General features: G+C 66.1%; 227 protein-coding genes and 5 tRNA genes (1 of these 232 running past the window's edge). 108 read left to right on the forward strand and 124 right to left on the reverse strand.

The genetic code is table 11. The features are described from left to right. Positions 1-71: 71 nt before the first annotated feature. The 4 genes from PGN27_RS10330 to PGN27_RS10345 all read right to left on the reverse strand — a co-directional run bounded on the left by PGN27_RS10330 (position 72) and on the right by PGN27_RS10345 (position 5734). On the reverse strand, positions 72-2219 hold the full coding sequence (locus tag PGN27_RS10330; RefSeq protein ID WP_335326040.1) for a 3-hydroxyacyl-CoA dehydrogenase NAD-binding domain-containing protein: 2148 nt from the start codon (positions 2217-2219) through the stop codon (positions 72-74). Between the two features lie 11 nt (positions 2220-2230). Next, a complete protein-coding gene (locus PGN27_RS10335; protein ID WP_030133225.1) occupies positions 2231-3442 on the reverse strand; it encodes an acetyl-CoA C-acetyltransferase in 1212 nt (403 codons plus the stop codon). Positions 3443-3604: 162 nt separating this feature from the next. Further along, positions 3605-4717: an alkene reductase gene (locus PGN27_RS10340; RefSeq protein ID WP_335326041.1), complete on the reverse strand. Its 1113-nt coding sequence runs from the start codon at positions 4715-4717 to the stop codon at positions 3605-3607. 6 nt (positions 4718-4723) lie between these two features. Then, positions 4724-5734, reverse strand: a complete 1011-nt coding sequence (locus PGN27_RS10345; protein ID WP_335326042.1) for a helix-turn-helix transcriptional regulator — start codon at positions 5732-5734, stop codon at positions 4724-4726. Positions 5735-5914: 180 nt separating this feature from the next. Between PGN27_RS10345 and urtA the strand changes: the two genes are divergently transcribed. Genes urtA through PGN27_RS10380 form a run of 7 tightly spaced genes read left to right on the forward strand, consistent with a single transcriptional unit; the run spans position 5915 to position 12159 of the window. Continuing rightward, positions 5915-7153 carry an urea ABC transporter substrate-binding protein gene (gene urtA, locus PGN27_RS10350; protein ID WP_335326043.1) on the forward strand — a complete coding sequence of 413 codons (1239 nt, stop codon included), beginning with the start codon at positions 5915-5917 and terminating at the stop codon, positions 7151-7153. Positions 7154-7156: 3 nt separating this feature from the next. Continuing rightward, positions 7157-7858: an urease subunit beta gene (locus tag PGN27_RS10355; protein WP_335326044.1), complete on the forward strand. Its 702-nt coding sequence runs from the start codon at positions 7157-7159 to the stop codon at positions 7856-7858. Position 7859: 1 nt separating this feature from the next. Further along, a complete protein-coding gene (gene ureC / locus PGN27_RS10360; RefSeq protein WP_335326045.1) occupies positions 7860-9575 on the forward strand; it encodes an urease subunit alpha in 1716 nt (571 codons plus the stop codon). 11 nt (positions 9576-9586) lie between these two features. Further along, positions 9587-10204, forward strand: a complete 618-nt coding sequence (ureG, locus tag PGN27_RS10365; protein WP_335326046.1) for an urease accessory protein UreG — start codon at positions 9587-9589, stop codon at positions 10202-10204. After that, entirely contained in the window at positions 10201-11007 is an 807-nt protein-coding gene (locus PGN27_RS10370) for an urease accessory protein UreD (protein ID WP_335326047.1), read from the forward strand. The genes ureG and PGN27_RS10370 overlap by 4 nt, the downstream gene beginning before the upstream one ends. Next, positions 11004-11483: an urease accessory protein UreE gene (locus PGN27_RS10375; protein ID WP_335326048.1), complete on the forward strand. Its 480-nt coding sequence runs from the start codon at positions 11004-11006 to the stop codon at positions 11481-11483. The genes PGN27_RS10370 and PGN27_RS10375 overlap by 4 nt, the downstream gene beginning before the upstream one ends. Continuing rightward, on the forward strand, positions 11464-12159 hold the full coding sequence (locus PGN27_RS10380) for an urease accessory protein UreF (RefSeq protein WP_335328701.1): 696 nt from the start codon (positions 11464-11466) through the stop codon (positions 12157-12159). Before PGN27_RS10375 ends, PGN27_RS10380 begins: the two co-directional genes overlap by 20 nt. A 55-nt stretch (positions 12160-12214) precedes the next feature. Here the strand turns inward: PGN27_RS10380 and PGN27_RS10385 are convergent, their stop codons facing one another. Continuing rightward, positions 12215-13669: a PucR family transcriptional regulator gene (locus PGN27_RS10385; RefSeq protein ID WP_335326049.1), complete on the reverse strand. Its 1455-nt coding sequence runs from the start codon at positions 13667-13669 to the stop codon at positions 12215-12217. Between the two features lie 114 nt (positions 13670-13783). Here PGN27_RS10385 and PGN27_RS10390 point away from each other — a divergent pair, with 114 nt between their 5' ends. Genes PGN27_RS10390 through PGN27_RS10405 form a run of 4 tightly spaced genes read left to right on the forward strand, consistent with a single transcriptional unit; the run spans position 13784 to position 18423 of the window. Beyond that, entirely contained in the window at positions 13784-14881 is a 1098-nt protein-coding gene (locus PGN27_RS10390) for an alcohol dehydrogenase catalytic domain-containing protein (RefSeq protein ID WP_335326050.1), read from the forward strand. A 41-nt stretch (positions 14882-14922) separates the two neighbouring features. Next, a complete protein-coding gene (locus tag PGN27_RS10395; RefSeq protein ID WP_335326051.1) occupies positions 14923-16344 on the forward strand; it encodes an APC family permease in 1422 nt (473 codons plus the stop codon). Positions 16345-16360: 16 nt separating this feature from the next. Beyond that, a complete protein-coding gene (locus PGN27_RS10400) occupies positions 16361-17212 on the forward strand; it encodes an NmrA/HSCARG family protein (protein ID WP_335326052.1) in 852 nt (283 codons plus the stop codon). 38 nt (positions 17213-17250) lie between these two features. After that, entirely contained in the window at positions 17251-18423 is a 1173-nt protein-coding gene (locus PGN27_RS10405; protein ID WP_335326053.1) for a pyridoxal phosphate-dependent aminotransferase, read from the forward strand. Positions 18424-18519: 96 nt separating this feature from the next. Here PGN27_RS10405 and PGN27_RS10410 read toward each other — a convergent pair whose 3' ends face one another. The 14 genes from PGN27_RS10410 to PGN27_RS10475 all read right to left on the reverse strand — a co-directional run bounded on the left by PGN27_RS10410 (position 18520) and on the right by PGN27_RS10475 (position 33098). Next, complete coding sequence (locus PGN27_RS10410; protein WP_335326054.1) at positions 18520-20067, reverse strand: NCS1 family nucleobase:cation symporter-1; 1548 nt, start codon at positions 20065-20067, stop codon at positions 18520-18522. 79 nt (positions 20068-20146) lie between these two features. Further along, positions 20147-20845, reverse strand: coding sequence for a GntR family transcriptional regulator (locus tag PGN27_RS10415; RefSeq protein ID WP_418888651.1), 699 nt, complete (start codon positions 20843-20845; stop codon positions 20147-20149). Positions 20846-20897: 52 nt separating this feature from the next. Further along, positions 20898-21812, reverse strand: a complete 915-nt coding sequence (locus tag PGN27_RS10420; RefSeq protein ID WP_335326056.1) for an LLM class F420-dependent oxidoreductase — start codon at positions 21810-21812, stop codon at positions 20898-20900. A 72-nt stretch (positions 21813-21884) separates the two neighbouring features. Further along, entirely contained in the window at positions 21885-22322 is a 438-nt protein-coding gene (locus tag PGN27_RS10425; RefSeq protein WP_030133210.1) for an SRPBCC family protein, read from the reverse strand. Positions 22323-22411: 89 nt separating this feature from the next. Next, complete coding sequence (locus PGN27_RS10430) at positions 22412-23491, reverse strand: CaiB/BaiF CoA transferase family protein (RefSeq protein WP_335326057.1); 1080 nt, start codon at positions 23489-23491, stop codon at positions 22412-22414. Beyond that, positions 23488-23928: an SRPBCC family protein gene (locus PGN27_RS10435; protein ID WP_335326058.1), complete on the reverse strand. Its 441-nt coding sequence runs from the start codon at positions 23926-23928 to the stop codon at positions 23488-23490. The genes PGN27_RS10430 and PGN27_RS10435 overlap by 4 nt, the downstream gene beginning before the upstream one ends. A 38-nt stretch (positions 23929-23966) precedes the next feature. Beyond that, positions 23967-25448 carry an MCE family protein gene (locus PGN27_RS10440; protein ID WP_335326059.1) on the reverse strand — a complete coding sequence of 494 codons (1482 nt, stop codon included), beginning with the start codon at positions 25446-25448 and terminating at the stop codon, positions 23967-23969. Between the two features lies 1 nt (position 25449). Beyond that, positions 25450-26571 (reverse strand): virulence factor Mce family protein, encoded by a 1122-nt coding sequence (locus PGN27_RS10445; RefSeq protein ID WP_335326060.1) that lies wholly within the window; start codon positions 26569-26571, stop codon positions 25450-25452. After that, the gene (locus PGN27_RS10450) at positions 26568-27851 is read right to left on the reverse strand and encodes an MCE family protein (protein ID WP_335326061.1); all 1284 of its coding nucleotides are present in this window, start codon (positions 27849-27851) and stop codon (positions 26568-26570) included. Before PGN27_RS10450 ends, PGN27_RS10445 begins: the two co-directional genes overlap by 4 nt. Beyond that, the gene (locus PGN27_RS10455) at positions 27848-29140 is read right to left on the reverse strand and encodes an MCE family protein (protein WP_335328702.1); all 1293 of its coding nucleotides are present in this window, start codon (positions 29138-29140) and stop codon (positions 27848-27850) included. Before PGN27_RS10455 ends, PGN27_RS10450 begins: the two co-directional genes overlap by 4 nt. Next, positions 29137-30171, reverse strand: coding sequence for an MCE family protein (locus PGN27_RS10460; protein WP_335326062.1), 1035 nt, complete (start codon positions 30169-30171; stop codon positions 29137-29139). The genes PGN27_RS10455 and PGN27_RS10460 overlap by 4 nt, the downstream gene beginning before the upstream one ends. Before the next feature lie 12 nt (positions 30172-30183). Then, on the reverse strand, positions 30184-31509 hold the full coding sequence (locus PGN27_RS10465; RefSeq protein ID WP_335326063.1) for an MCE family protein: 1326 nt from the start codon (positions 31507-31509) through the stop codon (positions 30184-30186). Between the two features lie 3 nt (positions 31510-31512). Further along, complete coding sequence (locus PGN27_RS10470; RefSeq protein WP_030133201.1) at positions 31513-32331, reverse strand: ABC transporter permease; 819 nt, start codon at positions 32329-32331, stop codon at positions 31513-31515. Then, positions 32331-33098: an MlaE family ABC transporter permease gene (locus tag PGN27_RS10475; protein WP_335326064.1), complete on the reverse strand. Its 768-nt coding sequence runs from the start codon at positions 33096-33098 to the stop codon at positions 32331-32333. Before PGN27_RS10475 ends, PGN27_RS10470 begins: the two co-directional genes overlap by 1 nt. Before the next feature lie 163 nt (positions 33099-33261). Here PGN27_RS10475 and PGN27_RS10480 point away from each other — a divergent pair, with 163 nt between their 5' ends. Continuing rightward, positions 33262-33609 (forward strand): UBP-type zinc finger domain-containing protein, encoded by a 348-nt coding sequence (locus tag PGN27_RS10480; protein WP_335326065.1) that lies wholly within the window; start codon positions 33262-33264, stop codon positions 33607-33609. 35 nt (positions 33610-33644) lie between these two features. Further along, entirely contained in the window at positions 33645-33791 is a 147-nt protein-coding gene (locus PGN27_RS10485; protein WP_019511135.1) for a hypothetical protein, read from the forward strand. On the opposite strand, the gene PGN27_RS10490 is transcribed toward PGN27_RS10485, so the two are convergent. Together PGN27_RS10490 and PGN27_RS10495 are read right to left on the reverse strand one after the other, a co-directional pair. Then, positions 33788-35356, reverse strand: coding sequence for a phytoene desaturase family protein (locus PGN27_RS10490; protein ID WP_335326066.1), 1569 nt, complete (start codon positions 35354-35356; stop codon positions 33788-33790). The genes PGN27_RS10485 and PGN27_RS10490 overlap by 4 nt on opposite strands. Before the next feature lie 50 nt (positions 35357-35406). Beyond that, a complete protein-coding gene (locus PGN27_RS10495; protein WP_335326067.1) occupies positions 35407-36012 on the reverse strand; it encodes a TetR/AcrR family transcriptional regulator in 606 nt (201 codons plus the stop codon). Positions 36013-36105: 93 nt separating this feature from the next. Here PGN27_RS10495 and PGN27_RS10500 point away from each other — a divergent pair, with 93 nt between their 5' ends. Next, positions 36106-36876, forward strand: a complete 771-nt coding sequence (locus tag PGN27_RS10500; protein WP_335326068.1) for an MBL fold metallo-hydrolase — start codon at positions 36106-36108, stop codon at positions 36874-36876. Here PGN27_RS10500 and PGN27_RS10505 read toward each other — a convergent pair. The 6 genes from PGN27_RS10505 to PGN27_RS10530 form a co-directional block, all read right to left on the reverse strand. Further along, positions 36873-37457, reverse strand: coding sequence for a TetR/AcrR family transcriptional regulator (locus PGN27_RS10505; protein WP_335326069.1), 585 nt, complete (start codon positions 37455-37457; stop codon positions 36873-36875). The two genes, PGN27_RS10500 and PGN27_RS10505, sit on opposite strands and share 4 nt — an antisense overlap. Positions 37458-37461: 4 nt before the next feature. Further along, entirely contained in the window at positions 37462-37815 is a 354-nt protein-coding gene (locus PGN27_RS10510) for a Fe-S protein (protein ID WP_335326070.1), read from the reverse strand. An 18-nt stretch (positions 37816-37833) separates the two neighbouring features. Next, positions 37834-38430 (reverse strand): YdcF family protein, encoded by a 597-nt coding sequence (locus tag PGN27_RS10515; RefSeq protein ID WP_418888583.1) that lies wholly within the window; start codon positions 38428-38430, stop codon positions 37834-37836. 58 nt (positions 38431-38488) lie between these two features. Continuing rightward, a tRNA-Phe gene (locus PGN27_RS10520) sits at positions 38489-38562 on the reverse strand. 39 nt (positions 38563-38601) lie between these two features. Further along, a tRNA-Asp gene (locus PGN27_RS10525) sits at positions 38602-38678 on the reverse strand. Between the two features lie 45 nt (positions 38679-38723). Beyond that, positions 38724-38796: transfer RNA gene (locus PGN27_RS10530), tRNA-Glu, on the reverse strand. A gap of 138 nt (positions 38797-38934) precedes the next feature. Here PGN27_RS10530 and PGN27_RS10535 point away from each other — a divergent pair. Further along, positions 38935-39007 (forward strand) — tRNA-Lys (locus PGN27_RS10535). A 244-nt stretch (positions 39008-39251) separates the two neighbouring features. Here the strand turns inward: PGN27_RS10535 and PGN27_RS10540 are convergent. Both PGN27_RS10540 and PGN27_RS10545 read right to left on the reverse strand, forming a co-directional pair. Continuing rightward, complete coding sequence (locus PGN27_RS10540) at positions 39252-40346, reverse strand: serine/threonine-protein kinase (RefSeq protein ID WP_335326071.1); 1095 nt, start codon at positions 40344-40346, stop codon at positions 39252-39254. 26 nt (positions 40347-40372) lie between these two features. Beyond that, positions 40373-41368 carry an oxygenase MpaB family protein gene (locus tag PGN27_RS10545; RefSeq protein WP_335326072.1) on the reverse strand — a complete coding sequence of 332 codons (996 nt, stop codon included), beginning with the start codon at positions 41366-41368 and terminating at the stop codon, positions 40373-40375. 72 nt (positions 41369-41440) lie between these two features. On the opposite strand from PGN27_RS10545, the gene PGN27_RS10550 reads away from it, so the two are divergent. The 5 genes from PGN27_RS10550 (at position 41441) to phoU (ending at position 47361) form a co-directional block, all read left to right on the forward strand. Continuing rightward, positions 41441-42028, forward strand: coding sequence for a TetR/AcrR family transcriptional regulator (locus PGN27_RS10550; protein ID WP_335326073.1), 588 nt, complete (start codon positions 41441-41443; stop codon positions 42026-42028). Positions 42029-42149: 121 nt separating this feature from the next. Continuing rightward, positions 42150-43160 (forward strand): acyl-ACP desaturase, encoded by a 1011-nt coding sequence (locus PGN27_RS10555; protein ID WP_036460285.1) that lies wholly within the window; start codon positions 42150-42152, stop codon positions 43158-43160. Further along, a complete protein-coding gene (gene dusB / locus PGN27_RS10560) occupies positions 43157-44329 on the forward strand; it encodes a tRNA dihydrouridine synthase DusB (protein ID WP_335326074.1) in 1173 nt (390 codons plus the stop codon). The genes PGN27_RS10555 and dusB overlap by 4 nt, the downstream gene beginning before the upstream one ends. Positions 44330-44550: 221 nt before the next feature. Continuing rightward, on the forward strand, positions 44551-46599 hold the full coding sequence (locus PGN27_RS10565) for an LCP family protein (RefSeq protein ID WP_335326075.1): 2049 nt from the start codon (positions 44551-44553) through the stop codon (positions 46597-46599). Positions 46600-46695: 96 nt separating this feature from the next. Next, entirely contained in the window at positions 46696-47361 is a 666-nt protein-coding gene (phoU, locus tag PGN27_RS10570) for a phosphate signaling complex protein PhoU (RefSeq protein ID WP_030133187.1), read from the forward strand. 9 nt (positions 47362-47370) lie between these two features. Here phoU and PGN27_RS10575 read toward each other — a convergent pair whose 3' ends face one another. Then, positions 47371-47883 (reverse strand): MarR family winged helix-turn-helix transcriptional regulator, encoded by a 513-nt coding sequence (locus PGN27_RS10575; protein ID WP_335326076.1) that lies wholly within the window; start codon positions 47881-47883, stop codon positions 47371-47373. A gap of 80 nt (positions 47884-47963) precedes the next feature. Here PGN27_RS10575 and PGN27_RS10580 point away from each other — a divergent pair, with 80 nt between their 5' ends. Beyond that, positions 47964-48935: a quinone oxidoreductase family protein gene (locus PGN27_RS10580; RefSeq protein ID WP_335326077.1), complete on the forward strand. Its 972-nt coding sequence runs from the start codon at positions 47964-47966 to the stop codon at positions 48933-48935. Positions 48936-48944: 9 nt separating this feature from the next. Here the strand turns inward: PGN27_RS10580 and pstB are convergent, their stop codons facing one another. From pstB to PGN27_RS10610, 6 genes are all read right to left on the reverse strand, one after another. Then, the gene (pstB, locus tag PGN27_RS10585; RefSeq protein WP_019511119.1) at positions 48945-49721 is read right to left on the reverse strand and encodes a phosphate ABC transporter ATP-binding protein PstB; all 777 of its coding nucleotides are present in this window, start codon (positions 49719-49721) and stop codon (positions 48945-48947) included. Between the two features lie 11 nt (positions 49722-49732). Beyond that, positions 49733-50647, reverse strand: a complete 915-nt coding sequence (gene pstA / locus PGN27_RS10590) for a phosphate ABC transporter permease PstA (protein ID WP_335326078.1) — start codon at positions 50645-50647, stop codon at positions 49733-49735. Next, positions 50644-51717 carry a phosphate ABC transporter permease subunit PstC gene (gene pstC, locus PGN27_RS10595; RefSeq protein ID WP_335326079.1) on the reverse strand — a complete coding sequence of 358 codons (1074 nt, stop codon included), beginning with the start codon at positions 51715-51717 and terminating at the stop codon, positions 50644-50646. The genes pstA and pstC overlap by 4 nt, the downstream gene beginning before the upstream one ends. Before the next feature lie 50 nt (positions 51718-51767). Next, on the reverse strand, positions 51768-52868 hold the full coding sequence (gene pstS, locus PGN27_RS10600; protein ID WP_090558835.1) for a phosphate ABC transporter substrate-binding protein PstS: 1101 nt from the start codon (positions 52866-52868) through the stop codon (positions 51768-51770). Positions 52869-52990: 122 nt separating this feature from the next. Next, positions 52991-53848 carry a mycothiol synthase gene (gene mshD, locus PGN27_RS10605; RefSeq protein WP_335326080.1) on the reverse strand — a complete coding sequence of 286 codons (858 nt, stop codon included), beginning with the start codon at positions 53846-53848 and terminating at the stop codon, positions 52991-52993. Continuing rightward, positions 53845-54642: a winged helix-turn-helix transcriptional regulator gene (locus PGN27_RS10610; RefSeq protein ID WP_335326081.1), complete on the reverse strand. Its 798-nt coding sequence runs from the start codon at positions 54640-54642 to the stop codon at positions 53845-53847. Before PGN27_RS10610 ends, mshD begins: the two co-directional genes overlap by 4 nt. 179 nt (positions 54643-54821) lie before the next feature. On the opposite strand from PGN27_RS10610, the gene lmeA reads away from it, so the two are divergent. From lmeA to PGN27_RS10640, 7 genes are all read left to right on the forward strand, one after another. Beyond that, complete coding sequence (lmeA, locus tag PGN27_RS10615) at positions 54822-55631, forward strand: mannan chain length control protein LmeA (RefSeq protein ID WP_335326082.1); 810 nt, start codon at positions 54822-54824, stop codon at positions 55629-55631. After that, complete coding sequence (locus PGN27_RS10620) at positions 55628-56062, forward strand: thioredoxin family protein (protein ID WP_335326083.1); 435 nt, start codon at positions 55628-55630, stop codon at positions 56060-56062. Before lmeA ends, PGN27_RS10620 begins: the two co-directional genes overlap by 4 nt. Positions 56063-56082: 20 nt before the next feature. Then, positions 56083-56184, forward strand: a complete 102-nt coding sequence (locus tag PGN27_RS25725) for an Ms5788A family Cys-rich leader peptide (protein WP_418888584.1) — start codon at positions 56083-56085, stop codon at positions 56182-56184. Positions 56185-56276: 92 nt separating this feature from the next. Beyond that, positions 56277-56735 carry a DUF4395 domain-containing protein gene (locus PGN27_RS10625; protein ID WP_335326084.1) on the forward strand — a complete coding sequence of 153 codons (459 nt, stop codon included), beginning with the start codon at positions 56277-56279 and terminating at the stop codon, positions 56733-56735. Positions 56736-56776: 41 nt separating this feature from the next. Continuing rightward, complete coding sequence (locus PGN27_RS10630) at positions 56777-57610, forward strand: sulfurtransferase (RefSeq protein ID WP_335326085.1); 834 nt, start codon at positions 56777-56779, stop codon at positions 57608-57610. Position 57611: 1 nt separating this feature from the next. Next, entirely contained in the window at positions 57612-57914 is a 303-nt protein-coding gene (locus PGN27_RS10635; protein WP_023986283.1) for a DUF1416 domain-containing protein, read from the forward strand. A 180-nt stretch (positions 57915-58094) separates the two neighbouring features. Further along, positions 58095-58763: a heme-binding beta-barrel domain-containing protein gene (locus PGN27_RS10640; RefSeq protein WP_335326086.1), complete on the forward strand. Its 669-nt coding sequence runs from the start codon at positions 58095-58097 to the stop codon at positions 58761-58763. Between the two features lie 286 nt (positions 58764-59049). On the opposite strand, the gene PGN27_RS10645 is transcribed toward PGN27_RS10640, so the two are convergent. Then, positions 59050-59844 carry an aminodeoxychorismate lyase gene (locus PGN27_RS10645; RefSeq protein ID WP_335326087.1) on the reverse strand — a complete coding sequence of 265 codons (795 nt, stop codon included), beginning with the start codon at positions 59842-59844 and terminating at the stop codon, positions 59050-59052. A gap of 31 nt (positions 59845-59875) precedes the next feature. Between PGN27_RS10645 and ygfZ the strand changes: the two genes are divergently transcribed. Further along, entirely contained in the window at positions 59876-60946 is a 1071-nt protein-coding gene (ygfZ, locus tag PGN27_RS10650; RefSeq protein WP_335326088.1) for a CAF17-like 4Fe-4S cluster assembly/insertion protein YgfZ, read from the forward strand. Between the two features lie 131 nt (positions 60947-61077). Continuing rightward, positions 61078-61284, forward strand: coding sequence for a DUF3073 domain-containing protein (locus PGN27_RS10655; protein WP_030133172.1), 207 nt, complete (start codon positions 61078-61080; stop codon positions 61282-61284). Between the two features lie 42 nt (positions 61285-61326). Here PGN27_RS10655 and purM read toward each other — a convergent pair whose 3' ends face one another. Then, positions 61327-62403, reverse strand: a complete 1077-nt coding sequence (gene purM / locus PGN27_RS10660) for a phosphoribosylformylglycinamidine cyclo-ligase (protein ID WP_019511103.1) — start codon at positions 62401-62403, stop codon at positions 61327-61329. Between the two features lie 119 nt (positions 62404-62522). Here purM and PGN27_RS10665 point away from each other — a divergent pair, with 119 nt between their 5' ends. After that, positions 62523-62945 carry a cupin domain-containing protein gene (locus tag PGN27_RS10665; protein ID WP_335326089.1) on the forward strand — a complete coding sequence of 141 codons (423 nt, stop codon included), beginning with the start codon at positions 62523-62525 and terminating at the stop codon, positions 62943-62945. 18 nt (positions 62946-62963) lie between these two features. Here PGN27_RS10665 and purF read toward each other — a convergent pair whose 3' ends face one another. Then, positions 62964-64514, reverse strand: coding sequence for an amidophosphoribosyltransferase (gene purF, locus PGN27_RS10670; protein WP_030133170.1), 1551 nt, complete (start codon positions 64512-64514; stop codon positions 62964-62966). Between the two features lie 201 nt (positions 64515-64715). On the opposite strand from purF, the gene PGN27_RS10675 reads away from it, so the two are divergent. Then, positions 64716-65978 carry a DoxX family protein gene (locus PGN27_RS10675; RefSeq protein ID WP_335328703.1) on the forward strand — a complete coding sequence of 421 codons (1263 nt, stop codon included), beginning with the start codon at positions 64716-64718 and terminating at the stop codon, positions 65976-65978. Here the strand turns inward: PGN27_RS10675 and PGN27_RS10680 are convergent. Continuing rightward, positions 65975-66355, reverse strand: coding sequence for a sterol carrier family protein (locus PGN27_RS10680; protein WP_335326090.1), 381 nt, complete (start codon positions 66353-66355; stop codon positions 65975-65977). The two genes, PGN27_RS10675 and PGN27_RS10680, sit on opposite strands and share 4 nt — an antisense overlap. 17 nt (positions 66356-66372) lie before the next feature. Here PGN27_RS10680 and PGN27_RS10685 point away from each other — a divergent pair, with 17 nt between their 5' ends. Further along, positions 66373-67581: an MCE family protein gene (locus PGN27_RS10685; protein WP_335326091.1), complete on the forward strand. Its 1209-nt coding sequence runs from the start codon at positions 66373-66375 to the stop codon at positions 67579-67581. Here PGN27_RS10685 and PGN27_RS10690 read toward each other — a convergent pair. The 3 genes from PGN27_RS10690 to PGN27_RS10700 all read right to left on the reverse strand — a co-directional run bounded on the left by PGN27_RS10690 (position 67571) and on the right by PGN27_RS10700 (position 72018). Then, positions 67571-69304, reverse strand: a complete 1734-nt coding sequence (locus PGN27_RS10690; protein WP_335326092.1) for an alpha/beta hydrolase — start codon at positions 69302-69304, stop codon at positions 67571-67573. The two genes, PGN27_RS10685 and PGN27_RS10690, sit on opposite strands and share 11 nt — an antisense overlap. Continuing rightward, complete coding sequence (gene purL / locus PGN27_RS10695; protein WP_335326093.1) at positions 69301-71598, reverse strand: phosphoribosylformylglycinamidine synthase subunit PurL; 2298 nt, start codon at positions 71596-71598, stop codon at positions 69301-69303. Before purL ends, PGN27_RS10690 begins: the two co-directional genes overlap by 4 nt. A 69-nt stretch (positions 71599-71667) precedes the next feature. After that, the gene (locus PGN27_RS10700; RefSeq protein ID WP_335326094.1) at positions 71668-72018 is read right to left on the reverse strand and encodes a VOC family protein; all 351 of its coding nucleotides are present in this window, start codon (positions 72016-72018) and stop codon (positions 71668-71670) included. Between the two features lie 86 nt (positions 72019-72104). Between PGN27_RS10700 and PGN27_RS10705 the strand changes: the two genes are divergently transcribed. Next, positions 72105-72707, forward strand: a complete 603-nt coding sequence (locus PGN27_RS10705) for a hypothetical protein (RefSeq protein WP_335326095.1) — start codon at positions 72105-72107, stop codon at positions 72705-72707. Between the two features lie 24 nt (positions 72708-72731). Here the strand turns inward: PGN27_RS10705 and PGN27_RS10710 are convergent, their stop codons facing one another. Then, positions 72732-73985 carry a M18 family aminopeptidase gene (locus tag PGN27_RS10710; RefSeq protein WP_335326096.1) on the reverse strand — a complete coding sequence of 418 codons (1254 nt, stop codon included), beginning with the start codon at positions 73983-73985 and terminating at the stop codon, positions 72732-72734. A gap of 108 nt (positions 73986-74093) precedes the next feature. Here PGN27_RS10710 and PGN27_RS10715 point away from each other — a divergent pair, with 108 nt between their 5' ends. Continuing rightward, positions 74094-75062, forward strand: coding sequence for a Dyp-type peroxidase (locus PGN27_RS10715; protein ID WP_418888652.1), 969 nt, complete (start codon positions 74094-74096; stop codon positions 75060-75062). Then, positions 75059-75856 (forward strand): family 1 encapsulin nanocompartment shell protein, encoded by a 798-nt coding sequence (locus PGN27_RS10720; protein WP_335326098.1) that lies wholly within the window; start codon positions 75059-75061, stop codon positions 75854-75856. Before PGN27_RS10715 ends, PGN27_RS10720 begins: the two co-directional genes overlap by 4 nt. 24 nt (positions 75857-75880) lie before the next feature. Here the strand turns inward: PGN27_RS10720 and PGN27_RS10725 are convergent, their stop codons facing one another. From PGN27_RS10725 to purS, 3 genes are read right to left on the reverse strand one after another with little or no spacing between them, the layout of a single operon-like run. Further along, entirely contained in the window at positions 75881-76729 is an 849-nt protein-coding gene (locus PGN27_RS10725) for a DUF4436 domain-containing protein (protein WP_335326099.1), read from the reverse strand. Between the two features lie 25 nt (positions 76730-76754). After that, a complete protein-coding gene (gene purQ, locus PGN27_RS10730) occupies positions 76755-77441 on the reverse strand; it encodes a phosphoribosylformylglycinamidine synthase subunit PurQ (protein ID WP_335326100.1) in 687 nt (228 codons plus the stop codon). Continuing rightward, complete coding sequence (purS, locus tag PGN27_RS10735; RefSeq protein ID WP_335326101.1) at positions 77438-77677, reverse strand: phosphoribosylformylglycinamidine synthase subunit PurS; 240 nt, start codon at positions 77675-77677, stop codon at positions 77438-77440. Before purS ends, purQ begins: the two co-directional genes overlap by 4 nt. A 78-nt stretch (positions 77678-77755) precedes the next feature. On the opposite strand from purS, the gene PGN27_RS10740 reads away from it, so the two are divergent. Beyond that, positions 77756-78409: an MBL fold metallo-hydrolase gene (locus PGN27_RS10740; protein WP_335326102.1), complete on the forward strand. Its 654-nt coding sequence runs from the start codon at positions 77756-77758 to the stop codon at positions 78407-78409. Positions 78410-78456: 47 nt separating this feature from the next. Beyond that, positions 78457-79038: a phosphatase PAP2 family protein gene (locus PGN27_RS10745; protein ID WP_335326103.1), complete on the forward strand. Its 582-nt coding sequence runs from the start codon at positions 78457-78459 to the stop codon at positions 79036-79038. Here the strand turns inward: PGN27_RS10745 and PGN27_RS10750 are convergent. Genes PGN27_RS10750 through PGN27_RS10770 form a run of 5 tightly spaced genes read right to left on the reverse strand, consistent with a single transcriptional unit; the run spans position 78951 to position 84946 of the window. Beyond that, a complete protein-coding gene (locus PGN27_RS10750; protein ID WP_335326104.1) occupies positions 78951-80594 on the reverse strand; it encodes an FAD-binding dehydrogenase in 1644 nt (547 codons plus the stop codon). The genes PGN27_RS10745 and PGN27_RS10750 overlap by 88 nt on opposite strands. A 16-nt stretch (positions 80595-80610) precedes the next feature. Beyond that, positions 80611-81315, reverse strand: a complete 705-nt coding sequence (locus PGN27_RS10755) for a DUF2334 domain-containing protein (protein ID WP_335326105.1) — start codon at positions 81313-81315, stop codon at positions 80611-80613. A gap of 59 nt (positions 81316-81374) precedes the next feature. Next, positions 81375-81863: a glutathione peroxidase gene (locus tag PGN27_RS10760; RefSeq protein ID WP_335326106.1), complete on the reverse strand. Its 489-nt coding sequence runs from the start codon at positions 81861-81863 to the stop codon at positions 81375-81377. Positions 81864-81896: 33 nt separating this feature from the next. Beyond that, positions 81897-84050, reverse strand: coding sequence for a S9 family peptidase (locus PGN27_RS10765; protein WP_335326107.1), 2154 nt, complete (start codon positions 84048-84050; stop codon positions 81897-81899). Beyond that, complete coding sequence (locus PGN27_RS10770; RefSeq protein ID WP_335326108.1) at positions 84047-84946, reverse strand: phosphoribosylaminoimidazolesuccinocarboxamide synthase; 900 nt, start codon at positions 84944-84946, stop codon at positions 84047-84049. Before PGN27_RS10770 ends, PGN27_RS10765 begins: the two co-directional genes overlap by 4 nt. A 30-nt stretch (positions 84947-84976) precedes the next feature. Here PGN27_RS10770 and PGN27_RS10775 point away from each other — a divergent pair, with 30 nt between their 5' ends. From PGN27_RS10775 to PGN27_RS10790, 4 genes are read left to right on the forward strand one after another with little or no spacing between them, the layout of a single operon-like run. Next, positions 84977-85588, forward strand: coding sequence for a hypothetical protein (locus PGN27_RS10775; RefSeq protein WP_335326109.1), 612 nt, complete (start codon positions 84977-84979; stop codon positions 85586-85588). A 46-nt stretch (positions 85589-85634) separates the two neighbouring features. Continuing rightward, positions 85635-86654, forward strand: coding sequence for an iron chelate uptake ABC transporter family permease subunit (locus PGN27_RS10780; RefSeq protein ID WP_335326110.1), 1020 nt, complete (start codon positions 85635-85637; stop codon positions 86652-86654). Next, positions 86651-87694 (forward strand): FecCD family ABC transporter permease, encoded by a 1044-nt coding sequence (locus PGN27_RS10785; RefSeq protein WP_335326111.1) that lies wholly within the window; start codon positions 86651-86653, stop codon positions 87692-87694. The genes PGN27_RS10780 and PGN27_RS10785 overlap by 4 nt, the downstream gene beginning before the upstream one ends. A 7-nt stretch (positions 87695-87701) precedes the next feature. After that, on the forward strand, positions 87702-88505 hold the full coding sequence (locus PGN27_RS10790; protein ID WP_335326112.1) for an ABC transporter ATP-binding protein: 804 nt from the start codon (positions 87702-87704) through the stop codon (positions 88503-88505). On the opposite strand, the gene PGN27_RS10795 is transcribed toward PGN27_RS10790, so the two are convergent. The 6 genes from PGN27_RS10795 to PGN27_RS10820 all read right to left on the reverse strand — a co-directional run bounded on the left by PGN27_RS10795 (position 88502) and on the right by PGN27_RS10820 (position 94810). Continuing rightward, positions 88502-89467 (reverse strand): ABC transporter substrate-binding protein, encoded by a 966-nt coding sequence (locus PGN27_RS10795; RefSeq protein ID WP_335326113.1) that lies wholly within the window; start codon positions 89465-89467, stop codon positions 88502-88504. The two genes, PGN27_RS10790 and PGN27_RS10795, sit on opposite strands and share 4 nt — an antisense overlap. Before the next feature lie 14 nt (positions 89468-89481). Then, on the reverse strand, positions 89482-90081 hold the full coding sequence (locus tag PGN27_RS10800) for a DUF1707 SHOCT-like domain-containing protein (protein ID WP_335326114.1): 600 nt from the start codon (positions 90079-90081) through the stop codon (positions 89482-89484). Positions 90082-90098: 17 nt separating this feature from the next. Continuing rightward, positions 90099-91316 (reverse strand): cytochrome P450, encoded by a 1218-nt coding sequence (locus tag PGN27_RS10805; protein WP_335326115.1) that lies wholly within the window; start codon positions 91314-91316, stop codon positions 90099-90101. Further along, positions 91313-92731, reverse strand: a complete 1419-nt coding sequence (gene purB / locus PGN27_RS10810; RefSeq protein WP_335326116.1) for an adenylosuccinate lyase — start codon at positions 92729-92731, stop codon at positions 91313-91315. Before purB ends, PGN27_RS10805 begins: the two co-directional genes overlap by 4 nt. Positions 92732-92742: 11 nt before the next feature. After that, positions 92743-94116: an APC family permease gene (locus PGN27_RS10815; protein WP_277624702.1), complete on the reverse strand. Its 1374-nt coding sequence runs from the start codon at positions 94114-94116 to the stop codon at positions 92743-92745. A 64-nt stretch (positions 94117-94180) separates the two neighbouring features. After that, positions 94181-94810, reverse strand: coding sequence for a TetR/AcrR family transcriptional regulator (locus PGN27_RS10820; RefSeq protein ID WP_335326118.1), 630 nt, complete (start codon positions 94808-94810; stop codon positions 94181-94183). A 97-nt stretch (positions 94811-94907) separates the two neighbouring features. On the opposite strand from PGN27_RS10820, the gene PGN27_RS10825 reads away from it, so the two are divergent. Beyond that, positions 94908-95732 (forward strand): alpha/beta hydrolase, encoded by an 825-nt coding sequence (locus PGN27_RS10825; RefSeq protein ID WP_335326119.1) that lies wholly within the window; start codon positions 94908-94910, stop codon positions 95730-95732. Here the strand turns inward: PGN27_RS10825 and purD are convergent. Continuing rightward, entirely contained in the window at positions 95722-96990 is a 1269-nt protein-coding gene (gene purD, locus PGN27_RS10830; protein ID WP_335326120.1) for a phosphoribosylamine--glycine ligase, read from the reverse strand. The genes PGN27_RS10825 and purD overlap by 11 nt on opposite strands. Before the next feature lie 119 nt (positions 96991-97109). On the opposite strand from purD, the gene PGN27_RS10835 reads away from it, so the two are divergent. Together PGN27_RS10835 and PGN27_RS10840 are read left to right on the forward strand one after the other, a co-directional pair. Then, positions 97110-98345 (forward strand): cytochrome P450, encoded by a 1236-nt coding sequence (locus tag PGN27_RS10835; protein ID WP_335326121.1) that lies wholly within the window; start codon positions 97110-97112, stop codon positions 98343-98345. A 17-nt stretch (positions 98346-98362) separates the two neighbouring features. Further along, positions 98363-98956 carry a TetR/AcrR family transcriptional regulator gene (locus tag PGN27_RS10840; RefSeq protein ID WP_335326122.1) on the forward strand — a complete coding sequence of 198 codons (594 nt, stop codon included), beginning with the start codon at positions 98363-98365 and terminating at the stop codon, positions 98954-98956. A 61-nt stretch (positions 98957-99017) separates the two neighbouring features. Here PGN27_RS10840 and PGN27_RS10845 read toward each other — a convergent pair whose 3' ends face one another. From PGN27_RS10845 to PGN27_RS10865, 5 genes are all read right to left on the reverse strand, one after another. Further along, the gene (locus PGN27_RS10845; protein ID WP_335326123.1) at positions 99018-100244 is read right to left on the reverse strand and encodes a hypothetical protein; all 1227 of its coding nucleotides are present in this window, start codon (positions 100242-100244) and stop codon (positions 99018-99020) included. Further along, the gene (locus PGN27_RS10850; RefSeq protein ID WP_335326124.1) at positions 100234-100677 is read right to left on the reverse strand and encodes a carboxymuconolactone decarboxylase family protein; all 444 of its coding nucleotides are present in this window, start codon (positions 100675-100677) and stop codon (positions 100234-100236) included. Before PGN27_RS10850 ends, PGN27_RS10845 begins: the two co-directional genes overlap by 11 nt. Before the next feature lie 2 nt (positions 100678-100679). After that, positions 100680-101522 (reverse strand): NAD(P)-dependent oxidoreductase, encoded by an 843-nt coding sequence (locus PGN27_RS10855; protein WP_335326125.1) that lies wholly within the window; start codon positions 101520-101522, stop codon positions 100680-100682. Then, a complete protein-coding gene (locus tag PGN27_RS10860; protein WP_335326126.1) occupies positions 101519-102274 on the reverse strand; it encodes an SDR family oxidoreductase in 756 nt (251 codons plus the stop codon). Before PGN27_RS10860 ends, PGN27_RS10855 begins: the two co-directional genes overlap by 4 nt. A gap of 74 nt (positions 102275-102348) precedes the next feature. Then, positions 102349-103818, reverse strand: coding sequence for an aldehyde dehydrogenase (locus tag PGN27_RS10865; RefSeq protein WP_335326127.1), 1470 nt, complete (start codon positions 103816-103818; stop codon positions 102349-102351). A gap of 184 nt (positions 103819-104002) precedes the next feature. On the opposite strand from PGN27_RS10865, the gene PGN27_RS10870 reads away from it, so the two are divergent. The 9 genes from PGN27_RS10870 to PGN27_RS10910 all read left to right on the forward strand — a co-directional run bounded on the left by PGN27_RS10870 (position 104003) and on the right by PGN27_RS10910 (position 111349). Beyond that, positions 104003-104614 (forward strand): TetR family transcriptional regulator, encoded by a 612-nt coding sequence (locus PGN27_RS10870; RefSeq protein ID WP_335326128.1) that lies wholly within the window; start codon positions 104003-104005, stop codon positions 104612-104614. Positions 104615-104636: 22 nt separating this feature from the next. Further along, positions 104637-105839 carry a cytochrome P450 gene (locus tag PGN27_RS10875; protein WP_213448885.1) on the forward strand — a complete coding sequence of 401 codons (1203 nt, stop codon included), beginning with the start codon at positions 104637-104639 and terminating at the stop codon, positions 105837-105839. Between the two features lie 25 nt (positions 105840-105864). Then, a complete protein-coding gene (locus PGN27_RS10880; protein WP_335326129.1) occupies positions 105865-106695 on the forward strand; it encodes an SDR family oxidoreductase in 831 nt (276 codons plus the stop codon). Then, positions 106688-108046, forward strand: coding sequence for a lanosterol 14-alpha demethylase (locus tag PGN27_RS10885; protein ID WP_335326130.1), 1359 nt, complete (start codon positions 106688-106690; stop codon positions 108044-108046). Before PGN27_RS10880 ends, PGN27_RS10885 begins: the two co-directional genes overlap by 8 nt. Before the next feature lie 15 nt (positions 108047-108061). Next, positions 108062-108268 (forward strand): ferredoxin, encoded by a 207-nt coding sequence (locus PGN27_RS10890; RefSeq protein ID WP_335326131.1) that lies wholly within the window; start codon positions 108062-108064, stop codon positions 108266-108268. 12 nt (positions 108269-108280) lie between these two features. Next, positions 108281-108820 carry a nuclear transport factor 2-like protein gene (locus tag PGN27_RS10895; protein WP_335326132.1) on the forward strand — a complete coding sequence of 180 codons (540 nt, stop codon included), beginning with the start codon at positions 108281-108283 and terminating at the stop codon, positions 108818-108820. Positions 108821-108915: 95 nt separating this feature from the next. Further along, entirely contained in the window at positions 108916-110049 is a 1134-nt protein-coding gene (locus PGN27_RS10900; RefSeq protein ID WP_023986301.1) for an NDMA-dependent alcohol dehydrogenase, read from the forward strand. A 6-nt stretch (positions 110050-110055) separates the two neighbouring features. Next, complete coding sequence (locus PGN27_RS10905; RefSeq protein ID WP_335326133.1) at positions 110056-110493, forward strand: nuclear transport factor 2 family protein; 438 nt, start codon at positions 110056-110058, stop codon at positions 110491-110493. A gap of 37 nt (positions 110494-110530) precedes the next feature. Next, a complete protein-coding gene (locus tag PGN27_RS10910) occupies positions 110531-111349 on the forward strand; it encodes an SDR family NAD(P)-dependent oxidoreductase (protein WP_335326134.1) in 819 nt (272 codons plus the stop codon). On the opposite strand, the gene PGN27_RS10915 is transcribed toward PGN27_RS10910, so the two are convergent. Continuing rightward, complete coding sequence (locus tag PGN27_RS10915) at positions 111342-112985, reverse strand: long-chain-fatty-acid--CoA ligase (protein WP_335326135.1); 1644 nt, start codon at positions 112983-112985, stop codon at positions 111342-111344. The genes PGN27_RS10910 and PGN27_RS10915 overlap by 8 nt on opposite strands. Positions 112986-113046: 61 nt before the next feature. On the opposite strand from PGN27_RS10915, the gene PGN27_RS10920 reads away from it, so the two are divergent. Beyond that, on the forward strand, positions 113047-113451 hold the full coding sequence (locus tag PGN27_RS10920; RefSeq protein WP_335326136.1) for an HIT family protein: 405 nt from the start codon (positions 113047-113049) through the stop codon (positions 113449-113451). Here PGN27_RS10920 and PGN27_RS10925 read toward each other — a convergent pair. Both PGN27_RS10925 and PGN27_RS10930 read right to left on the reverse strand, forming a co-directional pair. Then, positions 113439-114869 carry a sensor histidine kinase gene (locus PGN27_RS10925; RefSeq protein WP_335326137.1) on the reverse strand — a complete coding sequence of 477 codons (1431 nt, stop codon included), beginning with the start codon at positions 114867-114869 and terminating at the stop codon, positions 113439-113441. The two genes, PGN27_RS10920 and PGN27_RS10925, sit on opposite strands and share 13 nt — an antisense overlap. A 14-nt stretch (positions 114870-114883) precedes the next feature. Further along, positions 114884-115612: a response regulator transcription factor gene (locus tag PGN27_RS10930; RefSeq protein WP_031601696.1), complete on the reverse strand. Its 729-nt coding sequence runs from the start codon at positions 115610-115612 to the stop codon at positions 114884-114886. 108 nt (positions 115613-115720) lie between these two features. On the opposite strand from PGN27_RS10930, the gene PGN27_RS10935 reads away from it, so the two are divergent. From PGN27_RS10935 to PGN27_RS10945, 3 genes are all read left to right on the forward strand, one after another. Next, positions 115721-116752: a hypothetical protein gene (locus PGN27_RS10935; RefSeq protein WP_335326138.1), complete on the forward strand. Its 1032-nt coding sequence runs from the start codon at positions 115721-115723 to the stop codon at positions 116750-116752. A gap of 19 nt (positions 116753-116771) precedes the next feature. Then, positions 116772-116843 (forward strand) — tRNA-Thr (locus PGN27_RS10940). Positions 116844-116889: 46 nt separating this feature from the next. Beyond that, positions 116890-117294 carry an HNH endonuclease signature motif containing protein gene (locus PGN27_RS10945; protein ID WP_335326139.1) on the forward strand — a complete coding sequence of 135 codons (405 nt, stop codon included), beginning with the start codon at positions 116890-116892 and terminating at the stop codon, positions 117292-117294. A gap of 11 nt (positions 117295-117305) precedes the next feature. On the opposite strand, the gene PGN27_RS10950 is transcribed toward PGN27_RS10945, so the two are convergent. Then, complete coding sequence (locus PGN27_RS10950) at positions 117306-117485, reverse strand: hypothetical protein (RefSeq protein WP_335326140.1); 180 nt, start codon at positions 117483-117485, stop codon at positions 117306-117308. Positions 117486-117582: 97 nt separating this feature from the next. Here PGN27_RS10950 and PGN27_RS10955 point away from each other — a divergent pair, with 97 nt between their 5' ends. The 5 genes from PGN27_RS10955 (at position 117583) to PGN27_RS10975 (ending at position 122365) form a co-directional block, all read left to right on the forward strand. After that, the gene (locus PGN27_RS10955) at positions 117583-117948 is read left to right on the forward strand and encodes a hypothetical protein (protein ID WP_335326141.1); all 366 of its coding nucleotides are present in this window, start codon (positions 117583-117585) and stop codon (positions 117946-117948) included. A gap of 122 nt (positions 117949-118070) precedes the next feature. Next, complete coding sequence (locus tag PGN27_RS10960) at positions 118071-120278, forward strand: DUF4185 domain-containing protein (protein ID WP_335326142.1); 2208 nt, start codon at positions 118071-118073, stop codon at positions 120276-120278. Between the two features lies 1 nt (position 120279). Continuing rightward, positions 120280-120747, forward strand: a complete 468-nt coding sequence (locus PGN27_RS10965) for a hypothetical protein (protein ID WP_335326143.1) — start codon at positions 120280-120282, stop codon at positions 120745-120747. A gap of 68 nt (positions 120748-120815) precedes the next feature. After that, positions 120816-121955: an XdhC family protein gene (locus tag PGN27_RS10970; protein WP_335326144.1), complete on the forward strand. Its 1140-nt coding sequence runs from the start codon at positions 120816-120818 to the stop codon at positions 121953-121955. An 89-nt stretch (positions 121956-122044) separates the two neighbouring features. Then, the gene (locus PGN27_RS10975; protein ID WP_335326145.1) at positions 122045-122365 is read left to right on the forward strand and encodes a DUF732 domain-containing protein; all 321 of its coding nucleotides are present in this window, start codon (positions 122045-122047) and stop codon (positions 122363-122365) included. On the opposite strand, the gene PGN27_RS10980 is transcribed toward PGN27_RS10975, so the two are convergent. Continuing rightward, the gene (locus PGN27_RS10980; RefSeq protein WP_335326146.1) at positions 122362-123195 is read right to left on the reverse strand and encodes an SDR family oxidoreductase; all 834 of its coding nucleotides are present in this window, start codon (positions 123193-123195) and stop codon (positions 122362-122364) included. The two genes, PGN27_RS10975 and PGN27_RS10980, sit on opposite strands and share 4 nt — an antisense overlap. Before the next feature lie 144 nt (positions 123196-123339). On the opposite strand from PGN27_RS10980, the gene PGN27_RS10985 reads away from it, so the two are divergent. Beyond that, positions 123340-123504, forward strand: a complete 165-nt coding sequence (locus tag PGN27_RS10985) for a hypothetical protein (RefSeq protein ID WP_335326147.1) — start codon at positions 123340-123342, stop codon at positions 123502-123504. A gap of 29 nt (positions 123505-123533) precedes the next feature. Further along, positions 123534-124964 (forward strand): alpha,alpha-trehalose-phosphate synthase (UDP-forming), encoded by a 1431-nt coding sequence (locus tag PGN27_RS10990; protein ID WP_335328704.1) that lies wholly within the window; start codon positions 123534-123536, stop codon positions 124962-124964. Here PGN27_RS10990 and PGN27_RS10995 read toward each other — a convergent pair. Next, positions 124961-125383, reverse strand: coding sequence for a limonene-1,2-epoxide hydrolase family protein (locus tag PGN27_RS10995; RefSeq protein WP_335326148.1), 423 nt, complete (start codon positions 125381-125383; stop codon positions 124961-124963). The two genes, PGN27_RS10990 and PGN27_RS10995, sit on opposite strands and share 4 nt — an antisense overlap. Next, entirely contained in the window at positions 125380-126795 is a 1416-nt protein-coding gene (locus tag PGN27_RS11000; RefSeq protein WP_335326149.1) for an FAD-dependent oxidoreductase, read from the reverse strand. Before PGN27_RS11000 ends, PGN27_RS10995 begins: the two co-directional genes overlap by 4 nt. Before the next feature lie 152 nt (positions 126796-126947). Between PGN27_RS11000 and PGN27_RS11005 the strand changes: the two genes are divergently transcribed. From PGN27_RS11005 to PGN27_RS25730, 5 genes are all read left to right on the forward strand, one after another. Further along, positions 126948-128105 carry an LLM class flavin-dependent oxidoreductase gene (locus tag PGN27_RS11005; protein ID WP_335326150.1) on the forward strand — a complete coding sequence of 386 codons (1158 nt, stop codon included), beginning with the start codon at positions 126948-126950 and terminating at the stop codon, positions 128103-128105. A gap of 439 nt (positions 128106-128544) precedes the next feature. Then, a complete protein-coding gene (locus tag PGN27_RS11010; RefSeq protein ID WP_335326151.1) occupies positions 128545-129948 on the forward strand; it encodes a cytochrome P450 in 1404 nt (467 codons plus the stop codon). A 5-nt stretch (positions 129949-129953) separates the two neighbouring features. Further along, on the forward strand, positions 129954-136121 hold the full coding sequence (locus PGN27_RS11015) for a type I polyketide synthase (RefSeq protein ID WP_335326152.1): 6168 nt from the start codon (positions 129954-129956) through the stop codon (positions 136119-136121). Positions 136122-136149: 28 nt separating this feature from the next. Further along, positions 136150-137328 (forward strand): thiolase family protein, encoded by a 1179-nt coding sequence (locus tag PGN27_RS11020; protein ID WP_335326153.1) that lies wholly within the window; start codon positions 136150-136152, stop codon positions 137326-137328. Positions 137329-137336: 8 nt separating this feature from the next. Next, positions 137337-137867: a nitroreductase/quinone reductase family protein gene (locus tag PGN27_RS25730; RefSeq protein WP_418888585.1), complete on the forward strand. Its 531-nt coding sequence runs from the start codon at positions 137337-137339 to the stop codon at positions 137865-137867. Positions 137868-137877: 10 nt separating this feature from the next. On the opposite strand, the gene PGN27_RS11025 is transcribed toward PGN27_RS25730, so the two are convergent. From PGN27_RS11025 to PGN27_RS11085, 13 genes are all read right to left on the reverse strand, one after another. Beyond that, positions 137878-138807 (reverse strand): SAM-dependent methyltransferase, encoded by a 930-nt coding sequence (locus PGN27_RS11025; protein ID WP_335326154.1) that lies wholly within the window; start codon positions 138805-138807, stop codon positions 137878-137880. Positions 138808-139047: 240 nt separating this feature from the next. Then, positions 139048-139533 (reverse strand): Rv1363c family protein, encoded by a 486-nt coding sequence (locus PGN27_RS11030; RefSeq protein WP_335326155.1) that lies wholly within the window; start codon positions 139531-139533, stop codon positions 139048-139050. Further along, positions 139533-140237: an Rv1363c family protein gene (locus PGN27_RS11035; RefSeq protein ID WP_335326156.1), complete on the reverse strand. Its 705-nt coding sequence runs from the start codon at positions 140235-140237 to the stop codon at positions 139533-139535. Before PGN27_RS11035 ends, PGN27_RS11030 begins: the two co-directional genes overlap by 1 nt. After that, positions 140238-142001 (reverse strand): MCE family protein, encoded by a 1764-nt coding sequence (locus PGN27_RS11040; RefSeq protein WP_335326157.1) that lies wholly within the window; start codon positions 141999-142001, stop codon positions 140238-140240. It lies immediately after the preceding gene. Further along, entirely contained in the window at positions 142001-143164 is a 1164-nt protein-coding gene (locus PGN27_RS11045) for an MCE family protein (protein ID WP_335326158.1), read from the reverse strand. The genes PGN27_RS11040 and PGN27_RS11045 overlap by 1 nt, the downstream gene beginning before the upstream one ends. Then, positions 143161-144546 (reverse strand): MCE family protein, encoded by a 1386-nt coding sequence (locus PGN27_RS11050; RefSeq protein WP_335326159.1) that lies wholly within the window; start codon positions 144544-144546, stop codon positions 143161-143163. Before PGN27_RS11050 ends, PGN27_RS11045 begins: the two co-directional genes overlap by 4 nt. Then, positions 144543-145601 carry an MCE family protein gene (locus tag PGN27_RS11055; RefSeq protein ID WP_335326160.1) on the reverse strand — a complete coding sequence of 353 codons (1059 nt, stop codon included), beginning with the start codon at positions 145599-145601 and terminating at the stop codon, positions 144543-144545. The genes PGN27_RS11050 and PGN27_RS11055 overlap by 4 nt, the downstream gene beginning before the upstream one ends. Continuing rightward, the gene (locus PGN27_RS11060; RefSeq protein WP_335326161.1) at positions 145594-146631 is read right to left on the reverse strand and encodes an MCE family protein; all 1038 of its coding nucleotides are present in this window, start codon (positions 146629-146631) and stop codon (positions 145594-145596) included. Before PGN27_RS11060 ends, PGN27_RS11055 begins: the two co-directional genes overlap by 8 nt. Beyond that, positions 146631-147833 (reverse strand): MCE family protein, encoded by a 1203-nt coding sequence (locus PGN27_RS11065; protein ID WP_335326162.1) that lies wholly within the window; start codon positions 147831-147833, stop codon positions 146631-146633. The genes PGN27_RS11060 and PGN27_RS11065 overlap by 1 nt, the downstream gene beginning before the upstream one ends. Positions 147834-147842: 9 nt before the next feature. Next, positions 147843-148685, reverse strand: a complete 843-nt coding sequence (locus PGN27_RS11070) for an MlaE family ABC transporter permease (RefSeq protein ID WP_030133100.1) — start codon at positions 148683-148685, stop codon at positions 147843-147845. Positions 148686-148689: 4 nt separating this feature from the next. Continuing rightward, positions 148690-149454: an MlaE family ABC transporter permease gene (locus tag PGN27_RS11075; RefSeq protein WP_335326163.1), complete on the reverse strand. Its 765-nt coding sequence runs from the start codon at positions 149452-149454 to the stop codon at positions 148690-148692. Positions 149455-149726: 272 nt separating this feature from the next. Next, complete coding sequence (locus PGN27_RS11080; protein WP_335326164.1) at positions 149727-150638, reverse strand: 3-oxoacyl-ACP reductase; 912 nt, start codon at positions 150636-150638, stop codon at positions 149727-149729. Between the two features lie 32 nt (positions 150639-150670). Then, positions 150671-150862 (reverse strand): ferredoxin, encoded by a 192-nt coding sequence (locus PGN27_RS11085; protein WP_081843291.1) that lies wholly within the window; start codon positions 150860-150862, stop codon positions 150671-150673. 157 nt (positions 150863-151019) lie between these two features. Here PGN27_RS11085 and PGN27_RS11090 point away from each other — a divergent pair, with 157 nt between their 5' ends. The 4 genes from PGN27_RS11090 (at position 151020) to lpqN (ending at position 155640) form a co-directional block, all read left to right on the forward strand. Beyond that, positions 151020-152201 (forward strand): acyl-CoA dehydrogenase family protein, encoded by a 1182-nt coding sequence (locus PGN27_RS11090; RefSeq protein WP_030133097.1) that lies wholly within the window; start codon positions 151020-151022, stop codon positions 152199-152201. 8 nt (positions 152202-152209) lie between these two features. Continuing rightward, positions 152210-153307, forward strand: coding sequence for an acyl-CoA dehydrogenase family protein (locus PGN27_RS11095; RefSeq protein ID WP_335326165.1), 1098 nt, complete (start codon positions 152210-152212; stop codon positions 153305-153307). Between the two features lie 4 nt (positions 153308-153311). Next, positions 153312-154823 carry a long-chain-fatty-acid--CoA ligase FadD17 gene (fadD17, locus tag PGN27_RS11100; RefSeq protein WP_335326166.1) on the forward strand — a complete coding sequence of 504 codons (1512 nt, stop codon included), beginning with the start codon at positions 153312-153314 and terminating at the stop codon, positions 154821-154823. A gap of 124 nt (positions 154824-154947) precedes the next feature. Further along, complete coding sequence (gene lpqN / locus PGN27_RS11105) at positions 154948-155640, forward strand: envelope biogenesis lipoprotein LpqN (RefSeq protein WP_335326167.1); 693 nt, start codon at positions 154948-154950, stop codon at positions 155638-155640. On the opposite strand, the gene PGN27_RS11110 is transcribed toward lpqN, so the two are convergent. Beyond that, complete coding sequence (locus PGN27_RS11110) at positions 155630-156811, reverse strand: NADH:flavin oxidoreductase (protein WP_335328705.1); 1182 nt, start codon at positions 156809-156811, stop codon at positions 155630-155632. The genes lpqN and PGN27_RS11110 overlap by 11 nt on opposite strands. A 27-nt stretch (positions 156812-156838) precedes the next feature. On the opposite strand from PGN27_RS11110, the gene PGN27_RS11115 reads away from it, so the two are divergent. Continuing rightward, positions 156839-157813 (forward strand): NAD-dependent epimerase/dehydratase family protein, encoded by a 975-nt coding sequence (locus PGN27_RS11115; RefSeq protein WP_335326168.1) that lies wholly within the window; start codon positions 156839-156841, stop codon positions 157811-157813. On the opposite strand, the gene PGN27_RS11120 is transcribed toward PGN27_RS11115, so the two are convergent. The 3 genes from PGN27_RS11120 to PGN27_RS11130 are packed head-to-tail and all read right to left on the reverse strand — an operon-like array spanning position 157775 to position 161159. Then, the gene (locus tag PGN27_RS11120) at positions 157775-158338 is read right to left on the reverse strand and encodes a TetR/AcrR family transcriptional regulator (protein ID WP_335326169.1); all 564 of its coding nucleotides are present in this window, start codon (positions 158336-158338) and stop codon (positions 157775-157777) included. The genes PGN27_RS11115 and PGN27_RS11120 overlap by 39 nt on opposite strands. 50 nt (positions 158339-158388) lie before the next feature. Further along, entirely contained in the window at positions 158389-159510 is a 1122-nt protein-coding gene (locus PGN27_RS11125) for an NAD(P)H-dependent flavin oxidoreductase (protein ID WP_335326170.1), read from the reverse strand. Then, complete coding sequence (locus PGN27_RS11130; RefSeq protein WP_335326171.1) at positions 159507-161159, reverse strand: medium/long-chain-fatty-acid--CoA/3-oxocholest-4-en-26-oate--CoA ligase; 1653 nt, start codon at positions 161157-161159, stop codon at positions 159507-159509. Before PGN27_RS11130 ends, PGN27_RS11125 begins: the two co-directional genes overlap by 4 nt. A 79-nt stretch (positions 161160-161238) precedes the next feature. Here PGN27_RS11130 and PGN27_RS11135 point away from each other — a divergent pair, with 79 nt between their 5' ends. Next, a complete protein-coding gene (locus PGN27_RS11135) occupies positions 161239-162039 on the forward strand; it encodes a crotonase/enoyl-CoA hydratase family protein (protein WP_019511006.1) in 801 nt (266 codons plus the stop codon). Here the strand turns inward: PGN27_RS11135 and PGN27_RS11140 are convergent. From PGN27_RS11140 to PGN27_RS11185, 10 genes are all read right to left on the reverse strand, one after another. Beyond that, positions 162002-162583 carry a hypothetical protein gene (locus PGN27_RS11140; RefSeq protein WP_335326172.1) on the reverse strand — a complete coding sequence of 194 codons (582 nt, stop codon included), beginning with the start codon at positions 162581-162583 and terminating at the stop codon, positions 162002-162004. The two genes, PGN27_RS11135 and PGN27_RS11140, sit on opposite strands and share 38 nt — an antisense overlap. Before the next feature lie 12 nt (positions 162584-162595). Then, positions 162596-162970 carry a hypothetical protein gene (locus PGN27_RS11145; RefSeq protein WP_335326173.1) on the reverse strand — a complete coding sequence of 125 codons (375 nt, stop codon included), beginning with the start codon at positions 162968-162970 and terminating at the stop codon, positions 162596-162598. 392 nt (positions 162971-163362) lie between these two features. Next, positions 163363-164313, reverse strand: a complete 951-nt coding sequence (locus tag PGN27_RS11150) for a TAXI family TRAP transporter solute-binding subunit (protein WP_335326174.1) — start codon at positions 164311-164313, stop codon at positions 163363-163365. Between the two features lie 19 nt (positions 164314-164332). Then, positions 164333-165676: an MFS transporter gene (locus PGN27_RS11155; protein WP_335326175.1), complete on the reverse strand. Its 1344-nt coding sequence runs from the start codon at positions 165674-165676 to the stop codon at positions 164333-164335. A 122-nt stretch (positions 165677-165798) separates the two neighbouring features. Further along, on the reverse strand, positions 165799-167226 hold the full coding sequence (locus PGN27_RS11160) for a sensor histidine kinase (RefSeq protein WP_335326176.1): 1428 nt from the start codon (positions 167224-167226) through the stop codon (positions 165799-165801). 1 nt (position 167227) lies between these two features. Beyond that, positions 167228-167890, reverse strand: a complete 663-nt coding sequence (locus PGN27_RS11165) for a response regulator transcription factor (RefSeq protein ID WP_335326177.1) — start codon at positions 167888-167890, stop codon at positions 167228-167230. 54 nt (positions 167891-167944) lie between these two features. Continuing rightward, a complete protein-coding gene (locus PGN27_RS11170) occupies positions 167945-168073 on the reverse strand; it encodes a hypothetical protein (protein ID WP_335328866.1) in 129 nt (42 codons plus the stop codon). A gap of 41 nt (positions 168074-168114) precedes the next feature. Continuing rightward, complete coding sequence (locus PGN27_RS11175; protein ID WP_335326178.1) at positions 168115-168489, reverse strand: hypothetical protein; 375 nt, start codon at positions 168487-168489, stop codon at positions 168115-168117. Then, the gene (locus PGN27_RS11180; RefSeq protein ID WP_335326179.1) at positions 168489-169952 is read right to left on the reverse strand and encodes an APC family permease; all 1464 of its coding nucleotides are present in this window, start codon (positions 169950-169952) and stop codon (positions 168489-168491) included. The genes PGN27_RS11175 and PGN27_RS11180 overlap by 1 nt, the downstream gene beginning before the upstream one ends. Next, positions 169949-171532: an amidohydrolase gene (locus PGN27_RS11185; protein ID WP_335326180.1), complete on the reverse strand. Its 1584-nt coding sequence runs from the start codon at positions 171530-171532 to the stop codon at positions 169949-169951. Before PGN27_RS11185 ends, PGN27_RS11180 begins: the two co-directional genes overlap by 4 nt. A 134-nt stretch (positions 171533-171666) precedes the next feature. Here PGN27_RS11185 and PGN27_RS11190 point away from each other — a divergent pair, with 134 nt between their 5' ends. Continuing rightward, positions 171667-172728, forward strand: a complete 1062-nt coding sequence (locus tag PGN27_RS11190) for a LacI family DNA-binding transcriptional regulator (protein WP_335326181.1) — start codon at positions 171667-171669, stop codon at positions 172726-172728. Here the strand turns inward: PGN27_RS11190 and PGN27_RS11195 are convergent. From PGN27_RS11195 to PGN27_RS11205, 3 genes are all read right to left on the reverse strand, one after another. Further along, entirely contained in the window at positions 172725-173948 is a 1224-nt protein-coding gene (locus tag PGN27_RS11195; protein ID WP_335326182.1) for a cytochrome P450, read from the reverse strand. The two genes, PGN27_RS11190 and PGN27_RS11195, sit on opposite strands and share 4 nt — an antisense overlap. Next, on the reverse strand, positions 173945-174625 hold the full coding sequence (locus PGN27_RS11200) for an acetoacetate decarboxylase family protein (protein WP_335328706.1): 681 nt from the start codon (positions 174623-174625) through the stop codon (positions 173945-173947). Before PGN27_RS11200 ends, PGN27_RS11195 begins: the two co-directional genes overlap by 4 nt. 211 nt (positions 174626-174836) lie before the next feature. Further along, positions 174837-175868, reverse strand: coding sequence for an LLM class F420-dependent oxidoreductase (locus PGN27_RS11205; protein ID WP_335326183.1), 1032 nt, complete (start codon positions 175866-175868; stop codon positions 174837-174839). 58 nt (positions 175869-175926) lie between these two features. On the opposite strand from PGN27_RS11205, the gene PGN27_RS11210 reads away from it, so the two are divergent. The 7 genes from PGN27_RS11210 to PGN27_RS11240 all read left to right on the forward strand — a co-directional run bounded on the left by PGN27_RS11210 (position 175927) and on the right by PGN27_RS11240 (position 182126). Further along, positions 175927-176928, forward strand: coding sequence for a Zn-ribbon domain-containing OB-fold protein (locus PGN27_RS11210; RefSeq protein WP_335326184.1), 1002 nt, complete (start codon positions 175927-175929; stop codon positions 176926-176928). Positions 176929-176942: 14 nt separating this feature from the next. Next, positions 176943-177998, forward strand: coding sequence for a thiolase family protein (locus PGN27_RS11215; RefSeq protein WP_335326185.1), 1056 nt, complete (start codon positions 176943-176945; stop codon positions 177996-177998). 2 nt (positions 177999-178000) lie between these two features. Then, positions 178001-179176: a thiolase family protein gene (locus PGN27_RS11220; RefSeq protein ID WP_335326186.1), complete on the forward strand. Its 1176-nt coding sequence runs from the start codon at positions 178001-178003 to the stop codon at positions 179174-179176. After that, positions 179173-179574 carry a nuclear transport factor 2 family protein gene (locus tag PGN27_RS11225; protein ID WP_335326187.1) on the forward strand — a complete coding sequence of 134 codons (402 nt, stop codon included), beginning with the start codon at positions 179173-179175 and terminating at the stop codon, positions 179572-179574. Before PGN27_RS11220 ends, PGN27_RS11225 begins: the two co-directional genes overlap by 4 nt. Positions 179575-179641: 67 nt before the next feature. After that, positions 179642-180253, forward strand: a complete 612-nt coding sequence (locus tag PGN27_RS11230) for a hypothetical protein (protein WP_335326188.1) — start codon at positions 179642-179644, stop codon at positions 180251-180253. 182 nt (positions 180254-180435) lie between these two features. After that, the gene (locus tag PGN27_RS11235) at positions 180436-181623 is read left to right on the forward strand and encodes a 3-ketosteroid-9-alpha-monooxygenase, oxygenase component (protein WP_036460240.1); all 1188 of its coding nucleotides are present in this window, start codon (positions 180436-180438) and stop codon (positions 181621-181623) included. Continuing rightward, entirely contained in the window at positions 181623-182126 is a 504-nt protein-coding gene (locus PGN27_RS11240) for a hypothetical protein (RefSeq protein ID WP_335326189.1), read from the forward strand. The genes PGN27_RS11235 and PGN27_RS11240 overlap by 1 nt, the downstream gene beginning before the upstream one ends. A gap of 3 nt (positions 182127-182129) precedes the next feature. On the opposite strand, the gene PGN27_RS11245 is transcribed toward PGN27_RS11240, so the two are convergent. The 3 genes from PGN27_RS11245 to PGN27_RS11255 are packed head-to-tail and all read right to left on the reverse strand — an operon-like array spanning position 182130 to position 185224. After that, positions 182130-183272 (reverse strand): sulfotransferase family protein, encoded by a 1143-nt coding sequence (locus PGN27_RS11245; protein ID WP_335326190.1) that lies wholly within the window; start codon positions 183270-183272, stop codon positions 182130-182132. A 27-nt stretch (positions 183273-183299) separates the two neighbouring features. Next, on the reverse strand, positions 183300-184094 hold the full coding sequence (locus PGN27_RS11250; RefSeq protein ID WP_335326191.1) for an SDR family oxidoreductase: 795 nt from the start codon (positions 184092-184094) through the stop codon (positions 183300-183302). A gap of 2 nt (positions 184095-184096) precedes the next feature. Next, complete coding sequence (locus tag PGN27_RS11255; protein WP_335326192.1) at positions 184097-185224, reverse strand: hypothetical protein; 1128 nt, start codon at positions 185222-185224, stop codon at positions 184097-184099. 98 nt (positions 185225-185322) lie between these two features. On the opposite strand from PGN27_RS11255, the gene PGN27_RS11260 reads away from it, so the two are divergent. Beyond that, positions 185323-186234: an IclR family transcriptional regulator gene (locus PGN27_RS11260; RefSeq protein ID WP_335326193.1), complete on the forward strand. Its 912-nt coding sequence runs from the start codon at positions 185323-185325 to the stop codon at positions 186232-186234. On the opposite strand, the gene PGN27_RS11265 is transcribed toward PGN27_RS11260, so the two are convergent. Further along, positions 186231-188309, reverse strand: coding sequence for a RecQ family ATP-dependent DNA helicase (locus tag PGN27_RS11265; RefSeq protein WP_335326194.1), 2079 nt, complete (start codon positions 188307-188309; stop codon positions 186231-186233). The two genes, PGN27_RS11260 and PGN27_RS11265, sit on opposite strands and share 4 nt — an antisense overlap. A 35-nt stretch (positions 188310-188344) precedes the next feature. Next, complete coding sequence (locus PGN27_RS11270; RefSeq protein ID WP_335326195.1) at positions 188345-189472, reverse strand: substrate-binding domain-containing protein; 1128 nt, start codon at positions 189470-189472, stop codon at positions 188345-188347. Between the two features lie 30 nt (positions 189473-189502). Here PGN27_RS11270 and PGN27_RS11275 point away from each other — a divergent pair, with 30 nt between their 5' ends. The 4 genes from PGN27_RS11275 (at position 189503) to PGN27_RS11290 (ending at position 193132) form a co-directional block, all read left to right on the forward strand. Continuing rightward, positions 189503-189868, forward strand: a complete 366-nt coding sequence (locus PGN27_RS11275) for a MarR family winged helix-turn-helix transcriptional regulator (RefSeq protein WP_141866398.1) — start codon at positions 189503-189505, stop codon at positions 189866-189868. A 515-nt stretch (positions 189869-190383) separates the two neighbouring features. After that, positions 190384-191628, forward strand: coding sequence for a formamidase (fmdA, locus tag PGN27_RS11280; RefSeq protein ID WP_335326196.1), 1245 nt, complete (start codon positions 190384-190386; stop codon positions 191626-191628). Then, complete coding sequence (locus tag PGN27_RS11285; protein WP_335326197.1) at positions 191628-192677, forward strand: alpha/beta fold hydrolase; 1050 nt, start codon at positions 191628-191630, stop codon at positions 192675-192677. The genes fmdA and PGN27_RS11285 overlap by 1 nt, the downstream gene beginning before the upstream one ends. A 20-nt stretch (positions 192678-192697) precedes the next feature. Next, the gene (locus PGN27_RS11290) at positions 192698-193132 is read left to right on the forward strand and encodes an SRPBCC family protein (RefSeq protein WP_335326198.1); all 435 of its coding nucleotides are present in this window, start codon (positions 192698-192700) and stop codon (positions 193130-193132) included. Positions 193133-193152: 20 nt separating this feature from the next. Here the strand turns inward: PGN27_RS11290 and dmpG are convergent, their stop codons facing one another. From dmpG to PGN27_RS11305, 3 genes are read right to left on the reverse strand one after another with little or no spacing between them, the layout of a single operon-like run. Further along, positions 193153-194208 carry a 4-hydroxy-2-oxovalerate aldolase gene (gene dmpG / locus PGN27_RS11295; protein ID WP_335326199.1) on the reverse strand — a complete coding sequence of 352 codons (1056 nt, stop codon included), beginning with the start codon at positions 194206-194208 and terminating at the stop codon, positions 193153-193155. Beyond that, positions 194205-195122 (reverse strand): acetaldehyde dehydrogenase (acetylating), encoded by a 918-nt coding sequence (locus tag PGN27_RS11300; RefSeq protein WP_335326200.1) that lies wholly within the window; start codon positions 195120-195122, stop codon positions 194205-194207. Before PGN27_RS11300 ends, dmpG begins: the two co-directional genes overlap by 4 nt. Before the next feature lie 9 nt (positions 195123-195131). Further along, entirely contained in the window at positions 195132-195917 is a 786-nt protein-coding gene (locus tag PGN27_RS11305) for a 2-keto-4-pentenoate hydratase (RefSeq protein ID WP_335328707.1), read from the reverse strand. A gap of 95 nt (positions 195918-196012) precedes the next feature. On the opposite strand from PGN27_RS11305, the gene kstD reads away from it, so the two are divergent. Beyond that, positions 196013-197704: a 3-oxosteroid 1-dehydrogenase gene (gene kstD / locus PGN27_RS11310; protein WP_335326201.1), complete on the forward strand. Its 1692-nt coding sequence runs from the start codon at positions 196013-196015 to the stop codon at positions 197702-197704. A gap of 1 nt (position 197705) precedes the next feature. Then, complete coding sequence (locus PGN27_RS11315) at positions 197706-198566, forward strand: enoyl-CoA hydratase ChsH3 (protein WP_335326202.1); 861 nt, start codon at positions 197706-197708, stop codon at positions 198564-198566. Here the strand turns inward: PGN27_RS11315 and PGN27_RS11320 are convergent. Genes PGN27_RS11320 through PGN27_RS11355 form a run of 8 tightly spaced genes read right to left on the reverse strand, consistent with a single transcriptional unit; the run spans position 198563 to position 206456 of the window. Next, a complete protein-coding gene (locus PGN27_RS11320; RefSeq protein ID WP_335326203.1) occupies positions 198563-199324 on the reverse strand; it encodes a hypothetical protein in 762 nt (253 codons plus the stop codon). The two genes, PGN27_RS11315 and PGN27_RS11320, sit on opposite strands and share 4 nt — an antisense overlap. Before the next feature lie 6 nt (positions 199325-199330). Continuing rightward, entirely contained in the window at positions 199331-200428 is a 1098-nt protein-coding gene (locus tag PGN27_RS11325) for a hypothetical protein (RefSeq protein WP_335326204.1), read from the reverse strand. Between the two features lie 45 nt (positions 200429-200473). Further along, positions 200474-201646, reverse strand: coding sequence for a 17-hydroxy-3-oxo-4-pregnene-20-carboxyl-CoA lyase (locus tag PGN27_RS11330; RefSeq protein WP_335328708.1), 1173 nt, complete (start codon positions 201644-201646; stop codon positions 200474-200476). A gap of 2 nt (positions 201647-201648) precedes the next feature. Continuing rightward, positions 201649-202056: a MaoC family dehydratase gene (locus PGN27_RS11335; protein ID WP_335326205.1), complete on the reverse strand. Its 408-nt coding sequence runs from the start codon at positions 202054-202056 to the stop codon at positions 201649-201651. Beyond that, complete coding sequence (locus PGN27_RS11340) at positions 202053-203033, reverse strand: bifunctional MaoC family dehydratase N-terminal/OB-fold nucleic acid binding domain-containing protein (RefSeq protein WP_335326206.1); 981 nt, start codon at positions 203031-203033, stop codon at positions 202053-202055. Before PGN27_RS11340 ends, PGN27_RS11335 begins: the two co-directional genes overlap by 4 nt. Beyond that, complete coding sequence (gene fadE29 / locus PGN27_RS11345; RefSeq protein ID WP_335326207.1) at positions 203030-204193, reverse strand: acyl-CoA dehydrogenase FadE29; 1164 nt, start codon at positions 204191-204193, stop codon at positions 203030-203032. Before fadE29 ends, PGN27_RS11340 begins: the two co-directional genes overlap by 4 nt. Before the next feature lie 6 nt (positions 204194-204199). After that, positions 204200-205198: an acyl-CoA dehydrogenase family protein gene (locus PGN27_RS11350; protein ID WP_335326208.1), complete on the reverse strand. Its 999-nt coding sequence runs from the start codon at positions 205196-205198 to the stop codon at positions 204200-204202. A 10-nt stretch (positions 205199-205208) separates the two neighbouring features. Then, entirely contained in the window at positions 205209-206456 is a 1248-nt protein-coding gene (locus PGN27_RS11355; protein ID WP_335326209.1) for a cytochrome P450, read from the reverse strand. Between the two features lie 169 nt (positions 206457-206625). Between PGN27_RS11355 and PGN27_RS11360 the strand changes: the two genes are divergently transcribed. From PGN27_RS11360 to PGN27_RS11380, 5 genes are read left to right on the forward strand one after another with little or no spacing between them, the layout of a single operon-like run. After that, complete coding sequence (locus PGN27_RS11360; RefSeq protein WP_335326210.1) at positions 206626-207789, forward strand: steroid 3-ketoacyl-CoA thiolase; 1164 nt, start codon at positions 206626-206628, stop codon at positions 207787-207789. Between the two features lies 1 nt (position 207790). After that, positions 207791-208165, forward strand: coding sequence for a DUF8021 domain-containing protein (locus tag PGN27_RS11365; protein WP_335326211.1), 375 nt, complete (start codon positions 207791-207793; stop codon positions 208163-208165). Positions 208166-208174: 9 nt separating this feature from the next. Beyond that, positions 208175-208660 carry a nitroreductase family deazaflavin-dependent oxidoreductase gene (locus PGN27_RS11370; RefSeq protein ID WP_335326212.1) on the forward strand — a complete coding sequence of 162 codons (486 nt, stop codon included), beginning with the start codon at positions 208175-208177 and terminating at the stop codon, positions 208658-208660. Further along, the gene (locus tag PGN27_RS11375) at positions 208657-208953 is read left to right on the forward strand and encodes a hypothetical protein (protein WP_335326213.1); all 297 of its coding nucleotides are present in this window, start codon (positions 208657-208659) and stop codon (positions 208951-208953) included. The genes PGN27_RS11370 and PGN27_RS11375 overlap by 4 nt, the downstream gene beginning before the upstream one ends. Before the next feature lie 40 nt (positions 208954-208993). Beyond that, positions 208994-209437 carry a nitroreductase family deazaflavin-dependent oxidoreductase gene (locus PGN27_RS11380; protein ID WP_335326214.1) on the forward strand — a complete coding sequence of 148 codons (444 nt, stop codon included), beginning with the start codon at positions 208994-208996 and terminating at the stop codon, positions 209435-209437. Between the two features lie 66 nt (positions 209438-209503). Here PGN27_RS11380 and PGN27_RS11385 read toward each other — a convergent pair whose 3' ends face one another. Further along, positions 209504-210409, reverse strand: coding sequence for an SDR family oxidoreductase (locus PGN27_RS11385; protein ID WP_335326215.1), 906 nt, complete (start codon positions 210407-210409; stop codon positions 209504-209506). A 14-nt stretch (positions 210410-210423) separates the two neighbouring features. Beyond that, positions 210424-211170, reverse strand: coding sequence for an SDR family oxidoreductase (locus PGN27_RS11390; RefSeq protein WP_335328709.1), 747 nt, complete (start codon positions 211168-211170; stop codon positions 210424-210426). An 87-nt stretch (positions 211171-211257) separates the two neighbouring features. Here PGN27_RS11390 and echA20 point away from each other — a divergent pair, with 87 nt between their 5' ends. From echA20 to hpxO, 9 genes are all read left to right on the forward strand, one after another. Next, positions 211258-212031 (forward strand): (7aS)-7a-methyl-1,5-dioxo-2,3,5,6,7,7a-hexahydro-1H-indene-carboxyl-CoA hydrolase, encoded by a 774-nt coding sequence (echA20, locus tag PGN27_RS11395; protein ID WP_335326216.1) that lies wholly within the window; start codon positions 211258-211260, stop codon positions 212029-212031. Next, positions 212028-212897 carry a cholesterol ring-cleaving hydrolase subunit IpdA gene (gene ipdA / locus PGN27_RS11400; protein WP_335326217.1) on the forward strand — a complete coding sequence of 290 codons (870 nt, stop codon included), beginning with the start codon at positions 212028-212030 and terminating at the stop codon, positions 212895-212897. Before echA20 ends, ipdA begins: the two co-directional genes overlap by 4 nt. Beyond that, on the forward strand, positions 212894-213643 hold the full coding sequence (ipdB, locus tag PGN27_RS11405) for a cholesterol ring-cleaving hydrolase subunit IpdB (RefSeq protein WP_335326218.1): 750 nt from the start codon (positions 212894-212896) through the stop codon (positions 213641-213643). The genes ipdA and ipdB overlap by 4 nt, the downstream gene beginning before the upstream one ends. 2 nt (positions 213644-213645) lie before the next feature. Continuing rightward, positions 213646-214719 carry a (3aS,4S,5R,7aS)-5-hydroxy-7a-methyl-1-oxo-octahydro-1H-indene-4-carboxyl-CoA dehydrogenase gene (ipdC, locus tag PGN27_RS11410; RefSeq protein ID WP_335326219.1) on the forward strand — a complete coding sequence of 358 codons (1074 nt, stop codon included), beginning with the start codon at positions 213646-213648 and terminating at the stop codon, positions 214717-214719. 56 nt (positions 214720-214775) lie between these two features. Beyond that, positions 214776-215888, forward strand: coding sequence for an NDMA-dependent alcohol dehydrogenase (locus PGN27_RS11415; RefSeq protein WP_019512528.1), 1113 nt, complete (start codon positions 214776-214778; stop codon positions 215886-215888). Positions 215889-215970: 82 nt separating this feature from the next. Further along, positions 215971-217872 (forward strand): PbuX/PucJ/PucK family nucleobase permease, encoded by a 1902-nt coding sequence (locus PGN27_RS11420; protein WP_335326220.1) that lies wholly within the window; start codon positions 215971-215973, stop codon positions 217870-217872. Further along, positions 217869-218366, forward strand: coding sequence for a 2-oxo-4-hydroxy-4-carboxy-5-ureidoimidazoline decarboxylase (gene uraD / locus PGN27_RS11425; RefSeq protein ID WP_335326221.1), 498 nt, complete (start codon positions 217869-217871; stop codon positions 218364-218366). The genes PGN27_RS11420 and uraD overlap by 4 nt, the downstream gene beginning before the upstream one ends. An 8-nt stretch (positions 218367-218374) precedes the next feature. Beyond that, entirely contained in the window at positions 218375-218692 is a 318-nt protein-coding gene (gene uraH / locus PGN27_RS11430) for a hydroxyisourate hydrolase (protein ID WP_335326222.1), read from the forward strand. 4 nt (positions 218693-218696) lie between these two features. Then, positions 218697-219860 carry an FAD-dependent urate hydroxylase HpxO gene (gene hpxO, locus PGN27_RS11435; RefSeq protein ID WP_335326223.1) on the forward strand — a complete coding sequence of 388 codons (1164 nt, stop codon included), beginning with the start codon at positions 218697-218699 and terminating at the stop codon, positions 219858-219860. Between the two features lie 3 nt (positions 219861-219863). On the opposite strand, the gene PGN27_RS11440 is transcribed toward hpxO, so the two are convergent. Next, entirely contained in the window at positions 219864-221210 is a 1347-nt protein-coding gene (locus PGN27_RS11440) for a guanine deaminase (protein ID WP_335326224.1), read from the reverse strand. A gap of 86 nt (positions 221211-221296) precedes the next feature. Between PGN27_RS11440 and PGN27_RS11445 the strand changes: the two genes are divergently transcribed. Both PGN27_RS11445 and PGN27_RS11450 read left to right on the forward strand, forming a co-directional pair. After that, positions 221297-222121: an FAD binding domain-containing protein gene (locus tag PGN27_RS11445; protein WP_335326225.1), complete on the forward strand. Its 825-nt coding sequence runs from the start codon at positions 221297-221299 to the stop codon at positions 222119-222121. Then, positions 222118-224832, forward strand: a complete 2715-nt coding sequence (locus PGN27_RS11450) for a molybdopterin-dependent oxidoreductase (RefSeq protein ID WP_335326226.1) — start codon at positions 222118-222120, stop codon at positions 224830-224832. The genes PGN27_RS11445 and PGN27_RS11450 overlap by 4 nt, the downstream gene beginning before the upstream one ends. Here the strand turns inward: PGN27_RS11450 and fadA6 are convergent. After that, on the reverse strand, positions 224829-226013 hold the full coding sequence (fadA6, locus tag PGN27_RS11455; protein WP_335326227.1) for a steroid 3-ketoacyl-CoA thiolase FadA6: 1185 nt from the start codon (positions 226011-226013) through the stop codon (positions 224829-224831). The genes PGN27_RS11450 and fadA6 overlap by 4 nt on opposite strands. After that, entirely contained in the window at positions 226013-226606 is a 594-nt protein-coding gene (locus PGN27_RS11460; RefSeq protein ID WP_335326228.1) for a TetR/AcrR family transcriptional regulator, read from the reverse strand. Before PGN27_RS11460 ends, fadA6 begins: the two co-directional genes overlap by 1 nt. A gap of 447 nt (positions 226607-227053) precedes the next feature. On the opposite strand from PGN27_RS11460, the gene PGN27_RS11465 reads away from it, so the two are divergent. After that, a complete protein-coding gene (locus PGN27_RS11465) occupies positions 227054-228907 on the forward strand; it encodes a hypothetical protein (protein ID WP_335326229.1) in 1854 nt (617 codons plus the stop codon). An 83-nt stretch (positions 228908-228990) separates the two neighbouring features. On the opposite strand, the gene ipdF is transcribed toward PGN27_RS11465, so the two are convergent. Together ipdF and ipdE1 are read right to left on the reverse strand one after the other, a co-directional pair. Further along, a complete protein-coding gene (ipdF, locus tag PGN27_RS11470; protein WP_335326230.1) occupies positions 228991-229779 on the reverse strand; it encodes a (5R,7aS)-5-hydroxy-7a-methyl-1-oxo-2,3,5,6,7,7a-hexahydro-1H-indene-carboxyl-CoA reductase in 789 nt (262 codons plus the stop codon). Positions 229780-229842: 63 nt separating this feature from the next. Next, a protein-coding gene (gene ipdE1, locus PGN27_RS11475) for an acyl-CoA dehydrogenase IpdE1 (protein ID WP_335326231.1) crosses the window boundary here: on the reverse strand, positions 229843-230686 show its 3' portion. Its footprint extends 320 nt past the window's final position; 844 of the gene's 1164 nt are visible here — the last part of the coding sequence; its start codon lies beyond the right edge, outside the window; it ends in the stop codon at positions 229843-229845.

A 230686-nucleotide genomic window follows, 5' to 3' on the forward strand; every position in this document is an offset into this window, starting at 1 on the left:
GGGCTCGCCGTTTCGAGGACAGCGGGCCCGGGGGCTTCTGGTCTTACCGCGCGCCGAGTGGCGCGCCGCGATCAGCCCTCCAGCGAGGCGGGCGGGTTGAAGCGATCGCCGTAGCGGGCCGCCAGCTCCTTGGCACGGGCCACGAACGCGGCCTTGCCGACACCGTGCGGGCCTTCGTAGCCGACGATGAACTGCGCCGAACCACCGGTGTACGGCGGGTAGCCGATACCCATGATCGAGCCGATGTTGGCATCGGCGGTCGAGGTCAGCACGCCCTCGTCGAGGCACTTCTGGGTCTCCAGAGCCTCGGCGAACAGCATGCGGTCGATGGCATCCTGCAGCTCGATGGTGGCGCTACCGGAGTTGAAGGTCTCCTTGAGCCCCGACCACAGTCCGACCCGCTTGCCGTCGGCGTACTCGTAGAAGCCGGCACCCTTCAGACGCGACGGGCGACCGATCTCGATCATCTTCTCAACGACCGCTTCGGCCGGGTGCGGCACGTAGGTCTCACCGTTCGCCTCGGCCGCCTTGCGGGTCTCGCCGGCGATCTTGTGCATGAGCTCCAGGTTCAACTCATCGGAGAGCTGCAGCGGTGCGGCCGGGTATCCGGCCTGGGCTCCGGCCTGCTCGATGGTGGCGGCCTCGATGCCCTCACCAAGCATCGCGAGCGCCTCGTTGACGAAGGTGCCGATGACGCGGCTGGTGAAGAAGCCACGGCTGTCGTTGACCACGATCGGGGTCTTCTTGATGGCCAGCGTGTAGTCGAACACGCGGGCCAGCGCCTCGTCGGAGGTCTTCTCGCCCTTGATGATCTCGACCAGCGGCATCTTGTCCACGGGGCTGAAGAAGTGGATCCCGATGAAATCCTCCTGGCGCTTGACACCGGTGGCCAGACCGGTGATCGGCAGGGTGGAGGTGTTCGAACCGAGCAGGGCGTTGGGCTCGACGATGTCCTCGATCTCCTGGAACACCTTGTGCTTGAGTTCCTGGTTCTCGAAAACGGCCTCGATCACGAAGTCCACACCGGCCAGATCGGCGGGGTCGGCGGTCGGGGTGATCTTCGAGAGCAATGCAGCAGATCGTTCCTCGGTGGTCTTGCCACGCTTGAGCGCCTTGGCTTCCAGACCCTCGGAGTAGGCCTTGCCCTTCTGCGCCGCCTCGATCGAGACGTCCTTGAGCACGACGTCATAACCGGCCTTGGCCGACACGTAGGCGATACCGGCGCCCATCATGCCCGCACCCAGCACACCGATCTTCTTGATCGGCACCGGCGCGATGCCCTCGGGACGCGATGCGCCACCGTTGATGGCCTGCAGGTCCAGGAAGAAGGCCTGGATCATGTTCTTGGCGACCTGACCGGTGACCAGCTGGGTGAAGTAGCGGCTCTCGATGCGAGTCGCCCCCTCGAAGTCCACCTGAGCGCCCTCGACGGCCGCGGCAAGGATGGCCCGCGGGGCCGGCATCGGCGCACCCTTGAGCTGCTTCTTGAGCAGCGCCGGGAAGGACGGCAGGATCGCGGCGAGGCCGGGGCTGCTCGGGGTACCCCCGGGCATCTTGTAGCCCTTGACATCCCACGGCTGCACGCCGCCCTCGGGGTTGTCCTTGATCCACTTCTTGGCCGCCGGGATGAGTTCATCCACGGACGGGACGAGCCGATCCACGAGTCCGATTTCGAGGGCCTTGGCCGGGTTGAACCGGGTGCCCTGGCTGAGCACCTCCATGAAGGCCTTCTGGATGCCGAACATCCGCACGGTGCGGGCCACGCCGCCACCGCCGGGCAGCAGGCCCAGGGTCACCTCGGGCAGGCCGATGACGACACCCTTGACATCGGCGGCGATGCGGTGATGGGTGGCCAGCGCGATCTCAAGACCGCCACCGAGCGCGGCGCCGTTGATCGCGGTCACGACGGGCTTGCCGAGGGTCTCCAGCTTGCGCAGATCGGCCTTGATGAACTCGACCTCCTCGAATGCCTGCTGGGCATCGTCGGGACCGATGTTGATCATGCCCTTGAGGTCACCGCCGGCGAAAAAGGTCTTCTTCGCGCTGGCGATCACCACACCGGTGATCGAATCCTTCTCGGCGACAAGGCGTTCCACCGCGTCATGCATGGACTGCTTGTAGTGCTCGTTCATCACGTTGGCCGACCCGGTCGGGTCGTCCAGCGTCAGGGTGACGATGCCGTCGGCATCCTGCTCCCACTTGATGGTGTTCTCTGCCATGGTCATATCTCCTAGACGCGCTCGATGATGGTGGCCACGCCCATACCGCCGCCGACGCACAGCGTGATCAGCGCACGCTTGGCACCGCGACGCTCGAGCTCGTCGACCATGGTTCCGGTGATCATGGCGCCGGTGGCACCCAACGGGTGACCCATCGCGATGGCGCCGCCGTTGACGTTGAGCTTCTCGTCCGGGATGTTGAGATCCTTCTGGAACTTCATCACGACCGAGGCGAACGCCTCGTTCAGCTCGAACAGGTCGATATCGTCGACGGTCAGTCCGGCGCGGTCGAGCACCTTCTTGGTCGCCGGGGTGGGTCCGGTGAGCATGATCACCGGGTCGGCGCCGCTGGTGGCGGTGGCCACCACGCGCGCCCGCGGGGTCAGCCCCTGGGCCTTGCCCGCGGCCTCGCTGCCGATCAGCACCAGTGCGGCGCCGTCGACGATGCCCGAGCTGTTACCGCCGGTGTGGACGTGGTTGATCTTCTCCACGTAGTGGTACTTCTGCAGCGCCACGTCGTCGAAGCCGCCCATCGCACCCAGATCCGCGAAGGCGGGCTTGAGCTTGCCCAGGCTCTCCACGGTGGTGCCCGGACGCATGTGCTCGTCGTGATCGAGCACGACCAGACCGTTCTGATCCTTGACGGGCACCACGGACTTGGCGAAGTAGCCGCCCGACCATGCCGCAGCGGCCCGCTCCTGCGAGCGCGCGGCGTAGGCGTCGACGTCCTCGCGGGAGAAGCCCTCGATGGTGGCGATCAGATCGGCGCCGATGCCCTGCGGGACGAATCCGACGCGGTAGTTGGTCTCGGGGTCGCCGGCCCATGCACCGCCGTCAGAACCCATCGGGACGCGGCTCATCGACTCGACGCCGCCGACGAGGACCAGGTCATCCCAGCCCGAGGACACCTTCTGGGCACCCAGGTTGACGGCCTCCAGGCCCGAGGCGCAGAACCGGTTGAGCTGGAAACCACCGGTGGTCTCGGGCAGACCCGACACCAGCACCGCGGTACGGGCGATATCGCCGCCCTGATCGCCGACCGGGGACACGACACCCAGGATGACGTCGCTGATCAGGTTCTCGTCGAGGTCGGGGTAGCGGGCCCGGATCTCGTCGATCAGGCCTACGACGAGGTTGACCGGCTTGATCTCGTTGAGGGCGCCGCCGCGCTGCTTACCGCGCGGGGTGCGGATGGCCTCATAGATGAAGGCACCTTCGGACATATGTTGTTCCCTTTCGGGTGGGTGACAGGGCACTGATCGCGCACCCTAGCAAAATCGTAAACCAACCTGTTGGTTGGTCCAATTTCCACCCATCCGCCAGTGGCCACCTATCGCACGCCATCAGGGGAATACGTGCGATAAGTGGCCACTGAAAAATCGGGATCAGGCCGACTGCGGCTCTGCCTCCGCCAGCGTCGGATAGTCCACGTACCCGGCAGGTCCGGAGGCGTAGAAGGTCGGCACGTCGGGCTCGTTCAGCTCGGCCCCGAGCAACAGCCGATCGATCAGGTCCGGGTTGGCCAGCCAGCTGCGGCCCACCGCGACGGCGCTCGCCGCACCCCAGTCGACCAGGGACTCCAGCTGGCAGAAATCGGTTCCGGTATCGCGGCCGGTGTTGAGCACCAGAGTGTCAGGCCACAGGGCCCGCAGTGCCCCGAACGTCTGCGTGCTGGGGTCGATCAGGACGTGCAGATAGGCCGGCCCCAACGGGCGGATCCGGTTCAGCAACGCCTCGTAAGCGCCGATCTGATCGTTCTCACGCATATCCCCCGCACCATTTCCCGGTGAGATCCGCAGCCCGACGCGGTCCGCACCGATCTCGTCGGCGACCGCCTCCACGACCTCCGCGGTCAGCCGGGCGCGATTCTCCGCAGACCCGCCGTAGGCGTCGGTGCGCAGGTTCACCACATCGGAGAGGAACTCGTGCAACAGGTAACCATTGGCAGAGTGGATCTCCACCCCGTCCATGCCGGCATCGACGGCACGACGGGCCGCGCCACGGAACTGGCCGATGATGGTGCCGATCTCCTCCTCGGTGAGCGCACGCGGCACCGGTAAGGGCTGTTTGCCCGACGGGGTGTGGGTGAGCATGTCCGCGGCGACCGCCGAGGGACCCACCGTCTCGAACCCGCTGATATCCGGATGCGCCATCCGCCCCACATGCCAGAGCTGCACGAACATCTTCCCGCCCCGGGCGTGCACCGCATCGGCGATATCGGCCCAGGCCTGCTGGTGCCGGTCGGTGTAGATGCCCGGGGTGTTCATGTAGGCGCCGTTGGCCTGCTCGCAGATCGCGGTGGCCTCACTGATGATCAGCCCGGCACCCGCGCGCTGGGAGTAATACAGCGCCGCGAGATCCGACGGGGTGGCATCGGATTGCGCGCGCGAGCGCGTCAGTGGTGCCATGAACACCCGGTTGGCGGTCTCGGTGGCTCCGACCTGCAACGGCGTGAGCAGGCCGGCATCGGGCGCGAGACGGAAGGTCTGGTCGGTCATTTCCCTCTAAGCGCTGTCGGCGGCCCAAACATTCCCCGCCAGCAGCCGCCCCGAGAGCAGACCCCAGGTCACCGCGTGTGACACACACGCCGCCCGGTTGCTCGCGCCCAGTTTGACCATCGCACTCTCCAGATGGTGGCCTGCGGTACGGACGCTGATGAACAGCCGGGCGGCAATCTGATTGTTCGTCAGGCCCTGTGCCGCGAGCGTCAGGGCGTCGAGCTCGCGGGCGGTGATACCGAACGGCAACGGATCCCTGGTCACCAGCAGTACACCGGAGAGGCTGTCGCGCTCGAAGCGGCGGGCGGTGTCGATGATCCTGCTGTGTAGCCAGCCGGCGCCGTCGAACCACCGAGTGGCCTCGGGTCGCAAGCCCAAACCCGTTGCCCGGGTGGCCAACACCATCTCGGCTACCAGTGCGCGGTCCAGTGGGGCCGCGAAGGTGTCGCCGTGGATCAGCAGATGCGCCTGCCCGTCACCGTCGATCGCCCACGCCTGTGCCTCGGGCGCCATGAGTTCGGCAACCATGCGCGGGCGTGAGGAGAAGTCGAGCTGTGCGGCCATCTGCGCGCGCAGCGAATTGATCTCGGCCACATCGTTATCGGTCGGATAGCGGGCGTCGTCACAGTTGACGTGGATGGTTCCGGCATAACTGCCGTCCGCGGTGACCAGCCGCGCCGACAGCCCCTCGTCGAAACCGGCCGGGGCGAAAACACCCTGAACGGAATAGGTGTCGCGGTACTCGGGAAAGTCACGCCAGCGCAGAGCGCCGAGGCCGCGCACCCGCATCGTGTCGAACAGCGGATCGTGATCGATGAACCAGGTGTTCAGATGCTCCATCACATGATCGGGGTAGCCGTGGTTGGCGACGGCTACGTGCCGGCGGCGGATCGGATCCCACAGGCTGATCGCCGATGCCGATGACGCCGCCCGCGCGCTCAGCGCCTCGAGCATCTCGTGGGCGCGCGTCTCGATACTCGCGCTGCTGCCCAGCACCTCCGCATATGCGCCTGCCATCAGATCCTTCTCATCACGTCCCCGAAAGCATGATGGGCAGCGCGTGTTTCGCGAATGTTTCACCCGCGCGGCGGACAGGCAACACCCACCGCGGAAATGGGAGATTCCTCCCATAGCCCGCTGAATCCCCTGGTTCTTACGCTGATCGCCAACGATCCACGACCAGCGAAGGCGACTCACATGAACAGAATCACCGCGGGAGTGGCACTCCTCGCGACAACGACCATGCTCGCGGCCGGTTGCGGCAGTCGGGCCGGTGACGACTCGGGCGCGACGGCACAGGGGTGCGCGGACACATCGGGCTCGGAGGTCGCGATCGGTTCGATCAACTCACTGTCCGGCGGGCTGGCCGTCAGCGAGTCGGTCATCCATGATGCGATCGCGATGGCCGTCGACGAGATCAACGCAAGCGGCGGGGTGCTTGGCAAGCAGCTCGATCTGTTGTCCGAGGACGGCGCATCGGATCCCACCGTGTTCGCCGAGAAGGCCAACAAACTGGTCAACAGCGACTGTGTCGCAGCAGTTTTCGGCGGATACACCTCGGCGAGCCGCAAGGCGATGCTGCCGGTGTTCGAGGATTCCAACGCACTGCTCTACTACGGTCAGCAGTACGAGGGCCTGGAGTCCTCGAAGAACATCTTCTACTCGGGCGCCACCACCAACCAGCAGATCATCCCGGCTCTGGACTACCTCAAGCAGCAGGGCGTCACCTCGCTCTACCTGGTGGGCAGCGATTACGTCTTCCCGCGCACCTCCAATGCCATCGTCAAGGCCTACGCCGCGGCCAACGGCATCGAGATCAAGGGCGAAGACTATGTGCCGCTGGACAGTACGAACTTTGCGACGATCGTCAACAAGATCCGCAGCGCCGATGCCGACGCCATCTTCAACGTCGTGGTGGGCGGGTCACTGACCGCCTTCTTCCGTGAATACAACAGCGCCGGGCTGACGGCCCAGACCATGCCGGTGATGTCGATGTGCGTCGGCGAGGAGGAGGTCAAGAGCATCGGCGCCGATACCCTGGTCGGGCAGCTGTCGTCGTGGAACTACTACGAGACCCTCGATACCCCGGCCAACAAGAAGTTCGTCGCCGACTTCAAGGCCAAGTACGGCCCCGGCCGGGTGACCTCGGATCCGATGGAATCGGCCTACACCGCGGTGTACCTGTGGAAGGCCACCGTCGAGAAGGCCGACTCGTTCGCGGTGGCCGACATCCAGTCCGCGGCCGACGGCGTCACCGTCGACGCCCCCGAAGGTGCCGTCACGATCGACGGTGAGAACCACCACGTCACCAAGACCGCACGGGTCGGAAAGGTGGTCCCCAGCGGTCTGATCGACCAGGTATGGCAGTCACCGGAACCCATCACCCCCGATCCGTTCCTCAAGAACTATCCGTGGGCCGAGGGAATCACGGGCTGACGCATGCATCTGACACCCAAGGACGAAGACCGGCTGTTGGTGTTCCTGGCCGCCGAACTGGCCCGCAAGCACCGCGCGGCGGGACTGGCACTGACCTATGCCGAGGCCCGGGCACTGATCGCCGACGAGGTCATCGAGGCCGCCCGATCCGGCGCCGGGGTGGCCGAGGCCGCCGCCATCGGGGCCGACCTGCTCACCGATGACGATGTCATGCCCGGCGTGCGCACCCTGTTGGGTTCGGTTCAGGTCGAGGCGTTCTTCGACGACGGGCAGAAGCTCGTCACCGTGCACGACGCGATCGGCCCCGGCACCCGGACCGCCGACGAGATCGCCTTCACACCGGGCGAGGTCCTGCCCGCCGACGGCGACCTCGAGCTCAACGCCGACCGGGCCACCGTGTCGGTGAGCGTGCAGAACACCGGTGACCGCCCGATCCAGGTCGGATCGCACTTCCACTTCTTCGAATGCAACCGGGCGCTGCGGTTCGACCGGCGATCGGCATTCGGCATGCGGTTGGACATCCCGTCGGGGCTGGCCGTGCGCTTCGAACCCGGTGAGACGCAGGAGGTATCGCTGACGCGCTACGGCGGTGACCGCGTGGTGATCGGCCAGAACGATGTCACCAACGGACCCACCGACACCGATCCCGGTGAGGAGCTGATGAGCACCATGCACACCCGCGGCTTCCTGGATTCGGGGAGCTGAGATGGCATACCGCATCAGCCGGGCCCGCTACGCCGAACTGTACGGACCGACCACCGGCGACCGGGTGCGCCTGGCCGACACCGAGCTACTGGCCCGTGTCGAACACGATGCCACCGTGTACGGCGACGAGGCCGTGTTCGGCGGCGGCAAGACCATGCGTGAGGGCATGGCCGTGCACGGTGACCTGACCAATGACGAAGGGGCACTGGACTTCGTCATCACCAATGCGCTCATTGTCGACGCCGTGTTGGGTATCCGGAAGGCCGATATCGGGATCCGCGACGGACGCATCGTCGGGATCGGCAAGGCCGGCAACCCGCGCACCATGGACGGTGTGGACCCCGATCTGATCATCGGCGCAGGTACCGATATCCGCTCCGGCGAGGGCATGATCGCCACCGCGGGCGCCATCGACGTCCACGTGCATTTCGACAGCGCCGGTCTGGTCGAGGAGGCCATCTCCAGCGGCATCACCACCATGATCGGTGGCGGCCTCGGCCCGGTGACCGTCGGCATCACCTCGTCGGGGCCGACGAACCTGGCGCGCATGCTACGGGCCGCGGAGGCCTTCCCGATGAACTTCGGATTCATCGGCAACGGCAGCGCATCGAGCACCGCACCGCTGATCGAGCAGGGACTGGCCGGCGCCATCGGATTCAAGATCCACGAGGACTGGGGCGCCACCCCGGCGGCGATCCGGGCCTCGCTGGACGCCGGCGACGAACTGGACCTGCAGGTGCAGATCCACACCGACACCCTCAACGAATCCGGCTTCTACGAGGACACCATGGCCGCGATCGGTGGCCGGGTGATCCACACCTATCACGCCGAGGGGGCCGGCGGCGGTCACGCGCCGGACATCATGCAGGTCGTCGGCGAGCCCTATTGCCTTCCGTCCTCTACCAATCCGACGAATCCCTACACACTCAACACCTTCGACGAACACCTGGACATGGTGATGGTGTGCCACCATCTGAATCCCCGCATCCCCGAGGATGTGGCGTTCGCCGAATCGCGGATCCGGCGGGAGACCATCGCTGCCGAGGACGTGTTGCACGATATGGGTGCCATCTCGGCCATGGGGTCGGACTCCCAGGGCATGGGGCGCATCGGGGAGACCATCGCCCGCACATGGCAGTTGGCCTCACATATGCGGGCCACCCGCGGCCCCCTGCCCGCCGACGAGGGCACCGGTGCCGACAATGCCCGGATCCTTCGTTATATCGCCAAGCTGACGATCAATCCGGCCCGCCTGTTCGGGATCGATCACGAGGTCGGCTCGTTGGAGCCGGGCAAGCTCGCCGATATCGTGCTGTGGGAACCGAAGTTCTTCGGAATCCGCCCCGAGGTCGTGTTCAAGGGCGGCTTCCCGGCATGGTCGGTGATGGGCGAGGCCAACGCGTCGCTGATGACATGTGAGCCGTTGAAGTACCGCCCGCAATGGGCGGCCTACGGGCAGACCCCGTCCGACGTGTCGGTGAACTTCGTGGCAGCCGCGGCGATCGACGCCGGACTGGGTGCGCGACTCGGACTGCAGACCCGGCTGGTGGCCTGTCACGGCTCGCGCGGGCTCACCAAAGCCGATCTGCTGCACAACGATTACCTGCCCGATATCCGGATCGAACCCGACACTTATCGGGTGATCGTGGACGGCCAACTGTGCCAGAGCGTGCCGATGACGACGGTGCCGCTGGGCCGTCGGTACACGTTGAAGTAGAGGAGAACGCGATGGGCGAGGTACTTCGCATCGGTATCGGCGGTCCGGTCGGGTCGGGTAAGACCCGGTTGGTGGAGCGGCTGGTGCCCGAACTGATCGGCAGGGGTCTCGGCGTTGCGGTGATCACCAACGACCTGGTGACCGACGAGGATGCCCAACGGGTGCGCCGCAGCGGGGTCATCGACCCGAACCGGGTGCTGGCCGTCGAGACCGGCGCCTGCCCGCACACCGCCATCCGCGAGGACCCGTCGGCGAATCTGGCCGCCGCCCGCCGGTTGGCGGCCGAATTCGATGACCTGGACCTGATTCTCATCGAGTCCGGTGGCGACAACCTGGCCGCCACCTTCACCTCCGACCTGGTGGACTACTGGATCTTCGTCATCGACACCGCGGGCGGGGACGATATCCCGCGCAAGAAGGGCATCGGGCTGCTGCAGGCCGATCTGCTGGTGGTCAACAAGATCGACCTCGCCGACCTGGTGGGCGCCGATCTGGACGGGATGCGCCGGGACTGCGCGGCGGCCCGCCCCACCAAGCCGACGGTGTTCACCGATCTGCGCTCCGGATCCGGCTTGGACGCCCTGACCGAGGAGTTGCTGCGCGGTGTGATGCTCACGGCGCGCGCATGATCGCCCCCGGTGTGCTGAGCCTGCACGCCCGCGCCGATGCCAGCGGCACGACGCGGATCACCGGGCTGCGGCAGCGATACCCGCAGCGGGTGACCACCGCGCTGCACTGCGATCCCGCGTACCCCCGCGCAGCCAACCTCTGTGTGCAGAGCCCCAGCGGCGGAACCTTTTCCGATGACGATCTGAGCACCACCGTACGGTGTGCGTCCGGCACACATCTGCACCTCACCTCCCAGGCCGCCACCCAGGTGTTCGCCGGCGGCGGACCCGGTGCGCGGCATCGCCTGTCGTTCGACGTGGAGTCCGGGGCGGTGCTGGAGTACCTGCCCAAAACGATCATCCCGCAAGCCGATTCGAGCTTCGCGCAACGGTTGGAGGTCGATGTCGCCACCGGCGGGGTGTACATCGGCTGGGATGCGATCGCCGCAGGGCGGATTGCACACGGCGAGCGGTTCCGGTACGCCGTCGTCGACACCGCGTTCACGGTGCGGGTACAGGGCCGTGCGGTGGCACGGGACCGCCAACTGGTCACCGCGGATGCCGTCATCGGAGCGGACTATCTGGCCACCCTGCTGATCGTCGCGCCGGGCCACTGCCTCCGTGCCGCCCTGTCAGCCGTGCGCGCGGTACTGGCCGATCACCCCGGCATTGAGGGTGGCGCCGGCGAACTTCCCTCTGATGCCGGCATTTTCGCACGGATCAGGACCGACAGCGCACCCGCACTGCTCGCCGTGCAGCAGGCACTGCACGATGCGGCCCGCATCATGTTGCCCATCCCACCGATCACCAGGAGCACCCCGTGATAGCCGATACCGTACTCGGACACGTCGATGATCCGGCCTTTGCCGGCCGCCTGCACCAGCATGTCGACATCGGCTGGGGTGATGCGGGCAAGCACCGACAGCTCGTCACGACCGACACCGGTGTCGAGGTGCGGATCATGTTGCCGCGCGGCGTTTTCCTACACCACGATGCCGTGATCGCCGATGACGGCCACGCCGTCGTGGTGGTCCGCCGTCCCGCCGAGCCCGCCATCCGGGTCCGGTTCGCCGATAACACCGCGCGCACCATGCTGATGCTGGGCCACCTGCTCGGCAACCAACACGCCCCCGTCGACGTCGACGATGACGGTGTGACCGTTCCACTGTTCACCAGCGCCGACGCCGCCAGGGACATGCTCGCCACAATGGGTGTCATCGGTGAGGTGACCGAACTGGCACTTGCCGGCCACGGCTGGGCGCGGACATCTGCCGATGACCATGCCGGCCATCACCACTGACGTCACGACCGCGCTGGCGCTGTGGCTGCAGTTGCACGACAGCGCGTTTCCCGCCGGGCGGATGGTGCACAGCCACGGTCTGGAGGAGTGGCTGCACCGTCGCCCGGACGCCGGTGCCGATGCGGTCGAATCGGTGGTGTGCGGATACCTGCGGCACGGCGTCGCGACGCTGGATGCCACCGTCACCGCGCATGCCTGGCTGGCTGATGATCCCGACACCCTCAACGAACTCGACGATCTTGCCGCGACGTACAAGCTGTTCGGCAACTCCCGCACCGCCTCGGTATCCGCGGGCGGGCAACTGGCGGCCACCGCCATCGAGATCGGGATCGGGGAACGGCATCCGTACCTGCTGTCCGTGTCGAGCGGCTCGGCACCGGGTCACGCCGCCGTGGTCGACGGAGTCGTGCAGGCACTGTTGGGCATCCCCCGGCAGGTCGCCGTCGTCGGCGTGCTGCGGTCGATGATGGCGTCATTGTTGAGCGCGGCGGTACGGCTCGGCAGATTGGGGCCGCTGCAGAGCCAGCGCATCCAGCTGCGCAACGCCGAAGCGATGGCGGTGCTGGCCCAGGCAGCCTGCGAACGGCCGCTGAGTGAGTTGAGCAGCGTGTCACCGGCGCTGGAGATCAGCGGAATGTGCCACGAGGAGCGGACATCCCGGTTGTTCGCGACCTGATCGACCGGTCATTCGATGACTGCGGTGAACTCCGCTTCGAGGAGGGCACCGCGTCTCACCCTCGGGCGGCGGTCGCCGGACTCTTGAGAGCCCGGATGGCCAGCCACGCGGCCGTCCGGTCGTCGGGGCTGGCCATCGACAGCCCGGTCAGCTCCTCGATACGGCGAATCCGCGCCGCCAGCGTCTGACGGTGCACCTGAAGCCGGCTCGCCGAGGAGCCCCAGGCACCGTGCTCGGCCAGGTAGATCTCCAGGGTGCGGGTCAGCTCGCCGTGCCTGCCACCGTCGTCGCGCAGCGGGTCCAGTATCGCGGCGACGCGCGTCATCGCGCTGTCGTCGAGGTGATCCAGCACGTACGAAACGGTGGCCAGGGAGCGGTACCAGACGACCGGACGCGAATCGACCACCGCGATCTCGAGCGCCTGTCGTGCCTCCGCGGCGGTGCGGGCGAGCAACTCCGGCGTCGCAGCCGACCCCAGCCCCATCCGCAGCGGCATACCGGCCTCGGTCAGTCGTTCTGCCATCGCGGCGAGTTCCGGGGCCCGGTCCGCACCGATGAATCCCAGCACCCGACCCCGCTCGGCGGACACCATGTGGACGGCTCCCAGCTCGTCGAGCCAGCGGATGGACTGGCGTTCCGGGTCGATCGCGCTCGATCGCGATGCCACCGCGAAGGCCGTCAGCGACTGTTCGTGAACACCCCAGCGCCGCAACAGTGTTGCGGCCTCCATACCGCCACGCAACAGTGTCGACAGCAGCACCTCACGCCCCAGCCGCTCGGTGGCCGGGTGATTGGCGGTGTGCAGTAACAGATCCAGCAGGGCGGCCACCTGGGAGGCCAGATCCCTGCTGCGGCTGGTGGATCCGCGTGCCCCGATCACCAGGTAGGCGCTGACATCGGCACCCTGGCCCACCGGATGCACCTGCAGGCCCGGATGCCGGATCCGCACCCGGCGCCCGAACGCGGCCGAACCCGCGTCACGCACGTGCAGACTGCCCGCGCCGGCAGTGGTGATCACCTCGCCATGGGCGTCGAGAAGTACTGCCCAGCCGTCGATCCGGTGTGCCAGCTCGGCCACCACCGCGACCACACCGCCGCGCCGCGCCACCTGCGTGAGCACCTTGGTCCCCGTGGTGACCCTGCGGTCCTCGGCGGCCTGGTCGGCGGCGATCAGTGCCGTCAGCCGCGCGTGCGCGACGTCGGCGGACAGCTGCGGCACGGCGACCGCGGTTCGCGCCCCACCGACGAGGGCATCGCGTAGTCCGCCCTCCAAGGATCCGCCGGCGATGATCGCCACGCATCCGGCCAGCGGCGCCTTTGCCGCATCGGAGGCCAGCGCCACCGCCCAGTCGCCGGGGGCGGCCACCACCAGCGTCGTGTACCCGGGCGAACTGGGCACCACCAGATCGGCCAGCGCCACGCTGTCCTCGACCGGCGTCGCCCCGTCGACCGCACCAACGACCAGCTCGGCGCCGAAATGCTCGGCGATCGCCCGCACGTCATAGGCCACATCGGGAGTGTACAAAATGATGGTTTGATTCCAGCCGATCACATTTATTTCGACTGTCCTCAAGCTGGTGCGCTCCCTACGATTCGGAACATTCCCGCAATCAGAGGAGCCCGAGTGAAAGCGATCGTCTTCCGTGATCCCGCCACGCCCATCGAGTACGTGGACGTCGACCTGGCCGGCCCCAAGCCCGGCGAGGTGCGGGTGAAGATCGCCGCCGCCGGGGTGTGCCATTCGGATCTGCACGTCAAACGCGGCGAGTGGGACGCGACGGCTCCGCTGGTCATGGGCCATGAGGGCTCCGGGGTGGTCACCGAACTCGGCGAGGGTGTCACCACACTGGCGGTCGGCGACCATGTGGTGCTCTCCTGGGTACCGCCGTGCGGCGAGTGCCGCTACTGCCGCTCCGGCCACGAGGCCCGCTGCCAGAAGGTCGCCACGGTCGTCGCACCCCTGGGCACGCTGTTCGACGGCACATCGCGGCTATCGCGCAACGGCGAGACGGTGCACCACTATCTCGGGGTGTCCTCGTTCGCCGAGGAGGTCATCGTCCCGGCTTCCGGTGCCGTGAAGGTGCGCGAGGATGCGCCGCTGGACGTCATCGCCGTTGTCGGCTGCGCGGTGGCGACCGGTGTCGGCGCCGTGCTCAACACCGCCGCGGTGGAGCCGGGCGCCTCCGTCGCGGTGATCGGGTGCGGCGGCGTGGGCCTCAACGTCATCCAGGGCGCGAAGTTGGCCGGCGCGAGCCGGATCATCGCCATCGACGTCCGCGACGACAAAACCAAGATGGCCGTGCAGTTCGGCGCCACCGACCGCATCAACGCATCCACCGGCGACGCCGAGGAACAGCTGCGCGAGCTGATCCCCGACGGCGTCGACTACGCCTTCGACGCGTTCGGCCATACCGGCACCACCGAGCAGGCCATCCGGATGCTGGGGCTGGGCGGCGCGGCCGTCGTGGTCGGCCTGCCGCCCACCGGCGCCAAGGCCTCCTTCGAACCGCTGGTGCTCGCCGAAGCCGACCAGCGCATCCTGGGCTCCAACTACGGGTCGGTCCGCCCCTCGATCGACATCCCCGCACTCGTGGATCGCTACATGGACGGTCAGCTCAAGCTCGACGCCCTGATCTGGGCCAGCCGGCCACTGAACGAGGCCGCGGCCGCGTTCGAGGACCTGGAATCCGGCGAAGCGCTACGCACCCTTCTCATTCCCTGACATCACTGGCGTACAACGACTTTCGATACCAAAGGAGCCGAATGGCCACCACGAACCCACCCGTCGACGCCGGTCTGCGTCACGGCGTGATGTCCGGTCCTGAGCTGGCAGCACAGGCCATCGCCAACATCGCGCCCAGCGCCGTCATCGCCTTCACCGCCGCGGCCATCTATCTGAGCGCGGGCACCGGCACCATCCTGTCGTTCGTACTCGCGACGGTGGTCATCCTTTCGGTCGGGTACTGCGTGGTGGTATTCGCCCGCCGCAATGCCTCGGCCGGCTCGCTGTACACCTATGTGTCCAAGGGTCTGGGCCCGTTCGGGGCCTACCTGGCCGGTGTCGCGCTTCTGGTCGGCTGCTGGGGCATTGCCGCTGGATCCCTGGGCGGCGCGATCTCCTACACGAGCGACTTCCTGGTCTCCCTGGGCATCCCGGCCGGCGGCACCGTCGCCACGATTGCCCTCGCGGTCGTATTGGGCGGTCTGGCAACGCTTTTCACCATACGCGGAATCCGGCTCTCGGCCCGGGTCTCGTTGACCCTGGAACTGATGTCGGTCACCATCATCATGATCCTGCTGGTACTGGCGCTGGTGTGGGCCGGACCGGCCGCCTGGGATCCGTCACAGTTCTCGTTCAGCGATGTCCCGGGGCAGGGTGTCGCCGCGGGCATGGTGCTCGGCATCCTCGGATTCGTCGGATTCTCGTCCGCCGACGCACTGGGCCGCGAGGCGCGGAACCCCTACACGGCAATACCGCGGGCCATCATGTGGAGCGCACTGGTGGTGGGTGTGCTCTATGTGTTCGCCGCTTACACCCAGATCGCGGTGCTGCAGCAGGGACTGGCCGACAGCGCGAATCCGTTGCAGGACATCGCCACTCTGATCGGCATGCCAACCTGGTTCAATCCGATCCTGCTGTTCGGGGTGGGCGCCTCGTTCTTCGCGGTCGTGGTCGCCCCGCTGAACGTCGTCGGCCGCATCGTCTACGTGATGGGCAAGGAGGGCGTGGTCGCCGACCGCTTCGGTCGCACCCATGACGGCCACCTGACGCCACACCGGGTGCTGCTGATCGCCGGGCCCGCCGCGATAATCCTCGACATCATCCTGCTGGCCGCCGGTGTGCATCCGATGGACATCGTGGTGTGGGTCGACACCTACGCCACCTACGGATACATGGTCGCGTACTCGCTGGTCGCCGCCGCCTGTGTGGTCTACACCCGGCGCACCGGGCTACCGAACCGGCTGGTCTGGATCACCGCGGTGATCGCGATCCTGGCCATGGCATACACCTTCTTCGCCAATGTCTATCCGGTGCCGACGTTCCCGCTGAACATCCTGCCGTATCTGTTCCTGGCCACGATCGCGGTCGCGCTGGGCTGGTACTACCACCTGGTGCGCAACCGGCCCGAGGTGATCGCCCGGATCGGCCAGACCGAGACGGACACGCTGGAGGGCGTCGGCTGAGCACTACCCTGTGGTGATGACCGGACATTTCGCGGTACTGGGGGCCACCGGCGCGCAGGGTGGCGCGGTGGTCAGGGCGCTAGTGGAGGCCGGGGCGACGGTGCGCGGTATCACCCGCCGCACCGATTCACGTGCGGCCCTGAGACTGGCCGAGGCCGGCGTCGAGGTGGTTGCCGCCGATCTGTCCGATGAGGCGTCCGTCGCGCAGGCCTTCTCCGGCGTGACAGGGGCGTACGCGCTGACCACCCCATTCGAGGACGGGCCCGAGGCCGAGATCAACCAGGGCCGGACCATCCTGGCGGCCGCCCTCTCGGCCGAGGTGCCGCACCTGGTGTTCTCGTCGGTGGCCGACGCCGACCAGCACACCGGCATCCCGCATTTCGACAGCAAGGCCGTCGTCGAGGCCGAGCTGGCCGGGTCCGGGCTGTCCTACACCATCGTCGGGCCGTCGTACTTCTACGACAACATGCTCGGCGGTCTCGACGACATCAAGGCCGGCGTGTTCGAACTACCGCTGCCTGCCGACGCGCCGCTGCAGCAATTGTCCCGGCGCGATCTGGGGCGGTTCGTCGCCGCGGTGCTCAGCGATCCCGATCCGGTGCGCGGCGCCCGCATCGACCTTGCCTCCGATCAGCCATCCGGCCGGCAGATGGCGGCCGCCCTTTCCGAAACCCTGGGCCGTCCAGTCGAATTGGTGACCCGCGATCCGGCGCAGATCGCCTCGGAGGACATGCGGGCCATGTTCACGTTCCTGGCTGCGGGCGGGTACACCGTGGATATTGCCGCGCTGCACGCGCAGTATCCGCAGATCAGCTGGCAGAGCTTCACCGACTGGATCGGCACCGACCTGCGGCCGCTGCTGGGCTGACGGTCACGGGGCTGCCGCCGGGGAACTAGTCTTGCGACATGACCGTCTCCCGTCTACAGCCCTACGCGGTGACGATCTTCGCGGAGATGTCGGCGTTGGCCGCCAATATCGGCGCGGTGAACCTCGGACAGGGCTTCCCGGACGAGGACGGCCCCGCAGAAATGCTGAAGGTCGCCCAGAAGGCAATCGCCAGCGGCGTCAACCAGTACCCGCCGGGGTTGGGTATTCCGGCATTGCGCAACGCGATCGCCGCACAACGTCGGCGACGGTACGGCATCGACTACGACCCCGATACCGAGGTGCTGGTGACCGTCGGAGCCACGGAGGCGATAGCGGCCGCCCTGCTGGGCCTCGTCGAACCGGGGTCCGACGTGCTGGTCATCGAGCCGTTCTATGACTCCTACTCCCCCGTCATCGCGATGGCAGGATGCCATCGCGTCACCGTCCCGTTGGTGCCGGCCGGCCGTGGTTTCGCCCTCGACATCGAGGCGCTGCGGACCGCGGTCACCCCGCGCACGCGGGCACTACTTCTCAACTCGCCGCACAATCCGACGGGCATGGTCCTCAGCGATGCCGAACTGTCGGCGGTCGCCACGCTGGCGACCGAACACGATCTGCTGGTGATCACCGACGAGGTGTACGAGACCTTGGTCTTCGGCGTTGAGCACCACCCGCTGGCCGGCTACCCGGGTATGCGGGAGCGCACGGTGACGATCTCGAGCGCGGCCAAGATGTTCAACGCCACCGGTTGGAAGATCGGATGGGCATGCGCCGCGCCCGATCTGATCGCCGGAGTGCGTGCGGCGAAGCAGTACTTGACGTATGTGGGCGGCGCCCCCTTCCAACCCGCCGTGGCATATGCACTCGATCACGAGGACGAGTGGGTGGCCGGTTTGCGCGCCGATCTGCAGGCCAAGCGCGACCGCCTCGGCGAATCGTTGGCCGAGTTGGGCTTCGAAGTCCACGACAGCGCCGGTACCTACTTCCTCTGTGCTGACCCACGGCCCCTTGGTTACACCGACAGCACGGCGTTCTGTGCCGAACTGCCCCATCGGGCCGGGGTCGCGGCCATCCCGATGTCGGCATTCACCCGCGCCGATCCGGACAACCCCGCGGATGACTGGAACCATCTGGTGCGCTTCGCCTTCTGCAAGCGAGACGACACCATGGACGAGGCGATTCGCCGGCTTCAAGTGCTGCGGGCACGCTGACGGGCTTATCCGCTCGCACCGACCACGAGTGAGACGTTGTTGCGGTGTCCGACAGGAAATTCACGCAACAACGTCACACTCAGCGATACTCGAGGTTCAGGACAGCGACGCGGCAACCAGCTTGTCGCGGGTGCCCAGCAGGTAGTACACGGCGAAGCCGACACCACAGCCGATGAACCAGCTGTACTGGGCGGCGGTGTACATGCCCGTCACGCTGCCGCCGAGCAGCACCGGGATCACCGCCAAGATCGCACCGAGCACCGTGGCGATCACCGCGATGCGGTTGTAGCCCTTGGTGTACCAGTACTTGCCGGATTCAGCCATGGTGAACAGATCGTCGACCACGACCTTCTGCTTGCGCACCAGGTAATAGTCGGCGATCAAGACACCGAACAGCGGACCGATGAACGCGCCCAACGTCTCCAGCGTGTAATGGATGACCTCCGGGTTGGCGTACAGGTTCCACGGGGTGATCAACACCGAACCGACCGCGGCGATCATGCCGCCCGCGCGCCAGCTGATGCGCTGTGGGCTCACGTTGGAGAAGTCGAAGGCCGGTGAGATGAAGTTGGCGACGATGTTGATACCGATGGTGGCAATGGTGAACGTCAACGCGCCCAACACGATGGCGAAGGTGGAGTCGATGCGGGCCACCGTCTCCACCGGATCGGTGAGCAGCTCGCCGAACACCGGCAACGTCAGTGACGCGGTGACGACCACCAGTACCGAGAACACCAGGAAGTTCACCGGCAGACCCAGGAAGTTGCCCCGCTTCACAGCCTCGAAGGACTTACCGTAACGGGAGAAATCTCCGAAGTTGAGCATCGGTCCGGAGAAGTAGGACACCACCAGGGCGATGGCGCCCAACATGACCGGCACCGCCGACCAACCGGTGTGGGTGACCGCACCGAGGTTCAGGTCGATGGCTCCCCAACCGGCCTTGTAGATCAGGTAGCCGCACAGCATGAACATCACCACATAGACCGCCGGACCGCAGAAGTCGATGAACTTGCGGATGGATTCCATGCCGCGCCAGAACACGCAGGCCTGCAGCACCCAGAGCAGCAGGAAGCTGCACCAGCCCAGCAACGAGAGCCCGGCAAAGCCATAGTCCTCGACCACCGCGTAGGGCATCAACCCGGGAAAGAGCTTGAGCAGCACGACATCCAGCGCCGCCGATGCGAGGTAGGTCTGTATGCCATACCAGGCGACCGCGATCAAGCCACGGATGATGGCCGGGATGTTGGCACCCAGCACACCGAACACGGTGCGGCAGATCACCGGATACGGCACACCGGTGGCCTGGCTGGGTTTGGCCACCAGATTGCAGAAGAAGTAGACGATGGTGATGCCGACCAGCAGCGCCACCAACACCTGCCAACTGGCCAGGCCGAGGGCGAACAGACTGCCCGCGGTGACATAACCGCCGACGCTGTGCACATCCGACATCCAGAACGCGAAGATGTTGTAAGAGGTCCAGGACTGCTTGCCCAGGGGCGCGAGGTCCTCATTGGTCAGCCGCGGGTCATAACCGGGCTTGATGACGCCGCCACCGACGGGGTGTCCGGCGGCTTCGACGATGTCACCGGCGCCGACGGCGGCTCCCGGTGGCGCGCTATTGGGTGGGACAACGGTTTCGGTCATGGTTGCCGACTATGCGACCGGTTTGTTTCCCCGCCGTTTCACCGGACTTATCTTCTCGGTTGCGGCAGAAATATATTCCTCAGGCCAACAGGCCGGTATCGCGTGGCAGTGTCGCGATGACCGCATTGAGCCGCCCGGCATGGTGTTCGGCGACCGCAAGCAGGGCGGCCACGTCGCCGGCGAGGAACGCCTCCAGCATGGCGCGATGGTCGGCGTGCAGTTCGGCCCGATGGGAAGGACTGACATGGACCATCGACTGGACCGGCTCGGTGACATTCCACGCCGCCTCCAACATGTGGAGCAGGCGATGCATGCGCGACGGAGCGGTCAGCGCGGCGTGAAACTGGCGGCTACCCCGGTGATATGCCGCGGCGTCACCATCTCTGACGGCCTGCTCGAGGCGTTGATTGGCCAGCACCGCGGTGGCTCGGTCGGCATCGGTGGCGTTGTACACCGCGGCGGTCAACGACGCCGACTCCAGAGTCTCTCGCACGATGTACATCTCGCGGAGCTCCTGAGCGGTGAGCAGGGCGATGGTGTATGCCCCGTTGCGGCGGTGCGTCACCAGCCCCTCGGCCACCAGGGTCTTGAGCGCTTCGCGGATGGGGATCGGGCTCACCCCGAACAGATCGGCCACCTCGGCCGGCGGAATGGGGGTTCCCGGTGGCACGCCACCATCGAGGATGGCGCGGCGCAATTCGACGAGGATCTCGTGCTGCGATGTCCTGGTCCGGTCGGCGACCAGGTGGTCGAGCAGCGCCGAACGCCGTACCGACATCATCGGTTCACGGTAGGCCGCGGATGTTGCCGCGATGTTGCCCAGATCGCGCCTACAGCGAAGAAGTCACTTCCCAGAGCCGTTCCAGCGACGGCAGCGAATGATCCAGGGGGCTCAGCGCCACATCGGTGGCTCCCGCGTCCACGTAACGCCGCAACTGGGCGCGCACAGTCGCGGCGTCACCGACGGCGGCAAGGTCGGCGATCGAGTCGAGCTGTTCGCGCTCGATCACCCTCTGATAGGAGGGAATGGTCGCGTAGAAGGCCAAGGTGTCGGCGGCGAGCGCGCGGCCGGCGTCGACATCATCGGTGACCAGTGCGGGCACCATCGCAATGATCTTGGGGGCAGGCCTGCCCGCGGCGGCGGCAGCCGCGGTGATCTCCGGAACGATGAACTCCCCGACCGTGCGCGGACCGGCCAGATACGGCAGCGTGCCATCGGCCAATTCACCGGTGACCCGCAAGGCCTTTGGGCCCATCGCCGCCACATAGACCGGGACCGGGGTCCCGCCGGCCACCGATACCGGCCACTCGGGGCCGGCGGTGAACTCCGCACCGTGGAAGTCGACCGCACCGTCGTCGAACACCGCGCGCAACACCTGCAGATGCTCGCGCAGCCGTGCCACCGGGTTCGGCCACGATCGACCGAAGGCATCCTGCTCGGGCTTGTGTGCGCCCAGCCCGATCCCGAGGCTGAAGTTGCCGTGGGCGGCGGCCTGCGCGGTCTGGGCCTGCGCGGCGACGATCAATGGGTGCCGTGGATTCAGCGGGACGACGGAGGTCCCGACACCAAGCCTGGGCACTGCGGCGCCGATCAGGCCGGCCAACCCGATGGCGTCGTGATCGAACTGCTGGGCCAGCCAGATCTGGCGGACCCCGGCGTCGTAGGCGCTGCGGGCCTGGGCGATGGCGTCGTCGACATGGTTGGCCGACTGTCGGTTGGGAACGAGAACTATTCCGGTGGGCATGTACCGGTCAGCGACCGGGCGGTGGTCAGAATTCCTTTTGCCGCACGCTGATTCTGATCTTCGGTGTTCCGATCAGCCGTAGAACCGGCTGACCCGCGCGCGCAGCCGGTCGACGGCCGCGTCGAGGACCAGCTTCTTCGCGCGCCGGATCAGGAACTCCGGGATGGGTGCGGCCAGATCGATGATCAGGTCGAAACGGACGCGGGTGCGATCGCCCTCGCGGATCAGCTTGTACTCACCGTGTTGACCGCGCTGCTGAAAGGTGTCCTGGGCGTCCCACACCATCCAGTCGTCACCCCAGTGATACTCCAGCATCTCCTTATCGGTGATACCCATGATCTTCACGGTGGCCTTGACGTGATGGGGTCGGCCATCGGGGTGACGATCCACCACCTCGGTAGCCCTGTGCAGGGTTGACCACGTCGGCACCTCGTCGATGTCGGCGAGCGCATCCAGGATCGCCTCCGGCGAGGCGTCGAAGAGAAGTTCCCTCGACGCTCTGACAGCCATCAGGCAAATATAAGACCGTCCTTATTTTGCCGCAAGGATTTTGTCGAACTGCTTTTAACTATTTGACGTTACGGTCGGCAGCAAATCCGTCACCACCCGAGCTCGGCCAGCTCGGTGGTGTGCTGCGGCGGCACACCGACCTGTCCGCTCGGCGTGCGGGAGAACCGCGGCGCCGGCGCGGCCTGCCGCACACCCGCTACGTCGACCAGGGTCCCGCGTGCACGCAGGTGTGCACTGTCGGCGGCCTCGGCCCAGTTCAGCACCGGCGTGACGCAGGCGTCGGTGCCCGCGAACACCGCGACCCACTCGTCGCGCGTGCGCTCGGAGAAGCGCGCCTCGAACACAGTGCGCAACTGCGGCCAGCGGTCCCGTTCGAACTGCCCGGGCACCTCGTCGGCGCGCAGGTCCAGGCCGGCGAGCAACGCGGCGAAGAACTGCGGCTCGATCGCCCCGACCGCCAGATGTCCACCGTCGGCCGTCTCATACGTCCGATAGAACGGGGCGCCGCCGTCGAGCAGGAACGACTCTCGTTGATCGGCAAGCGATCCCGTCGACCTCATGGTCCACATCATCTGGGCCAACATGCTGACCCCGTCGACCATCGCCGCATCGATCACCTGGCCCACACCGGAACTCTCACGCTCGTAGAGCGCGGCAAGGATCCCGACCAGCACCAGCATGGACCCGCCGCCGAAATCGGCGACCAGATTCAGCGGCGCGACCGGTGGGCGATCCCGATATCCGATGGCGCTCAGCACCCCGGTCTGAGACAGGTAGTTGATGTCGTGACCGGCGGTCTGCGCCAAGGGCCCGTCCTGCCCCCACCCGGTGATGCGCGCATAGATAAGCCGCGGATTCACCGCGGTGCACTCGTCGGGTCCGATGCCGAGCCGCTCGCATGTCCCGGGGCGGAAACAATCCAGCAGCACATCGGCTTTCGCGACGAGATCGAGTAACACCTGCGGTGCGCGCTTCACATCGAGGTCGACGACGCGCTTGCCGCGGTGCAGCAGGTCGACATTCTCGGCCGGCATCTGCAATGAACCGGGTCGACGGACTCGCACCACATCGGCGCCGAGATCGGACAACATCATCGCCGCGTGCGGCCCGGGCCCGATCCCGCCGAGTTCGACGATCCGGACACCGGCGAGCGGACCTGCGGGAGTCACCCCTTCTTGACCTTGAGCACCTGCTTGCGCAGCCCATCGGTGGCCACGTCGATGGCGCCGGACATGACCTTCTTGAGCAGGAATCCGGGCAACGGGATCGCCAGGTCGATCGTCATGTCGAAGCGGACGCGGGTCTTGTCCCCCTCTGGCGTCAAGGTGTAGCTGCACTCCTGGGACTTCAACTGGCTGGACTTGACCAACACCCAGCTGACCTTGTCGTCCTCCCACGTGTAATCGATCGTCAACTGATCGCTGATACCGACGGTCTTGATGGTCTGGACGACCCGGTGCGGGCGGCCCTCCGAGTCCCGGTCGACCACCTCGGCCTTCTGGTATTGGGGGGACCACGACGGGGTGGATTCGACATCGGCGACGACGGCGAGGATCTCCTCCGGGGCCGCCTCGATGACCACTTCACGGGAAACGCTGGTTGCCATGGGCTGACAGTAGCGATCCGGGGACCACCCCGGGTGCACTATGCCGACGGCGGCACCAGCATGGACTCCCAGCTGTGCTCGCCGGACTGCGCCAGGTCGCCCTGCGTGTAGCGCCTGCCGTCGGGTCCGATGTACGAACCGGTGGCCGGGTCGTACACCGCGACCGCCACATTCTGCGGGGCATCGCCCACGGGCGCCCCGCCGACCGGAGCGGCGGGCGGCGGCGGTTCGCCCGGAGCGGACACCCCGGGCGGGTACTGCGGCACACCCTGCCCACTGAGCGTCGCGTTCGGGTCGCCCTTCCAGTTGTAGCCGTCGTTGAGTGGGACGTACTCCTCATCGCTCTCGCAGATCTCCACGGTGGGCGCGCGTTTCCACGGTTTCGTCTCGCACGGGATGTTGCGCACCCCGCGGACGTTGAGATCGGAGTTCTGCGGCACCCGGCAGTACAGCTCCCCCGATGGGCGGTCCGGGGCGTCGACGTCGGTGGGGATGCGCTGCTGTCGGGCCGGTAGGAATCCGGTGTTGCATGGCGGCGGCCAGTTCAGATTCAGGTTGAAGTCCAGATAGATTCCGCGGTAGGCCTGTTTGGTGTTCGCATTGGCCGCAGTGATGGCGGACATGACGGCCGTTCCCTGCGGGTACAGCACCAGCAGTTGCTCCAGATCGGCGCGATAGGTCACCGCGATATCGCCCAGGCTGACCATGTTGGCCAGCAGGACCGGTAGCGCGGGAGCGAACCGGTCGAACAGCGCCTGGCCCTCCTGCAGGGCGGGTCCGCCCTGGTTGAGCAGATCGCCGAAAGCGGCGTCCTGGGCCGCGAACTGGCCGGTCACCGACGCCATCCGCGACGCCCACGTCTGGATCGAATCAGCGGTCCGCGCTTGGGAGTCCAGCACTGCCGGTGACTGGTCGATCAATGTGGTCAGCTGATCGGTGACAGCACCGGCATCGGTGGCGACAGCGGTCGAACCGTCGACGATCCGGGCGAGTTCACGCCCGAGACCGCCGACCGCGGTGTCGGCCTCGTCGACCAGGGTGCGCAGATTCTCCCGCGGAATGGCTTGCAGCGCAGTATTGGTCGCATCGAGCAGACCGGCGATATCGGCGGGCACCGATACCCTGTCGGCTGCGATGGCATCGCCATCGCGCAGGTTCGGGCCATCCGCCCCGTTCGGGGTCAGTTCGACGAACTGTTCACCGATGGCCGACCGGCTGTGCACCGCGGCGGAAACATCGGCGGGCACCGGGGTGTCCGATTCCAGTGTGAGGACGGCCCGAACCCCGACGTCGGTCACATCGACGGAGGTGACGCGACCGATTTCGTCACCGCGGTAGGTCACCACCGATGTCGGATAGAGCCCGCCGGAACGGGGCAGCTCAAGGGTGACCTCATAGCGCCCGACACCCAGCAGTGCCGGTGCTTGGACGAATCCGAAAAGCATGACCGCGCCGGCGATCACGGTGATCGAGCCGAGGACGGCCAGTTGGATCCAAACCTTGCGGTGCAGACGTATCACTTCAGTACGACCCCCACCGGTACGGTGCGACCAGCGGGTTGCCCGCCGTGTACGGGCTCGGCATGGTGCCGATGGTGCGGCCCCACTGCATCTCCAGTTCGGTCAGGTTGCCTTCCCACCGGGTACCGGTGAAGATGCTGCTGTCCAGCCGACTCAGGGTGAGATCGACGATGAGGCTGATATTGGCGAAGTCGCCGCGGAACCAGTTCGGGATGGTGCTCTTCACCCACGGGTAGGTGGACAGGAAGTCCAGGCCCCTGGTGAGGGCGGGTCCGGCATCGGCGAGCTCGCGGAACACCGGCGCGATCTGGCGCAGATTGTTCACCAACGATTCGCGGCTCTGCTGCACCGTCGAGTTCGCGATGGCGCTGAACTTGCCCAGCGCGTCGATGGCATCGGCCAGTTTGGTTCGCGAGTCGGCGAGAACCTTCAGCGCCTGCGGCATGGTGGTCAGCGCCCGGTCGACGACGACGTCGTTGGCGGCGACCTGTCCGGCGAGGTCGTTGAGATGTTCGGTGGCGGTGATGATGTCGTCGGTTTGCGCGTTCAACGCGCTGATGAAGGTGTCCAGTTGGGTGAGCAGACTCCGCATATCGTCTTCACGCCCGGCCAGCGCTGTCGCGAAACTCTGGTTGATCTCCTGCAACTGAGCCAGCCCGCCGCCGTTGAGCAGGACCGACACCGAGGCCAGGGTCTGCTCCGTGGTGGGGTAGGTCGCGGCCGCGGACAGCGGTATCACCGAACCGTCGGTCAACCGACCCTGCGGGACCGCGTCGGTGGGTGGGGCGAGCTCGATGTGCATGGAGCCCAGCAAGCTGGTCTGGCCGACCTTGGCCGTGGCGTTGGCGGGCAGCACGACGCCTCCGTCGATCCGCATGGTGACCAGGGCGTGCCAGTCCTGAACCTCGATCTTGGTGACGTTCCCGACGTTGACGTCGGCAACCCGGACGCGGGTGTTCTGCTGGATGACCACGACGTCGGGTAGCTGCGCCTGGATGGTGTACGACCCGTCGCCGCTGCCGGCGGTGCCGGGTAAACTCAACGAGTTCAGGCCTCGCCATTGGCATCCCGGAACCAGTACCAACACCGCGATGAGTATCCCGACCACCGCGCCGCGCCTCATGGTGTACCGCCCGGCACCATCAGACCGGGCAGCCCGGCGGCTGGGTCGGTCGGGACCGCGGGCCCCTCGGCTGCGAGCATGCCGATCGGGTCCGGCGGAGGCACAGGCGGGACGAAGTCGGGTCGGAGTCGGTTCTCGCTGTAGGTGATCTCGTTGGGGCGTGCGGTGGCCCCGACGAACGGGTTCCCGCCGATCGGCAGGAAGTTGTACTGGCGGTTCTTGACGATCGGCGCCAGATACTGCGTGCAGAGTTTGGCGGATTGTTCGCTGTTCAGTCTGGAGGCGGCCTGCACCGCGCCGCAGATGAATCCGACGGTGTTGGCGAAGTTGCCCAGTGCCATGATGCCGGTGACCGCGGCCTGCGCCGGCTGATAGATGTTCATGAAGTTCTGGAACACCGTCGGCGCGACATGCAGGATCTGCTTGACGTCGCCGCGGCGATCATTGAGCGCGGTGGTGATGGCGGTGAACCGGTCGACGGTGGTGCCCAGCGATTCCCTGTTATCGGCGATGAACCCGCGCAGGTCGGTGACGGCGGCATCGAGACCCGATGTGGCATCGGCGATCTCGTCGGGTGTGTTGGACAGCACGGTGGACACATCGGCGAGGTTCACGTTGAACCGGGCCATCAGGTCACTGCTGGCGGACAGCGCCGACACCAGCATCTGCAGGTTGCGGACGGTGCTGAAGATATCGGTGCTGTGGTCACCGAGCACCGACATCGCCTGTGAGAGCTTGCGGACGGTGTCACGGGCGGTGCCACCCTGGCCGCGCAGGTTCTCCGCCGCGCTGTTGATGAATTCGCCGACGGCGTTCGGGCCGCCGGGCGTGGTCGGCTGCAGGGATTCGGTGAGCTTCTGCAGTTGCGCGCGGAAGTCGTCCCATTCCACCGGAACGGCCGTGCGTTCCTGCGGAATTGCGGTGCCGGCGGCGAGTTTCGGTCCACCGTCATAGGCGGGCACCAGTTGGATGGCCCGGGCGCTCACCAAGGACGGGGACAACACGGCGGCCCGGACGTCGGCGGGGACCGGGTACCGGGCGTCCACCGAGAAGGTGACCTTGATGTTCTGCGGTTGCGGCTCGATCGCTTCGATAGCGCCGACGGCGACGCCGAGAATCCGGACCTCGTCACCCACATAAAGGCCATTGGTATTGGCGAAATAGCCGACGTAGGTGTTGGTGACGACCCGGTCCCACCACGAGGTGCCCACGACCGAGATGCCGGCGACCAGCAGCACCGACAGCGCGGCGGCCAGGGCGATCCGCAACTTCGCGATCATGGTGCCACCTCACCGGGTGCGGGAACGTACACAGCGGTCGGGCCGACCGGCGCAGGACCGGAGAATCCGGGCGGTGGGGTTGCAGGTGGACCCGGCGGTGGGCCACCCGGTGGCGGGCCGGGCAGCGGCGGCCGGTAGGGGTATCGAGGATCACCGGGTTGTCCGGTGATGGCATCGGGCAGTGTCAGATTCGGCTCGCCACCCTGCCCGGTGCGTGGAAACGGCACCGGTAGCGCCGGGGTGCCAGGTTGGCCCACACCGGGGTCGACGAGCTGCGAGGGCACCTGCACATTCGGGTCCAGACCCAGATCCGAGAAGGCCGCATCGACGAACGGTTGGACGAACTGCCCCGGCAGCAGGTTTACCACCGAGGCCTTGAAGAACGGGCCGGATCCGAGCACTTCACCGAAGGACATCGCGTAGCGGCGCAACAGGTACAGGGTGCGCTGTAATTCCTGTTTACGGTTGTCAAGGATCGACAGCACCCCGTTGAGCTTGTCCAGGGCGGGTGTGAGTTGTTCGCGGTTGTCGGCAACCAGTCCGGACAACTGGGCCGATGCCGCTGCCAGATTGCCCATCAACGCGTCGACCGAATCTCGCTGTGACAGCAGTTCGGCCAGTAGCGAGTTGGCGTTGACCACGAGCGCGGCGATCTGGTCGCTGCGTTTGGCCAGTACTCCGGTCACCTTGTTCGCATCAGCGAGCAGAGTGCGCAGCTGGGCGTCGCGGGTGTTGAGGGTGTCGGAGAACTGCGCGACACCTTCGAGAGCGAGCTTCAGGTCGGCCGGGGTGTTCTGGAAGGTCTCGGCCAGGGTCGACAATGCGGTGGAGAGTTGGGTGGTGTCCAGCCCACTGATCGTGGTGGTGAGATCGCCGAGGGCGGTGGGCAGATCGTAGGGCGAGGTGGTCCGCTCCAAGGGGATGGTGCCGGCGAGTTCGCCGTCGCCCTGCGGGGTGAGTTCGAGCATCTTGGTGCCCAGCACCGTCTCGGTCTTGATGGCCGCCTCGGTGCGGTCACCGAGTTCGACATCGTCGTCGACGGTGAACTCGACGAGGACTTTGGTGCCCTCCAGCGTCACGCTCGACACGCGGCCGACGCCATATCCGGAGACCCGGACATCGCTGCCCGGTTTGATACCACCGGCCTCGGCGAAATACGCGGTGTAGTCCGAGGTCCCCTTGATGAGGGGCAGTTTGTCGTAGGAGAACGCGGCGACCACGACGGCGACCAGCACGAGGGTGCCCACGGCTCCGACGGCCGCGCGGTTGCGTTCGGCGATGGGTTTCATTTCTTCGGTGTGCACCTTCCGGTGTCCTGGCCGGCCAGCTTGATGTACACGGGTTGACCGCCCTTCCCGTTTACCTTGAGCGCGGCATCGCACAGATAGAAGCCGAAGTAGTCGCCGTAGAGACCCTGCCGGGCCAGGATCTGGTAGGTATCGGGCAGGGTCCGCACCAGCTCGTCGACGTAATCGTGGTCGGCCATGATCTGTCCGGAGACCCGGTCCGTTTGTGCCACTGCCTCTTTCACCGGTTCCCGGGCCTGCACCAACAGGTCGGCCACCGTGCCGGCCGCGGCACTGATGTGTGCCACGCCGGTGGCGATATCGTCACGGCGGTCGGCGAGACCCTGTACCAGGCTCGACAGGTCACCCAGCCCCGCGGAGAACTGGTCATCGCGTGCGGCGAAGGTAGTCAGCACAGTGTTGAGGTTGGTGATCACCTGCCCGATCAGTTCGTCGCGTCCGGCCAACGTCCTGGTCAGCGCCGAGGCCTGGGCCAGTACCGAGGACACGGTGCCGCCCTGGCCCTGGAACACCGTGAGCAGTTGCCCGGACAAGGCGTTCACCTGGTCGGGATCGAGCGCTCGGAACAGCGGGCGGAAGCCACCGATCAGCGCGTCGACATCGAGGGCCGGGTGGGTGCGCTCCAGCGGGATGGTCTCGCCGGGCTGTAGCGGCCGCACCGAACCGGGGCCCTCCTCCAGCGCGAGATAGCGGTCACCGATCAGGTTCTCGTAGCGCACCGCGGCCGTGGTCCCCTCGGTGAGGGACAAATCCCGGTCGACAGCGAAATCGACGGTGACGGTGCCATCCTCGTGCAGGGTCAGGTCGGTCACCTTGCCCACCTCGACGCCGGCGATGCGGACGAAGTTGCCGCCCTTGAGACCGGATATGTTGGTGAACACGGCGCTGTAGGCGACCCGTGAGTCGAAGCGGAACTGCCCGAAGACCGTGACGAGGGCGAACAGGAACACCAGGCACATGGCGGTGAACCCCGCGACCCGCACCACGGTGCCGGTGATGCTCTTACGGCGCATGACGGGTCCTTCCTACGGGACGGGTGGGCCGGGGGGCGGGAATGTCACCGGGGCCGGCGGCAGCGGGAACGGTGGCGCAGGCGCTCCGAACGGGCCGGGCCCCGGGGCGGGGCCGCCGGGATAGCGGATGCTCGGTGGTTCGGGAACCGCGCGGGTGACCGGAAGATAGTTGGCCCAGCCGGGGAACCCGATGCCGGGGTTGGTGCGTATCTCGTTGGGCAGGGCGCCCCATCCGGTGTCGGTGACCAGCGCCTTGACCGGGAAGTTCTGGCTGACATCGGGTAGTGAACCGCAGCTCGGCTTCCCACCCGGACCCCCGGTGGCATTGGTCTTGGGCAGGTTCTGCGGGAACCGGTAGGCGTCGTCGCCGGCGAGCATCGCGGCATCCATGACCACCGATTTCCCGTTGCCGCCGAGGGCATCACGGCCACCGTGCTCCAGGAACCACACTGCGCCCTGGAACAGACAGGTGTATGTCGGTGAGTACTTCATCAGCAGGGCCGTTGTCGGGTCGAGGAGATTCATGGCACGAACCAGTGCAGGTTGGTTGCCGCCGATCACGTCGATACCCGATCGGGAGAAGCCGACCGCCGAGAGCAGCAGGTTGTCCAACGCCTGCGCGTGACTGGTGATGGTCGCCGAGGTCGTCGAGAACGAATCGAGGATCGATACAATGTCCTGGGCCGCAACCGAATACGCGGCAGTGGTCTGACCGAACAATTGCCAGTCGCGTTGCACGGTGGGCATCCGTGGATTGACCGCCGTTAGCACCTTGTTCGCTTCGGTGATCGCTATACCGATCCGGTTGCCCTTGCCGCGCAGCGATTCCGACACCGCGGCCAGCACGGCGTTGAGCTTGGCCGGGTCGACGGCCTGCACGACGGCCTGCAGGTTCTCGAAGACCGTGTTGACCTCGACGGTGACATTGCGACTGCGCAGCACCGCACCGGGTGTGAGCCGGTCCGGGCTGGGCCCGGAATCCGGCACGACGAGATCCACATATTTGGCACCGAAGGCCGTGGTGGACTTGATCTCGGCCTCGACGTTGGCGGGCAGATGCTCGAAAGGTCCGGGATACATGTTCAGATGCAGTGCGGCGATTCCCGATTCGATGCCGATCGATCCGACCTCGCCGACCTGCACACCACGCAGTTTGACCTTCGCGCCGTTCTCCATCACCAGGCCGGCGCGATCGGATATCAGCGTGACGGGCACGAACGTGCGCAGCGTCCCGGAGAACAACAGCGCGGTCATGACCGTCAGGGCGATGATGACGATCAGCAGGATGGGTGCGTACCAGATCGGGTCGATCTTGTCGCGACGCGGTGCATTGTTCACGCGCTATCCCGAGAGATGGAAGTTGCCGGACTGCCCGTACACCGACAGCGTGATGGTCAACAGGACGAATACCGTTGCGGTGACCGAGGTCCGTACGGCACGGCCGACCGCTTCCCCGACGCCGGCCGGACCGCCGGTTGCAGTGAATCCGTAGTACGTGTGCACGACCATCACCGCGGCGGCCATCGACAGCGCCGCCACAAAGGACCACAGTAGGTCCGATGGCCGAAGGAACGTCGAGAAGTAATGGTCGTAGACACCGGCGGACTGACCATAGACGAAGGTGGTGCCCAACCGCGTTGCCAGGAAGGACATCAGGACGGCGACGGTGTAGAGCGGAATCACCACCACGACGCCTGCCACGATGCGGGTGGACACCAGATAGGTGATGGCCCGGATGCCCATCACCTCGAGAGCGTCGATCTCCTCGTTGATCCGCATGGCACCCAGCTGCGCGGTGGCACCCGCACCGATGGTGGCGGCCAGGGCCACCCCGGCGGTGGCGGGTGCGATGAACCGGACGTTGAGGAAGGCCGACAGGAACCCGGTGAGCGCCTCGATGCCGACATTGGACAGCGTGTTGTACCCCTGCACAGCGATCAACGCGCCGGTGGACAGCGTGAGGAAACCGATGATGACGACGGTGCCACCGATCACGGCCAGAGCGCCGGTGCCCATGCCCATCACCGCGATCAGCCGCAGCACCTCACCCGGGTAGCGGCGGACCGCGTCACCGATATGGGCCAGGGACTGGCCGTAGAAGGCGGTCTGCTCACCCAGCAGGCGGGTCCGGTCCACCAGCCCTTGCCCGAAAGTGGTCATCAGGGAGCCACTTTCACGCCGAGTGCGGTGGCCAGGATGTTGATCAGGAACAGCGCCATGAACGCGAAGACCACGGTCTCGTTGACCGCGTTGCCCACGCCGGTCGGTCCGCCGCCCACCGACAGCCCCTTGTAGCACGCGATCAAGCCGGCGGAGAGCCCGAACAGCAGCGCCTTGATCAGTGAGACGATGACCTGCGGCAGACCCGTGAGCAGTGTCAGGCCCGCGACGAAGGCTCCCGGCGTGACGTTCTGCACGTAGACCACGAACAGGTAGCTGCCGGTCAGTCCCACCACGGCCACCACCGAGTAGAGCATCAGGGCGACGAAGGTGGCCGCGATGACGCGGGGCACCACCAGCGCCTGTACCGGGTTGACGCCGATGACCTTCATCGCGTCGATCTCTTCGCGGATGGTGCGGGCACCGAGATCGGCGCACATGGCGGTGGCGCCGGCACCGGCGACGACGATGGCCGTGACGACGGGGCCCACTTGGGTCACCGAGGCCAATGCGGCACCGGCTCCGGAAAGGTCACCGGCACCGATTTCGAGCAACACGATGTTGAGCGTGAAGACGATCAGCACCGTGTAGGGAATGGACAGCATGATGGTCGGGAAAATCGATACCCGGGCCACGAAAGCGATCTGTTCGAAGAGCTCCCGCCATGCGAAGGGCCGCCGGAACATGGCACCGAACGATTCCGCGCTGAGCACCATGAAGCCGCCCACGGCATCCATGGACTTCGTCAACTGACCGGAGGCGCTCATCGCGGCGGACGTTATGGCCGGTGGAATTTGCTGTCAAAGGCAGCTGGTCGCAATATGGCGACGTCAATATCCGATTTTGCTGGTGGCAATTGCTCGCACGATTTAGCTCAGCTTGATTCGATCACGCTGACGCATAGTGCCCGCGCTGCGTAGACTCACCCGCGTGGACGTCGATCCCTCGGTTCCCCCGTCAGGTAGCGGCTGCGTGGAGTGCGACGCCGACGGCGGGTGGTGGGTCCACCTGCGTCGCTGCACCGCGTGCGGGCATATCGGCTGCTGTGACGATTCGCTGGCGCGGCACGCCTCTCAACACTGGCGCAGCACCGGTCACCCGATCATCCGCAGTTTCGAGCCGGGCGAGGACTGGTTCTGGAACTACGACACCGGCCAGTACTACGACGGTCCGGAACTGTGTGCACCCCAGGCTCATCCCACCGATCAGTCGGTCCCCGGACCCCGCTCGCGGGTGCCCGCGGACTGGATGCAGCAGCTGCAGAACCGGGATGCCTGAGTTTTCGACCCCGGTGAAACGGGTATCGACACCGAATGAGCGCAGATCCCAAGACCACCGAGTCAGACGCAGGTAAGCCGGGTGCCGAGGACGATGTCCTGAGTGATCCGGCCAAGGGCGCCGAGGACCGTTCGGACTGGTCCGACGAGGGCGGCGCGCCGGCCGGCGAAGAACACGCCTAGCCTGCGTCGGCGAAGACCGCCTGCGCGGCGTTGTAGCCGGGTATGAAGGTGATACCGGGCCCGCCGTGGCACCCGGCGCTGCCCAGATAGAGACCGTCGATCGGGATCGGTTGGTCGACAAAGCCTTTGGGGCCCGGCCGGTTCGGACCGATCTGCTCGGGGTGGATCAGCCCGTGGCAGTAGTCGCCGCCGGGTGCGCCGAACATGGTCCCCATGTGTTTGGGCGTGAAGGTGGTGTGCCGGAGGATCCTGCGCTCAAAATCCGGTGCCAGCCGGGTGATCTTGTCGATGACCCGACGACCCATCTCGACCTTGAGATCCCCGTAGGACGCCCGCGCGTTGCCCTCGACGGGGAACCACAGCGAGAAAGCCGATACCGCATGCTTGCCGGGCGGGGCGAGGTCCGGATCCTGCACCGAGGGCATCTGCATGGCGATCGCCGGGTCGGCGGGTACGACGCCGCGTCGACTCTGCTCCCACTGTTCCTGCAGTTCCTCGGGAGTGCTGAAAAGACCTATCGCCGACTGCATCTCGGGATGGTTGAGCATCCCGTACGGGTCGGCGAAGGTGGGCAGTCCGTCGAGGGCGAAATGCATCTGAAGGTAACTGCCGCGGTGGTCGGTGCGGGCGAAGCGGTCGCGCACGTCGCCGGGCACGGCAGTGGGGTCGAGCAGCTGGGTGACGGTGACATCGGGCGCCAGCGCGGATACGACCACGGGTGCGCTCAGTTCGGTTCCGTCCTCCAGTCGCACACCGATGACCCGGCCTGCCGCGGTGCGGATCTGTTCGACCTTGGATCGCAGCCGCAACTCGCCGCCACCGTCGACGAACATGTTGCGTAGGTGGGCGGTCAGCGCGCCGATGCCGCCGCGGAGTTTCTTCATCAACACCGCGTTCTCGTCGGGCACCGCCAGCCCGAATGCCAGCGCCGCGGCGCTACCCGGCGTCGCGGGGCCGCGATAGGTGGTGTTGACCGCAAGGAACGACAGCATGCCGCGCAGTGCACCGTGTTTCTCGGCGTCGTGCAGATAGCGGTCGAGCACATCGGTGACCGAACCGAACAGCATGTCGGTGATGGCCCCGTGCTCGAACTCGTTTGTCGCACAGGCATACATCTCGTCGAGCGTCTTGGGCGGTAAGCCCGCCTCGAATCGCCCGAGCGCGCGGGTCGGGGCCTGACTCCAGGCCATCAGCCCCGCCATACCGTTGACCGCCTCGGCACCGTGCACCTCGTTGAGGTGGGTGAGCAGCTTCATCGGGTCGGTGTAGTAGACGACCGGATCGTCGCCGATACCACGCAGCGAGACCGACATGACGTCGACGTCGACGCACGGCAGCGCGTCCAGGCCGAGCTCGCGGCTCACCACCGCCGAGGTCGGGAACTGCAGCGACCCGGCGATCTCGAAGTGGTAGCCGTCGAAAAGCTCGACGGTAGAGGCCATTCCGCCGGCATAGAGCTTGGCGTCCAGGCACAGGGTTCGAAGGCCCGCCCGTTGCAAAAGGGCGGCGGCGGCCAGGCCGTTGTGACCCGCGCCGATGACGATGGCATCGAAGCTGTCCGACATCACCCGAGGCTGACATCGGGTCCCATGTTTTGCCAATATTGACAAAACATCTATCGGTGCGGGACCACGCCCGATTCCAACGAATCCAGCGCCGTGCGGCACAACCGGGCCAGCTCGGACAACGACCGGTCCTCGGCGAGCATCCACACCTCCATGGCACCGAACACCGCCGCGGCGATGCACCGCGCCGTGACGGTGATCTGCAGCCGGGTGTCGATATCGGTGGCCGGTGGCTGATCGTCGCGCAGGTGCTCCTCGACGACCTCGGCGAAGGATGCCTCGACCTGCCTGATGTGCCGCACGATGCGCCCGGGATCCAGCTCGTCGGAGCGCAGCTCGGCGATCCGCGCGACGGCGTCGACGTCATAGGGGGATTCCAGGATGGCGGCGTGCACGGCCTCGACGATGGATTCGTCGGCGGATCGGTTGGCCAGCGCGGCGCGAAACCACTCAAGGCCGGCGTCGTAATCGACGAACAACAGGTCATGCTTGGACGAAAAGTGCCGGTAGAAGGTGCGCAGCGAGACGCCGGCATCGGCGGCGATCTGTTCGGCGGACGTGTCCTCGACGCCCTGTGCCAGAAAGCGCACCATGGCGGCCTTGCGCAGCGCGTCCCGGGTGCGCTCACTGCGAGCGGTTTGCGCGGGGCGGACCATCGGCTCAACGTACCCCAGGCCGAAGAACCCCCGACGCACCCGCTCGGGCGGAGTCCATAAGCTCACAGCAAAGGTCCACAGGGGGTAAGACTTTTGCGCGTCCATCATCTCAATTGCGGCAGCATGCCCGTTCCGAGCGCACCGCTGGTGTGCCACGTCATGCTCGTCGAGTCCGACGACGGGCTCGTCCTGGTCGACAGCGGCTACGGGCTACTCGACTGCGCCGAGCCCGCGCGACGCCTGGGACCCTTCCGGTTCGCCTCCCGCCCGGTGCTCGATCCGGCCGAGACCGCGGCGCGCCAGATCGCTGCCCTGGGGTTCGCGCGCGAGGACGTCCGGCACATCGTCGTCACGCATTTCGACTTCGATCACATCGGCGGGATCGCCGACTTCCCCGCCGCGCAGGTGCACGTCACCGCCGCGGAGGCGGCCGGCGCGGTGCACGCGCCGTCATTGCGAGAACGGATGCGCTACCGCAGCATCCAGTGGTCGCACGGTCCGACGCTGGTCGAGCACGAACCGGACGGCGATTCGTGGCGCGGGTTCGGGGCCGCCAAGGAGATCCTGGACGGCATCGTGCTGATCCCACTGCCCGGCCACACCCGCGGGCATGCCTGCGTTGCCGTGGACGCCGGGCACCGCTGGGTGTTGCACACCGGTGATGCGTTCTATCACCGCGGCCGGATCGACGGCAGGCCCATACCCAAGATCTTGGGGATGGAGATGGTGCTGGCCTTCGACCGCAAGCAGGTGCGCGACAACCACGTTCGGCTCGCGGAACTGGCCGCGCGCAATGAACCCGACCTGCTGATGGTCAACGCGCATGACCCGATCCTGTTGCAGCAGGCCCGCGCGACGGCCTAACCGGCGGCGACCAGCGCGATGGTCGCCTCGACGGCTTCCTCGGTGATATCGCTCATCGTCCCGCCGTTCTCCACGGTGACCGCGGTGAGTTCGCGCAGACCACCGAGCAACATGATGATGCGCGGACGGGAGACGGGCCCGATACCGGCTTCACGGAACCGCGGGCTGTCGATCAGCGAGTTCACCATCTCGATGAACTGCTCCATGGAATCGCGGGTCAGCGCGCGTCCGGCGGCACCCAGCGACGGGCCGTCACGGATCCAGCTCAGCGTCACATCGGGGCGGGACTCACCCGAGGCGATCCACGCCTCGATGGCCTGCCGGGCCTGATCGCGCCATGGCGCGTCGGGGTCCACGGCGGCCGAAATCTGGCGTATCTGATCGGCATTCGCGTCGGCCAGCAGCGCCATGAAGCACTCCTCCTTGCTGGAGAAGTACTCGTAGAAGGTGCGCCGCGATGTCCTTGCCCGCCGGACGATATCGGCGATCGTCATCTTGGCGTAGCCGTCCTCGGCGATCGAGGCCTCACACGCGGCCAGCAACCGGGTGCGGAAGTCGGCCCCGGCGGCGTCCGTCGTCACCCGCTCACCATATGACGGCGATACCCGCCGCGGTCAGCGAGAGCGCTCCGGCGAGGTAGAACAGCGCCGGCGCGACGGGCTGACCGGTACGTCGCTGCCGGGCGCTGCCCATGCCCAGCACGCCGCCCAGGATGATCAGCAGGACCAGCTTGACCCCGATCTTGGGGTAGTTGAGCACCACGTCCGACGGCCACGGCGCGGCCAGTGCCAGTCCGGTGATCAGCGAGATCAGCAGCCCGTAGTCCATGACCCTGGTGAACCGGGGTTGCGTCGAGAGCGCCGCCGATGCCCACGCACCGAAGGTGACGGCGAAACCCACGATGTGCAGTAGCACAACTACGCTGCGTAGTAGCTCCATGGCGGGAGCGTACCGCCCTCACCGGATGGCCATCACCGGACTGAGGACATCCTTGACGAACTGGCCGATATTGGTCGCCGGGTCGCCGTCGGGGAAGCTGACGGTGGCCAGCACATTGGCCCCGGCGTCGACGAAGTTGGTGTCCGCGCGGTCCTGATGCGTCGACGAGGTCACCAGGATGATGCCCGAGGTGTCGGCCTTCTTCGCCAACGGGACCGAGAACCGCGCGTTCTGCACGGTGCTGTTGGCCTTGTCCTCCAGGATGATCCGGTTGGCCGGGAACCCGAGCATCTGCAGGAGGTTGCGCATCTCGCCCGCCTCGGTGCGGCCCTGGCGCGGATTACCGCCGGTGACGATGATCGGCGATTGCGGGAAGGCCTGCGCGACGGCCAGTCCGGTGAGCACCCGAGTGAACAGGATGGGTCGCATCCAGCCGTCGGGGGTCAGGCCGTAGCCCAGGATCACGATGGCCGGTTTGGAGAAGTCCTTGCCCGCCGGTTGGGCCTGGGCCGCCGGCGCGCCCGCGAGCGCGAACACCGCGAGCAGGGCGCCGACGAGAGCGACCGCGGCGGCGGTCAGGCGATTGCGTGTTTCATCCCCGAATGATTTCGACACGACTGTTGATCGTGATCGGTGGGGAAGATGTTACGAAGACGACAATTTAGATCTGAAGTGGCCAGGGCCGGGATCGAACCGGCGACCTTCCGCTTTTCAGGCGGACGCTCGTACCAACTGAGCTACCTGGCCGGAAGGCCCCGGCCTTTCGACCGGGATACCTCGCCGAGATGGCGACCCTGACGGGACTCGAACCCGCGACCTCCGCCGTGACAGGGCGGCGCGCTAACCAACTGCGCCACAGGGCCTTGCTCTGTACTGCTCCACTCCGGTGTGTCACCACCGTCGTGCCGTACCCCCAACGGGATTCGAACCCGTGCTACCGCCGTGAAAGGGCGGCGTCCTAGGCCGCTAAACGATGGGGGCCTATCCGGATTTCTCCGGGCCGCTCTCAACGCCGGTGACGTTGGAAGCTTCGATAGCTTAGGACACAGCTGCTCGAAATCCCAAACCGGATGCCCCCACCCGTCTGATCAGCGGGCCAAGTATCCTTTTCGAGCACACGCCCCTATAGCTCAGTCGGTAGAGCTACGGACTTTTAATCCGCAGGTCCCAGGTTCGAGCCCTGGTGGGGGCACAACGCAACTCCGGGCGTCTCCCTGCCTTCAGCCCGCCCGCCATATGCGCTTCACGACTGAAGCAAGGTAGCTCTCAGCGTCGAAACGTCTACACCAGTTCAGTCTCGACCGCCGCGCGGCTGTGGCGGCTGAAGTGGTGGACGGGTCACTGGGCCACAACGCAACTGCCGGCCCGCGAGAGTGACGCTTCTGCGCTCTCACGGCCGCTGGGACCGCAATAACGTCACTCTCGCGCACGCGGGTTCAGCGGTCCGGCTTGGGCTTGGGCCCCTTGTCACCCTTGCCGTTCCCCCCGTTGCCGCGCCCCGGACCCCCAGCCGGACCGGGCGCTGGGGCGGGCGCGGGGGCAGCCGTGGTCGAGAGGACCGACGAGGACACCGGCGCGACCGGAGACGTACTCGTCGCACTCGTCGACACGGGCGTGGGTGTCCCGCTGCGGGAGGCGGTGTCGACCAGGAACGCGGCGAGCAGCACCAGGATGGCGGCCACCCCGCCCGCCACCGCCAGCACAAGGCGCCGACGGCTGCGCGGTCGCGGCACCGCCACCATGACCGTCGCGGGATCGGGCAGCGGCTGATCGAGCACGAGGGTCCCCGGCCGCGCCGACAGGGCGGCGAGCATCTGCTCGGCGCTGGAGAAGCGCACGCGCTCGTCGGCGGCCAGTGCCCGCTGGATCACCGTCACCAACGCGGCGTCGGCGTCGGGTCGCAGCGCGGCCAGGTTCTCGTGCGGCAGCGGGATGCGACCGACGAGACCCTCGCCGGCCACCATCGCCGCGGCATAGAGGTCATCGGCGACCGTCGCGGGGTGCCCGGCCAGCCGTTGTGGGCTCAGATAGCCGAGCGTCCCGACGACCTGACCGGTCATGGTGTGCGCGGAGGTGGGACTCTTGGCGATCCCGAAATCGGCGATCTTGATACCGCCGGCGGCCGTGACCAGGATGTTGGCCGGCTTGATGTCACGGTGCAGGATCCCGGCGGCATGGGCGGCGGCCAGACCGGAGAGCAGCTCGCACAACAGCGCCCGGACCTGCTGGGCGGGCACCGGACCGGCGGCGAACACATCGGCCAGCGTGCGCCCGGGAAGCCGTTCCATCACCAGATAGGGCAGGCCGTTGTGTTCCCCGCTGTCATGCACGGCAACGATATTCGGGTGGTTCAGCATGGCGACCGCGCGCGCCTCGGACTCGAAGCGTCGCCGGTCACCGGCCGTGGGGTCCATCAGCTTGATCGCGACCGGACGACCCAGCCGGGTGTCCCAGCCGTCGTGCACGGCAGCCATCCCGCCGCGTCCGAGCAGTCCGCGCAGTTCGTAGCGACCGCCGAGTGGCTGCTGCATGCGGTCCACCGTAGACCGCGCGGCGCCTACACCTGAGGGCAGTAGAAGTTCGGGTTGCCCCGGTACTCCACGGGCGGGAGATTGCGGGCCGGGGTCTGCACCAACGGCGAATCGGCGGGCAACCGGCCGCTGGCCCGATCCATCGCCGAGCGCTTGCGCGGGTGCATCAACGAGCGCTTCGGCAGCACCTTGCCCGCGAACGTGATCACCTCGCACAGCCGGTCGTGCAGGAACTGCTGCCGCGGCGTCCAGGTGTAACCCATCAGCTCGCGCACCGGCTCGTCATAGAGCGCCACGGTCATGAACGTCAGGAAGCGCTGCATCACCTTCAGGTTCAGCTTCCACAGTGGGTCCGGAATCCATTGCAGGGAGGGATGTTTGGGCATCGTCGACAGATCCATCACGGTGACCGCGGCCCAGTTGCGCTCCAGCACCTCGGTGCACATGTGCTCCCAGTAGGCCTCGAACTCCTCCCAGGACTTCGGCACCGGCCGCATGCTCATGCCGTACATCCGATACCACTGCACATGCTCGTCGAACAGCTGACGCTTGTCGGCCAGCGAGATGCCACCGCCGAACTTCTCGGCCGCCAGCAGGGTCGACTTGAAGAAGGTCGCGTGTGCCCAATAGAAGACGTCCGGGTTCAGCGCGCTGTAACGCCGTCCCTGCTTGTCCACGCCCTTGATGCCGATGTGATAGTCGCGGACCTCGGCCCCGGTCTGCGGCGCCCGGTCACCGTCGAAGACCACGCCGCCGATCGGGTAGATCGACCGCAACAGCCGCGGGATGCGCTCGATGAAGAAGATCGAATGCTCCTCGACCGCGGCCCCGAGTTGCGGGTGCATGTTCTGCATCGAGCCCGCCCAGGTGCCCTGGAACAGCCCCGTCCACTGCCCGAAGTACTTCCAGGTGAGCGAGTCCGGACCGAGCGGGATGGCGTCGTAACCGGTACTCACGGGGCAACCGGCAGCCCCGGCGGATTCGCTGGTCACCGGGCATGTCTCGGACGTATCTTGAGTCACTGACGACCTTCCGTTCGGGTCGGGGAAGCAATTCTGACTACACCCGTTGTCACCAAGCAGCTTAGGAGCGATGTGCCGTCCGGTCAACGACGCGGTCGATGGTCCGGCGTCCCCCTGCAGGACCGCCAGGCGTTGCGCCGCAACGAGCTCGTCACCGCGGGCGTCACGCTGCTGGGCGCCGCCGACGGACCCGCGCTGACGGTCCGCGCGGTCTGCCGGAAGGCCGGGCTGACCGAGCGGTACTTCTACGAAAGCTTCACCGACCGCGACGTTTTCGTGCGCGCCGTCTACGACGAGGTGTGCAAGGCGGCGATGACGGCCCTGCTTTCGGCGCAGACACCACGCGCCGCCGTCGAACAATTCGTCGAGTTGATGGTCGACGACCCGACCCGCGGCCGGGTACTGCTGCTGGCGCCCGAACGCGAACCGGTCCTGGTCGCCTCGGGCGCGGAGTGGATGCCCGACTTCATCGCCCTGATCCAGCGCAAGCTGACCCAGATCGCCGACCAGGCGGTGCAGGAAATGGTCGCGACCGGACTGGTCGGCGCGCTGACCGCACTGTTCACCGCGTACCTGAACGGACGCCTGACGGCCGGCCGCGAGCAATTCGTCGACTACTGCAGCACGTTGCTGCTCAGTCGCGCCGCCGTTCATCGGTAACGGTACGCATGCCCAAAAGACGGGTAACCGTTACGCGACTCACTCCGACGGAACTTGAATGTCACCGCGAGACACAGATATATTGACTGCAACCAACAGGTACAGATACATCGGAGGGTCCATGACCGAGGAACTGAGCGATCTGCAGCTCCTGCACGAGCTCGAGCCCGTGGTGGAGAAGCAGATCAACCGGCACCTGAGCATGCGCAAGGACTGGAACCCCCACGACTACATCCCGTGGTCGGACGGCAAGAACTTCTACGCCCTCGGCGGCCAGGAGTGGGATCCCGAGCAGTCCAAGCTCTCCGAGGTCGCCCGCATCGCGATGATCACCAACCTGTTGACCGAGGACAACCTGCCCTCGTACCACCGCGAGATCGCGATGAACTTCAGCATGGACGGCCCGTGGGGATTCTGGGTCAACCGCTGGACCGCCGAGGAGAACCGGCACGGCATCGCCCTGCGCGACTACCTGCTGGTCACCCGCGCCATCGACCCGATCGAACTCGAAGAACTGCGCGTCGAGCAGGTCACCCGCGGCTTCTCCCCCGGCCAGAACCTGCAGGGCGGCGACGAACTGTTCGCCCAGAGCCTGTTCGACTCCGTCATCTACGTGACGTTCCAGGAGCTGGCCACCCGCGTCAGCCACCGCAACACCGGCCGCGCCTGCAATGACACCGTCGCCGACCAGTTGCTCGGCCGCATCTCCGCCGACGAGAACCTGCACATGATCTTCTACCGGGACGTCTCGGCCGCCGGTATGGAGATCGCGCCCAACCAGGCGATGAAGTCGCTGCACAAGATCCTCACCAACTTCAAGATGCCCGGCTACACCATTCCTGACTTCCGCCGCAAGGCCGTCGTGATCGCCACCGGCGGCGTCTACGACCCGCGGATCCACCTCGACGACATCGTGATGCCGGTGCTCAAGAAGTGGCGCATCTTCGAGCGCGAGGATTTCACCGGTGAGGGCGCCAAGCTGCGCGACGAGCTGGCCAAGCACGTCGAAGAACTCGAGGACACCTGCGAGAAGTTCGAGATCGCCAAGGAACGCCGCCTGGAGCGGGAGCGCAAGGTCGCCGAGAAGAAGGCGATGAAAAACCTGCTGGTGAGCTCCTCCGCAGCCGGATGACACTGCTGGACAACCCGCCGACGGCCCGATCTGCCCTGCAGATCGGGCCGATCGCATTGCGTTCGCCCGTCGTGCTGGCCCCGATGGCCGGCGTCACCAACGTCGCGTTCCGCACGCTGTGCCGCGAGCTGGAGATGGCCCGCGCCGGCACCATCAGCGGTCTGTACGTCTGCGAGATGGTGACCGCCCGTGCGCTGGTCGAACGTCATCCGGTCACCATGCACATGACCACCTTCGCCCCGGACGAGACGCCGCGCTCGCTGCAGCTCTACACCGTCGACCCGGAGACCACCTACCGCGCGGCCAAGATGATCGCCGACGAGGGCCTGGCCGATCACATCGACATGAACTTCGGCTGCCCGGTGCCCAAGGTCACCAAGCGTGGCGGCGGTGCGGCCATCCCGTTCAAGCGCCGGCTGTTCGGCCAGATCGTCGCGGCGGCGGTCCGCGGTGTCGAGGGCACCGCCATCCCCGTCACCGCGAAATTCCGGGTCGGTATCGACGATGAGCACACCACGCATCTGGATGCCGGCCGTATCGCCGAGCAGGAGGGTGCGGCCGCCGTCGCGCTGCATGCCCGCACCGCCGCCCAGCGTTATTCCGGCGCGGCCGACTGGTCGCGTATCGCCGAACTCAAACAACACGTGACCGGTATCCCGGTGCTCGGCAACGGCGACATCTTCGACGCCCGCGACGCCGTCGCCATGATGTCGCAGACCGGATGTGACGGAGTCGTCATCGGACGTGGGTGCCTGGGCCGTCCCTGGCTGTTCGCCGAACTGTCGGCAGTCTTCAACAACCGACCGATCCCGACCCCGCCCACCCTGGGCGAGGTGACCGATATCGTCCGGCGCCACGGTGAGCTGCTCGCCGAGCACTTCGGGGTGGACAAGGGCATGCGTGACATCCGCAAGCATGTCGCCTGGTACCTGCACGGTTTCCCCGTCGGCGGCGACTCCCGTCGGGCATTGGCGCTGGTCAAAACCGTCGAAGAGCTCGACGAACTGCTGGCCCAGCTCGACCAGGACGCACCGTTCCCCGAGGTGGGCGACGGCCCGCGCGGTCGACAGGGTTCACCGGGAACGGTGTCGCTGCCCGCGGGCTGGCTCGACGATCCCGACGATGACACCGTGCCCGAGGCGGCCGATGTGATGCACTCCGGCGGCTGAGCCGAGATGGTCCCGAGACCGCTCCGTCACAGCGCTGCGCTGGCCCACGCTCAGGTTGTCTCAGTACGATGAGTGGCCACGTGCCCGGACTCCGGTGGCGCGGCCGGGCATGGGCCTGCTACAAGAAGTAGTGCGCCGCGTCCGAACGCAGGATCCGGGCAACCCACACGACATCCGTGCGCAACGGCGCGCACGCCCCTCGAGTCGAAGGTCGGTAGGACATGAGTGACGGCGACAACGCCACTCCTGGCCGGCCCGACGGTGCCCGCGGTGACAACGACTGGCTTACCCGATCGGAGCGGCCGGCACCAGGCGCCGCGCCGTGGGAGCGGGCCGTTGCGCCCGACACGGCTGTACCGCAGCCGAACACTCAGGACACCGGTAACCACACCGATGGCGTCACCGTCGCCGACCTGATCGCCAAGCTGGCTGACGAGAATCCGAACAGCACCGGACGCTCGCGACGCCGTGCTACCGAGGAATCGGACGAGCCCGCCGACGTCGCACCGGAGAGCGACGCCGAGATCACCGACCCGGTGGCACCGATCGAGGCCACCATCTTCGATGCCGACCGTGCCGATGGGCTGGAACCACCCACAGAGGTGATGTACGTCCCGTCGGCGTACGCCCCGGAGATTCCCGACCTGGCCGCCGCCCGCCCGCCCGTGCACGCTGCGCGCCCCCGGCACCATGCCGGACGGACCGCGCGCAATGCCGGTCGGGTCGCCGCCGCGCTGGCCGCCATCTGCGCCCTGCTGGTGACCGGTGGTGCCTGGCAGTGGCAGTCGATGAAGAACAACAGCCTCAACCAGGTTTCCGCGCTGGATCCCAACTCCCGCGATATCCTCGACCCCAACAAGCAGTTCGGCGACGAGAATTTCCTCATCGTGGGCACCGACAGCCGGCTGGGCGCGAATGCCGAGGTCGGCGCGGGTACCACCGATGATGCCGCCGGCGCGCGGTCGGACACCATCATGCTGGTCAACATCCCCGCCGACCGTAAGCGTGTGGTCGCGGTCTCGTTCCCACGCGATCTGTCCATCACGCCGATGAAGTGCGAACCGTGGGACCCCGAGACCCGCGCCTACGGTCCGATCACCGACCCGGAATCCCCGATGTACGGGATGGACGAGGCCTACACCGAGACCAAGCTCAATTCCGCCTATGCCGTCGGCGGCCCCAGGTGCCTGGTGAAGGTGATCCAGAAGCTCTCGGGACTGTCGGTCAACCGGTTCATGGCCATCGATTTCACCGGGTTCTCGAAGATGGTCGACGCCCTCGGCGGCGTCGAGGTGTGCAGCACCACCCCGCTGGAGGACTACGAGCTGGGCACCGTGCTGGCCAACCCCGGCCGCCAGATCGTCGACGGTCACACCGCGCTGAACTATGTCCGGGCCCGCCAGGTCACCACTGAGTTCAACGGCGATTACGGCCGCATCAAGCGTCAGCAGCTTTTCCTGTCCTCGCTGCTGCGGTCGATGATCTCCAAAGAGGTGTTCTTCAGCCTGTCCAAGCTCAACAACGTGGTGAACATGTTTATCGAGGACAGCTACGTCGACAACATCAAGACCAAGGACCTGGTCGATCTCGGCCAATCGGTGCAGGGTGTCAATGCCGGGCGCATCACCTTCGTCACGGTGCCCACCACCGGTTATGCCGATGCCTACGGCAACGAGCAGCCCCGCGTCGACGATATGGCCGCGCTGTTCGCCGCAATCATCGATGATGACCCACTGCCCGAAGAGCACAACGACGACAACTCCCCGGTCCCGCCATCGCCCGAGAGCCACGGCGGCTCAACCACACCCACCACCGATGCCAACGGCGCAGAAACAGTCGACGCGGTGGCCACCGATCCCGGTGCCGTGACCGTGCGGGTGTCCAACTCGACCGGCGAGTCCGGCCTGGCCGCCAACGCCGCCTCCGTGCTGCAGCAGCACGGTTTCCAGGTCGACACCCCCGACGACTACCCCGGCCCGCTGCATTCCACGACCGTGTTCTTCTCCCCGGGCAACGAGCAGGCCGCGGCGACCGTCGCATCGTCGTTCCACAACGCGACCATCGAGCGGACCACCGGGATGGGCGATGTGGTGCGGGTGGTGCTCGGCACGGACTTCACCTCCGTCACCCCGCCGTCACCGAGCGGTTCCACCGTGCAGGTCAAGATGGTCCGCGGCACGGCGTCGGAGTCATCGTCGTCCGAGACCACCACCACCGAGCTACCGGAGGACCTCACCGTCACCAACGCGGCGGACACCACCTGCGAATAGGGTGGTGGGACCTATGCCCAGGCCATCCATGGGCATTCACCTTTCGTTCACCTGTGGCGCCGTGACCTGCAAGCTCGCTGAACGTAAGGTGTTCACATGCGTACTGCGTACCAGGAACAACTGTCGTCCTTGACCGTTCAGCTCAGCGAGATGTGCGGGCTGGCCGGTGTGGCGATGGAGCGCGCAACCCAATCCCTGCTGCAGGCCGATCTGGCACTGGCCGAGCAGGTGATCTCCGAACAGGACCGGCTCGGTGAGATCCGGGTGCGGGCCGAAGAGGCGGCGTTCATGCTGCTCGCCCTGCAGGGACCGGTCGCCGGCGATCTGCGCGCCATTGTCAGCGGCATCCAGATCATCGCCGATATCGACCGGATGGGCGCGCTGGCACTGCACGTGGCAAAGATCGCACGGCGCCGCCACCCCCAGCATGCGCTACCCGAGGAGGTCAACGGGTACTTCGCCGAAATGGGGCGCGTGGCAGTCGAATTGGCCCACAGTGCACGCGAGGTCCTCGACACCCTCGATCCGGAGAAGGCTCGCCAGATCCGCGACGAGGACGATGCGATGGACGATCTGCACCGGCACCTGTTCTCGGTACTGATGGACAAGGACTGGAAGCACGGTGTCACCGCCGCGGTCGACGTCACGCTGTTGAGCCGTTTCTACGAGCGGTTTGCCGACCACGCGGTCGAGATCTCACGCCGGGTGATCTTCACCGCGACCGGCGAGCTGCCCGAGGACAATCTGGCCGAACCGCAGTAGTCGGACGGCTCACGGGCCGTCGGCGACGATGCGCACACCGTCGCGGCCTGCCGCCATCAGATCGGCCAGCACCTTCGCCACGACCTGGAGTTCGGCACCGGTGTAGCGGTTCAGGAATTCGCGTCTGCCCTGGTCCATCTCCTCGTGCAGCCGGCGATGGGCGGCAACGACGAGCTCACCGTCATCGGTGAGCGTCAACTGGGTCTCCTTACGGTTGCCGGGGACCGGCCCGCGGTGCACCAGTCCGGCCTCGACCAGTCGCTGAACGTGCTTGCTGACGGTGCCCTTCAACTGACCGGACCGAGCTGCCAGCCCCACCAGACTCGACGGCCCATCGGCCAGCTCGGCGAGCAGGTGCACCGAGAGCTGAGGGAGCTCACGGATCACGCTCGCCAGTCGCGGCGGGCAGCGGGCCACCATGAAATCGCGCTCGGGATCGCCGTCATCGCCGGCTTCGAACTTGTCGCCCACCGCGTCGACGAGCTGGTTGATGTCCTCGATCAGCCGCGACTTGGTTTTCACGGAAACCATATTGCCATCCGTCGCCGCGTCTCGTACATTGTTTCCATAGAAACGATTTCTGAGGAAACATAGGAGACGCCGTGAAAGCCGCCGTGATCGACCAATGGGGACAGCCGCCCCGCTATTCCGACTTCCCGGAGCCGCAGCCCGGTGACGGCACGCTGACCGCCACCGTCGAGGCCAGCGCGCTGACCAACCTGACCAAGGGCATCGGCAACGGAACCCATTACGCCAGTAGGGAAATGCGGCTGCCGATGGTACCGGGCGTTGACGGCGTCGCGCGGCTCGACGACGGCAGACGCGTCTATACCGGCGCCGTGCCACCCTACGGAATGCTGGCCGAACGCACCCTGCTCAACGCCAACGACATGGTGGAGTTGCCCGATGGGATCGACGCCGTCACCGCGGCGGCCGTCCCCAATCCGGGCATATCGTCCTGGCTGGCACTCGAACACGCCGCGGCGCTGCGCCCCGGTGAACACGTGCTGGTCCTCGGGGCCACCGGTGTCACCGGCTCGCTTGCCGCGCAGCTGGCGGCATCGGTCTTCGGCGCCGCGCGGGTGGTCGTCGCGGGCCGCGACACCACCCGGTTGGACTGGCTACGGACCGTGGGGGCCGACGACGTCATCGACCTGCGCAATGACGATGTGCGCGCCAAAGTCCACGCCCTGCACACCGCGCAGCCCTTCGACGTCGTGCTGGACTACCTGTGGGGCGACCCCGCGGCGCAGGTGCTCGCCGCCCTGGCCGACGGTCCGACCGGCAGCTATCACCGCACCCGGTTCGTTCAGGTCGGCGCGATGGCCGATCCGACCATGCCGCTGCCCGCCGCGGTGCTGCGCAGCACCGGTATCCAGCTCTGCGGGGTCGGCATCGGCAGCGTCCCACCTACGGTGCTGGCCGCGGCGCGCACCGAGGCACTGCCCCGGCTGTTCGACATGGTCGGCAACGGAAGTCTCCACATTCGCACGGCCGCACGGCCACTGGCCGAAATCGCCGACGCGTGGACCACGACCGACCCGTCGGGCACCAGGGTGGTGCTCACGCCATGAGGGTGCGGGCTAGCCGAACCGACCCGAGATGTAGTCCTCGGTGGCCTTCTGGGTGGGGTTGGAGAAGATCTTCTCGGTGTCGTCGATCTCGATGAGCTGACCGGGCTTACCGGTGGCCTCGAGGTTGAAGAACGCCGTCTGATCCGAGACGCGGGCGGCCTGCTGCATGTTGTGCGTGACGATCACGATGGTGAAGTCCTGCTTGAGCTCCGAGATCAGATCCTCGATCGCCAGCGTCGAGATCGGGTCCAGCGCCGAACAGGGCTCGTCCATCAGCAGCACGTCGGGCTGCACGGCGATGGCGCGGGCGATGCAGAGCCGCTGCTGCTGGCCACCGGACAGTCCGCCACCCGGCTTGTCGAGACGGTCCTTGACCTCGTTCCACAGGTTGGCGCCCTTGAGCGAGCGCTCGGTGACCTCGTCGAGAGTCTTCTTGCTGCGCACACCCTGCAGCTTCAACCCGGCCACCACGTTGTCGCGAATCGACATGGTGGGGAACGGGTTCGGGCGCTGGAACACCATGCCGATGGTCTTACGCACACCGACCGGGTCGACGCCCGAACCGTAGATGTCGTCACCATCGAGCAGCACCGAGCCCTTGACGTAGGCACCCGGGATCACCTCGTGCATGCGGTTGAGCGTGCGCAGCACGGTCGACTTACCGCAGCCCGACGGGCCGATGAATGCGGTCACGCTGCGCGGTTCCACCGACAGCGAGACGTTCTGCACGGCGTGGAATGCGCCGTAGTAGATGTTGACGTCCTTCAGATCCAGGCGTTTGGCCATCTCGGATACTCCTAAACCTTTTTCGGGGCAAAGAATTTGGCGATGAATCGCGCACCCACGTTGAGCACCGCGATCAGGACGACGAGGGTGAGCGCGGCACCCCAGAGCCGGTCGGTGGGGACCGGGTTGGCCCCGGCACCTGCCGAGGTCTGGTCGAACATCATGCCGGGTAGCGAGCCCATGAAACCGCTGAACATGTCGAAGTTGATCGCCTGCGCGTACCCGACCAGGATCAACAGCGGTGCGGTCTCTCCCATCACCCGCGCCAGCGACAACAGCACACCGGTGACGATGCCCGACAGTGCGGTGGGCACCACGATGGCCGAGATGGTCTTCCATTTCGGCACACCCAGTGCGTAGCTGGCCTCGCGCAGGTCCATCGGCACGATGCGCAGCATCTCCTCGGTGGAGCGCACGATCACCGGGATCATCAGCAGCACCAGGGCCAGCGACACCGCGAAGCCCGAACGCTGGAAGCCCAGGGTGGCCACCCACAACGCATAGATGAACAACGCCGCCACGATCGAGGGCACCCCGGTCAGGATGTCGACCATGAAGGTGGTGACCTTGCCCAGCCGGGTGCCGCCGCCGTACTCCACCAGATAGATGGCGACGAAGATGCCGATGGGGATGGAGATGACCGCGCAGATCAACGCCTGCAGCAGCGAGCCGACGATGGCGTGATAGGCACCGCCACCCGCGGCGAAGGCCGTCATGCCGGACTGGGAGTTCAGCCACCAGGTGCTCGAGGTGACCACCCCGATGCCCTTGGACACCACCGTGTAGAGCACCCACACCAGCGGGACGATGGCCACCACGACCGAGGCGGTGACCAGGATGGTGGCCAGCTTGTCGGCCACCTTCCGGCGGCCGCTGACCCCTTGGAAGGTCGGGGCCTTGACCGGCTTCTCAAGCGCTGCGGTCATGATGCGGACCTGTCCTTTCCGGAGACTGCGGCGCGCGCCAGCGAGTTCACCACGAACGTGAGGATGAACAGCACCAAACCGGCCGCGATGTAGGCACCCGCCTTGTACTGGTCGTTGAATTCCGATGCCGCCGAGGCGATCTTGCTGGCGAAGGTGAAGCCGCCGTCGAACAGCGACCAACCGAACGCGGTCTGGGTGCCGCGCAGGATGATCAGCAGCGCGATCGTCTCACCGAGCGCGCGACCCAGCCCCAGCATCGCCCCGGAGATGTAGCCGGACATCCCGAACGGCAGCACCGTGGTGCGCACGACCTCCCAGCGGGTGGCACCGAGGGCCAGAGCGGCCTCGATCTGGCCGCGCGGGGTCTGCACGAACACCTCGCGGGTGACCGCGGTGATGATCGGCAGGATCATCACCGCGAGCACGATGCCCGCGGTGAAGATGGTGCCGCCGCCGGCCACCGAGGCATTGCCAGTGGAGAACAGGAACAGCCAGCTCAAGTTCTCGTTGAGCCACACCGCAACCGGCTTGATCGCCGGAGCCAGGACATACAGGCCCCACACGCCGTAGATGATCGAGGGCACGGCGGCCAGCAGATCCACCATGTAGGCCAGCGGGCCCTTGACCCGCTTGTGCGCGTAGTTGGTCAGATAGATCGCGATGCCCAGCGCGATCGGCATCGCCAGCACCAGCGCGAACACTGAGACGAACACCGTCACCTGGAGCAGGTCCAGGATGCCGAAGCTCATCGCCGAGGTGTCCGTGGTGACCCAGTTGCCGCCGAACAGGAAGAAGTTCTGCTGGTTGCGCTGCAGCGCCGGGATGGCGCGCCACAGCAGGAAGAAACCGATGGCGGCGATGATCGCGATGACGAGCACACCCGAACCGGTGGCAAGACCGCTGAAGATGCGGTCACCGGGCCGAACCATCGCGTTCCCCGATGGATTCGTCGAGATGGGTGTGGGCTCGGGGAACGGTGCGGCCAAGGCCTCACCCGACCCCGAGTCGGCTGGATTCGGAATAGTCACTGAGTTCCCGTCTGAACCCTTGTCGATACCTTTGTACGTCATTCGGTCCCCGCACCCATCCTCGCGTCGAATTCGCCGATGTGCCAGTGCAACTAGGAGGCGGGTCCGATGGCCTCGATGGAAGTCAGCAGACGCTCCTTGAACTTCTCCGGCAGCGGGACGTAGCCGGCGGAGGACAACCCCTGCTGGCCGTCATTGGCGGCCACCGTGAGGAAGGACTTGACGGCCGCGGCGGTCTCGGCGTCATAACCGTTGGAGCAGACGATCTCGTAGGTGGCCAGCACCAGCGGGTAGGCACCGGCTTCGGTGGTTCCGTACAGCGAGGCCAGGTCCAGGGTCAGGTCGTTGCCCTCGGCGGCGAACTTGGCGGCGTCGATGGCCTTGCCCGCGGACTCGTCGGTCAGCTCGACCGCACCGCTGCCGTTGTCGATCTTCGCGTAGGGCAGACCCGCCTGGTCGGCGAAGCCCTTCTCGACGTAGCCGATGGCACCCGGGGTGGCCTGCACGGCCTGCGCGACGCCCGCCGACTTCTGGGCGCCCTCACCGGCGCCGCCCTGGAACTCGCTGCCGTCACCCTTGGTCCAGGCACCGCCCGAGGCGGCCTCCAGATACTTCTGGAAATTGTCGGTGGTACCCGAAGAGTCGGAACGGAAGATCGGGGTGATGGCGGTGTCGGGCAGGGTCTTGCCCTCGTTCAACGCGGCGATGGCCGGGTCGTTCCACTTGGTGATCTGACCCTGGAAGATCTTGGCCAGCAGGTCGCCGTTGAGCACCAGGCCGTCGACGCCCTCGACGTTGTAGGCCATGGCGATCGGACCGAAGACCAGCGGCAGGTTCCAGGCCGGGTTGCCACCGCAGCGCTCGGCGGCCTGCTGCGCCTGCGCCTCTTTGATGGCCGAATCGGATCCGGCGAAGTCCACATTCTTGGCGACGAACTGCTCACGACCAGCACCCGAGCCGGTCGGGTTGTAGGACAGGTTCTTGCCCTGGCACTTCTGGCTCCACACCTGGTTGAACAGCGCGATGGCGTTCTGCTGGGCGGTCGAGCCCTCCGCGGTGATCGAGTTCTTGCCGCCGCAGTCCGCGGCCGAGGCGGAACCGGTCTCGGAACCGCCGGCGGAGGTGCCTGCGTTGTTGTCGCTGCCACACGCGGTGAGCGTGAGCGCGGCGATCGCGGTCGCCGACAAGGCCATGCCGATGTTGAGCTTCACGAATCCCACTTTCCTGTGTTGACGGCTTCAGACTCCGTGGCAACGTATTCGGCCGCCATGGACGGACCGGGGACGGAAAGTGAACGCGAGGTGAACAGGTACAGCTAGTTCACAGCTGGGCGGGCATAGGCGATATCGGCACTGAAAACCTCGAACCCCAGGCGGCGATAGGTTTTGACCGCCGCGGTGTTGTCGCCCTCGACATAGAGCGTGACATCCGCCTCAGCACCGAGTCGACCGGCCAGATGATGTAACCCCAGCAAAGTCAGTTCGGCTCCGAGACCGCGCCCCTGGGCCGCCGGGTCCACACCGACGACGTACACCTCCCCCAACGACGGATCGTGCACCTTCGTCCAGTGGAAGCCCAGCAACCGGGCGCCCTCGTAGGCCAGGAACAGTCCCTGCGGATCGAACCAGGATTCGGCGCGCCGTTCGGCGATATCGGCCTCGGTCCAGCCGCCCTGTTCGGGATGCCAGGAGAATGCGGCGTTGTTGACGCGCAGCAGCTCCTGATCGTCGGCCGGTCCGGCGTAGGTGCGTACGTCATGCGCGGGCGACAACGGCGGCAGATCGGCCAGCGGGCGGCGCATCTGGAGCAGTTCGCGCACGGGTTGCAGCCCCAGCGTGGCGGCGGTGGCGCGCGCGGCCGGGAGGTCGCCGTGCGCCCAGATGCGGGTGTCGGCACTCCCTGCGTCCAGACCGGTGCCGATCAGTTGTGCCCCGATACCGCGACGACGGAAGTCCGGATGCACCACCGCCTCGGCCATGCTCGCACTCAGGTTCAGGTAGCCCACCACATCGTCGCCATCGACGGCCAGCAGGTGCCGGGTCTCATCGCGGCCGAGTTCACGTAACACCTGGTCCCCCACCGGAGCCACGCCGTCACTGGCCGTGGCGGCAGCGATCAGCTCGGTGATGCGGGACCGGTCGTCGACGGACAGACCGCTGCGCCATTCGATCACTGGCCATGCAGGGGTCCGAACGACCCTGCCGCCGAACCGAATTCGGACTCACCGAGATCTGCTTCCAGTTCGCCGCCGAACTCCTCGTCCAGATCGTCCTCGGTGGCCGGCGCCGGGGCGCGGCCGCGGGCCGGCCGGACCGCCTTGTACCCGACGTTGCGCACGGTTCCGATCAGCGCCTCGTACTCGGGCCCGAGCTTGGCGCGCAGCCGCCGGACGTGGACGTCGACGGTGCGGGTGCCACCGAAGAAGTCGTACCCCCACACCTCCTGGAGCAACTGCGCACGGGTGAACACCCGACCCGCATGCTGGGCCAGATACTTCAGCAGCTCGAATTCCTTGTAGGTGAGATCCAGCGGCCGCCCCCGCAGCCGCGCCGTGTAGGTGCCCTCGTCGATGACCAACTCCCCGAGGGTGACCTTGCCCACGCTCTCCTGGTCGGCGACGCCGCCGCGGCGGCCGATCAGCAGCCGCAACCGGGCATCGATCTCGGCCGGGCCGGTACCGGGCAGCAGGATCTCATCCAGCCCCCACTCGACATTGACCGCGACCAGACCGCCCTCGTTGACCACGGCCACGACCGGGATCGAGGTGCCGGTGGTCCCGAGCAGCCGGCACAACCCACGGGCCGCCGCCAGGTCGGTGCGCGCATCGACGATCGCGATATCGGCGGTTCCGGCCTCCAGCAGCGAGGACACCTCGGTGGGGGCGGTGCGCACGTTATGGGCCAACAGCGACAGTGACGGCAACACGGTGTCGGGATGCGGATCCACGGTCAGCAGTAACAGTTCCACGGTGCCCTCCCGTCATCGCCCTGCGGTGTCGTGGACTTCCCCTGGACAACGGTGTCGGAGGTCATCTTCCAGATTCATGACTGACACGTGGCCGTTACGACCGACGATCGCCCCACAATACCGTGCCACCTGGCAGTTAGCAGACCGGAACCGGCGGGTGCCCGTCCGGACGCACGGCTGTGCGACAGAATGTGGCGGTGCGCAAGATGCTGATCGGGGCCATCTCGACCGTCGTGGCGGTGGTTGTCGGGGCTGTCGGCACCGATTTCGGAGCCGCCATCTACGCCGAGTACCGCCTCGCCCGCAGCGTGCGCATCGCCAATCATCTGGACTTCGACCCATGGGTCAGCATCCTGGGCTTCCCGTTCGCCACCCAGGCTCGCGCGCACCGCTACCAGGAGCTGGAGATCCGGGCCGCCGGCGTCGAACACCCGGTCACTGGGAAGGTGTCGCTGGAGGCCACGTTGCACGATATCGACATCACCGACACCGGATGGCTGATCGGGCCCGACGCGCGCCTGCCCGTCGGCAAGGTCGAGAGCCGGGTCATCCTGGACTCCACCCATATCGGCCGGTACATCGGCATGAAGGACCTACTGGTGGAGGCGCCCACCCGCGAGACCGAGGACGGATCCCCCGGGGTGACCGAGTCCGGCATCTCCAGCGGCCAGGATCTGGTGTTCACCGGCACGCCCGATGGTTTCGACAAACGCGTCAGCGTCGCGGTGGACCTGTCGCTGGCCGATCCCGGCGACACCACCCTGGTGATGACGCCCACCGGGGTACTGACCGGCCCCGGCACCGCCGACGAGGCGGTACCCGAGGACCAGACAGCCGATGTGCTCGACGCGTTCGCCGGCCGCATCCCCGGCCAGCGTCTACCGTTCGGTCTGCAGCCCACCACCGCGGGGGCGCGCGGCTCCGATCTGATCATCGAGGGCATCGCCGAAGGACTAACCATCGACCTGGACGGGTTCAGACAGTCATGAACACTTCGATGGCCGTCGTGATCGTGGTGGTGATCGCGGTGCTCGGGCTCGGCTACATCGTCGGCAAGCTGGTCTCGTTGCGTTCGGGGATGTTGCGCGCCGCCGACGAAGCCACCTCGATCGACACCGGCGGCCTCGGTCTGTCCACCGAGGGCCCGACCATCCTGCACTTCACCGCCACCTGGTGCGGTCCGTGTGCGGCGGTCCGGCGGGTTGTCGACCAGGTCATCGCCGAAGAGGCCGCTCAGGGAAACACGGTCGCCCATGTGGAGATCGACATGGACGAGAATCCCGAGGCGGCACGGCGGCTTTCGGTGCTGTCGTTGCCGACGACGGTCATCTTCGACACCGGTGGGCATCCGCGCTACCGCACGACCGGTGTCCCCAAGGCCGCTGACCTGCGCTCGGCCCTGCAGCCTCTATTGGCCTGACGGCGGGGCGAACGGGTACCATGTCGGTCGTGACCGCCCGTCTTGAGCTGATGCTCACGAAACGCCGCGCAGTTGATCTGTGCCGCACGGCGGGTTGTTGCTGTTGTTGTCGTAGCTGCTGAGTAGCCGCGCCCCCTTTCTTGGTGCGCATGCTCGCGGAGGCGCCCTCGTGGTCTGCCCCAGCCCAGTCCAGCCAAGCAACAGGAGCACTCACATGCCAACCGACCAGATCGATCAGGTAGACGTCCGCGGCCCCCGCTTCGTCGCCTGGGTGACCACCGCCATCCTGATCGTCACGCTGCTCGTCTCGGCGGTCAGCGTGCCGGCGGCAGCGGTCATCCTCGGCCTGCAGACCGTCGTGTTCGCCATCGGCGCCACCGCCGGACCGCGTCGCCATCCTTACGGCCGGGTCTACGCCGCGCTGATCGCGCCGCGCCGCGGACCGGTCACCGAACGCGAACCGGTCCCGCCGCTGAAATTCGCCCAGCTCGTCGGGTTCGCGTTCGGGCTGGCAGGCACGCTCGGTTTCGCCGCGGGATTCCCGACGGTCGGCCTCGTGGCCACCGCGTTCGCTCTGTTCGCCGCGTTCCTCAACGCCGCCTTCGGCATCTGCCTCGGCTGCCAGATCTACCCGCTCGTCGCGCGGTTCCGCCGCGTTCCCGCCCGCCCCTGACTCACCAACGACACGCTTCACCAACCGAAAGGAACCACTTCATGGCACGCTCCGACGTCCTGGTCTCCACCGACTGGGCCGAGAGCAATCTCGACGCACCGAACACGGTGTTCGTCGAGGTCGACGAGGACACCTCCGCCTACGAGGGCGGGCACATCGCCGGCGCCGTCCGCATCGACTGGAAGACCGAGCTGCAGGACCAGGTCAAGCGCGACTTCGTCGATCAGCAGCAGTTCTCGAAGCTGCTGTCGGACAAGGGCATCGCCAACGATGACACCGTCATCCTCTACGGCGGCAACAACAACTGGTTCGCCGCCTACGCCTACTGGTACTTCAAGCTCTATGGCCACGAGAACGTCAAGCTGCTCGACGGTGGCCGCAAGAAGTGGGAGCTCGACGGACGCCCGCTGGTCACCGACGTCCCCGACCGTCCCGCCACCTCGTACACCGCAAAGGCGCCCAACAACGACATCCGCGCCTTCCGCGACGAGGTGATCTCCGCCATCGGTGAGAAGAACCTGGTCGACGTGCGCTCCCCCGACGAGTTCTCCGGCAAGATCCTCGCCCCGGCGCACCTGCCGCAGGAGCAGAGCCAGCGCGCCGGCCACATCCCGACCGCCATCAACGTGCCGTGGAGCAAGGCGGCCAACGAGGACGGCACCTTCAAGTCGGATGAGGATCTGGCCAAGCTGTACGCCGACGCCGGCCTGGACGGCGAGAAGCTGACCATCGCCTACTGCCGCATCGGCGAGCGGTCCTCGCACACCTGGTTCGTGCTGCAGGAGCTGCTCGGCCACAAGAACGTCAAGAACTACGACGGTAGTTGGACGGAATACGGCTCCCTGGTGGGTGCCCCGATCGAGTTGGGAAGTTGATATGTGCTCTGCCCCTAAACAAGGACTGACCTTGCCCGCCGGCGTCGACCTGGAGAAGGAAACCGTCATCACCGGTCGCGTGGTCGACGGCTCCGGCCAGGCCGTGGGCGGTGCCTTCGTCCGGCTGCTCGACGGCTCCGACGAGTTCACCGCCGAGGTCGTCGCATCGGCCACCGGTGACTTCCGCTTCTTCGCGGCGCCGGGCAGCTGGACGCTGCGTGCCCTCTCGCCCGCCGGAAACGGTGATGCCAGCATCAGCCCGACCGGTGCAGGCATCCACGAGATCGACGTCAAGGTCGCTTAGTCAAGATCGCTCAGTCGATTGTGCGGTGGCACCGCGCCCGGGCCTCGGCTCGAGCGCGGTGCCCATCGGCGGTTAGGATCATCCCGTGGTTCTGTTCTTCGAATTCCTGCTCGTGGTGGCCGTCGTCGTCATCACCTGGTTCGCGCTCTACGCCGTCTACCGGCTCGTCACCGACGAGGGGTGAGCGGTCCGAGGCCTTCGGACGGCGAGTCCGTTGCCCCCGGGTCGGGTGACCGGGCGGTAGCTGCTGCGGCCGAACGGGCCAAGATCACCGCCGGCCGCAACATCCCTGCCTTCGACGACCTCCCGATTCCCGCCGATACCGCCAACCTGCGCGAGGGCGCCGATCTGCACGACGGTCTGCTGGCGCTGCTCCCCCTCGTCGGGGTGTGGCGTGGCACCGGCGAGGGTCGCGACAGCGCGGGTGACTATCACTTCGGCCAGCAGATCATCGTCTCCCACGACGGCGGGGACTATCTGAACTGGGATTCCCGCTCGTGGCGGTTGTCGGACACCGGTGAGTACGTCGGCCCCGCGTTGCGTGAGACCGGTTACTGGCGGTTCGTCAGCGACCCCGCCGACCCCGACGAAACCCAGGCGATCGAGCTGCTACTGGCCCACGCGTCGGGTTATATCGAACTCTTCTACGGCACCCCGCTGAACCAGGCTTCCTGGGAGCTGGCCACCGATGCGCTGGCCCGCAGCAAGTCCGGGCAGTTGGTCGGCGGCGCGAAGCGGCTCTACGGCATCGTCGAGGGCGGCGATCTGGCCTATGTCGAGGAACGCGTCGACGCCGACGGCGGTCTGGTGCCACACCTGTCGGCGCGGCTCACCCGCTTCATCGGCTGAGCCCTTCCACCACAGACGCGAGGCTGCCCCGGAAACGGAGCAGCCCCCGAGCCGTTTGATCTTGGTTGGACCAACCAAGGGCTCGGGGGCCGGGTGGCTACTTGGTATTCGCCAGCGCTCGCAGGGTGCGCGAAACGCGTGTGCGAAGAGCCAAGACGCTCATCACACTCCTGGTGCTGCTAGCTAGCAGCCACCTCACTTGTCCGTATGTCACTCAATTTCTCGGACCACCTCCCTTCCTGTGTACGAGCGACCGTACTCCCGAAACCGGGGTCCGACAACCGATTTAGCCGGTGATCGCGCTCTCGACCAATCGGGCCAGGTCGTCGGCACCAGGCGCGAGCGCCAGCGTCACCCCGTCCAGGGTGTGCACCCTGGCGGCCAGCGTCACCGCCGATAGCAACCAAACACCTTGCGCAGCAACAAGATCAGCCACCGTCAGGGGCCGCCAGCTACAACGCGGGGCGATATCGAACAACGCCGCCACCGTCGTGCCCGCCAGGATCGGCAGCGTGGGCGGCGGACTCAGCAGCATTTCGCCCATAGCGATCACGACCGACGACCGCGGCCCCTCCAGCACCGTGCCCGCCGCATCGACGAAGATGACATCGTCGGCACCACGGGCCTGCGCATGCCGCAATGCCGCCGAGTTCACGGCGTAGGACAGTGATTTCGCACCGGCGATCCGCCCCCGCGGCCCGGGATCGAGGGTTATCGCCGCCACCCCGTCGCGCCGTGCCCGCATGGCCCGCTCCGGCAGATCCGAGACCGTCACGAAAGAGAGCCGCGGCCCGTGCACCAGTCGCAGGACACCGTCGCCGGGACCATGCGCCAGGGCCACGTCGACGGCGGCCCGCCAGCGCTGCGGGTCAGGGACGGGAAGCCCGACCAGCTCAGCCGACGCCGCGAGCCGACTCAGGTGGGCTGCCAGCAGACAGGGGGTACCCGCGCGCAGCAGCACCGTCTCGAACACCCCGGCGCCACGGACCAGCATGGGGTCGGTGGCACCGATCAGCGGGGTGGACGGAGACCACACCACACCGTCCAGTGTCACCACCACGTCGGCGGATCGAGGGGGCATCCGGGCAGCGTAGCGGTCGTAGCATGGACGCATGTCTGCCGTTCCTGCCCCCGAAACAGGTCCCGACGCCGGCGCGGTCTGGCACTACGGCGATCCCCTCGGCGAGCAGCGGGCCGCGGCCACCGCCGCGGTCGTGGTGGACCGTTCGCACCGGGCCACGCTGCAATTGACCGGCGGTGAGCGTAAGAGCTGGTTGCATACCATCTCCAGCCAACACGTCAGCGGGCTTCCCGACGGTGCGGTGGCCGAGAACCTGAGTCTCGACGGCCAGGGACGTGTCGAAGACCACTGGCTGCAGACCCAGCTCGACGGGGTCACCGTGCTGGACACCGAACCCTGGCGCGGAGAACCGTTGCTGGACTTCCTGCGCAAGATGATCTTCTGGGCCGATGTGGTCGTCGACCCCGCCGACCTCGCGGTGCTCTCGCTCATCGGTCCCGCCGTACCGAAGGCGCTCGCCGATCTCGGCCTGGTGGTGCCGTCCGCACCGTGGACCGCGACACCGTTGCCCGACGGCGGCTTCCTGCGCGCGGTGTTCGCCGACGAGTTCGACCTGGTGGTACCGCGGGCCGACAAACAGGACTGGCTGTCCCGGCTCGACGGCGTGGGCGTCCGGCCGGCCGGGGTGTGGACCTACGAGGCACACCGGGTGAGCGCGCTGCGGCCCCGCCTCGGCGTGGACACCGACGAACGCACCATCCCCCACGAGGTGGGCTGGATCGGCGGGCCCGGCCAGGGCGCGGTGCACCTGGAGAAGGGTTGCTACCGCGGCCAGGAGACCGTTGCCCGGGTGCACAACCTCGGCAAGCCGCCGCGGATGCTGGTGCTCGTGCAACTCGACGGTTCCGTCGACCGTCCGGCCACCGGCGACCCGCTGCTGACCGGCGGCCGTGCGGTGGGTCGCCTCGGCACCGTCGTCGACCATGTCGACGACGGCCCGATCGCCTTGGCGCTGGTCAAACGCGGCATTCCGGCCGATACGGCACTCGTCACCGGGGGTGAGGTCGAGGTCGCCGCGGCGATCGAAGCCGAGTCGATGCCCGACACCGAGCATGTCGGCGCGGGCAGGTTGGCGGTCGAGAAGCTACGCGGCACCCGCTGACACCGCTGGCAGGTAGGGCCTACCAGCGGTCCGCCCCGAGGCACGGTAAGGTATCGGCAGGACAATAAACACACTCAGATCGGAGCCGCCTGCACGTTGGGCCGCTCCGTTATTGCGCGAGGGGGTCCCCTATGGGCCGCGGCCGGGCTAAGGCAAAGCAGACCAAGGTTGCTCGAGACCTGAAATACAACACGCCAGAGACTGATTTCGAGCGGCTTCAGCGCGAACTGTCCAACGGCGGTCGCAGCAGCGGCGGTGCCGACGACTTCAACGGCAGCGCCGATGATTTCGGTGGGCCCGTCGATCGCTATGCCGACGAGGACGACTGGCGTCGCTGACGCCGGCCGGCGTCCCCGCGGCCGGCGACCCTCGACGGGTCACTAAAACCGCGGGTGACGCCCCACGAGCTGAGCTCGAACCCCATCCTTTGCGCCCTTGGCCACCGTCCCCACCGGCCAGCACGCGAGGTGGCGAGCGGTGAGAATCGCCAGCGCGCGGTCGGTGTCCTCCGGCGCGACGATGGCGACCATTCCGACGCCCATGTTGAACGTCCGTTCCATTTCGGCACGCTCGATGCGCCCGCGCTGGGCGATCATGCCGAAGACGGGCGCCGGGGTCCAGGTGCCGCGATCCAGTTCGGCCACCAAGCCGGGCGGGATGATGCGCTCCAGATTGCCCGCGAACCCGCCACCGGTGATGTGGCAGAACGTGCGCACCTGCGTCTCTGCCGCCAGCGCCAGGCAGTCCTTGGCGTAGATGTAGGTGGGCTCCAGCAGCTCCTCACCGAGGGTGCGGCCGAACTCCTCCACGTGGCCCGACAGGTCCATCCGGTCGATCTCCAGGAGGACCTTGCGCGCCAGCGAGTAGCCGTTGGAGTGCAGACCGGTGGATGCCATCGCGATGATCACATCGCCGGGCTTGACCCGGTCCGGCCCGAGCACGTTATCGGCCTCCACGACGCCCACACCGGTGGCAGAGATGTCGTAGTGGTCGGGTTCCATCAGACCGGGATGCTCGGCCGTCTCTCCGCCGAGCAGGGCGCAGCCGGCCAGCACGCAGCCGTCGGCGATACCCGAGACGATCGCGGCGACGCGTTCCGGCACGGTCCGTCCCACCGCGATGTAGTCCTGCAGGAACAGCGGCTCGGCACCGCACACGACCAGATCGTCGACGACCATGGCGACCAGGTCCAGACCGACGGTGTCGTGCTTGTCCATCGCCTGCGCGATGGCCAGCTTGGTGCCCACCCCGTCGGTCGAGGACGCCAGTAACGGCTCGCGGTACCCATCCCGCAGGGCGAACAGCCCGGCGAACCCGCCGAGGCCACCGCGCACCTCCGGCCGGGTCGCCCGCTTGGCGAGCGGTTTGAACAGCTCGACGGCGCGATCGCCCGCCTCGATGTCCACGCCGGCGGTTGCATAGGAAATACCGTGTTGTTCGTCGTGTCCCTGACCCATGTCAGCGACCCGCCCGTTGAAGCTCGCTCATCGGGCCCAAGGCTACCCGGTCGGCGTCCGCCGATCGCATCCTGCAGACCCGACCCGCTCACGCCGCAGCTGTGAGACCGTGACCGGTCATGACCAGATTGTGTGGGGCACTGCTCGTCGGGATGTTGTCGTTGGGTTGGCCGGCTCCCGCGGCGGCCACCCCCGGGGAGGGTGTGCAGGGACGCGTCCTGGTGCAATCCACCGGTGACGGCCAGGACTTCGTGACCAAGGAGCTGACCATCGCTCCCGGCGGCAGCACGGGCTGGCACTGGCATCCCGGGCAGGTGTACGGCGTGATCCGGTCCGGGACGTTGACCCACTACTCGGCCGACTGTTCCGTCGACGGGACCTACCCGGCGGGCAACGCCATCACCGAGACCGTCGGGCCAGGCTATGTGCACGAGGGACGCAACCTGGGCCCCGACCCGCTGGTGATGTGGGTGGGCTACATCGTGCCCGCAGGCTCCCCACTGGCCAACTCGGTGGACAACCCGGGCTGCCCGTTCGAATGATCCGGCCCTAGAGCGCCATCACGGCCGACGCACGGCGTCCGCGTTGTCCCCGCCTGCGTTCGTCGATTCCAGCGGGAGGCCGTTGCGCGCGGCACTGGCCAGCATGTGCTCGATGACGTTCTTGCCCAGCGCGGACTCCCCGGGGAGTTCGATCGGGTAGTCGCCGTCGAAACATGCCGAGCACAGCCGCGATGCGGGCTGTTCGGTCGCGGCCACCATGCCGTGGTGGCTGATATAGCCCAGGGTGTCGGCGCCGATCGCCCGCCGGACACCTTCCAGCATCTCCGACTCGTCGGCGGAATTGCTGGCGGCGTTGGCGATCAGTTCGGCGGGGGTGGCGAAGTCGATCCCGTAGAAGCACGGCCACTTCACCGGCGGGGACGCGATCCGGACGTGGACCTCCACCGCCCCTGCCTCACGCAGCATCCTGATCAGTGCCCGCTGGGTGTTACCGCGCACGATCGAGTCGTCGACGACGATCAGCCGTTTCCCGCGGATCACCTCTTTGAGCGGGTTGAGCTTGAGCCGGATGCCCAGCTGGCGAATGGTCTGCGAGGGCTGGATGAAGGTGCGGCCCACGTAGGCGTTCTTCATCAGGCCCTGGCCGTAGGGAATGCCGGAGCCCTGGGCGTAACCGACGGCGGCCGGGATGCCCGATTCGGGGACGCCGATCACCAGGTCGGCCTCGACGGGATTCTCGGCGGCCAGCCGGCGGCCGATGTCCACGCGGGTGGCGTGGACCGAGCGGCCACCGATGACGCTGTCGGGCCGGGCCAGGTAGACGTATTCGAAGACGCAGCCCTTGGGGGTCGGGTTGGCGAACCGGGTGGACCGCACGCCGTCGGCATCGATGGCCAGGAGTTCGCCGGGCTCGATATCGCGCACGAAGGAGGCGCCGACGATGTCGAGGGCGGCGGTCTCCGAGGCCACCACCCAGCCACGGTCGAGGCGGCCCAGCGACAGCGGCCGCACACCGTGCGGGTCGCGGGCGGCGTAGAGGGTGTTCTCGTCCATGAAGGTCAGGCAGAACGCACCGCGCACGGTGGGCAGCAGCGCCAGCGCCGCCTGTTCGAGGGTGGAGTCGGCGGCACCGTGCGCCAGCAGCGCGCCGAGGATGTCGGAGTCGGTGGTGGCGGCCGGCGCGCCGCGGGTGTCGATCAGGCCGGCAGACCGGGCGCGGGTCGCCAATTCGGCGGTGTTGACCAGGTTGCCGTTGTGACCGAGGGCGACACCGGTGCCCGCGGCGGTGTTGCGGAAGACCGGCTGGGCGTTCTCCCACGTCGTCGAGCCGGTGGTCGAGTAGCGGCAGTGCCCGACGGCGACGTGCCCGTGCATGGCGGCCAGGGTCTGCTCGTCGAAGACCTGGCTGACCAGACCCAGATCCTTGAAGACGAGGACCTGGGCACCGTCGGCAACGGCGATACCGGCGGCTTCCTGGCCGCGGTGCTGCAAGGCGTAGAGCCCGTAATACGTGAGCTTGGCCACGTCTTCGCCGGGAGCCCAGACGCCGAAGACGCCGCACTCCTCTTTGGGGTCGGTCTCGTCAGGCTCTACCGGCGCGGAGGTCACGATGGCTGCTCCCTGGGGGCTGGGGGTGACGGGGCCAGTCTACGGTCATCGGTGCCGAAAAACTCAACAGCAAGATGGTTTTCGCCACATCCGGACGGGGGTTTACCCCGTTCCGCGGCCTGTATCCGGCAACTACCGTCAGCCGACGTGTGGAATTTAGTGACGAAGGTCGCATTTCGGTTCTGCGTCCTGTACTTCGGAATGTTCTGCCTGTGGTTCGCCCAGATCACCTTCGTGTTCGCCGGGGTCCTCGCGCTGTGGTTGCCGCCGAATGCGGTGAACTGGCAGATGTTGATGACCGATCCGGTCAACATCTGGGTGGGCCGCACGGTGTTCGGCGTCGACGCCGCGCTCCGCCGGGATTCCCACAGCGGCGACCAGGCCGCGATCTGGGTGTCGATCCTGTGTCTGCTGATCGTCGCCGCGTTCGGCACCGCGCTGTGGTCGGTGTTGGACCGGCGGCGGACCGATTACGCCCGGCCGGCGGTCTGGTTCACGGTCTTCCTACGGCTGTGCTTGGGCGGGCAGATGCTGTTGTACGGGTTCGCGAAGCTGATCCCCACCCAGATGCAGGCCCCGCCGCTGGCGGCCCTGGTGCAGCCCCTCGGTGAGTTCAGCCCGATGTCGATGCTGTGGCTGCAGGTCGGCACCTCCCATCCCTACGAGATGGCGCTCGGCGCGGTGGAGGTGACGGCGGGCGTGCTGCTGTTCTGGCCGCGCACCGCCGTGCTGGGCGCAGTGTTGAGCCTGCTCAGCATGGGCCAGGTGTTCCTGCTGAACATGGCCTTCGACGTCCCGGTGAAGATCCTCTCGTTGCACCTGATGCTGATCAGCATCGTGCTTCTCGCCCCGCACCTGCGGCGTCTCATCGATGTGTTCGTGCGCCACCGTGCTGTGCCGGCGGCACCGGTGCCACGACTGTTCACATCCGAGCGCGCCAACCGCATCGCCACCGCCGTACAGATCGGGCTCGGGGTCTGGATCGGCGTCGGTCAGGCCGTACTCGGCTGGCAGGCATGGCATCAATACGGTGACGGACGAGACAAACCCGAGCTCTACGGGATCTGGACGGTCACCGAGTTCCGCGTCGACCAGCGGCAGGCGCCACCGTTGACCACCGACCGATTTCGTTGGCAGCGAATGATTTTCGACACCGAAGGAGTGGTGACGATCCAGTGGATGGACGGCCGCCTGCGCGACGCACCGCTGCAGTTCGAGCCCGGGCAGCGGCATCTCACGATCATGACCCCGCTCCCGGAACCGGACGGTGTGACCGCTCCGGCGGCAGATCCTGCCGAGTTCGCCGAGTTCGATGTCACCGGGCCCGCATCGGATCGCCTGGAGCTGTCCGGCACGGTGCAGGGGCGCCCGGTCACCATGGAGCTCGAATCCGTTGACCTGGAAAGCTTTCCGCTGCGCAACCGGGGTTTCCACTGGGTGCAGGAATACCCATACATGCGCTAGTCGGGCAGGGTGACCAGCGGGAGCGCGTCGGCGATCTCGGCGGCCCGCGAGCCCGAGAGATGCAGTCGGGGATCGGTCATCGCGGTCAGACCGGTGACCAGACGCAGCCAGGTGTGCGGATCGGTCTCCACCACATTGGGCGGCGTTCCGCGGGTATGCCGGGGACCGGCGATGCACTGCACGGCGACGAACGGCGGAACCCGCACCTCGACGCTGGCACCGGGGGCGGCCGCGGCCAGGGTGCGTGCGGTCAGCCGCACGGCGGCGGCGATATCGGTCCGGGCCGGCGCGGGTTGGGTCTCGTCGCGCAACCAGTGCGCCACGGCCAATACCGCGGCGCGTGTCTCTGCCGGATCGGCAGTGCGACGGGCCACCATCGGAATAGTGTCGCAAAGTGGCTTTCGTCGACCGGTCGGCACCGCCGTACCGGGTGGCTGGTGCGGTGGCCCTGGTGCTGCTCGCCGCCGCCGGCGTGCTGCTCTACCAGCAGTTCCGCGGTGAGTTCCGCTCGCGTGTCGAGCTCACGTTGGTCGCACCGCGCGCCGGTCTCGTGGTGGATCCGGGCACCAAGGTCACGCTCAACGGGGTCGAGATCGGGCGCGTCGGCCGGATCGCGCCGACCCAGACCGGTCAGGCCCGGCTGACGCTGCTGGTCGATCCGCGGTACCTGTCATTGCTGCCCGCCAACATCGGGGCAGAAATCAAGGCCACCACCGTGTTCGGAAACAAGTACGTGGCCTTGGCCGCGCCACGGCATCCGGTCGGCCCGCGTGCCAGGGCGCACGACGAGATCACCGCCACCTGGGTCAGTACCGAATTCAACTCCCTGTTCGAAACGGTGCTCGCCATCGCCGAGCGGGTCGATCCGGTGCAGCTGAACCGGACGCTGACCGCGACCGCCCAGGCGCTGGACGGTCGCGGTGCAGGCTTCGGCGCATCGCTGTCCGATGGCAACGCCATCCTGACATCGCTCAACGAGCAGGTGCCCCAGTTCCGCCGCGACGTCCGTGCGGTGACGGCGCTGGCCGACGTGTACGCCGAGGCCGGTCCCGATCTGTTCGACGGCCTGGCGACCGCGGCCACCACGGCAAAGTCCCTCGACGTCGAACGCCACGCCCTCGATGCAGCCTTGTTTGCCGCGGTCGGCATCGGGGGCACCGGCACCGACATCCTGGAGCGCGGCGGACCGTATCTGGTGCGCGGGGTCCAGGATCTCCTTCCCACCGCGACGCTGTTCGACTATTACAGTCCGCAACTGCTGTGCACGCTGCGCAACTATCACGATGCGGCACCGCTGATGGCCCAGGTCTTCGGTGGGGACAACGGATTCTCGCTGGACTCGGCGGGCACCATCTTCGGCCTCGGCGGGGTCGGCAATCCCTATGTGTACCCGGACAACCTGCCGAGGGTGAACGCCCGCGGGGGCCCGGGTGGCCGTCCCGGCTGCTGGCAGAAGATCACCAGGGAGCTCTGGCCCGCACCATATCTGGTGATGGACACCGGGTTGTCGATCGCGCCCTACAACCACGTGGAGCTGGGATCGCCGATATTCACCGAGTATGTGTGGGGCAGGCAGGTCGGCGCACCGACGATCAATCCCTGACGCGTTCGCCGTGGCCGCGGTCCCAGCCGCGTTCCAGCCCGGCCCTGATCCGCTCGGTATCCGCGGCGGTCCATCCTGGCGGTGGTGCCACCGCGGCCCACCCGTCGAGCACGGTGTCGCCGTAGTTGTGTCCGTGCCCGTCGGGGACACCGGACGCATTCGTCATATCGGCGCTCACCTGCCAGAACGTCACGATCGGATACCAGCGCATCGACGCCGTGCGATCGGCGCCACGCGGTTCTGTCAACCAATCAGGCCGGGAGAACACGAGATTCGGTGACCACCAGACCACCGGATCGGAGGCGTGTTGCAGGAACAGCACCCTGGTGCCCTCCCACGGCGGTGCGGCGGTCCTGGCCACCTCGGCGGGATCGTAGGCCGGGGAGAAACGCACGGTTCGGCCGTTGTCATAGCGGGGCTCGACCTCGGTGCTGCCCGGGTCCCGGCGCTGCACCAGACCGCTCCACAACGAACTCTCGTGCGGCGGACCGACCCACAGCACGGCGGAGAAATCCTTCTCCGCGATATCGGGTAACCAATCGAAGGCCCCCTGCCCGCCGTAGGAGCCCAGACTCTCGCCGTACAACAGCAGTGCCGGGCGACGGTTCTCGGGCAGCGCGGCCCAGCGGTCGTGCACACCGGCGATCATGGCGCGCGCCGAGTCGACGGACTTCTCCCGGTCACCCAGGAACGAGATCCAGCTCGGCAGATACGAATACTGCATCGCGACGAGTGCGGTGTCACCGTTGTACATGGCTTCGATGGCGTCGGCGGCCGCCGGATTCACCCAGCCGGTACCGGTGGTGGGGATCAGCACCAGCACCGCGCGGTCGAAGGCATCGGTGCGCTCGAGCTCGCTGAGCAACACCGCCACCCGCTGCTCATCGGTCTCGGCGGTCTGCAGTCCCGCGTACACCCGGATCGGCTCACGCGCCGGTCGTCCGTTCAGAGCGGTCAGGTCGGCCGCGGCCGGACCGCCCGAGACGAAGCTACGGCCCTGATATCCCAGGGAATCCCAGGACGCGAACGAGGCCGGGCTGCCGGATCGCTGGCTTGCCGAGGGCTGACTGACCCCAGGGGCACTGGTCGCATTCTGCGGCTGGAACACCTGGCTGGCGCCGGCCAGGAAGCCCCGGTAGAGCACACCATTGGCCAACATGACGCACAGCACCACCACAACGGCGGTGCCGATGAAGAACGCCACCTCGCTGTGCAGATGCCAGCGCCGGATCAAAGTGCGGGCAATGAGTTTCACCAGGTCGACCAGTACCCGCCACGTCGCGATGCACGCCGCGGCGACCAGCACCGCCAGCACCAGGGTGCGCATATAGCCCGGGGTTGCGGGCCCCTCGATACCCATCAGCGCCGACACCTGGCGCTGCCAGCGGGCCGCGGGCACCAGCATGACCACCGGGGCAGTCAGCGCACCGGCGACCGTCACGACCTTCATGGCGCGCAGGACCGGCGGGCGCGGTGGCCACCAGGCACGTCCGCGAAGGACGAAGCGCCGCAGCAGCTTTGCCGCCAGCACACCGAGGCCGTAACCGATGGCGGCGTTGATCCCGCCGATCAAGCCGGCGAACAGCCAGTCCCTCGGTAGCAGTGACGGCGTCAGCGAGATACAGAAGAACAGTGCACCGACGGCAATGCCGACGAAATCGAGTCGGACCAAGCTCCAGCCCCATACCAGTACGGGGTGCCGGACCGAGGTCCGCTCGATCACCCGAACAACCCGGGCAGCACGCCCTCGGAGGTGGCTCGCAGTTCGTCGAGCGTGATGCTGAACTGGCCCTGGACTTCCAGGGAGTCGCTGCCCTCGTCCGAGACGCCCACCCGGTCCACCGGCAGCCCGCGTGCCTCGCACATGGACCGGAACCGGCTCTCCTCGGTGCGCGGCACCGCCACCAGAACCCGGCCCGCCGATTCGGAGAACAGGAAGACGAAGGGATCCACCCCCTCGGGCAGCACCACCCGAGCACCGGTCCCGCCGGCCAGGGCTGCCTCGACGATCGCCTGGATCAATCCGCCTTCGCTCAGATCATGTGCTGCCGAGACCAATCCGTCCCGCGATGCCGCGGTCAGCACCTCCGCGAGCAGCTTTTCCCGTGCCAGGTCGACCTTCGGCGGCACGCCGCCGAGGTGATCAGCGGTGACCTGCGCCCAGATCGATCCGTCGAACTCGTCGCGGGTGTCACCGAGTAACAGCAGCGTCTCACCGGGTTCGTTGCCGAGCCCGGTGGGGATGCGCCGGGCGACATCGTCGATGACCCCGAGCACACCGACCACCGGGGTCGGCAGGATCGCGGTGCTCCCGGTCTGGTTGTAGAAGCTCACGTTGCCGCCGGTGACGGGGATGCCAAGGGCCGCACAGCCGTCGGCGAGTCCACGGACGGCCTGGGAGAACTGCCACATCACACCGGGGTCCTCCGGCGAGCCGAAGTTCAGGCAGTTGGTCACCGCGACCGGGGTGGCCCCGGTGACCGCCACGTTGCGGTAGGCCTCGGCGAGTGCCAGCTGTGCGCCCGTGTACGGGTCGAGCTGGGTGTAGCGGCCCGAGGCGTCGGTCGAGATGGCGACACCGCGGCCGGTCTGCTCGTCGATACGCAGCACACCACCGTCGGCGTGCTCGGCCAGCACGGTGTTACCGCGCACATAGCGGTCGTACTGCTCGGTGATGAACGCGCGACTGCACAGGTGCGGGCTGCCCAGCAATGCCAGCAGGGTCGCCTTGAGCTCCTCACCGGTGGCCGGACGCGCCAGCTTGGCCGAGGTGTCGGCGATCAGCGCGTCCTGGGTCTCCGGGCGGGCGACAGGACGCTGGTACACCGGGCCCTCGTGGGCGACGGTGCGCGGCGGCACGTCCACGACGGTCTCGCCATGCCAGGTGATCTCGAGGCGGTCGCCATCGGTGACCTCACCGATGACGCTGGCCAGCACATCCCATTTTCGGCAGACGGCAAGGAATTTCTCGACGTTCTCCGGTGTGACGACCGCACACATCCGTTCCTGCGATTCGCTGGACAGGATCTCGGCCGGGGTCATATCGGCGGCGCGCTGCGGGACCGCATCCAGCTCCACCCGCATGCCGCCGTCGCCTGCCGAGGCCAATTCAGAAGTGGCGCAGGACAATCCGGCACCGCCGAGATCCTGGATACCGACCACCAGGTCGGCGGCGTAGAGCTCGAGGCAGCACTCGATGAGCACCTTCTCCATGAAGGGATCACCGACCTGCACGGCGGGCAGCTTCTTGCGGCCCGGGCCCGAGCCCTCGTCGCCACCGAAGGTCTCACTGGCCAGCACCGACACACCGCCGATACCGTCCAGCCCGGTGCGGGCGCCGAACAGGATGATCTTGTTCCCGGTGCCCGAGGCGAAGGCCAGGTGCAGGTCCTCCTTGCGCAGCACGCCCACACACAGCGCGTTCACCAACGGGTTGCCCGCGTACGACGGGTCGAAGACCGTCTCGCCGCCGATATTGGGCAGACCCAGGGAGTTGCCGTAACCGCCGATACCGCGCACCACGCCGTCGAGCACCCGGCGGGTGTCGGGGGCGTCGGCCGCGCCGAAGCGCAATTGATCCATCACCGCGACCGGGCGGGCGCCCATGGCCATGATGTCGCGGACGATGCCGCCGACACCGGTGGCCGCACCCTGATAGGGCTCCACATAGGACGGGTGGTTGTGCGATTCGACCTTGAAGGTGACCGCCCAGCCGTCGCCGATGTCGACCACGCCGGCGTTCTCGCCGATCCCGGCCAGCATGCCTGCGCGCATCTCGTCGGTGGTGGTCTCACCGAAATAGCGCAGATGCACCTTGGAGGACTTGTAGGAGCAGTGTTCACTCCACATCACCGAGTACATGGCCAGCTCGGCGTCGGTCGGGCGGCGGCCGAGAATCTCGCGTATCCGCTGGTACTCGTCGTCCTTGAGGCCCAGTTCCCGGAAGGGCTGGGGGTGGTCGGGCGACGCTGCGGCGCGCTCGACGGTATCGATTTCCTGCGGGTGCGCGGATGTCACCCGAACAGTTTATTCGGTCCGCGTCCCCGGTGACGCCGCGCCGCCACCGGGGACCTCACCCGGTGGGGATCAGTGCCCGCCCGAGACGCAGAACGCGTTGCCGTCCGGATCGGAAAGCACCACCCAGCGGAACGCGTCGCCGATAGCGTGCCTCCCGGTCTCGGTGGCACCGAGACCGATCAGCCGCGTCACCTCGGCCTCCAGATCGGGCGCCGAGAAATCCACATGCACCCGGTTCTTGCCTGCCGTCGGGTCCGGCACGCGCTGGAAACCGAGCCGGGGACCGCTCGGCAGCACCACCATGACGAATTCGCCGGGCATCTCGGCGTTGAGGGTGCCGTCGGTGGCCTCGGTCCACCATTGGGCGAGGCGGTCCGGGTCGGTGCAGTCGAACGTGATCATTTCTGGGCTGAGCGTCATGAGCGCACCCTAGAGCAGTGCTCTGACATCTCCGGTGGCATTTCCGCCCGCCCCGGATCACCGCGCGCAACCGGCACAATCGTCCTATGCAGCGGCTGGTCTTCAGTGGTCACATCGCGGGCTTCGGCACCGACGCCGGGGTCCGGTTCGTCGTGGGAGTCTGGCATTCCTCGCCGTTCGGCCGCTTCGCCGATGTGATGGTGCAGACCCGCGATGACACCCGCATCCTGCTGGCACCCAACGCCGAGATCGCCGAGTTCGTCTCGGCCACATACTCCTTCGACGAGATCAGGATTGCCCCGGTGACCGCCGATCTGGACGACGACCGATTGCGGGTCCACACCGACTGCCTCGACGTCATGGTGCGTCTCGGCGGTGCCGCCCGGTTCGACGGCCTGCTGCGGCTGGTGCCCGCACCGCTGGCACGGGCACCGTGGTGGCTGCGCCTGATCAATCCGATCGCCGCGGTGCTGGTGCCCGGCGTGCACACCGCCGGTAGTGCGGGCAACGGCAGACGCGAGTACTACGGGGTCCGTCGCACCCGGCAGATCGACTCGGTGTCGGGGACCTTCGACGGCGTCGCGCTCGGCGGGCCCGCCGATCTGCACCCGCCGGTGCGGTTCGGCTTCTCCTCCGCCCCGACCGACCCCCAACTGGTGACGGTCACCACCACGATCGACCTGCCCTGACGGACGTGACCGGGCTGTCGTGTCTCAGGCCGGTGCCAGGAACGCCTGCAAGGCGGCCGAATAACCGGCCACATCATGGGCGCCCATGATCTCGCGGGCCGAGTGCATGGCCAGCTGGGCGGCCCCGACGTCGACGGTGGGGATACCGGTACCCGCCGAGGTCATCGGCCCGATCGTCGACCCGCACGGCAGGTCAGCGCGGTGCTCGTAGCGCTGCAGTGGGACACCGGCTTGGGCACAGGCCAGCGCGAACGCCGCCGCCGTGCGCCCGTCGGTGGCATAACGCAGATTGGGGTGCACCTTGAGCACCGGGCCGCCGTTGACCTCGATCAGGTGACCGGGCTCGTGCCGCTCCGGATAGTTCGGGTGGGTGGCATGCGCCATATCGCCGGAGGCGACCATCGATTGCGAGAGCCGGCGCAGGAAGTCCTGCCGGTCACCACCGGAGGCCAGCGTGATGCGCTCCAACACCGTGAGCAGCAGATCGGACTGGGCGCCGTGATCGGACTGTGAGCCGACCTCCTCGTGATCGAAGAGCGCCAGCACCGGCACATGCCCGCTCGGCTGCGCGGCCAGCAGCGCGTGCACCCCGGCATGGCAGGTGACCTGATTGTCCAATCGCGGCGCGCTGACGAAATCCCCGTCCACCCCGGTCACCGCCGACGGGGTCAGATCGTGGGTCATCAGGTCGAAGCCGAGCACATCGGATTCGGGCACGCCGGCCTGCTCGGCGACATAGCCCACGAAGGATCGTCGCTCACCGGTGCCCCAGACGGCGTTGACATGCCGCTGCGGGTCGGGGCTGACGCCCTTTCGGTCCTCGGACAGGTGGATGGCCAGTTGCGGGACCCGAAGAATGGGTTCATCGACGCGGATCAGGCGGTCCGTCACGGTGTTCCCTGTACGTACCGACAGCCTGCCGCTGATGCCGAGATCGCGGTCCAGCCAGGAGTTCAGCCAGGCCCCGCCGTAGGGCTGGAGGGCGACCACCTGCCAGCCGGCCACGACCCGGTCGGGGTGCTGTTTGACCCGCAGGTTGGGGCTGTCGGTGTGCCCGCCGACGATCCGGAACGGCATATCGCCCGACGTCGAGTCCCAGGCCACCAGCGAACCGGCCCGCACCAGAAAGAACGTGCCGCCCGAGTCGGGCCAGGCATCGGATTCGGACAGTTCGGTGTACCCGGCGGCCGCCAGCAGCCGTGCGGCCGTCGCGCACACGTGGAACGGGGACGGTGAGGCGTCGATGAACTCACACAGGCTCTGGGGGGTAGCAGGCATCTTTTCATCTTGACCGGTGCGAGGCCGTCCGGCCGCGCTAGGGTCTGCGATGTGTCCGATCTTGTTCCACAGGCGGTGCTCGCGCCGCTGACCCCGGCGGCCATCTTCATGGTGGCCACCATCGACGACGGCGGCGAACAGATCGTGCACGATGCCCTCGGCGACATCTCGGGTTTGGTCCGCGCCATAGGTTTCCGCGATCCGACCAAGCATCTGTCGGTGATCACCTCTATCGGATCGCAGGCCTGGGACCGGTTGTTCAGCGGACCTCGACCGGCCGAACTGCATCCGTTCATCGCGCTGGAGGGGCCGCGGCACACCGCCCCGTCGACACCGGGTGATCTGTTGTTCCACCTCCGGGCCGAATCACTGGACGTGTGTTTCGAGTTGGCCGGCAAGATCGTCGCCGCCATGGACGGTGCCATCACCATCGTCGACGAAGTGCACGGATTCAAGTTCTTCGACAACCGCGACCTGCTCGGCTTCGTCGACGGCACGGAGAACCCGGATGGCCCGGTGGCGGTGAGCGCGAGCCAGATCGGCGATGAAGACCCCGATTTCGCCGGTGGTTGTTACGTGCATGTGCAGCGCTATCTGCATGACATTACGGCGTGGAACGCGCTGTCGGTCGAGGAACAAGAACGGGTGATCGGGCGCACCAAACTCGATGACATCGAACTCGACGATGCGGTCAAGCCGGCCAATTCCCATGTCGCGCTGAACGTCATCACCGACGAACAGGGCAACGAGTTGAAGATCCTGCGCCACAACATGCCCTTCGGCGAGATCGGCAAGGGCGAATTCGGGACCTACTACATCGGGTACTCGCGCACCGCAGCGGTGACCGAGCGGATGCTGCACAACATGTTCATCGGCGATCCGCCCGGCAACACCGACCGGATCCTTGAGTTCTCCACCGCGGTGACCGGCTGCCTGTTCTTCACCCCGACCGCCGATTTCCTCGACGACCCGCCGCCCATGCCCGGATCGCCCGAACCCGCCCCGGCAGCGGCGGCCGGCACGCCCACGTATTCCGGTTCACTGTCGATCGGCAGCCTGAAAGGACAACCCCAATGAACAACCTGTACCGCGAACTGGCACCGATCACCGACGAGGCGTGGGGTGAGATCGAGCAGGAGGCCACCCGCACCTTCAAACGGCATATCGCCGGACGCCGGGTTGTCGATTGCACCGGCCCGACCGGCGCCACCACCGCGGCCGTGTCCACCGGACATCTGCTGGACGTGACCTCCCCGGGTGACGGTGTCATCGCGCACCTGCGCGACAGCCGTCCGCTGGTTCGGCTGCGGGTGCCGTTCACCATCACCCGCGATGCCATCGACGATGTGGAGCGCGGCTCGCAGGACTCGGACTGGGATCCCGTCAAGGACGCCGCCAAGAAATTGGCGTTCGCCGAGGACCGGGCGATCTTCGAGGGTTACGCAGCGGCCAACATCCAGGGCATCCGAGCGGGCAGCTCGAACCCCGGTCTGGCGCTGCCCGAGGATCCGCGCGGCTATCCCGACGTGATCGCCCAGGCACTCTCGGAGCTGCGGCTGGCCGGTGTGGACGGTCCCTATTCGGTGCTGCTGTCGGCCGACGCGTACACCAAGGTCAGCGAGACCACCGAACACGGCTACCCGCTGCGCGAACACCTGAACCGGGTGGTCGACGGGGACATCATCTGGGCCCCGGCCATCGACGGTGCCTTCGTGTTGTCCACCCGCGGAGGAGATTTCGACCTACAGCTGGGCACCGACGTGTCGATCGGCTATCTGAGCCACGACGCCCAGACCGTGCAGCTGTACCTGCAGGAGACCTTCACCTTCCTGAACTACACCGCCGAGGCGTCGGTCGCGCTGTCCGCCTGATCCCCCGGGCCCGGCCCGGCTGTCTCAGCGCTTGTCCTCGGGCTCGGGTTTGAGGTGTCGCCACCAGCACGCGATGTAGATGCTCATGGAGGTGACCAGGGCAGCCACCACCCAGAGCACCACGGTGACGTCCACCCACGCGCCCATGGGTGGCGCGTCGGGCAGCGCATTGCGCAGCGGCACGACGGCGAACAGCATGGCCGCGAACCATGTCGTCATCGGCGGCTGGAACTTGCGTCGGTTGCGCAGGGTCTGCACTGCGACGACGACACCGAGCACGGCAATGGTCATCAGTGCGCCCACGATGATCGCCGCGAACGCGGCGGTGCTCGGCGACCGGTGCAGGTTCACGCGGTACGGCGAGGATGCGTCGGACTCACCGTGCGAGGGGATGCTGAACATCCAGCCGGGCACCCTGTCGACGAACGTTGCCCAGGTCGGCTCGGGAGTCCGGTCGTCGCCGCTGACCACCGAGACGGTGATGGGTCCGGAGTGATACCGGTCGAACGGATAGGCACCGGGGTCGCCGCCGATGGTCAGCGCCACCGGAAAGACACCGGGCACGGTACCCTCCGGCCAGCTGCGAGTGGTGGGCGTGACGGCCGAATAGATTGTGACACTGAGGTCTTCGGTCAGGCCCTCGGTGTCCGGATCGATCAGGCCCGGGCCCGGGGTGACGGTGACGTTGGCAACCATCTCGCCCTTGACCGCATGCACTTCCTCAAGGTCGAAGGTGACCGAGGTCTGGTCCGCCCGCGGCTGGTCGACCGGAATCTCCTGAGGGCCTCCGAGACCGGTGGCCGCGTACAGGACGATCGTCGTGACGTATGCCGCGAGGATCGCGAGGACCCCGAGCACGACACGAATCTTCATAGGGGCCCTTCCGGTGAATTGCGATTCAGGCCGTCAGCACCGCATCGAGTGCGGAGTAGAACAGGCCGAGACCGTCATCGGAGGGACCCGTCAACGGCTCGGTGGCGTGCTCCGGGTGGGGCATCAATCCGACGACGCGGCCGTTGGCCGAGCTGACCCCGGCGATACCGCGCATCGAGCCGTTGAGGTTCTCGCGGTACCGGAAGACCACCCGGCCCTCCCCCTCGAGCTCGTCGAGCACCTCCGTCGACGCCACATAACGGCCCTCGCCGGACTTCAACGGCACCAACAGATCGGCGTCCTGCTCGTAGCGGGTGGTCCACGCCGTCGAGTTCGACGCCACCTGCAGCCACACGTCGCGGCAGATGAAGTGCAGTCCCTCGTTACGGGTCAGTGCCCCCGGCAGCAGCCCCGATTCGCACAGCACCTGAAAACCGTTGCAGATGCCCAGCACCGGCAGTCCCTTGGCGGCCGCATCGACGACCGACCGCATCACCGGCGCGAAGCTGGCGATGGCACCGGCGCGCAGATAGTCACCGTAGGAGAAGCCGCCGGGTACCACGACCGCGTCGACGCCCTTGAGATCGGCGTCGGCATGCCACAGGCTGACCGCTTCCCCACCGGCCAGCCGGACCGCACGGGCGGCGTCGACATCATCGAGGGTGCCGGGGAAGGTGATGACGCCGATCTTGCCGGCTGCCCCGACGGTCACACGTCCTCCCGGCTCACCGAGAACTCCTCGATGACGGTGTTCGCCAGCAGCGACTCGGCGATCTCGTTGAGCGCCTCATCGGACACCGAATCGTCGACCTCGAGCTCGAATCGCTTGCCTTGGCGCACATCGGAAACGCCGGCGTGGCCGAGGCGGCCCAGCGCGCCGACGATGGCCTGTCCCTGCGGGTCGAGGATCTCGGCCTTGGGCATCACGTGCACTACGACGCGGGCCACGGGGGCTCCTTCTCGGGTTCGGTACGGGTCGTGAACGGTCATAACTGTACCGGCGCGCCGTCGGGCCACAATGGAGCCATGCAACTGACGCACTTCGGCCACTCGTGCCTGCTCGCGAGCTTCCCGGATGGCACCGGAAAACAGACGACGGTGCTGTTCGACCCGGGCACCTTCTCCCACGGTTTCGAGGGCATCACCGGACTCGACGCGATCATGATCACCCATCAGCATCCCGACCATGCCGATCCCGCCCGGCTACCGGCGCTGGTGGCGGCAAACCCGCAGGCCGCGCTCTACGCCGACCCGCAGACCGCGGCGCAGCTCGGCGGCGACTGGCGGGCCGTCCACGCCGGGGACAGCTTCACCCTGGGGCACCTTTCGGTGCGCGGGGTCGGGGGCACCCATGCGGTCATCCATCCCGAGCTGCCGGTGATCGACAACACGTCCTATCTCATCGGCGACGCCGACCACCCGGCCAGGTTGATGCATCCCGGTGATGCGTTGTTCGTGCCAGGGGAACCGGTCGACGTGCTGGCCACGCCCGCGGCCGCACCCTGGATGAAGGTGTCCGAGGCCGTGGACTACCTGCGCGCCGTCGCGCCGGCCAGGGCGGTGCCCATCCACCAGGGCATCATCGAGCCCGCCGCGCGCGGCATCTTCTACGGCAGGCTCTCGGAGATGACCGACACCGACTTCCAGGTCCTCGATCCCGAGAACGGAACGCAGTTCTGATCCCGCGCCGGATCCTGCTGTGGTGGCCGCCGATCGGTATCACGGCGATGGTGCTGCTCGGACTGGTCGTCGGCCGCGGGCCGACGGCCTTCGACGATTCGGCGCTGACGGTGCTGCAGCGCATCTTCGGTCCCGAGCCGATCTGGATGCTCTACTTCAGCTGGTCGCTGACGATGATGGTGACGCTGGCCATCGCGGTGCTGATCGCGCTGATCCGGCGGCGGTGGCGGCTGGCGGTGGTGGTGGCGCTCTGCCCGCTGGTGTCGGTGCTCATCACCCGACTGCTCAAACCGCTGTTCGGGCGCTACAAGGGTGATGCGTTGGCCTATCCGAGCGGGCACACCGCCGTCGCGATCACGGTGACGGCGATGCTGGTGGTGGCCACCGGTTATGTGCTCTGGGTGACGGTGCTGGCCGTGGTGGTCGGGGTGATCGGAGCCCTCAGCATGGCGACCACCGATCTGCACTATCTGACCGACAACATCGGTTCGGTGTTCTTCGCCACCGCGATGGTGTGCCTGGCAATCCTGGCCGCCGGGCCTCAGGCGGTGGCGTCCGCCGCGGCGCGCCCCGCCGCCCGGCCGGAGAACACGCAACCGCCGAGGAACGTTCCCTCCAAGGAGCGGTAACCGTGCACCCCGCCGCCGCCGAATCCGGCGGCCTCGCCTGCGGCGTACAGCCCGTCGAACACCGTGCCGTCCGGGCGTAGCGCCCGGGCCTGCAGGTCGGTTTCCAGACCGCCCAACGACTTCCTGGTCAGGATGTGCAATTTCACCGCGATCAGCGGCCCGGCCTTCGGGTCGGTCAGCCGGTGCGGTGCGACCACCCGCGCGATCCGGTCCGGCAGGTACTCGCGGGCGCCGCGGATCGCGGTGATCTGGCTGTCCTTGCTGAACTTGTTGACCACTTCCCGGTCGCGCGCGGTGACCTCGGCCTCGACGGTGGCGTAGTCCAGCGGTTCGACATCGGGGACCTTGTTCATCGCGACCACCAGCTCGCGCAACGTGTTCCCGGTGACGAAGTCGACACCCTTGTCGACGAAGGCTCGCACCGGCGCCGGTCCACCGTCGCGTCCGCGGGCGAGCACCGCCCGGACGCTGCGCCCGGTCAGATCGGGGTTCTGTTCCTGGCCGGACAGGCCGAACTCCTTGGCGATGATGCGGGCATTGAGCACGAACCAGGTGTAGTCCTGGCCGGTGGTGGTGATGTACTCCAGCGTGCCCAAGGTGTCGAAACCCGGGTACAGCGGGACCGGTAGGCGCTTGCCGGTGGCGTCCAGCCACAGCGACGATGGGCCGGGCAGGATTCGGATGCCGTGATCGGGCCAGATCGGGTCGTAGTTGGTGATGCCCTCGGTGTAGTGCCACATCCGGTCACTGTTGATGATGCTCGCCCCGGCCGACTCGCTGATCTGCAGCATCCGGCCGTCGACGTGCGCGGGCACCCCGGACAGCAGCTGCTTGGGCACCCGCCCCATCCTGGCCGGCCAGTTTTTGCGCACCAGATCGTGGTTGCCCCCGATACCACCGCTGGCCACGACGACGGCCTGGGCGCGAAACTCGAACTCACCGACGGTGTTGCGTGACGACGGCGCGCCGCGCGGTGCGTCGGAGGGCTCCAACACCGCGCCGCGCACCCCGACCACCGACCCGTTCTCGACGATCAGCTCATCGACACGGTGACGGTGGGCGAACCTGGCCCTCGGTTGTCGATGCAGCCGGCGCGCAAAAACGTCGACCAGCGCGGGTCCGGTTCCCCAGGTGATGTGGAACCGCGGCACCGAGTTGCCATGCCCCAGCGCACCATAACCACCGCGTTCGGCCCAGCCGACCATCGCGAAGGTCTGCAACCCGCGCTCACGCAACCAGGCGCGCTTCTCCCCGGCGGCGAAGTCCACGTAGGCGTGCGCCCACTGGCGCGGCCAGTGGTCCTCCTCACGGTCGAATCCCGCGCTGCCGAGCCAGTCCTGCAGCGCCAGTTCGTGGCTGTCACGGATGCCGAGGCGCCGCTGTTCGGGACTGTCGACCAGGAACAACCCACCGAAGGACCAGTACGCCTGCCCGCCGATATTGGCGGCATTCTCCTGGTCGACGATCAATACGCGACGTCCGCGTTCGATCAGCTCCGCAGCGGCGACCAGTCCTGCCAGTCCCGCACCCACCACGATCACGTCGGCATCAGCCATGCCGACCAACGTAGTCTCAGGCGGCGTCGGTGAGGGCGGGATCGGCCTCCCACCGGTAGGTGTCGGGGCGGCAGCCGTGCCCCACAGCCAGGTCGATGGCGTCGAAGACAGCCCGGCGCGGGCCGGTCTCGGCGAGCTGGCGGGCCGAGACCACCAGCCGCACGGTCCCGCCGCGGCGGGCAGTGCGGTCGGCGGAGAGCACCAGCGTGCGACACCACCACGGTTCGGACAGGAAGCCGGCACCGATACCGAGCACCCGGGTGCGCTCGGTGTGGCGGCGCACCAGGTCGGTGACCCCGGTGAGACCGGCCAGCAGTCGGAAGCCGTTGCGCGGCAGTGCCGCGACGGCGCCGTCGGATACCGTCCACCCGGGGGCGGCGAACAGCCGCGTGCGCAGCCCGAGGTGCTCCATCGCCCGGTCGGCTCCCATCAGCCGCAGATTCGCCTCGTGCGCGGGCAGGGTGGCGAACTCGCTGCGGCGCTTCTTGGTGGCGGCCTCGTCGAACCCGTGCAGCACAATGGCATCCCCGGCGGCGCGGCGCTCGGCCAGCCAGCCCACCGTGCGTGGATCATGTTCCAGCCGGTACCCGCCCTTCAGCCGCGGGGCCACCAGCAGCGATACCGGGATGCCGCGGTTGTCGAGGTCCTCACAGAATCCGTCGGCGGCAGCCAGGGTGCGGTCCCTGATCCCGGATATCGAGACGATCAGTTCGGCAGTCACACCCGCAGTGTGGCAACGTCAGATGTCGCGACGGTTGCGAACACCCGGACACCAGTTGGCTATCTGGGGAGCACGGCCTCGATGGCGCTGAGCACCTCAGGGGCATCGGGTTCGGTTTGCGGCCGGAACCGGTTGACCACCGTGCCGTCCGGTCCGATCAGGAATTTCTCGAAATTCCACTGGACGTCGCCCGCCGTACCCTCGGCGTCGGCAGTCTTGGTGAGCTCGGCATAGAGCGGATGCCGATTCGCACCGTTGACATCGGTCTTGGCCAGCAGCGGGAAGGTCACCCCGTAGGTCGAGGAGCAGAATGACTGGATCTCCTCGGCCGTCCCGGGCTCCTGCCCCATGAACTGGTTGCACGGAACCCCGACGACGGTCAGACCGCGTGCGGCGTAGTCGCGCGCCAGCTTCTCCAGGGCGGTGTACTGCGGGGTCAAACCACATTTGGAGGCGACGTTGACCACCAGCGTTGCGCCGTCGGACAATTCGCCCAGGGTCGCGGCACCACCGTCGAGCGTGGTCAGCGGGATGTTGTGCAAGCTCACCACCTCGACGCTAGCGGCCGATCCTGCCCGACGCTAGAGTTTGGGTCCGCCGAACAGGCTGTGCACCTGTCCCTGACCGTGATTCTCCGGGTCGGCGGTGGCCAGGATCCAGGCGTACTGGAAGGCCGCCTCCTTCCAGCGCTCATAACGCCCGCTGATCCCGCCGTGCCCTGCCACCATCTCGGTTTTCAGCAGCACCTTGGCGGTGTCGGGGGTCAGCTGCGCGTGGCGCAGTGCGGCGACCCATTTGGCGGGCTCGGTGTAGTAGACCCTGGTGTCGTTGAGCGAGGTCATCGCCAGCACGGCCGGGTAGTCCAAGGATGCGACGTTCTCGTACGGCGAGTACGACTTCATGTACTCGTAGACGTCCTTGTCCGCCAACGGGTTTCCCCATTCGTCCCATTCGGTGACGGTCAGCGGCAACGACGGATCCAGGATGGTGGTCAGCGGGTCGACGAAGGGCACCTGGGCCAGCACCCCGGCGAACAGGTGCGGGGCGATGTTGAGCACTGCGCCGACCAGCAACCCACCGGCACTGCCGCCGAGCGCCACCAGATTGGCGGGCCGGGTCAGATCGGTGGTGATCAGATGCTCGGCGACGGCCACGAAGTCGGTGAACGAGTTGGCCTTCTTGAGCAGCTTGCCGTCCTCATACCAGGGCCGCCCCAGCTCTCCGCCGCCACGGACATGCGCGACGGCGAACACCATGCCACGGTCCAGCAGCGACAACCGCGCGATGGAGAACCGCGGATCCTCACACGATTCGTAGGCGCCATACCCGTACAGCAGTGTCGGCGCCGGGAACGCCAGTCCGGCTCGGTGCACGATCGAGATCGGGATGCGCGCGCCGTCTGCGGCGACGGCCCAATCGCGGCGTTCGACGTAATCCTCGGGCCGGTAGTCGCCCAGCACGGGTTGCTCGCGCAACAGCGTCCGCTCGCCGGTGACCAGATCCAGGTCGTAGATGCGCACCGGGATCACCCAGGACACCGCGCCGACCCGCAGCTTCGGCGAGGACCAGTTCGGGTTGCCGCCCAGGCCCGCCGACATCAGCTCGGATTCGAAGGCGATCTCGGTCGGCGCACCGTAGGAGCCGTCGGATTCGATGGGCCACAGCTGGATACGGGGTAACGCCTCCCGGCGGTAGCTGACCACCAGATGTGTCGCGAAGGCGTCGACCCCGTCGAGGCGGACGTCATCGCGGTGCTCGATCAGCGTCCGAAACGCTGTCGGGTCGCTGACCGGTGCGTCGACGAGGGTGAAGTTGACCGCGCCGTCGTTGTGCAAGATCAGGAAGCGGTCCTCACCGCCGACCACCGCGTGCTCGACGGAGTATTCGATACCGTCGCGCCGCGGCAGCACCACGGTGAACGGCGCTTCCGGATCGGCGGCGTCGGCGTAGCGGATCTCGGTGGTGATCGCACTGCCCGCGGCGATGATGACGTACTTGTCGCTGCGGGTGCGCCCGACGCCGAGCCAATACCGTTCGTCTGCCTCGTGATACACCTTCTGCGCGGGCAACCCGGAGCCGAGTCGATGCCGCCACACGGTGTCCGGACGCCATGCGTCGTCGACGGTGACGTAGTACACCGACTGATTGTCCGCACCCCAGGTCACTCCGGAGCCGATGCCGACGATGGTGTCCTCGTAGAGCTGGTTGGTGCGTAAGTCCTTGAAGCGCAGGGTATACCGCTCGTCGCCCTTGACGTCGACCGAGTAGGCCAGGATGTTGCCGTCGACGCTCACGCTGACCGCGCCGAGGGAAAAGAACTCGTGCCCCTCGGCCTCGACGTTCTCGTCGAGCAGGATCTGCTCACCGGCGACTGCGGTGTTCTCGTCGAGCTCGGGTGGCGTCCAGTCGTCCGGATCGCTGATCGGGCAACGGCAGTGCACGCCGTACTGCTTGCCCTCGAAACTGCGCGCGTAGTACCACCAGTTGTCACGGCGGGTCGGGATGGAGAGATCGGTCTCCTTCGTGCGCGCCTTGATCTCGTCGAAGATCCGCTGCCGCAACGGCGCCAGCACCGCGGTGGCCGCCTCGGTGTGTGCGTTCTCGGCCTCCAGGTGCGCGATGACCTCCGGGTTGTCCTTGTCGCGCAACCATTCGTAGGGATCGATGAACACATCACCGTGGTGCTCGCGGCGGTGCTCGACCCGCTTGGCCACCGGCGGCTGCACCGTGCTCATGAACCGATCCAATCGGAGAAACTCAAACCCGAAATCCTCTCGTAGGCCTCGATATAACGGGCCCTCGTGGCCGCGGCGATCTCGGCGGGCAGCGGTGGAGGTGGCGCATCACCGTGGCGGTCCCACCCCGAGTCCGGCCCGGTCAGCCAGTTACGGACGAACTGCTTGTCATAGCTGGGCTGCACCACGCCCTCCCGGTAGGAGTCCGCGGGCCAGTACCGCGACGAGTCCGGCGTCAGCACCTCGTCGGCGAGCACCAGTTCGCCGGCGGTGTCCCCACTGGTGGAGATGCCGAACTCGAACTTCGTGTCGGCGACGATGATGCCCTTGCCCAACGCGTGCTCGGCGGCGCGTGCGTAGATGTTCAGCGTGGCCTCGCGCAACCTCGCGGCGCGCTCGGCGCCGACCAAGTCGACGACCGCGTCGAAGGAGACGTTCTCGTCGTGCGCGCCGATCTCGGCCTTGGTGGCCGGGGTGAACAGCGGCTCGGCGAACTTGCTGGCCTCGACCAGACCGGCGGGCAGCTCGATCCCGCACACCGAACCCGTGCGTTGATAGTCCAACAGTCCGGAGCCGGTCAGGTAACCGCGGGCCACACATTCCACCGGCAGCATCTCCAACGCGCGGACGACCAGGGCGCGGCCCAGCACCTCCTGCGGGATGCGCTCGTCATCCGGCGGTCCGGCCAGGTGGTTCGGCACCGCGAGGTGGTCGAAGAAGAACACGCTCATCGCGGTGAGGATCCGGCCCTTGTCCGGAATCTCGGTGTCCAGGATGTGGTCGAACGCCGAGATGCGGTCGGAGGCGACGAACAACAGATGGTCGGCATCGATGCGGTACAACTCGCGTACCTTGCCGCTGGCCAGATGCTGGTAGTCGGTCAGAGCTGGGCGCATTGGCCCACCCTATGTGCTGGGATCTTTTCCATGAGACTGCGGTACCTGCCCTACGCGACCAAACCCGGCCGGTTGCTGGCCCAGATCATCAGCGATGTCGTCGTCATCGGATGGACCGCGATCTGGGTGCTGGTGGGCAGCGCGGTGTATACCGCCGTCGCCACCATCGCCGACGTGGGCCGTCAGGTGCACGACGGCGCCGACGGCGTCTCGGGCAGCCTGGACTCAGCGGGGAACAGTGTCGACGGTGTGCCGCTGATCGGCAACGGGTTGAGCGGCCCACTGCGTGCCGCCAGCGATGCGGCCGCCGAGATCGCCGGTGCCGGTCATAATCTCGATTCCACGGCGAGTTGGCTGGCCTGGGTGCTGGCGGTCGCGGTGGCCGCGACACCGATCCTCGCGGTGGCCATGCCGTGGCTCTACCTGCGGATTCGGTTCTTCCGCCGCAAGTTGACGGTGCTCACCCTCGCCTCGACGCATGCCGGGCAGGAACTGCTGGCCATGCGGGCGCTGGCCAACCGTCCACTGGCCAAGCTGACGGCGGTGGATCCCGATCCGATCGGGGCGTGGCGTCGTGACGACCGCCCCGCCATCCGAGGTCTGGCGCTGCTGGAACTGCACGCGGCGGGCGTGCGTCTGTAGGGACGTGGGCACGCACGCCGACGGGACGGTGAGTTAGCGTGCCCTTATGTCGTCGGCCGTCGCAGTCAGCATGCGCGACCGCCGCCCCGCCGGTCTGCTCCTGGCCATCGCGACGCTGGGGCTGATGTGCGTGCTCAGCCTGGCGATCGGCACCGAGAGTGTCGCGCTCTCGACGGTATGGCAGGCGGTGACCGATTTCACCGATACCGGTGATCAGTGGATCGTCCACGATCTGCGCATCCCGCGGACGGTGCTGGGCATCGTGGTCGGCATCGCGCTCGGTTTGTCCGGGGCCTTGATCCAGGGTCTGACCCGTAACCCGCTGGCGGACAGCCAGATCCTGGGCATCGATGCCGTCGCCGGCCTGTTCGTCGTGGCCGCGATCGCCTTCCTGCATATGAGTTCGCTGCTGACCTACGTCTGGTTCGCCTTCCTCGGCGCGGCCATTGCCATGGTGTTGGTCTATCTGGTGGGCACCGCCGGTCGCGCCGTCGTGACCCCGGTGCGGATGCTGTTGGCCGGTGTCGCGGTGGGCGCGGTCGCCGACGGCGTCTCCTTCACCATCCGGCTGCAGAACCCACGTGCCTTCGACTCGATGCGATTCTGGGATGCCGGTGCGCTCGACGGCCGCGGACTGGACGCCGTGTGGGTGGTGACGCCGTTCATCGTGGTGGGCGCGGTGTTGTGCTTCTACATCAGCCGCGGGCTCAACGCGATCGCGCTCGGTGATGATCTGGCCGTCGCCATGGGCGGCAATGTCGTGCGCACGCGGGCGCTCGGGCTGATCGCGGTGACGCTGCTCGCCGGAGCAGCGACCGCTGCGGCCGGTCCGATCGGCTTCGTCGGGTTGATGGTCCCCCATGCGGTGCGGTGGTTCACCGGCCCGGACTGGCGGTGGATCTGCGCGTTCTGCGTGGTCGCCGGACCCGCGCTGCTACTGGCCGCCGATATCGTGGGGCGCGTGGTGGTGGCCCCCGGTGAACTACCCGCAGGCATCGTCACCGCGTTCCTGGGTGCCCCGGTCCTGATCTGGCTGGTGCGCCGCAGCAAGGCCAGCGCGCTGTGAGCATCGATTTCGGCCGCCCACAGCTGGTGGTCCGGCGCGGATCGCGGGTCGCCCTGCGGGCTTCCTGGCGCAGCATCGCGGTGCTGTCGGCGCTGGGCGCCGCCGCGCTGTTGTTGGCGGTGCTTGCCCTCGGGGTCGGTGAGTACCCGGTCTCCCCCGCCGAGGTCATCGCCGTGCTGACCGGTTCCGACCGCAGCTTCACCAGTGTCGTGGTGCTGCAGTGGCGGATGCCGCGCATCGTCGCGGCCCTCGTCATCGGCGCCGCACTCGGGGTGTCCGGCGCAATCTTCCAGGCCCTGACACGCAATCCGCTCGGCAGCCCGGATGTCATCGGTTTCGGGTTCGGTTCCTATACCGGCGCGCTGGTGGCGATCGCGCTCTTCGGTGGTGGCTACTACCTGACCGCCGGTGGTGCGGTGATCGGCGGTCTGCTCACCGCGGTGGCGGTCTATCTGCTGGCGTACCGCAACGGTATTGCCGGTTTCCGGCTGATCATCGTCGGCATCGCGGTCAGTGCCGTGCTCAGCTCGCTGAATCAATGGATCATCCTCAAGCTCAAGCTGCATCAGGCCGTGACGGCGGCCATCTGGCAGCAGGGCACGCTCAACGGTCTGCGGTGGGAACAAGTCGGCCCGGTGCTGGTCTGTGTCGCGATCGCGCTGCTCGGCGTGGTGGCCATCGGGCCGCAACTGCCGGTGCTGCAGATGGGTGACGATGTGGCGGGTGCGCTCGGGGTGAGCCCGGAACGCGCCAGGCTGGCCTACTTCGGGGCCGGGGTGGTGTTGATCGCGGTGGCGACGGCGGCCGCCGGGCCGATATCGTTCGTCGCGCTGGCCGCCCCGCAATTGGTGCGCCGGTTGACCGCGACGCCCGGGGTCGGGCTGGTGTCCTCGGCGGTGATGGGCGCCGTTCTGCTGCTTGCCAGCGATCTGATCGCGCTGCGTATCTTCGCTCCCGCCGAGCTTCCGGTGGGCGCGGTCACGGTGGTGGCCGGTGGGTTGTATCTGGTGTGGCTGCTGATCTTTCAGGCACGGCGATAGGGAGAACATGGCAACGTTGCGCGCGCAGGACCTGACGCTCGGCTACTCGGACACCCCGATCGTGTCCGGTTTGAACGCCGAGATCACCGAGGGTGCCATCACCGCGATCGTGGGGCCCAACGCCTGTGGAAAGTCGACGCTCCTACGGGGACTGGCTCGGTTGTTGCGTCCCGCCGGGGGACAGGTGCTCCTCGATGGCGCCGATATCAGCTCGCTGCGCACCAAGGATGTCGCCCGCAAGCTGGGCCTGCTCCCGCAGTCCTCGATCGCGCCGGAGGGCATCACCGTCGCCGATCTGGTTGCCCGGGGCCGGTTTCCGCATCAGCGGGTACTTCGCCAGTTCACCCGCGACGACGAGGTGGCGGTGGCCGAGGCGATGGAGGCCACCGGGGTGACGGCCCTGTCGGGACGGGCTGTCGACGAGCTGTCCGGCGGCCAGCGGCAACGGGTATGGGTGGCGATGGTGCTGGCCCAGCAGACCCCGCTGATCCTGCTGGACGAGCCGACCACGTTCCTCGATATCGCCCACCAGATCGAATTGCTGGACCTGTTCGCCGAACTGAACGACACCCAGGGCCGCACCATCGTCGCGGTGCTGCACGATCTGAACCATGCGTGCCGCTTCGCCGATCAGATCATCGCGATGAAGGCCGGCCGCATCGTCGCCCAGGGCGAACCGGCGCGCGTGATCACCGCGGATCTCGTCGAGGATGTCTACGGCATGAAATGCCAGATCATCGACGACCCGGAAACCGGAACACCGTTGGTGGTTCCGCGCGCCTCGCCGCGCGACCGCGCCCGCCGTCGCTAGGAGTCCGACAGGTCGGCGACCGGCCTGCCTGTCAGAGCGTTGCTCAACTGCGGAACCAGCAGGTCGATGGCGTAGAGCAGGGCATTGGGCCCGCCGTAGGCCAATGCGCCGCTCAGCGTCGACTCCGATCCGGCGTAGAGGGTGCGGTCCTCGCGCACCACGGAAAGTCGCTGGAATGCCGGTGAGGCTGCCAGCTGCTGCTTGGTGACCCCGTTGACGAACAGCACATCGCCCTCGAGCAGGCTCAGCTTCTCCTGGGAGACCTCGCCGACGGTGTCCTGCGCGCCGAACCCGAGCTCGTCGAACAGGGCACGCCGCGGGTCACCCTTGCCGATCAGGTAGGGCGCGTCGACCTCGGAGCTGAAATCGGCAACCAGGGTCTTGCCCGCGAATTCCGGATGGTCGCCGGTGGCCTGCGCGATCTTGGCTTCGACCTCGTCGACGAGTTCCTTGGCCCGCTGCTCCTTGCCCAGCGCCTTGCCTGTGGTCAGGAGCTGGACGTTCCAGGGGGTTTCCTCATCCGGGTAATCGGCGGACTGGATCACCGTCGGCGCGATCTGAGACAGCTGGTCGTAGGTCTTCTGGTCGATGGTCTCGTAGATGGCGAAGATGACATCGGGTTTGGCTGCCGCGACCGCCTCGAAGTTGATGGTGTCACCCTCGATGATCGGCACGCCCTTACCGTCGGTCTCGGCCTTGACCCAGGGGAAGTCGTTGTAGTTGTCATACCAGGCGCGGGTCCCCACCGGGACGACACCGAGCGCCAGCACAAAATCCTGGTCGTTCCAGCCCATCGTGACGATATTGCGCGGGTTGGCAGGCACCGTGGTCTCGCCGAACTTGTGCGAGATGGTGACGGCATCGCCGGCCGGCCCGGGATCGGCCGTCTCGCTACTCGCGCACCCCGCGAGGACGCCGACGGCAAGGACGAGGGTGGCCAGCATGGCCGTGACGCGCAGCATTAGGCGAGCCTAACCTAGGCGGATCCGCCTCCGCCGCCGAGTCGGCGCAGCCAACTCCCGAACGGATGCCGCACGGTCACCGAGCCCAGTCGGATCCGCCCGCGCACGATGACATGCAGCTGATCCGAGGGCGGGGTCCCCCGCACCTTGACCGTCGAGCTGCCCATCAGTGCGTCGACACCGTTGACATCCGCGGTAGCGCCCGTCGGCAGGATGAGCTCGGTGGAGCTGCAGTAGTCGTCGATGACCACCTGGACCACCGGCCCCGGTAACACCGCCGAGGTGAAGTCCAGTGTGGTGCTGCACATCCGGGTGTGCAGCACGAGCATCGGTGCGACCGTCCAGATGCCGCGGCGGTCGATCGATGTCATCCAGCCGCGGAGCTGATCGGGTGGCAGCTGCGGGCGGGCCGGCACCCCGAGCTGCTGGGCAGGCAGATCGGCGAGGACGGTACGCAGTTCTCCGCGGGTGCGGGCGGCCAGCACCGAATCCGTCCGATCGGCGAACTCGTCGAGGGTCAACATGCCCTCGGATACGGCGCGTTCGAGCAGTCCGTTCACCCGCGCCCGGTCGGCATCGGAGACGCGGAGGTGATCGTCGGGGCTCGAAACCATACCTGCGAGGGTAACGATCAGCCGAACTCGACGTACATGTGCCGCATCCCGGTGTGCCGGTTACTGCGGGTCCACTCGACCGGCGCCACCAGCCGGGCCGAGCCGAACCGGGTGAGCAGTTCCTCGAACAGCACCCGAAGTTCGAGCCTGGCCAGGTTGGCACCGAGGCAGTAGTGGACACCTTGACCGAAACCCAAGTGCGGGTTGGGTTTCCGGGTGATGTCGAACTTGTCGGGGTCGACGAACACCGCCGGGTCGCGATTGGCCGAACCTTCCCAGATCTGCACCTTCTGCCCTGGCTCGATCCGGCAGCCACCCAGTGTCACCGCGGCGGTGGCGGTGCGCCGCTTCGACGGTGACGGAGTGGTCCAGCGCACCATCTCCTCGATGGCCGATGACAACAGCGACAGGTCGCCGCGCAGCAGATCGAATTGCTCGGGATGCTCGATGAGTGCCAGCAGCCCACCCGCAACGGCATTGCGGGTGGTCTCCGCACCGGCACTGAACAGCAGACTGAAGAACAGATAAAGCTCCAGATCGGACAACGGGGTCGCGGTGTCGTCCAGCTCCGCATTGGCGACCACCGAGAGCATGTCATCGGTCGGAGTGGCCCGTTTCGCGGCGATCAGGTCCATCCCGTAGCTGTACATCCGCGAGCCGGCCTCTTCGGCGCTCAACTGCCCGACCGCAGCACTTCGCGCCTTGCCGAAGTCGAACTGCGGCTCGATCGCCTCGAACAACCAGTGCCGTTCGGAATCGGGGACTCCCAACAGGATGCAGATCATCTGCATCGGCAGTTCGGCGGCGACATCGACCAGGAAATCCAACGGTTCACCCGGTGTGACCGCCTCCAGCAGGGTGCGGGCACGGGCGCGCAGATCCTCTTCGACGCGGGTGATCATCCGCGGGGTCAATCCGGAACTGACCAACCGCCGGATCTGGGCGTGCCGCGGGTCATCCATCATGTTGAGCACCTGACCGGCAACGGCGAGGTCCTGTAGCAGCGTTCCCCCGTAGGGTCGCGCGCCGCCGGTCACCGAGGAGTAGGTCTGCGGATCACGCAGAACGGCAAGGGTTTCGGCATAGGTCGCCACCGACCAGAAGCCCTCGCCGTCGGGTGTGTGCACGGTCGGTTCGTGCCAGTGGACCGGAGCCTCACGACGATGCAGCGCGAACAATTCGTGCGGGAATCCGCGCGCGAAATTGTCCAGATCGGTGAGGTCGGCCAGGGTCACAGAATGGCGCCCGAGGTGTACTTCGCCGCGTCGGGATAACGGCCGATCAGTTCCCCGACGGCGGCGACGACGCCGTCGACCTGGTCACCGGCGGCGCCGGTGAACGCCGCCTTGTCGGCCAGCGCGTCATCGAGGGCGATCCGATCCAGCGGCAGGCGCGGATCGGCGGCCAACCGGTCCAGCAGATCGGGTTCGGCACCCTTCTCGCGCATGGCCAGCGCGACGGCCACCGCATGCTCCTTGATGACCTCGTGCGCGGTTTCGCGGCCGACGCCGGCGCGCACCGCGGCGATCAGGATCCGGGTGGTGGCCAGGAACGGCAGGTAGCGGTCCAGTTCGCGCTGGATGACGGCCGGGTAGGCGCCGAACTCGTCCAGCACGGTCAGGAATGTCTCGGTCTGTCCGTCGATGGCGAAGAAGGCGTCCGGCAGTGCCACCCGGCGCACCACTGAACAGAACACGTCACCCTCGTTCCATTGCGCACCCGCCAGTTCGGCGGCCATCGACGCGTAACCGCGAAGCACCACCTGCAACCCGTTCACCCGTTCACAGGAGCGGGTGTTCATCTTGTGCGGCATGGCCGAGGACCCGACCTGGCCCGGCGCGAAGCCCTCGGTGACCAGTTCGTGGCCCGCCATCAGGCGGATGGTGTGCGCGAACGAGGACGGACCCGCGCCCAGCTGCACGAGGGCGGACACCACATCGTGGTCCAACGATCGCGGGTACACCTGCCCAACGCTGGTGAAAACGTCGGTGAAGCCCAGGAACTCGGCAACCCGACGTTCCAACTCGGCGAGCTTGCCCGCATCGCCACCGAACAGATCGAGCATGTCCTGGGCCGTTCCCATCGGGCCCTTCACCCCGCGCAGCGGGTACCGGTCGATCAGTTCACGCAGCCGAATCAGCGCCACCAGCGTCTCCTCGGCGGCCGAGGCGAATCGCTTACCGAGGGTGGTGGCCTGGGCGGCGACGTTGTGGCTGCGACCGGCCATCACCAGATCGCGGTAGAGCACCGCCCGCTCGGCCAACCGCGCGACGACCGCGACGCCGTGGGCGAACACCAGTTCCAGCGATTGCCGGATCTGCAGCTGCTCGACGTTCTCGGTCAGGTCGCGGCTGGTCATGCCCTTATGCACGTGCTCGTGGCCGGCGAGGGCGTTGAATTCTTCGATACGGGCCTTCACATCGTGGCGGGTCACCCGTTCGCGCGCCGCGATGGAGTCGAGATCGACGGTTCCGAGCACCCGCTCGTAGTCCTCGACGACCCCGTCCGGGACCGGAATGCCGAGTTCGGACTGGGCGCGCAGGACGGCCAGCCAAAGCCGGCGCTCGGCGATGATCTTGTTCTCCGGCGACCAGATCTCGGCCATCTCGGCGCTTGCGTAGCGGTTGGCCAGAACATTCGGGATCGTCACGGACACACAGCTTAGGGGGCGTCCTCGAGATGGCTCGGATCGGTGATGCCCTCACCGCGGATCCCGAGTTGCCGATTGATCAGCGTGGTCACCCCATAGAGGACGACACCGGTGACGACCAGCAGGCCGGCCAGCAGATACTGCTGCGCCGGCCGCCCGGACAACGGGGTGACCAGATAGGCCGAGGCCAGCGCCCCGATCACAGGCAGCACCGTCGGAGTGCGGAAATGCGCGCCGTCGGCCTTCACGTCGCGGCGCAGCACCAGCACCGCGATGTTGACGATCGTGAAGACCGCCAGCAATAGCAGTGATGTCGTACCGCCCAGGATCGAGATCGCCTTGCTGCTGGCGAAGGCGGACACGTAGAAGATCAGCCCGAATGCGATCACGGTGGTGAAGGCGATGGCAACGTAGGGAGTGTGGCGGGTCCGGTGCACCTGACCGAGCACCGGCGGCAGCACGTGCTGGCGCGCCATACCGTAGATGAGCCTGCTGGCCATCAGCATGTTGATCAGCGCCGTGTTGGAGACGGCGAACATGGTGATGAACGGGAACAGCGTGTCGATGGGCAGTCCCGGCGCGGCAGCCTCGACGACGTCCACCAGCGGGGTAGAGCTCTCCTTGAGGTCGCCGATCGGCACCAGCGCGACCGCGATGATCGACACCAAGACGTATACGACACCCGCGATACCCAGACCGGTGAGCAGGACCTTGGGGAAGATGCGGACCGGGTCCTTGGTCTCCTCGGCCATGTTGACCGAGTCCTCGAAACCGACCATGGCGAAGAACGCCAGCGAGGTCGCGGCCGTCACGGCGACGAATGTGCTTCGGTCGCCTTCGCTTTCGAACACGGTCACCCGGGAGAAGTCGACGTCGCCACCCTGGGTGAAGGCCCACAGCCCGACCAGGATCACCACGCCGAGGCCGGTGATCTCGACGATCGTGAGGACCACGTTCAACTTGACGCTCTCGCTGACGCCGCGGAAGTTGATCGCCGCCAGAATCGCCATGAATGCCAAGGCGATCGCAGCGATGCCGAACTTGCCCCAGTCCAGGCCGAAGCCTTTGACGAAGTTGGAGGCGAAGGCCTGCGATGCCGTCGACGCCGAGGTGATGCCCGAGCACATCACCACGAAAGCGACCAGGAAGGTGACGAAGTGGATGCCGAAAGCCTTGTGCGCGTAGAGCGCTGCGCCGGCCGCCTGCGGATACTTGGTGACCAGTTCCAGATAGGAGAACGCGGTGACGGTCGCGATCAGGAAGGCGATGAGGAACGGCAGCCATGCCGCGCCACCGACCTCGCCCGCGACCTGACCGGTGAGCGCGTAGACGCCGGTGCCCAGGATGTCGCCGACGATGAACAACAACAGCAGACCGGGCCCCATGACCCTTCGCAGCTGCGGTTCGTCGTTGGATTTCGGCTCTGACACTGCCGCCCCCTCACTGATCTCAGACGTGCGCAACCCGGTCGTCGACCGGCGCGAGTACATCGATCACATCGATCAACGTCGCTCGTGCGGTTGCGCGGGGACCCTCCCCTTCATCCACCAATGAGGCAACCACAGCTCCGTCCACCGCGCACACCAGAGCGGTGACGAGTTCGGTGCGCACCGCACGGCCCGACCGCTCGACGACTTCGACCACCGCATCGGTGCGCTGCCGCAGGATGCGGCGTTGGATATCGCGCAGTTCGGGTTGCCGCGCACACGCGATCAGACGTTCATAGCGCGAGATCAGCTGCTCGGGCACGCACACCCCGGGGGCGTCACCGACCAGCAGATCCACCAGCAGATCCGCCGTCGACTCCGCACCGCGCCTACGCCGTGACAGGCTGGCGACCTGGGCGCGGAGCTGCTCGGCCTCGCGCATCCCCACGTGCTCGACCGCCTTGGCGATCAAATCCTCCAACGAGGAGAAGTAGTAGGTGGTCGATGCCAGCGGCAATCCGGCCCGGGCGGCGACCGCACGATGCCGTACCGCGTCGATGCCACCCTCGCAGAGCAGATCGGCGGCGGCGCTGACCAGAGCGCCCCGCCGCCGCTCTCCCTTGGGGGTCACCGCCGCCGTCACGCATTGCATCGTGCCAGCGAAATCCCAGTTGCATGGGGTTTTTCGGCAATCATTACGGCGTTACACATGTATCGCCTCGGGACCAAGATCAAACGTCGATGGCAGGATGTCGCACATGCCTGCACCGAATCGCCGCGCCCTGTTACGGATGGGTTTGGGAGCTCTCGCCGGTTACGCCGTGGGATCGGCGACCGCACCCGTCGCACGCGCCCAACCGGCTCCGACATACCAGTCGGGATCGTTTCGCTCGGCTGCCCGCGGGGGGTTACAGACGAACTGGGCGATCGCCCGGCCGCCGGGCCAGACGGCGCCGCTGCGGCCGGTGATCGCGTTGCACGGCAAGGGCAGTGATGCCGCCACGGTGATGGCCGGCGGCGTCGAGCAGGGCCTTGCCGAGGCGGTGGCCGCGGGCCTGCCGCCGTTCGCGGTGGTCGCGGTCGACGGTGGCGGCGGATATTGGCACAAGCGGGCCTCCGGCGAGGATGCCGGGTCGATGGTGCTCGATGAGTTGCTGCCGATGCTCACCGACCAGGATCTGGACACGTCGCGCGTCGGGTTCATCGGCTGGTCGATGGGCGGCTATGGAGCGCTGCTGCTCGGCGCGCGACTGGGGCCCGCCCGCACCGCGGCCATCTGTGCGGTGAGTCCCGCGCTGTGGACCTCGCCGGGGGCGGCGGCACCGGGGGCCTTCGACGATGCCGCCGACTACGAGGCCAACAGCGTGTGGGGCCTTCCCGCGCTGGGCCAGATTCCGGTGCGGATCGACTGCGGAAACAGTGACCCGTTCGCGTCGGCGACGCGGGAGTTCATCGCCGGGCTGCCCACCCCGCCTGCCGGTGGATTCTCCCCGGGCGGCCACGACGGCGCGTTCTGGAGCCAGCAGTTGCCCGCCGAGATCTCTTGGCTGGCACCGCTGTTGGTCAGAGGCTGATCCGGCCCTCGGCCGCCGCGAGCCCGATATCGGTACGAAAGTGGCTGCCGGGCAACTTGATCGAGTCGATCAGCCCATATGCCTGCGCCCGCGCGGCGTCGAGATCGTCGCCGGTACCGACGACCGACAACACCCGCCCGCCGGCAGAGACCACGGCACCGTCCGCACGCCGGGCGGTACCGGCATGCAGCACTCCCGGCGCCTCCGCCCCGATGATGACGTCCCCGGTGCGGGGGCGGCCGGGATAGTTCTCGGCGGCGATCACCACCGTGACGGCCGCGCCATCCTTCCACCGCAACTCTCCGAAGGAGGCCAGCGTTCCGGTGGCTGCCGCGTGCAGCAGTCCGCCGAGCGGGGATTCCAACAGCGCGAGCACCGCCTGGGTCTCCGGATCCCCGAAGCGGCAGTTGAACTCCACCACCGACGGTCCCGCGGACGTGATCGCCAGACCGGCATAGAGCAGTCCGGAAAACGAACTGCCGCGCGAGACCATCTCGGCGGCAACCGGTTTGACGATCTCGTCGACGATGTGGGTGACCACCTCGGCAGGCAGCCACGGTAACGGGGTGTAGGCACCCATCCCGCCGGTGTTGGGGCCGCTGTCATTGTCACCGACGCGCTTGAAGTCCTGGGCCGGTAGCAGCGGCACGACGGTCTCGCCGTCGACGACACAGAACAGCGACACCTCGGGTCCATCCAGGAAGGATTCGAGCAGTACGGGGTGACCGGAATCCAGGAGCGCGGCGGCATGCGCCCGGGCGTCGTCCCGGTCGGTCGTGACGACCACGCCCTTGCCCGCGGCCAGCCCGTCGTCCTTGACCACCCAGGCCGCCTGGCCCGCGGGCGGACCGAACCGGTCCAGGGCCGCGTCCAGCTTGGCGGGGTTGTCGACGATCTCGCTCGTCGCGGTGCGCACACCGGCGGCGCTCATGACGTCTTTGGCGAACGCCTTGGACCCTTCGATGCGGGCGGCGTCCTTGGACGGCCCGAAGCAGACGATCCCGGCGTCGCGCAGCGCATCGGCGACGCCGAGCACCAGCGGGACCTCCGGACCCACCACGACCAGATCGGCGTCGACCTTGCGAGCCAGCGCCACCACGGCGGGGCCCGAGGTGATGTCGAGTTCGTACTGGTCGGCCAGGGCCGCGGTGCCGGCGTTGCCGGGCGCCACCCCCAACCAGTCGACCTGCGGGTCGCGCCGCAGCGCCAGCAGCAGGGCGTGTTCACGGGCTCCGGATCCGATGACGAGGACGCGCACGGGCGACAAGCCTATCCGCATCGCGACGATCCGCGTGCCCGGACCACGGCCATACACTTGACAGCGACATGTATGGTCGATGCAATGAGTGCGGTAGGTCACAGAAGCGAGGGCTGTCGATGACGACGATGGATGCGTGTCCGTTCGGTGCGGGGTACGACTTCACCGATCCGGAGGTGCTGTTGCAGGGACTCCCGGTCACCGAGTTCGCCTACCTGCGCAAGACCGCGCCGATCTGGTGGAACGCCCAGGGCGAGTCGATATTCGATGACGGCGGGTACTGGGTCATCAGCCGGCACGAGGATGTCAAGACCATCTCCCGCAACAGCGGCGACAGCTGGTCCACCAACGCCAAGGGCGCGGTCATGCGGCTCCCCGACGGCATCACCGCCGACCAACTCGACCTGACCAAGGCCCTGCTGATCAACCACGACACCCCGGAGCACACCCGGTTGCGCAAGCTGGTCTCGCGCCTGTTCACCCCACGCTCGGTGGCAGCGCTGGAGGAGAAGCTGGCGGTGGCGGCGCGCGAGATCGTGGCACGAGCCGCCGAGCGTGGCTCCGGCAATTTCGTCGATGACGTGGCGATGCCACTACCGCTGCAGGCCATCGCCGATCTGATCGGAGTGCCCGAAGAGGACCGGGCAAAGATCTTCCACTGGTCGAACTGCATCATGAACACCGACGACCCGGATTTCGACAGCGACCCGACCACCGCCAACGCGGAGCTGATGGGTTACGCCTACAACATGGCCGAACAACGACGCAAGTGCCCGGCCGATGACATCGTCACCCGCCTGGTCCAGGCCGATCTTGGTGACGAAGAGGGCATCACCGAGGTGGAGTTCGCGTTCTTCGTGATCCTGCTGGCCGTGGCGGGCAACGAGACCACCCGCAATGCGATGACTCACGGGATGAACGCGTTTCTCGAAAACCCGGACCAGTGGGAGCTTTTCAAGCGCGAGCGGCCCGATACCGCGATCGAGGAGATCATCCGCTGGGCCAGCCCGGTGCACTGCTTCCAGCGCACCGCGCTCCAGGACACCGAGGTCGGCGGGGTCACCATCAAACAAGGACAGCGGGTCGGGCTGTTCTACAGCTCGGCCAACTACGACGAATCCGTGTTCACCGACCCGTTCCGGTTCGACATCCTGCGCAACCCCAACCCGCATCTGGCCTTCGGCGGAAACGGCGCTCATTTCTGCATCGGGGCCAATCTGGCCCGCATGGAGATCAAGCTGATCTTCAACGAGATCGCCAACCAGATCCCCGACATCTCCAAACTGGCTGAGCCGCAGCGCCTTCGGTCCGGTTGGATCAACGGAGTGAAGGAACTGCAGGTTTCCTACTCCTGATCGCTACAATTCTGCGCGTGCGAACCCACGGGTGGTCGGGTGCGGCGCCGGCCAGTGACGAGGAGGCCGTCGCCCGTATCCTGGCGGCCGCGGGCCGGGCCATCGACGAGCGGGGCGCCGATTTTTCCATCGCCGATGTCGCCAGAACCCTCGGAGTCACCCGCCAGACTGTTTATCGCTATTTCCCGAGCACCGATGCACTGCTGATGCAGGCCGGTGTGGTGGCCGCGACCGATTTCCTGGAGCGGCTGGCCAACCATATCCGCGGCATCACCGATCCCGCCGCCGCCGCGACCGAGGCGATTGCGACGGCGCTGGAATGGCTGCCCAAGGACAAACACATCGGACTACTGTTGGCCCCTGAACGATCGCCTTCGCTCAGCGGATCGGTAACCTCAGATATCGGCCTGCAATTCGCCCAGTCGGTCGTCCGGCGCTTCGATGTCGACTGGGCCGCAGCAGGTTTCGCCGATGACGAAATCGACGAGCTCGCCGAGCACCTGCTGCGTATCATCCAGTCCTTCGTCGTCGACCCGGGACGGCCGCCACGCACCGGTGAGCAGTTACGCGCCTACCTGCGGCGCTGGGTCGCCCCGGCCCTGCGACCCTGACGCCCTGCGATTTGCGGAGTCTGCGCCGCACTCAGCGCGGGTGCGGCTCCACAAATCGCGGTCAGACCACGGTGAGCGGCAGCGACTGACGCTCCTCGAACACCCAGGACGCGCCGTGACTGAACTCGCACACCTCGACCTCGGGCAGTTTCTTGGCCGCCGTGTCAGTTTCGATCACCCGAACGGTCCAGTCCGATTCGGTGCCGGATACCTCGGCGCGCAGATGCGGGTCGACGGCGGTGGCGATGGCCTGCAGCGGGGCGTCGGCGACCGGTGCGATCAGGGAGATCCAGGCCCCGTCCTCGTACGCCGGGGATCGGCGCACATGCACGAAGCCCGGGTCGATATCGGCCGACACATAGGCGGCAGGGTTGAGCAGCGGGTGCAATTCCAGCACCCGCAGGGCGCCTGCGGTGTTCTTCGGCAGCTTGAGCGCCTTGTGGATGCGTTCGGCCGCTACGCCGGCGATGCCGATGAGCTGTTTGGTGCGGATCGACCGGGCCAGCTCCGTGTCCCCGCCCGCCCGTTTCTCCACCGCGATCTGGAACGACTTGACCAGCAGGTGCATCTGGAGGCACACCTCGTCGGCGATTCGCACCAACGCCGAATGGGAGAAGGCGGCGAAGTCGACGTCGGCGAGCAGCTCACCGGAATAGTCGCTCGCTCCGTCGTCATCGGGGTCGATCGGGTCCAGCTCACACGCGTGCGCGTGGGTCGCGGCGACGATGTCCATCTCGGGGATGAACGGGACCTCGGGGTAGGACTCGTCGATGATGACGGTCCAGCGGCAGTGCGGGTGCTGATCGGCGGGGGTGCGCGGCGGCCGGTGGATAGGCCGGACCTGCGCCTTGCGGTTGGTGGCCAGTGCGGTGGCATCGAAGGTCGGGTCCTCGATGTCGTGGCACATCCCCTTGACGTAATCGGGGCCCATCGGCTCGACGTCCAGCAGCGCCCCACAGTGATCGAGGTAGAACTCGCCGTGCCAACGGTCGTGCACGATATAGCGGAAATCCATGAACTGCGGCGGGGCACCGATATCGAGCTGCAGGCCCTTGAACAGGGTGTAGATGTCGACGCCCTCGTAGTTGAGCGCCTTCTGCATCCGCCGGGTGTAGAGCGGACTCGATGCCGCCCACTCCTCGATGGCGATCTGCAGCATCTCTTCACGACCGAAACTGCTGATACACCAGGCCATTCCGGAGCGATCGATCAACTGCCCGATCAGCAGCAGCTCGGGTACCAGGGTGGCCAGCTCGTCGCGCGAGAGCGCGGCATACCTACTGGTCATCGAGTGATTTCCCGGAATGCATCCGCAGCGCGGCATCGACATTGGCGCGCTTGTCCTCCGCGCCCTGGGCCTTCTCGGCCTTGCGACGCTGCCGCACCACCTTGCTCACGGCGCCGTCGAGCTTGGACCCGAGCGGGAATCCCAGGTAGTGCGTGATGAACACGGCCACCTCCTTGAGTTCCTCGGCGGTGAATTCCTCGTTGTGCAGGGCCGCGTTGATCTGGATCTCGGCCAGATCGGAGTTCCCCACCGCGGTCACCGACGCCAGGGTCAACAGCCGCTTGTCCCGCATCGACAGGCCGGGCCTGGTCCAGATGTCACCGAAGAGATGCTCGACGGTCAGGTCGAAATACGGATCACCCTGGATATCGGGCATCTCCCAGCCGTAGACCTCGTTCATCTTCTGCAGGCCCTGCTGCCGACGGTCGGTCATCCTCATTGCTCCTTCGTGTGTGGCACTCCGAGGCCGTCGGCCAGGTTCTGCAACGCCACCTGCGCCAACGGAAGTTCTACTCCCACAGCCTCACCGAGACCGAGCGCCAGCGAAAGGTCCTTCTCGCCGAGACCGCGGGTGTGGGTGAACATGTCGAACAGCCAGTGATCGGGCTCCAGCGATCCGGTGTCATCGCGCAGGATGATCGCGCCGGGCCCACCGCTCTGGGCGTCGCTGTGGCGTACCACCCGGCCCAGCTTCTGCAGGTCGATGCCCGACGCCTCGGCCAAGGCCATCGCCTCGCAGGAGGCGGCGAATCCGATGAAGGTCAACATGTTGCGCGCCAGCTTCATCCGGGTGCCCGCGCCGGGCTCACCGGCGCGCACGACCAGCGAGGCCCACTTCTTGAACACGGGTTTGACCGCGGTATAGGCCTCATCGGAGGCTCCGACCATCACGGCGAGCTCACCCTTGTCCGCTGCCCCGGCTCCCCCGCTGACCGGGGCGTCGACGACGTGAACCCCCTTGGCGGCCAGCCGTTCGGCCAGCTCGGGTGCGGTACCCGGTTCGATCGTGGAGTGGATGGCGATGACGGTGCCGGGCGCAGCGTGCTCACCCAGTTCGGTGACCACGTCGCGCACCTGGGCGTCGTTGAGCACCGTCACGCTGATGACATCGGCCTTGGCCACATCGGCGACACTGTCGGCAAGTTGCGCACCGAGCTCCGCCAACGGCGTCATCGCCTCGGTGCGGACGTCGAAGACGATCAGGCCGTCCGGCCAGTCGGCGAGCTTCTTGGCCATCGGCGCACCCTGGTTGCCCAGGCCGATATACCCGAGTTTCATGACCGGATGATCTGTCCGCCGTCGACGTTGAAGATCTGCCCGGTGATCCACTTGGCCTGATCGCTGAGCAGGAAGAGGCACATGCCCACCAGGTCGTCCGGCTGGCCCATCCGGGAGAGCGGGATGGCCTTGACGATATCGGCGACCATCTCCTGCGGGGTGGTGGTGCGGTTGGCCTCGGTGTCGATCGGTCCGGGCGCGATCGCGTTGATGCGGATGTTCTGGCCGCCGAGTTCCCTGGACAACTGCTGGGTCAGGCCGTTGACGCCCACCTTGGCCAGTCCGTAGAAGTTCGCGTACAGCCATGCCGCCGTAGAGGATTGGTTGACGATTGCGCCGCCGCCGCGTTTGGCCATCTTCTTGTACACCGCACGGGTGCACCACAGCGCACCGTCGAGGTTCACGCTCATGAACTTCTTGTAGTACTCGGGGTCCACGGTCACCAGGAAGTCGAGCTTCATGCCGCCGAAGATGGCGGCATTGTTGACCAGGTAGTCGATCCCGCCGAATTCCGAGAGCGTCTGCGCCGCCATATCCCTCGCCGATTCGGGATCGGACACGTCGACCCGCACCGCCAGCGCGTTGCCGCCCTCGCCCTTGATACCGTCGGCCACCTTCTGGGCGCCCTCGAGGTTGATATCGGCGACCACCACGGCCACGCCCTCGCGGGCCAGCGCCTCGGCATAGGCCTGGCCGATACCGCCGCCGGCGCCGGTGACGATACCGACCTTGTCCTTGAATTCCGGGTACATGTTCTTCCTCTCGGCCGAGTGGCCAGTTATTGCACGGTATGACCGTTATTGCGTGTCGTAAGTGGCCAGTCGACTCAGGTGGCGAGCGTGGCGATGAGCTTGGTCTCCAGATACTCCTCGAAACCGGCCACACCCATCTCGCGGCCGATCCCGGATTGCTTGTAACCGCCGAACGGGGCGTCCGCGGAGTACCAGACACCGCCGTTGACGTTGACGGTGCCGACCCGCAGCCGGGTGGCGACCGCCTGGGCGCGGGCGTCGTCACCGGAGAAGACGGTGCCTGAAAGCCCGTAGGGCGAATCGTTGGCGATGCGCACCGCGTCATCGTCACCGTCGTGGGCGATGACTGTCAGCACCGGGCCGAAGATCTCCTCGCGGGAAACCTTGGCCGAGTTGTCCAGTCCGGCAATGACGGTCGGCTCGATGAAGAAGCCGCGATCCAGGTCAGCGGGGCGACCTCCGCCACAGGCGAATCGGCCGCCCTCGGCGATCGCCGCATCCAGGTAGCCCTGGATGCGGTCGCGCTGACGCGCCGAGATCACCGGCCCGCAGACGGTGCGCTTGCTGTTCGGGTCTCCCGGTTTGATCCCACCCAACGTCGCGGCCGCCGCCTCCACGGCCTCGTCGTACTTCGCCCGCGGCACGACGAGGCGGGTCGTGATCGCGCAACCCTGTCCGGCGTGCATGGCCACGGTGAAGGCCGCCATCGAGCACGCGCCTGCCAGATCGGCGTCGTCGAGCACCACGAAGGCCGACTTTCCGCCGAGTTCCAAGAACACCTTCTTGATGGTGACCGCGGCATCGGTCATCACGGCACGCCCGGTGTTGGTCGAACCGGTGAACGACACCATGTCGACCCTGGGATCCTGGGACAGCAACGCCCCGACCCCGTGATCGTCGGAGGTCACGATGTTGATCACGCCGGCCGGGAAATCGGTGTGCTCGGTGATGATCTCGCCGAGTACCGCGGCCGCCCACGGGGTGTCCGGTGCCGGCTTGAGGATCAGCGTGTTACCGGCCGCCAGGGCGGGCCCGATCTTGGCCAGGTTGATCTGATGCGGGAAGTTCCACGGCGTGATGGCGCCGACGACGCCGACCGCCTCGCGGGCCACCACGCGGTTGGTCGGCATGCCTTGCGGCGTGGCATGCCCCAGATCGGTGCGCCACTGATAGCTCGCCGCCGTGTCGGCCGAGAACGCCAGATCGTCGATGGGACCTTCCAGTTGGGCACCGGCGGTCAACATCCGCGGCGCGCCCACCTCGGAGATCGTCAGCTCCCGCAGGTCCTCGATATTGGCCTGCAAGGCCTCGCGGAGCTGGCGCAGGCAGCGCACCCGCAGCTCGGTGTTCGTCGACCAATCGGTCTCGTCGAATGCGGTGCGGGCCGCCCCGATGGCCGCCCCCATATCGGATTCGTCGGCATTGGCGGCGACGCCGAGCACCTCCTCGGTAGCCGGATTGACCGTCTCGAAGGTCCCGCCACTCCCTTCGACGAGCTTGCCGTCGATGAGCAATCGGCTTTCGCGATCGGCCAGAATCGACATCCCACTCCTAGCTATTTCCTGGACAACTGTCCGGCAACATTTCACCGAACCATAGCCGTCCGGTCGCGACGGTGGCAAGACCGCCCACTCAAAGCGCACCGCGCTGGCCGCCATTTACGCCGCTGAACTGCTACTTTCAGAACAGAGCTTGCTCACTTGCCATCGCGTCGGATAACTTGGACATGTGTCCAGCGATTCGGTGGTGACCGTCACAGGCAACAAGAGCGACGGTCCGGCGGAAACGACGCGCAATCGCCGCCAGGAGGAGACCTTCCGCAAGGTCATGACCGCCGGGATGGAGATGCTGCGCGAGACCTCGTATGCCGACCTGACGGTGCGCGCGGTCGCCGCGCGGGCCAAGGTCGCCCCGGCAACGGCGTACACCTACTTCTCGTCGAAGAACCATCTGATCGCCGAGGTGTACCTCGACCTCGTCAAGCAGGTGCCCTACTTCACCGATGTCAACGACGCCATGAGCACCAGGGTCGACAAGGCCGTACGAGCCCTGACCCTGGTCGTCGCCGACGAGCCGGATCTCGCCGCCGCCTGCACGACCGCCCTGCTGAGCGGCAGCAGTGATCCGGCCGTCCGCACCGTCCGCGACCGCATCGGTACCGAGATCCACAAGCGCATCCGTTCGGCGGTCGGTCCCGACGCCGATCCCCGGATCGTCTCAGCCCTGGAGATGACGTTCTTCGGCGCGCTCGTCAACGCCGGCAGCGGCGCCTTCACCTACCACCAGATCGCCGATCGACTCACCTACGTCGTCGGCCTCATCCTCGGAGAGGATCAATGACCATGAGCCTGGGCGCCGCCAGATGAGCTCTCCCACCGTCGATCTGATACTCGACCCCTACAGCTACGACTTCCACGAAGATCCGTACCCGTATTACAAGCGGCTGCGTGACGAGGCCCCGATCTACCACAACGAAGAGCTCAAGTTCTGGGCGTTGTCACGCCATCAGGATGTGGTCGCGGGGTTCCGCAACAGCGTTGCGCTGTCCAACAAGCACGGCGTCTCACTGGACCCGATCTCCCGAAACGACGAAGCCCATCGGGTCATGTCATTCCTGGCGCTCGACGACCCCGGCCATCTGCGACTGCGCACGCTGGTGTCGAAGGGGTTCACCCCGCGCCGCATCCGTGAGCTCGAGGGTCGGGTCACCGAGATCGCCCACCAGCACCTCGATACCGCGCTGCAGGCCGATCATCTCGACTTTGTCGACGATTTCGCCGGCAAGCTGCCGATGGACGTCATCTCGGAGTTGATGGGCGTTCCGGACTCCGACCGGGTCCGCATCCGAGCCCAGGCCGACGCGGTGATGCACCGCGAGGATGGGGTTGCCGACGTTCCCGATTCGGCCATCGCCGCCTCCGGCGAGCTCTTGATGTACTACGCGGACATGGTCAAGCAGCGCCGAAAGCGGCCCTCCGACGACCTGACCTCGGCCTTGGTCGAGGCGGAGATCGACGGCGACCGGCTCACCGACGACGAGATCATGGCCTTCCTGTTCCTGATGGTCGTCGCCGGCAACGAGACCACCACCAAACTGCTTGCCAATGCCGCCTATTGGGGACACAAGAATCCGGGGCAGCTTGCACCGGTCTTCGACAACCATGACCTGGTGACGCCCTGGGTCGAGGAGACGCTGCGTTATGACGCATCCAGCCAGATCCTCGCCCGTGCGGTCGTCGATGACCTCACGTTCTACGACACCACCGTCCCGGCCGGTGATGTGCTGGTATTGCTGATCGGTTCGGCCAATCGCGACGAGCGGGTCTTCGAGAATCCCGATGAGTACCGCATCGACCGCGAAATCGGTTCCAAGACAGTGAGTTTCGGAAGTGGCGCGCACTTCTGCCTCGGGGCCCACCTGGCGCGCATGGAGGCCAGGGTGGCGTTGACCGAGTTGTTCAAACGAATCCGCGGTTACGAGGTCGACGAGGACAACGCCGTCCGCGTCCACTCCAGCAGTGTGCGCGGGTTCGCCCACCTCCCGATGACCGTCACCCTCCGTTGAGTGGCTTGAAAGGTTCCTGACGTAGATGCCCAGATTCGATCCCCTGCCCGAACGTCGACCGACGCTGGTGGCCGGTGCTTCCTCCGGTATCGGTGAAGCCACTGCGATCCGGCTCGCCCGCAACGGTTTTCCCGTCGCACTCGGCGCCCGCCGGGTGGAAAAGCTGGACGAGATCGTCGGCAAGATCCGCGCCGACGGCGGCGAGGCCATCGCGGTGCACCTCGACGTGACAGATCCGGACTCGGTGAAGGCGGCCGTCGAGCAGACGACCACCGAACTCGGCGAAATCGAAGTCCTGGTCGCCGGAGCCGGTGACACCTACTTCGGCAAGCTCGAGTCGATCAGCACCGAGGAGTTCGACTCCCAGGTGCAGATCCACCTCATCGGTGCCAACCGCATCGCCTCGGCCGTCCTGCCAGGGATGATCGAACGCCGGCGAGGGGACCTGATCTTCGTCGGCTCCGACGTCTCGCTGCGGCAGCGTCCGCACATGGGTGCCTACGGCGCGGCCAAGGCCGCTCTGGTGGCGATGGTGAACAACTACCAGATGGAGCTCGAAGGCACCGGCGTGCGCGCCTCCATCGTTCACCCTGGGCCGACCAAGACATCCATGGGCTGGAGTCTGCCCGCCGAGCTGATCGGACCGGCCCTCGAGGACTGGGCCAAGTGGGGCCAGGCCAGGCATGACTACTTCCTGCGCGCGGATGACCTCGCGCGGGCCATCACGTTCGTCGCCGAGACGCCGCGCGGCGGCTTCGTCGCCAACATGGAGCTGCAGCCAGAGGCTCCGCTCGCCGATACCAAGGACCGCCAGAAGCTCGCCCTCGGCGAAGAAGGGATGCCGCAGAATGGCTGATCTGAAGGAAGTAGAACGTGTTTCAGGTGGCGAGGAAGAGCACGGCCACCTCGAGGAGTTCCGTACCGATCCGATCGGCCTGATGTGGCGCATCCGGAACGAGTGCGGGGACGCCGGGTGGTTCCAGCTCGCCGACAAGCAGGTGGTGCTGCTGTCCGGAGCCGAGGCGAACGAGTTCTTCTTCCGCTCCACCGACAGTGAGCTCAACCAGGCCGAGGCGTACCCGTTCATGACGCCGATCTTCGGTGAGGGTGTGGTGTTCGACGCGGATCCGGAACGCCGCGCCGAGATGCTGCACAACACCGCACTGCGTGGTGAGCAGATGAAGGGCCACGCGGCGACCATCGAGAACGAAGTCCGCCGGATGACGGAGAACTGGGGCGAATCCGGTGAGATCGATCTGCTGGAGTTCTTCGCCGAACTGACCATCTACACCTCGACGGCATGCCTGATCGGGCTGAAGTTCCGCAATCAGCTGGACTCCCGGTTCGCCAATTACTACCACCTACTCGAACGCGGAACCGACCCGCTGTGTTACGTCGACCCCTATCTTCCGATCGAGAGCTTCCGCATCCGTGACGAGGCCCGGGCCAGCCTCGTCGAGTTGGTGCAGGAGGTGATGGACGAGCGAATTGCCAACCCGCCCAGCGACAAGAATGATCGTGATCTGCTCGACGTGCTGGTCTCGATCAAGGATGAGGACGGTAACGCACGGTTCACCGCCAATGAGGTCACCGGCATGTTCATCTCGCTGATGTTCGCCGGACATCACACCAGCTCAGGCACCTCCTCGTGGACGCTGATCGAGCTGCTGCGCAACCCGGAGTTCTACGCCAAAGTGCAAAACGAACTCGACGAGCTGTACTCCGACGGCCAGGAGGTCAGTTTCCATGCGCTGCGCCAGATCCCGAACCTCGACAACGCCCTCAAGGAGACGTTGCGCCTGCATCCGCCGCTGATCATCCTGATGCGGGTGGCCCAGGACGAATTCGAGGTCGGCGGCCACCCGATCCACAAGGGCCAGATGGTGGCCGCCTCGCCGGCGATCTCCAACCGGATCCCCGAGGACTTCCCCGACCCGGACGCTTTCGATCCCGATCGCTACAACAAACCGCGCCAGGAAGATCTGATCAACAGGTGGACCTGGATCCCATTCGGCGCGGGCCGCCATCGCTGCGTCGGCGCGGCGTTCGCCCAGATGCAGATCAAGGCCATCTTCTCGGTATTGTTGCGCGACTACGAGTTCGAGATGGCTCAGCCGGCCGAGAGCTACCGCAATGACCACTCCAAGATGGTGGTTCAGCTGGCCCGCCCGGCAAAGGTCCGCTACCGCAGGCGCATCAAGGGCTGAGCGGAGATCCACGAGATGGGTTGCTATCGAATAGAACTCGACGAGGACCTGTGCCAGGGGCACGCCATGTGCGAACTGGAGGCACCGGATGTGTTCAAGGTGCCCAAGCGCGGAGTCGTCGAGATCATCGACCATGAACCACCCGACGAGCTCCGCGATGCCGTGGAACTCGCCGTCGACATGTGCCCCACCCGCGCTCTATCGATAATCGAAAAAAACTGAAAGGCAGAGACAATGGCGTCAAGGGAAGCTCTCGAAGACTGGGTACAGCGCTGGCTGAAGGCCAACCGCGATGCCGAGGCCGCCGGTGACTGGAAGCCGTTGGCGGACTTCTACACCGAGGACGCGACGTACGGCTGGAACATCGGTCCCAAAGAAGACGTCATGTGCCTCAACCGGGACGAGATCCGCGATGTCGCACTGGGACTGGAGATGGAGGGTCTGGAGAACTGGGCCTACGAGTACCAGAAGACCCTCATCGACGAGAAGCAGAACGAGATCGTCGGCTTCTGGAAGCAGATCGCCCATAAGAGCGACGGCACCAAGGACGAGATCTACGGTATCGGCGGCAGCTGGTTCCGGCTGAATGACGATCTGCTGATCGAGTGGCAGCGCGACTTCTTCGACTTCGGACATGTCCAGAAGGCGTTCATGAAGCTGATCTCCTCCGGTGACCTGACCCCGACCATGCAGAAGCGGATCGAGCGGTCGCTTGCCGGCGAGAAGCTTCCGGGTTATTACCCGCTCGGAGAGGCACCCGTACCCCTCTGGTGACCACCCGGCCAAGCAGTTGCTTGGGGGTGGGTGTGACGTACCTAACTACTGCCTCTAGTCTGATGGGCACCGGTTCTAGTGGAAGGCATATGCGCATGAAGACAAAAGGCGCTCTCATCTACGAGTTCAACCAGCCGTGGTCGATCGAGGAGATCGAGATCGGCGACCCCGTCAAGGACGAGGTCAAGATCCAGATGGAAGCCTCGGGCATGTGCCATTCCGATCACCACCTGGTGACCGGTGACATCCCGATGGCCGGTTTCCCGGTGCTGGGTGGGCACGAGGGTGCCGGCGTGGTGACCGAGGTGGGCCCGGGAGTCGAGCACATCGCCCCCGGTGACCACGTGGTGCTGTCGTTCATCCCGTCCTGCGGTGAATGTCCGGCATGCCAGGAGGGGCTGCGCAACCTGTGCGATCTGGGCGCCGGACTGCTCGCCGGCACGGCCGTCTCCGACGGCACCCACCGGATCCACTCCGTCAAGACGGGCGAGCCGGTCATCCCGATGACCCTGCTGGGCACCTTCAGCCCGTACATGGTGGTGCACAAGAGCTCGGTGGTGAAGATCGACCCGAGCATCCCGTTCGAGGTGGCCTGCCTGGTCGGTTGCGGTGTGACCACCGGCTACGGCTCGGCCGTCCGCAGCGGCGACGTGCGTCCCGGTGACGATGTCGTGATCGTGGGCGTCGGCGGTGTCGGGACCGGCGCCCTGCAAGGCGCACTGAATGCCGGCGCGCGCAACATCTTCGCCGTCGACCCGGTCGAGTTCAAGCGCGACAACGCGCTGAAATTCGGTGCCACCCATGCCTACCCGGACATCTTCAGCGCCATGGCCGGTGTCGCCGAGGTGACCCAGGGCCGGATGGCGCACAAGACCATCGTCACCGTCGGTGAGCTCAAGGGCGAGGACATCGACCACTACATGAACATCACCGCCAAGGGCGGCACCGTGGTGGCCACGGCGGTGGCGAACATGGCCGAGAACGACGTCAAGCTCAACCTGTCCATGCTGACCCTGTTGCAGAAGCGTCTGCAGGGCACCATCTTCGGCGGCGGCAATCCCCATCACGACATTCCGCAGCTGCTGTCGATGTACAAGGCAGGCCGGCTCAATCTCGACGACATGGTGACCCGGCAGTACCGGCTCGAGCAGATCAACGACGGCTACGCCGACATGCTGGAGGGCCGCAACATCCGCGGGGTCATCCGCTACACCGACGCCGACCGGTAGGCACGCATGACCCAGAGCTCGCAGGACACCGCGGTCTCCCCGGTTGTCGCGGCGTCACAGAACTCGTGGCGCTGCGTGCAATCGGGCGACCGGGAGGGCTGGCTGGCGCTGATGGCCGACGATATCGTCGTCGAAGATCCCATCGGCGAAGCCGTCACCAACCCCGACGGCACCGGGGTGCGTGGGAAGGCCGCACTGGCGGCGTTCTACGACACCAATATCGGCCCCAACCAGCTGCGCGTCACCTGTGAGGCGACGTTTCCGTCGAGCAGTCCCACGGAGATCGCCTACATCCTGGTGCTGGAGACGACGTTCCCGAACGGTTTCGTCGCCACGGTGCGGGGCGTGTTCACCTACCGCGTCGACGACGCGGGCCTGATCACCAACCTGCGTGGTTACTGGAACATGGACGCCATGACCTTCACCGAGGCCTCCGATCGCTAGGACTCCAGAGCGGCCGCTGGAAGACAGCTGTGCCGTCGTGGTCGGCGGCACCCGCGGTGTCGGCCTGGCGGTCGCCGAGCTGCTCGCCGCGCAGGGCGCGCACGTGGTCGTCAACGGCCGCGATCCCGACGCGGTCACCGAAACCGCCGATCGCATCTCGGGTGTCGGCGTCCCAGGGTCACCCGCCGACCCCGAGGTCGCCGACGCCCTCGTCGGGCGATGCGTCGACGAGTTCGGCCGCATCGACACCCTGATCAATTGCGCCGGCACCGCCGAACCGGCCGGATCCTCGATCCTGAACGTCACCTCGGCACAGTTCCGGGACCTGCTGGACGCGCATCTGCTGACCACCTTCGAGACCTGCCGCGCTGCCGCACCCCATATGGTGCGGCAGCGCTCGGGTGCGATCGTCAACACGAGTTCGTTCGCCTTCCTCGGCGATTACGGCGGCACCGGGTACCCGGCGGGCAAGGGCGGGGTGAACAGCCTCACCCTGGCGATCGCCGCGGAGCTCGCCGAGCATGGCGTCCGGGCCAACGTCGTGTGCCCCGGAGCCAGAACGCGCCTGTCGACGGGCACCGACTATGAGCGCCACATCGTCGAGTTGAACCGGCGCGGACTCCTCGACGATGTCAGCATGCAGGGGGCGCTCGATGCCGGACCGCCGGAGTACGTCGCACCCACCTACGCATATCTGGCCGGCAATCTGGCCGATCACATCACGGGGCAGATCTTCATCGCCGCAGGGGGTTTCGTCGGCCGATTCGATCGGCAGCAGCCGGGGTTCGTCGCCTACCGCGACCATCACGACGCGCCACCGTGGACGGTCGAGGAGATCGCCGCCGCCGTCAACTAGCGGTATCGGGCAACCGGTGCTCGCGGTACTCCTTGCGCAGTTGGATCTTGAGCAGCTTGCCGGTCGCGGTATGCGGTAGCTCCTCGACGAAGACGACATCATCGGGCAGCCACCACTTCACGACCCGCTCGGCGAGATAGTCCAGGATCGCCTCGCGCGAGGCATCGTGTCCGGGCCGCTTCACCACCAACAGCAGCGGACGCTCCTGCCATTTCGGATGCGGTACACCGATCACCGCCGCCTCGGCGATCGCCGGATGCCCTGTGGCGGCGTTCTCCAGATCGATCGAACTGATCCACTCGCCACCGGATTTGATGACGTCCTTGGCGCGGTCGACCAGGTGCAGGTAGCCATCAGGATCGATGGTGGCGACATCGCCGGTGGGGAAGAATCCCTCGGCATCGAGCTTATCGCCACCTTCGCCCTTGAAATACCCGCTGGCGATCCACGGTCCGCGGACGAACACCTCGCCGAACGCCTCGCCGTCCCAGGGCAGCCGGTTGCCCTCGTCGTCGACGATCTTGATATCGACACCCCAGATGGCATGGCCCTGCTTGAGTTTCAGTTTCATCTTGTCAGCCGCCGACAGGCCGGCGTGGCGGGGCTGCAACTTGCCGATCACGCACAGCGGGCTGGTCTCGGTCATCCCCCAGCCCTGTACCACCTCCGAGCCGAAATCCCGTTCGAACCGTTCGATCATGGACTGCGGCAGGGCCGCACCGCCGGTGCCCGCGAACTGCAGCCGCAGCTCGTGCGGGTCGATCTCGGGGTGGTCGTCGAGGTAGGAGAACAACATCATCCACACGGTGGGAACACCCTGGGTGAAGTTGACCGCTTCGTCGCGCATCAATCCGTACAGGCTCTCGCCATCGAGGTGGGGCCCCGGCAGCACGAGTTTGGCACCGACGATCGGAGCGGTGTAGGGAGTACCCCAGGCATTCGCATGGAACATCGGCACCACCACCAGGATGGTCGATCCGCTGTGCAGGTCGAAGCTGTCGCGCGGGATCGCACCCAAGGCATGTAGCACCGTCGACCGGTGGGAATACAAGACGCCCTTGGGATTACCGGTGGTTCCCGAGGTGTAGCACAGCGAGGACGCGCTGCGCTCGTCGAATTCGGGCCACCGGTAATCGGCCGACTGCGCGTACACCAATTCGTCGAAGCACAGCAACCGGCCCACGTCGATATCGGGCATATGGTCGCGATCGGTCATGGCGATGTAGGCCTGGACCGTCTGCAGCTGCGGCGCGATCTGTTCGACCAACGGCGCAAAGGTGATGTCGAAGAACAACACCCGGTCCTCGGCGTGATTGATGATGTAGACGATCTGCTCGGCGAACAGCCGCGGATTGACGGTGTGTAGGACCGCGCCGGATCCTGAAACTCCGTAGTACAGCGACAGATGCCGGTCGCTGTTCCAGGCCAACGTGCCGACCCGGTCGCCGGGCTCGATACCCAGTTCGGACAGCGTGTTGGCCACCTGCTTGGACCTATCGCGCACGGCCGACCAGGTGGTCCGCGCGATCATGCCCTCCGGCAACCTGGACACGATCTCGGTGTCGCCGTGGAATGTCGCCGCATGGTCGATCAACGACGAGATCATCAACGGCCGGTCCTGCATCAGCCCAAGCATCTGGCCAGGCTAGTGGTGCCGCCTGCGCATCGCAGGCGATCCACGGACTAGCCTCGATGCCATGGCGACCGTCTTCTCCATGATCATCAACCGCGAGATCCCCGGCCGATTCGTCTACGAGGACGACGAGATCGTGGCGTTCCTGACCATCGAACCGATGACCCAGGGGCACACGCTGGTGGTACCGCGGGCCGAGGTCGACAACTGGCAGGATCTCGACCCCGCCCTCTTCGGCCGGGTGATGGCGGTGGCACAGAAGATCGGCAAGGCCGTCTGCGCCGCCTTCGACACCGAACGGGCCGGGGTGATCATCGCGGGACTGGAGGTCCCGCACCTGCACGTGCACGTGTTCCCCGCCCGCGATCTCAGCGATTTCGGATTCGCCGGGGTGGACCGCAATCCGTCCCCGGAATCCCTCGACGAGGCGCAGGCGAAGATCACCGAGGCACTGGCTCAGCTGAGCTGAACCGCGGCCTCCACGATCCGGGGCAGGGTGACCCGGAACCGGCAGCCCTTCCCGGGGGCGGTGTCCACCGACACGCTGCCACCGTGGGCCAATACCAGCGAATCGACGATCGAGAGCCCCAGCCCCGAGCCGCCGCTGGCCCGCGTCCGCGACGAGTCCGCGCGGTAGAAACGCTCGAAGACACGTTGGGCATCTTCGGTATTCATGCCAGGTCCCGCATCACACACCTCGATCACCGCGTCGTCGCCCTCGGTGCCCACCCGCACCGTGACCGGTGCGCTCTCGGGAGTGTGCTGCAATGCATTGGCCATCAGATTGCTCAACACCTGCCGTAACCGGGCCTCGTCGCCCAGCACCTCCGGCGTGCCGGGTCCGTCGAAGACCTGCATCCCGATCGGGCGCGCCGGGGCGACGGTCTGCGCGTCGTGCACCGCATCGCTGGCGAGTGCCAACAGGTCCACGCGGCGCTGGTCCAGCGGACGCTGCTCATCCAACCTCGCCAACAGCAGCAGATCCTCGACCAGCAGGCCCATCCGGCCCGCCTCGCTCTCGATTCGCCCCATCAGCATCTCGGTATCGCGCGCCGCGCCCTGCCGGTACAGCTCGGCGTACCCCCTGATGGTCGTCAGCGGCGTGCGCAGGTCGTGGCTGGCGTCGGCGATGAACCGTCGCATCCGCTCCTCGGATTGCTGTGCCAGCTCCGCCGATTCCGCCGACGATGCCATGGCGCGCTGGATCTGTGCGAGCATGCCGTTCAATGCCAGTGACAGCCTGCCCACCTCGGTGCGCGGATCACGTTGCGGAACACGACGATCCAGTTCCCCGTCGGCGATGGCGGCAGCGGTCTGCTCGACCTCGGCCAGTGGCTTGAGGCTGCGGCGCACCACGGCATAGCCGACGACGCCGAGGACCAGCAGGACCGCCGTCCCGATCCCCAGTTGCGACCAGACCAGAGCGCGCACACTGGATTCCACATCGGTCAGATCGATGGCCACCGTGGTCAGTTCACCGTCGGGACCGCCGACGGTGACCGCGCGCCATTGCACGCCGGAGCCGTCCTTGGAGCCGACGGTGACCGGCTCGGGCCCGACGTCATTGCTCACCGGCAGCATCGGTTCTGCCGAACTGTCGTTGATGGCCAACTGGATCCGGCCCTCGTCGTCGGTGCCACGGACGTAGAAGTTCGTGGGCGGATTCGCGGGGCTGGGATCCTGCAAGGGTTCGGCGAATGCATGCGGCGCCTGCGCCCAGCCGCCCGACGCCTCCAGCAGGGTGTCGTCGACACGCTTGATCTCGGTGTGACGCATTATCGAGGTCACGGCGATGCCGGAGGCGAGCAGTCCGAGCGCCACCAACACCAGCGTGGCCGCCACCAACCCGACACGCAGCGGCACCGCCCGCCGGTATCTACCGATCATGGATGAATGATCGTCTACCGCGGCTCACGCAGCACGTACCCCACACCGCGCAGCGTGTGCAGCAGTCGCTTGTCACCGGTGTCGATCTTGCGTCGCAGATAGGACACGTACGACTCGACGACGTTGACGTCGCCGCCGAAGTCGTAACGCCACACATGGTCGAGGATCTTCGGCTTGGACAGCACCGTGCCCGCGTTGATGATGAAGTAACGCAGCAGCGTGAACTCCGTCGGCGACAGCGATACCGGCTCGCCGGCCTTCCATACCTCGTGGGTCTCCTCGTCGAGCTCGATATCGGCGAAGCTCAGCCGGGCGTTCTTGGGTTCTTCGACACCGCGGCCGACCCGGCGCAGGATGACGCGCAAACGCGCCACCACCTCCTCGAGGCTGAACGGCTTGGTCACATAGTCGTCACCGCCCAGGGTGAGTCCGGTGATCTTGTCCTGCAGGTTGTCGCGCGCGGTGAGGAAGAGCGCGGGGGCGTCGATGCCGTCGGCACGCATCCGCCGCAGCACCCCGAAGCCGTCCATACCGGGCATCATCACGTCGAGGATCACCGCATCGGGCTTGATCTCGCGGGCCTTGGCCAGCGCGTCGGGACCGCTGGCAGCGGTGTGCACCTCGAAACCCTGGAACTTCAGGCTCACCGACAGCAGCTCCACGATATTGGTCTCGTCATCGACGACGAGGATGCGCGCCTCGGGGATGCTGTCGTGAGATTCGGATATCGCTGCCATTGCCATGAAGTTCACAGTGCACTCTCTGGTTGAAGCACGCCTGGAGACTGCCTGTGAACTCGCTGAGAATGCCAACTCGGCCGGCGCCGTCGCCGGCCGCCCTAGACTGGCGGCATGAACCTCGGCAACACCATCGTGCAGGTTGCCACGGCCCCGGTCAGGGTCGGGCTGGCTGTTGCCGACATCGGACTCAACATCGCTGGTGGAACGCTGAAGGTGGTGCAGCGGTCGCTGACCGACGCCGCCCCGGTCAGCGGCACAACCGGCTTTGCCGCGATGCTGGGTATCGATGACGCGGTCGACCGCGCCAACAGGCTGGCCAGGTTGATGGACGATGATGCCCCGCTCGGACGGGCGCTAGCTCCGGAGGGGCCGCTCAATCAGCTGCTGCGACCAGGCGGGCTTGTCGATCAGTTGACGGCTCCGGGTGGTCTGCTGGATCGGTTGAACAATCAGAACGGACCGGTCGCCCGCGCGCTTGCCGAGAACGGCCTGATCGACCAGATCACTGCCGAAGGTGGACTCGCCGACCGGCTGACCGCCGAGGGTGGTGTCGTCTCCCGGGTTATCGCTCCCGGCGGGCTGGCCGACCGGCTGCTCGCCGAGGACGGCCTGGTGGAGCGGGCACTGCGCGAGGACGGGGTCGCCGAACAACTGCTCTCCGAGAATGGCCCGGTAGGCCGGGCGCTGGCCAAGGACGGCCTTGTCGATCAGATCACCGCCGAGGGTGGATTGATCGATCGGCTGACAACCGACAGCGGCGCGCTGTCGCGGCTCATCGCACCTGGCGGCCTGGCCGATCAATTGCTCGCCGACGACGGCCTGATCGAACGGATCCTGCGCGAAGACGGGGTCGCGGACACGCTGCTGGCCGATGGTGGTCTGCTGGACACGTTGACCGATCCGGACGGGCCGCTGCTCAAGCTCGCCGATGTCGCCGACACCCTCAACCGCCTGGCGCCGGGGCTGGAGGCTCTTGCACCGACCATCGACGCCCTGCACGAAGCCGTCATCACGCTGTCGCAAGTGGTGAACCCGTTGTCGAACATCGCCGGGCGCATCCCGCTGGGACGTCAGCGCAGCCGCCGCACCGCCACGATGCCGCGTGCGGTGGTCTCCGAACGCGTCATAGACGAAGAGGGCTAAGCTGTCCGGCGTAGTACACGCCTCCGTAGCTCAGTGGTAGAGCGGCGCTCTTGTAAAGCGTAGGCCGTCGGTTCAATCCCGACCGGGGGCTCCGCGCGCCGTTCGGACTTGTCGGACACCGGCGGTAACTTCCGTGCATGAGGCGCTGCCGCGGCTGCGGCACAGCACTTTCCACCCGCAGCCAGAAGATCTATTGCAGTAACTCGTGCCAGGCCGCGGTCCGTCGCCGGCAGATGGTCGCGTTGTGGCTGGAGTCAGGGCATGCCCGCATCGACGGACATCAGGGGCATTACATCCGCGAGTACCTGGCTGCGGCGCAGTCGGGACTGTGCGCAATATGCGGTTGCACCGGCCTGTGGCAGGGGCTTCCCCTGATCATGACCCTCGACCATATCGACGGCAACGCCGAGAACAACCGGCGCGAGAACCTACGCCTGGTGTGCCCGAACTGCGATTCCCAGCTGCCGACGTACAAGAGCCGCAACCGCGGCAACGGCCGGAGCATCCGGCGGCAGCGGTACGCCGACGGGAAGTCCTACTGACGTGCGCCAGGTCAGGTCTCGTCGGCGATCTGGCGGCGGCTCTGGTGCAACCCCGGCCCGTCCGGATCCTCGTGTCGGCGGTCCAGCTGGTCTTGTACCTCGCGCTGGTCGACGGTGGCCTCGGTGGCGTCCGCGGGATTGGCCGGCGGGTCGTTGCGGTGTTCGATGCCGTTTTCGATGTCCTGTTCCATGCCCGGCGGGTTCTCCCCGCCGACCGGAAACTAAACGCCGTTGCCCAAGCACACCCCCGGGCATGTGTAGCTTGTGAGGCGGAAAGGGAGGTGCGCCGTGGCCGATGCCGGATTCTGGGTTGCCTGGGGATTGCCCACCCAGGGCCGCGAGGTGTTGGCGCTGGAGACCCTGAAGTCGTCTCGGGACTTTCTGACCGAGTTGGCCGAGACCGGGCGCATCGAACGGTACGACACCGCCATCCTCAAGCCCCAGACCACCGAACTCGGTGGTTTCTTTCTCATCCAGGGCAGCCGGGCGCAGATCGATCAGCTCCGCCGAGATGCCGATTTCGAGCGCTGGGCCAACCGCGTCCAACTGGTTGCCGACCGCGTAGCGATCGTGGACGCCTGGGCGGGTAACGGAATCGACGAGGCGACCGATCTCTACACCGAGGCGCTGCGTGAGGCCGGTCTGCACGGCTGAATCCCCCGGCCGGCCGGACCGGTTGCGGCGCGTCCGTTAATTGCCTCTTCCGTTAACGGCTTTGCTGAGGTTCTATTGGGAGTACTTGTGGGCCGGGGGGCGGACAGCACGGAGGCACCATCATGGGCTCATCGACGTACTTCTGGCGAGGCGGGGGGCTGGCGGTAGGTCGCGTCGGCGGCCTGGCCGTGGCGCTGGGTGTCGGAACGGCCATCGTCAGCGGGCACGGCATCGCCGCGGCCGAAGGCAGCGATTCCGGCGGCGCCGGCAGTTCGTCCAGCGCGTCGAACAGCACCGGCGGATCCTCGACGACGACATCGTCCGGTGCGGGTAGCGCCGCTGGTTCGGACCAGAAGTCCGGCGACAAGACCGAGCAAACCCAAGGCGCCGCCGGCGTCACCACTGGAGACCGCGAGAACGATCGCGAGAACGACAAGGGCGTCACGTCCGGCGGTTCCGGTGCCGGCCAAGGCGCCGGTTCCGATGAAGAATCCGGCGATGACGTCATCGACGGCTCCAAGATCGATGACGAGCCGCCCGCCGGTTCCACCGGCGGCACCGAGAACGAGTTGCCCACCGTCGAACCCGGCTCGACGCCGACCGACGAGGACGATCCAGCAGAGCAGCCCGCGCCGAGCGCACCACGCACCACGCGCCAGTCCGACCGGCCGCACTCCATAGCCTCGACCGCCGAGCAGCGGGGTGCCGCGCTCGAACCCGGTTCGGGCACGGCCGAAGACTCCCGCACCGCCACCGAGACGGCGAGCCTGACCACGACCCGGGTCGCGGACCCGTCGGACACCCTGGCCACGGCGGGCAACGTCGCGGTGTTCGCCTCGGCGCGCACCCTGGCCACCGCGACGGTCGCCGATAATTCCGCCCGACCGGCCGCCACCGCCTCGGCCCATCCGCTCACCGGCGTGGTCAAGGTGGTCGCCAACGTCCTGGACTGGGCGGCGGGCGTGGTGCCCGGTTCCCCGAGCGCCCCCACCCTGGCATGGACCCTGCTCGCGTTCGCCAGGCGCGAGGTGGACAACCTGCTCAGCCGACTCGATCCGGCGCATGCGGCCGCCAACGCGGCGGCTGCCGATGCGGCAGCCGCCGCGACCGACACCTCGGCGCGCGCGCTGGCCGCGGCGGCCGCGCTCAACCCGCGTCCCGGCTTCCCGCCGTTGGGGTATCAGTTCAGCCCGTCGACCAGCTTCGTGGACTGGGTCACCGGCAACTTCGCCCCCAATGACACCTTCAACCGATACGGGATCTGGGGCACTGACGTCGGGACCATGTGGGACAACGGAATTCCCGACGATCCCACCACCCCGATCAACGAGAGCCAGGTGCTCATCGCCTTCGGCGACACCTTCGGTGGCCCCAACATGACCGGCACCTGGCGGCTGAACACGCTGTTCCGCAGCCCGGACCGCAACCTCGCCGACGGTCTGGCCGTCCCGGGTGGACAGTGGTTCAACGGCAACATGTTCGGCGGCTCACCGCTGTGGGAGGAGCATTACGCCAGGCAGATCATCCTGCCCGAACGGCTTCCCAAGGGACTGCCGACGGGTGTCACGTTGATCCCGACGGCCGGCATCTCGGTTCCCACCCCGGGCACCAAATACGGTGCCACGCAGTACCTCAGCTTCATGTCGGTCAAGCAGTGGGGTGCGGCGGGTCAGTGGTCGACCAACTATTCGGCCATCGCCTATTCCGAGGACAACGGCGAGAATTGGTACATCGCCCCGAGCAGTGTGCGCACCAACTTCGGCGGTAACGCGAACTTCCAGCAGGGCGCCTTCGTGCGGCCCGGCGACGGGTTCGTGTACTCCTACGGGACCCCGAACGGCAGGCAGGGCCAGGCCTTCGTCTCCCGGGTGGCCGAGAAGGACATCCTCGATGTCACCAAGTACGAGTACTACAGCCAGGGCAGCAGCGGCTGGTTGTTCGGCATCGGGGCCTACAGCGCCGGCTGGTACCGCAACGACCCGGGCAAGGCCTCGCCCATCTTCGGTCGCGAGACCGGGGCGTGCGGTATCGCCAAGGCAGGCAACCAGGTCAGCGAGATGTCGGTGCAGTACAACAAGACGCTCGGCAAATACGTTGCCCTGCACGGTGATCAGTTCAACAACATCATCCTGCGCACCTCGGATCGCCCCGAGGGCGGGTGGTCGGCGCCGACGGTGTTGATGGGACAGCAGGGTGGCGGCATCTACGCGCCCATGATGCATCCGTGGTCGCCGTCGACGTTGGGAACCGGCACCGAGCTGTACTTCAACCTCTCGGTGTGGAACGACTACAACGTGTGGCTGGTGAAGACCGACCTCGCCAAGCTCTGACATGCGCACGATCCTGGCGGCGACGCTCGCGGCACTGACGATGACGTTGACGACGGCGCCCACCCACGCCGATCCGCCATCGCCGAACACCCCGTGCACACCCGATCTGACCGGTGCCACCACCATGCAGGCCGGCCAGCTCCTACCGCTGGTGTGCACGGGCGGACGGTGGGCGGCGGTGACCGCGCCGGGGGATCCCAGCGATCGCTGGGTGAGCTTCGGCCCGGACATGGCTTTGCACGGCGAGGGGCTGCGTAACCCGAACCTGGCGTCGGGCACCTGGACCGCGGTCCCGTTGGACCCGCAAAGCTCCTGCGGGGCAACGCAACAGAGCGTTGTCAGTGCCGGTGTCGTCGGTCCACCTTCGACCATGACCGCCCCACCGGGCCAACCGCTGACCCTGGTGGTGGCGCCGCGACTGTTCGATATCGTCATGACCGGCCACTGTTTGTGGACACGCAACCGCTAGTCGGCCGCACATCGCCACGGGAGCGTCTCACAGCGCGCCGCCACCCGAAGCGCACTTAGACTTCGCTGGTGCGCGAGATCCTCGGCGAGGTGCTGGCCACCTGGCATTCCGGTGGCACAGCGGGCCTTGTCACCGTCGTGCGCACCATCCATTCGGCGCCCCGGCCGGCCGGCGCGGCGCTGATGGTGGCGCCCGACGGAAGTGTCGCCGGATCAGTATCCGGAGGTTGTGTGGAGGGCGCGGTATACGAGCTGGCCAACGAGGTCGTCGCCACCGGATCGGCGCAGTTGCAGCGCTACGGGATCAGTGATGACGACGCGTTCGCCGTCGGGCTCACCTGCGGCGGCATCATCGATGTGTTCGTCGAACCCGTCTCACGGCACACGTTTCCCCAACTGGCGGAAGTGGCCGAGGCCATCGAGCACGGCCGCCCGGTGGCGGTCGCCACCGTGATCGCCCACCCCGATGCCCGCAGGGTCGGGCGCCGCATGGTCATCGAGGCCGAACGCCGCGCCGGATCGCTGGGGTCGGCCCGCGCCGATGACGCCGTGACCGACGACGCGCGCGGTCTGCTGCTCGCAGGGCAGACCGGTGTGCTGTCCTACGGCGCCGACGGGGAACGCATCAACGAGACCGCCGACCGGGGTATGGAGGTTTTCGTCGCCAGCTACGCTCCGGCACCGCGAATGGTGATCTTCGGCGCCATCGACTTCGCCGCAGCACTGACCAGACAGGCCGCGCTGCTGGGATATCGGGTGACGGTGTGCGATGCCCGCCCGGTGTTCGCAACCGCCGCCCGCTTCCCGGCCGCCGATGAGGTGGTGGTCGACTGGCCCGACCGTTATCTGCGAGCCCAGCAGGACCTCGGTGCCATCGATGACAGAACGGCGATCTGCGTGTTGACCCACGACCCGAAATTCGACGTGCCCGCCCTCACGGTGGCGCTGCGACTCCCCCAGGTCGGGTATGTCGGGGCAATGGGCTCTCGGCGCACTCATCTGGACCGCCTGACCCGGTTGTCCGAGGCCGGACTCGGCAATGCCGAGCTGGCCCGATTGTCAAGCCCCATCGGACTGGACCTCGGCGCGCGAACCCCGGAGGAGACCGCGGTGTCGATCGTCGCCGAGATCATCGCAGGCCGCTGGGGCGGCGGCGGTCGCCCGCTGGCCGCACTCGACGGTCGCATCCACCGGGACGCACGCCCCTGAGACCGGCGTTCGGTAACGTCGGGTCCGACCTCGTCGATAGTTCTCACAGCTGCCGATACGTACCACTCGACGCTGGGACAGGAGAACAAATGACCGTCACGCGCACGCTGGCTGCCGTTGTCCTGGCCGCGGGGGCCGGCCTCGCCGCCGCAGCGCCCGCCGCTGCCGAAGAACTCACCCAGGAGCAGTTCCTCGCGGCGATCGCCCAGCAGGGCGTGCAGGTCGGCAGCGATGAGGATGCCGTCCGGATCGCCCAGCGGATGTGCGAGATCGCCGGCGATGGCAGCGGCGCGAAACTGCAGAAGGCCGTCTACTACGTCCGCGACCACACCAAGCTGAGCAAGGACGGTGTGACGACCTTCGCCGGTATCGCCGCCCGGGTCTATTGCCCCGACGTCCTGCCCAGCTAGTCCGTCACCACCCCGCGCAGACCGTCCGCGCCGAACAGCGGTTCCAGCATCCCGGAGAGATCAGGCCCGCGTCGCAGGCCGTGGCCACCGTCGACGTTGATCACCTGGCCGGTGATGAAACTCGCCGCATCGCTGAGCAGGAAGACCGCCAGATTCGCGACATCCTCGACCTCCCCGACCCGCGGCAGCGGCGTGCAGGCCGCATAGTCCGCGCTCAGTGCCGGCACGTCGAAGATCGGCGCCACCATGTCCGTGCGGGTCAATCCGGGTCGGATCCCGTTGACGCGTACCGAGGACGGACCCAGCTCGTCGGCGGCGACCATCATCAGATGATCCAGCGCGGCCTTGCTGGGCCCGTAGGCGCCGAACCAGCGGTGGGTGTTGCTCGAGGCGATCGAGGAGATTCCGACGAACGATCCGCCGCCGCCGCGGACCAGCTCGCGGGCGGAGTGCTTGAGCACGTACATGGTCCCGTTGATGTTCAGGTCCACCGTGTTGCGCCAGGCCGCGGAGTCAATCTGAGTCAGCGGGCCGATCGTTTCCGAACCGCCGGCGCTGTGCACGACGCCGTCGAGGCGGCCGTGCCAGGCGGTCGTCGCGTCGACCAGGCGGGCGGCCTCGTCCTCGTCGGTGATATCGGCGGGCTGATAGTTCACCTGACCGGTGCCCGCACCACCGATCTCCGCAGCGGCGGCCTCCAGCTTGTCGGCGTTGCGTCCGGCGAGCACGACGTTGCCGCCGGCGCCGACAATGGCGGCCGCCACGCCCTTGCCGATACCGCTTCCACCACCGGTGACCAGATACGTGCGCTCGGCAAGCGACAGCAGCATGGACATACCTCCGCAAAAAGAAGACCGTCTAACTAGAACAGGTTCCAGTTATACGGCACCACTGACCTCGGTGCGAAGGTTTCCATCGACAACGGAATCCTCCCTGGTAATCCCCGCCCGTCGCCGGTCGCCTAGCATTGAGGGATGCCTGCAAAAACAGATGCCGCCGATATCGGCGAGGTCGAGCCTGTCGCCGACGATACGGCCAGCCAGGCGCGCCGCGTCGTCGCCGCCTACGCCGCCGACGCCGAGGAGTGCCGGATGTTCCTCGCGATGCTGGGTATCGGACCCGCGAAGTCCGAGGCCTAGTGGCACCGGGAGTCGATCCCGCCGACTCCATCCCGGAATCCGGGCACGCCGACTTCGTTGTCGTCGCCAACCGGCTGCCGATCGACCAGGTTCGCCTCCCCGACGGAACGACCACCTGGAAGCGCAGCCCTGGCGGCCTGGTGACCGCGCTGGAGCCGATACTGCGCAAGCAGAGCGGTGCATGGATCGGTTGGCCGGGTGTTCCGGACGGTGACGAAGAGCCCATCGTCCAAGAGGACCTCAAGCTCTATCCCGTGCGGTTGTCCACCGAGGACGTCGCGCTGTACTATGAGGGTTTCTCCAACGCCACCCTCTGGCCGCTGTACCACGATGTCATCGTCAAACCGCAGTACCACCGACACTGGTGGGATCGCTACGTCGAGGTGAACCGGCGCTTCGCCGAAGCCACCGCGCGTGCCGCCGCGCCGGGGGCCACCGTCTGGATCCAGGACTACCAGCTGCAGCTGGTCCCCAAGATGCTGCGCATGCTGCGACCCGATCTGACCATCGGCTTCTTCCTGCACATCCCGTTCCCGCCGGTGGAACTGTTCATGCAGATGCCCTGGCGCACCGAGATCATCGAGGGACTCCTCGGCGCCGACCTGGTCGGGTTCCACCTGGCCGGCGGCGCGCAGAACTTCCTGATCCTGGCTCGTCGCCTGCTGGGCGCCAACACCTCCCGCGCCACGATCGGCGTGCGCTCCCGCTTCGGTGAGGTGCAGATCGGCTTCCGCACCGTCAAGGTGGGCGCCTTCCCCATCTCCATCGACTCGGCCGAACTCGACCGCAAGGCGCGCGCCCGCAGCATCCGTCAGCGCGCCCGCGAGATCCGCGCCGAGTTGGGCAACCCGCGCAAGCTGCTGCTCGGCGTCGACCGGCTGGACTACACCAAGGGCATCGACGTCCGGCTGAAAGCCTTCTCCGAGCTGCTGGCCGAGGATCGGGCCGACCGTTCCGATACGGTGCTGGTCCAGTTGGCCACACCGAGTCGCGAGCGGGTGGAGAGCTATATCGAGATGCGCGAGGGTATCGAGCGTCAGGTCGGCCACATCAACGGTGAGTACGGCGAGGTCGGCCACCCCGTGGTGCATTACCTGCATCGGCCGGTCCCCCGCGATGACCTGATCGCCTTCTTCGTCGCCGCCGACGTCATGTTGGTCACCCCGTTGCGCGACGGGATGAACCTGGTGGCCAAGGAGTACGTCGCCTGCCGCAGCGATCTCGGCGGCGCCCTGGTCCTCTCCGAATTCACAGGCGCCGCAGCGGAATTGCGCCAGGCCTATCTGTGCAACCCGCACCACACCGATGGTGTGCGTGATGCCATCGAACAGGCCTTGAACCAGACGCCCGAGGAGGGCAGGCGCCGGATGCGCGCTTTGCGCCGGCAGGTCCTAGCCCACGATGTCGACCGTTGGGCACGGTCGTTCCTGGATGCGCTTGCCCAGTCCAGCAACAACTAGCGCAACGACGGAATCACCAGCCCGGCGACAGCGCGCCACGTTGTCCTGAACATCGCAAAGTAGTCAAAGTACTCACGCCACAGGGCGATTCGCCCTTCTCTGACCTCAAAGATTCCCCATACCCAGAAACGTAATCGCAAGGGGCCGAGGATCATGACATCCCGCCGCAGGGTGAGAACGCACGATCCTTCCACCGCGATGTGGTCGATCACAGCCTCGAATCTGATCCATCGCATCATCTTCCGGAAGAGCCCGACGGTGCGGTCGCGACCGCGTAGTACCGGTAGCCCCACGTTATGGAAAACGACGTCGTCAGCCAACAACATATATGCAGTATCAAAGTCACCCTGCTCTAATGCGCTCAGGTACCCTTCGACGACGTCGGCAGGGTTCTTCGCCTCGCTGTCTAGGTCGCTCATCGCTTGCACCTCAGGTCACGCACGCTGTGGACTCCGACCTTCCGCACTGCGCCAATGACACTCGAGGGCCCACGCACGAGACTCCCCCAGACCATGCGGGCGATCAGTCTCGGGTCGCGCAATCTCGAAGGCGGATCGACCAAGTTGGTGACTCGGTAGAAAGCCTCGGTGAGTGCGATGTCGTTCTCCGCAGCCGATAACGCCATACTAGCCAACCAATTGGTAGCGATCGAGACCGGCGAACGTCCCGATTGCGCCAGATCGTTTGTTTCGTTCATCTCCCATATCGGACCGATATCGGCCGCCACCATTCGATAAAAATCGTTGGGTGTCGCCGTGCTGCCTGTCAACAGATATGCGCGCAACGCAAGCGCATTGAGCCCGGCCATGGTGCTGCCCTGTCCATAGATCGGATTCAGACTGCACAGCGCGTCACCAACAACTACCAATCCCAGTGGGGGGCGAACCATACTGTCGTAGCGCCGCCAGACAGCCCCGGCATAGCGGAAGGTTGAGGCTTTCCCCAACGGTGTGGCCCGCCGCAACCCCGCCAAAATCGCCGGCGGCATAAATTGCGCCACCTGAGTGATCATCGCCGCCAAATCCCTCGGAGGTGCGGGATCGTCGGCTAGCCTGCCGACTGTCAGCATCCAGGTGCCGCGTTCCTGTGCCATCAAGCCGCAACGGAGATTTCCAGGGCCCGGCTGTACGATCATCAACAGCCTCTCGGGGAAGGCGTCCGACTCCATTTGGATCAACTGGCTGGAATATGTCGCCTTCGCACTCGAGCGTTGCTCTACCGGATTCTGGTAACCAAGTGCCGCCAGTAGGGCCGGTGTTCGCGTTCCCCGACCCATGGCATCTACGACAAAGTCTGCGGTGAGGTCCGCGGTAGCCCCACTGAACCGGTCTGCGACCCGCACGCCCGACACGCTTCCCGATTGTGCCGCAATTAAACCCACAACATCGCTGTTGTCGACGAAATCTATGTTCCCCAGCGCTATGACGCGGCTGCGAACAGCGAACTCCACCAGCGGCCGACTGGCCAAGTGCAGAACTAGTGCCCGTGGATCCGCGAAACTCTGGGACCGGTTGAGCCCAGACCGTCCCACCCGTGTACACACCCGAGCCAGGTTGCCGTCGTCCAGGACGTGCCCCCCACCCGCAGTGATCTCGGCGAGAATGCCCGGAAACAACTCCTCTAGTATCTGGGAACCACGACTGAGAATGCCGTGCAAATGCCTGCCCTGCGGTATTCCCTTGCGTTGCAAAGGATGACCAGGAAGTCGGTCTCGTTCGACAACAGTCACCTGCTCGAAGAAATCCGACAGAGTGCGGGCCGCGAGCAAGCCGGCCATGCCGGCCCCCATGACGATGGCCCGCTCGCCCAGCACACTCCCTGATGCAGTCATGTACACATCGTCCCCCGGCTAGAACTGGACCCGCTGCGGCGGATCCACGGCCATCGAATGCGACTGTACAACAGCGGATAGCCGCTGCCACCGGGATCGTTGGACGTTCGAATTCCGCCAGAACAATGCCGCACAGCTCTTACACTCGATCCGTGCCGCGGATCAAAGTTGGAGTAACAGACGGAATAATCGCTGCCGAAAAAGCGGGAGGCGCGTACAGCCGGGCGCACTATCTGATCGGGGCGGCAGCGGGTGGCGCTGATTCATTCTGGGTGCCCGACCACCTCAACTCGATGTTTCCGCGCGCACTGTGGAATCCGAAATACTGTGGAGTCGCGAAGCTCTTACCTTCTGGTGATGCTTACATGGAACCGTGGACCATGCTCGGGTTCACGGCGGCTCGCAACCGAATAGGCCGGCTGCGCAACATGACATTAGGTATCGGCGTCACAGATACCGGTCGCCGTAATCCCGCGGTCACCGCTCAAGCTGCGGCAACTCTCAGCATTCTTACCAAAGGACGAACAATCCTCGGCGTCGGTCCGGGGGAACGGGAAGGAAACGAACCGTACGGGGTCGAATGGTCCAAACCGGTTTCCCGATTCGAGGAGGCTCTGGCGACGATCCGCGCACTGTGGAACTCCAAGGGCAGACTCGTCAATCGCGAATCACCGTATTTTCCGTTACGTAACGCACTTTTTGACCTTCCTCCGTATCGTGGAGAGTGGCCTCAGATCTGGATCGGCGCTCACGGACCTCGTATGCTGAGGGCCACCGGACGCTACGGAGACGGCTACTTTCCCGCGTTCCTGCACAGCACCCAGGACTACGCCCATCGCCTGGAGATCGTTCGAACGGCGGCCTCCGACGCCGGCCGTGATCCTATGTCCATCACGCCGGCAGTATTCCTGCCGGTCGTGACGGGCAGGTCTCGCAACGACGTCGACGAAGCGCTGCAATCCCATGCGATGCGGGCATGGCTGCTCACCGCTTCCGATGAATTGTTCTCGCGCTACGGCTCCCAGCACCCGCTGGGTGCAGGCTTTTCTGGTGCCCAGGATCTGGTTCCACATGACATGGATGAACCGACTGTGCTCTCACTCATCGAAGACATCCCGGCAGAGATGGTTCGCGACACCGTCCTGCATGGCACACCCGCAGATGTCGTAGACCAAGCCGCGCAATGGCGAGACTGCGGAGTACGTCATATCGTGCTCGCCCAGATGGGCTTCATGCAGCCGAGCCTAGCCAAGGGTCTGGCGTCGGTCGCGCCGTACGCGAGGATCTGCAGGCTACTCAAGAGACTCTAGGGATCACTGCGGACGATACCAGTCCCTGCCGAAAGCTCGGTTGAGATCGGACTTTCAAATGCGCGTCATCACCGCTTTCCCACAGTTCTGACCAGGTTCGCCGCGAAACCGGCGCGAATCGTAGACGTTCCGAACTAGAACGTGTTACAAATGAGCTGCGGCGCCTTTTTTGGGGGGAGGATAAAGTCGAACCGCGCGTCCATGCTGATACTTTCTGGCGTCGTCGGTATCCGTCGATGTTGACCATCACGGTTTCGATCGAGCACGCGTATGCGCTTTCAGCAATTTACCCATGTGGCTACGGCCATGTTAACTCGCCCCTTTTATCCAAGGGTGCTGACGAGAACTCACCGGGTTCACCTTCGACTAAAAAGGCCGCGTAGTAGTCGAGCCCAACCGAGTTTGGACTGCGATACGTCAATTACGGAAGTGACGGAACGTGCTTGCGAAAACCCCTGTAGCAGACGGCAATTTAATATTTGGGAGTGTGTTGCCGCTGTTCAACGGTCTACCCAGATTCCTCTGCGAACAGTATGAGAAACACGGACCGGTGTTTCGGGTACGGGCACTGAACAGGAAGTTCGTCGTGCTCGCCGGTATCGATGCTGTGACCTTCGTCGGGTCACGAGAAGGCAAGGCCAACCTGGAATCCGGACCATCGTGGATCGGGATGATCGGCGAGTACGGCAGTGACAAAGCACTGGTTGCCGCTGACGGCGACGCACACACCGCGTTCCGCGAGATGATGCAACGGGGATACTCACGTCGATCACTCGACGGTCGGTACGACCGCATCGTGCACGTCATCGATTCCTGGATCGATGCGAACCTGCAACCGGGTGCCCTGCTCGACGCGGTGCCCAGGCTTCAAGAACTCATCATCGATGAGATCAGTATCGCCATCGCCGATCAGATCCTGTTTCATGGCATCGACCACATCCGTACCCAAATACACTGGTCGACCAACGTGCATCTACTCAAACGATGGCCGGCGGCAATGCTCAAGCTGCCAAAGTACCGCCGGGCAAAGGCCTGTCTGATGGCTGACGCGGACCGGATCACCAGGCTGTTCCTCGACCGCTCTGGTCGCGCCGAGGCACAAGGCTCAGGAGCACGCCTGTTCGACGACCTCATCGCCGCACACAAACAGCGTCCCGATCTCATGACCGACTACGAGTTGCCGCTCAACCTCTACGGGCCATTTTTGGCCGGTATGGACACTGCATCGAACACTGTTGCCGCAGTGCTCTATAACGTGCTCGCCGACTCCAACACACTGGATACGGTGCGGGGTGAAGTCGACAGACTCTTCGATGCGAACGACTCCATCAACGGTGACATCGTTGCCGGGCACGCACCCTACCTCGAGGCAACGGTGAAGGAGACGATGCGGTTGTGCCCCTCTGTGCCGGCATTGATGCGCCATGCGACAAGAGATTTCACTTTCGCCGACCACCTGGTCCGCAGCGGTGAGCAGGTAATGATCGCGACGTGCGTACCGCAAATGTCTCCCGAGTACTTCGAGCATCCGTTCGAGTTCAAACCCCAGCGGTTCCTGCGCGATCAAACCCATCTGCCGTCCGGGGCATACTCGCCGTACGGCCGCGGACACCACCTTTGTATCGGTAAGCGAATCGCTGAGGTGTTGATCCCGTTAACCGTTGCACGGCTGCTGTACCGCAAGAACTTCCGCTTTGAAGATCCAGGCTTCGCGCTCAAAGGCAGATACACATACGGAGTCGATCTGGCTTTGAGTATGAACATCCGTGCTGGATCCACCCGTCATCAACGTCGGGCGACACCCGTGGTTGATGCACCTTTGCCCCGGCAGTCGGATATCTGATCAGCATGTCCTCTGATGCCAATGAACTTGGTCACGAGCCGATTGCCATCGTTGGAATGTCGTGCCGGTTTCCCGGTGGAATCGACTCCCCCGATAAACTCTGGAAGGCAGTACTGGACGGTATCGACGCGACCGGTGCGTTCCCCACAGACAGAGGATGGAATCTCACGCATCTGTGTGGCGGTGGTGGTCAATCTGATGCACCCGGCACCACCTACACGGCCGGGGGCGGCTTTCTCTATGACGCCGCGGACTTCGACGCTTCCTTCTTCAACCTCTCACCGAGAGAGGCCCGGATCACCGATCCGCAACACCGCATAATGCTCGAACTCGCATGGGAGGCCATCGAACGCGGTCATGTCGATCCCGTGTCACTACGCGACAGTGCGACCGGCGTCTACTTCGGCGAGATCTGGGACGAGTACGGAGATCGGTTCCTCGCCGATGCCACGGATTCCGACAGAGGCTTCGGCGAGTTCGAGGGTCACGTCTCGGTGGGTAACTCCCGCGGCGTGCTATCCGGACGGATCGCCTATCTGCTGGGTCTACGTGGACCAGCAATCACCCTTGATACCTCGTGTTCGTCGGCGTTGGTCGCTCTGCACCTCGCCACCCGAGCTCTGAGCGCGGGCGAATGCCGCTATGCGCTGGCCGGCGGTATCACCGTGATGTCGACGCCGGCTTTCATCATAGACTTCTCTCGGCAGCACGCATTCAGCGCGGACGGACGCAGCAAAGCGTTCTCCGACGATGCCGATGGGATGGGCGTCGGTGAGGGCGCCGGGGTGCTCTTCCTGGAACGGCTCTCCGATGCGGTGCGCGCGGGCCACCCGGTGGCCGCTGTGATCCGCGGGAGCGCGATCAATCAAGATGGCACCTCCGACGGCCAGACCGCACCGAGTCAGACCGCGCAGGAACAGCTAATTCTGAGTGCGCTGACCGATGCCAGGTTGGAACCAAAGGACATCGATGTAGTCGAGGCACACGGAACCGGAACGATTCTCGGTGACACTACGGAAGCCGGTGCCCTGCTTGCGACATACGGCCAGCACAGGCCGGACGGGAGGCCGTTGTGGATCGGATCGTTCAAGTCGAACGTCGGCCATTCTCAGGCGGCGGCTGGCGTTGGCGGCGTCATCAAGATGGCGATGGCCATGCGTTATGGCACGATGCCCAAAACCTTGCACGTCCGACGTCCGACCCCACGAGTCGAATGGAGCAGCGGGGACGTCCGCATCCTCACCGAGAAACGCGCTTGGGACGACATGAGTTCACCGCGACGGTCGGCGGTATCTTCGTTCGGTATCAGCGGAACCAACGCACATGTGGTGCTGGAACAGTACGACGCCGGAGACCGCGCGGCGAGCCGCTTGTCGACGTCGCCGAACGATGCGCCACAGAATTTGCCTGTCTTCGTATCAGCCAAATCGCAGGAATGTCTTCACAATAGGGCTGCTCAGCTGCGGGACTGGATGGCAGAACGTCCAGGAGTAGATCCCGCCGACATTGCGTGGTCCTTACTACGCACGCGGTCTGCGCACCAGCACCGGGCAGTGCTTGTCGGCAACACCGAGGAAGTGATCAAGGGTGTGTCGCGACTTGCAGACGGAAAATCGGCCCCTGGACTGATAACAGGCCGCGCTCGCGCACGGAAGGTGGCATTTGTCTTTCCCGGGCAAGGATCCCAATGGGATTCGATGGGACGAGAGCTCTACGCAGAGTCACCCGTGTTCGCCGCGCGTCTGCGCGAATGCGATGAGGCATTGGCTCCGTACCTCGACTGGTCGATCACCGAGGTGATCTGCGGACGGTCCGCCCTGTCCTACGACCGGGTGGACGTAGTCCAGCCGTGCCTGTTCTCGATAATGGTGGCCTTTGATGCCCTCTGGCGTTCCTACGGCGTGGTGCCGACCGGAGTTATCGGACACTCGCAGGGTGAGATCGCAGCGCTCTGCGTGGCTGGGGCGCTATCGTTGCACGAGGCAGCCCGTATCGTGGCACTACGCAGTCAGGCTCTCCTTGAGATCTCCGGGCGCGGCGCCATGGTCGCCGTGCACGCCCCCTTGGAGTCAGTCCAGCATCTCGCTCTCGAGCTCGCCCAATCCATCGAGATCGCGGCAGTCAACAGCGCCCGTTCCGTTATCGTCGCCGGAGACACCGCATCAATCGATGTGTTTCTGCACAGATGCGCATCCGAAGCGATAGAGGCGCACATGCTGCCCGTCACCTACGCATCGCACTCGTCCCATGTCGAACCGTTGGCCGCGACGCTGCGCACCGCATTAGGGGATAGGCCGATGGCGGCGACCACCACAGTATTCTACTCATCTGTCTCCGGCGCCCAGCTCGATCCGGCGCTGGCGAACAGCGAATACTGGTACGAAAACCTGCGAGCACCAGTCAATTTCAGATCCGCTGTATCCGCTGCTCTGGCCGACGGCTTCGACACCTTTGTTGAGATCAGTCCGCACCCCGTACTCGTGCCGGCAATCGAACAGTCCGCGCAAGATTCGGATACCGCCATCGTCGCCACCGGTACGTTGCGTCGCGACGATGGCGGTATCAAACGTTTCCTGCAATCAGCCGCGGTCCTACACTGCGCCGGCGCCGACATCGATTGGACGTCCTGCTTCGACGTTGCGAGAGCTTCCACGGTGGATCTGCCGACATACCCGTTCTCTCGGAAGAGATACTGGGCAGACCTTCCGAAACCACGGCGGTCATCCGCCGCAGACAGTGTGATCCACCCATTCCTGAATGACGTCACCCGGATCGCAGCGGGTGATCTGACCGTGTACAGCGGAGCGATATCGGCTACCAGCAATCCATGGCTGCTCGACCACGTCGTACAGGATCGCGTGATCCTGCCTGGAACTGCCTTCTTGGAACTGGCGTTAGCGGTGTGCCGCAAAGAGGGACTCGACGCGGTCCGCGAGTTGACACTCGTCGCACCATTGACAATCTCGCCCGAAAAGTCAGTGCAGATTCAGATCGCAGTCCGACGACCGCACGGGATGCACACCGAGATCTCTATGCACTCCGATGCGGGTGATCCCGCAAGACCGAACCCATGGACACTGCACGCAACCGGCTTTCTGGGTTCCCCGGATTCCGAGCCCCGCCCGGCTACTACGGCACCGGTGTGGCCGCCGCGGGGCTCAGTCCGGATCGACTTAGACAGGTTCTACCGAGACCTCGGCAAAACAGGGTATCGCTACGGGCCGGCGTTCCGCGGCCTGTCCCGTGCCTGGGTAGCCGCCGGCCGAGCGTATGCAGAGGTGACATTGCCGGCAACTGTTTCGGACGGCGCCGGATATGTGATCCACCCGGCAGCACTCGACGCGGGCCTACAGTTGTGTGCCGCTGGAGCGCTGCTCCCTGTGGACGAGGGCATGAAACTGCCATTCTGTTGGCAGTCGGTCCGCGTACCAGCAGCTCGGAGTGACCGGCTTCGAATAACGCTGGCGAACCTTGATGACCGTGCGATTACAGTGTCGGTCTGTGATTCCGACGACGTTCCACTCATGTCAGTCGCCGCACTGACCATGCGCGACTCGGCACCGCATCTCGCCGATACCGCGAGAACGCCGAGCCCAACAGCCGAGGACCTCACCGCGAAGGAACTCCGCTGGGAGCGGCTCCGGCGCGGCCAAAGTGGTGAGCAGAAACCAATTCCTGATCGCTGGTCCTTCGTCGGACCTCCACCCAGTGCCGTCGGTACAAACGGCCAGATCGATTGCCATGTAGACGTTCCCACACTCGTCACCGAGCTGCAGGGATCGGACCGCCCCCCACCGGGAATCGTGTGGGTTCTGCCCACGTCGGCGTCCGACGTCGACCCGTGCCCGACGAGGGCGGAAGCGGCCGTGGCGGAAGTTCTTATTGCAGTGCAGCATTTGCTCGCCAGCGCGACGCTGAAGAACACCTGCATGTTCGTGGTCACCGCCGGTGCCGTGGACACTGGGCGCGGGGAGCGCATCGATCCGACTGCCACAGCTGTGTGGGGTTTGGTTCGCTCGATCCAGCGAGAGGAGCCCGGCCGTATCGTGCTCGTCGACTCAGACCATACCGACTCGCTGGTTGATCAACTCGCCATGGTATTTGCTTCCGGCATCGATGAGGCAGCCCTACGACAAGGCGTTGTACTGACGCCAAAAATCCGTAGGAGAACTGAAAAGTCGATCGATGTCGACAATTTCACTCACTGGCAAATCGTCCCTAGCGCCGACGGGATGGTTGATGCCATCACGGCGCACGAGCGCCCTGTGGAAGCTCCGGATGCTCAAGAGGTGGTAGTCGCGGTCCGGGCAGCCGGCGTCGCCTTCCGTGATGTGATGATCGCTCACAACATCTATCCCGAGCCGTCGCCTCTTGGACTTGAAGTCTCTGGCATCGTGGTCGAGGTTGGTTCAGAAGTCGACGATCTGATGGTTGGCGATCGTGTCTTCGGGTACTGCAGCGGCACCTTCGCAGATTCGGTGACCGTCGATTATCGGCAGCTGGCGAAAGTGCCGAGCGAGTGGACCTTTGCCCAGGCGGCTGCCATTCCGACGGCGTATATCACCGCATACCACGCCCTCATCGAACTCGCTCAGCTCAAGCGCGGGGATTCGATCCTGATCCATTCGGCGGCGAGCGGTACCGGGATGGCTGCAGTCTTCCTCGCCCAGTGCATAGGCGCTGATGTCTATGTGACCGCAAGCCCCGCCAAACATGAATTCCTGCGTTCGCTGGGCATACCCGAGGACCACATTGCGTCATCGCGGGATGCCGGCTTCAGTGACCGGTTCCACGCTGCGACCGGCGGTGTCGGCGTCGATGTGGCCATCGATGCCTTCTCCGGTCCACTGGTCGACGCGACACTTCGTATCATGGCTCCGCAAGGGAAGTTCATCGAGATCGGGGTGCGCGATGTTCGCTCACTCTCCGAGATCGAGACCGACTATCCTGGCGTTGCCTACTACCCAGTGAACATGACGAAATTCGAACCGGGTTACTACGGTAGAACTTTCACGAAGATTGCGGATCTCATTTGTTCGGGTGGCTGGCAGGGGATGCCCATCCAGTGCTGGGACATCCGACAGCTCCGCCAAGTACTGCGCTACATGAGCACCGGACAACAGACCGGAAAGCACGTGGTGGTCCTACCGACCAAGACTACAGATTTGTCCACCGGGACACTCGTCATTTCAGGTGGCACGGGCATGGCTGGCATGCACACCGCACGGCACGCAGTTCAGTCCTGGGGATGCCGAAGTCTCATCCTGCTATCCCGGTCCGGCGGCTATCCAGATGCCGTGGCCGCACTTCGACACGAGATCGCCGAATTCGGTGCACAAATGCAGGTTGTGGTCGGTGACGTATCCAACCGTGCTGTCATGGAAGAGCTTTCGGCGGTCGCGCCACCTGGCTATCCAATTAGCGGTATCGTTCATGCGGCAGGAACGTTGGACGATGTGCTGGCCACCCAGATGCAACGATCACACCTTCATTCCGTCTTCCGTTCGAAGGCGCTTGGCGCTTACCATTTGCACGAATGGGCGAGCAATCTCGGGATTTCCATGTTTGCGATGTATTCGTCGGTCGCAGCCACCCTCGGCAGCCCAGGTCAGGCCAACTACGCTGCCGCCAACGGATATCTTGACGGATTGGCCGCGTTTCGGATGGCAAGAGGCCTTCCTGCCACTTCCGTTGTCTGGGGGCTGTGGAGTGAACCCAGTTCTCTCACTCGAACGGCGTTGGCTCGCAGCGATCAGCCCCTACGCCAACTCGGCGTTCTTAGTTTCGACCCGGCGAGCGCTTTGCAAGCTCTGGACCGTGCGTTGCACGATTCCGATTCGGTGGTGTTGTGCGCAAGCATCGAGCAGCTGGCCCCGCAGCACAATCCATCTTCCGTACCAATACCTGCATCTATGCCCGTCCGCATAAGCGGATTGGACACCGCGCTGGCAAAGGTGAATCAGGAGATTGCAAGTACTCTCGGCCTAGACGATTCCGACGAAGTCGATCCCGACAAGCCATTCCGAGAGATCGGCTTCGATTCGATGACTGCAGTCGAACTTCGGAATCGACTCAACACCGCGACCGGGCTGCGACTGGATGCCTCTGTTGTCTTCGATTGCAATACACCGCACCGCCTGGCGGAATACATCATGTCAAGCACCAACCCATGAGGCTCGAACAACAGTGAGGTAGTAGCCCGTGAAACCACCGGTGATCGTATCCACCGCACGAACTCCTTTCACCCGCGCCTTTTCCGGACAACTGGCGGGCAGTTCGGAGTTCAACCTCGCCAAGGAAGCCGTCCGAGGAGCGATCGACCGCTCCGGCGTGGACCCACGCCATATCGACAACATCATGCTGGGCGAGGTCTATCAAGGTGGCGGGTGCATAGCGCGCTACACCGCGTTGGATCTCGGACTGCCCCCGGATACCCCAGGCGTGGCGATCGGCGGGTTCTGTGCCTCCGGGATGCTGGCAATCCATCATGCAGTCGCATCGGTCCGATCCGGTATGAGCCGGTGCGTGATCGCGGGTGGAGTCTCTTCGATCTCGCAGTCGAAGTTTGTGACACCGCAATTTCTGCAAACCGGAATCCTTGAGCAGGAGTGCTCACCAAGCCATCCGGGTATGGGCGACGCGCCCGTGCTGGACCTCGTGATCACGCTCGGGGAAGGAACCGCGAAGATGTTCGGTCTGACCCGTACGGAGATCGACGAATGGGCCTGCAGGGCACATGCTTTGGCTGTTGCTGCAATTGAACTCGATCTGCTCGATACCGAGAAAGTCGCCGTGGCCACTGAGAACGGCGAGGCCTTCGCCGACGAACTGCCGCACCGTGGACTTGACTTGGATCTGCTGGCGAGCATGGACTCCTTCCTGGGGCCCGAGTTCACGGTCACGGTAGGAAATCAAACGGCCTTGACCGACGGAGCGGCATCAGCAGTCATCGTGGACGCCGACTTCGCCGCAGAACAAGGTTTGACCCCGCTGGCCGAGATAATCGGTTGGTCGGTCAAGGCAACCGAGCCGGACAAGGCAACCGCAGCGGCAGTGGCATCACTGCGAAAGGCAGTCGACGTGGCCGGCATCCGTCTCGATGACATCGACTTATACGAGATACATGATTCGTATGCTTCCATTGGTCTCGCGTTCGAAAAGGACCTGGAGATCGACCGCGACCTCATCAACGTCTATGGCGGTGGTCTAGCCCTCGGGCATCCGTACGCAGGCTCGGGTACCCGTGTCGCCGGTACCCTAATTAATGCACTGCAGCGCCGCGGCGGCGGTTTGGGAGCCGGTGCGATCGTCGGCGCTGGCGGAGTGGGTGCGAGCGTGGTACTCAACGTCCTGCCACACCCCACTGGCTCAGGTTCGTGAGTTAGGGAATGCGCAACTTGCCAGATATCGGAAGGCACCAAGATTGGCGCGAATCAGACTCGCGTACAGGGTTATTCGCCTTTTACCGCAAATTCCTCCGTGCCATCGGTCACCGACGCATTGCATTCCCGCTCAGGTGGCTGACCGTATCCTCAGATCGAGCACTGTACCGGTTGACTAAGGGACGCTGGACGAGTTCTGCCCTCGCAGGCATCCCTTCATTGACGCTGCTGATCAACCGCCCGAACGGCGTTGTCATGGTTCCCCTTCAGTATTTGACGCTCGACGGCGCCCTTTACATCGTTGGCACAAACTGGGGTCGAGAGATCCAACCACGCTGGAGCGCTTGGTTGCAGAGTGGAAGTGAATGCGCCGTGAACATTCGCGGAAAAGAACTGCCTTGCATCGCGGAACACATTGTCGGAATAGAACGACCTGGTGTCTGGCACGAAATTACGGCTCTTTCACCCTACTTGGCTCAGTGTCAAGATCGAACTCGCCGCGAGCTCCCGGTGTTCCGCCTACGTGTCGCCGGTTGAGACGTCGCGATTACTGCACAGGTTTGTCGGCAACCACGATGACGTAGTCCAACCACGGACACCACGCTCGCATGCCTAGACGTGCGTAGAAGATGCGGCCGATTGGGTTGACTTCCTTGAGCTCCCCGCGCTTGAGCCGCGCGCTACTGAAGTCTTCGAGGGGCCCGAACACGTAGTCTCGAATGGAGTACAGCTTGATATTTTCCAATCCGGCTCTTCGCAGTAAATTCCGATAATCATCGGACGTAATCCGCTTCTTGCCAGATGACATGAAGATGGACCGCACGTAGGCGCCGATGAGCGGGAACCATCGTACGGCACCCGTGACCTGTTGGGCCGGAAGCGGAATAATGTCGGCGGTAACCAACCTTCCACCCGGACTCAACACCCTGTAGGCCTCCCGAAAGAACTTTTCCCGGGACGGGAAGTGAAATGCCGACTCCACAGCAACGATCTTGCTCGCGGTGGAATCATCACGTGGGAGATCGTCAGCCGAGCCGTGTACGAATCGAACCCTTTCGCCCAAATCAAGATCGATGGCGCGCGAGTTGGCAATCTCGATCTGCTTGGCAGACACGTTTACTCCGATAATCTTCTGCGGCACAAACTCTTTCATGAACAAGAAGTCCTGATCGCCAAACCCACAGCCGACATCGATGAGTACGTCATCGGAATTCAGATCGGCTTCCTGTCCCACCAATCGGACCAACTCGGCAGATGCGTCGTCCATAGAACCTGGATTGTTCTTCCAATATCCAAAGTTCACGTACAACGAATTCTCGCCGATCAGATTAGACGTTCCGACGATGCCGTCATAGAGTTTGCCGGCACGCTCCGCGCCACTGCCGCCGCCCAGTGCAGCGACGCGGCCCATCTCCTTGAGCCACCGCAATACTCGTCGAGGCAGGGGCGTGGGCCGACGATATTCCGCGACAGTCACAGCCTCGATAGTACTCAGAATTTGCGCGTCGTATCTGAAATGGAGCGGAGCTGGAGGGACCGATTATCAAGCATGAATTACCCCGGCCCAAACAGTATCTCGTGACCGACCTTATTTCGATGTAGCCCGCACTGACAGTCCCACATACTGCATGGCGGAAGTCCACGGCCGAGTCGGCCGAAAGCTGCTCAGCAACTGGCCAACAGGTATCGCTCGATCACCTGACGGGACCGGCCCTGACTAGATCGGCGTGATGTAGCTGATCAGCCAGCGGCCGTCGACCTTCTGGTAGTCGACCTTCAGCCGGCTGCCGTCGTACACCGACTCCTTGGACTTGTCGGTGACGGTGCGGTTCATGAAGACCAGCACCGATGCCGAATCCCGTTGCGCACTCAGCATTCCGGCACCGACGGCGTGTGCCTGGCTGACCACCTGACGCTCCCGGGCCTGCGGGATGATGTCCTTGGCGGCGCGGTCCTCGAACTCGCGCCGATAATCCGGGGTCAGCAGCGTCGCCGCCTCGGACAGACTGCGCTCCACCGTCTGGAAGTCATAGCCGAAGACCCGCGGAATTTGCTGGATGGCCAGAGCGGGCAACTCGGCCTCGGCTGCCTGCGCCGCTCGCGTCTGCACCCTGTCCCAATACAGGCCGCCCGCGACGGCCGCCAGCGCGACCAAGGCGAGGGCGAACAACATCGACGCCGTCTGGATGAGTCGGGTGCGCATCAGTTGCCCCCTTCGGGGTACTTCAGGTCGTATGCGGTCATGTGGCCATTGCCGTCCTCGTGCACGATCACCCGCATCCGGTACGGCTGTGACGGGGTGTTCACGCCGTCCATATCGGTGACCGTCACCCGCACCGACACCAGAACCGATGCGTTGCCGCCGATCTCGTCGATCTTCTCCAGTGCCGCACCACTGATGACAGCCTCGGAGCTGGCATTGGTGTCACGGAAGATGGCCTTCAGGTTGTCGACGTTGTTGTCCTGGCTCATCATGTCGCGCAACGGTCCGCTGGTGCCGTCAACGAAACGGTTCACGCTCTCGTCGATGCTGTCCTGGTCGTAGCTGAACATGTTCATCACCGTCTGCGAGGCGGTGTCGACGAATCGCTGTTCGCGGGCCTGACTGTCGGCCGCCTCACGTCGCTGCACCGTGAGCACCACGACGGCGGTCACCAACAGGGCCGCGGCGACCAGGGCTGCCACCGCGGACACCAGCGATACCAGCGCCCGGTGCGGCTTGCGCGGCGGTAGCTGCATCGCGCGCACCGACGCGGGCACTGTGGCCGTCGGCGCCGGCAGAGTCGTGGCCACATCGGTGGCACCCGCGCCTGCCGGACCGGCGGCCCGGGACGCCCGCCGGCGCACTACCTTGCGGGTCTGCTCCCTAGCGGTGTCGGTGTTGTCGGTCGTTTCTCCGTCAACCATCTACAGCTGTCCTGGCGCCATCATCAGATCCACCCAATTCTCCGCGGGGGTGAACTTATCACTCCCGGATGCGAACACTCCGGTGCCGCCGTTCGTGGGATCGGCGAACACTCCCGTCTTCGGATCGTAGGTGGTCGTCAGGGACGCGCTGGCCACGGGCTGTTCGGCGGGTAGCGGACCCGGGATCGGAGGTGCAGGCGGGGGCGGCACCAGCGCCTCGGGCGGTGGCGCCAGAGCCGGGGCCTCTGAACCCGGCGGCCGGTAGATCGGCGTACCCGGCGGCAGCGGCGGAGCAGGCACCTGCCGACCGTAGGGCGGCAGCACCTGATCCGGCGGGGCATAGAACGGCCACGGGGGTGCCGGCGGATTGTTGTTCGGCGGCACCGGGTTCGGGAACGGCGCGTTGGGTGCCGGACCCGGCCCCGGTTGCACACCCGGCGGCAACTGCACGGCGGGCGCGCCAGGATCGTAATCCGCCGCCGGCGGGATGTTCGGGAACTTGTTCGGCGGCGTGATGTTGCGTGGGTCCGTGATCGGGGTGCCATAGGGCACCGGTGGCCCGCGCCATGGGTTGCTGCCGATAGGGACGTATCCGACCGGATCGCGGCACAGCTGCACAGTCGGTGCCCGCTTACCGGGGAACTCCTGGCACGGGTAGTTACGCGCACCGCGCACGACCGACGGATCGTTCTGTGCCGTCTTGCAGTACAAATCGGTCGGCAACTCACGCAACGTGGTGTCGGCCGGCGAACGGATCTCCGTCGGGGGCAGGAAGCCGACCGAACACGGCGGCGAATCGCCCAGGTTGATCTTGAAATCCAGCTTGCCGCCCTCGTCGGAGGGCAGACCGGTACCGACCGTGTACAGCGCGGCCAGCAGAGCCGGGAAGATCACCAGTGCCTGCTCGATCGACTTGTGATAGATGACGCCGATTCGACCGACGTTCGCCAGATTGGCGGCGAGCACCGGGAACGTCGGCCGGATCCCCTCGAACGTCACATTGGCCTCGGCGGCGGCACCCGGCACCGTCTGCAGCACCGAACGCAGCTGCGGATCGGCATTGGCGATCTCACCTGTCAGCCGCGCCAGGCCGTCGGCGGTGGCACGGATGTTGTCTCCGGACTCGATCTGGGCGTCCAGGAACGGGCCGGCCTCGTCGATCAGCTGTGCGGTCTGCGGATAGGCGGCATTGGCCTCGTCGACCAGATCGCGACCGGACTGGATGAGCCGGGCCAGCTCGGGACCTGACCCGTTGAAGGCCTTGAAGGTCTCCGACAACAGATCCTGGATGCGGGCATCGCCGACGCTGCTGACCAGGTCATCGGCCTGCTTGAGCAGTCCGGCGATGTCCTGGCCGATCGCGGTGCGTTCCACCCCGATGGTCGAACCGTTGCGCAGTAGCTCGGAATCGGCCTGTCCCTCCGGCGGGACCAGATCGATGTACTGCTCACCGACCGCGGACACGCTCTTCACGGTGGCGGTGACATTGGCGGGTACCTCGGTGTCGGTGTTCAACCGCATCTTGGCGGCCACACCGTCATCGGTCAGCCCGACTTCCTCGACCCGACCGATGGTGACACCGCGATAGGTGACGTTGGCGTTCTGATACAGACCGCCGCCGGCCACGAAATTGGCTGTGACGTTGTAGGTTCCGATTCCCAGCGTCGCGGGCACGTGCAGGTAGAACGCCGAGATGGCGGTGACGGTCAACACCGTCACCACTGCGAAGATGGACAGCTGCAGGCGGGTCAGACGGGTCAGCATTACGGTGCCTCTCCGTGCTGAGTCGCGGTACCCGGTGGAATCTTGAACGGGTCCGCCGCCTGGCCCGACAGATTGGCTACTGCACCGGTCAGGAAGTCCGGCGGGTTGATCACCTCGTTGAGCCGCTTCATGTTCGGGTCGAAGAAGGACGTGGGGAACAGGGTTTCGCCGAACCGGCGCACGGTCAGGTCGAAGGTCACGAACACGTTCAAGTAGTCACCCCGGACCGCACTGCGCAGGTATTTGTAGTGGAACGGGAACGTCGGCAGGAACTCCAGGTCCTTGATGAAGTCATCGGCATTGTCGTTCAGCGCCTTGATGATCGGATACAGATCCTTGAGATCGGCGGCGAAATCGTCCTTGGTCTCCGAGAGCACCCGCGAGCCCACCTCGGCGAAGCCGCGCAGTGCGGTGAACGCGTCGACGATGTTCTGCCGGTTGTTGTTCAGCACCAGCAGCGCGTTGGGCAGCGTGTCCAGCGTGCGTCCCAGGTTGTCCTTGCTGCGCGCCAAGATCGAGGCGAACCGGTTCAGCCCGTCGGCCGCGGCGATGATGTCATCGGTCTGGCGGTCCAGGGATGCCGTCAACTCGGTCAACCGGGGCAGCAGACCGGCGAAACTTCCGGATCGGCCGGCGACCGCGGCGTAGGCCTCATCGGTGATGTCCTGCAGCGCACCGAGATTGCCCTTGTTGACCACGATCCCGAGGGCGGAGAGCACCTCCTCGGTGGTGGGATAGCGCCCGATGGCACCCAGCGGGATTCTCGAACCCTGCTTGAGCTTGCCCACCGGATCGTCGACCGGTGGCGCCAACTGCACATGCTGGGACCCCAGAAGAGAGGTCTGAGCGACGGTCGCCGTCGCGTTCTCCGGCAGATCCACATCACCGTCCAGTGACAGTTGCACAGCGGCGTAGAAGGTGCCGTCGGGCCGCTGCACGGCCTCGATACCGGAGACGCTGCCGACGGTGACATCGTCGAGCATCACCGGCGAGTTCTGCGGCAGCGTCGCCACATCGGGCAGCTCGGCGGTGATGACATACGAGCCGGCACCATGACCGGCGGTCCCCGGCATGTTCAGCGAGTTGAGTCCACCGAACTGACAACCGGCCAACACCAGCGCCGACGCGCCTAGCGCGCCGCCCCGCAACAGCATCCGGGTCATCCACCCGCTCCTTCCGACGGTGCCGGACCGGGCAGCGGCCCGGTGCCCATCGGAGGCGGCGGCGGGACCGGTCCCGCCGGGGAGATCTGACCTTCCACGGCCGGCGGCGGCAGGATGAGCTGGCTGAGGTTGCCACCCGGCGGGGCGGTCGGCGGGGTCACCCCCGGCGCCGGTTGCCACTGAAGGTAGGGCACGGGCGTCCGAGACTTGGCCTCCGTCGCCGGGGTGTCGTAGATGATCTGACCCTTGTACGCGGTGATGCTGTCGATCGGGTGGAAGAGGATGGGCGGGTAGTTCATGGTGATGCGTTTGAGCACCGGGCCCATCCGCTGTCGGCAGATCTCGGCGCGCTTGTAATTGTCCGGGTTCGCGCCGGTGTCGAAGGTGCCCGCGCAGATGAACTGGACCGGGTTGGCGAAGTTGGGCAGCGACAGCAGACCGGCGACGGTGCCCTGCGCGGGGTTGTAGATGTTGTAGAAGTTGGCAAGACCGTTCGGCGTCACGTGCAGGATCTGCTCGATGTCATCGCTGTGATCGGTGAGGATCTGGGTGAACTCGGACAGACTGTTCACCGATTTGATCAGCGACGAGTTCGACTCACTCAGCAGCCCACGGACGTCACCGAGTGCGGTGTTCAGCACACCGAGGGTGTTGTCGAGATCGGCGGAACTGTCGGCGAGCACCTGCGACACCGATGCCACGTGGTTGGTGAACTGGACGATCTGTTCGTTGCTGTTGGACAGCGCGTTGACCAACACCTGGAGGTTGCGAATTGTCCCGAACAGATCGGCCCGTGAGTCGCCGAGGCGGCCGGCGGTCTGGGACAGCTCGCGCAGCGCTTGCCGGAACGAGTCGCCATTGCCGTCGAAGGTGTCGGCGGCCTGATTGACAAAGGTGGTCAGCGGCCCCTGCAGGCCACCCTCCTTCGGTCCGAGCTGGGTGCTCAACGCGGTGAGCTGTTCCTTGACCTCGTCCCACTCGACCGGCACGCCGGTGCGATCCATCCCAATCTCGGCACCGGCGGCCAGCGTGTCCCCACCGGTGTAGGCCGGGGTGAGCTGGATGAACCTGGCCGAGACCAGGTTCGGGGCGATGATGATCGCCCGCACGTCGGCGGGTACGCGGACGTCGTCCTGCACGGTCATGGTGATCTTGACGTCGTCGGCACGCGGTTGGATCGAGTCGATCCGGCCCACCGGAACGCCGACGACCCGGACATCGTCACCGGGATAGAGCCCGACCGCGGTCGGGAAGTAGGCGACGATCTTGTGTCCGCCTCGGTTCGGCAACACCAGGTAGATGCCGACCGCGAGCAGCGCGACGAGGGCCACCGCGACGGCTCCGCGCAGCCAGGTCGGTCTTTTCGATCTCGGTTGCGTCATGGCGTTTTCGGCCTAATCAGAGTCCGTTCGGAGATGTATCCGCGCAGCATGTCGGCGAGGCTGTCGGGCAGCTTGCCGGGCTGGAAGTAGGTGTCCAACAGCACCTCGGACATGGTCGCAGGCGGCAGCCCGTAGAGGTTGATGTTGAAGCCCGGGCCGTTACCGACGACCTCGGCCAACGCGGTGGCATACGGCGGCAGCCGCTTGAGGGCTTCCCCGATGTGTTCCTTGCGCTCCAGCAGGTTCGCCATGACGGCGTCCAGCCTCTGCAGCACGGGCAGGAACTCGCGCTTGTTGTCGGCGACGAACCCCGAAAGCTGTTGAGACACATCATCGATACCGGCGATCAGCGTGCTGAGCGCCTGCCTGCGCTCATCGAGGGCTGCGAAGAGCTGGTTACCATCGGTGATCAGCTGGTTCACCTGTCCGGAGCGTTCCGCCAGCGTCTGCGAGACGTTCTTGGCATGCAACAGCAGCTGTTCGAGCGCGGCGTCGCGCTTGTTGAGGCTACGGCTCAGGTCGGCGACCCCGTCCAGGGCGCCGCGCAACTGTGGGGTGGCATCGCGCAGTGTATCGGTCAGCGTCTGCAGGGCCTGCTCGAACCGCGGCTTGTCGAGTGCACTGACGTTGCCACCGAGATCCTGCAGCGCAGTGTTGAGCGTATATGGCGTGGTGGTGCGGTTCACCGGGATGACGGTGGAATCGCCACTGCCGCCGGGGGTGACCGACAACGACTTCTGGCCGAGGACGGTATCGGTCTTGATGGCCACCAGCGTCTGGTTGCCGACCTTGATCTTGCGGTCCACCGTGAATCCGACCTTGGCCTGATCACCGGCCAACGAGACCGAGTTGACCTTGCCGACGTTGATCCCCGAGATGTTCACATCGTTGCCGGGGGTGATACCGCCGGCATCGGTGAAATATGCCTCGTAGTTGCGGCCCTGCGGATACCAGGGCAGTCCGGTGTACCCGAAGGACACCAGCACCAGGCAGGACACCACGAAGATACCGAGGATGCCGGTGCGCAACGGGTTACTGCGATCGGGGCTAGCCACTTGCCGAACACCTCCCCTTCGACGGGTCCGGCGGTCCACCGAACGGGATCAGGATGTCGCTACCGGCGGGGCCGTTGATCTTCATCCGGATGGAGCAGTAGTAAATGTTGAAGAACGCACCGTAGGCACCAAGACCGTTGAGCCGCAGGTAGTTTTCGGCCAGCGGCTCGATGACCTTGTTGATATCGGCCTTGCGCTCGTCCATCCGCTGCATCAGCGGCCGGGCATTCTCGATGACACCCTGCAGCGGCCGCCGCGACGCCTGCAACATCTCGGTCAGGTCGTTCTCGGCGCTGGCCAGTGGTGCGATCGCCCCAGCGATGGGATCACGGTTCTCGGCCAGACCGGTGATCAGCTTCTGCAGCTCGTCGACGCTGGCATTGAACTGCTCACCCTTGTCGTCGATGGTGCCCAGCACGGTGTTCAGGTTCGTGATGACGTCGCCGATCAGCTGGTCGCGGGCGGCCAGGTTCTGGCTGAATGAGCTGGTGCTGGCCAACATGCTCTGGATGGCCCCGCCTTGGCCTTGCAGCAGTTCGATGACGGCATTGCTGACCTCGTTGACCTTGTTGCCGTCCAGGCCCTTGAGCACGGGTCGCAACCCACCGAGCAGCGCGTCGAGATCCAGCGCGGGCTGGGTGTTGGCCGTCGAGAGCGTCGACCCTGCCGGCAGCTTCTGCAATTCGCCTGGGCCGGAGGTGATCTCCATATAGCGGTCACCGACGAGGTTCTCGTAGCGCACCACCGCGCGGGTCGAGGTGTAGAGCTGGTAGCGCTTGTCGACATCGAAGGCGACATCGACGGTGTTGTCCGGGTTCAGGGTCACCGCACTGACCGAGCCGACGGGCACACCGGCGATCCGCACGTCCTGACCGGTCTTGAGCCGCGAGGCTTCGGTGAACGTCGCGTGGTACTGGTTGCTGGAGGCGAACCGGAACTGCCCGAACACCACGATTAACCCGGCGGCCACCAGCACCATGGCCATGGTGAAAACCGCGACATTGATGAGGGTCCTGCGCTCGCTGTTCATCAGAAATCATCCCGTTCGGCAAAGGCACCGTTGAACAGGAACTGCAGTGTGGACGGCGCATTGAACTGCAGCTCGGTGTTGGGCTGGAAAGGCACGTAGGCGTTGTCGGTCACCAGGAACGGGGTGTGGTACCAGGAGCCGCCGGCCTGCTTGCCGGGAACATCGGGCAGGCCGCGGCAATTGGGGCCGCCCGAGGCGTTCACGATCGGCAGACTCTCCGGGTACGTGTACGACGGGGCACCCGGGATGAAGCTCGACGCCACGAACAGGCCCGGCCGGATTCCGCCGATGATCGGTGCGAAGGTGTCGATGACCATCGCGGTGCCCTGCAATATGCAAGGGAATACCGGCGAATACTCACCCACCACCTTGAGCGGCGCGCGCAATCGCTGGATGGCGGCGATGTAGTCGTCGGCAGCGGGTTCCAGGGTGGCCGTGCCGTTTTGGGCCAGCCCGGTGGCGGCCAGCAGCGCGGCGTTGAGGCTGTCCTGCTCGTCGACGATGGTCTGGGCCACCCGCGGCGCGTTGTCGAAGATGCTGGCCAGATCGGGACCCGCGTCACCGTAGATCCCCGCGACGACGGCCGTCTTGCGCAGGTCGTCCTGGACCGTGGGCAGCTTCGGATTGAGCTGGGCCAGATAGCTGTTCAGGCCGGACATCGCGACGCCGAGGTCTTCACCGTGGCCCCGCAGGCCCTCACCGAGCGCGGTGACGGTGGCGTTCAGGTTCACCGGGTCGACCTTGTGCAGCACATCGGTCAGCGTCTGGAAGAGCGTGTTGACTTCGAGCTGGACAGACGATGCCTGGATATTCGTCCCGGCCTGCAGGGTGGTGCCGCGCGGTTCCGGCGGCGGCAGGAACTCCACCGATTTCGCACCGAAGACTGTGGTACCGCCTATCTTGACGACGGCATTGGACGGGATGAACCGCATCTGGCTGCGATCGATCGACAGCGTCAGCTTGGCCTGATCCCCGGCGTACTCGATATTGGCGACCTTGCCGATCTGGATCCCGCGGTACTTGACCTTGGCGTCGCGCTCCATCACCAGACCGGCCCGCTGCGAGGTGACGGTCACGGTGTCCGTGGCGGTGAATGCCGCGGTGAAGAACAGGTAGGTGAGAACCACCGCGATCACCACGACGGTGGCCAGGATCGCGGCGGCGATCCTGACATGGCTGCGTTTGGCGAATCCGTCTGACATCGTCTGGCCCTACCCGGAGAGATTGAAATTGCCGGACGCGCCGTACACGGCGAGCGAGATGAACAGGGTGATGGTGACGACCACGATCAATGAGGTCCGCACGGCCTGACCGACCGCGATACCAACGCCGACCGGACCACCGGAGGCGTTGTACCCGTAGTAGGTGTGCACCAGCATGACCGCCACCGACATGACGATCGCCTGCAGGAACGACCACAACAGGTCGCTCGGTATCAGGAACGTGTTGAAGTAGTGGTCGTACAGACCGGCGCTCTGGCCATTGATGAAGACGGTGGTGAAGCGGGCCGCGAAGAAGGCCGCCAGGACCGAGAGCGAGTACAGCGGCACGATGGCGATCAGCCCGGCGATGATCCTGGTGGACACCAGATACGAGACCGCATGCACGGCCATCGCCTCCACGGCGTCGATCTCCTCGGCCACCCGCATGGCGCCCAGTTGCGCCGTGGTGCCCGCGCCGATGGTGGCCGCCAGCGCGATCCCGGCGATCACCGGAGCGACGATGCGCACGTTCAGGAACGCCGAGAGGAAACCGGTCAGCGCTTCGATACCGATATTGCCCAGCGAGGAGTAGCCCTGCACGGCGATGACGCCACCGGAGGCCAGCGTAAGGAACGCCGCCACGCCGACCGTGCCGCCGATCATGACCAAAGCACCGGCACCCATGGTCATCTCGGCCACCAGCCGGATGGTCTCCTTGCGATAGCGGGTGATCGCGTTGGGGATATAGCGCATCGACTCGCCGTAGAACAGTGCCTGTTCGCCGATGTTGTCCACCGCGCGGGGCACGCCGCGGAAGAACCGGCGGAGTCGAAGTGTGGCGTCGTAACTCATGCGGTCAGCGCTCCAGAACTCGGACGCCGACGGCGGTCAGGATGACATTGACGACGAACAGGCAGATGAAGGCGTAGACCACGGTCTCGTTCACTGCGATGCCCACGCCCTTGGGGCCGCCTTGCACGGTCAGCCCGCGGTAGCACCCGACCAGGCCGGCGAGCAGACCGAACAGCAGCGCCTTGAACATGGCCAGCACCAGCTCACCCAGCCCGGTCAGGATGGTCAACCCGTTGATGAACGCACCCGGGTTGACACCCTGCAGGAACACCGAGAACACGTAGCCACCCGACAGACCGATCGCGCACACCAACCCGTTGAGCAGCACCGCGACGAATGTCGACGCCAGCACTCGGGGTACCACCAGGCGCTGGATCGGATCGATGCCGAGCACCCGCATCGCGTCGATCTCCTCGCGGATGGTGCGGGCACCGAGGTCGGCACAGATGGCGGTGGCGCCCGCACCTGCGACCACGAGCACCGTCACCACCGGTCCCAGCTGGGTGATGGTGCCGAACGCGGTACCGGCCCCGGAGAGGTCGGCCGCACCGATCTCGCGCAGCAGAATGTTGAGGGTGAAGGCGACCAGCACGGTGAACGGGATCGACACCAGCAGCGTGGGCACCAGCGAGACCCGCGCGATCATCCAGGTCTGGTCGAGGAACTCGCGGAACTGGAATGGCCGCTGCCACATCTTGACGAACGTGTCGATGGTCATCTCGACGAACCCACCCACGGCTCTCGCCGGAGCCGAAAGCTGTTCGATCAACCTCGACTCCATTCTCGAGTGGGGCTGCCGTCCCGTCGTGGCGAAGAACCCGACAATAGCGGGAATCTGTTCGCTCCGGCGGGCTTTCCACCCCTGATGTGCACGTCGTCCATAGTGAGCGGGCTCATAGTAACTAGAACACGTTCACAGTGTCAAAGAACCGAAAAGTTCTTGGAAAACTCCCATTTTTCCTGTTCAGAGCCAGTGTGACGGATGTCATTCTAGAACACGTTCTAGTAGGCCCGAACCGCCGAGAATGTCGTTCTCGCAGATCAAGAGCCCATGAGCTCAGTGGCAGAGAAGCCGATATTCGGATCCCTTTTAGCAAAGAAGTCACCGAGCGTGGCGCTCAACGCCGCGGGGTCCCAGGCGTCACCTACGGCATCGAACCGCTGCGCGGCCACCGGGGCCGCGACCAGCGTGACCGTCGGTCCGTACACGATGAACAGCTGCCCGTTGACATCCTCGGACGCCGGCGAGGACAGGTACGTCACGAGCGTGACGACATGTTCCGGCGAGAGGGCATCGACCTGTCCGTCGGCCAGCTCGGGTGCATCGCCGAACACGCCCGCGGTCATCGCGGTGCGGGCCCGCGGTGCGATGGCATTGGCCCGCACCCCGTACCTGCTCAACCCGCGCGCGGCCGACAGCGTCAGCGCCGTGATACCAGCCTTGGCGGCACCGTAGTTGGCCTGGCCCACCGGTCCGGCGATCCCGGCCTCCGACGAGGTGTTGACGATCCGTCCGTAGACCCGTCCGTCGGCGGACTCCTTGGCCTTCGCCTTCCAGTACGCCGCGGCATTGCGGGTCAACAAGAAGTGTCCGCGCAGATGCACGGCGATCACCGAGTCCCAGTCCTCGTCGGACATGTTGAACAACATCTTGTCCCGTGTGATGCCGGCGTTGTTCACCACGATGCCCAGTCCCCCGAGCCGGTCGGCTGTCTCGACGAGCTCGTCGGCGGTGCTACGCGCACTGATATCGCCGGCGACCGCGACGCCCTTGGACCCGGCCGCTTCGATTTCGGCCAGCACGTCGGATTTGTCCAGCGCGCCGGCCATGTCGTTGACCACGACCGTCGCGCCGGCCCGCGCCAGCCCGATCGCCTCGGCCCGGCCCAGGCCTGCGGCCGCGCCGGTGACGACGGCAACTTTTCCGGACAGGTCGATCGGGTTGTCGTTCATCGCTGCTTCAGGGGACACGGTTATGAATACCTCTAGTCTCTACGGATCAGGGCTGCCCGAGGGCATTCGGCCACGGATTGTTCGGCCAGCTCCTCCTGGCCGGCGGGTACCGGGTCGGCTTTCACCACGGCATAGTCCTCGTCATCGAGATCGAACAGGTCGGGTGCTATCCCGACACACACCGCATTACCTTCGCAGCGGTCCCTGTCGACTTCTACGTGCATGTGAACCTCCTCGCGCTCCGGGCACGGGCTGTGTGCCCCCGTGCAGGCTAACGGTACCGCCCTGGACCGCAAGACTAGAACGTGTTACAACGAGCATATCGGCGGGCGATCGGTTTCGGCCGGTCGCCCCGCAACCTCAGACAGACAGGATGCCGCCATGCGGATCGGTTACACCGCCGAGCAGGAGGAGTTGCGCCGCGAACTGCGGTCGTACTTCACCAAACTGATGACTCCCGAACGTGCCGAGGCGTTGGCGGCCAGCGATGGCGAGATGGGCCGCGGGAATGTCTACCGCGAAACTGTCGAGCAGATGGGCAAGGACGGGTGGCTGACCCTGTCCTGGCCGACCGAGTACGGCGGCCAGGCTCGCCCACCGATGGACGGGTTGATCTTCAACGACGAAGCCGCCATCGCGAATGTGCCGGTGCCCTTCCTGACCATCAACAGCGTGGCGCCGACGATCATGCATTTCGGGACCGAGGAACAGAAGAAGTTCTTCCTGCCGAAGATCGCGGCGGGCCAATTGCACTTCTCCATCGGATATTCCGAACCCGGCGCCGGCACCGACCTGGCGTCGCTGCGCACCACCGCGGTGCACGATGGCGACGATTACGTGATCAACGGCCAGAAGATGTGGACCTCGCTGATCGCCTATGCCGACTACGTCTGGCTGGCGGTGCGCACCAATCCCGAGGCCAAGAAGCACCGCGGCATCTCGATGCTGATCGTGCCGACCACCGCCGAGGGCTTCTCCTGGACGCCGGTGCACACCGTGTCCGGAGTCGATACCAGTGCGACCTATTACCAGGACGTCCGGGTTCCCAAGTCCGCCCTCGTCGGCGAGGAGAACGCCGGCTGGAAACTGGTCACCAACCAGCTCAACCACGAGCGTGTCGCGCTGGTCTCGGCGCAGCCGATCTTCGTGGCGCTCAACGGTGTCCGCGAGTGGGCGCAGAACACCAAGGATGTGCACGGCAAGCGATTGATCGACTCCGAATGGGTGCAGTTGAACCTGGCCCGTGTGCACGCCAAGGCCGAGGTCCTCAAATTGATCAACTGGGAACTGGCCTCGGCCACCGACGCAGCTCCCTCACCGGCCGACGCGTCGGCAGCCAAGGTGTACGGCACCGAACTGGCCACCGAGGCCTACCGCCTGTTGATGGAGGTGCTGGGCACCTCGGCCACGCTGCGTACCGGGTCACCGGGAGCCCTGCTGCGCGGCCGCATCGAGCGCATGCACCGCTCCTGCCTCATCCTCACGTTCGGCGGCGGCACCAACGAGATCCAGCGTGACATCATCGGCATGGTCGCGCTCGGCCTGCCCCGAGTGAACCGATAGGAACGACAATGGATTTCACCCCAAGCGAAGCATCGGTCGATCTGGGCGGGCTGGTCCGCACCATCACCGAATCGGTGGTCACCAACGATCACCAGCGCGTGCTCGACGGACTCGACGAACGATTCGACCGAGACCTGTGGGCCAAACTGATCGAAGCCGACATCCTGTCCACCGCCGCACCGGAATCACTGGGCGGCGGCGGGTTCGGCGTTCTGGAACAGTCGGCGGTGCTCACGGCACTGGGCAGGCAACTGGCCGCCGTGCCGTACCTGGAATCGGTGGTGCTGGCCGCAGGCGCACTGGCGAAGTTCGGATCCGCCGCCCTGCAAGAGCAGTGGGCCACCCCGGCGATCAACGGCACGACGATCCTCACGGTCGCACTCGACGGTGAGATGGGCCAGGGCCCGGTGCAGGCCCAGTCCACCGACGGCGGCTACCAGCTGACCGGATCGCGCACCCAGGTCGCCTATGGCCCGGTGGCCGACGCCTTCCTCGTGCCGGCCGACACCGACAACGGCTTGCAGGTCTTCCTGGTCACCGGCGCCGACCCCGGCGTCACGGTCGCCACGCTGGGCACCACCGGCCATGGCACCGTCGGCCATCTGGAACTGAGTGCCACCCCGGTCGACCCGGATCGACTGGTCGGCGGCGCAGAGGTCCTGGATTGGCTGACCGTGCACCATTCGCTGGGGCGCAGCGCCTTTCAGCTCGGCGTGCTGGAACGTGCCCTCGAACTCACCGCCACCTACGCCCGCGAACGCGAACAGTTCGACCGTCCGATCGGCAGCTTCCAGGCGGTCTCGGCCCGGCTGGCCGACGGGTACATCGACGTCAAGGCGTTGCGTTCCACGCTGACACAGGCCGCGTGGCGGCTGTCCGAGGACCTCCCGGCGGATATCGACGTCGCCAGCGCAGCGTTCTGGGCGGCCGACGCTGGGCATCGTGTGGTGCACACCGCGGTGCACGTGCACGGCGGTGTGGGCATCGATATCGATCACCCGATCCACCGGTACTTCCTGGCAGCCAAGCAGACCGAGTTCTCGGTCGGCAGCGCGACCGGACAGTTGCTCCGTATCGGCCGCGAACTGGCCGATACCCCCGTCTGAGGACGTGGACCATCCGACCGGCCCGACCGTGGGCGAGCTACTCGCGCCGTTGGTCGAGGTCACCGACCGCGGCGTGCACGACGAGACGTCGTTCACGCCGTGGCGCGATCACATCGCCGCGGGCGCCGCCTTGGCCGCCGCCCTGCGCGCTCGCCTGGATGTCGCACGACCACCGCATATCGGGGTGCTGTTGGGCAACACTCCGTTCTTCTCCTCGGTTCTGGTCGCCGCGGCGTTGTCCGGCATCGTTCCGGTCGGGCTCAACCCGACGCGACGAGGCGCGGCGCTGGCGGCCGATGCCGAACGTGCGGACTGCCAGTTCGTGCTGGCCGACTCCGGCGCGGACGTGCCCCCGGGGGTCGTCGCCATCGACGTCGAATCCGCTGAATGGGCAACCGAACTGGCCGCACACGACGGTACGCCGGTGACATTCGCGCCGCTGTCCGGTGACGATCTGTTCATGCTGATCTTCACCTCCGGCACCAGCGGTGAGCCCAAGGCGGTGCGGGTGACCAACGACAAGGTCGCCTTTCCCGGGCGGATGCTCGCCGAACGGTTCGGGCTCGGACCCACCGACACCTGTTATCTGTCCATGCCGTTGTTCCACTCCAATGCCGTGATGGCCGGGTGGGCAGTGGGAGTCGCGGCCGGCGCATCCATCGCACTGCGCCGCAGATTCTCGGCCTCGCGCTTCATCCCCGATGCCCGCCGTTTCGGTGCCACCTACGCCAACTATGTCGGCAAACCGCTGTCCTACATCCTGGCCACCCCCGAGCAGGACGATGATGCCGACAACCCATTGAAGTTCCTGTACGGCAACGAGGGTGCGCCCCGCGACCTGCCACGCTTCGCCCAGCGGTTCGGCGTACACGTGGTCGACGGGTTCGGTTCCACCGAGGGCGGGGTGGCCATCGCACGCACCCCCGATACCCCGGACGGATCGCTCGGCCCGCTCACCGACGAGGTCGCCATCGTCGATATCGAGACCGGTGCGCCCTGCCCGCCCGGTGTCGTCGGCGAGATCGTGAACCCGACCGGGTCGGGGTGGTTCCGTGGCTACTACAACTCCCCCGATGCCGAGGCCGAGCGGATGTCCGGCGGCATCTATCACTCCGGCGATTTGGCCTACCGCGACGATGCCGGCTATGTGTACTTCGCCGGGCGGCTCGGTGACTGGATGCGGGTCGACGGCGAGAATCTCGGCACCGCCCCGATCGAACGAATCCTGCTCCGCCATCTCGGTATCACCGAGGTGGCGGTGTACCCGATCCCCGACCCGGCGGTCGGTGACCGGGTGATGGCGGCGATAGTGCTCGCCGAGGGCGCGGATTTCGACCCCGAGGCCTTTCGCGCGTTCCTGGCCGATCAACCGGATCTGGGGCCCAAGCAGTGGCCGTCCTTCGTGCGCGTGGCCACCGAACTGCCCCGCACCGAAACCTTCAAGGTGCTCAAACGGGAGTTGTCCGCCCAGGCGCTGGATTGCCCGGATCCCGTCTATCCCTGCCGCCGGGACTGACCTCAGAACGCCCGGGCGGGCGGAGGCACAACCGCGCTGGGTCGGGGGTGGGTGGGCTACGCTTCCGGTCGGAGAGCATGGCCGACGTATGCCATGAACCCGAGATCTCGTGACGGAGGGTTTGATGAGGACGTCTGCGCTCACCGGCGTCGCGGCACTGGCCACCGCGCTCGGCGTGCTCCTGTCCGGCTGCGGCTCGACCAAGGCCGTCGACGGCACCCCCGTCGCGGCACCGTCGACATCGGGTCGCACCTCTGCGCCCGCACCGACGCACACCGACGAGGGCACTCCCGGCTCGTACGAGACGATCGCCAGCTATATCAGTGAGAACGGTATCCAGGAGACACCGGTCAAGCGTGGCGATCCCGGTTCGCCGACCATCGATCTGCCATTCCCCGACGGTTGGCAGGATGCCGGCCCCGATACCCCCGAATGGGCCTATGGCGCGATCGTCTACACCGGGTCCGAGGCGGCGGAGTACACCCCGAGCATCGTGGCATTGATATCCAAACTCAGTGGGAACGTCGACCCGGCGAAGATCATCGAGCTCGCCCCCGGCGAATTGCAGAACCTGCCGGACTACGAGGCCCTGACCGACGGCACGACCAGTCAGTTGAGCGGCTTCGATGCCTATCAGCTCGCAGGGACCTGGGAGCAGGACGGGCTGCGGAAGTTCGTCGCCCAGAAGACAGTCGTCATCCCAGGAAGCGACGGTCTCTACGTGCTCCAGCTCAATGCGGACGGTTTGGCCGATCAGGCCGATATCCTCAGTGCGGCAACCGATGTGATCGACACCGAAACCGTCATCACGCCCTGACTGCGGCCGCCTCGCGCACCACACACCGGGTACCGGTGTAGACGGTCGGCATGCATTTCATGCAGTGCACGCACAGACCGGTTGCGCGGTCGCCACGCTCGAAGCGATTGATCAGATCGGGCTCCCGCAGCAGCGCCCGCGCCATGGCGACGAATTCGAAACCGTCTTCCAGCGCCATGTCTACGGTGGCCGATCGGTTGATCCCGCCGAGCAGGATCAGTGGCATGCGCAACGCGTCGCGGAACTGGCGGGCCGTGTCGACGAAGAAACCTTCCTCGAACGGATACTCCCGAAACAGCCTGCGCCCCATCACACGCAGTCCCAGCCCGACCGCGGCGGGCTGGGAGGCGATGAACTCCGCCATCGGCACCTGGCCGCGGAAGTAATACATCGGATTGCTCAACGAACTCCCGCCGGTGAGTTGTAGGGCGTCCAGATGTCCGTCGTCCTGCAGAAGCTTCGCGGTGACCAGGCTGTCGGTGAGCCAGAAGCCGCCGGGCACACCGTCGTCCATGTTGAATTTCGCGGTGACGGCCACCGCGTCGCCGGCGGCACGGCGGACCCGCTCTGCGACCCGACGGGCGAGTTCCGCCCTGCGGACCACATCACCGCCGAAGGCGTCGCGCCGCCTGTTGAGGTTGGGACTGAAAAACGAGCTGAGCAGGTATCCGTGGCCCATGTGGATCTCGACCGCGTCGAATCCCGCCGCCACCGCGTGGGCTGCGGCCGTGCCGAAATCGTCGATGACGGTGGCCAGCTGGGCAACGGTGGCCGCCCTGACCCGGCCCATCGCCGGCGCACTGATACGCGCACTCGGCGCCAGCGTGGGCTGCCGGTTAGACAAGGTGTTGGCGACCAGGCCCGCATGCCCGATCTGGGCACACACCTTGGCCCCCTCGGCATGCACGGTGTCGATGAGCGTGCGCAATGCCGCAGCGCGGGCCGCGTCCAGGACGATGGTGTCGCGGTGCACCCGGCCGCCGGGTGAGATGGCCAGGTAGGCAACGGTTGTCATCGCGGCTCCACCACGGGCCACCTCGGCGTGGAAGGCGATGAGTTCATCGCTCACCTGTCCGCGCGGCATCACCCCCTCGAAGGTGGCGGCCTTGATGAACCTGTTCTTGAGGGTCAGCGGACCCAGCGGGTGCGGTGTGAATGCTTTCGATACCATTGGCATCGAAACATACCAGGAGGTCGCATGCGCATCGCCATCACCGGTGGCACCGGGTATCTCGGCGCACACATCACGCGCGCGCTGCTCGCCGCTGGACACCAGGTCAGTCTGCTCGTCGCGCCGGGAACGACCGCCGACCCGGTCATCGGGCACCTCGCATGCGAGGGCGAAGTGGCCCCGGTCGAGGGCGATGTTCGCGATACCGCCACGGTCGACGGGCTGTTGCGGGGCTGCGACGCGGTGGTGCACGCCGCCGGCGTGGTCGGCACCGACCGAAGGCGAGCGCAACTGATGTGGGACATCAACGCCTACGCCACCGAGAAGCTGCTGATCCGCGCCGCCGATGGCGGCCTGGATCCTGTTGTCTGCGTGAGTAGTTACAGCGCTCTGTTCCCGCCACCGGATGAGGTGATCACCGAGAAGACCCCACCGGCCGCCGGACGCAGTCCGTACGCGCAGACGAAGGCGTACGCCGACCGGGTGGCACGACGCCTCCAGGAACGCGGTGCGCCCGTGGTGGTGAGCTACCCCTCCAGCGTGGTCGGGCCCGCCTGGCATACCGCAGCCGGGGTGACCGAACGCGGTTGGGCACCGATCGTCGCACACGGTATGGCGCCGCGGATGCCCGGCGGGATGCAGATGATCGACGTCGCCGACGTCGCCGAGGTCCACGTGCGATCGATGACTCCGGGGCGCGGCCCACAACGCTATGTCTGCGGCGGTGAGATGGTGGCCTTCGACGAGATGATCGACCTGCTCGAAGCGGGATCGGGTCGCAGAATTCACCGGATACCGCTGTCGCCCCGGGTTTTTCGTGGCATCGGGCGGGTTGCGGATCTGGCCGGCCGGGTGCTGCCACTCGGCGACGGGATCAGCTATGAGGCCGCGCTGTTGCTCACCTCAGCAACACCGACCGACGATCGGCACACCCGGACCGAACTGGGCATCGGTGCCTGGCGCTCACCGCGGTCGGCGATCCTGGCCAGCCTGCAGCGCTGAGGTCAACAGTTCGACCATCCGGTCCTGAAGCTGCGGGGAGTCGTCCTCATCGGCCACCGTCGTCACGAACAGCGCCGCGCCTGCCGCCATCGCCAGGGCCGCCCTGGCGTCCAGTTCGGCACCGTGACCGTCTTCGGCGAACAACTCCACGGCCGGGCCGCTGAAAGCGGTCCACAACTGCCTGCGCAGCTCCGCGTTCTCCCGCAACGCCAGCAACAGCCCGGGAACGGCGGCCCGGACATCGGGACGGCTGAACAGCTGATGGCTGCCACGCACCACCCAGGCGATCCAGCCGGCCCGGTCGGTACCGGAAAACGGTGCCATGTCGGGGGTTTCCCCCAAAATGGCGTGCAGCACCAGTTCGGCCTTGGAAGACCAGCGCCGGTTCAGGCTGGAACGTCCGACGCCGGCACGGGTGGCGACCAAGCGCACACTGAGGTCATCCCAACCCACCTCGACGAGCAACTCCCGGGTCACCGACAGCACCCGTTCGTCGATCGAGGTATCGCGTGGTCGACCGGTCATGCACCGATTCAACCGTACCGACGGGCGGCGATGCGCCACCCGCCCTGTGCTCAGCCCTGCGCGATCCCGTCGAGACGCTTGGTGGCCGCCTCGAAACCGCTGACCAGTTCGGCGATGATGTCGGCGACCGGGCGGATCTCGTTCATCCGCCCGACGATCTGACCGACCGGCATGGCCACCGCGGTCGGGTCCGAGGACTCGTTCATCCGCTGGTGCGCCTCGCTGACGAGGATGTTCTGCAAGGGCATCGGCAACGGATCGGGCGCGTTGTCGGCATCCCAGGCGTCGGTCCAACGGCTCTTGAGCAGGCGCGCGGGCTTACCCGTGTAGATCTTGCGCCGCACGGTATCCGCCGACGTGGCATCCAGCATCGCCTGCTGAATGGTCGACACCCCGGAGGACTGGCGCACGCCGAGGTCGTATTCGGCAGAGGTCAGGAAGGCGGAGCCCATCCACACACCCTGCGCGCCGAGCGCGAGCGCGGCGGCGACCTGGCGTCCGGTACCGATACCGCCGGCGGCGAGCACCGGGGTCTTGCCGTCGAGAGCATCGACGATCTCCGGCCACAGCACCACCGAGCCGATCTCCCCGGTGTGCCCGCCGGCCTCGTGACCCTGCGCGACGACGATGTCGACACCGTTCTCGGCATGGCGCAGAGCATGTTTGGCGCTGCCGGCCAGGGCCGCCACCGGCACACCGGCGGCATGCGCCTGATCGATGACGTCCTTGGGGGGCGAGCCCAACGCGTTGGCGATCAGCTTGATGGGGTGCCTGAGCGCGACCTCGACGTGGCTGCGGGCCACCGAGTGCAGCCAGCCCAGCACACCCTCGGACTTGGCCTCATCCTCGGGCAACGGCGGTACGCCGAGTTCGGCGAGGGTCTTGGCCACGAAATCCCGGTGATCCTGCGGGATCAGCTTGTTGATGTCGACGCTGGTGCCCTCGGTGGGAACCTTGGCAGGCATCACGATGTCGACACCATATGGCTTGCCGTCGGTGTTGTCGTCCATCCACTGCAGGACGTTCTCCAGATCATCGGCATCGTTGAACCGCACACACCCCAGCACACCGAGACCGCCGGCCTTGCTGACCGCGGCGGCAACCTTCTCCGACGGAGTGAAGACGAAGATCGGGTATTCAATACCGAAACGTTCGCACAGTTCAGTTTTCATGCTTTTGCTCCTGCATGCTTGGCGTGCACGTCGTCGGCGGCACGTTGTTCGGTGGTGTCCTTGGCCCAGCGGTAATCCGGCTTGCCCGCCGGCGATCGCTTCACCTCGTCGACGAGCCACAGGCTGCGCGGCACCTTGTATCCCGCAATTTCGGTGCGCACGTGGGCGTCCAGTTCGGCCAGCGTCGGCCGAGTGCCCTCGCGGGGCTGGACGACCGCGGCGACGTGCTGACCGAAACGCTCGTCGGGCACGCCGACGACCAGTGCGTCGAAGACGTCGGGGTGACCCTTGAGGGCAGCCTCGACCTCTTCGGGATAGATCTTCTCGCCACCGGAGTTGATCGATACCGAACCGCGGCCCAACATCGTCACGCTGCCGTCGGCCTCGACCTCGGCGTAGTCACCCGGAATCGCATACCGCACACCGTGATAGGTGCGGAAGGTCTCGGCGGTCTTCTTCTCGTCCTTGAAGTAGCCAACCGGGATGTGCCCGCATTTGGCGATGATGCCGCGCACACCCGAGCCGGGAACAACAGGGTTGCCGTCCTCGTCGAGGACCTTGGTGTTCTTGTCGATGGTGACCCGGGGGCCACCGGTGTGACTCTGGCCCTTGGCCACGATGCTGGTGCCGCCGAAACCGGTCTCCGAAGAACCGATCGAATCGGTGATGACGCGGTTGGGCAGCAGCTCGAGGAACTTCTCCTTGAGGCTGGTGGAGAACAACGCCGCGGTACTCGCCAGGAGGAACAGCGATGAGAGGTCGTAGGTGTTTCCTTCTTCCTGATGCGCCAGCAGCGCGTCCAGCAGTGGTCGGGCCATCGCATCGCCGGTGAAGAACAGCAGGTTGACCTTGTGATCGTGGATCAGTCGCCAGACCTGGTCGGCATCGAATTCCGGGGTCAGCACAACGGTCTGACCGGAGAACAGCGCCATCCAGGTGGCCGACTGGGTCGCGCCGTGGATCATCGGCGGGATCGGCAGCCGCACCATCGGCGCGTTCTCCTTGGCCTGCTTGGACAGGTCGTACTCGTCGGCGATCGGCTCACCGGTCGCGAAGTCGGTGCCGCCGAACAACACCCGGTAGATGTCCTCGTGACGCCACATCACGCCCTTGGGGAATCCGGTGGTGCCGCCGGTGTAGAGCAGATAGATATCGTCCTGGCTACGCGGACCGAAATCGCGTTCCGGGGAGCCCTTGGCAAGCGCGTCTTCGAACGGCACGCCGCCATAGCGCGCGAAATCATCGTCCGTGCCGTCCTCGACCACCAGGACCGTCTTGACCAACGGGGTCTCGGGCAGCACATTGGCCACACGGTCGGCGTAGCGCCGCTCGTGGATCAGCGCCACCATGTCGGAGTTGTCGAACAGGTATTTCAACTCCCCCTCGACATAGCGGAAGTTGACGTTGACCAGGATCGCACCGGCCTTGATGATGCCGAGCATCCCGATCACGATCTCGATGCGGTTGCGGCAGTACAGCCCGACCTTGTCATCCTTCTTCACGCCCTGGTCCAGCAGGTAGTGCGCAAGCCGGTTGGCCCGCTCCTCCAGTTGGGCGTACGTCAGCTGTTCGCCCTCACAGATCAGGGCGACGCGGTCGGGCACGGCGTCGATGGCATGCTCGGCAAGATCGGCGATGTTCAGGGCCATGGCACCTAAACTAGAACGTGTTACATTTTTGTTCAAGTAGCACCCGCACAGCAGTACGACCGCAGAGAGGCGATACCCGATGAGTGAGACCGCCAAAGGCCCCGACGCCCTCATCGAGCAGCGCGGACACACCCTCATCGTCACGCTCAACCGGCCCGAGGCCCGCAACGCCCTTTCCGGTGAGATGCTCTCGATAATGGTCGAGGCCTGGGACCGTGTCGACAGCGATCCGGAGATCCGCACCTGCATCCTCACCGGCGCCGGCGGCTACTTCTGTGCGGGCATGGACCTCAAGGGTGCCGCCAAGAAGCCGCCCGGTGATTCCTTCAAGGACGGCAGCTACGACCCCTCACGGATCGACGGGTTGCTGAAGGGTCGTCGTCTGACGAAGCCGTTGATCGCCGCGGTCGAAGGACCCGCCATCGCGGGTGGTACCGAAATCCTGCAGGGCACCGATATCCGCGTCGCCGGCGAGAGTGCGAAGTTCGGCATCTCCGAGGCCAAGTGGAGCCTGTACCCGATGGGCGGGTCCGCGGTCCGCCTGGTCCGCCAGATCCCGTACACGATCGCGTGCGACATGCTGCTGACCGGGCGCCACATCACCGCGGCCCAGGCGCTCGAGTACGGGCTGATCGGGCACGTCGTGCCGGACGGCACGGCCCTGGAGAAAGCGCTCGAGATCGCCGAGGTGATCAACAACAACGGTCCGCTGGCGGTGCAGGCGATCCTCAAGACCATCCGCGAGACCGAGGGCATGCACGAGCTTGACGCGTTCAAGCCCGACACCGCCAACGGCATCCCCGTGTTTCTCTCCGAGGACGCCAAGGAGGGCCCGCGGGCCTTCAAGGAGAAGCGAGCACCGAACTTCCAGATGAAGTGAGTCTCGGGCGGTCGGTGCGCACGCCCCACGTGCCGACTGCGCCGGCCACCCGATCGACGTCGGAGTCGGTATCGACCAATGCGTAGTGCGCCGAGAGTTCGGTCATCCCGTTGATCGCGCATTCGTAGTGCACCCGGCGAACGACGTCACGCAACCATGTCTGCGCCGCCGACCGGCGGTTCGGCGCGAGCCCCCGCAGCCGACATGCCACCAGCAACCGGCGCGCACCACCGTCCAGCACGGCCTCGACGGCCGCATCCGACGTATCACGCGCACAGCGTCCCCGTCGGCGCCATGCGATGCAGCCGTAGCCGTCCACCAATGATCGTGCCGCGCAGCCGGGATCGACGACGACCACGACTGCGTGAACCGATCCCTCCGATAGCGCAGGCGGGTCGCTGCGCCCGCCATGCGCGAAATGCCCGACACAGGGCGACGGACCGGTCACGACAGTCCGGCCGGACGCAGTGACACGCTCGCCCACCTTCGCCACGAGCACACATTCCGGCCCGAAGAGGGCCACCGCCCCCGCTGAACTGGACATGGAATTCTCCGATCACACGCGCTCTGCCCGGGATTCGACGTCCGCCAACACGGTCTCGATCACCCTGTGCGCCTGCGCGATACCGGAGCGGTAACCGGGCCCGACATCCCCCGCCCGGTTCATCGCGACCGATAGCCGGTCGAGGATCCGCGCGAGTGCCGAACGAATCATCGCGCGTTCCCGCCGCGCCGCACCGACGCCGTGGAGGTGCAAGCCCGGGGCCGATCGCGCCATCTCGTCCAATGCACAGATCCGCGCATACCTGGTGGCCGAGGCGTGGCCGCGTCGGTACTCCGGGTCGTCGTGTTCGCAAACCGTCGCGGTGATCATCGCGATCACCGCCGGCAGTTCGGCACCCGTTTTTGCGCACCCTTCATCGACAAGCATTTTCCTTCATGTTCTTTCCACGAAACACTGATCACAAATCGTTACGTCACCGAATTGCGAATCGGTCGATCAAATTCATTGGCCGCAGATTTGACGAGACTCCGCCATTCGATCGCACCATCATCTCATTCGAGAGGAAGCCGCTCGATGCGGCATCGACTACAGTGAAAGTCGTTCAGCGCGATGGCTTTTTGCGGCGAACCACCGTCTCGGACGAGAGTTTTTCACGCTTGGCCGCCCTTTTTTCCTTGAGGGTCAGGGCTGCTTTTCGAAGCTCTCGCCCCTGAGATTTACTAGCCATTTTTCCTCCTGTGCGCTAGCAATACCTTCGAGGCCCGACCATACCCGAGAAAAAAATAAAAGCCAGTTGCCGAAAATGGTGGTTGTAGTCGTCAGCCGTGCCGGCGCCGGTACTCCGCGGAAGCACCGGGGTGTAGCGGCACGGTACCGGTCTGGATCAGGGATTGTGCGTCGAGGAACTGGCTGCCGATCGCCTGCGCGGGAACGAGCGCGGCGGGTTGGTCGAGCAGCAGATCCACCATCCTGGCGACCACGGATTCGGCGACAGCGCTGCGCGCCAGCAACAGGTTCGCCACTCCGACCGTGGTCACCGCCGGATGACTCCCATACACATCCGCGGGCACAGTCACCGCTTCGTACGTCGTTCCGTGACGCAGACGCAGGGTGTCAACCACCGTCGTCAGGTCCAGCAAGCGGATGCCGTCGATGTCGGCGAACGCCGGCGTCGGGAGACCACCGGCCCACATGACCGCATCCACCGAACCGGCTTTGAGTGCTGACGCTGCCGCGTGCATCGACTGAACCACCCGCTGCACCGCGTTGGGGGCGGCCAGCCCGACCGCCGCGAGCACCCGCTCCGACAACCGGGTCGCCCCCGACCCCGGCGCGCCGATACTCACGACGCGGCCGGCGAGCTCTGCAGCCGACCGGATGGGAGAGTCACCGAGCACCGCGACCTGGAAGTAGTTCTCGTACACCCGGCCGACGGCAGTCAGGCCGTCCGCGGCGGTGTCATCCTGTGCGGTATCGCCTAGGCTCATTGCCAGATCGGCCCGCCCGAACCGCAGCAGCTGCAGGTTCTCCGCCGAGCCGCCACTCACCAACGGTTCGAGGCGCACCGCTCCGGCCCGGTCGGCCGCCGCCGCGAGTAGGCCGCAGAACTCCCAGAAGAAGCCACCGGGTTCACCGGCTGCCAGCCGTAGCGGCGCCACCGGACCGCCACCGCATCCAGCGGCGGTCAGAACGGCCGTCAGCGCCGCGAGGCCCCGCAGTGCGGACCTGCGATCCAACACCGGGGGCCTCGACGACACCGCAGACGACATGATCAGCCAGCGTAGATCGTCACACGAACGCGCGACCCTGCTCGCGATCCAGCGCAGTCTCGGACTTGTTCTTCAGGACGAAGATGTAGACCGCCAGCGATACTGCGATCACCACCGTGACGTACCCGATGAACCATCCGACATGACCCCCGCCCTTGGCGGCCTGATAGATCAGTGGCGCCGTCCCACCGAAGGCCGAGTTGGCAAGCGCGTAGCCCAATCCCACGCCGAGCGCCCGGATGTGGGACGGGAAGAGTTCCGCCTTCACGATGGCGTTGATCGAGGTGTAACCGGTGAGGATGACATAGCCGATGCAGACAAGGGTCAATGCCGTTGCCGCCGAAGTGGTCTGAGGCAGATAGGTGATCAGCACGTAGGTGTAGATCAACGCGCTCGCACCGAAGAACACCAGCAGCGGCTTACGGCCCACCTTGTCGCTGATCAGCCCGCCGATCGGCTGGATGACCATGAGGAACGTCAGACCGATCAGATTGATCCAGGTGGCCGTCATGCCCTGATCCTCGAAGGTGGACTTGACGATGGCCGGGGCGTTGACGCTGTAGGTGTAGAACGCGATGGTGCCGCCGATGGTCACCAGGAAGCACACCAACAGCGCCCGCCAATGCCCGATCACCAGCTCACGGATGGACCCGGAACCCTGATCCTCACCTCGACGGACCGCCTCGATTTGTTCCGGAGTCAGCGACTCGTCCATGCTGCGGCGCAGCCAGAAGACCACCACGGCGGCAATACCACCGATGAAGAAGGCGATGCGCCAACCGAATTCCTCGATCTGCTCACGATCCAGGAACACCTGCATGACCAGCAGCGTGAGTTGGGCGAGGACGTGACCGCCGACCAACGTCACGTACTGGAACGATGAGAAGAACCCGCGCCGCTCCCTGGTGGCCGCCTCGGACATGTACGTCGCCGATGTGCCGTATTCACCACCGGTGGCGAAGCCCTGGACCAACCGGCACAACACGAGGATCACCGCGGCCCAGACCCCGATGCTTTCTCGGCCCGGGGACAGCGCGATCACCAGTGAACACGCGGCCATCAGCGACACGCTGAACGTCAGCGCCGCCCGGCGGCCACGGCGGTCGGCGAACCGGCCGAAGAACCACGATCCGACGGGGCGCATCACGAATGTCACCGCGAAGATCGCGTACACGTAGAGGGTGGAGTTCTTGTCCGCAGAGTCGAAGAACTGGTTCTCGAAGTACGAGGCGAACACGGTGTAGACGTAGACGTCGTACCACTCGACGAGGTTGCCCGACGATCCCCGCAAGGTGTTGAAGATCGCCCGGCGGGTGGCCGCCGGTGAGGATGCGGCTGGTTCTCGGGTGGCCGAACTGGTCATGTCTGTCCTCCTTGTCCGCGACGCCCCGCACGGGTGGGTCCGCGCCGACATCGTTGTCACTCCCTACTGTGAAGGCTGTCACAGCGGTTCTGGAAGCCGCATTGCAAAGTCCTAACAGTCCCTTAGGACGAATCGGTGCCCATCGGTGCCGGGATCCACATCGTCAGGCACAGCCCACCCGCCCGACCGGAGTCGACCTCGAAGGTGCCACCGGCTCGCTCGATGAGGGCACGGCTGATGGCGAGGCCCAGACCGGAACCCTGGCCGACGGTGTTGGCGGCCCGGAAGAAACGGGTCGCCAGCCGCGGCAGGTCCCTGGCGGAGACACCGCGGCCGTCATCCCGTATCACCAGGACAACGTCGGCGTCGTGGCGCGCGACGGTGACCTGTGCGTGTGCGCCCGGTCCTGCGTACTTGGCGATATTGCTCAGGGCAATGTCCAGGATCTGGGTCAGATCCTGCTCCGGCAGCGCCGCCAGGACGGCAGGCGGCGTCTCGACGGTGACGCCGATGCCGGCATCGGCCATCGCCGCTGCCCAGAACTCCACTCGCTCGGCGGCGACCGCACCGACATCAACGGTGTGGCAGGCCGCGTCGGTCTCGCCACGGCTTTCGGCCGCGGCGAGGGCGAGCAGATCATTGACGATGCCGGTCAGCCGATCGACTTCCAGCATCGCCTTGTGGTGGGCAGCCACCGATGATTCGGGCAGACCCATGCCCAGAGTGTCCAGACGCATGCTCAATGCTGCCAGCGGATTTCGCAGCGCATGCGCGGAATCGGCGATCAACCTGCGCTGCGCGGCGTCGGCGGCGTCGATATCGCGGGCCATCGCGTCGAAGGTGGCCGACAGTCGGCGCACCTCATGCGGTCCCGCGTACCGACCGGGGATCGGCTCGTCGACGGAGGGTGGATCGGTGCGGGTGCGGTCTCGCACGCGATGGCGCAGCGACACCGCGCGACCCGCCAGATCGGTCAGCGGCCGAACCGTCCACCGCGACAACGAAACCGCGATCGCGGAGGCCAGCACCAGCAGGCCCACCGCGCCTGCAGCGATCAGCGCCCACGCCCGACCGATCTCGGCGCGGGCGGCCGCCGTCGACGCGGCCAGCACCACCGCGCCGTCGACCTGCGTTCCGGTCCCGACCGGTACGGCGATCAGCACCCGCGCGGGTGACCACGGCGTGACGGCATCCGGGACGCGGCTGCGCTGGTTACGCAACGCATCGGCGGCGGCCTCGGCGAACTCACCGTCGACATCACCGCCGACATGGCCCACCCCCGCCGCCGCACGTGGCCTCCCGTCGCGACCGACGACGACCACCGGCTCGTCGTAGAGCTGGTGGTAGCGCTCCAGCACCTGCTGCAATTCCGGATCGGGCGCGTCATCGGTACGGGCGGCCAGATCAGCGAAGTAGGAGGCCGCCGCGAGTCGGTTCTCACCGAAGCGCTGCATCCGCTCGCGGCCCAGCGTGATCGCCAGCGGCACCGCGAGCCCGATGACCACGATCGCCGAATAGACGGCCAGCACGAGCAGGACACGCCGCCACATCTCATGAACCCCAGCGGTAGCCGTACCCGCGGATGGTCGCGATCGCTTCGGGCCTGCCGAGCTTTGCGCGCAGCGAGGTCATGTGCACATCCAAACTGCGAGAGATGGCCACGTAGGCATCACCCCAGATCGCATCCATCAGCTCCTGTCTGCTGACCGCCTCTCCCCGCCGTGCGACAAGATATGCCAGAACCTCGAATTCTTTTGGTGCAAGCGCGATCTCGACGCGAGCCACCTCGACGCGGCGGGCGCCGAGGTCGACCACGATGTCACCGGACCTGATCACCTCGAGCTCGGGTGTCGCCGTGCCGCCGGTCCGCCGGCGCGCGGCAACCTCGATACGGGCCCGCAATTCACCCAGACGCGCCGGCTTGACCACGTAATCATCGGCACCCGCCCGCAACGCGCGCACCACCGAGCGTTCGTCGTCGCGGGCGGTCAGCACCACCACCGGGATCTGACTCACCCCGCGCAACCGGCGCAGGATGGTCATCCCGTCATCGTCGGGCAGCCCGAGGTCCAGCAGCGCGAGATCGATATCGCGATGCCCCAGCAGCAGATCCGCACCGCGGCGCATCCGCACCGGTGCATGGCCGACCTGGGCGAGCGCGTCGACGAGCGCCTCACCGACGCCGTCGTCGTCCTCCACCACCGCGATACGCATCGCGTCAAAGGTACGACAACGACGGTCGAAGTCAGGCCGTTGACGCTGCGGCGGTCAGCCGAGCACCCTCGCCGTCGGGGTGAACACCACCGGCATCGACTCCAGGCCGCTGACGAAATTGGCAGGTCGCAGATCGGGCAACCGCGCCGGTTGATCACCCATCCAGATGTGCTGTCGGGGCATGGACCTCGATGGTTCAAAACTTCCAAATGAAACGATGCCGTTCACAGCACGACCGTCACGGCGGCGATCAGGTAACCCGCCGTCAGCATGACGAATCCGGCACGGTCGACCCAGTTCAACGGTCCACAGCCGGCCAGCGACGGCTTCCAGGCCAGCGGAAAGAACAGCAGCGGCGCGATCCAGGACCCGAGGATGATCAGGACCGTCGCCACCGTGGGCAGTGGCAGATCCGCGGCACCGAGCGCGACCAGGATGACGCCCATCATCAACAGGTCGAGATGACCTTGCCGGACGCGTCGGATGTCGGTCATCCGCAACCGGGTCCTCCAGCGGTCGGACCCGGCCGCCACCATCAACCAACCGGTCAGCACACCGGCTGTCAGCTCAAGCACACCCGCGGTGACGAGCGCGTTCATCAGCCCATGCTCGTCGGCTCATCCGGCCGTACCGTCGCGAGTTGGTGATAGATCGCGGGGCGGCGGGCCCGCAGGATGCGAGCGACGACAAGTCCGGAGATGAATGCCACGGGGAGCACCAGGATGAGCGCCATGTTGGTGGCCGCCCCCGCCCCGGTGAGGAGGTCATAGTTGACTGCGATGAGTATCAGCGTCCCGGTCAGTGCCACCGTCGCGATCGCGGGGGCCACGAACCGAGTCACGACGCCGTGGCCGTGTGCATCGCGCGCAAAGAATGCCACGATCGCGGCCGAACACAGGGCCTGCAAACCGATGATTCCCGGGATACCTATCGCATTGAGCCAGATGAATGTGTGGATATAGGGATCGGCGCCGGCAGCGGTGAATGCGACGACTATGACGGCCGCGACCACGGAGACGGTGATGCTGGCCATGCCGGGCGAGCCGGACGGCGCACGGCGGGCGAGCCCTGACGGCAGTGCGCGCTCCTGGGCCAGGGCCGCCAGATAGCGCGCACTGGCGTTGTGGAAGGCGAGCGCGGCGGCCAGAGCGCTGGTGACGATGAGCACGTGCATCATGTCGGCGACGGGCGCGCCAACCCATTGTTCGGTCGCGGCGAAGAACATCCCGGTCGGATCCTCGGTCGCGACCGACACTGCGCGCTCCGGCCCGTAGGCCATGATCGCCGCCCACAGGACGACGGTGTAGAACAACGCAAGGAATCCGACGGCTATGTAAGTAGCCCGTGGCACTGTACGTTTGGGATCCGAAGCCTCCTCGCTGTAGATCGCCGTCGACTCGAACCCGAGGAAGGCGCCGAACGCCAACACGAACAGCGCGCCGACGCCGGCGCCGAATACGTTGCCCGGGTTGAAGCTTCCGAAGCTGAGCCCCTCGGCACCTCCCTGGACGATGACCGGCACCGCGAACACCACCAGCACCAGCACCTCCAGGCCGAGCAGCACGCCGAGCACCTTGGCGCTGAGGGTGATGTTCAGGTAGCCGAGCACACCGACGACGAGCCAGCCGATGATCGCCCAGATCTGCCACGCGATGTCCACACCGATCAGTGACAAGACGGTGTCGTGGGCGAATACCCCGATCGCGGGCACGAAGCTGACCGCGATGAGGACGTAGGACAGCACAGCAACGAATGCCGCGCCCAGCCCGACAGTGCGGCCGAGTCCGGCGGATATGTACGCGTAGAACGCGCCGGGGTTGTCGACGTGACGGCTCATAGCGGTGAACCCGACGGCGAAGACCGCCATCACGATTCCGCCCAACAGGTAGCCGCCAGGGGCACCGACTCCGCCGAACATGACGGCCAGCGGCGCGACACCTGACATAACCGCCAACGGCGCAGCTGCCGCGACGACGAAGAACACCAGACCCCATACTCCGATCGATCGGCGAGGTGCCGGGCTGGTGATGTGCGTGCCGGCCGCACGGGCGCTCTCGGTCATCGGAGGTCCTCTCGGTGAACGATCTCGCCGTCGACGACGGTGAGCGGAATCGGTAGATCGATCAGGTCGTCACCGGGCACCCGCACCGGATCGTCGGCGAAGGCTGTCAGGTCGGCTCTGGCCCCCACCCGGATGCGGCCGCGGTCGGTGTCGCCGAGAGCATCGGCCGCCCAGGCGGTGTAGCCGAGCAGCGCCTGCTCTCCCGTCAGTCGCTGATCCGGCTCGAACACATGCCCGTCTCGCTCACCCGGTCGGCGGCGAAGCCGGGCCCACGCCATCCCGTATCTCGGATCGGGATTGGCGACCGGCCAGTCGGAGCCCAGACATACCGGCGCGCCGGCGGCGATGACGTCGGCTACGCGGAATGCCTGGTCGACCCGGCGGCGCCCGAGCCGCCGGGCAAAGGCGTCGCTGTGGTCGGCCTGCCGCCATTGCATGTGCAGGGGTTGCATCGACGCGGTGATCTGCAGTTCGGCGAGCCGTTTCACGTCATCGTCTTCGAGCAGTTCCAGATGCTCCAACCGATGGGCCGTGCCTGCGCCACTTCCCGCCTCCTGACAACAGTCCAGGACGAAGGACACGGCCTGATCACCGACCGCATGGATCGCGAGTTGTATTCCTGCGGCGGTGTATTGGGCGATCACGTCGCGAAGGCGTTCAGGGTCCGGCCAGAATGGGTGAGAGCCACACCCGCAGGTGTCGGGTTCGCGCAGCCAGGCAGTTCCGGTGTCGATCACGCCGTCACTGAATATCTTGATCAGCCCGGAGCGCCAGCGCCGGCCCCTACGAGCGGCGAGCGCGATGAACTCCGCGATTCCCGCATCATCGCGGTCGGGGTGATGCCACAGGGCGGTGACCAGTCGCACCGACAGCCGTCCGGCATCGTCTAGTGCGGCGTAGGTGTCGAGATCGCCGGCATCCCCATTCATCACGACACCACCGGTCACTCCGAGCCGGTTCAGTCTGGCGAGCACCTCGGCCAGTCGATCCAGGACGGCGGCCGTATCCGTATCGGCCAGCGCCGCCATCAGTGGTTGGTACGCCGAGGGCTCCTTCAACTCGCCGGTCGGCCTACCCCCGTCGACAACCACCGTGGCACCGTCGGGGAAGGTCTCGCGACCGGTCAGGTTGCTCTCGCTGATGGCCGCGGTGGATACCAGGGCGGTATGCAGATCGTAGAAGACCCCGATGAAGGGCCGCCCATCGACCGCGTCGTCGATCAGCTCGGCACGAATTCCGTTGTGTGAGAAGGCGGCATAGTCGAGATTCCAGGCGCGGACCCATTGGCCGGCCGGAGTGCGCTCAGCTTCGGCGCTCAGCGCGGTGCGCACTTGCTCAAGCGAGGTGTACCCGGCCATATCGGCGCCGCGGGACAGCTCGGCCCCCCATGCCGGATGGATGTGGGAGTCGATCAGACCTGGAGTCAGCGCCGCGCCGCGTAGGTCGAGGGCCTCGACCCCGGCAGGCGCGGCGGCGAGCACCTCGGCGTTCGTCCCGACCGCGGAGATCCTGCCGTCGACCCAGCTGACCGCCTCGGCGCGCGGCCGACCCGCGTCCAGCGTGCGAACATCGGCATTCACTATCAAGCCCGAACCCGATGTGACTGGTAGCACATATTTCATAGCGACAAATCGTAAGCACAAATCGATTTAGGTCAATACCCCAAACGATTTGGGTATGTGTATCAAGTCTGGATATACGTAGGATGATCCGTGTGACCCGCGCTCGAGTGACCATCCGCGATGTGGCCGAGGCCGCCGGGGTTTCGGCCACCACGGTTTCCCATGCGCTCAACGGCAAGGGCGAGGTCAGTCCGGCCACCATCGAGCGCGTCCGAGCAGCGGCCCGCAGGCTCGGCTACCGTCCGAGCCCGACCGCTCGGGCGCTGCGGCAAGGCCGGAACGGCGCGCTGGTTCTGATCCTGCCGCGCGAGGACGGCCGAGAGGTTGCCCGTCAGATCGTGGCACTCGATTACTACATGGCCATCGCCGCGACTGCGGCGTCGGTGGCCTTCGAACACCAACGGGCTTTGATACTGCCTCCCGAACTGACCACCGCCGAGGACTGGGAGTCGATCAACCCTGATGGTGTGCTGCTGTGTGATCCGATCGCGTCCGACCCCCAGATCGAATTACTGGAGAGCATCGGAATTCCGGTGGTGTCGATCGAGCGCGACGCGGGTCGGCCCGATCGAGTCCACTACGTGGCCGGCGACAACACGGCGAACACCCGGCTGGTGCTCGCACACCTACGGGCACAGGGAGCGCGGCGCATCGCCCTGCTCACAACGGCCTGGACCCGTGCGTGGTCCATAGACATCGACGACGCGTACTCGGCGTGGTGCGCCGAGACGGGTTTCCCGGATCTGCGTGTCCGGGTGCCGGTGCAATTCGACAAGCGCGCCGCCTACCAGGCCGCCTGCCACCTGTTGGACGGGCCCGAGCCGCCAGATGCGATTTACGCACCGGCCGAGGGATACACGAACGGGGTCCTGACGGCCTGTCGCGAACGGGGGCTGCGAATCCCACAGGACGTCCTCGTGGTGGGTGGTATCGACGGCCGGGAGGCCCGCGAAAGCGAGCCGGCCGTAACGGCACTCGACCTGCACCCCGACCGGCAAGCAGCGGCGGCGGTGGACCTGCTCATCGATCGTATCGACGGTCGCGACGCGCAAGGTCCGATCCAGGTACCCAGCACACTGCAGGTACGAGCAAGTTCGACACGCCGGTCGGTCACACAGCTCCCGGAAACGCCAGACGCCAACGAGCGCGGTTAGACCTCAACCTTTTTCGTCGGGGTGAACACCACCGGCATCGACTCCAGGCCGCTGACGAAATTGGCAGGTCGCAGCGGGAGCATGTTCTCGTCGGCCAAGCGCAGGTCGGGAAGCCGTTGCAACACCTTCTCGATCATGATCTTCAGCTCGAGCCGCGCCAACTGGTTACCCATGCAGAAGTGCGTGCCGAATCCGAACGCGACGTGATTGTTCGGGCTGCGGTCGATCCGGAAGTTCTGCGGATCGCCGAACACCTCCTCGTCGAAGTTCGCAGACTCGAACATCAGCATGATCTTCTCGTCCTTGCGCAGCTGCGTGCCGTAGAACTCGGTGTCCGCGGTCAGCGTGCGGCACATGTTCTTCACCGGCGAGGTCCAGCGCAGCATCTCCTCGATGGCGCCGGGCAGCTTGGTGGGATCCGCCCTCAGGGCAGCCCACTGGTCCTGGTGGCGCAACAGCTGTTCGGTTCCACCGGAGAGGGTGTGCCTGGTGGTCTCGTCACCGCCGATGAGGATCAGCAGCGTCTCCATGACGATCTCGGCATCTTCCATCCGGTGTCCCTCGACCTCGGAGTGGACCAGCACGGAGAACAGGTCATCGGTCGGATCGGCCCGCCGCTTGGCGATCACATCCATGGTGAAGGCGGTGTACGCGGCGAAGGTATCCATCAACAACTGGACGGTCTGCTCGTCGACATGCGAACTCAAGCCGCAGACCAGATCATCGGACCACTTCAGCAGGAGCTCACGCTCCTGGGGAAGCACACCGAGCATGTCGCCGATCACCGCCATCGGCAGCGGGGCGGCGATATCACGGACGAAATCGCATTCGCCCTTTTCACACACCGCGTCGATGAGGGTGTCGCACAGCACGCCGATCGAGGGCAGCTTGTCCATCACCCGTTTACGGGTGAACCCCGCGTTGACGAGCTTGCGGCGCAACAGATGTGCCGGGTCGTCCATATCGATCATGTACGGCATACCGGGCTGGTCGGGACGGATGCCGCCGGCGTTGGAGAACAGCTCCGGGTTGCGTTCGGCATCGAGCACCGCGGCATGGCTGGCTGCTGCGGCTTGACCGTTGCGGTCCCGGAACACCGGCTCGTGCGCCCGCATCCAGCGGTAAGCGTCGCGGGCTTGCCCGTCGGCATAGAACCGGCCGTCGGCGAGGTCCACGTCGGGACGTGCTTCGGTGACCGAACCGGTCAGAACCCCTGTCATGCGATCTCCTCGGCGTCGGCGAAGGTCATTTCCACATTGCGGGCGGAGCCGGAGAACATGGCACGCTTGGGAAAACCGAGCGCCGCCAGTTCCCGGCCGTACGGGTGCGTTCCGAGGCGGACCGTCACGCCGCCGGGGCGGTAGCGCACGCCGGACATGATCATCTGTCCCGACGTTCTGCGGGTCACGCCGTCCAGATACGAATACGTCGGGTGCACCTGCGGTTTGCCGGTGAACGCCGCGGGAACCGGCAGGCCCGGCGCGAAGTCCATGCCGACCGCGAACTGCCCGTCGATGGTCGCGTCGAAGGAATAGCGGTATCCGTCCCGAATGACGAAGTCGGCCAGCACTTTCGGGTAGCCCCAGATCTGGCGGCCGGCCGCCATCGTGAACTCACCGTCCACAGGTAAGTGGTGGATGAAGGCGCCGGCTTCACCGAGGGCCTTGAGGCCTGACGCGGTCGATCCGGGCGGGTTCACCATGACGTTGGTGCCGTACTCCAGGTACGGGCCGAGGTCGCCGTCGACATAGCGCATCAGCATCAGCACCACCACCGCCTTGCCGGGGCGGTAGTGGCACACGGTCAGCCCGCTGTAGTCGATCATGGCTTGCGCGGCATCGGCATCCACCGAGAACATCGCCATGTGCTGCTCGGCCGTGCGAATCTGCACCGGCATGGTCACGGTCTGGCCCGCGATCGTGTACTGCGATGTGGCGTGGGTCACGCGCCCAATCTAGGACGCGCAGTAGACACCTGGCAAGGAAGTGTCTACTCGCGGCGCATCTTTTCGGCGAGCTGGGGGCACCTCCCGCTTGCGAGCAGACGCGTGTACCCCCGAAACTCAGGCATTTCGGGGGTACGCGCGTCTGCTCGGCGGGAGAACGGAGCTAAACGAGGGCGGCGAGATCCTTGATCTGCTCGACTGACCGGGCGCCGACAACCATCATCGTGACGCCCGAGGCCTCCCAGGCCTTGATCTGCTCCTTGACGTAATCGAGGTTGCCGACGATCGCCGAGTCGTCGACCAGTTCGTCGGGGATGATCTTGGCCGCTTCGTCTTTGCGATCGCTGCGGAACAACTTGGTGACGTCGTCGACCACCTCGGCGTAGCCCATCCGCCGGTAGACATCGGCGTGGAAGTTGGTGTCCTCGGCGCCCATCCCGCCCATATAGAGCGCCAGGTGTGGCTTCATCAGCTCCATGATCGCGGGTCGGTCATCGGTCACGACGACCTGCGCCGTCGCGCAGATTTCGAACGTCTCGCGGGTCCGGCGCGCGCCCGGACGCGCGAAACCCTCGTCGAGCCACTCGTTGTACATGCCCGCGATGCGCGGCGAGTAGAAGATCGGCAGCCAGCCGTCGCAGATTTCCGCGGCCAGGGCCACGTTCTTCGGTCCTTCGGCGCCCAGCATCACCGGGATGTCCTTGCGCAGCGGATGGGTGATGGGCTTGAGGTTCTTGCCGAGTCCGGTGGTGCCCTCACCGGTGAGCGGCAGCGGGTAGTGCGGGCCGTCGCTGTGCACGGGCGCCTCGCGCGCCCACACCTGACGCAGGATGTCGATGTACTCCCGAGTGCGGGCCAAGGGCTTCGGGAACTTCGCGCCGTACCAGCCCTCCACCACCTGCGGGCCGGACACACCGAGGCCGACGATATGCCTGCCGCCGGAGAGATGGTCCAGGGTGAGCGCGGCCATCGCCAGCGCGGTGGGCGTACGGGCCGACAACTGCAGCACCGAGGTGCCCAACCGCATCCGGGTGGTCTCCCGGCCCCACCAGGCCAGCGGGGTGTAGGCGTCCGACCCCCACGCCTCGGCGGTGAACACGGTGTCGAAGTCGGCCTCCTCCGCCGCGGCGACCAATTCGGCGTGGTTGGTCGGCGGCTGCGCGCCCCAATAACCCAGTTGCAAACCCAGCTTCATCGAAGCGCCTCCAGACCCGTGGTTGAAACCATTCTTAGAACCTGTTCTACTCGATGCTGTGACCACAGGCCAAAGCAGCCCGGTGCAGATCGACAAGCATGAGCGGCCCCTATCGGCGCCGCTGAGGCTCTCATTCGACTACACCCGTTCAGTAGGACCGCTCCTGTCTCAGTTCTTCACTGCGCTACGCCAGCGACGCATCGTCGGCGTGCGCGGATCCGACGGCAGGGTTCTTGTCCCACCCGCCGAGTATGACCCTGTCACCTACGAGGCACTGACCGAGGTCGTACCGGTCAGTGCGGTGGGCACGGTGCAGTCCTGGACATGGCAGTCCACTCCACTGGAGGGCCAGCCCCTGGACAAGCCGTTCGCCTGGGCGCTGATCCTGCTCGACGGTGCCGACACTCCCCTGCTGCACGCCGTCAAGACCGCCGAGGGCGCGATCAAGTCCGGTGACCGGGTGCACGCGCACTGGATCGACGAGCCCGTCGGCGCGATCACCGATATCGCCTACTTCGTCCCCGGTGAGGACTCCGAGCCGGAGGGGCAACCCGATGACCGGGAGCCCGTCACCGTGCAGGTGACGCCGAGCTTCATCGAGATCCAGCACACCGCATCACTGCCGGAGACCACGTTTCTCAAGGCGCTGCAGGAGGGCAAGCTGCTCGGTGGCCGCACCAAGAACGGTCGCGACGGCCAACCGGGCAAGGTGTACTTCCCGCCCAAGGAGGCCGACCCGGCCACCGGTCTGGAGCTCGACGAGTTCATCGAGCTCGTCGACAAGGGCACCGTCACCACCTTCGCGGTGATCAACATCCCGTTCCCGGGCCAGCGGATCAAACCGCCCTATGTCGCGGCCTACGTGCTGCTCGACGGTGCCGATATCCCGTTCCTGCATCTGGTCACCGAGATCGATCCCGCCGACGTGCGGATGGGGATGCGCGTGCAGGCCGTGTGGAAGCCGCGCGAGGAGTGGGGCCTGGGTATCGACAACATCGACTACTTCAAACCCACCGGTGAACCCGACGCCGAATACGACTCCTACAAGCACCATCTGTAAAGGGCCCGCCTGACATGACAGATATCGCAGTGGTGGGCTTCGCACACGCGCCCCACGTCCGCCGCACAGACGGCACCACCAACGGCGTCGAGATGCTTATGCCGTGCTTCCACAAGCTCTATTCCGAGCTCGGCCTCAAGCAGACCGATATCGGCTTCTGGTGCTCGGGATCCTCGGATTACCTTGCCGGCCGGGCCTTCTCGTTCATCTCGGCGATCGACTCGATCGGTGCGATCCCTCCCATCAACGAATCGCATGTCGAGATGGATGCGGCATGGGCGCTGTACGAGGCCTATATCAAGCTGCTCACCGGGCAGGTCGAGACCGCGCTGGTGTACGGCTTCGGCAAGTCCTCGGCGGGCACCCTGCGCCGGGTGCTTGCGCTGCAGACCGATCCGTACACCGTGGCCCCGCTGTGGCCGGACTCGGTGTCGATGGCGGGCCTGCAGGCCCGCGCCGGACTGGATGCCGGTAAGTGGTCCGAGGAGCAGATGGCTCAGGTGGCGCTGGATTCCTACGCCGCGGGTGGCCGCACCGACCGGCACGAGGTCACCGGCAGCGTGGCCGACCTGCTGGCACAGCCGTACTTCGCCGATCCGCTGCGTCGTCACGACATCGCCCCGATCACCGACGGTGCGTCGGCGATCGTGCTGGCCGCCGGCGACCGGGCCCGCGAACTGCGCGAGAACCCGGCCTGGATCACCGGTATCGAGCACCGCATCGAGACCCCGATCCTGGGTGCCCGCGATCTGACCACATCGCCCTCCACGGCGGCCTCGGCGAAGGCGGCCACCGGCGGCGACACGGGCTCGATCGACATCGCCGAGATCTACGCCCCGTTCACCCATCAGCAGCTGATCCTCACCGAGGCCATCGGACTCGGATCGAAAACCAACGTCAACCCGTCCGGTGGCACCCTGGCCGCCAACCCGATGTTCTCGGCGGGCCTGGAGCGCATCGGCTTTGCCGCCCAACACATCTTCGACGGTTCCGCGCAGCGCGTCCTCGCGCACGCCACCAGCGGCCTTGCGCTGCAACAGAATCTCGTCGCCGTCCTGGAAGGGAAATAACAGTGGCAGGTCAGCTGGCCGCGGTGCTGGGCACCGGGCAGACGAAGTACGTCGCCAAGCGCCACGATGTGTCGATGAACGGCCTGGTGCGCGAGGCCATCGACCGCGCGCTGGCGGACTCCGGATGCACGTTCGACGATATCGACGCCGTGGTGGTCGGCAAGGCGCCCGACTTCTTCGAGGGCGTCATGATGCCCGAGCTGTTCATGGCCGACGCGACCGGCGCGACCAACAAGCCTCTGATCCGGGTGCACACCGCCGGGTCGGTGGGCGGGTCGACCGCCATCGTGGCGGCCAGCCTGGTGCAGTCGGGCAAGTACAAGCGCGTGCTGACAATGGCCTGGGAGAAGCAGTCGGAATCGAATGCCATGTGGGCGTTGAGTATTCCGGTGCCGTTCACCAAGCCGGTCGGCGCGGGCGCCGGTGGCTACTTCGCTCCGCACATCCGCGCCTACATCCGCCGCTCCGGGGCACCCAACCACATAGGAGCGATCGTTGCCGTCAAGGACCGTCTCAACGGCGCCAAGAATCCGTTGGCACACCTGCATCAGCCCGATATCACCGTCGAGAAGGTGATGCAATCCCCGATGCTCTGGGACCCGATCCGCTACGACGAGACCTGCCCCTCCTCCGACGGTGCGGCCGCACTGGTGATCGGCAACGAGGAGGCGGCCGAGGCACACCTTGCCAACGGCAATCCGGTGGCGTGGGTCCATGCCACCGCGCTGCGCACCGAGCCGCTGGCCTACGCCGGTCGCGATCAGGTCAATCCGCAGGCCAGCCGGGATGCCGCAGCCGCGCTGTGGCGTGATGCCGGTATCACCTCACCCATCGATGAGATCGACGCCGCCGAGGTGTACGTCCCCTTCTCCTGGTACGAGCCGATGTGGTTGGAGAGCCTGGGCTTCGCCCCAGAAGGCGAAGGCTGGAAGCTCACCGAGGCCGGCGAGACCGCGATCGGCGGCCGTATCCCGTTCAACGCCTCCGGCGGTGTGCTGTCGTCGAATCCGATCGGCGCCTCCGGCATGATCCGCTTCGCCGAGTCGGCCATCCAGGTGATGGGCAAGGGCGGCGATCATCAGGTGCCGGGTGCCCGCAAAGCACTGGGTCACGCCTACGGCGGTGGCGCACAGTATTACTCGATGTGGGTCGTCGGGGCCGACAAGCCGAACCGGTGACGGCCCCTGTCTCCGAGGCGGGCCGGCGGTCGCGAGAGGCGGCCGTCGCCCGCGACAAGGATGCCTGGCTGGCGGTGTTCGCCGACGACGCGATCGTCGAGGACCCGATCGGTCCGTCGCATTTCGACCCGGACGGCAGTGGCCACCGCGGCAAGGAGGCCATCGCCGCATTCTTCGACAAGGCGATCGCCCCGAGTCAACTCGAGTTCCACTTCGAGAAGACCTACGTCTGTGGTGACGAAGAGGCGAACGTCGGGCATATCGTGATCGTCGCCGGCGGCTACCGCGTGGTGGCCGAAGGCGTGTTCACCTACCGCGTGAATGCCGAGGGAAAGATTGCCGCGCTGCGCGCGTACTGGGAACTGGACAAGGCGGCCGCCAGCGCACAGCGGGTATGACGGCCGGGTGCGCGGGCTCCGATCGCGTAGGCTGGACAGCGATTTCGTCCGCTAGGTTCTCGAATTGATGTTGTCCCGATCACATGTAGTCGCTGCCGTACTGCTCGCCGTCGGCCTCTCCGCCTGCGCCCCCAGCCAGCCGGGTGCCCCGAGCAGCGCTGCGCCGACCCTGCCTGCATTCACCACCAGTGCCACAACCACCACCAGTGCGCCCGCGCAGGCCACCGACTACACCCGCCTGCTGGTGACCGCCGCAGATCTCAGTGACGCCGAGGACACCTTCACCGAGCGGCATATCGAAGGTTCACCCGGCGGGCTGCCTGGGGCGAGCGCCTTCTTCGTCAACGCCGAGGACACCCGCGCCATCAGCTCGACGATCCTGGTCTACGACAATCCGGGTACCGCGGCGGCCGCGCTCAAGGAGGCGCGGGGCACGCTGGGTAAAAGGGTGACGGGAACCCCGGTGCCCGGCGGTGTGGGCCCGGACAGCGTGATGGTGCGAGGCGCCGATCCGGACGAGGCCAAGGACATCACGGTGCTGATGTTCACCCAGGGTCGCGCGCTCGTGCGCCTGGAATTCCAGAGCGCGGGCGGCGACGCCACCACCGACGCCTACGTGACCACCGTCGGCAAGATGCAGCAGATCGCGCTGCGCTCCGGTCTGCAAGACGAGAATTGAGCCGACGCCCGCTACCACCGGGCGCGAGTCGATAGCTCCAACTATCTCCCACCATCTCCCGCCAAGCCGTATTCCGGCCGTTCACCCCGGTAAAACAGCTGTTGACGCGGTGTGCATTGCGCAGTGGCCGGTAAAAACTGTAACGTGTTCTAGTTAGAGAGACCAGATACGGGAGGCCCACCGTGACTACCGAGACAGCCGGCATTCGCGAGATCGACACCGGCGACCTGCCCGACCGCTATGCGCGCGGTTGGCATTGCCTGGGACCGGTGAAGGACTACCTCGACGGCAAGCCGCACGGGGTGGAGATCTTCGGCACCATGCTGGTCGTCTTCGCCGACTCCGAGGGTGAGCTCAAGGTTCTGGACGGTTACTGCCGGCACATGGGCGGCAACCTCGCTCAGGGCTCCATCAAGGGTGACACGGTGGCCTGCCCGTTCCACGACTGGCGCTGGGGCGGCGACGGCAAGTGCAAGCTCGTCCCCTACGCCAAGCGCACGCCGCGGCTGGCCCGCACCCGCGCCTGGCACACCGACGTGCGCGGCGGACTGCTCTTCGTCTGGCATGACCACGAGGGCAACCCACCGCAACCCGAGGTCCGGATCCCGGAGATCCCGGAGTTCGCCAGCGACGACTGGACCGACTGGCGGTGGAACACGATGCTCATCGAGGGCTCCAACTGCCGCGAGATCATCGACAACGTCACCGACATGGCGCACTTCTTCTACATCCACTACGGGTTGCCGACGTACTTCAAGAACGTCTTCGAGGGCCACATCGCCAGCCAGTACCTACACAACGTCGGCCGTCCCGACGTCAACGACCTGGGCACCACCTACGGTGAGGCGCACCTGGATTCCGAGGCGTCCTACTTCGGTCCATCGTTCATGATCAACTGGCTGCACAACAACTACGGCGGGTTCAAGGCCGAGTCGATCCTGATCAACTGCCACTACCCGGTGAGCCAGAACTCCTTCGTGCTGCAGTGGGGCGTCATCGTCGAAAAGCCCAAGGGGTTGGACGAAAAGACGACCGACAAGCTGGCCCGCGTCTTCACCGAGGGTGTCTCCAAGGGGTTCCTGCAGGACGTCGAGATCTGGAAGCACAAGACCCGGATCGACAACCCACTGCTGGTCGAGGAGGACGGCGCCGTCTATCAGATGCGCCGCTGGTATCAGCAGTTCTACGTCGACGTCGCCGACGTGACACCCGATATGACCGACCGCTTCGAGATGGAGGTCGACACCACCATCGCCAACGAGAAGTGGCATGTTGAGGTCGAGGAGAACCTCAAGCTACAGCAGGACGCCGCCGAGCGTGACGCCGCCGAACAGGCTGAGCCACAAAAAGAGCCTGCGCAGCCGAGCTGATGACCACGCATGACGAGCGGGCCGGAACACCAGACGTTGGTCGTCTTGTCGGCCCCGCCGACGTTGACGATCTGGCCCGCTCCATGCTGCTCCTGCACGGCGGACACGACGACGATGATGATCACGACCACCCGGCCCCCCGGCCGAGTACGGGAAACTGGTCCAAGGCACCGGATTTCAGCTCCGACCCGCTTCGGGCGGCGGCCGTGCACGAAGCGACCGAGCGCGACAAGCAGCGCTATCTGACCTCCGGGCTGGCCTCGGTGGACTGCCGGTACTGTCACGCCACCGTGCAGGTCAAGAAGTTGGGCACCGAACACACCTCGGTGCAGTGGAATACGGCGGCGACCACACGCTGCGCGGTCTTCGACGAGATCCGCGCGTCCGGCGGCGATCCGGCACGGGCGCGCTCGTGCCATCGGCTCACCGACAGCATCAAACACGCCATCGCCGAGGGGTGCCTGGAAGAATTCTCCAGCGCACCCTCCCCCGGCGACGGCTAGGTATCACAGTCCCTTGAAGCGTTCCTTGACCTGCTCGTCGGTCAGCCCGTAATCGCTGAGCGAGTAGGTGTGCTTGGGTGCCCGTGGACCCTTTTTGCTCTCCTCGTGGCTGTCGATGATGGCGTGGCGCGCCGCTTCGGTGAACTCGATCCCGAACGTGCGGTAGATCCCCTCCACCGCGGCGACCGGATCCTTGATGAACTCGAAATAGTCGACATCGCAGAACTGGGCCGGATCATGCTTGGCACGTTCGGCATTGAACAATTCCAGTCCACGGGACCAGGTCTCCAAAGAGTCCTCGCCGATGACCTTGCCGGAGAAGCTGTTCGACCAGCCCTCGGTGGTGTGCTGGGCCAGTGAGCACATCGAGGCCATGATCGTCTCGGCCGGCCGGTGGCACTGCACCACCAGTGCATCGGGATACGTCGCGAACAGCGCGTCGAGTGCGAAGAGATGGCTCGGATTCTTGAGCACCCAGCGCTTTTCGGGCTCGTTGAGGCCGATCAACTGCAGGTTCTTGCGATGCCGCTGATAGGACTTGGTCCAGTCCTGCTGGGCGAGCCAACGCGAATAGGTCGGAATGTGCGCCAGGGTCTCATAGGACACCGAATGCAGCGATTGACGCAGTAGCTGCCAGCACTCTTCGACCTCGTCGGCGGTCATGTAGTGCAGGCCGGTGTAGTCCGGGTTCTCCTCGTTCGCCTTGGTGAACTGCGCATCGAGCTGGGCGAAGATCGGATTCTCCGACCAGGTTTCGCGCGGCGGCCGCGGCTGCGGGAACTCGGCCAGCCACAGCTCCAGGCCTTGATGCCGAGGATCGGCGGTCAGCAGCCGGTGGATGACGGTGGTTCCGGTACGCGGCAGTCCGGTTACGAAGATCGGTCGCTCGATAGGCACGTCGGCGTGCTGCGGATACTGCTTGAACGCCGCCTCCGACACCAGCCGGGCCACCAGTGCATTCCTGACGAAGAAGCGCTGCATCTTGCTGCCGAATTCGGTCAGGTCCGCATCACGCTGATACGCATCCAGCAGGACGGCGAGCGCCTCCTTGTAGTTGTCGCCGTCATCACCGAAATCTTCGAGCCCACAGGCCTTGGTCGCCGATGCATGCAGATCTTCGACGGTGCCCACATTTGTCCTACTCATAGCCTACCTCCCAAACGCTGTGCACCATCAGAACTTGTACTCCCCGCAGTTGACATCCAGCGTCTGTCCGGTGATACCACTGGACAGATCGCTGGCCATGAACAGAATCGCCGAGGCCACCTCGTCCTCGGTCGGTAGTTTCTTCAGATCACTGTTGGCGGCGGCGGCCTTGTAGATCTGGTCCACCGTCGTGCCGTACTTTCCCGCCTGGTGCTCGAAGTAGCTCTTCAGCGTTCCGCCCCAGATGTACCCGGGCAAAACCGAATTCACCCTGATCCCGGTCTCACCGAGCTCGCTGGCCAGCGACTGCGACATGGCCAGCAATGCCGACTTGGCCAGCTTGTAGGCACCCTGCTTGGGATCGGAGTGCCGTACGACCATCGAGTTCACGTTCACCACCGACCCTTTGGACTCCGTCAGCGCCGGGGTGAAACCCTGGATGAGTCGCAGCGCACCGAGCACGGTGAGCTCGACGGTCTCGCGGATGTGCTCGAAGCTGGTCTTGGCGAACGGTTTCATCGACGGCACCCGGAAGGCGTTGTTGATCAGGACGTCGACCTTGCCGAACTCGGACATCGAGGTCGACACCAGGTTGGCCACCTGCGCATCGTCGGTGATGTCCGTGCCGACGGCCAACGCCCGGCGGCCGAGCCCGCGCACCTGGTTTGCGACGTCCTCCAGTCGTTCCACGGTGCGGGCCGCCAGGATCACATCGGCACCCTCCTCGGCACATCGGCGCGCCAGCGTGGTGCCCAGCGCTGGGCCCACACCGCTGATGACAACAACTCGATCCTTCAACAGCCCACCCACGGTCGTGGCCATGCTCAACCCACCATTCTTTCGCCGATCAGCTTCTGGCGCAGCGCGATCCGCGCCCGCCAATCGTCCTGTGAGATCTTGTTCGATTCGTAATAGGGCAATGCCGCCGGCACCGCGTCCAGGTCGACGATCTCCATCGTCGGGCCGTCGGCCTCGGTCAGCTCGCGCGAGACGCGCTGCCACCGGAACTGCAGGTACCCCTTGCGGTGGCCGAGCGTCTCACACCAGTTCGTCACACCGGGGTTGCCCTCAGAGACCACGATGCGGATCTTGCCGTCCGGATCCGCCTGTGCCTGAGCACCGTTCAGCGAGGTCTGGTGGTTGATGTAATCCAGCGAGATGTACCACAGGCTGCCCAACTGGAACCCGAGGTACGGCGCATCGGTCACCGGCAGGGTGATGACGATCGCCTGTTCGGCGGTGATGTCGTAATGACCGACCGAGGAGTACTGGGTGGCCAGCCCGCCCGGGGTCAGCCGCGGTGCGGTCAGCGTATTGACCGGCAGGTTGTCATAGAACCACTTCGGGAATTGCAACCAGGTCTTCACCCGCTGCACCAATTGCTTTCCCGCGACGGTGAATCGCTTCTCGATCAGCTCGGAGGACAACGGCTCCGGCGCGGTGCCCGCGGTGTCGGTTCGCGCGATCGCGAAGCAGCCGCGCTGAGCGGACCAATCGTTGTAGACCTCGCGGATCACCAACTGGGCCGGTTTGTCCGGGGTGAAGCGCCATTCGAAGGTGCCGTCGGCGGCGATATCGAGCTTGCGGTCGTCGAACGCGGTCTCGCTGTCGGGCACCACCTCGTCGGTGTACTCGCCGCCGATGAGCTGGAAGCTGACGTCGGTGGTGGTTCCGCGACGCCCGGTCACGACATATTCGTGACCCGGCTGCACGCGGGTGCCGAAGTACATGGTGTCCGGGTTGTCCAGCCCCATCTTGGTGAACGGGCCGGTGCCGCTGTGCAGGAATGGGTGGTCGCGGTCGTAGTCGAAGGCCACATGCGTGCACGCCGCGATGCATCCCGCCAGATATTGCAGGCCTTCCAGCAGATCGGCTTCGGATTCGATGAAGGGGGCTTCGGTGACGAGGCGTTCGGCCTCGGCGATGGCATCGGCCAACGGCTGCGAATACATCCGGGCATCACCTTTCGTTCCAATATTGGACCGTCGTGGTAGAGTTTCCGACCTGAGACTAGAACGCGTTCTAGTTCACGTCAACGTCGGGAGGTGCGGTGCCAGACCAGGTGACCGGACGCGCGTCCCCGCCCACCGAACGGGTGGTCGCGGTGCTGAACTTCCTCGCCGCGCACCCGCACGACCGCTTCGGGCTCTCCGAACTGGCCCGCCGGGTCAACCTCAGCAAGCCCACTTGCCTCGGGATCCTGACCAGCCTGACCGAATCGGGCTACCTCGTGCGCCAGGCGGGCGAGGGCACCCGGGACAAGGTCTACGGGCTCGGCCCGGCACTGATCACGCTGGGACACACCGCACAGCAAGCCCTGCGGGTGAGCCCTGCCGCGCAGGCCGAATTGCGATCGCTTTCCGATGCATTCGGCGTCACCGCGGCACTGTCGGGTGTCATCGACGACCGCATCACCCTGCTCGAACTCGTCGCACCCCCGGGCACGCCCGCCGCGGTACGTGTCGGTCAGAGTTACCCGTTCGCGCCGCCGGTCGGGCTGATGTTCGTGCTCTGGGACGATGGCGCGGTCCGCGACTGGCTCGCCAAGGAACCCACGATTCCGTTAGACACCGACACCGCGCGGTTCGACCGGGTGATCACTGCCTGTCGCGCCTGCGGGTACCTGGTGGAACGGCTCACTCCAGGCGGCCGGCGGCTGTATGCGCTGATGGCGGGTATGTCGAACACGCTGCCCGACGAACTTCGGGCCCTGCTCGGAGAATTGGTCTCCGATATCGGTGAGCGGGTCTACCTACCGGGCACCGATGAGGCCGCGACGCGTCACGACATCAGCGTCATCGCCGCGCCCGTCTTCGATCACCACCGGCGTCAGGTGATGGTGGCGACGATGCAGATCGGCGCGGCGTTGACCGACGCCGATATCGCGGCACGCGCCGAGGCGCTGATGGCGACCGCCGACGCGGTCACCGCGACCCTCGGAGGCGTCAAGCCCGGCTTCTAACTCACCGCCGCCAGCGCGAAGGGCAGCACGTCGACCGCACCGGCGGCCCGCACGGTCAGCGCGGCCATCGTCATCGTCCACCCGGTATCGGTCAAATCGTCGACCAAGAGCACGGTCTCGCCCGCGACACCGGCCGGCGACTCCCACGCACCGCGCAGCGAAGCCACCCGATAGGCCGAGTTGGCGGCGACCACCGGACGATGCTCGGGCGAATAGTGCAGGACACCGAGATCTTTCAATTTTCCGACGGCCGCCAGGCGGGTCGCGACGCTGCGGATCAAGACCGGGTGGCGCACCGAATCGACGGCGAGCACCGCAGTCGGGCGCTGCACCCAGTCCCAGGCCTTGAGCACCTCGATGGCCGCGGCGATCACCTGATCGGGCGCCTCGGCATCCGGCTCGTCGAGCAACGTCCGCAGCCGGGCACCCCAGCCCAGATCGGTGAGTCTGCCGATCACCCGGCCCACCGACGGCCCGTCCCCGATCCGCCCGGACAGGTCCACCCCGATCCGGCTCATGCCGGTGGGCCATTGTTTGCGGGGGGCGATCTCGACACCCGGGCGCATCAGCCGGGCCCGGGTCGCCTCCACCGACTGCGCGTCGACCTCTGACCCGTACCGCGGACCGGCACAGTTGTCGCATCGCCCGCACGCCTGCGGACCCAGCTCCGGATCGTCGAGTTGCTTGCGCAGGAACACCATTCGACACTCGGTGGTGCGCTGGTAGTCGATCATTGCCTGTTGTTCGCGTTTGCGCGCCTCGTCGAGGCGCGCATATCGAGGCTCGTCGTAGGACCAGGGTTGCCCGGTGGCGATCCAGCCGCCCTTCACCCGGCGCACCGCCCCGTCGACATCGAGGACCTTGAGCACCATCTCCAATCGCGACCTGTTGAGGTCCACCAGCGGCTCCAGCGCCGCGGTGGACAACGCGCGGTCGGGTTCGAGCGCGCCGATCACCTTGCGCACCATGGGTTCCGACGGGAAAGCGACCGAGGCGAAGTAGCGCCACACGTCGATGTCCTCCCGTCCCGGGAGCAGGATCACCTCGGCGCTGTCGGTCGATCTGCCGGCGCGCCCGACCTGCTGGTAGTAGGCGATCGGCGAGGACGGCGCGCCGAGATGCACGACGAACCCCAGGTCGGGCTTGTCGAAGCCCATCCCCAACGCCGAGGTGGCGATCAGGGCCTTGACCCGGTTGCCCAGGAGGTCAGCTTCCAGTTGCTCACGCTCGGATGCCTCGGTACCACCGGTGTACGCGGCCACGCTGTGACCGTGCTCGCGCAGCAGGGCGGCGATATCGTGCGCCTGGGCCACCGTCAGCGTGTACACGATGCCCGAACCCGGCAGGGAATCCAGATGCGCGGCAAGCCACGCCGCGCGCTGCGCGGGCCCGCCTGCCTGTACCACCGACAACCGCAGCGACTCCCGGTCCAGCCCACCACGCAGGACGAGCGTGCCGTCGCCGGAGCCGCCGACGCCCAGCTGGGTGGCGACATCCTCGACGACGCGGTCGTTGGCCGTCGCCGTGGTGGCCAGCACCGGGATGTCGGTGCCCAACTCGGCGACGAGGGTCCGGATACGCCGGTAGTCGGGCCGGAAGTCGTGCCCCCAGTCGGACACACAGTGCGCCTCGTCGACGACCACCAGACCGGCGTCGGCGGCCAGCGCGGGGAGTACGGCGTCACGGAAGTCCGGGTTGTTCAGCCGCTCCGGACTGACCAGCAACACGTCGAGTTCACCGGCCCGCACCCTGGCGTGCACGTCCTGCCACTCGGTGACGTTGCTGGAGTTGATGGTGGCCGCCTGCACCCCCGCCCTGCGCGCCGCCTCGACCTGGTTGCGCATCAACGCAAGCAACGGGGACACGATGACCGTCGGGCCGCGCCCCGCGGCACGCAGCAATTTGGCGGCGATGAAGTACACCGCCGACTTGCCCCACCCGGTGCGCTGCACCACCAGCGCGCGCCGACGGTGGACGACCAGCGCCTCGATGGCCGTCCACTGGTCGTCGCGCAGGACGGCTTGCGGCCCGGCCAGCTGTTCGAGGATGGCCTGCGCGTCGGTGCGGGTGGTCATCGGTCCATCGTGCCAACCGGGTATGACGTGCCCGCTCAGCGCACCCTGGCGATGACGTCGAGGTCGACACCGCGCGCCACGGCCAGGTGCACCGGATGCCGGGCAGCTCCGCGCTGCAGATCCACCGGGCCGTGTGGGGAATCCCAGCCCCACTCGTCGAAGGCCCGGCGGGCGTCGGCGACCGTGGGCACCGATGTCGTCGCGATACCGGCGAGCAGGTGCACCCCCGAGTAGGTCGTCTCGGCCATCGTGCCGGGCGCCGGTGCGGCCGACTCCCCGATCGGTCCGGTGCCGTTGATCAGATCGAACGCGCGGCTGAATCCGGCGCTGAACTCGGCGGCGGCGGCCGAAGCCAGGCCGGCGAACCAGCCCGCCGAGATGAACAGATTTCCGGTCGCCTCGCTGCCGCTGGCCAGTACCACCGTCTCGTCGATGAACGGGCTGAACCGGGTGACGGTGGCATCCAGGCCTGCTGCGGCGAACGCCCGGTTGAAGCGCACCGCGTCCGAGCCGACGAGCAGGGTGATGACACCGTCGGCCTCGGCGGCGACGATATCGGCGAGCACCCGGTCCCAGGCGCCAGGATCGTCGACGCCGAGCGGCAGGAACCGCTCGCCGAGGATCGAAATGTCGGTACCGTCCAAGCCGGCCCGGGTCGCGCGCGCCGATCCTCGCGGCCATACGTAGTCGTTGCCGACGATGTACCAGCGCCGCAACCGCAGTTCGGTACGCAACCAGTGCAACGAAGCGATGATCTGGTCACCGGGAACCTCCCCGCTGCACAGCACTCCGTCACTGCGTTCGCCGCCTTCGTAGGCCGCGGCGTACACGTAGGGGACGCGCCCGCCGACCTCTCGCGCGATCGCCTGCCTGGCGTTGGAAAGATGCCAGCCGGTGACGGCATCGACGGCACCGGAATCCACGAGATCCCTGATCCGGCCCGCGACCCCGGCGGGATCACCACCGGCATCCACGTGCACGAACTGCACCGAGCGTCCGGCCACTCCGCCCCCGGCGTCGATCTCGGCGGCGGCGAGTTCGGCCGCGGCACGACACTCGAGCCCGAATATCCCGGCCGGACCACGGCGTGGCAGCGCCAGCGCGACCCGGAACTCCGAGCGGGAGCGCCGACGTTGTTCCGTCCTGGCGACCGGATCTGGCATGCTGTGAATTCCCGATCGGGAAGGCATGTCATGGACGATCTCGTCGAGGCCCTCGCGCTGCTGCGGCGTGCCGCCGTCGTTGCCGCAAGCATCGACGGCGCGCTCGCCGGGACCGACCTGACCGTCGATCGTTGGCGGGCGTTGCACGTCATCCATCACGATCCCGGCTGTTCGATGTCCGATATCGTCGACGCGCTCGCCATTCCGTCCACCTCGGCGACACGCATCGTCGACGCACTGGTCGAACTCGGCGCGGTATACCGCACCGTCTCGGCGCAGGACCGCCGCCGGACCACGCTGCGGTCGTCGTCGCATGGTGCCGAACTCCTCCGAACCGCGGAGTCGGCAATCACCCCAATGGTTTTCCTTCGGGACGGCGACCCCACACCAATCTAGGACGTGCGTGTTGCGCCATTGTAAAGCGGTCGCCCCGCGGTCATCGGGTGAACGGCCGCAGCCGTGACGATCATGTGAACAATCCCGGCCGACGGCCGGAGATGCTCCGGTTTCCCCTTGACGGCAGGCGTCGCGGGTGTAGGTTCGAACTTATTCCCAAATGGGAGCATTTGACGAACAGGGTTTCCGTGCCACGTTATCGCTATCGCTGCCCGGACGACGGGCCTTTCGACATGACCTTCTCCATCGGGACCGCGCCGACGGCCGTCGAATGCGAAAAGTGTTCCGCAGCAAGCAATCGCGTCTATAGCGGCGGCGCAATGGTGCGATCGAACACGGCCGGCACCCGCGCACTGGACCTGCATGCGCAGTCCCAGGCCAGCCCCGGCGTTGTCCGCAGATCGGAAGGCTCGTCCGTTCCCGCACGCCTACGGTACGCCGATCCGCGGCACCGGATGCTACCCAAACCGTAAAACCTTGTATCAGAACGTTTTCCGTCTATCGAGGAGGCACACATGCCCGAAGTGATCTTTCCCGTCGACCAGAGTAAGCCGTTTCGCGAGCAGCAGCTGGTCGGCCACAACCGCTGGCACCCGGATATTCCGGCCGTGGCCACGGTGAAGTCGGGCGACAGCTTCCGCGTGGAGTCCAAGGAATGGTTCGACGGGACCATCGTCAACTCCGATGACGCCAATGACATCCGTGATTGCGACCTGACCATGGTCCACCAGTTGTCCGGCCCGTTCGCCGTCGAAGGCGCGCAACCCGGTGATCTGTTGGTCGTCGACATTCTCGACGTCGGGCCGGTACCTCAGCAGACCGGTCCGGTCGCCGGGCAGGGCTGGGGTTACACCGGGATCTTCGCCAAGGACAACGGGGGCGGCTTCCTCACCGACTGGTTCCCCGACGCCTACAAGGCGATCTGGGATTTCACCGGCCAGAAGGCCACCAGCAGGCATGTGCCGGGGGTGGAGTTCACCGGACTGATCCACCCCGGCCTGATGGGCACCGCGCCCAGTGCGGACCTGCTGGCACAGTGGAATCACCGCGAGGCTCAACTCATCGCCACCGATCCCGACCGGGTGCCGCCGCTCGCACTGCCGCCACTGCCGTCCAATGCGGTGCTCGGCAGCCTCACCGGAGCCGACTATGAGCGTGCCGCGGCCGAGGCGGCCCGCACGGCCCCGCCGCGGGAGAACGGTGGCAACCAGGACATCAAGAACCTCTCAAAGGGCAGTCGGATCTTCTACCCGGTGTTCGTCGACGGCGCCAATCTGTCCCTGGGCGACCTGCACTTCTCTCAAGGCGATGGCGAGATAACCTTCTGTGGCGCAATCGAGATGGGCGGCTATATCGATCTTCGTGTGGAGATCATCAAGGGCGGGATGGAGACCTACGGGGTCACCACCAATCCGATCTTCATGCCGGGGATCGTGGAGCCGCGCTATTCGGAGTTCCTCACCTTCGTCGGTTTCTCGGTGGACCGCAACGGTACACAGCACTATCTCGACACCACGCTGGCGTACCAGAATGCCTGCCTCAACGCCATCGAATACCTGTCGAAATTCGGTTGGACCAAGGAGCAGGCCTATCTGATACTGGGTGCCGCGCCGGTGGAGGGCCGGATGTCCGGTGTCGTCGATGTCCCCAATTCATGTGCCACGCTCTATATTCCGACAGCCATCTTCGATATCGATGTGCGCCCGTCCAGCACCCCACCGCAGCGCATCGACCGCGGGCAGTGCGCGGTGAGCAGCTGATGCCCGCACCTACCGACGCCGAATATTTCGATCTCGGGGACTTCACCCTGCAGAGCGGATTCACGCTGCGCGATGCCCGGCTTGCCTACAAGACCTACGGCACGCTCAACGACGACAAGTCCAATGTGATCGTCTATCCGACCTGGTATACGGGTTGGCACACCGACAACGAATGGCTCATCGGGCCCGGCCGGGTCCTCGATCCTGCCACCGCATTCATCATCGTGCCGAACATGCTGGGCAACGGTCTGTCGTCATCTCCGTCGAACACCCCGGCTCCCTACGACGGACCGCGTTTCCCCGCGGTGACGTTCTATGACCAGGTGGAGGCCCAGTACCGTTTGGTCACAGAGAAATTCGGGATCAGTTCGATCTCCCTGGTGACCGGATGGTCGATGGGCGCCGGCCAGACCTATCAGTGGGCCGTGAGTCATCCGGAGATGGTGCAGCGTGCCGCACCGTTCTGCGGGTCCAGCATCACCGCCCCGCACAACAAGGTGTTCCTGGAGTCGCTGGTGGCCGCGTTGACTGCCGATGCGGCATTCGCCGGCGGCGACTACGACCCGGCCCGGCCTCCGATCAAGGGCCTACGGGCCTTCGCCAGGGTGTACTCCGGATGGGGCTACTCACAGGCCTTCTACTGGGAAGAGACGTGGCGCGAACTCGGCTACACCTCTTTCGACGATTTCCTCTATGGATTCTGGGAGGGCTTTTTTCGCGACGGACGTGACCCGAACAACCTGATCGCGATGATCGGCACCTGGCACAGCGGAAACGTCGGCAGCACACCGGGTTTCGAAGGTGACGTGCAGAAGGCGCTGGCTTCGATCAAGTGCCCGCTATTGGCCATGCCCGCCGAGAAGGATCTGTACTTCCCGCCCGAGGACGAGCAGTGGGCCAGTCAGTTCATACCCGACGGCGAGGTCAGGGTGATCCCCGGAATCTGGGGGCATTTCGCCGGCGGTGGTGCCAACGATGTGGACACCGACTTCATCGATGCCGGATTGCGCGAGCTGATGAGCAAGCCGGGATACACGCCGCCGGTGTAGTCTCCCGCTAAGGGAGACTCATGGTGCGATTGCATGTCGAACGGGTCATCGCTGCGCCGCATGACCAGGTATTCGACTGGCTCGCCGACCCGGTGAACCTGGCCACGGCCCCGATGACCCTGCGCGCCGACTGGGCCTCGGACTCCGTAGAGCCCGGTGACGGCGCCATGCGAGTAGTGGTCTGCACCGGGGTGTGGTTGCGCGAGACGATCACCGAATACGATCGCCCGCACCGCTACTCGTATCTCATCGTGCGATCGTTTCCGGCGTTCGGTCATGAAGGCGGGACACTGACCCTCACGGCGGAAGCCGGGGGCACCCATGTCGACTGGGTGAGCAGCTACTCTCATCCCCGTTGGGCCGGCGGGGCGGTGATGAACGCGATCACCTCACGCCTGCTGCCGTGGAATTTCGACGCGATCCTGGCTGCCTGCGCCCGTGAACTGGAACGCTGATCGCGTCGATCACGGTCACATCAGGCGTTCTGGGCCTCTTGTTCGCGTTTGATTTCCAGGGCGATGTCGATGAGTTGGTCTTCTTGGCCGCCGATGAGTTTGCGTTGCCCGGCGCGGTGCAGTAGTTGGTGGGCCGGTACGCCGTAGCGTTCGGACTGGCGGATGGCGTGCTTGAGGAAGCTGGAGTACACCCCCGAGTAGCCCATGATCAACGCGTTGCGATCCAGCAGGCATTCGGTGGGCATGGCCGGGGCGACGACCTCTTCGGCGGCATCGGCGATCTCGAAGAAATCGATCCCGGTCTTGACACCGATCTTGTCGAACACCCCGATCATCGCCTCCACCGGCGCGTTACCGGCACCGGCACCGAACCGACGACACGACCCGTCGATCTGCTTGGCCCCGGCCCGCACCGCCTCGATCGAGTTCGCCACACCCAACCCGAGGTTCTCATGCCCATGAAAACCGACCTGGGCATCATCGCCGAGCTCGGCGACCAACGCGGCGACCCGATCAGCGACCTGATCGAGCACCAACGCCCCCGCCGAGTCGACCACATACACACATTGGCAGCCCGCATCGGCCATGATCCGGGCCTGGGCGGCCAACTTCTCCGGCGTAATCGTGTGGCTCATCATCAAAAACCCGACGGTCTCCAACCCGAGTTCACGGGCCAACCCGAAATGCTGAATCGACACATCAGCCTCGGTGCAGTGCGTGGCGATCCGGCAGATCTCCCCACCATTGTTCTGCGCCTCCTTGATGTCCTCCTTGGTCCCCACCCCCGGCAACATCAAAAACGCGATCTTCGCCTCTTTGGCGGTCTCGGCCGCCAGCTTGATCAACTCCTGCTCAGGAGTCTTGGAAAACCCATAATTGAACGACGAGCCACCCAACCCGTCACCATGGGTCACCTCGATCACCGGCACCCCCGCGGTATCAAGGGCAGCCACGATCGAGCGCACCTCATCAGCGCTGAACTGGTGCCGCTTGTGATGCGACCCATCGCGCAGCGAAGTGTCGGTCATCCGGATGTCCCACACCGGATTGAAGAAAATCTCACCCGTGCCACTCATGCCTGCACTCCTGCTCCCGCTGCGCTGCGTTCCTTGGCGATCTCCTCGCCGACCTTGGTGGCTGCCGCAGTCATGATGTCCAAATTCCCGGCATAGGGCGGCAGATAATCCCCGGCCCCCTCCACCTCGACGAAGATGGTCACCACATGCTGGCCACCATTGACCACCGACGGCTCATCGAACTGCGGCTCATTGAGCAACCGATACCCAGGCACATAGCTCTGCACCTGCGCCACGACCTCCTTGATCGAGGCAGTGATCGCGCCATGATCGGCATCCTCAGGGATCGCACAAAAAATGGTGTCGCGCATGATCATCGGCGGCTCCGCCGGGTTCAAGATGATGATCGCCTTACCCCGGGCCGCCCCACCGATATCGCGCACACCGGCACTGGTGGTCTTGGTGAACTCATCGATATTGGCCCGCGTCCCCGGACCCGCCGACGCGCTCGACACCGACGCCACGATCTCGGCATACGGCACATCGACCACACGGGACACGGCATACACCATCGGGATCGTCGCCTGCCCACCACAGGTCACCATGTTCACATTCGGCGCCCCCAGATGCGCCCGCAGATTCGCCGGCGGAATCACCCCCGGCCCCACCGCCGCCGGAGTCAAATCAATCGCAGTGATCCCCGCCGCCTCATACCGCGGCGCAGCATCACGATGCACATACGCACTGGTCGCCTCGAACACCACATCAGGCTTCTCAGCCTGGCCCAACAACCAGTCCACCCCCTCATGCGAGGTTTCCAGGCCAAGCTTGCGGGCCCGGGCCAACCCTTCCGAGGCCGGGTCGATCCCGATCATCCACCGCGGCTCCAACCAGTCCGACCGCAACAACTTGTACAACAAGTCGGTACTGATATTGCCCGACCCCACAATCGCAACACTCAACTTCTCAGCCATATACGGCTCCTATTCAAAAGAAAGACGAACCGAACCCAGCCCGTCGAAATCCGCGACAAACTCATCCCCCGGACGAGCATCAATGGCCCGCATACACGCCCCCGGCAACACAATGTCCCCCGCACGCAGCCGCACCCCGAACTGATCGACCTTGCGCGCCAACCACGCCACCGACGTCACCGGATTACCCAACACCGCATCACTGCGCCCCTCAGCGACCACCTCACCATTGCGTGTCAAGACCGCATCAATGCTCTTGATATCGATGTCCTTGGGCGACACCCGTTCCGGGCCCAACACCCACCCCGCAGACGACGCATTATCAGCGATCGTGTCGCACAACTTGATCTTCCAATCCGTGATCCGGGTATCGATCAACTCGATCGACGGCGCGAACGCCGCCGTCGCAGCCAACACATCATCCTCAGTACACCCCGCCCCAGGCAGATCATCAGCCAAGATGAACCCCACCTCGACCTCCACCCGCGGATACAGAAACCGGCCCGCCGCAACCGGTTTGTCCTCGAACACCTCCATATCAGCGAGCAGATGACCGTAATCGGGCTCATCCACCCCCATCATCTTCTGCATCGCCTCCGAGGACAGACCCACCTTGTGCCCGATCACCCGCGCGCCCTCGGCCACCCGCTGCCGGATATTGATCAGCTGGATCTCATAAGCATCCACCACATCGATATCGGGATACCGATCCGTCAACGGAGTGGTCGGCACCCGACTGCGCTCCGCCTCGGCCAGATCGGCAGCAAGCTCGTCGCGCACCTCGACACTGAGCATGTTGGTGAATTCCCCTCGTAATCTCATCAGGCCCTCGACCGGCACAGTTGCGCGCCTGTTGTCGAAAGGCACCGCAATTCTATAACGTGTTCTACATGACTGAACAGGACTACAGTGTCTTTGACGTAGTGGTGGTAGGGAGCGGTGCTGCCGGCATGGTCGCCGCCCTCACCGCCGCTCACCAGGGACTCTCGACAGTAGTCGTTGAGAAGGCTCCGCACTACGGCGGTTCCACGGCGCGATCTGGCGGCGGCGTGTGGATTCCGAACAACGAGGTTCTGCAGCGTGACGGGGTCAAAGACACCGCCGCCGAGGCCCGCAAATACCTGCACGCCATCATCGGCGATGTCGTGCCCGCCGAGAAGATCGACACCTACCTGGACCGCAGTCCGGAGATGTTGTCATTCGTGTTGAAGAACTCGCCGCTCAAACTGTGCTGGGTGCCCAACTACTCCGACTACTACCCGGAGACGCCGGGCGGCAAGGCCACCGGCCGCTCGGTCGAGCCCAAGCCGTTCAACGCCAAGAAGCTCGGCCCCGACGAGAAGGGCCTCGAACCGCCGTACGGCAAGGTACCGCTGAACATGGTGGTGCTGCAGCAGGACTACGTGCGGCTCAATCAGCTCAAGCGTCACCCGCGCGGTGTGCTGCGCAGCATCAAGGTAGGTGTGCGGTCGGTGTGGGCCAACGCCACCGGCAAGAACCTGGTCGGCATGGGCCGCGCGCTCATCGCGCCGCTGCGCATCGGCCTGCAGAAGGCCGGGGTGCCGGTGTTGTTGAACACGGCGCTGACCGACCTGTACGTCGAGGACGGGGTCGTGCGCGGAATCTACGTTCGCGAGGCGGGTGCCCCCGAGTCCGCCGAGCCGAAGCTGATCCGGGCCCGTAAGGGCGTGATCCTCGGTTCGGGTGGCTTCGAGCACAACCAGGAGATGCGTACCAAGTACCAGCGCCAGCCCATCACCACCGAGTGGACCGTCGGCGCCGTGGCCAACACCGGTGACGGCATCGTGGCGGCCGAAAAGCTGGGTGCGGCATTGGAACTCATGGAGGACGCGTGGTGGGGTCCGACCGTCCCGCTGGTGGGCGCGCCATGGTTCGCCCTCTCCGAGCGGAACTCCCCCGGATCGATCATCGTCAACATGAACGGCAAGCGGTTCATGAACGAGTCGATGCCCTACGTGGAGGCCTGCCACCACATGTACGGCGGTCAGTACGGCCAGGGACCCGGGCCTGGCGAGAATGTGCCTGCCTGGATGATCTTCGACCAGCAGTACCGTGATCGCTACATCTTTGCGGGATTGCAGCCAGGCCAACGCATCCCGAAGAAGTGGATGGAATCGGGCGTCATCGTCAAGGCCGACAGCTTGGAAGAGCTGGCCGAGAAGACCGGTCTGGCCGCCGACGCGCTGAAGGCCACCGTCGAACGGTTCAACGGATTCGCGCGTTCCGGTGTGGACGAGGACTTCCACCGCGGCGAGAGCGCCTATGACCGGTACTACGGTGATCCGACGAACAAGCCGAACCCCAACCTCGGCGAGATCAAGAACGGCCCGTTCTACGCCGCCAAGATGGTGCCCGGTGACCTGGGCACCAAGGGTGGCATCCGCACCGACGTGCACGGCCGGGCGCTGCGCGATGACAACTCGGTGATCGAAGGCCTTTATGCGGCAGGCAATGTCAGCTCGCCGGTGATGGGTCACACCTATCCCGGCCCGGGTGGCACAATCGGGCCCGCCATGACGTTCGGCTACCTCGCCGCATTGCATCTTGCTGGAAAGGCCTGATATGCCCATCGATGTGGAGAAGGCGCTCGCCGCCGACCTCGATCCGATCGAGTTCTCCTGGACAAGCAGCGATATCCAGCTGTACCACCTCGGCCTCGGCGCCGGCTCGGACCCGATGGACGAGCGCGAACTGCGCTATCTGACCGATAACACCCCGCAGGTGCTGCCCACCTTCGGCAATGTCGCGGCCAGCTTCCACATGACCCAGGCGCCGACCGTGCAGTTCCCCGGCATCGATATCGAGCTGTCCCGGGTGCTGCACGCCAGTGAGGGTGTGACCGTGCCCGGCCCCATCCCGACCAGCGGGACGGGATTCTCCAAGCAGCGGTTCACCGAGATCTGGGACAAGGGCAAGGCCGCCGTCATCGTCAGCGAATCCACCGTGACCGATGCCTCGGGCACCGTGTTGTGGACGACGAAGCGCTCCATCTTCGCCCGTGGCGAGGGTGGTTTCGGCGGCGAGCGCGGCCCGTCCACCTCGGTCGAATTGCCCGACCGCGCACCGGATGCCGAGATCGCGTTGCCGATCCTGCCGCAGCAGGCGCTGCTGTACCGGTTGTGCGGTGACCGCAATCCGCTGCATTCCGATCCGGCGTTCGCCAAGGCAGCCGGTTTCGACCGGCCCATCCTGCACGGATTGTGCACCTACGGTATCGGCGCCAAGGCGATCGTCGACCATTTCCTGGACGCCGACGTGTCCCAGGTCGCCAGCTACGGCGCCCGGTTCGCCGGCACCGTCATCCCGGGCGAGACGTTGCAGGCCAACATCTGGAAGCAGGACGGTAAGTTCATCGGCACACTGACCGCGCCGAGTCGGGACAACACCGTGGTGCTCTCGGGTGTGGAGCTCGTCCCGGCCTAGACCTGCCGGGACAGATCCTCGCCGCCGGTGGTCGGGCGCGAGGGGCCGTGTGGCGCGATCGGCGCAGGCCCCGCCGCGGAGCCACCGGCGCTGGGTCCGGGCGCGGCCGACTCCCGCGAATCCAGCTGCGCCTCACGGCGATCTTGCTGATGGTCGCGGGCGTCCTGGTCGGCCTGCCGTTCGTTCTGCTGGCTCTCGCGGGCATCTTGCTGGGCGTCACGCTGATTCTGCTGGGCCTCGCGCTGCTCCGGGGTGGGCGCGCCGGGGACACCCGGCGGCGGGCCGCCTGCGGGACCACCCGGTCCCTGACCCTGATCCTGCTGCGCGGCCTGGGTGCCCTGCTGCACTGCGCCCTGGGCGGCCTGCATGGCCTGCTGCATCAGCTGGCCGAAGCCGCCGCCACCGCCTTCGCCCCCGCCGCCGCCGAGGCTGCCTGCGGCCTGCTGCGGCATCTGCGCCAGCTGGCCCAGCTGTCCGGTGAGCTGTTCGAGCATTCCCCCGACCTGTCCCACCGACTGCCCGCCGGTTTCATCGGATGTGGTGTAGGCGGCCTGTGCGGCCTCGACCTTGCCGGAGAAAGTGTTCTCCTTGGCGGCCAACGCCGTGACGTTCGCGGTCAACTGGGCCTCCAGCGTCGGCAGCACCGCCGCGATCGTCATGCTCATGGCATCGGCACCGGGCGGGATCATCGGCATCGGCGGCAGTTCGACCGCGGCCGCATTCCAGTTGATCTCTTCGGGCTTGAACATTCCGGTCATCGCGGGTCACCAATCATCGTCGACATCGTCTTCGGCAAGGTCGTGTTCCAGCGCCTCGGGCATCGCCAGACCGAGCTTGGTGCCACCGCCGCCTGCGCCGCGCTGACCCATCATCGGGGCACCGCCCATGCCGCCTCCGGCACCGGCGGCCACCGGCGCCAGCCCACCGAGGGCGCCGGCACCGGCGTTCGCACCCGACGGCCCCACCGAGACCGGCGGCGTACCGACCAGGCTCGCCATCAACGGGGTCTGCGCTGAACCACCGCCGCCACCGGGCAACGATGCCGCGCGCATCATGCCCGCCCCGGCACCGGCCCCGGCACCGCCCGCGAGCGGATGATTGGAGAAGGCCGAGAACGGTGAGAACCCGCCGGCGCCCATGCCGCCGCTACTGCCGCCACCGAGCATGGAGGTCAGCTGTTGCAGCGGCTGACCGACGGTCTGCATGAGCTGCTGCGGTGCCTGCGTGACCTGTCCCATGGCCTGGCCGAGCATCTGGGGGAGCTGGCTGACCAAGCCGGCCATCTGACCCATCATCTGCATCGCCTGGCTGGGATCGGCCTGGGAGACCTGCTGAGGACCGACGGCGGGGGCACCCGTGGGCGGTGTGGTGGCCGGCGCGCCGATGCTGTTGGCCATCGAGGTGGCGTTGGCCGTGACGGTCGCGGTGTTCTGCGACAGACCCGCCATGATCTGGCTCTGCACCAGCGCCTGGGTCTCGGGCGACCCGGATGCCTGGATCGCCATGCAGGCGGCCTGGGTCTGCTGGGCGACCATATTGGCCATCATCTTGGTCTGGACGACGGCGGCTTCCATGGTGCGCAGCTTGGCGGCGATGGCGGCGGCCTGCGCGGCGTTGGCCTCGTGCCCGCCGATGATCGAGGTGGCCTCGCCCGCAGCGGCCGTCGAGGCGGGCCCTTGCCATTCGGCGCCCATCTGCACCAGCTGACCCTGCTGCTGGGGCACAACGGTGCCGCCGATCTTGGCGGCGAGCGCGTCGTACTGCGCTGCGGCCGCGGCAAGCATGTTCTCGTCAACATTCGGCCACGCCGGCCCCGTGACAGTTTGCCCCCCGTATGGGCTCACATCAGGCTGGATCCCCATGGCCTCGAGATTACCGCGCCACCGACCGGTGGCGGTGCAGTAAAATCAGCCGAGGATCAGACCCGATGTCGGCACCCCGGTACCCGCCGTGACCAGCACATGTTCGACATTGTCGACCTGGTTGACCGATGTGCCGCGCAGCTGACGGACACCTTCGGCTATCCCGTTCATCCCGTGGATATAGGCCTCGCCGAGCTGGCCGCCGTGGGTGTTGATGGGTAGCTTCCCGCCGATTTCGATGGCTCCGCCGGCGATGAAATCCTTGGCCTCGCCCTTACCGCAGAAGCCGAGCTCCTCGAGCTGGATCAGCGTGTACGGGGTGAAATGGTCGTAAAGGATCGCGGTCTGGATATCTGCGGGCGTGAGACCGCTCTGCTCCCACAGCTGACGGCCGACAAGGCCCATCTCGGGCAGCCCGAGCTCCTCGCGGTAGTAGGAGTACATGGTGAACTGATCGGTCCCCGCACCCTGCGCTGCAGCCTCGATGACCGCCGGGCGGTGTTTGAGGTCCTTGGCCCGCTCGGGGGTGGTGACCACGATCGCTACACCACCATCGGTCTCCTGGCAGCAGTCCAGCAGCCGGAGCGGTTCGGCGATCCAGCGAGAGTTCTGATGATCCTCGATCGTGATCGGCTTGCCGTAGAAGTGCGCCTTGGGATTCGTCGCGGCGTGTTTGCGGTCGGCAACCGATACCGCACCGAAATCGGCACTGGTGGCGCCGTATTCGTGCATATAGCGCTGCGCGATCATGGCCACCGACGCGGCGGGGGTGCTCAGACCGTGCGGGTAGGACCAGCTGTACTCGACACCGCGCGAATCGGCGTTGACGGTCAACCCAGTCATCACCTGGCCGAAGCGGAACTCGGAGCGCTCGTTGAAGGCCCGGTAGGCCACCACGACCTCGGCCACCCCGGTCGCGACCGCCAGCGCGGCCTGCTGCACGGTCGCCGCCGCCGCACCGCCGCCATAGCCGATCTGGCTGAAGAACTTCAGATCACCGATGCCGGTGGACCGCGCGACGGCGGTTTCCAAATTGGAATCCATCGTGAAGGTGACCAGACCGTCCACATCGGACGGCGCGAGGCCGGCATCGTCGAGCGCATCGAGCACCGCCTCGGCGGCCAGGCGCAGCTCGCTGCGCCCGGAGTTCTTGGAGAAATCGGTGGCACCGATACCGGCGATCGCCGCTTTGCCGGACAGGCCGGCCTTTCCGGACAGCGTCACTTGTCCCCCAGGGTGAGCGTCGAGGTAGCGATGACATGGTTACCGAGGCTGTTGGCGCCCACCACTTTCAGGGTCACCAGGTCACCGTCGATCTCGGTCACCTCACCGCTGAAGGTGATGGTGTCGTAGGCGTACCAGGGCACCCCCAGGCGCAGCTTGATGGACTTGACCCGCGCGTCCGGACCGGCCCAATCGGTGACGTAACGTCCGACCAGACCGGTATCGGTGAGGATGTTGACGAAGATGTCCTTGGATCCCTTGGCCTGCGCCTTGTCCCGGTCGTGGTGCACATCCTGGTAATCGCGGGTGGCTATGGCGGTGGACACGATGAACGTGGGGTCGCCGTAGATCTGCAGATCGGGCAGTGTGGTGCCGACGGCGACGTCGCTCAGGGTCAGACTCATGCTTGCGGCTCCCATGCGTACAACGTCCAGGCCGGGCTGACATCACTGTCGGGGAAGTCGATATAGGTTGCGGTGACCGGCATTCCGATCTTCACCTGCTCGGGATCCACCCCGCGCAGCTCACCGAGCATCCGCACCCCCTCCTCGAGTTCGACGAGGGCGATCACGAACGGCAGCGTGCGGCCGGGCACCTTGGGTGCATGGTGGACGACATAGCTGAACACCGTGCCCCTCCCGGAGGAGACGACATAGTCGGCGGGTGCGTCCTTGTCGGCCCACATCGCGGGGACCGGCGGGTGCTGCAGCGTCCCGTCCGGCCGGCGCTGGATACGCAGCTCGTGGGCGTTGACCCCGTCCCAGAAGAATTTGGTATCGCGTGACGATGATGGGCGCATCAGCTTGTCGGGATCGAGATCTTCGGGGATCTGCGCCGTTTCGGCTGAATCTTGCCGACCAGGCGCCGCGTTCGGAAGGAACTTCATGATGCGCCAGTCCATCTCGGCGACCAGTTCCTCTGCACCGCCCCCGACGGTATGCCAGCTGATCTTCTGGTTGACGAAGTAACCCTCGCCGAGCGCGGTCTGCTTGGGGCCGACGATGCCGACGATCTCCGCGCTCATCGCCACCTGCTCTCCTGGCTGCAGATAGCGGTGATAGGTCTGGTCGCAGTTGGTCGCGACGACGCCGACATAACCCGCGTCATCGAAGAGCTTCATGGCCCGAGCGAGTGGATCATCATCGGAGCGGGTGCGGCCCAACCCCATCATGGTCCACACCTGGATCATCGCCGGTGGGGCGACGATACCCGGATGGCCCGCGGCGCGGGCCGCCTCGGCATCGACGTAGATCGGGTTCTTGTCCCCGATCGCGTCGACCCAATGATGGATCATGGGCTGGTTCACCGGATCCCGCGCGACGGTCGGGCTACTGCTGCCCGCCGCGAGGACCGCCTCGATCCCCGCCTGCAGTTCGCTCACCGGGTCACCCTCGGCACCTTCAGACCCGACGCCGCGATCATCTCGCGCATGACCTCGTTGACGCCGCCACCGAAGGTGATCACCAGATTGCGTTTGGTCATCTTGTCCAACCAGTCCAGCAGCCTGGCGGTATGGGCGTCGGCGGGGTTGCCGTAGCGGCCGACGACCTCTTCGGCCAGCCGGCCGACCTCCTGGATGCGCTCGGTGGAGAAGACCTTCGTCGCCGCCGCATCGGCCACCGCGATGGTCTCACCCGAGGCGGCCACCTGCCAGTTCAACAACTCGTTGATCCGCCAGATCGATTTGATCTGGGCCAGCAGTCGGCGCGCGCCGTCCTGTTCGATCGGCACGACACCATCGGATCCGGGGGTGGACGCCCACTCGTGGACCTCGTCGTAGATCCCGGCGATGCGTCCGGCCGGACCGAGCCCGACGCGCTCGTGGTTGAGCTGGGTGGTGATGAGCTTCCAACCGCCGTGTTCTTCACCGACCAGCATGTCGGCGGGCACACGGACGTCGTTGTAGTACGACGCATTGGTGTGGTGCGCCCCATCGCTGAGGATGATGGGCGTCCACGAGTAGCCGGGATCCTTGGTATCGACGATAAGGATCGAGATGCCCTTGTGCTTGGCGGCTTCCGGATCGGTGCGGCAGGCCAGCCAGATGTAGTCGGCGTCATGGGCGCCGGTGGTCCACATCTTCTGACCGTTGACGATGTACTCGTCACCGTGACGTACCGCCGTGGTGCGCAGCGAGGCGAGATCGGTGCCGGCCTCGGGCTCGGAGTAACCGATCGCGAAATGTACCTCGCCGGCCAGGATCCCGGGCAGGAACTTCTTCTTCTGCAACTCGGTTCCGTGCACCTGCAGGGTGGGGCCCACCGTTTGCAGCGTGACCATCGGCAGTGGGATATCCGCCCGGTTGGCCTCGTTGATGAAGATCTGCTGCTCGATAGGCCCGAAGCCGAGCCCGCCGTACTCCTTGGGCCAGCCCACGCCGAGCTTGCCGTCGGAGCCCATCCGCTTGATCACGGTGCGGTAGGCCTCGTTGTGGCGATCGGACTCCATCGCCGCGGCTTCTTCCGGGGTGATGAGCGTCGAGAAGTACTCGCGGAGTTCGTCTTGGAGCTTGCGCTGCTCGGGGGTCAGTTCGATGTACATGACGATTTACGCTCCCACCAGATCCAGTCGATACGCGGGCCCGCCCAACAAGCGGGTCAGGTCCTTGATCGAGGAGAAATACCGGTCCATCGGATAGGTGATATCCATGCCCATCCCGCCGTGCAGGTGATGGCACAACCGCATCGCCGGTGGCGCCTGCGAGGTGATCCAGTAGCCCAGCAATGCCAGATCATCGTCGGCATCGAGCCCCTCGGACAGCCGGTAGATCACCGACATGGACGCGAGATCAATGGTGCGCGAGGCGATGTAGACATCCGAGAGCTGCGCGGCGACGGTTTGGAATGTCGACAGCGGGCGCCCGAACTGTTCGCGGGTGGCCACGTAATCGGCGGTCAGTCGCAGCGCGCCGGCGACCAGGCCCGCGGCGAACGCGCCGATGGCTGCCAGCACCAGCTGATTGACCCGGCGGGTCGTCGCGTTGGCGAGAACACCATCGACCTCGGCGCCGTCGAAGACCACCACGTACTCGTCGGTGCCATTGGAGCTCGGTGTCTTGGTCAGCGTGACCCCGCTCGCGGTCGGGGCGATCACCGCGACGCCGCCGGCGGCGGTGACCAACAGCCACCGCGCGGTGCCGGCATAGGGCACACCGATCTTGGTTCCGGTGAGCTTGCCGTCGGCAAGGGTCACCGAGGGGCGCTCCGGTAACGAGACACCGGGTTCGTTGAGCGCCGCGGATAACACCGCGCCGCCGGCGACTCCGTCCAGATAGCGGTCCTGCTCGGCATCGGTGGCCAGATCGAGCAGCGGCAGCAATCCGAGTCCCAGCGTGGCCAGTGCCGCGCCGGTTGTACCGCGCCTGCCGATCTCGGTGAGTGCGGTGGCGATCTCGGGCAGTCCCAGCCCATCACCACCGAGGCGCTCGGGCACCGCGAGCGCGGCCACCCCACCGGCAACCAGTGCGTCCCAGCTGTTGTCCCGTTCCAGCACCGAGGTCACCACATCGGCGACGGCCTGCTGTTCGGGCTTCGGTGTGAAGTCCACCAGGATTCTCCTAGCTCGCGGCGCCTGCGCCGGTGTAGTCGACCTGCCAGTGCTTGATCCCGTTGAGCCAGCCGGACTTCAACCGCTCCGGCTCGCCGACCGGAGTGATGTCGGGCATCACGTCGGCGATCGCGTTGAAGATCAGGTTGATGGTCATGCGGGCCAGGTTGGCGCCGATGCAGTAGTGCGCACCGGTGCCACCGAATCCGACGTGCGGGTTGGGATCACGCAGGATGTTGAACTGGTGCGGGTTGTCGAACGCCTCGTCGTCGAAATTGGCGGCGCGGTAGGACATCACCACACGGTCGCCCTTCTTGATCTTCACACCGGAGAGCTCGGTGTCCTCCAGCGCCGTGCGCTGGAACGCCGAAACCGGTGTCGCCCAACGGATGATCTCGTCGGCGGCGGTGCCGGGACGTTCCTTCTTGTAGAGCTCCCACTGATCAGGGTTGTCGGCGAAGGCGATCATGCCGTGGGTGATCGAGTTACGGGTGGTCTCGTTGCCCGCGACGGCGAGCATGACCACGAAGAAGCCGAACTCGTCATCGGAGAGCTTCTCACCCTCGATATCGGCCTCGATCAGCTTGGTAACGATGTCCTCGGTCGGGTTCTGTGCCCGTTCCTCGGCCATCTTCATGGCGTAGGTGATGAGTTCGAAGGAGGACATCGCCGGGTCGATGTCGGCGTACTCGGGATCCTCGCCCGCAGTCATTTCGTTGGACCAGCGGAAGATCTTGTCGCGGTCATCTTGGGGCACACCGAGCAGTTCGGCGATGGCCTGCAACGGCAATTCGCAGGAAACCTGCTCGACGAAATCGCCGGATCCGGCTGCCGCAGCGGTCTCGGCGATCTTGCGGGCACGGGCCCGCAATTCGTCTTCGAGCCGACCGATGGCACGCGGGGTGAATCCGCGCGAGATGATCTTGCGCAACCGGGTGTGCTGTGGCGCGTCCATATTGAGCAGCACGGCCTTCTGCAGATCGATGGCGTCCCGAGTCATCTCCTGCGGCCAGACCGGGATGGCGCCGTCGGGTGAGCTGCCGAAGACGTCGTTACGCTTGGAGACCTCTTTGACGTCGGCATGCTTGGTGACGATCCAATAGCCCTTGTCACCGAAGCCCCCGGTTCCTTCCGGGACATCCACCCAGTGGACGGGCTCGGAGCGGCGAATCTCCGCCAACTCCTCCACGGGCAGGCGTTCGAGGTTCAGACTGGCGTCCAGCGGGTCGAAGCCCTTGGGCAGGTTGGGGCTGGGCATGCAGAGATCTCCTTGCTCAAATCGGGGCATGTCACCGGCCACAACGGGTGCCGAGACAATCCCTTCTAGTACTACTCGCGAACCATTGAAACATGCCTTCACCGCAGATAAAAGGCGCGGCAGCATCCTCGCTTGTCAGAGTAATGAAACGTGTTCTAGCCTGACAAGCATGGGTAATCCTGTCATCGTCGAAGCCACCCGCAGCCCGATCGGCAAGCGCAACGGCTGGCTGTCCGGGCTGCACGCCACCGAACTTCTTGGCGCCGTCCAGAAGGCAGTCGTCGAGAAGGCGGGTATCGACGCCGGCGAGGTCGAACAGCTCATCGGCGGCTGTGTCACCCAGTACGGCGAGCAGTCCAACAACATCACCCGGGTCGGCTGGCTGACCGCGGGGTTGCCCGAGCACGTGGGTGCCACCACCATCGACTGCCAGTGCGGCAGCGCCCAGCAGGCCAACCATCTGATCGCGGGCCTGATCGCCACCGGTGCGATCGATATCGGCATCGCATGCGGTATCGAAGCGATGAGCCGGGTGGGCCTCGGCGCCAACGCCGGCCCCGATCGCGGTCTCATCCGCGCCTCGTCCTGGGATATCGACATGCCCAACCAGTTCGAGGCCGCCGAGCGGATCGCCAAGCGCCGCGGGATCACCCGGGCCGACCTGGATGCGTTCGGATTGGCCTCGCAGGCCAAGGCCAAGCAGGCCTGGGCCGAGGGTCGCTTCGATCGCGAGATCTCGCCGATCTCGGCGCCAGTGCTCGATGAGAACAAGCGCCCCACCGACGAGTGGGCACCCGTGACCCGCGACCAGGGCCTGCGCGACACCACCGCCGAAGGTCTGGCCGCACTGAAGCCGGTCATGGAAGGAGCCCTGCACACCGCGGGAACCTCCTCACAGATCTCCGACGGCGCCGCGGCGGTGCTGTGGATGGACAGCGATGTGGCCAAGGCCCACGGCCTCACGCCGCGTGCCCGGATCGTCGCGCAGGCCAATGTCGGCGCCGAAACCTACTACCACCTCGACGGCCCCGTGCAGTCGACCGCCAAGGTGCTGGAGAAGGCCGGGATGAAGATGGGCGATATCGACCTCGTGGAGATCAACGAGGCCTTCGCATCCGTCGTGCTGTCCTGGGCGCAGGTCCACGAGGCCGATATGGACAAGGTCAACGTCAACGGTGGCGCCATCGCGCTGGGGCACCCCGTCGGCTCCACCGGCGCCCGGTTGATCACCACCGCGCTGCACGAGCTCGAGCGCACCGGCAAGAGCACCGCGCTGATCACGATGTGCGCCGGTGGCGCGCTGAGTACGGGCACCATCATCGAAAGGATCTAGCGTGCCGGCATCCGACGCCGAGCGCATCGCGGCCGCGCAGGCCTATATCGACGCGCTGTCGACCCATCGCGCGGATGCGGTCCCATTCCATCCGGAGTGTATCCGGATCGAGATGGGGCTCAAGACCGGAAGGTCCGGAGATCACCTGCGGCGCAGCCTGAACAACGGTCCGCAGTTCAAGGTCATCGAGAAGACCACACCACCGGAGTTCACCGTCGACGGCGATCACATCCGCGCGCGTTTCGATGTGCTGACCAAACCGCGGCTCTTCGGTCGACGCGTGTGTTCCCACGTCGATGAGACGTTTCTGATCCCTGCCCACGATCCTCGGATCCACCACATCCGGGCGTCGCTCAAGCCGTTCATCAGCCGATAGGTTTCAGCCATGGCCACACCCCCCAAGCCCCTGAGCCCCAAACAGATCGAAGGCCTCAACTCGAAGGCAGTCGGCACCGGCATCAAATGGATGTCGCGCGTGAACACCTGGATCTTCAAGAAATCCGGCGGAAAGCTGGGCAACAAGTTCCTGCGCGGCGCCGAGGTCGGCATCCTGACCACCACCGGCCGCAAGTCCGGGGAGCCACGAGACAGCCCGCTGCTGTTCCTGCAGGAGGGCAGGCGCATCGTCTTGGTGGCCTCGCAGGGCGGACGGGCCACCAACCCGATGTGGTACCTGAACATCTTGGCCGACCCCAACATCACGTTCCAGACCAAGAAGGAAAAGCTCGACCTCGTGGCCCGCGAGGCCACCGATGCCGAGCGTGACGAGTACTGGCCCAAGCTCGACGCCATGTATCCCGACTTCGCGAACTACCGGTCCTACACCGATCGCAAGATCCCGATCCTGATCTGCGACCCCGCGGCTGCGTGAGCCCGAGCATCGGGCGGGCGGTCGCCGGTCTACTGGGCGCGACCGCGGCGCTCCTCTGGTCGATGTGCCTGTATCTCGTTGCCCGGTCCGGCTTTTCCAGCGATCCCGGGATCGATCCGCACGGTTACGGCCTGATGTTCGGAACCGTCGTGGGCCTGATCGCCGGGCTGCTGGCGGCCGTGGCATTGCCTGCCGCCCTGCCCGCCGATCGTCGGGGCCGCGCGACGCGGCGATCTCTGCTGGTCTTCGTGACCGTGACGGCGGTGCTGTATGCGGCGGTGTTCCTGCGATAGCCGCGTTTGCCCGGCCACAGTTCTGGGCAGAAAGTGCCGCATGGTCGATGTTCGCAATTCCGGTTTGCTCGCCGCGTCGATGAAGTACTTCGCCAAGGCGCACGTGTGGGCGTATCGGCGGACCGGCGGGGTGCTCGGCGCCCGCCTGTTGTGGCTGCCTGCTGCGCTGATCACCACCACCGGGCGGCGCAGCGGGCAAGAGCGGACGACGGCCACGCTGTGCCTGCGCGATGGTGACCGTATCGTGCTACCCGCCTCGTTCGGCGGGCGCGATCACGACCCGGCGTGGTACCTCAACATCAAGGACGACCCCGACGTGCGGGTCCAATTCGGTGCCGACGAGCGGGACATGACGGCCAGGGATGCCACGCCCGAGGAACGAAACCGATACTGGCCCAGGCTGACCCGAATCTACCCGCCGTATCGCGGCTATCGCGAAGCGGCCGACCGGGTCGTCCCGCTGGTGATCTGCGAACCGCGCTGAAAAGCGTGCGGTTTGTGGAGCCTCACCCGCCATGAGCGCGGCCGCGACTCCACAAACCGCGAGCAATCACGCTCCGAAGACCGGCAACGGGGTGCGCGACTTCGCCAGCAGGTCACTGACCACGGGTCCGAGCTCGGCCGGGTCCCACCGCGCACCCTTGTCGGCCTCGGCACCGCGTGCCCAGCCCTCGGCAACCCGGATGATCCCGCCCTCGACCTCGAACACGCGCCCGGTCACCTCTCGCGACTCGACGCTGCCCAGCCACACCACCAGCGGTGAGATGTTCTCCGGAGCCATCGCGTCGAACGCCGCGTCCTGGGTGGCCATCATGTCGGCGAACACCGTCTCGGTCATCCGGGTACGGGCCGACGGCGCAATGGCGTTGGCGGTCACCCCGATCCGACCCATCTCCGCCGCCGCCACAAGGGTGAGCGCGGCGATACCGGCCTTGGACGCGCTGTAGGTCGCCTGTCCGACGCTGCCCTGCAACCCCGCACCCGAGGAGGTGTTGATGATGCGGGCATCCACCGTCTTGCCGGCCTTGGACTGGGCGCGCCAGTACGCCCCAGCATGTTTCATGGTGGCGAAATGGCCCTTGAGGTGGACGGCGGTGACGGCGTCGAACTCCTCCTCGGTGGCGTTGACGAACATCCGGTCGCGCACGATGCCGGCATTGTTGACCAGGACATCGAGTCCGCCGAACGAATCCACCGCGGTCTGGATCAATCCCTCGGCCTCCGCCCAATCGGCGACGTTGGCGCCGCTGGTCACGGCCTCGCCGCCGGCGGCGACGATCTCGTCGACGACGCCCTGGGCGGCGCTACCACCGCCGGCCGGTGAGCCGTCCAGTCCGACACCGATGTCGTTGACCACGACGCGTGCACCCTCCGCGGCGAAGGCCAGCGCGTGCGCCCGGCCGATGCCCCCGCCTGCGCCCGTCACGATGACTACCCGGCCGTCGAGCAAACTCATGGAAATATCTCCTCTTACTTTTTGATGTCAGCTGTGGTGGTCGACAGATAGTGCGGCGGCTCGCCACCACCGTGCACCGCCAGCGCGGCGCCGCTGATGTAGGACGCCGCCGGGGAAGCCAGAAATGCTGTGGCCCAACCGATATCGGCCGGCTTGGCCAGACGCCGTAACGGCACGTTGGCCGATATGGCGGCGATCGACTCGGCATCACCGTAGAACAGGTCGGCCTGCTCGGTTTCGACCATGCCCACGACGACCGAGTTCACCCGAACCTTGGGGGCCCATTCCACCGCCAGCGTGGTGGTGAGATTGTCGATGCCGGCCTTGGCGGCACCGTAAGCCGCGGTTCCCGGGGTGGGCCGGTGCCCACTGACGCTGGAGATGTTGACGATGGTTCCGCCGGTCTCCTGCGTCTGCATGATCGCGTTGGCGTGGGTGGAGACCGACAGCGCGCCTATCAGATTCAGTTCGATGATCTTGGCGCTGAACTTGGCCGAGGCATCGGCGGCCGGCACGTACGGCGATCCGCCGGCGTTGTTCACCACCACATCCAGGCGGCCATGGGTTGCCACGATCGTGTCGATCAGGCCCTGCACGGCAGTGTCGTCGCGGATATCGCAGGAGTGGAATTCGTACGGCGAGCCCTCCACCGGCCTACGCGCACAGGTGATGACGGTGGCACCCTGACCGGCAAAAACCTCGCTGATGCCGGCGCCCACCCCGCGGACCCCGCCGGTCACCAGGACCACCCAGCCACCCATTTGCAGATTGATTCCAGCCGCGTCAGTCACTGTGCTAGCGTACCAAGCAAGTGCTTGCTTAGGTAGCGACCCCACGAGGAAGTGACCGTGTCAGAAAAACCGGAGCCCATCACCACCACGACAGTCGAGCCGGGCATCGTCTCGGTGACCGTGAACTACCCGCCCGTCAACGCCATCCCCTCGCAGGGCTGGTTCGAGCTCGGCGATGCCATCACCGCAGCAGGCCGTGACCGCAGCACCCATGTGGTGATCCTGCGGGCCGAAGGCCGCGGGTTCAACGCCGGTGTGGACATCAAGGAGATGCAGAACACCGACGGATTCACCGCGCTCATCGATGCCAACCGCGGCTGCTATCACGCCTTCAAAGCGGTCTACGAGTGCGAGGTGCCCGTGGTGGCAGCCGTCAATGGCTTCTGCGTCGGGGGTGGCATCGGCCTGGTCGGTAATGCCGATGTCATCGTCGCCTCCGATGACGCCAAATTCGGTCTGCCCGAGGTGGAACGCGGCGCGCTCGGTGCGGCGACCCACCTGTCCCGGCTCGTTCCCCAGCATCTGATGCGCAGGCTGTTCTTCACCGCGGCAACGGTTCCCGCCGAGACGCTACATCACTTCGGTTCGGTGCACGAGGTGGTGCCGCGCGGCGAACTCGACGAGGCGGCATTGCGCGTCGCGCGCGATATCGCCAGCAAGGACACCCGGGTGATCCGTGCCGCCAAGGAAGCACTGAACTTCATCGACGTCCAACCGGTGAACGCCCGGTACCGCATGGAGCAGGGCTTCACGTTCGAGCTCAACCTCGCGGGAGTGTCCGACGAGCACCGTGACGCGTTCGCCGGTACAGACAAGGGATCTGCCAAATGACCGATAAGAGAACAACGTTGGACGAGGCCGTCGCCTCCGTCGAGAGCGGCATGACGATCGGTATCGGCGGGTGGGGCTCGCGGCGCAAGCCGATGGCCTTCATCCGCGCGCTGCTGCGCACCGATGTCAAGGACCTGACGGTGGTGACCTACGGCGGACCCGACCTGGGCCTGCTGTGCTCGGCCGGCAAGGTCAAGCGGGTGTACTACGGGTTCGTGTCACTGGACTCCCCGCCGTTCTACGACCCGTGGTTCGCCAAGGCCCGCACCAGCGGTGCCATCGAGGCGCGCGAGATGGACGAGGGCATGCTGCGCTGCGGATTGCAGGCCGCCGCGCAACGGTTGCCGTTCCTGCCGATCCGTGCCGGGCTCGGCAGCGATGTCCGCGCCTTCTGGGGCGACGAGCTCAAGACCGTGAAATCGCCCTATGACGATCAAGAATTGCTCGCGATGCCCGCACTCAACCTGGATGCCGCATTCGTGCACATGAATCTCGGCGACGAGCGCGGCAACGCCGCCTACACCGGTATCGACCCCTACTTCGACGATCTGTTCCTCATGTCGGCCACCCGGCGATTCCTGTCGGTCGAGAAGGTGGTGTCCACCGAGGAACTGGTGAAATCGACTGTTCCACAACAGCAATTGATCAATCGCATGATGGTGGACGTAGTGGTGGAAGCACCCAACGGCGCACACTTCACCACCAATGAGCCGGATTACCGGCGCGATGAGAAGTTCCAGCGCCACTACGCCGAGGCCGCCGGTTCCGATGAGACCTGGGCCGATTTCGTCAAGACCTATCTGTCCGGCAGCGAGGCGGACTACCAGGCGGCGGTGCGCAAGTTCGCAGAGGAAGGTGCCCAGTGATGTCCGTGACCCGTGCCGAAGTATGCGCCGTCGCGTGCGCCGAGCTGTTCCGCGATGCCGGCGAGATCATGGTCTCCCCGATGACGACACTCGTCCAGATCGGTGCGCGCCTGGCACGGCTGACCTTCGCCCCCGAGATCGTGCTGACCGACGGCGAGGCACGCATGATCGCCGACACCCCGGCCATCGGCGCGCCGGCGGCGATCGAGGGCTGGATGCCGTTCAACCGGGTCTTCGAGACGCTGGCCTGGGGCCAGCGCCACGTGGTGATGGGCGCCAACCAGATCGACCGGTACGGAAACCAGAACCTGTCGGCGTTCGGGCCGATCCAGCACCCGACCCGTCAGATGTTCGGTGTGCGCGGCGCCCCCGGCAACTCCATCAACCACGCCACCAGCTATTTCGTCGGCAACCACTCCAAACGGGTCTTCACCGAGTCGGTGGACATCGTGTCCGGGATCGGCTGGGACAAGATCGATCCCGCCAACCCCGCCTACCGGTTCGCCGACATCTTCCGAGTCGTCAGCAACCTCGGCGTGTTCGACTTCGGAGGACCCGACCACCAGATGCGCGCGGTCTCGCTGCACCCCGGCGTCCAGGCCGAACAGGTCGCCGAGAACACGTCGTTCGAGGTGCACGGGCTCGACACCGCCGAGACGACCCGGCTGCCGAACGCCGAGGAGCAGCGCCTGCTGCGCGAGGTCATCGATCCGAAGTCGCTGCGCGACAAAGAGGTACGGGTGTAGCGATGGCGACACTGAGCACCGCACTGACCGAACTGGTCGGCATCGAGCACCCCGTCGTCCAGACCGGTATGGGCTGGGTGGCCGGTGCGCGACTGGTCGCGGCCACCTCGAACGCCGGCGGCCTGGGCATCCTCGCCTCGGCGACCATGACATTGGCCGAACTGCAGACCGCCGTCACCAAGGTCAAGGCCAGCACCGACAAGCCGTTCGGGATCAACATCCGTGCCGACGCCGGGGATGCGAACGACCGCGTCGACCTCCTGATCCGCGAAGGGGTCAAAGTCGCCTCCTTCGCCTTGGCTCCCAAGCCCGACCTGATCGCACGGCTCAAGGACGCCGGTGTGGTGGTCATCCCGTCGGTCGGGTTGGCCAAGCACGCCAAGAAGGTTGCCGGTTGGGGCGCGGACGCGGTGATCGTGCAGGGCGGCGAGGGCGGCGGCCACACCGGTCCGATCGCCACCACGCTGCTGCTCCCCTCGGTGCTCGACGCTGTCGCCGATACCGGGATGCCGGTCATCGCAGCCGGCGGATTCTTCGACGGTCGTGGGCTGGCCGCGGCCCTGTCCTACGGTGCGGCGGGCGTGGCCATGGGAACGCGCTTCCTGCTGACCAAGGACTCCACCGTTCCCGACGCCGTCAAGCAGCGCTACCTGCAGGCGGCACTGGACGGCACCGTGGTCTCCACCCGCGTCGACGGTATGCCGCACCGCGTGCTGCGCACCGGACTGGTGGACAAGCTCGAGAGCGGCTCCCCGGTGCGGGGTCTGGCCGCCGCGGTGGGCAACGCCCAGAAGTTCAAGAAGATGTCGCAGATGTCGTGGCGCTCCATGATCACCGACGGCCTGGCCATGCGCCACGGGAAGGACCTCACCTGGTCGCAGGTCATCATGGCCGCCAACACCCCCATGCTGCTGAAGGCAGGCCTCGTCGAGGGCAACACGGATGCCGGCGTGCTGGCCTCGGGTCAGGTCGCGGGCATCATCGACGACCTGCCGTCCTGCGCGGAACTCGTCCCGGCCATCGTCGCCGAGGCAGTCGAACACCTGCAGAAGGCGACTGCCTACATCCGTCCCTGAGGCGGAATTCGACGAATCACCGGACCCACGTACCGACCAGCTCGTAGCGTGAGGTGATGAAGATGGATGCGGCGGTTCTCTCGGAGATCAACGGAGACTGGAGTATCGAGCAGGTCGACCTCGACCCGCCCCAGGAGGGCGAGGTGTTGGTCTCCTTCGAGGCGACCGGGTTGTGTCACTCCGACCACCATCCGCGCACCGGTGACTTTCCCGTCCCGTTTCCGGTGATCGGCGGCCACGAGGGCGCAGGCATCGTCCAGGAGGTCGGCCCCGGCGTCCGCGACCTCAAACCCGGTGACCATGTGGTCGCCTCCTTCCTGCCCGCCTGCGGCAAGTGCCGGTGGTGTGCCAGCGGGCAGCAGAACCTGTGCGATCTCGGCGCGATGCTTCTTGCCGGAACCCAGCTCGATGGCACGTTCCGCCGGCACATCGGCGATCAGGGCATCTATGTGGCCCTGCTGCTGGGAACTTTCGCCCAGTACGGCGTTGTCTCCGACGCCTCGCTGGTCAAGATCGACGACGACCTTCCGCTGAACCGGGCGTGCCTGCTGGGGTGCGGTATCACCACCGGCTGGGGATCGGCGGTGAACACCGCCGAGGTCGCGCCCGGCGACACCGTGGTGGTGATCGGGGTCGGCGGTGTGGGAGCCGGCGCCATCCAGGGCGCAAGGATCGCCGGGGCCGCCCACATCATCGCCGTCGACCTGGTTGCCGAGAAGAGCGCCAAGGCAACCGAACTGGGCGCCACCCACTTCGTCACCTCGTTCGAGGAGGCCACCGCGCTGGCCGCCGAGCTCACCAAGGGCGTGATGGCCGACTCGGCCATCCTGACCGTCGGGCTCGTCGAGGGACAGATGATCGGCTCCGCACTGGACATGGTGCGCAAGGGCGGGGCGGTGGTGCTCACCGGCATCGCATCGATGACCGACGTCACCCCGACGCTGCCGATGGCGATGTTCACCCTGTTCCAGAAGCGACTCCTGGGCAGCCTGTACGGCGAGGCCAACCCGCGCGCCGACATCCCGAAACTGCTCAGCCTCTATCGGGACGGTCAACTGTTGCTCGACGAGTCGGTGACCACCGAATACAAGCTCGGTGACATCAACGTCGCCTTCGACGACATGTTGGCCGGCCACAACATCCGCGGCGTCATCCTGCACGATCACTGACCCGGCGCATCGGCCGCATCAGCAACGTGGGCGAAACGCGCGCGACACGAAAAGTAAGCACGGCTGCCGGATTCTGATCGGCATGTCGGCACCCACCAAGAGCCAGCGCAAGCGCGTGCACCCCGTCGACGAGGTGCTGCCCCTGCCCAAGCTCGCCACCTATGGTTTCCAGCACGTGGTGGCGTTCTACGCCGGTGCGGTGTTGGTCCCCATCCTGATCGCCAACGCGCTCGGGCTGTCGCGCGAAGAGCTGGTCATGCTCATCACCGCCGACCTGTTCACCTGCGGTATCGCATCCATCATCCAGGCCGTCGGGTTCAAGAATGTCGGGGTCCGGCTGCCGCTGCTGCAAGGTGTCACCTTCGCCGGGGTCGCGCCGATCATCGCGATCGGCCTGGCGCACGGCGGTGGTACCGCGAGTCTGCTCTACGTCTACGGTGCCGTCATCGTCGCCGGCGTATTCACCTTCCTCATCGCGCCGGTTTTCGTCCGATTGCTCACCTTCTTCCCCCCGGTGGTCACCGGCACCCTGATCACCATCATCGGTCTGTGCCTGGTGCCCATCGGGGCGTTGGATGCGGTGACCAATCCGGCCACCCACGAACCCGATCCGGGCAACCTGCGGTGGGTTCTGTATGCCCTCGGCACCATCGCCGTCATCGTCACCATCCAGCGGTTGTTTCGCGGATTCATGTCGACCATCGCCGTCCTGCTCGGACTGGTGGCAGGCTGTGCGGTCGCCTATGCGCTCGGCGATATGAACTTCGACCGGGTCGGCGAAGCGGCCATGTTCGGGTTCACCCCGCCGTTCGCCTTCGGCATGCCCAAATTCGACATCGTCGCGATCATCACCATGATCATCGTGATGATGATCATCGCCGTCGAATCCACCGGCAGCACGATCGCGACCGGAGAGATCGTCGGCAAGCGGGTCCGCCCGTCCGATATCGGCAACGTGCTTCGCGCCGACGGTGTCGCCACCACGATCGGCGGCATCTTCAATTCCTTTCCCTACACCGCGTTCTCCGAGAATGTCGGGCTGGTGCGACTCACCGGCGTCAAGAGCCGGTGGGTGGTCGCGGCTGCCGGCGCCATCATGATCCTGCTTGGCTTCCTACCCAAGGTCGCCGCCATCGTCGCGTCGATCCCCAACCCGGTGCTCGGTGGTGCGGCACTGACGTTGTTCGCCACGGTCGCCGTCGTCGGCATCCAGACCCTCGGCAAGGTCGACTTCACCGATCACCGCAACGTCATCATCGTCACCACGAGCCTGGCGTTGGCATTGTTGGTGACCTCGTACCCGGCGATCTCCTCGACACTGCCCGCCGGGCTGGACATCCTGTTCGGCAGCGGTATCAGTACCGGCGCCATCACCGCGATCGCACTGAACATCGTGTTCTTCCACCTCGGCAAGAAGGGGCCGCGGGTGGCGGGATCCGGGTCGATCACACTCGACGAGGTGAACACGATGACCCGTGAACGGTTCACCGAGGTGTTCGGCCATGTGGTGCAGGGCGTCGGGTGGGCCGCCGACCGCGCCTTCGATCAACGCCCGTTCGCCGATACTGCCGCCCTGCGGGAGGCCTTCCAAGATGCGGTGCTCACCGGCAACACCGAACAACAGCAGGAAATGCTCGACTCGTTTCCCGATCTGGGCGCCGAGGACGAGACCGGGCAGGTGCTCGCCGTCGACCACGTCGCGTTGAGCAATCTGGACTCCGACGACCATCAGGATGTGGTGAACCTGGCCGCGGCCTACCGCGAGCACTTCGGCTTCCCGCTGATCATCTGTGCAAGGGAGACCGAGCGTTTCGACCGGGTGCTGCGCAACGGGTGGTCACGGATGGACAACTCCGTATCGACCGAGCGGGCCTACGCATTGATCGAGGTGGCCAAGATCGTCAACTATCGATTCGCCGATCTGGTCGCCGATGCCAATCCCATTGCCGCGGCGCGATTCGGCAGGCTCAACGACCTCCCGTGAAGGCAATCGGACTGGACAACTTCAATTCCCTGTCCGAGCGTGGGCAAATGCATCTGCTGTTCGAGGTCTGCTCCTCGACAATCTGGGCTCGGCGGGTGTTGGCGGCCGCTCCGTTCCGCGACACCCAAGCCCTCTACGACCGGGCGGATCGTATCCTTGCCGAGCTGCCCGATGCCGAGATCGACGCCGCGCTCGATGGGCACCCCCGCATCGGGGGCCGGGCAGACAATCCGTCGTCGGCCCGCGAGCAGGCTCGGGTGGCCGATGCCGACGATTCGGTGAAATCGGCTCTGGCACAGAAGAACCGCGAGTATGAGCAGCGGTTCGGCTACGTCTACCTGGTGTGTGCCAGCGGCCGATCGGCGGAGGAACTGTTGGACATCCTCACCGACCGGCTGGCCAACGACCCCGACACCGAGCGACGGGTGATGCGCAATGAGCTCGCCAAGATCAACCGGTTACGGCTGGAACGTCTGCTGAGTGAACCGACATGATGGGTCATATGACGCTGTCGACACATGTCCTGGATGCCACCACCGGAAGGCCCGCAGCCGGGATGGCGGTCACCCTGACCGCCGCCGGCACCGTGGTGGCCGACGGCATCACCGACTCCGACGGCCGTATCCCGGAGTTCGGCGGAGAACTCGCCGCCGGGGTGTACCGGCTGCACTTCGACACCGCGGCCTACTTCGCCGCCGAGGGAATCGTGGGTTTCTACCCGGAGGTGGTGATCGCCTTCGAGATCACCGAACTGTCGGGGCACTATCACGTGCCACTGCTGTTGTCGCCATACGCCTACTCCACCTACCGCGGGAGCTGAACAAGTGAAGGTCGCCATCATCGGGGCGGGCATGGGCGGTTTGAGCGCAGCGATCGCACTGCGCCAGATCGGTATCGAGACTGCCGTCTACGAGCGCGTCACCGAGAACAAGCCGGTGGGTGCTGCGATCTCGGTGTGGTCCAACGGGGTGAAATGCCTGAACTATCTCGGCCTGCGCGAGGAGACCGAACAGCTCGGCGGGCTTGTCGAGACGATGAGTTACCTCGACGGGCACAGCGGTGAGACGATGTGCCGATTCTCCATGCAACCCTTGATCGATCAGGTCGGCCAACGCCCCTACCCCATTGCCAGGGCCGAACTCCAGCTGATGTTGATGCACGCCTACGGGATGGATGACATCACGTTCGGTATGACCATGGTCGAGGTCGCCGACGGTCCCGATGCCGCGACGGCCACCTTCGCCGACGGCACGACGATCCGAGCCGATGCGATCATCGGCGCGGACGGAGCCGGCTCGATCACCCGCGAATACGTGCTGGGCACCCCGGTGACGCGGCGCTACGCCGGTTACGTGAACTACAACGGCTTGGTCGCCACCGATGACGCGATCGGTCCGGCGACCGAATGGACCACCTATGTCGGTGACGGCAAGCGGGTTTCGGTGATGCCCGTCTCGGACGGGCGGTTCTACTTCTTCTTCGATGTCGTCGAGGACGAAGGGCTGCCCTACCGACGCGGCAGCGCCAGGGAGGTGCTGCGAGGACACTTCGCCGACTGGGCCCCCGGGGTACACGCCCTGATCGACACGTTGGACCCGCACAGCACCAACCGGGTCGAGATCTTGGATCTGGACCCCTTCGATACCTGGGTGAAGGGACGGGTTGCCGTGCTCGGCGATGCCGCACACAACACCACACCGGATATCGGCCAGGGCGGGTGTTCGGCCATGGAGGACGCGATCGCACTGCAATGGGCCTTCAAGGACCATCCTGGCGATGTGCAGGCGGCCCTGATCGCCTATCAGGACGCCCGCGCCGAACGAGCGGGCGAGCTCGTTCTCCGGGCCCGCAAGCGTTGCGATGTCACCCATGCCAAGGATCCCGAGGTGACCGCGCGATGGTACGAGGAGCTGCGAAACGAGGACGGCACCAACATACTTCGCGGCATCGCGGGCAATATTCTCGGCGGGCCACTCACCCCGATGTAGTGATCAGTCGGCTGTCAGCAGGCGACCCCGCACATACACCTGATCGACGGCCTCCTCACGCATGCTCATCAGCAGCGTGAACAGCAGCCGATCGGTCTCCTCGGAGTCGATGCGCGCCAATATTTCCGGCAGCATCACCTGCCGACCAGGGTCGATGACCACGAAGTCGGCTTCCTTGCCCGCGTCGAGGTTGCCGACCCGGTCCTCGATGTCCAGTGCCCGCGCTCCCGCGACCGTCGCCGTGTACAGCAGTTCGGCTGGCGGGATCGACAACCCCTGCCCGGCGGGCTCGCTGATGTGGACCTTGAAACAGTCGTTGAGGACTCGCGGGATCAACCATTCGTCGCCCGCGGCGATATCGGTGCCGAGGGCGATGTTGACGCCGGCGTCGGCGGTCTGCCGCCACGGCATGGTGCCCGACCCGAGGAACAATTGTGAGGTCGGGCAGTGTGCCACCGAGCTCCCGGTCTCGGCCAGTCGGGCACGTTCACGTTCCGTGCAGTGCACGGCATGCGCGAAGACACTTCGTCTGCCCAACAACGACCGACCGACACCCGTGAGCCGCCCATCGTAGGTGTCCAGGTAATCGTCCACACCGAAACCGGAACGCACAGCATCGATCTCGGCCGTGTTCTCGGAGAGGTGGGTATGGAAGTAGACGCCGCCGTCCCGAACCGAGTCATAGAGTTCACCCAGTCCGTGCAGGGTGGTGGCGGTGACCGACAGTGCAAAACGCGGTATCACCGCGACACCGACCAATCCGGCCCCGGCGCCGTGCCAGCGGCGGATCTCGCTGTCGGTCAGCGCGATCGCGGTATCCTCGCTGGTGATCAGCGGCGCCGCGGCCTCGGGTCCGACCGTCTGGATGCCCCGCCCCGACACCGTACGCAAGCCGGTGCGGCAGGACTCCTCGAACAGGGCGTCCTGGGCCTCGGGGAACGCCGAACCGAAGACCAGCGCGGTGGTGGTGCCGACGGCGATCCGGCGCCGACAGAAATCTCTGGCTACAGCGCGCGCGTACTCGGTGTCGGCCAGCCGCGCCTCGGCCGGAAAGATGCAGCGTTGCAACCAATCCAGCAGCTGTCCGCCACCGTAGGAGTCGGTGCAGTGGGTCTGCGGGAAGTGCAGGTGGGTGTCGACGAAACCCGGCAGCAAGAAGCCCGGACGGCAGTCCACCACCGTGGCCTCGACATAAGTGGCCGGCAACCTGTCATATCGGCCGCTGAAGCCGATGGTGCCGTCATCATCCACCGCGAGCGCACCGTCGGGAATGCTCAGCAGGTGGGCACGTGCCTGCCCCAGCTGCGGTGCCCCGCTGATGTGCATCAGATGTCCGCGGTACACACGCATACTTTCGATTGTCACAGTGTCTGCACGACTGCGCAGTTCGACGCTTTCACGCTGCGTGCCCATCACGTTGCCCTTAGGGTCGTCAGATGGACCTCAACAACGTCGAGGCGGTGCGCACGCCCGGCTGCCGCGACGAGGTCTGGCCGCTGAGCTCGACCGATGCCATCCTGGCAGGCGGCACCTGGCTGTTCTCCGAACCGCAACCCGCCGTGGCCCGGCTTATCGACATCACCGGACTGGGCTGGCCACCGGTCACGCTGAGTGAGGAGGGTGTGGAACTCGCCGCGACGTGTACGGTGGCCGAACTCGGCACGCTCTCGACGTTGCTACCGTCCACCCACCCGCATTGGAGCGCGGCCCCGTTGTTCGCGCAGTGCTGCACCGCGCTGTTGGCATCGTCCAAGATCTGGCGTACCGCCACCGTCGGCGGCAATATCTGCCTGTCCTTTCCCGCCGGGGCGATGATCTCGCTGGTCTCCGCCCTCGAGGGCACCGTCACCGTGTGGCGCGCCGATGGGCCCGACCACGTCCTGCCGATCACCGATTTCGTCACCGGCGACTCCCGCAACGTCCTACAGCCCGGCGATCTCCTGCGCTCGGTCCACCTACCCGCCCATGCGCTCACCGCGCGAACCGCCTATCGCAAGCTTGCGCCTTCGCCGCTGGGCCGGTCCAGCGCCGTGGTCATCGGACGCCGTCACGCCGACGGGAAGTTCGTGGTCTCGGTCACCGCAGCCACCGTGCGTCCGATGGTGTTCCGCTTCGACGCCCTGCCCTCCGCCACCGCTCTGCGCGACACGCTGGGGGCAATCGCCGAGCAGGACATCACCCGCGATGTGCACGGTGATCCGGACTGGCGGCGGGCGGTGACGCTGACCCTGGCCGAACAGATTCGTACCGAGCTGACATGAACGTCACGGTCAACGGTAACGACTGCACCGATGCCCCGCGCCCGGGCCAGTGTCTGCGTACCTACCTGCGCGAGCATGGCCACTTCGAGGTCAAGAAGGGCTGCGACGCCGGCGACTGTGGTGCCTGCTCGGTGCTGGTGGACGGTGAACCCGTGCACTCCTGCGTGTTTCCCGCCTTTCGGGCGGACGGGCACCGCGTCACCACCGTCGCGGGGCTGGGCACGCCGGAGAACCTGCATCCGGTACAACGCCGCTTCCTGGAAGCCGCGGGATTCCAATGTGGCTTCTGCACCGCGGGCATGGTCACCACCGTGGCGGCACTGCCCGCCGCCGAGTCCATCGATCATGTCGACGACCTGCCTCAGCAGCTCAAGGGAAACCTCTGCCGGTGCACCGGCTATCGGGCCATCGCGGATGCGATAGCCGGCGTCACGAATATCGAAAAGGCCGGCGGCCATGATGTGGGTCGCTCGATCGGCGCGCCTGCCGGTGCTGCGGTGGTCACCGGCACCGAGCAGTACACGATGGACGAGAAGCCGGAAGGCCTCCTGCACCTGGCGGTGCTGCACAGCCCGGTACCGCACGCTCGTATCCGATCGATCGATACCGAGGTGGCCCAGTCGATTCCGGGGGTGCGACTGGTCCTGACCCACCGTGACAGCCCGCCGGTGCGATTCTCTACGGCTCGCCACGAATCACGTGATGACGACCCGGACGACACCATGATCCTCGATGACACCGTACGATTCGTCGGGCAACGGGTCGCCGCCGTGGTCGCCGATGATCCCGGCACCGCCGAACAGGCCTGCCGGGCGATCATCGTCGACTACGAGATCCTGCCCGCGGTCTTCGATCCGGACGTCGCGCGAACACCCGGCGCGCCGGCACTGCATGCCGATAAGGGCCCCGAATCCCGCATCTGCGATCCGGCGCGCAATCTGGTTGCCGAACTACACGGCGAGGTGGGTTCGGTGCAGGCCGGCATCGCGGCGGCCGAATCGGCCGGGGGTGCCGTCATACGCGGGCGCTGGCATACCCAGCGGGTGCAGCATGTGCATCTGGAGACCCACGGTTGCACCGGATGGCGGGATCCCGACGGACGCTTGGTGATCCGGACCAGCTCGCAGGTCCCCTTCCTGGTGCGCGACGAACTGTGCCACATCTTCGGCCTGGAGCCGGACGGGGTGCGGGTGTTCACGCGACGCGTGGGCGGCGGATTCGGCGGTAAGCAGGAGATGCTGACCGAGGATCTGGTGGCCCTGGCGGTACTGCGGCTCGGCATGCCGGTGCGCTACGAGTTCAGCCGCACCGACCAATTCACCGTCGCACCATGCCGGCATCCGTTCCGGGTGGACGTGACCGTCGCCGCCGATGCCGACGGCACTCTCACCGCATTGGCGGTGGATGCATTGGTCGACGCGGGCGCCTACGGTAACCACAGTCCCGGCGTGATGTTCCATGGGTGCGGAGAATCCGTTGCGATATACCGCAGTCCGAACAAACGGGTGGATGCCCAGGCCGTCTACACGAACAATCTGCCGTCGGGTGCGTTTCGTGGCTACGGGCTCGGGCAGGTGATGTTCGCAGTCGAATCCGCAATCGACGAGTTGGCGCATCGACTCGGTATCGACCCGTTCGAATTCCGGCGGCGCAATGTCGTCGTTCCCGGGGACCGCTTCGTGGACTCGCACGTCCTCGACGACGACCTGACCTTCGGGAGCTACGGCCTCGACCAATGCCTGGACCTCGCCCAGGAGGCGCTGAGAGCGGGCAACGGTGCGGTCGCGCCCGCGGGATGGGCGGTCGGCGAGGGTATGGCCGTCGCGATGATCGCGACGATCCCGCCGCGCGGACATTATTGCGAGGCGACCGTCACAGTCGGCGCCGATGGCGTGTACACCCTCGATGTGGGGACCACCGAGTTCGGCAATGGCACCACCACGGTGCACACCCAGCTCGCGGCGACCGAACTGGGCACGGTGCCGGAAAGAATCGTGTTACGCCAATCCGACACCGCGACAACCGGTTACGACACCGGAGCTTTCGGCTCGGCGGGAACCGTGGTCGCCGGCCGCGCGACACTGCTGGCGTGTCGACAGTTGAGTACCCAGTTGACCGCAGCGGCGGCCGCGCTGATCGGAGTCGACCGCGGTTCCTGCACGTTGGGGCCCAACGGTGTTCAGTGCGGTGATCGCCTGGTGGACTTCTCGGCGCTGCCCACACCGATGAGCAGTACGGCAGCCCATGACGGCACACCGCGATCGGTGGCGTTCAACGTGCAGGCCTTCCGGGTCGCGGTCGACACCGACACCGGCGAGATCCGGATCCTGCAGTCGGTCCATGCGGCCGATGCCGGAGTGGTGATGAATCCCCAGCAGTGCCGCGGTCAAGTGGAAGGCGGTGTGGCACAGGCGATCGGCTCGGCGCTGTTCGAAGAGATCCAGGTCGACCCCGACGGTGTGGTGACGACCGCGACGCTGCGCAACTACCACATCCCCCAGTTCGCGGATGTCCCGTTCACCGAGGTGTACTTCGCCGACACCTATGACGAACTCGGGCCGCTCGGCGCCAAGTCGATGAGCGAATCGCCGTACAACCCGGTCGCTCCCGCACTGGCCAATGCGGTAGCCGATGCATGCGGTGCGCGCATGCATCGGCTTCCGATGACGCCGGCCCGGGTATGGCGGGAGCTGCGCTCCAGGCGGGCCTAGAGCCGTTCGATGATGGTGACGTTGGCGGTGCCACCGCCCTCACACATCGTCTGCAGACCGTAACGCCCGCCGGTGCGCTCCAGGGTGTTGAGCATCGTGGCGAACAACTTGGCACCGGTGGCGCCGAGCGGGTGGCCGAGGGCGATGGCACCGCCACTGGGATTGACCCTGGCCGGGTCCACCCCGGTCTCCTTGATCCATGCCTGGACCACGGGCGCGAACGCCTCGTTGATCTCGACGGTGTCGATATCGTCGATGGACAGCCCGGTCTTCTCCAACGCGTAGTGGGTGGCCGGGATCGGCCCGGTGAGCATGTACACCGGATCGGCACCGCGGGCGCTGATGTTGTGGATACGGGCCCGCGGGGTGAGTCCGTGTTGCTTCACCGCGTCCGCGGAGGCCAGCAGCACCGCGCTGGCACCGTCGGAGATCTGACTGGCCATGGCCGCGGTCAGCCTTCCGCCGTCGACGAGGGTCTTGAGCCCGGCCATCTTCTCCAAGGTCGTGTCGCGGGGGCCCTCGTCGGTGACGAACGTGGTCCCGTCGATCTGGACCGGGATGATCTCGTTCTCGAAATAGCCTGCACGGATGGCTTCCTGGGCCCGTTGGTGGCTGGCCAGGGCGTAACGCTCCATGTCCTCGCGGGACAGGTTCCACTTCTCGGCGATCAATTCGGACCCGCGGAACTGCGAGATCTCCTGATCTCCGTAGCGGTGCAGCCAGCCCTTGGACTCGTTGGTGGGTGAGGTGAATCCGAATTCTTTGCCGACGATCATGGCCGAGCTGATCGGGATCTGGCTCATGTTCTGCATACCGCCGGCCACGATGAGATCGGCCGTACCGGACATGATCGCCTGCGCACCGAAGGAGATGGCCTGCTGGCTGGAGCCGCACTGGCGGTCGACGGTCACGCCAGGGACTTCCTCGGGGAAACCGGCGGCCAACCACGACAGCCTGGCGATATTGCCGGCCTGCCCGCCCACCGCGTCCACGCATCCGGCGATCACATCGTCGACGGCACCGGGGTCGACGTCATTGCGATCGAAGAGTCCGCGCCAGGCGGTGGCGCCCAGGTCGACCGGATGCACGCCGGCCAGCGACCCATTGCGCTTACCGACCGCGGTGCGTACGGCGTCGATGACAAATGCTTCGGAGGCCCCTGCTTTCGAGGACAAGGCCATTACGAGACTCCTTCTGTGGTGATGCCGCCAAGAACGATGGCGAGGTACTGGCGGCCGACTTCCTCGGCCGTGAGCGGTCCTCCGGGTTGATACCAACGCACCGACACCCAGGTGGTGTCGCGGATGAAGCGGTAGATCAGGTCGACGTCGAGATCGGGGCGGAACGACCCGTCGGCGACCCCGTCGTGCAACAGGTCGACCCACATCTTTCGCTGCTCGCGGTTGCGCTCGTCGACGAACCCGAACTGACCCAGCGCCGAGAGCCGTTTTGCCTCGTCCTGATAGATCACCACCTGCGCGTGCCGGTGTTCGATCGCCTCGAAGGACGCCATGAACAGTCCCTTGAGGCGGTCCAGCGGCGTCGACTCGGTCGAAAGGACCTGCTGATACCGCTCGAAGAGCCAGTCGAGGAAGTCTCGCAGGACCTCCTCCACCATCTGTTCCTTGGATTTGAAATGGTGATAGAGGCTGCCCGACAGGATGCCCGCCGAATCGGCGATATCGCGCACGGTGGTGGCTTTCAGGCCGCGCTCGGCGAACATCGTTGCGGCGAGCTGTAGCAGCTCATCGCGACGGCTTGCCGGCTGTGTCATTCACATAGCGTACCAACCAAGCACTTGCTAGGTCGAGATGGCACGTGTCATACACCGCAGACCTGATCCACAGGCCGCAGAGTGTGATCTTGGTCACACACAAACATGCCCAGCGCATCCTTGACGGTCCGCAATCGGTGCACAGTTGTTCACCACATCTGCTCGATCGGTGAGATTCCGGCAATCTGCACGTAACACGCTTTCCTGTGCGACATCTGCGCGAATGCTGACAGCGATCCCTTGTAGCAATCCCCTCGTTATCGCGTCGGCGCGCAGACCGCGGTCCAGTCCCCCGTCGAATTACTGCGGTACCGCCGGTTCAGCTAACTCGTGTGCGATCTAGCCACAACTGACGTTCTCGCAAAATACGACTGCGGCAGGTCCGTGCTCCATAAGCTCGCCCTGATCTATCCGATACAACTGACCAGTTTCAAGGGGTAACCGCTCATGGAGATTTCAGCCCGTCCCTACTTCACGGCGGGAGTCGCGCTGACCGCGGCCAGCGCCATCGCGCTCACCCCGCTGATGGTCCCGACCGAGGGCCGTACCATTGCGATTCCCAAGGTCAGCACCGCCGAGGTGCAGTTGGCCGCCGTCATCAACCCCGCGGACGTCGACCGTTTGATCGCGGCCCTGCGCACCGGCCTCGCCGATATCACCAACGGCATCGGATCGGTCGAGACCTTCACCACCGACACGCTTGCCGGCGCCCTCGCCGAGGCCCAGCGCCTCAACACCGGCTTCTGGGATCCCATCGTCGCTGCCGCCGGAACCGGTGTCCTGGGCACCCTTGTGACCGCGGTCAGCAACTACTCCCAGGCCAGCCTGGCGATGACGGCGGAGAGCATCAACGGGATCGCCGGTGCGACCGTCACACTGCCCGGCGATATCACCAACATCATCGGCAGCACGCTGATCGGCTCGCTGAACACCGCGCTCTACGCCATCACCGATGTGATCAACAACCCGTTCAAGTTGTCCAGCTATACGGGTCTGCTGGCCGGCGTGGTGAACATCATCGGCGACAGCCTGGTGGGACAGGACCCCAACCATGACACCGGCCTGCTTTCCGGCCCTGCCGGCACCAACAGCATTCTTTCGACCGCGCTGAATGCCACCCTCGGGGGTGTCATCGGCGTCGTCGGTCTGGGCTTCAGCGGGATCACCGGCCAGGTCAATCTCGCCGTGGACTCGCTGAACTCCGCGCTGAACACACTCGCCCAGCAGAGCGGCAGTCAGCTACTCACCGGCGTGGTCGGTGTCATCCAGGGTCTCGCCATCAACCCGATCAAGATCATCAACAACGCCGGCGTCCTCAACGGGCTGGTCGAGATCGGATTCCCGCTGCTCGGTGCGTTGTCACCGATCACGGACGCCACGGCGAAAGCCGTGATCGGTGTGCAGACCGGCCTCAACGTCGCACTGGACGCCATCGGGACAAACCCCCTCGATCTGGCCAGCTACACCACCGCACTGGGTGGACTGTTCAATGGCGGATTCGACGTCACGGGTGCGGGTATCACGATCGGTACGTCGCTGCTCACCACTCCCGGCAGCCTGCTGGCAGGGGTCACCCGGACCACCGCGGGCCTCGTCACCGAGCTGACCACAAATCTCGCCGCCACCGCCGCCGCCGTGCTCACCCAGATCGGGCTGGGGCAGGCCGCCGAACTGGTGGTCAATCTGGGCAATGCGGTGAACACGGCGGTCAACTCGGTCCGCGATATCGTCGCCGACAACGTGATCGGTGGCATCAACGGCGTCATCACCAACATCAGCACCGGGCTCAACGGTGTCAATGAGAACGCCAGGACCATCATCGACAACCTGCTCAACTACCACCCGGTAGCCCCTGCCGGCGCGACTGCCGACACCCTCGGCGCCGGTCCAGACGGCGGCGATGTCTCCGCGTCATTGGTCTCCAGTGATGCGACGAACGAGGCCGAGACTCCGGAAGCAGCCGCATCCGACGAGACGGCAGCGGTGACGGAGGAAACGACCGAAGAACTGACCTCGGTCACCGAAACCTCCACCACGGAAACCGATTCCGAGGACTCGGAGAGCGCCGAGTCCGCGCGGGCGGCGTTCATCTCCTCCGCATCCGAGGGTGCCGATTCCGACACCACCACCGACGGAACCGAGGACAACGCCAAGACCGATGCTCGGACGAACGAGTCGCGTTCCGCCGCGACCACCGTCACCGAGTCCGTGTCCACCGATAGCGCCACGGCCAACGAGTCGAACGATCGTGCCGAAGGGCCCGACCGGAGCGCGCCCGCCGGAGGCGACAGCACCGACTGACCGCATCCGATATCGAACATCACGCCGCAGCGCCCTGTCCGGGCCGCTGCGGCGTGATGCTTTTGCGAGCGGTTGCTATTCGGTCAAGCGCGCTGACTGGAGACCGAGATGACCTCTCCGGTCAGATAACTGGAGTAGTCGCTGGCCAGGAAGGCGATGGTGGCTGCGACCTCCCATGGCTCGGCCGCACGACCGAAAGCCTCGTCGCCGGCCAGACGGTCCAGCAACTCTGCCGATGAGGTCTTCTCCAGGAACTTGTGCCGCGCGATACTCGGGGACACCGCGTTGATCCGGACCCCGTACTCGACGGCTTCAATGGCGCTGCAGCGAGTCAGCGCCATGACACCGGCCTTGGCCGCGGCGTAGTGCGACTGCGAGTGCTGAGCACGCCAGCCGAGCACGCTGGCGTTGTTGACGATGACGCCGCCATGCGGAGCGTCCCGGAAGTAGCGCAGCGCCGCCCGGGTGGCACGCATGACCGAGGTCAGCGTCACGTTGACGACGCGATCCCACTCATCGTCGGTCATGTCGACAACGGGCGTCTGGCCCCCGAGTCCGGCGTTGTTGACCAGGACGTCCAGTCGTCCCGCCTTGTGCACCGATTCGGCGATCAGGTTGTCGACGGCCTCGGTGGAGGTGACATCGCACACCACCGCATCGACCTTGCCCAGTCCGAGCGCCGCGAGCTCCTCGCAGGTCTCACCGAGCCGACGCTCATGGAAGTCGGAGACCACGACGTCGGCGCCCTCCAACAGCGCCCGCCGTGCGGTGGTCGACCCGATCCCGGTGCCGGCCGCCGCGGTGACCAGAACGACCTTTCCCTTCAGAAGTCCGTGTCCGGCAATCTCTTCGGGTACTTCTGACAGGCTCATCAGTATTGTCTCCTCTTCGCGCAAGCGCTCATCAGTACTGTCTCCTCTTCGCGCAAGCGCTCATCAGCCTTTGGCCTCTCGTGGTAAGCCGAGCACCCGCTCGGCGATGATGTTGCGCTGGATCTCGTTGGATCCGCCATAGATGGTGTCGGAGCGGGAGAACAGGTACAGCCGCTGCCACTCGTCGAATTCGCCATTGTCGAGGGTCAGACCAGCGGTCCCCTGCACGTCCATCGCGATCTCGCCGAGCTCGCGATGCCAGTTGGCCCACAACAGCTTCGACACGTTGTCTTTTCCTGGGGCGGCCTGGCCGCCTCCTTCCACGTCCATGGTCGCCAGTGAGTACGACCGCATGGCCTTCAGTCCGGTCCAGGATCGGGTCAACCGTTCGCGGATCAGTGGGTCATCGACGGCGCCGGTGCGCTTGGCCAGTTCGACCAGGTTGGAATGCTCACGGGCATAACGGATCTGCTGACCCAGTGTCGACACACCACGCTCGAAGGTCAGCAGGCCCATCGCGACCCGCCAGCCGTCACCGGGTTCGCCGACGACGAGGGCGGCCTCGGTGCGGGCGTCGTCGAAGAACACCTCGTTGAATTCGGAGTCACCGGTCAGCTGGATGATCGGACGAATCTGGACGCCCGGCTGGTCCAGCGGCACCAGTAGGAAGGACAGTCCGGCATGCCGCTTGGACCCCTTCTCGGATCGCGCGACCACGAAGCACCACTGCGCCCAGTGCGCCAGCGAGGTCCAGACCTTCTGACCGTTGAGCACCCACTCATCACCATCGAGCACGGCAGTGGTCGACACATTGGCCAGATCGCTACCGGCGTTGGGCTCGGAGTAGCCCTGACTCCACAGCTCGGTGACATCTCGGATACCCGGCAGAAAACGCTGCTGCTGTTCG

It is taken from the genome of Mycolicibacterium neoaurum (assembly GCF_036946495.1).
In the GTDB taxonomy this organism is placed as follows: domain Bacteria; phylum Actinomycetota; class Actinomycetes; order Mycobacteriales; family Mycobacteriaceae; genus Mycobacterium; species Mycobacterium neoaurum_B.

Coding starts and splice junctions, on each gene's coding strand:
- PGN27_RS10370 (WP_335326047.1), top strand. CDS start 10,201: ATGATCGCCCCCGGTGTGCTGAGCCTGCACGCCCGCGCCGATGCCAGC.
- PGN27_RS11000 (WP_335326149.1), bottom strand. CDS start 126,795: ATGACTGCATCAGGGAGTGTGCTGGGCGAGCGGGCCATCGTCATGGGG.
- PGN27_RS11155 (WP_335326175.1), bottom strand. CDS start 165,676: ATGACCAGTTCGGCCACCCGAGAACCAGCCGCATCCTCACCGGCGGCC.
- PGN27_RS11325 (WP_335326204.1), bottom strand. CDS start 200,428: ATGGGGATCCAGCCTGATGTGAGCCCATACGGGGGGCAAACTGTCACG.
- PGN27_RS11015 (WP_335326152.1), top strand. CDS start 129,954: ATGTCCTCTGATGCCAATGAACTTGGTCACGAGCCGATTGCCATCGTT.
- ureC (WP_335326045.1), top strand. CDS start 7,860: ATGGCATACCGCATCAGCCGGGCCCGCTACGCCGAACTGTACGGACCG.
- fadA6 (WP_335326227.1), bottom strand. CDS start 226,013: ATGGCCTTGTCCTCGAAAGCAGGGGCCTCCGAAGCATTTGTCATCGAC.
- PGN27_RS10850 (WP_335326124.1), bottom strand. CDS start 100,677: ATGACCGACCGTCGGCAGCAGGGCCTGCAGAAGATGAACGAGGTCTAC.
- dmpG (WP_335326199.1), bottom strand. CDS start 194,208: ATGAGTGGCACGGGTGAGATTTTCTTCAATCCGGTGTGGGACATCCGG.
- PGN27_RS11115 (WP_335326168.1), top strand. CDS start 156,839: ATGCGCATCGCCATCACCGGTGGCACCGGGTATCTCGGCGCACACATC.
- PGN27_RS11030 (WP_335326155.1), bottom strand. CDS start 139,533: ATGCGCACCCGACTCATCCAGACGGCGTCGATGTTGTTCGCCCTCGCC.
- PGN27_RS10470 (WP_030133201.1), bottom strand. CDS start 32,331: ATGACCACTTTCGGGCAAGGGCTGGTGGACCGGACCCGCCTGCTGGGT.
- PGN27_RS10540 (WP_335326071.1), bottom strand. CDS start 40,346: ATGCAGCAGCCACTCGGCGGTCGCTACGAACTGCGCGGACTGCTCGGA.
- PGN27_RS10495 (WP_335326067.1), bottom strand. CDS start 36,012: ATGGTCCGCCCCGCGCAAACCGCTCGCAGTGAGCGCACCCGGGACGCG.
- PGN27_RS11335 (WP_335326205.1), bottom strand. CDS start 202,056: ATGAGTCTGACCCTGAGCGACGTCGCCGTCGGCACCACACTGCCCGAT.
- PGN27_RS10890 (WP_335326131.1), top strand. CDS start 108,062: ATGGGTTGCTATCGAATAGAACTCGACGAGGACCTGTGCCAGGGGCAC.
- PGN27_RS11050 (WP_335326159.1), bottom strand. CDS start 144,546: ATGACGCAACCGAGATCGAAAAGACCGACCTGGCTGCGCGGAGCCGTC.
- PGN27_RS10855 (WP_335326125.1), bottom strand. CDS start 101,522: ATGAAACTCGGGTATATCGGCCTGGGCAACCAGGGTGCGCCGATGGCC.
- PGN27_RS10965 (WP_335326143.1), top strand. CDS start 120,280: ATGCGCACGATCCTGGCGGCGACGCTCGCGGCACTGACGATGACGTTG.
- PGN27_RS10720 (WP_335326098.1), top strand. CDS start 75,059: ATGAACAACCTGTACCGCGAACTGGCACCGATCACCGACGAGGCGTGG.
- PGN27_RS11460 (WP_335326228.1), bottom strand. CDS start 226,606: ATGACACAGCCGGCAAGCCGTCGCGATGAGCTGCTACAGCTCGCCGCA.
- PGN27_RS11390 (WP_335328709.1), bottom strand. CDS start 211,170: ATGGGTGGCTGGGTGGTCCTGGTGACCGGCGGGGTCCGCGGGGTGGGC.
- PGN27_RS10485 (WP_019511135.1), top strand. CDS start 33,645: ATGAGCGCAGATCCCAAGACCACCGAGTCAGACGCAGGTAAGCCGGGT.
- PGN27_RS10945 (WP_335326139.1), top strand. CDS start 116,890: ATGAGGCGCTGCCGCGGCTGCGGCACAGCACTTTCCACCCGCAGCCAG.
- PGN27_RS11060 (WP_335326161.1), bottom strand. CDS start 146,631: ATGAACAGCGAGCGCAGGACCCTCATCAATGTCGCGGTTTTCACCATG.
- PGN27_RS10425 (WP_030133210.1), bottom strand. CDS start 22,322: ATGGCTGTCAGAGCGTCGAGGGAACTTCTCTTCGACGCCTCGCCGGAG.
- pstA (WP_335326078.1), bottom strand. CDS start 50,647: ATGACCGCAGCGCTTGAGAAGCCGGTCAAGGCCCCGACCTTCCAAGGG.
- ipdF (WP_335326230.1), bottom strand. CDS start 229,779: ATGAGCCTGTCAGAAGTACCCGAAGAGATTGCCGGACACGGACTTCTG.
- PGN27_RS11370 (WP_335326212.1), top strand. CDS start 208,175: ATGGCCACACCCCCCAAGCCCCTGAGCCCCAAACAGATCGAAGGCCTC.
- PGN27_RS11240 (WP_335326189.1), top strand. CDS start 181,623: ATGACCACGCATGACGAGCGGGCCGGAACACCAGACGTTGGTCGTCTT.
- PGN27_RS11290 (WP_335326198.1), top strand. CDS start 192,698: ATGGTGCGATTGCATGTCGAACGGGTCATCGCTGCGCCGCATGACCAG.
- PGN27_RS10835 (WP_335326121.1), top strand. CDS start 97,110: ATGACGACGATGGATGCGTGTCCGTTCGGTGCGGGGTACGACTTCACC.
- fmdA (WP_335326196.1), top strand. CDS start 190,384: ATGCCCGAAGTGATCTTTCCCGTCGACCAGAGTAAGCCGTTTCGCGAG.
- PGN27_RS11385 (WP_335326215.1), bottom strand. CDS start 210,409: ATGAGTTTGCTCGACGGCCGGGTAGTCATCGTGACGGGCGCAGGCGGG.
- PGN27_RS10410 (WP_335326054.1), bottom strand. CDS start 20,067: ATGACCGAAACCGTTGTCCCACCCAATAGCGCGCCACCGGGAGCCGCC.
- PGN27_RS10790 (WP_335326112.1), top strand. CDS start 87,702: ATGGCAACGTTGCGCGCGCAGGACCTGACGCTCGGCTACTCGGACACC.
- PGN27_RS11250 (WP_335326191.1), bottom strand. CDS start 184,094: ATGGCCACGACCGTGGGTGGGCTGTTGAAGGATCGAGTTGTTGTCATC.
- PGN27_RS10740 (WP_335326102.1), top strand. CDS start 77,756: ATGCAACTGACGCACTTCGGCCACTCGTGCCTGCTCGCGAGCTTCCCG.
- PGN27_RS10700 (WP_335326094.1), bottom strand. CDS start 72,018: ATGACGCTCAGCCCAGAAATGATCACGTTCGACTGCACCGACCCGGAC.
- PGN27_RS10705 (WP_335326095.1), top strand. CDS start 72,105: ATGCAGCGGCTGGTCTTCAGTGGTCACATCGCGGGCTTCGGCACCGAC.
- PGN27_RS10620 (WP_335326083.1), top strand. CDS start 55,628: ATGAACACTTCGATGGCCGTCGTGATCGTGGTGGTGATCGCGGTGCTC.
- ipdC (WP_335326219.1), top strand. CDS start 213,646: ATGGCGACACTGAGCACCGCACTGACCGAACTGGTCGGCATCGAGCAC.
- urtA (WP_335326043.1), top strand. CDS start 5,915: ATGAACAGAATCACCGCGGGAGTGGCACTCCTCGCGACAACGACCATG.
- PGN27_RS10815 (WP_277624702.1), bottom strand. CDS start 94,116: ATGGGGCCCGGTCTGCTGTTGTTGTTCATCGTCGGCGACATCCTGGGC.
- PGN27_RS10820 (WP_335326118.1), bottom strand. CDS start 94,810: ATGCAATGCGTGACGGCGGCGGTGACCCCCAAGGGAGAGCGGCGGCGG.
- PGN27_RS10925 (WP_335326137.1), bottom strand. CDS start 114,869: ATGATCGGTAGATACCGGCGGGCGGTGCCGCTGCGTGTCGGGTTGGTG.
- PGN27_RS10875 (WP_213448885.1), top strand. CDS start 104,637: ATGAGCTCTCCCACCGTCGATCTGATACTCGACCCCTACAGCTACGAC.
- PGN27_RS10630 (WP_335326085.1), top strand. CDS start 56,777: ATGGCACGCTCCGACGTCCTGGTCTCCACCGACTGGGCCGAGAGCAAT.
- PGN27_RS10340 (WP_335326041.1), bottom strand. CDS start 4,717: ATGACCGACCAGACCTTCCGTCTCGCGCCCGATGCCGGCCTGCTCACG.
- PGN27_RS11415 (WP_019512528.1), top strand. CDS start 214,776: ATGAAGATGGATGCGGCGGTTCTCTCGGAGATCAACGGAGACTGGAGT.
- PGN27_RS10490 (WP_335326066.1), bottom strand. CDS start 35,356: ATGTCGGACAGCTTCGATGCCATCGTCATCGGCGCGGGTCACAACGGC.
- phoU (WP_030133187.1), top strand. CDS start 46,696: ATGCGTACTGCGTACCAGGAACAACTGTCGTCCTTGACCGTTCAGCTC.
- PGN27_RS10905 (WP_335326133.1), top strand. CDS start 110,056: ATGACCCAGAGCTCGCAGGACACCGCGGTCTCCCCGGTTGTCGCGGCG.
- PGN27_RS10920 (WP_335326136.1), top strand. CDS start 113,047: ATGGCGACCGTCTTCTCCATGATCATCAACCGCGAGATCCCCGGCCGA.
- PGN27_RS11085 (WP_081843291.1), bottom strand. CDS start 150,862: ATGCACGTAGAAGTCGACAGGGACCGCTGCGAAGGTAATGCGGTGTGT.
- PGN27_RS10680 (WP_335326090.1), bottom strand. CDS start 66,355: ATGGTGGCCCGTCGCACTGCCGATCCGGCAGAGACACGCGCCGCGGTA.
- PGN27_RS10960 (WP_335326142.1), top strand. CDS start 118,071: ATGGGCTCATCGACGTACTTCTGGCGAGGCGGGGGGCTGGCGGTAGGT.
- PGN27_RS10800 (WP_335326114.1), bottom strand. CDS start 90,081: ATGGTTTCGAGCCCCGACGATCACCTCCGCGTCTCCGATGCCGACCGG.
- PGN27_RS11275 (WP_141866398.1), top strand. CDS start 189,503: ATGGACGATCTCGTCGAGGCCCTCGCGCTGCTGCGGCGTGCCGCCGTC.
- pstS (WP_090558835.1), bottom strand. CDS start 52,868: ATGGCCTTGTCGGCGACCGCGATCGCCGCGCTCACGCTCACCGCGTGT.
- PGN27_RS10445 (WP_335326060.1), bottom strand. CDS start 26,571: ATGAGGCGCGGCGCGGTGGTCGGGATACTCATCGCGGTGTTGGTACTG.
- PGN27_RS10635 (WP_023986283.1), top strand. CDS start 57,612: ATGTGCTCTGCCCCTAAACAAGGACTGACCTTGCCCGCCGGCGTCGAC.
- PGN27_RS10710 (WP_335326096.1), bottom strand. CDS start 73,985: ATGCCTGCTACCCCCCAGAGCCTGTGTGAGTTCATCGACGCCTCACCG.
- PGN27_RS11380 (WP_335326214.1), top strand. CDS start 208,994: ATGGTCGATGTTCGCAATTCCGGTTTGCTCGCCGCGTCGATGAAGTAC.
- PGN27_RS11245 (WP_335326190.1), bottom strand. CDS start 183,272: ATGAGTAGGACAAATGTGGGCACCGTCGAAGATCTGCATGCATCGGCG.
- PGN27_RS10750 (WP_335326104.1), bottom strand. CDS start 80,594: ATGGCTGATGCCGACGTGATCGTGGTGGGTGCGGGACTGGCAGGACTG.
- PGN27_RS10780 (WP_335326110.1), top strand. CDS start 85,635: ATGTCGTCGGCCGTCGCAGTCAGCATGCGCGACCGCCGCCCCGCCGGT.
- PGN27_RS11195 (WP_335326182.1), bottom strand. CDS start 173,948: ATGACAGGGGTTCTGACCGGTTCGGTCACCGAAGCACGTCCCGACGTG.
- fadE29 (WP_335326207.1), bottom strand. CDS start 204,193: ATGTACATCGAACTGACCCCCGAGCAGCGCAAGCTCCAAGACGAACTC.
- PGN27_RS11110 (WP_335328705.1), bottom strand. CDS start 156,811: ATGGTATCGAAAGCATTCACACCGCACCCGCTGGGTCCGCTGACCCTC.
- PGN27_RS11450 (WP_335326226.1), top strand. CDS start 222,118: ATGAACGTCACGGTCAACGGTAACGACTGCACCGATGCCCCGCGCCCG.
- PGN27_RS10930 (WP_031601696.1), bottom strand. CDS start 115,612: ATGGCAATGGCAGCGATATCCGAATCTCACGACAGCATCCCCGAGGCG.
- PGN27_RS11090 (WP_030133097.1), top strand. CDS start 151,020: ATGCGGATCGGTTACACCGCCGAGCAGGAGGAGTTGCGCCGCGAACTG.
- PGN27_RS10770 (WP_335326108.1), bottom strand. CDS start 84,946: ATGCGCCCAGCTCTGACCGACTACCAGCATCTGGCCAGCGGCAAGGTA.
- PGN27_RS11355 (WP_335326209.1), bottom strand. CDS start 206,456: ATGCCCAGCCCCAACCTGCCCAAGGGCTTCGACCCGCTGGACGCCAGT.
- PGN27_RS11255 (WP_335326192.1), bottom strand. CDS start 185,224: ATGTATTCGCAGCCGTTGGCCGATGCCATCGCCGAGGCCGAACGCCTC.
- PGN27_RS10330 (WP_335326040.1), bottom strand. CDS start 2,219: ATGGCAGAGAACACCATCAAGTGGGAGCAGGATGCCGACGGCATCGTC.
- PGN27_RS10565 (WP_335326075.1), top strand. CDS start 44,551: ATGAGTGACGGCGACAACGCCACTCCTGGCCGGCCCGACGGTGCCCGC.
- PGN27_RS11130 (WP_335326171.1), bottom strand. CDS start 161,159: ATGGCCCTGAACATCGCCGATCTTGCCGAGCATGCCATCGACGCCGTG.
- PGN27_RS11300 (WP_335326200.1), bottom strand. CDS start 195,122: ATGGCTGAGAAGTTGAGTGTTGCGATTGTGGGGTCGGGCAATATCAGT.
- PGN27_RS11170 (WP_335328866.1), bottom strand. CDS start 168,073: ATGCCCCGACAGCACATCTGGATGGGTGATCAACCGGCGCGGTTGCCC.
- ipdA (WP_335326217.1), top strand. CDS start 212,028: ATGACCGATAAGAGAACAACGTTGGACGAGGCCGTCGCCTCCGTCGAG.
- PGN27_RS10665 (WP_335326089.1), top strand. CDS start 62,523: ATGACCAGATTGTGTGGGGCACTGCTCGTCGGGATGTTGTCGTTGGGT.
- PGN27_RS11160 (WP_335326176.1), bottom strand. CDS start 167,226: ATGTGGCGGCGTGTCCTGCTCGTGCTGGCCGTCTATTCGGCGATCGTG.
- pstB (WP_019511119.1), bottom strand. CDS start 49,721: ATGGCCAAACGCCTGGATCTGAAGGACGTCAACATCTACTACGGCGCA.
- PGN27_RS11440 (WP_335326224.1), bottom strand. CDS start 221,210: ATGCGTGTGTACCGCGGACATCTGATGCACATCAGCGGGGCACCGCAG.
- PGN27_RS10860 (WP_335326126.1), bottom strand. CDS start 102,274: ATGTACCCGGAATTCAAGGACAAGGTCGGTATCGTCACCGGCGCCGGC.
- PGN27_RS10935 (WP_335326138.1), top strand. CDS start 115,721: ATGAACCTCGGCAACACCATCGTGCAGGTTGCCACGGCCCCGGTCAGG.
- PGN27_RS10675 (WP_335328703.1), top strand. CDS start 64,716: ATGTTCTGCCTGTGGTTCGCCCAGATCACCTTCGTGTTCGCCGGGGTC.
- PGN27_RS11070 (WP_030133100.1), bottom strand. CDS start 148,685: ATGAGTTACGACGCCACACTTCGACTCCGCCGGTTCTTCCGCGGCGTG.
- PGN27_RS10625 (WP_335326084.1), top strand. CDS start 56,277: ATGCCAACCGACCAGATCGATCAGGTAGACGTCCGCGGCCCCCGCTTC.
- PGN27_RS11315 (WP_335326202.1), top strand. CDS start 197,706: ATGCCCATCGATGTGGAGAAGGCGCTCGCCGCCGACCTCGATCCGATC.
- PGN27_RS10460 (WP_335326062.1), bottom strand. CDS start 30,171: ATGCGCCGTAAGAGCATCACCGGCACCGTGGTGCGGGTCGCGGGGTTC.
- PGN27_RS11230 (WP_335326188.1), top strand. CDS start 179,642: ATGTTGTCCCGATCACATGTAGTCGCTGCCGTACTGCTCGCCGTCGGC.
- PGN27_RS10510 (WP_335326070.1), bottom strand. CDS start 37,815: ATGGAGCTACTACGCAGCGTAGTTGTGCTACTGCACATCGTGGGTTTC.
- PGN27_RS11065 (WP_335326162.1), bottom strand. CDS start 147,833: ATGTCAGACGGATTCGCCAAACGCAGCCATGTCAGGATCGCCGCCGCG.
- PGN27_RS11215 (WP_335326185.1), top strand. CDS start 176,943: ATGACAGATATCGCAGTGGTGGGCTTCGCACACGCGCCCCACGTCCGC.
- PGN27_RS10450 (WP_335326061.1), bottom strand. CDS start 27,851: ATGATCGCGAAGTTGCGGATCGCCCTGGCCGCCGCGCTGTCGGTGCTG.
- ureG (WP_335326046.1), top strand. CDS start 9,587: ATGGGCGAGGTACTTCGCATCGGTATCGGCGGTCCGGTCGGGTCGGGT.
- PGN27_RS10745 (WP_335326103.1), top strand. CDS start 78,457: ATGGTGCTGCTCGGACTGGTCGTCGGCCGCGGGCCGACGGCCTTCGAC.
- kstD (WP_335326201.1), top strand. CDS start 196,013: ATGACTGAACAGGACTACAGTGTCTTTGACGTAGTGGTGGTAGGGAGC.
- PGN27_RS10950 (WP_335326140.1), bottom strand. CDS start 117,485: ATGGAACAGGACATCGAAAACGGCATCGAACACCGCAACGACCCGCCG.
- PGN27_RS11035 (WP_335326156.1), bottom strand. CDS start 140,237: ATGGTTGACGGAGAAACGACCGACAACACCGACACCGCTAGGGAGCAG.
- PGN27_RS11305 (WP_335328707.1), bottom strand. CDS start 195,917: ATGCTCAGTGTCGAGGTGCGCGACGAGCTTGCTGCCGATCTGGCCGAG.
- PGN27_RS11145 (WP_335326173.1), bottom strand. CDS start 162,970: ATGCTTGTCGATGAAGGGTGCGCAAAAACGGGTGCCGAACTGCCGGCG.
- PGN27_RS10455 (WP_335328702.1), bottom strand. CDS start 29,140: ATGAAACCCATCGCCGAACGCAACCGCGCGGCCGTCGGAGCCGTGGGC.
- PGN27_RS10475 (WP_335326064.1), bottom strand. CDS start 33,098: ATGAGCGCCTCCGGTCAGTTGACGAAGTCCATGGATGCCGTGGGCGGC.
- PGN27_RS25725 (WP_418888584.1), top strand. CDS start 56,083: ATGTCGGTCGTGACCGCCCGTCTTGAGCTGATGCTCACGAAACGCCGC.
- PGN27_RS10975 (WP_335326145.1), top strand. CDS start 122,045: ATGACCGTCACGCGCACGCTGGCTGCCGTTGTCCTGGCCGCGGGGGCC.
- PGN27_RS10725 (WP_335326099.1), bottom strand. CDS start 76,729: ATGAAGATTCGTGTCGTGCTCGGGGTCCTCGCGATCCTCGCGGCATAC.
- PGN27_RS25730 (WP_418888585.1), top strand. CDS start 137,337: ATGCGCAACTTGCCAGATATCGGAAGGCACCAAGATTGGCGCGAATCA.
- PGN27_RS11140 (WP_335326172.1), bottom strand. CDS start 162,583: ATGTCCAGTTCAGCGGGGGCGGTGGCCCTCTTCGGGCCGGAATGTGTG.
- PGN27_RS10865 (WP_335326127.1), bottom strand. CDS start 103,818: ATGTCGATTCTGGCCGATCGCGAAAGCCGATTGCTCATCGACGGCAAG.
- uraH (WP_335326222.1), top strand. CDS start 218,375: ATGACGCTGTCGACACATGTCCTGGATGCCACCACCGGAAGGCCCGCA.
- dusB (WP_335326074.1), top strand. CDS start 43,157: ATGACACTGCTGGACAACCCGCCGACGGCCCGATCTGCCCTGCAGATC.
- PGN27_RS11165 (WP_335326177.1), bottom strand. CDS start 167,890: ATGCGTATCGCGGTGGTGGAGGACGACGACGGCGTCGGTGAGGCGCTC.
- purM (WP_019511103.1), bottom strand. CDS start 62,403: ATGGGTCAGGGACACGACGAACAACACGGTATTTCCTATGCAACCGCC.
- PGN27_RS10655 (WP_030133172.1), top strand. CDS start 61,078: ATGGGCCGCGGCCGGGCTAAGGCAAAGCAGACCAAGGTTGCTCGAGAC.
- PGN27_RS11360 (WP_335326210.1), top strand. CDS start 206,626: ATGGGTAATCCTGTCATCGTCGAAGCCACCCGCAGCCCGATCGGCAAG.
- PGN27_RS10415 (WP_418888651.1), bottom strand. CDS start 20,845: ATGTCGGTACGGCGTTCGGCGCTGCTCGACCACCTGGTCGCCGACCGG.
- PGN27_RS10715 (WP_418888652.1), top strand. CDS start 74,094: ATGGTGGCCACCATCGACGACGGCGGCGAACAGATCGTGCACGATGCC.
- PGN27_RS10845 (WP_335326123.1), bottom strand. CDS start 100,244: ATGACCAGTAGGTATGCCGCGCTCTCGCGCGACGAGCTGGCCACCCTG.
- PGN27_RS10355 (WP_335326044.1), top strand. CDS start 7,157: ATGCATCTGACACCCAAGGACGAAGACCGGCTGTTGGTGTTCCTGGCC.
- PGN27_RS10420 (WP_335326056.1), bottom strand. CDS start 21,812: ATGCCCACCGGAATAGTTCTCGTTCCCAACCGACAGTCGGCCAACCAT.
- PGN27_RS10765 (WP_335326107.1), bottom strand. CDS start 84,050: ATGAGCACGGTGCAGCCGCCGGTGGCCAAGCGGGTCGAGCACCGCCGC.
- PGN27_RS10880 (WP_335326129.1), top strand. CDS start 105,865: ATGCCCAGATTCGATCCCCTGCCCGAACGTCGACCGACGCTGGTGGCC.
- PGN27_RS10885 (WP_335326130.1), top strand. CDS start 106,688: ATGGCTGATCTGAAGGAAGTAGAACGTGTTTCAGGTGGCGAGGAAGAG.
- PGN27_RS11200 (WP_335328706.1), bottom strand. CDS start 174,625: ATGCCGGTGCAGATTCGCACGGCCGAGCAGCACATGGCGATGTTCTCG.
- PGN27_RS10980 (WP_335326146.1), bottom strand. CDS start 123,195: ATGCTGCTGTCGCTTGCCGAGCGCACGTATCTGGTCACCGGTGGTGGA.
- PGN27_RS11285 (WP_335326197.1), top strand. CDS start 191,628: ATGCCCGCACCTACCGACGCCGAATATTTCGATCTCGGGGACTTCACC.
- pstC (WP_335326079.1), bottom strand. CDS start 51,717: ATGACGTACAAAGGTATCGACAAGGGTTCAGACGGGAACTCAGTGACT.
- ygfZ (WP_335326088.1), top strand. CDS start 59,876: ATGTCTGCCGTTCCTGCCCCCGAAACAGGTCCCGACGCCGGCGCGGTC.
- PGN27_RS11120 (WP_335326169.1), bottom strand. CDS start 158,338: ATGACCGGTCGACCACGCGATACCTCGATCGACGAACGGGTGCTGTCG.
- PGN27_RS10795 (WP_335326113.1), bottom strand. CDS start 89,467: ATGCTGCGCGTCACGGCCATGCTGGCCACCCTCGTCCTTGCCGTCGGC.
- PGN27_RS11080 (WP_335326164.1), bottom strand. CDS start 150,638: ATGAACGACAACCCGATCGACCTGTCCGGAAAAGTTGCCGTCGTCACC.
- PGN27_RS11150 (WP_335326174.1), bottom strand. CDS start 164,313: ATGTCGTCTGCGGTGTCGTCGAGGCCCCCGGTGTTGGATCGCAGGTCC.
- PGN27_RS10395 (WP_335326051.1), top strand. CDS start 14,923: ATGGCCACCACGAACCCACCCGTCGACGCCGGTCTGCGTCACGGCGTG.
- PGN27_RS11175 (WP_335326178.1), bottom strand. CDS start 168,489: ATGAACGCGCTCGTCACCGCGGGTGTGCTTGAGCTGACAGCCGGTGTG.
- PGN27_RS11205 (WP_335326183.1), bottom strand. CDS start 175,868: ATGAAGCTGGGTTTGCAACTGGGTTATTGGGGCGCGCAGCCGCCGACC.
- PGN27_RS11320 (WP_335326203.1), bottom strand. CDS start 199,324: ATGACCGGAATGTTCAAGCCCGAAGAGATCAACTGGAATGCGGCCGCG.
- PGN27_RS11125 (WP_335326170.1), bottom strand. CDS start 159,510: ATGAAAACTGAACTGTGCGAACGTTTCGGTATTGAATACCCGATCTTC.
- PGN27_RS10775 (WP_335326109.1), top strand. CDS start 84,977: ATGAGACTGCGGTACCTGCCCTACGCGACCAAACCCGGCCGGTTGCTG.
- PGN27_RS10985 (WP_335326147.1), top strand. CDS start 123,340: ATGCCTGCAAAAACAGATGCCGCCGATATCGGCGAGGTCGAGCCTGTC.
- PGN27_RS10345 (WP_335326042.1), bottom strand. CDS start 5,734: ATGGCAGGCGCATATGCGGAGGTGCTGGGCAGCAGCGCGAGTATCGAG.
- PGN27_RS11180 (WP_335326179.1), bottom strand. CDS start 169,952: ATGACCGAGAGCGCCCGTGCGGCCGGCACGCACATCACCAGCCCGGCA.
- PGN27_RS10335 (WP_030133225.1), bottom strand. CDS start 3,442: ATGTCCGAAGGTGCCTTCATCTATGAGGCCATCCGCACCCCGCGCGGT.
- lpqN (WP_335326167.1), top strand. CDS start 154,948: ATGAGGACGTCTGCGCTCACCGGCGTCGCGGCACTGGCCACCGCGCTC.
- PGN27_RS10915 (WP_335326135.1), bottom strand. CDS start 112,985: ATGCTTGGGCTGATGCAGGACCGGCCGTTGATGATCTCGTCGTTGATC.
- PGN27_RS10895 (WP_335326132.1), top strand. CDS start 108,281: ATGGCGTCAAGGGAAGCTCTCGAAGACTGGGTACAGCGCTGGCTGAAG.
- PGN27_RS10435 (WP_335326058.1), bottom strand. CDS start 23,928: ATGGCAACCAGCGTTTCCCGTGAAGTGGTCATCGAGGCGGCCCCGGAG.
- PGN27_RS10400 (WP_335326052.1), top strand. CDS start 16,361: ATGACCGGACATTTCGCGGTACTGGGGGCCACCGGCGCGCAGGGTGGC.
- PGN27_RS10825 (WP_335326119.1), top strand. CDS start 94,908: ATGTCGCACATGCCTGCACCGAATCGCCGCGCCCTGTTACGGATGGGT.
- PGN27_RS11420 (WP_335326220.1), top strand. CDS start 215,971: ATGTCGGCACCCACCAAGAGCCAGCGCAAGCGCGTGCACCCCGTCGAC.
- PGN27_RS11270 (WP_335326195.1), bottom strand. CDS start 189,472: ATGCCAGATCCGGTCGCCAGGACGGAACAACGTCGGCGCTCCCGCTCG.
- PGN27_RS10405 (WP_335326053.1), top strand. CDS start 17,251: ATGACCGTCTCCCGTCTACAGCCCTACGCGGTGACGATCTTCGCGGAG.
- PGN27_RS11445 (WP_335326225.1), top strand. CDS start 221,297: ATGGACCTCAACAACGTCGAGGCGGTGCGCACGCCCGGCTGCCGCGAC.
- PGN27_RS11040 (WP_335326157.1), bottom strand. CDS start 142,001: ATGCTGACCCGTCTGACCCGCCTGCAGCTGTCCATCTTCGCAGTGGTG.
- PGN27_RS11465 (WP_335326229.1), top strand. CDS start 227,054: ATGGAGATTTCAGCCCGTCCCTACTTCACGGCGGGAGTCGCGCTGACC.
- PGN27_RS10900 (WP_023986301.1), top strand. CDS start 108,916: ATGAAGACAAAAGGCGCTCTCATCTACGAGTTCAACCAGCCGTGGTCG.
- PGN27_RS10995 (WP_335326148.1), bottom strand. CDS start 125,383: ATGAGCGACCTAGACAGCGAGGCGAAGAACCCTGCCGACGTCGTCGAA.
- PGN27_RS11045 (WP_335326158.1), bottom strand. CDS start 143,164: ATGACCCGGATGCTGTTGCGGGGCGGCGCGCTAGGCGCGTCGGCGCTG.
- PGN27_RS11265 (WP_335326194.1), bottom strand. CDS start 188,309: ATGACCACCCGCACCGACGCGCAGGCCATCCTCGAACAGCTGGCCGGG.
- PGN27_RS10645 (WP_335326087.1), bottom strand. CDS start 59,844: ATGCCCCCTCGATCCGCCGACGTGGTGGTGACACTGGACGGTGTGGTG.
- PGN27_RS10555 (WP_036460285.1), top strand. CDS start 42,150: ATGACCGAGGAACTGAGCGATCTGCAGCTCCTGCACGAGCTCGAGCCC.
- PGN27_RS10380 (WP_335328701.1), top strand. CDS start 11,464: ATGCCGGCCATCACCACTGACGTCACGACCGCGCTGGCGCTGTGGCTG.
- PGN27_RS11095 (WP_335326165.1), top strand. CDS start 152,210: ATGGATTTCACCCCAAGCGAAGCATCGGTCGATCTGGGCGGGCTGGTC.
- PGN27_RS11135 (WP_019511006.1), top strand. CDS start 161,239: ATGAGTGAGACCGCCAAAGGCCCCGACGCCCTCATCGAGCAGCGCGGA.